This is a genomic window from Microbacterium enclense, from assembly GCF_001456955.1.
Classification (GTDB): domain Bacteria; phylum Actinomycetota; class Actinomycetes; order Actinomycetales; family Microbacteriaceae; genus Microbacterium; species Microbacterium enclense.
The window spans coordinates 356,672-582,679 of record NZ_KQ758467.1; the positions used below are offsets into that span (position 1 = coordinate 356,672).

General features: G+C 70.3%; 219 protein-coding genes, 1 tRNA gene and 3 pseudogenes (1 of these 223 running past the window's edge). 129 read left to right on the forward strand and 94 right to left on the reverse strand.

Annotation, left to right across the window (positions count from 1 at the left end; translation table 11 throughout):
- Positions 1 to 357, forward strand: a pseudogene (locus tag AS029_RS16770) (manganese catalase family protein); the annotation flags it as partial.
- Positions 358 to 404: 47 nt separating this feature from the next.
- On the opposite strand, the gene AS029_RS01630 reads toward AS029_RS16770, so the two are convergent.
- The 3 genes from AS029_RS01630 to AS029_RS01640 all read right to left on the reverse strand — a co-directional run bounded on the left by AS029_RS01630 (position 405) and on the right by AS029_RS01640 (position 2,412).
- Positions 405 to 893: a SprT-like domain-containing protein gene (locus tag AS029_RS01630; RefSeq protein ID WP_058230857.1), complete on the reverse strand. Its 489-nt coding sequence runs from the start codon at positions 891 to 893 to the stop codon at positions 405 to 407.
- 30 nt (positions 894 to 923) lie between these two features.
- Positions 924 to 1,451, reverse strand: coding sequence for a hypothetical protein (locus tag AS029_RS01635; protein WP_058230858.1), 528 nt, complete (start codon positions 1,449 to 1,451; stop codon positions 924 to 926).
- A gap of 94 nt (positions 1,452 to 1,545) precedes the next feature.
- Complete coding sequence (locus tag AS029_RS01640; RefSeq protein WP_058230859.1) at positions 1,546 to 2,412, reverse strand: spermidine synthase; 867 nt, start codon at positions 2,410 to 2,412, stop codon at positions 1,546 to 1,548.
- Between the two features lie 295 nt (positions 2,413 to 2,707).
- Between AS029_RS01640 and AS029_RS01645 the strand changes: the two genes are divergently transcribed.
- The 3 genes from AS029_RS01645 to AS029_RS01655 all read left to right on the forward strand — a co-directional run bounded on the left by AS029_RS01645 (position 2,708) and on the right by AS029_RS01655 (position 6,426).
- Positions 2,708 to 4,378 carry an ABC transporter substrate-binding protein gene (locus tag AS029_RS01645; protein ID WP_058230860.1) on the forward strand — a complete coding sequence of 557 codons (1,671 nt, stop codon included), beginning with the start codon at positions 2,708 to 2,710 and terminating at the stop codon, positions 4,376 to 4,378.
- An 87-nt stretch (positions 4,379 to 4,465) separates the two neighbouring features.
- On the forward strand, positions 4,466 to 5,470 hold the full coding sequence (locus tag AS029_RS01650) for an ABC transporter permease (RefSeq protein WP_058230861.1): 1,005 nt from the start codon (positions 4,466 to 4,468) through the stop codon (positions 5,468 to 5,470).
- 53 nt (positions 5,471 to 5,523) lie between these two features.
- Positions 5,524 to 6,426 carry an ABC transporter permease gene (locus AS029_RS01655; RefSeq protein WP_228375866.1) on the forward strand — a complete coding sequence of 301 codons (903 nt, stop codon included), beginning with the start codon at positions 5,524 to 5,526 and terminating at the stop codon, positions 6,424 to 6,426.
- Between the two features lie 690 nt (positions 6,427 to 7,116).
- Here the strand turns inward: AS029_RS01655 and AS029_RS01660 are convergent.
- Positions 7,117 to 8,784, reverse strand: coding sequence for an ABC transporter ATP-binding protein (locus AS029_RS01660; protein ID WP_058230863.1), 1,668 nt, complete (start codon positions 8,782 to 8,784; stop codon positions 7,117 to 7,119).
- Between the two features lie 315 nt (positions 8,785 to 9,099).
- On the opposite strand from AS029_RS01660, the gene AS029_RS01665 reads away from it, so the two are divergent.
- The 5 genes from AS029_RS01665 to AS029_RS01685 all read left to right on the forward strand — a co-directional run bounded on the left by AS029_RS01665 (position 9,100) and on the right by AS029_RS01685 (position 20,238).
- Positions 9,100 to 9,852 (forward strand): LamB/YcsF family protein, encoded by a 753-nt coding sequence (locus tag AS029_RS01665; protein ID WP_058230864.1) that lies wholly within the window; start codon positions 9,100 to 9,102, stop codon positions 9,850 to 9,852.
- Positions 9,846 to 11,651, forward strand: coding sequence for a 5-oxoprolinase subunit B/C family protein (locus AS029_RS16775; RefSeq protein ID WP_323339126.1), 1,806 nt, complete (start codon positions 9,846 to 9,848; stop codon positions 11,649 to 11,651). Before AS029_RS01665 ends, AS029_RS16775 begins: the two co-directional genes overlap by 7 nt.
- 273 nt (positions 11,652 to 11,924) lie before the next feature.
- A complete protein-coding gene (gene rpoB, locus AS029_RS01675) occupies positions 11,925 to 15,422 on the forward strand; it encodes a DNA-directed RNA polymerase subunit beta (RefSeq protein ID WP_058230865.1) in 3,498 nt (1,165 codons plus the stop codon).
- Positions 15,423 to 15,478: 56 nt separating this feature from the next.
- On the forward strand, positions 15,479 to 19,354 hold the full coding sequence (gene rpoC / locus AS029_RS01680; RefSeq protein WP_058230866.1) for a DNA-directed RNA polymerase subunit beta': 3,876 nt from the start codon (positions 15,479 to 15,481) through the stop codon (positions 19,352 to 19,354).
- 269 nt (positions 19,355 to 19,623) lie between these two features.
- Positions 19,624 to 20,238 (forward strand): hypothetical protein, encoded by a 615-nt coding sequence (locus AS029_RS01685; protein WP_058230867.1) that lies wholly within the window; start codon positions 19,624 to 19,626, stop codon positions 20,236 to 20,238.
- Between the two features lie 12 nt (positions 20,239 to 20,250).
- Here AS029_RS01685 and AS029_RS01690 read toward each other — a convergent pair whose 3' ends face one another.
- A complete protein-coding gene (locus AS029_RS01690; RefSeq protein WP_058230868.1) occupies positions 20,251 to 20,841 on the reverse strand; it encodes a hypothetical protein in 591 nt (196 codons plus the stop codon).
- 119 nt (positions 20,842 to 20,960) lie between these two features.
- On the opposite strand from AS029_RS01690, the gene AS029_RS01695 reads away from it, so the two are divergent.
- The 47 genes from AS029_RS01695 to AS029_RS01925 all read left to right on the forward strand — a co-directional run bounded on the left by AS029_RS01695 (position 20,961) and on the right by AS029_RS01925 (position 61,386).
- A complete protein-coding gene (locus AS029_RS01695) occupies positions 20,961 to 22,052 on the forward strand; it encodes a hypothetical protein (protein ID WP_058230869.1) in 1,092 nt (363 codons plus the stop codon).
- Positions 22,053 to 22,062: 10 nt separating this feature from the next.
- Positions 22,063 to 22,554, forward strand: coding sequence for a hypothetical protein (locus AS029_RS01700; protein WP_058230870.1), 492 nt, complete (start codon positions 22,063 to 22,065; stop codon positions 22,552 to 22,554).
- Between the two features lie 57 nt (positions 22,555 to 22,611).
- Positions 22,612 to 23,274 carry a hypothetical protein gene (locus AS029_RS01705; protein ID WP_058230871.1) on the forward strand — a complete coding sequence of 221 codons (663 nt, stop codon included), beginning with the start codon at positions 22,612 to 22,614 and terminating at the stop codon, positions 23,272 to 23,274.
- Positions 23,275 to 23,371: 97 nt separating this feature from the next.
- Complete coding sequence (locus tag AS029_RS01710; RefSeq protein WP_058230872.1) at positions 23,372 to 24,508, forward strand: serine/threonine-protein kinase; 1,137 nt, start codon at positions 23,372 to 23,374, stop codon at positions 24,506 to 24,508.
- Positions 24,505 to 30,435 carry an Ig-like domain-containing protein gene (locus tag AS029_RS01715; protein WP_058230873.1) on the forward strand — a complete coding sequence of 1,977 codons (5,931 nt, stop codon included), beginning with the start codon at positions 24,505 to 24,507 and terminating at the stop codon, positions 30,433 to 30,435. Before AS029_RS01710 ends, AS029_RS01715 begins: the two co-directional genes overlap by 4 nt.
- A gap of 56 nt (positions 30,436 to 30,491) precedes the next feature.
- Positions 30,492 to 31,457, forward strand: coding sequence for an AAA family ATPase (locus tag AS029_RS01720; protein WP_058230874.1), 966 nt, complete (start codon positions 30,492 to 30,494; stop codon positions 31,455 to 31,457).
- A gap of 46 nt (positions 31,458 to 31,503) precedes the next feature.
- Entirely contained in the window at positions 31,504 to 32,880 is a 1,377-nt protein-coding gene (locus AS029_RS01725; protein ID WP_228375853.1) for a DUF58 domain-containing protein, read from the forward strand.
- Positions 32,877 to 35,384, forward strand: coding sequence for a transglutaminase-like domain-containing protein (locus AS029_RS01730; protein ID WP_167345218.1), 2,508 nt, complete (start codon positions 32,877 to 32,879; stop codon positions 35,382 to 35,384). Before AS029_RS01725 ends, AS029_RS01730 begins: the two co-directional genes overlap by 4 nt.
- Entirely contained in the window at positions 35,381 to 37,075 is a 1,695-nt protein-coding gene (locus tag AS029_RS01735; protein WP_058230875.1) for a DUF5684 domain-containing protein, read from the forward strand. The genes AS029_RS01730 and AS029_RS01735 overlap by 4 nt, the downstream gene beginning before the upstream one ends.
- Positions 37,072 to 37,815, forward strand: coding sequence for a hypothetical protein (locus AS029_RS01740; RefSeq protein ID WP_058230876.1), 744 nt, complete (start codon positions 37,072 to 37,074; stop codon positions 37,813 to 37,815). The genes AS029_RS01735 and AS029_RS01740 overlap by 4 nt, the downstream gene beginning before the upstream one ends.
- Positions 37,816 to 38,167: 352 nt before the next feature.
- Complete coding sequence (gene rpsL, locus AS029_RS01745; RefSeq protein WP_013584051.1) at positions 38,168 to 38,536, forward strand: 30S ribosomal protein S12; 369 nt, start codon at positions 38,168 to 38,170, stop codon at positions 38,534 to 38,536.
- Positions 38,537 to 38,541: 5 nt separating this feature from the next.
- The gene (rpsG, locus tag AS029_RS01750) at positions 38,542 to 39,012 is read left to right on the forward strand and encodes a 30S ribosomal protein S7 (RefSeq protein WP_013584050.1); all 471 of its coding nucleotides are present in this window, start codon (positions 38,542 to 38,544) and stop codon (positions 39,010 to 39,012) included.
- An 87-nt stretch (positions 39,013 to 39,099) separates the two neighbouring features.
- The gene (gene fusA / locus AS029_RS01755) at positions 39,100 to 41,214 is read left to right on the forward strand and encodes an elongation factor G (protein ID WP_058230877.1); all 2,115 of its coding nucleotides are present in this window, start codon (positions 39,100 to 39,102) and stop codon (positions 41,212 to 41,214) included.
- A gap of 160 nt (positions 41,215 to 41,374) precedes the next feature.
- Complete coding sequence (gene tuf, locus AS029_RS01760; RefSeq protein WP_058230878.1) at positions 41,375 to 42,568, forward strand: elongation factor Tu; 1,194 nt, start codon at positions 41,375 to 41,377, stop codon at positions 42,566 to 42,568.
- Between the two features lie 153 nt (positions 42,569 to 42,721).
- Positions 42,722 to 42,940 (forward strand): hypothetical protein, encoded by a 219-nt coding sequence (locus AS029_RS01765; RefSeq protein WP_058231183.1) that lies wholly within the window; start codon positions 42,722 to 42,724, stop codon positions 42,938 to 42,940.
- Positions 42,941 to 43,372: 432 nt separating this feature from the next.
- Entirely contained in the window at positions 43,373 to 43,681 is a 309-nt protein-coding gene (gene rpsJ / locus AS029_RS01770) for a 30S ribosomal protein S10 (protein WP_013584016.1), read from the forward strand.
- A gap of 8 nt (positions 43,682 to 43,689) precedes the next feature.
- The gene (gene rplC / locus AS029_RS01775) at positions 43,690 to 44,349 is read left to right on the forward strand and encodes a 50S ribosomal protein L3 (protein ID WP_058230879.1); all 660 of its coding nucleotides are present in this window, start codon (positions 43,690 to 43,692) and stop codon (positions 44,347 to 44,349) included.
- A 2-nt stretch (positions 44,350 to 44,351) separates the two neighbouring features.
- Positions 44,352 to 45,014, forward strand: coding sequence for a 50S ribosomal protein L4 (gene rplD, locus AS029_RS01780; protein WP_058230880.1), 663 nt, complete (start codon positions 44,352 to 44,354; stop codon positions 45,012 to 45,014).
- Positions 45,011 to 45,310, forward strand: coding sequence for a 50S ribosomal protein L23 (gene rplW / locus AS029_RS01785; RefSeq protein WP_058230881.1), 300 nt, complete (start codon positions 45,011 to 45,013; stop codon positions 45,308 to 45,310). Before rplD ends, rplW begins: the two co-directional genes overlap by 4 nt.
- A 24-nt stretch (positions 45,311 to 45,334) precedes the next feature.
- Positions 45,335 to 46,174: a 50S ribosomal protein L2 gene (rplB, locus tag AS029_RS01790; protein ID WP_013584012.1), complete on the forward strand. Its 840-nt coding sequence runs from the start codon at positions 45,335 to 45,337 to the stop codon at positions 46,172 to 46,174.
- Positions 46,175 to 46,186: 12 nt separating this feature from the next.
- The gene (rpsS, locus tag AS029_RS01795; RefSeq protein WP_013584011.1) at positions 46,187 to 46,468 is read left to right on the forward strand and encodes a 30S ribosomal protein S19; all 282 of its coding nucleotides are present in this window, start codon (positions 46,187 to 46,189) and stop codon (positions 46,466 to 46,468) included.
- Positions 46,469 to 46,490: 22 nt separating this feature from the next.
- Entirely contained in the window at positions 46,491 to 46,889 is a 399-nt protein-coding gene (gene rplV / locus AS029_RS01800) for a 50S ribosomal protein L22 (protein WP_013584010.1), read from the forward strand.
- Complete coding sequence (rpsC, locus tag AS029_RS01805) at positions 46,889 to 47,647, forward strand: 30S ribosomal protein S3 (RefSeq protein ID WP_058230882.1); 759 nt, start codon at positions 46,889 to 46,891, stop codon at positions 47,645 to 47,647. The genes rplV and rpsC overlap by 1 nt, the downstream gene beginning before the upstream one ends.
- Positions 47,647 to 48,066 (forward strand): 50S ribosomal protein L16, encoded by a 420-nt coding sequence (gene rplP / locus AS029_RS01810; RefSeq protein ID WP_013584008.1) that lies wholly within the window; start codon positions 47,647 to 47,649, stop codon positions 48,064 to 48,066. Before rpsC ends, rplP begins: the two co-directional genes overlap by 1 nt.
- A complete protein-coding gene (rpmC, locus tag AS029_RS01815) occupies positions 48,066 to 48,380 on the forward strand; it encodes a 50S ribosomal protein L29 (RefSeq protein ID WP_058230883.1) in 315 nt (104 codons plus the stop codon). The genes rplP and rpmC overlap by 1 nt, the downstream gene beginning before the upstream one ends.
- On the forward strand, positions 48,380 to 48,706 hold the full coding sequence (gene rpsQ, locus AS029_RS01820; RefSeq protein ID WP_058230884.1) for a 30S ribosomal protein S17: 327 nt from the start codon (positions 48,380 to 48,382) through the stop codon (positions 48,704 to 48,706). The genes rpmC and rpsQ overlap by 1 nt, the downstream gene beginning before the upstream one ends.
- Before the next feature lie 35 nt (positions 48,707 to 48,741).
- Positions 48,742 to 49,110: a 50S ribosomal protein L14 gene (rplN, locus tag AS029_RS01825; protein WP_013584005.1), complete on the forward strand. Its 369-nt coding sequence runs from the start codon at positions 48,742 to 48,744 to the stop codon at positions 49,108 to 49,110.
- 2 nt (positions 49,111 to 49,112) lie between these two features.
- Entirely contained in the window at positions 49,113 to 49,472 is a 360-nt protein-coding gene (rplX, locus tag AS029_RS01830; protein WP_058230885.1) for a 50S ribosomal protein L24, read from the forward strand.
- Positions 49,473 to 49,474: 2 nt separating this feature from the next.
- Positions 49,475 to 50,065 carry a 50S ribosomal protein L5 gene (gene rplE / locus AS029_RS01835; RefSeq protein ID WP_058230886.1) on the forward strand — a complete coding sequence of 197 codons (591 nt, stop codon included), beginning with the start codon at positions 49,475 to 49,477 and terminating at the stop codon, positions 50,063 to 50,065.
- A 92-nt stretch (positions 50,066 to 50,157) separates the two neighbouring features.
- A complete protein-coding gene (gene rpsH, locus AS029_RS01840; RefSeq protein WP_013584002.1) occupies positions 50,158 to 50,556 on the forward strand; it encodes a 30S ribosomal protein S8 in 399 nt (132 codons plus the stop codon).
- Positions 50,557 to 50,562: 6 nt separating this feature from the next.
- A complete protein-coding gene (gene rplF / locus AS029_RS01845) occupies positions 50,563 to 51,099 on the forward strand; it encodes a 50S ribosomal protein L6 (RefSeq protein WP_058230887.1) in 537 nt (178 codons plus the stop codon).
- A gap of 2 nt (positions 51,100 to 51,101) precedes the next feature.
- The gene (rplR, locus tag AS029_RS01850; protein WP_043361012.1) at positions 51,102 to 51,461 is read left to right on the forward strand and encodes a 50S ribosomal protein L18; all 360 of its coding nucleotides are present in this window, start codon (positions 51,102 to 51,104) and stop codon (positions 51,459 to 51,461) included.
- Positions 51,458 to 52,138 (forward strand): 30S ribosomal protein S5, encoded by a 681-nt coding sequence (gene rpsE, locus AS029_RS01855; RefSeq protein ID WP_058230888.1) that lies wholly within the window; start codon positions 51,458 to 51,460, stop codon positions 52,136 to 52,138. The genes rplR and rpsE overlap by 4 nt, the downstream gene beginning before the upstream one ends.
- Positions 52,138 to 52,323 (forward strand): 50S ribosomal protein L30, encoded by a 186-nt coding sequence (rpmD, locus tag AS029_RS01860; protein WP_013583998.1) that lies wholly within the window; start codon positions 52,138 to 52,140, stop codon positions 52,321 to 52,323. Before rpsE ends, rpmD begins: the two co-directional genes overlap by 1 nt.
- Positions 52,323 to 52,853: a 50S ribosomal protein L15 gene (gene rplO / locus AS029_RS01865; protein WP_074615795.1), complete on the forward strand. Its 531-nt coding sequence runs from the start codon at positions 52,323 to 52,325 to the stop codon at positions 52,851 to 52,853. The genes rpmD and rplO overlap by 1 nt, the downstream gene beginning before the upstream one ends.
- A 110-nt stretch (positions 52,854 to 52,963) precedes the next feature.
- A complete protein-coding gene (secY, locus tag AS029_RS01870) occupies positions 52,964 to 54,286 on the forward strand; it encodes a preprotein translocase subunit SecY (RefSeq protein WP_058230889.1) in 1,323 nt (440 codons plus the stop codon).
- Positions 54,283 to 54,879, forward strand: a complete 597-nt coding sequence (locus tag AS029_RS01875) for an adenylate kinase (protein WP_058230890.1) — start codon at positions 54,283 to 54,285, stop codon at positions 54,877 to 54,879. Before secY ends, AS029_RS01875 begins: the two co-directional genes overlap by 4 nt.
- A 1-nt stretch (position 54,880) precedes the next feature.
- Positions 54,881 to 55,720: a type I methionyl aminopeptidase gene (map, locus tag AS029_RS01880; RefSeq protein ID WP_074615796.1), complete on the forward strand. Its 840-nt coding sequence runs from the start codon at positions 54,881 to 54,883 to the stop codon at positions 55,718 to 55,720.
- A complete protein-coding gene (locus tag AS029_RS01885; protein ID WP_058230891.1) occupies positions 55,720 to 56,424 on the forward strand; it encodes a DsbA family protein in 705 nt (234 codons plus the stop codon). The genes map and AS029_RS01885 overlap by 1 nt, the downstream gene beginning before the upstream one ends.
- Positions 56,425 to 56,564: 140 nt before the next feature.
- Positions 56,565 to 56,786: a translation initiation factor IF-1 gene (gene infA / locus AS029_RS01890; protein WP_013583992.1), complete on the forward strand. Its 222-nt coding sequence runs from the start codon at positions 56,565 to 56,567 to the stop codon at positions 56,784 to 56,786.
- 61 nt (positions 56,787 to 56,847) lie between these two features.
- On the forward strand, positions 56,848 to 56,964 hold the full coding sequence (rpmJ, locus tag AS029_RS01895; RefSeq protein WP_005050492.1) for a 50S ribosomal protein L36: 117 nt from the start codon (positions 56,848 to 56,850) through the stop codon (positions 56,962 to 56,964).
- 143 nt (positions 56,965 to 57,107) lie between these two features.
- Complete coding sequence (gene rpsM, locus AS029_RS01900; protein WP_058230892.1) at positions 57,108 to 57,482, forward strand: 30S ribosomal protein S13; 375 nt, start codon at positions 57,108 to 57,110, stop codon at positions 57,480 to 57,482.
- Between the two features lie 36 nt (positions 57,483 to 57,518).
- Entirely contained in the window at positions 57,519 to 57,917 is a 399-nt protein-coding gene (gene rpsK / locus AS029_RS01905) for a 30S ribosomal protein S11 (protein ID WP_013583990.1), read from the forward strand.
- A gap of 177 nt (positions 57,918 to 58,094) precedes the next feature.
- Entirely contained in the window at positions 58,095 to 59,084 is a 990-nt protein-coding gene (locus AS029_RS01910; RefSeq protein WP_058230893.1) for a DNA-directed RNA polymerase subunit alpha, read from the forward strand.
- 43 nt (positions 59,085 to 59,127) lie between these two features.
- On the forward strand, positions 59,128 to 59,682 hold the full coding sequence (rplQ, locus tag AS029_RS01915; protein ID WP_058230894.1) for a 50S ribosomal protein L17: 555 nt from the start codon (positions 59,128 to 59,130) through the stop codon (positions 59,680 to 59,682).
- 85 nt (positions 59,683 to 59,767) lie between these two features.
- Positions 59,768 to 60,625 carry a tRNA pseudouridine(38-40) synthase TruA gene (gene truA / locus AS029_RS01920; protein WP_058230895.1) on the forward strand — a complete coding sequence of 286 codons (858 nt, stop codon included), beginning with the start codon at positions 59,768 to 59,770 and terminating at the stop codon, positions 60,623 to 60,625.
- A gap of 68 nt (positions 60,626 to 60,693) precedes the next feature.
- Positions 60,694 to 61,386 (forward strand): endonuclease/exonuclease/phosphatase family protein, encoded by a 693-nt coding sequence (locus AS029_RS01925; RefSeq protein ID WP_058230896.1) that lies wholly within the window; start codon positions 60,694 to 60,696, stop codon positions 61,384 to 61,386.
- 69 nt (positions 61,387 to 61,455) lie between these two features.
- Here the strand turns inward: AS029_RS01925 and AS029_RS01930 are convergent, their stop codons facing one another.
- From AS029_RS01930 to AS029_RS01945, 4 genes are all read right to left on the reverse strand, one after another.
- Entirely contained in the window at positions 61,456 to 62,010 is a 555-nt protein-coding gene (locus AS029_RS01930) for a hypothetical protein (protein ID WP_139167985.1), read from the reverse strand.
- Positions 62,011 to 62,184: 174 nt separating this feature from the next.
- Positions 62,185 to 63,945: a DUF4012 domain-containing protein gene (locus tag AS029_RS01935; RefSeq protein WP_074615797.1), complete on the reverse strand. Its 1,761-nt coding sequence runs from the start codon at positions 63,943 to 63,945 to the stop codon at positions 62,185 to 62,187.
- A 233-nt stretch (positions 63,946 to 64,178) separates the two neighbouring features.
- Positions 64,179 to 65,843 carry an ATP-binding protein gene (locus AS029_RS01940; protein WP_082642132.1) on the reverse strand — a complete coding sequence of 555 codons (1,665 nt, stop codon included), beginning with the start codon at positions 65,841 to 65,843 and terminating at the stop codon, positions 64,179 to 64,181.
- A gap of 88 nt (positions 65,844 to 65,931) precedes the next feature.
- On the reverse strand, positions 65,932 to 67,011 hold the full coding sequence (locus tag AS029_RS01945; protein ID WP_058230899.1) for a hypothetical protein: 1,080 nt from the start codon (positions 67,009 to 67,011) through the stop codon (positions 65,932 to 65,934).
- Between the two features lie 140 nt (positions 67,012 to 67,151).
- Between AS029_RS01945 and AS029_RS01950 the strand changes: the two genes are divergently transcribed.
- Positions 67,152 to 68,597, forward strand: coding sequence for a glycosyltransferase (locus AS029_RS01950; RefSeq protein WP_058230900.1), 1,446 nt, complete (start codon positions 67,152 to 67,154; stop codon positions 68,595 to 68,597).
- Positions 68,598 to 68,686: 89 nt separating this feature from the next.
- Here the strand turns inward: AS029_RS01950 and AS029_RS01955 are convergent, their stop codons facing one another.
- A complete protein-coding gene (locus tag AS029_RS01955; RefSeq protein ID WP_058230901.1) occupies positions 68,687 to 69,553 on the reverse strand; it encodes a response regulator transcription factor in 867 nt (288 codons plus the stop codon).
- Positions 69,554 to 69,751: 198 nt separating this feature from the next.
- Here AS029_RS01955 and AS029_RS01960 point away from each other — a divergent pair, with 198 nt between their 5' ends.
- Positions 69,752 to 70,066, forward strand: a complete 315-nt coding sequence (locus AS029_RS01960; RefSeq protein WP_058230902.1) for a DUF7882 family protein — start codon at positions 69,752 to 69,754, stop codon at positions 70,064 to 70,066.
- A gap of 6 nt (positions 70,067 to 70,072) precedes the next feature.
- On the opposite strand, the gene AS029_RS01965 is transcribed toward AS029_RS01960, so the two are convergent.
- Positions 70,073 to 70,528, reverse strand: a complete 456-nt coding sequence (locus AS029_RS01965) for a MarR family winged helix-turn-helix transcriptional regulator (RefSeq protein ID WP_058230903.1) — start codon at positions 70,526 to 70,528, stop codon at positions 70,073 to 70,075.
- A 187-nt stretch (positions 70,529 to 70,715) separates the two neighbouring features.
- Here AS029_RS01965 and AS029_RS01970 point away from each other — a divergent pair, with 187 nt between their 5' ends.
- Entirely contained in the window at positions 70,716 to 71,048 is a 333-nt protein-coding gene (locus tag AS029_RS01970; protein ID WP_058230904.1) for a DUF7882 family protein, read from the forward strand.
- On the opposite strand, the gene AS029_RS01975 is transcribed toward AS029_RS01970, so the two are convergent.
- Entirely contained in the window at positions 71,049 to 71,342 is a 294-nt protein-coding gene (locus tag AS029_RS01975; protein ID WP_058230905.1) for a hypothetical protein, read from the reverse strand.
- 157 nt (positions 71,343 to 71,499) lie between these two features.
- Between AS029_RS01975 and AS029_RS01980 the strand changes: the two genes are divergently transcribed.
- Genes AS029_RS01980 through AS029_RS01990 form a run of 3 tightly spaced genes read left to right on the forward strand, consistent with a single transcriptional unit; the run spans position 71,500 to position 72,797 of the window.
- On the forward strand, positions 71,500 to 71,877 hold the full coding sequence (locus tag AS029_RS01980) for a DoxX family protein (protein ID WP_058230906.1): 378 nt from the start codon (positions 71,500 to 71,502) through the stop codon (positions 71,875 to 71,877).
- A gap of 6 nt (positions 71,878 to 71,883) precedes the next feature.
- Positions 71,884 to 72,426 carry a 2'-5' RNA ligase family protein gene (locus AS029_RS01985; protein ID WP_058230907.1) on the forward strand — a complete coding sequence of 181 codons (543 nt, stop codon included), beginning with the start codon at positions 71,884 to 71,886 and terminating at the stop codon, positions 72,424 to 72,426.
- Entirely contained in the window at positions 72,420 to 72,797 is a 378-nt protein-coding gene (locus AS029_RS01990) for a PPOX class F420-dependent oxidoreductase (protein ID WP_251536270.1), read from the forward strand. The genes AS029_RS01985 and AS029_RS01990 overlap by 7 nt, the downstream gene beginning before the upstream one ends.
- 65 nt (positions 72,798 to 72,862) lie before the next feature.
- Here AS029_RS01990 and AS029_RS01995 read toward each other — a convergent pair whose 3' ends face one another.
- The 11 genes from AS029_RS01995 to AS029_RS02045 all read right to left on the reverse strand — a co-directional run bounded on the left by AS029_RS01995 (position 72,863) and on the right by AS029_RS02045 (position 87,714).
- A complete protein-coding gene (locus AS029_RS01995; RefSeq protein ID WP_058231187.1) occupies positions 72,863 to 73,828 on the reverse strand; it encodes an LLM class F420-dependent oxidoreductase in 966 nt (321 codons plus the stop codon).
- Positions 73,829 to 73,934: 106 nt separating this feature from the next.
- Complete coding sequence (locus tag AS029_RS02000; RefSeq protein WP_058231188.1) at positions 73,935 to 74,957, reverse strand: TerC family protein; 1,023 nt, start codon at positions 74,955 to 74,957, stop codon at positions 73,935 to 73,937.
- A 242-nt stretch (positions 74,958 to 75,199) separates the two neighbouring features.
- The gene (locus tag AS029_RS02005) at positions 75,200 to 76,759 is read right to left on the reverse strand and encodes a glycoside hydrolase family 32 protein (protein WP_058231189.1); all 1,560 of its coding nucleotides are present in this window, start codon (positions 76,757 to 76,759) and stop codon (positions 75,200 to 75,202) included.
- Between the two features lie 79 nt (positions 76,760 to 76,838).
- On the reverse strand, positions 76,839 to 78,236 hold the full coding sequence (locus tag AS029_RS02010; RefSeq protein ID WP_058230909.1) for a glycoside hydrolase family 32 protein: 1,398 nt from the start codon (positions 78,234 to 78,236) through the stop codon (positions 76,839 to 76,841).
- The gene (locus AS029_RS02015; RefSeq protein ID WP_058230910.1) at positions 78,233 to 79,222 is read right to left on the reverse strand and encodes a LacI family DNA-binding transcriptional regulator; all 990 of its coding nucleotides are present in this window, start codon (positions 79,220 to 79,222) and stop codon (positions 78,233 to 78,235) included. Before AS029_RS02015 ends, AS029_RS02010 begins: the two co-directional genes overlap by 4 nt.
- The gene (locus AS029_RS02020) at positions 79,219 to 80,130 is read right to left on the reverse strand and encodes a carbohydrate ABC transporter permease (RefSeq protein WP_058230911.1); all 912 of its coding nucleotides are present in this window, start codon (positions 80,128 to 80,130) and stop codon (positions 79,219 to 79,221) included. Before AS029_RS02020 ends, AS029_RS02015 begins: the two co-directional genes overlap by 4 nt.
- The gene (locus AS029_RS02025; RefSeq protein ID WP_058231190.1) at positions 80,130 to 81,008 is read right to left on the reverse strand and encodes a carbohydrate ABC transporter permease; all 879 of its coding nucleotides are present in this window, start codon (positions 81,006 to 81,008) and stop codon (positions 80,130 to 80,132) included. The genes AS029_RS02020 and AS029_RS02025 overlap by 1 nt, the downstream gene beginning before the upstream one ends.
- A gap of 76 nt (positions 81,009 to 81,084) precedes the next feature.
- On the reverse strand, positions 81,085 to 82,422 hold the full coding sequence (locus tag AS029_RS02030) for an ABC transporter substrate-binding protein (RefSeq protein ID WP_058230912.1): 1,338 nt from the start codon (positions 82,420 to 82,422) through the stop codon (positions 81,085 to 81,087).
- Between the two features lie 36 nt (positions 82,423 to 82,458).
- Complete coding sequence (locus AS029_RS02035; protein ID WP_058230913.1) at positions 82,459 to 83,925, reverse strand: glycoside hydrolase family 32 protein; 1,467 nt, start codon at positions 83,923 to 83,925, stop codon at positions 82,459 to 82,461.
- Positions 83,926 to 84,027: 102 nt separating this feature from the next.
- Positions 84,028 to 85,977, reverse strand: coding sequence for a glucose PTS transporter subunit IIA (locus AS029_RS02040; RefSeq protein WP_167345219.1), 1,950 nt, complete (start codon positions 85,975 to 85,977; stop codon positions 84,028 to 84,030).
- A 129-nt stretch (positions 85,978 to 86,106) separates the two neighbouring features.
- A complete protein-coding gene (locus AS029_RS02045; protein WP_074615798.1) occupies positions 86,107 to 87,714 on the reverse strand; it encodes a glycoside hydrolase family 68 protein in 1,608 nt (535 codons plus the stop codon).
- A 267-nt stretch (positions 87,715 to 87,981) separates the two neighbouring features.
- Between AS029_RS02045 and AS029_RS02050 the strand changes: the two genes are divergently transcribed.
- Genes AS029_RS02050 through AS029_RS02060 form a run of 3 tightly spaced genes read left to right on the forward strand, consistent with a single transcriptional unit; the run spans position 87,982 to position 91,786 of the window.
- A complete protein-coding gene (locus AS029_RS02050) occupies positions 87,982 to 89,094 on the forward strand; it encodes a choice-of-anchor L domain-containing protein (RefSeq protein ID WP_058230915.1) in 1,113 nt (370 codons plus the stop codon).
- The gene (locus AS029_RS02055; RefSeq protein WP_058230916.1) at positions 89,091 to 90,155 is read left to right on the forward strand and encodes an LPXTG cell wall anchor domain-containing protein; all 1,065 of its coding nucleotides are present in this window, start codon (positions 89,091 to 89,093) and stop codon (positions 90,153 to 90,155) included. Before AS029_RS02050 ends, AS029_RS02055 begins: the two co-directional genes overlap by 4 nt.
- Complete coding sequence (locus AS029_RS02060; protein ID WP_074615799.1) at positions 90,152 to 91,786, forward strand: glycoside hydrolase family 32 protein; 1,635 nt, start codon at positions 90,152 to 90,154, stop codon at positions 91,784 to 91,786. The genes AS029_RS02055 and AS029_RS02060 overlap by 4 nt, the downstream gene beginning before the upstream one ends.
- A gap of 168 nt (positions 91,787 to 91,954) precedes the next feature.
- On the opposite strand, the gene AS029_RS02065 is transcribed toward AS029_RS02060, so the two are convergent.
- Positions 91,955 to 92,929, reverse strand: coding sequence for a LacI family DNA-binding transcriptional regulator (locus tag AS029_RS02065; protein ID WP_058230917.1), 975 nt, complete (start codon positions 92,927 to 92,929; stop codon positions 91,955 to 91,957).
- 102 nt (positions 92,930 to 93,031) lie between these two features.
- The gene (locus AS029_RS02070) at positions 93,032 to 93,598 is read right to left on the reverse strand and encodes a TetR/AcrR family transcriptional regulator (RefSeq protein WP_058230918.1); all 567 of its coding nucleotides are present in this window, start codon (positions 93,596 to 93,598) and stop codon (positions 93,032 to 93,034) included.
- A gap of 117 nt (positions 93,599 to 93,715) precedes the next feature.
- On the opposite strand from AS029_RS02070, the gene AS029_RS02075 reads away from it, so the two are divergent.
- Positions 93,716 to 96,313, forward strand: coding sequence for an MMPL family transporter (locus AS029_RS02075; RefSeq protein ID WP_058230919.1), 2,598 nt, complete (start codon positions 93,716 to 93,718; stop codon positions 96,311 to 96,313).
- Positions 96,314 to 96,324: 11 nt separating this feature from the next.
- Here AS029_RS02075 and AS029_RS02080 read toward each other — a convergent pair whose 3' ends face one another.
- Positions 96,325 to 96,510, reverse strand: coding sequence for a hypothetical protein (locus AS029_RS02080; RefSeq protein WP_058230920.1), 186 nt, complete (start codon positions 96,508 to 96,510; stop codon positions 96,325 to 96,327).
- A gap of 243 nt (positions 96,511 to 96,753) precedes the next feature.
- On the opposite strand from AS029_RS02080, the gene AS029_RS02085 reads away from it, so the two are divergent.
- Complete coding sequence (locus tag AS029_RS02085) at positions 96,754 to 96,942, forward strand: hypothetical protein (RefSeq protein WP_058230921.1); 189 nt, start codon at positions 96,754 to 96,756, stop codon at positions 96,940 to 96,942.
- 221 nt (positions 96,943 to 97,163) lie between these two features.
- Here AS029_RS02085 and AS029_RS02090 read toward each other — a convergent pair whose 3' ends face one another.
- Positions 97,164 to 97,412: a hypothetical protein gene (locus AS029_RS02090; protein WP_058230922.1), complete on the reverse strand. Its 249-nt coding sequence runs from the start codon at positions 97,410 to 97,412 to the stop codon at positions 97,164 to 97,166.
- Between the two features lie 120 nt (positions 97,413 to 97,532).
- On the opposite strand from AS029_RS02090, the gene AS029_RS02095 reads away from it, so the two are divergent.
- Positions 97,533 to 98,237: an esterase/lipase family protein gene (locus AS029_RS02095; RefSeq protein ID WP_058230923.1), complete on the forward strand. Its 705-nt coding sequence runs from the start codon at positions 97,533 to 97,535 to the stop codon at positions 98,235 to 98,237.
- Positions 98,238 to 98,288: 51 nt separating this feature from the next.
- Here AS029_RS02095 and AS029_RS02100 read toward each other — a convergent pair whose 3' ends face one another.
- From AS029_RS02100 to AS029_RS18015, 4 genes and pseudogenes are all read right to left on the reverse strand, one after another.
- Positions 98,289 to 99,080: a transglutaminase-like domain-containing protein gene (locus AS029_RS02100; protein WP_058231193.1), complete on the reverse strand. Its 792-nt coding sequence runs from the start codon at positions 99,078 to 99,080 to the stop codon at positions 98,289 to 98,291.
- On the reverse strand, positions 99,077 to 99,331 hold the full coding sequence (locus AS029_RS18005; RefSeq protein ID WP_074615800.1) for a hypothetical protein: 255 nt from the start codon (positions 99,329 to 99,331) through the stop codon (positions 99,077 to 99,079). Before AS029_RS18005 ends, AS029_RS02100 begins: the two co-directional genes overlap by 4 nt.
- A gap of 9 nt (positions 99,332 to 99,340) precedes the next feature.
- Positions 99,341 to 99,400, reverse strand: a pseudogene (locus tag AS029_RS18010) (MarR family transcriptional regulator); the annotation flags it as partial.
- A 15-nt stretch (positions 99,401 to 99,415) separates the two neighbouring features.
- Entirely contained in the window at positions 99,416 to 99,661 is a 246-nt protein-coding gene (locus tag AS029_RS18015; RefSeq protein ID WP_074615801.1) for a hypothetical protein, read from the reverse strand.
- 80 nt (positions 99,662 to 99,741) lie between these two features.
- Between AS029_RS18015 and AS029_RS02110 the strand changes: the two genes are divergently transcribed.
- Positions 99,742 to 100,101: a DUF7882 family protein gene (locus tag AS029_RS02110; protein WP_058230924.1), complete on the forward strand. Its 360-nt coding sequence runs from the start codon at positions 99,742 to 99,744 to the stop codon at positions 100,099 to 100,101.
- 201 nt (positions 100,102 to 100,302) lie between these two features.
- On the opposite strand, the gene AS029_RS02115 is transcribed toward AS029_RS02110, so the two are convergent.
- The gene (locus AS029_RS02115; protein WP_139167986.1) at positions 100,303 to 100,524 is read right to left on the reverse strand and encodes a hypothetical protein; all 222 of its coding nucleotides are present in this window, start codon (positions 100,522 to 100,524) and stop codon (positions 100,303 to 100,305) included.
- A gap of 154 nt (positions 100,525 to 100,678) precedes the next feature.
- Here AS029_RS02115 and AS029_RS02120 point away from each other — a divergent pair, with 154 nt between their 5' ends.
- The gene (locus AS029_RS02120) at positions 100,679 to 101,263 is read left to right on the forward strand and encodes a hypothetical protein (RefSeq protein ID WP_058230926.1); all 585 of its coding nucleotides are present in this window, start codon (positions 100,679 to 100,681) and stop codon (positions 101,261 to 101,263) included.
- 29 nt (positions 101,264 to 101,292) lie between these two features.
- On the opposite strand, the gene AS029_RS02125 is transcribed toward AS029_RS02120, so the two are convergent.
- Positions 101,293 to 102,231 carry an aldo/keto reductase gene (locus AS029_RS02125; protein WP_058230927.1) on the reverse strand — a complete coding sequence of 313 codons (939 nt, stop codon included), beginning with the start codon at positions 102,229 to 102,231 and terminating at the stop codon, positions 101,293 to 101,295.
- Positions 102,232 to 102,265: 34 nt separating this feature from the next.
- Positions 102,266 to 103,654, reverse strand: a complete 1,389-nt coding sequence (locus AS029_RS02130; RefSeq protein WP_175456615.1) for a coiled-coil domain-containing protein — start codon at positions 103,652 to 103,654, stop codon at positions 102,266 to 102,268.
- Positions 103,655 to 104,218: 564 nt separating this feature from the next.
- On the opposite strand from AS029_RS02130, the gene AS029_RS02135 reads away from it, so the two are divergent.
- Positions 104,219 to 104,890, forward strand: coding sequence for a DUF998 domain-containing protein (locus tag AS029_RS02135; protein WP_058230928.1), 672 nt, complete (start codon positions 104,219 to 104,221; stop codon positions 104,888 to 104,890).
- Between the two features lie 234 nt (positions 104,891 to 105,124).
- Here the strand turns inward: AS029_RS02135 and AS029_RS02140 are convergent, their stop codons facing one another.
- On the reverse strand, positions 105,125 to 107,596 hold the full coding sequence (locus tag AS029_RS02140) for a LuxR C-terminal-related transcriptional regulator (RefSeq protein WP_058230929.1): 2,472 nt from the start codon (positions 107,594 to 107,596) through the stop codon (positions 105,125 to 105,127).
- A gap of 318 nt (positions 107,597 to 107,914) precedes the next feature.
- Here AS029_RS02140 and AS029_RS02145 point away from each other — a divergent pair, with 318 nt between their 5' ends.
- Positions 107,915 to 109,555 carry a tyrosine-protein kinase domain-containing protein gene (locus AS029_RS02145; protein ID WP_058230930.1) on the forward strand — a complete coding sequence of 547 codons (1,641 nt, stop codon included), beginning with the start codon at positions 107,915 to 107,917 and terminating at the stop codon, positions 109,553 to 109,555.
- Positions 109,556 to 109,563: 8 nt separating this feature from the next.
- Here the strand turns inward: AS029_RS02145 and AS029_RS02150 are convergent, their stop codons facing one another.
- Entirely contained in the window at positions 109,564 to 110,934 is a 1,371-nt protein-coding gene (locus tag AS029_RS02150) for a sugar transferase (RefSeq protein WP_228375855.1), read from the reverse strand.
- 453 nt (positions 110,935 to 111,387) lie between these two features.
- Between AS029_RS02150 and AS029_RS02155 the strand changes: the two genes are divergently transcribed.
- The 3 genes from AS029_RS02155 (at position 111,388) to AS029_RS02165 (ending at position 112,981) form a co-directional block, all read left to right on the forward strand.
- Positions 111,388 to 111,663, forward strand: a complete 276-nt coding sequence (locus AS029_RS02155; RefSeq protein WP_058230932.1) for a helix-turn-helix domain-containing protein — start codon at positions 111,388 to 111,390, stop codon at positions 111,661 to 111,663.
- A 94-nt stretch (positions 111,664 to 111,757) separates the two neighbouring features.
- Entirely contained in the window at positions 111,758 to 112,108 is a 351-nt protein-coding gene (locus AS029_RS18105) for a DUF6907 domain-containing protein (protein WP_479686699.1), read from the forward strand.
- A 207-nt stretch (positions 112,109 to 112,315) separates the two neighbouring features.
- Positions 112,316 to 112,981, forward strand: coding sequence for an arsenate reductase/protein-tyrosine-phosphatase family protein (locus AS029_RS02165; protein WP_058230934.1), 666 nt, complete (start codon positions 112,316 to 112,318; stop codon positions 112,979 to 112,981).
- A 295-nt stretch (positions 112,982 to 113,276) separates the two neighbouring features.
- Here the strand turns inward: AS029_RS02165 and AS029_RS02170 are convergent, their stop codons facing one another.
- The 7 genes from AS029_RS02170 to AS029_RS02200 all read right to left on the reverse strand — a co-directional run bounded on the left by AS029_RS02170 (position 113,277) and on the right by AS029_RS02200 (position 120,523).
- Positions 113,277 to 113,708: a VanZ family protein gene (locus AS029_RS02170; RefSeq protein ID WP_082642098.1), complete on the reverse strand. Its 432-nt coding sequence runs from the start codon at positions 113,706 to 113,708 to the stop codon at positions 113,277 to 113,279.
- A gap of 46 nt (positions 113,709 to 113,754) precedes the next feature.
- The gene (locus tag AS029_RS02175) at positions 113,755 to 115,761 is read right to left on the reverse strand and encodes an ABC1 kinase family protein (protein WP_058230936.1); all 2,007 of its coding nucleotides are present in this window, start codon (positions 115,759 to 115,761) and stop codon (positions 113,755 to 113,757) included.
- Between the two features lie 24 nt (positions 115,762 to 115,785).
- A complete protein-coding gene (locus tag AS029_RS02180) occupies positions 115,786 to 115,965 on the reverse strand; it encodes a zf-TFIIB domain-containing protein (RefSeq protein WP_058230937.1) in 180 nt (59 codons plus the stop codon).
- A gap of 145 nt (positions 115,966 to 116,110) precedes the next feature.
- Positions 116,111 to 116,335 (reverse strand): hypothetical protein, encoded by a 225-nt coding sequence (locus AS029_RS02185; protein WP_058230938.1) that lies wholly within the window; start codon positions 116,333 to 116,335, stop codon positions 116,111 to 116,113.
- A gap of 69 nt (positions 116,336 to 116,404) precedes the next feature.
- Complete coding sequence (locus AS029_RS02190; protein ID WP_058230939.1) at positions 116,405 to 117,436, reverse strand: YihY/virulence factor BrkB family protein; 1,032 nt, start codon at positions 117,434 to 117,436, stop codon at positions 116,405 to 116,407.
- A gap of 134 nt (positions 117,437 to 117,570) precedes the next feature.
- The gene (locus AS029_RS02195; protein WP_058230940.1) at positions 117,571 to 118,896 is read right to left on the reverse strand and encodes a UDP-glucose dehydrogenase family protein; all 1,326 of its coding nucleotides are present in this window, start codon (positions 118,894 to 118,896) and stop codon (positions 117,571 to 117,573) included.
- 79 nt (positions 118,897 to 118,975) lie between these two features.
- On the reverse strand, positions 118,976 to 120,523 hold the full coding sequence (locus AS029_RS02200) for a sugar transferase (RefSeq protein WP_372494287.1): 1,548 nt from the start codon (positions 120,521 to 120,523) through the stop codon (positions 118,976 to 118,978).
- Between the two features lie 262 nt (positions 120,524 to 120,785).
- On the opposite strand from AS029_RS02200, the gene AS029_RS02205 reads away from it, so the two are divergent.
- Positions 120,786 to 121,877, forward strand: coding sequence for a PIG-L family deacetylase (locus tag AS029_RS02205; protein ID WP_082642099.1), 1,092 nt, complete (start codon positions 120,786 to 120,788; stop codon positions 121,875 to 121,877).
- A gap of 5 nt (positions 121,878 to 121,882) precedes the next feature.
- Here AS029_RS02205 and AS029_RS02210 read toward each other — a convergent pair whose 3' ends face one another.
- The 3 genes from AS029_RS02210 to AS029_RS02220 form a co-directional block, all read right to left on the reverse strand.
- Entirely contained in the window at positions 121,883 to 122,101 is a 219-nt protein-coding gene (locus AS029_RS02210) for a three-helix bundle dimerization domain-containing protein (protein ID WP_058230942.1), read from the reverse strand.
- A gap of 9 nt (positions 122,102 to 122,110) precedes the next feature.
- Complete coding sequence (locus AS029_RS02215) at positions 122,111 to 122,635, reverse strand: YbhB/YbcL family Raf kinase inhibitor-like protein (protein ID WP_058230943.1); 525 nt, start codon at positions 122,633 to 122,635, stop codon at positions 122,111 to 122,113.
- A gap of 81 nt (positions 122,636 to 122,716) precedes the next feature.
- Positions 122,717 to 122,998 carry a hypothetical protein gene (locus tag AS029_RS02220; protein WP_139167989.1) on the reverse strand — a complete coding sequence of 94 codons (282 nt, stop codon included), beginning with the start codon at positions 122,996 to 122,998 and terminating at the stop codon, positions 122,717 to 122,719.
- A gap of 229 nt (positions 122,999 to 123,227) precedes the next feature.
- On the opposite strand from AS029_RS02220, the gene AS029_RS02225 reads away from it, so the two are divergent.
- Positions 123,228 to 124,298, forward strand: a complete 1,071-nt coding sequence (locus AS029_RS02225) for a PIG-L family deacetylase (protein WP_058230945.1) — start codon at positions 123,228 to 123,230, stop codon at positions 124,296 to 124,298.
- A gap of 137 nt (positions 124,299 to 124,435) precedes the next feature.
- Here the strand turns inward: AS029_RS02225 and AS029_RS02230 are convergent, their stop codons facing one another.
- Together AS029_RS02230 and AS029_RS02235 are read right to left on the reverse strand one after the other, a co-directional pair.
- Positions 124,436 to 124,855, reverse strand: coding sequence for an organic hydroperoxide resistance protein (locus tag AS029_RS02230; RefSeq protein ID WP_058230946.1), 420 nt, complete (start codon positions 124,853 to 124,855; stop codon positions 124,436 to 124,438).
- Between the two features lie 32 nt (positions 124,856 to 124,887).
- Entirely contained in the window at positions 124,888 to 125,367 is a 480-nt protein-coding gene (locus tag AS029_RS02235) for a MarR family winged helix-turn-helix transcriptional regulator (protein WP_058230947.1), read from the reverse strand.
- Between the two features lie 112 nt (positions 125,368 to 125,479).
- Between AS029_RS02235 and AS029_RS17490 the strand changes: the two genes are divergently transcribed.
- Positions 125,480 to 125,617 (forward strand): hypothetical protein, encoded by a 138-nt coding sequence (locus tag AS029_RS17490; protein WP_167345220.1) that lies wholly within the window; start codon positions 125,480 to 125,482, stop codon positions 125,615 to 125,617.
- 45 nt (positions 125,618 to 125,662) lie between these two features.
- Here AS029_RS17490 and AS029_RS02240 read toward each other — a convergent pair whose 3' ends face one another.
- Positions 125,663 to 126,955, reverse strand: coding sequence for a hemolysin family protein (locus AS029_RS02240; RefSeq protein WP_058231196.1), 1,293 nt, complete (start codon positions 126,953 to 126,955; stop codon positions 125,663 to 125,665).
- Between the two features lie 176 nt (positions 126,956 to 127,131).
- The gene (locus AS029_RS02245) at positions 127,132 to 127,665 is read right to left on the reverse strand and encodes a PepSY domain-containing protein (RefSeq protein WP_058230948.1); all 534 of its coding nucleotides are present in this window, start codon (positions 127,663 to 127,665) and stop codon (positions 127,132 to 127,134) included.
- Between the two features lie 137 nt (positions 127,666 to 127,802).
- Here AS029_RS02245 and AS029_RS02250 point away from each other — a divergent pair, with 137 nt between their 5' ends.
- The 5 genes from AS029_RS02250 (at position 127,803) to glmM (ending at position 132,088) form a co-directional block, all read left to right on the forward strand.
- Positions 127,803 to 128,639 carry an alpha/beta fold hydrolase gene (locus AS029_RS02250; RefSeq protein WP_058231197.1) on the forward strand — a complete coding sequence of 279 codons (837 nt, stop codon included), beginning with the start codon at positions 127,803 to 127,805 and terminating at the stop codon, positions 128,637 to 128,639.
- A 200-nt stretch (positions 128,640 to 128,839) separates the two neighbouring features.
- Positions 128,840 to 129,589 carry a CPBP family intramembrane glutamic endopeptidase gene (locus AS029_RS02255; RefSeq protein WP_058230949.1) on the forward strand — a complete coding sequence of 250 codons (750 nt, stop codon included), beginning with the start codon at positions 128,840 to 128,842 and terminating at the stop codon, positions 129,587 to 129,589.
- Between the two features lie 187 nt (positions 129,590 to 129,776).
- On the forward strand, positions 129,777 to 130,223 hold the full coding sequence (gene rplM / locus AS029_RS02260) for a 50S ribosomal protein L13 (protein WP_058230950.1): 447 nt from the start codon (positions 129,777 to 129,779) through the stop codon (positions 130,221 to 130,223).
- Positions 130,224 to 130,247: 24 nt separating this feature from the next.
- Positions 130,248 to 130,718 carry a 30S ribosomal protein S9 gene (gene rpsI, locus AS029_RS02265; protein ID WP_058230951.1) on the forward strand — a complete coding sequence of 157 codons (471 nt, stop codon included), beginning with the start codon at positions 130,248 to 130,250 and terminating at the stop codon, positions 130,716 to 130,718.
- 14 nt (positions 130,719 to 130,732) lie between these two features.
- Positions 130,733 to 132,088 (forward strand): phosphoglucosamine mutase, encoded by a 1,356-nt coding sequence (glmM, locus tag AS029_RS02270; protein ID WP_058230952.1) that lies wholly within the window; start codon positions 130,733 to 130,735, stop codon positions 132,086 to 132,088.
- A 361-nt stretch (positions 132,089 to 132,449) separates the two neighbouring features.
- Here the strand turns inward: glmM and AS029_RS02275 are convergent, their stop codons facing one another.
- Complete coding sequence (locus AS029_RS02275; RefSeq protein WP_058230953.1) at positions 132,450 to 133,379, reverse strand: Ppx/GppA phosphatase family protein; 930 nt, start codon at positions 133,377 to 133,379, stop codon at positions 132,450 to 132,452.
- A gap of 102 nt (positions 133,380 to 133,481) precedes the next feature.
- Between AS029_RS02275 and coaA the strand changes: the two genes are divergently transcribed.
- The 5 genes and pseudogenes from coaA (at position 133,482) to tsaE (ending at position 138,704) form a co-directional block, all read left to right on the forward strand.
- Complete coding sequence (gene coaA, locus AS029_RS02280) at positions 133,482 to 134,435, forward strand: type I pantothenate kinase (protein ID WP_058230954.1); 954 nt, start codon at positions 133,482 to 133,484, stop codon at positions 134,433 to 134,435.
- Between the two features lie 47 nt (positions 134,436 to 134,482).
- Positions 134,483 to 136,333 carry a glutamine--fructose-6-phosphate transaminase (isomerizing) gene (gene glmS, locus AS029_RS02285; RefSeq protein WP_058230955.1) on the forward strand — a complete coding sequence of 617 codons (1,851 nt, stop codon included), beginning with the start codon at positions 134,483 to 134,485 and terminating at the stop codon, positions 136,331 to 136,333.
- Between the two features lie 162 nt (positions 136,334 to 136,495).
- Positions 136,496 to 136,843: pseudogene (locus AS029_RS02290) on the forward strand (holo-ACP synthase); the annotation flags it as partial.
- Positions 136,844 to 137,082: 239 nt separating this feature from the next.
- A complete protein-coding gene (alr, locus tag AS029_RS02295; protein WP_058230956.1) occupies positions 137,083 to 138,204 on the forward strand; it encodes an alanine racemase in 1,122 nt (373 codons plus the stop codon).
- Positions 138,201 to 138,704 (forward strand): tRNA (adenosine(37)-N6)-threonylcarbamoyltransferase complex ATPase subunit type 1 TsaE, encoded by a 504-nt coding sequence (gene tsaE, locus AS029_RS02300; RefSeq protein ID WP_058230957.1) that lies wholly within the window; start codon positions 138,201 to 138,203, stop codon positions 138,702 to 138,704. Before alr ends, tsaE begins: the two co-directional genes overlap by 4 nt.
- 26 nt (positions 138,705 to 138,730) lie before the next feature.
- Here tsaE and AS029_RS02305 read toward each other — a convergent pair whose 3' ends face one another.
- Positions 138,731 to 139,675, reverse strand: coding sequence for an alpha/beta fold hydrolase (locus tag AS029_RS02305; RefSeq protein WP_058230958.1), 945 nt, complete (start codon positions 139,673 to 139,675; stop codon positions 138,731 to 138,733).
- A gap of 77 nt (positions 139,676 to 139,752) precedes the next feature.
- Here AS029_RS02305 and tsaB point away from each other — a divergent pair, with 77 nt between their 5' ends.
- The 4 genes from tsaB (at position 139,753) to AS029_RS02325 (ending at position 142,821) form a co-directional block, all read left to right on the forward strand.
- Positions 139,753 to 140,385 (forward strand): tRNA (adenosine(37)-N6)-threonylcarbamoyltransferase complex dimerization subunit type 1 TsaB, encoded by a 633-nt coding sequence (gene tsaB, locus AS029_RS02310; RefSeq protein ID WP_058230959.1) that lies wholly within the window; start codon positions 139,753 to 139,755, stop codon positions 140,383 to 140,385.
- Entirely contained in the window at positions 140,385 to 141,047 is a 663-nt protein-coding gene (gene rimI, locus AS029_RS02315) for a ribosomal protein S18-alanine N-acetyltransferase (RefSeq protein WP_058230960.1), read from the forward strand. Before tsaB ends, rimI begins: the two co-directional genes overlap by 1 nt.
- Positions 141,047 to 142,168: a tRNA (adenosine(37)-N6)-threonylcarbamoyltransferase complex transferase subunit TsaD gene (gene tsaD, locus AS029_RS02320; protein WP_139167990.1), complete on the forward strand. Its 1,122-nt coding sequence runs from the start codon at positions 141,047 to 141,049 to the stop codon at positions 142,166 to 142,168. The genes rimI and tsaD overlap by 1 nt, the downstream gene beginning before the upstream one ends.
- A 206-nt stretch (positions 142,169 to 142,374) precedes the next feature.
- Positions 142,375 to 142,821, forward strand: coding sequence for a hypothetical protein (locus AS029_RS02325; RefSeq protein WP_139167991.1), 447 nt, complete (start codon positions 142,375 to 142,377; stop codon positions 142,819 to 142,821).
- Positions 142,822 to 142,830: 9 nt separating this feature from the next.
- Here the strand turns inward: AS029_RS02325 and AS029_RS02330 are convergent, their stop codons facing one another.
- Positions 142,831 to 144,018: a THUMP-like domain-containing protein gene (locus tag AS029_RS02330; RefSeq protein WP_058230963.1), complete on the reverse strand. Its 1,188-nt coding sequence runs from the start codon at positions 144,016 to 144,018 to the stop codon at positions 142,831 to 142,833.
- A gap of 287 nt (positions 144,019 to 144,305) precedes the next feature.
- Between AS029_RS02330 and AS029_RS02335 the strand changes: the two genes are divergently transcribed.
- The 4 genes from AS029_RS02335 (at position 144,306) to AS029_RS02350 (ending at position 149,621) form a co-directional block, all read left to right on the forward strand.
- A complete protein-coding gene (locus AS029_RS02335; protein ID WP_058230964.1) occupies positions 144,306 to 145,163 on the forward strand; it encodes a hypothetical protein in 858 nt (285 codons plus the stop codon).
- 30 nt (positions 145,164 to 145,193) lie between these two features.
- A complete protein-coding gene (locus tag AS029_RS02340) occupies positions 145,194 to 146,045 on the forward strand; it encodes a hypothetical protein (RefSeq protein WP_058230965.1) in 852 nt (283 codons plus the stop codon).
- Positions 146,046 to 146,169: 124 nt separating this feature from the next.
- Positions 146,170 to 148,089, forward strand: a complete 1,920-nt coding sequence (locus AS029_RS02345) for a dynamin family protein (protein WP_228375856.1) — start codon at positions 146,170 to 146,172, stop codon at positions 148,087 to 148,089.
- Positions 148,086 to 149,621: a dynamin family protein gene (locus AS029_RS02350; protein ID WP_074615802.1), complete on the forward strand. Its 1,536-nt coding sequence runs from the start codon at positions 148,086 to 148,088 to the stop codon at positions 149,619 to 149,621. The genes AS029_RS02345 and AS029_RS02350 overlap by 4 nt, the downstream gene beginning before the upstream one ends.
- A gap of 48 nt (positions 149,622 to 149,669) precedes the next feature.
- On the opposite strand, the gene AS029_RS02355 is transcribed toward AS029_RS02350, so the two are convergent.
- The 4 genes from AS029_RS02355 to AS029_RS02370 all read right to left on the reverse strand — a co-directional run bounded on the left by AS029_RS02355 (position 149,670) and on the right by AS029_RS02370 (position 155,764).
- On the reverse strand, positions 149,670 to 150,365 hold the full coding sequence (locus tag AS029_RS02355) for a hypothetical protein (RefSeq protein WP_139167992.1): 696 nt from the start codon (positions 150,363 to 150,365) through the stop codon (positions 149,670 to 149,672).
- Positions 150,352 to 151,095 (reverse strand): IniB N-terminal domain-containing protein, encoded by a 744-nt coding sequence (locus AS029_RS02360; protein ID WP_058230967.1) that lies wholly within the window; start codon positions 151,093 to 151,095, stop codon positions 150,352 to 150,354. The genes AS029_RS02355 and AS029_RS02360 overlap by 14 nt, the downstream gene beginning before the upstream one ends.
- A gap of 91 nt (positions 151,096 to 151,186) precedes the next feature.
- Positions 151,187 to 153,763 carry a helix-turn-helix transcriptional regulator gene (locus AS029_RS02365; RefSeq protein ID WP_058230968.1) on the reverse strand — a complete coding sequence of 859 codons (2,577 nt, stop codon included), beginning with the start codon at positions 153,761 to 153,763 and terminating at the stop codon, positions 151,187 to 151,189.
- Positions 153,764 to 153,793: 30 nt separating this feature from the next.
- On the reverse strand, positions 153,794 to 155,764 hold the full coding sequence (locus AS029_RS02370) for an Hsp70 family protein (RefSeq protein WP_058230969.1): 1,971 nt from the start codon (positions 155,762 to 155,764) through the stop codon (positions 153,794 to 153,796).
- 395 nt (positions 155,765 to 156,159) lie between these two features.
- Between AS029_RS02370 and groES the strand changes: the two genes are divergently transcribed.
- The 3 genes from groES (at position 156,160) to AS029_RS02385 (ending at position 159,108) form a co-directional block, all read left to right on the forward strand.
- A complete protein-coding gene (groES, locus tag AS029_RS02375; RefSeq protein WP_013583903.1) occupies positions 156,160 to 156,456 on the forward strand; it encodes a co-chaperone GroES in 297 nt (98 codons plus the stop codon).
- Positions 156,457 to 156,646: 190 nt separating this feature from the next.
- Entirely contained in the window at positions 156,647 to 157,588 is a 942-nt protein-coding gene (gene rarD / locus AS029_RS02380; protein WP_058230970.1) for an EamA family transporter RarD, read from the forward strand.
- Between the two features lie 170 nt (positions 157,589 to 157,758).
- Positions 157,759 to 159,108 carry an ABC transporter substrate-binding protein gene (locus AS029_RS02385; RefSeq protein WP_058230971.1) on the forward strand — a complete coding sequence of 450 codons (1,350 nt, stop codon included), beginning with the start codon at positions 157,759 to 157,761 and terminating at the stop codon, positions 159,106 to 159,108.
- A 710-nt stretch (positions 159,109 to 159,818) separates the two neighbouring features.
- Here the strand turns inward: AS029_RS02385 and AS029_RS02390 are convergent.
- The 4 genes from AS029_RS02390 to AS029_RS02405 are packed head-to-tail and all read right to left on the reverse strand — an operon-like array spanning position 159,819 to position 163,812.
- The gene (locus AS029_RS02390) at positions 159,819 to 160,541 is read right to left on the reverse strand and encodes an ABC transporter ATP-binding protein (protein WP_058230972.1); all 723 of its coding nucleotides are present in this window, start codon (positions 160,539 to 160,541) and stop codon (positions 159,819 to 159,821) included.
- A complete protein-coding gene (locus tag AS029_RS02395) occupies positions 160,538 to 161,497 on the reverse strand; it encodes an ABC transporter ATP-binding protein (protein ID WP_228375867.1) in 960 nt (319 codons plus the stop codon). Before AS029_RS02395 ends, AS029_RS02390 begins: the two co-directional genes overlap by 4 nt.
- Positions 161,498 to 161,534: 37 nt before the next feature.
- Positions 161,535 to 162,518 (reverse strand): branched-chain amino acid ABC transporter permease, encoded by a 984-nt coding sequence (locus AS029_RS02400; protein WP_058230974.1) that lies wholly within the window; start codon positions 162,516 to 162,518, stop codon positions 161,535 to 161,537.
- 7 nt (positions 162,519 to 162,525) lie between these two features.
- Positions 162,526 to 163,812 carry a branched-chain amino acid ABC transporter permease gene (locus AS029_RS02405; RefSeq protein WP_082642102.1) on the reverse strand — a complete coding sequence of 429 codons (1,287 nt, stop codon included), beginning with the start codon at positions 163,810 to 163,812 and terminating at the stop codon, positions 162,526 to 162,528.
- A gap of 346 nt (positions 163,813 to 164,158) precedes the next feature.
- Between AS029_RS02405 and guaB the strand changes: the two genes are divergently transcribed.
- The 7 genes from guaB to AS029_RS02440 all read left to right on the forward strand — a co-directional run bounded on the left by guaB (position 164,159) and on the right by AS029_RS02440 (position 172,297).
- On the forward strand, positions 164,159 to 165,661 hold the full coding sequence (gene guaB / locus AS029_RS02410; RefSeq protein WP_058230976.1) for an IMP dehydrogenase: 1,503 nt from the start codon (positions 164,159 to 164,161) through the stop codon (positions 165,659 to 165,661).
- A gap of 76 nt (positions 165,662 to 165,737) precedes the next feature.
- Complete coding sequence (locus AS029_RS02415) at positions 165,738 to 166,406, forward strand: TMEM175 family protein (RefSeq protein WP_058230977.1); 669 nt, start codon at positions 165,738 to 165,740, stop codon at positions 166,404 to 166,406.
- Between the two features lie 15 nt (positions 166,407 to 166,421).
- Positions 166,422 to 167,537, forward strand: a complete 1,116-nt coding sequence (locus tag AS029_RS02420; RefSeq protein WP_058231199.1) for a GuaB3 family IMP dehydrogenase-related protein — start codon at positions 166,422 to 166,424, stop codon at positions 167,535 to 167,537.
- A gap of 11 nt (positions 167,538 to 167,548) precedes the next feature.
- Positions 167,549 to 168,418 (forward strand): SURF1 family protein, encoded by an 870-nt coding sequence (locus AS029_RS02425; RefSeq protein WP_058230978.1) that lies wholly within the window; start codon positions 167,549 to 167,551, stop codon positions 168,416 to 168,418.
- Positions 168,419 to 168,428: 10 nt separating this feature from the next.
- The gene (locus tag AS029_RS02430; RefSeq protein WP_058230979.1) at positions 168,429 to 168,950 is read left to right on the forward strand and encodes a DUF3817 domain-containing protein; all 522 of its coding nucleotides are present in this window, start codon (positions 168,429 to 168,431) and stop codon (positions 168,948 to 168,950) included.
- Positions 168,947 to 170,527 carry a glutamine-hydrolyzing GMP synthase gene (guaA, locus tag AS029_RS02435; protein ID WP_058230980.1) on the forward strand — a complete coding sequence of 527 codons (1,581 nt, stop codon included), beginning with the start codon at positions 168,947 to 168,949 and terminating at the stop codon, positions 170,525 to 170,527. The genes AS029_RS02430 and guaA overlap by 4 nt, the downstream gene beginning before the upstream one ends.
- Positions 170,528 to 170,929: 402 nt before the next feature.
- The gene (locus AS029_RS02440) at positions 170,930 to 172,297 is read left to right on the forward strand and encodes a glycosyltransferase (protein ID WP_058230981.1); all 1,368 of its coding nucleotides are present in this window, start codon (positions 170,930 to 170,932) and stop codon (positions 172,295 to 172,297) included.
- A gap of 53 nt (positions 172,298 to 172,350) precedes the next feature.
- Here the strand turns inward: AS029_RS02440 and ligD (AS029_RS02445) are convergent, their stop codons facing one another.
- Positions 172,351 to 173,583, reverse strand: coding sequence for a non-homologous end-joining DNA ligase (gene ligD / locus AS029_RS02445; RefSeq protein ID WP_058230982.1), 1,233 nt, complete (start codon positions 173,581 to 173,583; stop codon positions 172,351 to 172,353).
- 561 nt (positions 173,584 to 174,144) lie between these two features.
- The gene (locus tag AS029_RS02450) at positions 174,145 to 175,014 is read right to left on the reverse strand and encodes a Bax inhibitor-1/YccA family protein (protein ID WP_058230983.1); all 870 of its coding nucleotides are present in this window, start codon (positions 175,012 to 175,014) and stop codon (positions 174,145 to 174,147) included.
- Between the two features lie 142 nt (positions 175,015 to 175,156).
- On the opposite strand from AS029_RS02450, the gene AS029_RS02455 reads away from it, so the two are divergent.
- From AS029_RS02455 to AS029_RS02470, 4 genes are all read left to right on the forward strand, one after another.
- On the forward strand, positions 175,157 to 176,110 hold the full coding sequence (locus AS029_RS02455) for a glycerophosphodiester phosphodiesterase family protein (protein WP_058230984.1): 954 nt from the start codon (positions 175,157 to 175,159) through the stop codon (positions 176,108 to 176,110).
- 505 nt (positions 176,111 to 176,615) lie between these two features.
- Entirely contained in the window at positions 176,616 to 177,545 is a 930-nt protein-coding gene (locus AS029_RS02460) for an NAD(P)/FAD-dependent oxidoreductase (RefSeq protein ID WP_058230985.1), read from the forward strand.
- Positions 177,546 to 177,713: 168 nt separating this feature from the next.
- Positions 177,714 to 178,811: an ABC transporter ATP-binding protein gene (locus AS029_RS02465; RefSeq protein ID WP_082642103.1), complete on the forward strand. Its 1,098-nt coding sequence runs from the start codon at positions 177,714 to 177,716 to the stop codon at positions 178,809 to 178,811.
- The gene (locus AS029_RS02470; RefSeq protein ID WP_058230986.1) at positions 178,808 to 179,902 is read left to right on the forward strand and encodes an ABC transporter permease; all 1,095 of its coding nucleotides are present in this window, start codon (positions 178,808 to 178,810) and stop codon (positions 179,900 to 179,902) included. The genes AS029_RS02465 and AS029_RS02470 overlap by 4 nt, the downstream gene beginning before the upstream one ends.
- A 335-nt stretch (positions 179,903 to 180,237) precedes the next feature.
- On the opposite strand, the gene AS029_RS02475 is transcribed toward AS029_RS02470, so the two are convergent.
- From AS029_RS02475 to AS029_RS02485, 3 genes are all read right to left on the reverse strand, one after another.
- Positions 180,238 to 181,074, reverse strand: a complete 837-nt coding sequence (locus tag AS029_RS02475) for a DUF72 domain-containing protein (RefSeq protein ID WP_058230987.1) — start codon at positions 181,072 to 181,074, stop codon at positions 180,238 to 180,240.
- Complete coding sequence (locus tag AS029_RS02480; RefSeq protein ID WP_058230988.1) at positions 181,071 to 181,262, reverse strand: hypothetical protein; 192 nt, start codon at positions 181,260 to 181,262, stop codon at positions 181,071 to 181,073. Before AS029_RS02480 ends, AS029_RS02475 begins: the two co-directional genes overlap by 4 nt.
- Before the next feature lie 376 nt (positions 181,263 to 181,638).
- On the reverse strand, positions 181,639 to 182,634 hold the full coding sequence (locus AS029_RS02485; protein WP_058230989.1) for a GTP-binding protein: 996 nt from the start codon (positions 182,632 to 182,634) through the stop codon (positions 181,639 to 181,641).
- A gap of 79 nt (positions 182,635 to 182,713) precedes the next feature.
- Here AS029_RS02485 and ykgO point away from each other — a divergent pair, with 79 nt between their 5' ends.
- From ykgO to AS029_RS02500, 3 genes are all read left to right on the forward strand, one after another.
- Positions 182,714 to 182,836: a type B 50S ribosomal protein L36 gene (gene ykgO / locus AS029_RS02490; RefSeq protein WP_058230990.1), complete on the forward strand. Its 123-nt coding sequence runs from the start codon at positions 182,714 to 182,716 to the stop codon at positions 182,834 to 182,836.
- 91 nt (positions 182,837 to 182,927) lie between these two features.
- On the forward strand, positions 182,928 to 183,236 hold the full coding sequence (locus tag AS029_RS02495; RefSeq protein ID WP_175456625.1) for an ArsR/SmtB family transcription factor: 309 nt from the start codon (positions 182,928 to 182,930) through the stop codon (positions 183,234 to 183,236).
- On the forward strand, positions 183,233 to 183,529 hold the full coding sequence (locus AS029_RS02500) for a hypothetical protein (protein ID WP_058230992.1): 297 nt from the start codon (positions 183,233 to 183,235) through the stop codon (positions 183,527 to 183,529). The genes AS029_RS02495 and AS029_RS02500 overlap by 4 nt, the downstream gene beginning before the upstream one ends.
- Before the next feature lie 204 nt (positions 183,530 to 183,733).
- Here AS029_RS02500 and AS029_RS02505 read toward each other — a convergent pair whose 3' ends face one another.
- The 6 genes from AS029_RS02505 to AS029_RS02525 all read right to left on the reverse strand — a co-directional run bounded on the left by AS029_RS02505 (position 183,734) and on the right by AS029_RS02525 (position 186,770).
- Positions 183,734 to 183,958 (reverse strand): RNA-binding S4 domain-containing protein, encoded by a 225-nt coding sequence (locus AS029_RS02505; protein ID WP_058230993.1) that lies wholly within the window; start codon positions 183,956 to 183,958, stop codon positions 183,734 to 183,736.
- Positions 183,959 to 184,001: 43 nt separating this feature from the next.
- Complete coding sequence (locus AS029_RS02510) at positions 184,002 to 184,418, reverse strand: ribonuclease HepT family protein (RefSeq protein WP_058230994.1); 417 nt, start codon at positions 184,416 to 184,418, stop codon at positions 184,002 to 184,004.
- Positions 184,415 to 184,885, reverse strand: a complete 471-nt coding sequence (locus AS029_RS02515) for a helix-turn-helix domain-containing protein (protein ID WP_058230995.1) — start codon at positions 184,883 to 184,885, stop codon at positions 184,415 to 184,417. The genes AS029_RS02510 and AS029_RS02515 overlap by 4 nt, the downstream gene beginning before the upstream one ends.
- Positions 184,886 to 184,940: 55 nt before the next feature.
- A tRNA-Met gene (locus AS029_RS17445) sits at positions 184,941 to 185,013 on the reverse strand.
- 82 nt (positions 185,014 to 185,095) lie between these two features.
- Positions 185,096 to 185,884 carry a GntR family transcriptional regulator gene (locus AS029_RS02520; protein ID WP_175456616.1) on the reverse strand — a complete coding sequence of 263 codons (789 nt, stop codon included), beginning with the start codon at positions 185,882 to 185,884 and terminating at the stop codon, positions 185,096 to 185,098.
- Positions 185,865 to 186,770, reverse strand: coding sequence for a DMT family transporter (locus AS029_RS02525; RefSeq protein ID WP_058230996.1), 906 nt, complete (start codon positions 186,768 to 186,770; stop codon positions 185,865 to 185,867). Before AS029_RS02525 ends, AS029_RS02520 begins: the two co-directional genes overlap by 20 nt.
- A gap of 203 nt (positions 186,771 to 186,973) precedes the next feature.
- Between AS029_RS02525 and AS029_RS02530 the strand changes: the two genes are divergently transcribed.
- Positions 186,974 to 187,909 (forward strand): hypothetical protein, encoded by a 936-nt coding sequence (locus AS029_RS02530; protein WP_058230997.1) that lies wholly within the window; start codon positions 186,974 to 186,976, stop codon positions 187,907 to 187,909.
- A gap of 167 nt (positions 187,910 to 188,076) precedes the next feature.
- On the opposite strand, the gene AS029_RS02535 is transcribed toward AS029_RS02530, so the two are convergent.
- Entirely contained in the window at positions 188,077 to 188,484 is a 408-nt protein-coding gene (locus AS029_RS02535) for a YccF domain-containing protein (protein ID WP_058230998.1), read from the reverse strand.
- Positions 188,485 to 188,623: 139 nt separating this feature from the next.
- Between AS029_RS02535 and AS029_RS02540 the strand changes: the two genes are divergently transcribed.
- A complete protein-coding gene (locus AS029_RS02540; RefSeq protein ID WP_058230999.1) occupies positions 188,624 to 189,100 on the forward strand; it encodes a YflT domain-containing protein in 477 nt (158 codons plus the stop codon).
- Between the two features lie 91 nt (positions 189,101 to 189,191).
- Here AS029_RS02540 and AS029_RS02545 read toward each other — a convergent pair whose 3' ends face one another.
- A complete protein-coding gene (locus tag AS029_RS02545) occupies positions 189,192 to 190,709 on the reverse strand; it encodes a M16 family metallopeptidase (protein WP_058231000.1) in 1,518 nt (505 codons plus the stop codon).
- Between the two features lie 94 nt (positions 190,710 to 190,803).
- On the opposite strand from AS029_RS02545, the gene AS029_RS02550 reads away from it, so the two are divergent.
- Both AS029_RS02550 and AS029_RS02555 read left to right on the forward strand, forming a co-directional pair.
- Positions 190,804 to 193,254, forward strand: coding sequence for an ATP-dependent helicase (locus AS029_RS02550; protein WP_058231001.1), 2,451 nt, complete (start codon positions 190,804 to 190,806; stop codon positions 193,252 to 193,254).
- A gap of 46 nt (positions 193,255 to 193,300) precedes the next feature.
- Positions 193,301 to 194,416, forward strand: a complete 1,116-nt coding sequence (locus AS029_RS02555; RefSeq protein WP_058231002.1) for an SseB family protein — start codon at positions 193,301 to 193,303, stop codon at positions 194,414 to 194,416.
- A 512-nt stretch (positions 194,417 to 194,928) separates the two neighbouring features.
- On the opposite strand, the gene AS029_RS02560 is transcribed toward AS029_RS02555, so the two are convergent.
- On the reverse strand, positions 194,929 to 195,555 hold the full coding sequence (locus tag AS029_RS02560) for a DUF1684 domain-containing protein (protein ID WP_058231003.1): 627 nt from the start codon (positions 195,553 to 195,555) through the stop codon (positions 194,929 to 194,931).
- Positions 195,556 to 195,701: 146 nt separating this feature from the next.
- Between AS029_RS02560 and ligD (AS029_RS02565) the strand changes: the two genes are divergently transcribed.
- The 3 genes from ligD (AS029_RS02565) (at position 195,702) to AS029_RS02575 (ending at position 200,105) form a co-directional block, all read left to right on the forward strand.
- Entirely contained in the window at positions 195,702 to 196,730 is a 1,029-nt protein-coding gene (gene ligD, locus AS029_RS02565) for a non-homologous end-joining DNA ligase (RefSeq protein ID WP_058231004.1), read from the forward strand.
- Between the two features lie 190 nt (positions 196,731 to 196,920).
- A complete protein-coding gene (locus tag AS029_RS02570; RefSeq protein WP_058231005.1) occupies positions 196,921 to 198,795 on the forward strand; it encodes an alkaline phosphatase in 1,875 nt (624 codons plus the stop codon).
- Between the two features lie 221 nt (positions 198,796 to 199,016).
- The gene (locus AS029_RS02575) at positions 199,017 to 200,105 is read left to right on the forward strand and encodes a COG1361 family protein (protein WP_139167993.1); all 1,089 of its coding nucleotides are present in this window, start codon (positions 199,017 to 199,019) and stop codon (positions 200,103 to 200,105) included.
- Between the two features lie 197 nt (positions 200,106 to 200,302).
- Here AS029_RS02575 and AS029_RS02580 read toward each other — a convergent pair whose 3' ends face one another.
- From AS029_RS02580 to AS029_RS02590, 3 genes are all read right to left on the reverse strand, one after another.
- On the reverse strand, positions 200,303 to 201,346 hold the full coding sequence (locus AS029_RS02580; RefSeq protein WP_058231007.1) for an ATP-dependent DNA ligase: 1,044 nt from the start codon (positions 201,344 to 201,346) through the stop codon (positions 200,303 to 200,305).
- A 5-nt stretch (positions 201,347 to 201,351) separates the two neighbouring features.
- Complete coding sequence (locus AS029_RS02585) at positions 201,352 to 202,524, reverse strand: AI-2E family transporter (RefSeq protein WP_058231008.1); 1,173 nt, start codon at positions 202,522 to 202,524, stop codon at positions 201,352 to 201,354.
- Positions 202,525 to 202,764: 240 nt separating this feature from the next.
- The gene (locus AS029_RS02590) at positions 202,765 to 204,024 is read right to left on the reverse strand and encodes an acyl-CoA dehydrogenase family protein (RefSeq protein WP_058231009.1); all 1,260 of its coding nucleotides are present in this window, start codon (positions 204,022 to 204,024) and stop codon (positions 202,765 to 202,767) included.
- A gap of 94 nt (positions 204,025 to 204,118) precedes the next feature.
- Between AS029_RS02590 and AS029_RS02595 the strand changes: the two genes are divergently transcribed.
- Positions 204,119 to 204,661 (forward strand): YbaK/EbsC family protein, encoded by a 543-nt coding sequence (locus AS029_RS02595; protein WP_058231010.1) that lies wholly within the window; start codon positions 204,119 to 204,121, stop codon positions 204,659 to 204,661.
- A 63-nt stretch (positions 204,662 to 204,724) separates the two neighbouring features.
- Here the strand turns inward: AS029_RS02595 and AS029_RS02600 are convergent, their stop codons facing one another.
- Complete coding sequence (locus AS029_RS02600; protein WP_058231011.1) at positions 204,725 to 205,393, reverse strand: TetR/AcrR family transcriptional regulator; 669 nt, start codon at positions 205,391 to 205,393, stop codon at positions 204,725 to 204,727.
- Between the two features lie 612 nt (positions 205,394 to 206,005).
- On the opposite strand from AS029_RS02600, the gene AS029_RS02605 reads away from it, so the two are divergent.
- Complete coding sequence (locus AS029_RS02605) at positions 206,006 to 207,481, forward strand: FAD-dependent oxidoreductase (RefSeq protein ID WP_058231012.1); 1,476 nt, start codon at positions 206,006 to 206,008, stop codon at positions 207,479 to 207,481.
- A gap of 379 nt (positions 207,482 to 207,860) precedes the next feature.
- On the opposite strand, the gene AS029_RS02610 is transcribed toward AS029_RS02605, so the two are convergent.
- From AS029_RS02610 to AS029_RS18065, 7 genes are all read right to left on the reverse strand, one after another.
- Positions 207,861 to 208,493: a LysE family translocator gene (locus AS029_RS02610; RefSeq protein WP_058231201.1), complete on the reverse strand. Its 633-nt coding sequence runs from the start codon at positions 208,491 to 208,493 to the stop codon at positions 207,861 to 207,863.
- A 131-nt stretch (positions 208,494 to 208,624) separates the two neighbouring features.
- Positions 208,625 to 210,286, reverse strand: a complete 1,662-nt coding sequence (locus AS029_RS02615; RefSeq protein ID WP_058231013.1) for an FAD-dependent oxidoreductase — start codon at positions 210,284 to 210,286, stop codon at positions 208,625 to 208,627.
- Complete coding sequence (locus AS029_RS02620) at positions 210,279 to 212,570, reverse strand: molybdopterin oxidoreductase family protein (protein WP_228375858.1); 2,292 nt, start codon at positions 212,568 to 212,570, stop codon at positions 210,279 to 210,281. The genes AS029_RS02615 and AS029_RS02620 overlap by 8 nt, the downstream gene beginning before the upstream one ends.
- An 8-nt stretch (positions 212,571 to 212,578) precedes the next feature.
- Positions 212,579 to 213,967 (reverse strand): MFS transporter, encoded by a 1,389-nt coding sequence (locus AS029_RS02625; RefSeq protein WP_058231014.1) that lies wholly within the window; start codon positions 213,965 to 213,967, stop codon positions 212,579 to 212,581.
- A 285-nt stretch (positions 213,968 to 214,252) separates the two neighbouring features.
- Complete coding sequence (locus tag AS029_RS02630; RefSeq protein WP_139167995.1) at positions 214,253 to 214,729, reverse strand: ASCH domain-containing protein; 477 nt, start codon at positions 214,727 to 214,729, stop codon at positions 214,253 to 214,255.
- Positions 214,726 to 216,750 carry a GNAT family N-acetyltransferase gene (locus AS029_RS02635; RefSeq protein WP_139167996.1) on the reverse strand — a complete coding sequence of 675 codons (2,025 nt, stop codon included), beginning with the start codon at positions 216,748 to 216,750 and terminating at the stop codon, positions 214,726 to 214,728. The genes AS029_RS02630 and AS029_RS02635 overlap by 4 nt, the downstream gene beginning before the upstream one ends.
- 472 nt (positions 216,751 to 217,222) lie before the next feature.
- The gene (locus AS029_RS18065) at positions 217,223 to 217,684 is read right to left on the reverse strand and encodes an ABATE domain-containing protein (RefSeq protein ID WP_082642105.1); all 462 of its coding nucleotides are present in this window, start codon (positions 217,682 to 217,684) and stop codon (positions 217,223 to 217,225) included.
- An 80-nt stretch (positions 217,685 to 217,764) separates the two neighbouring features.
- On the opposite strand from AS029_RS18065, the gene AS029_RS16785 reads away from it, so the two are divergent.
- Entirely contained in the window at positions 217,765 to 218,889 is a 1,125-nt protein-coding gene (locus tag AS029_RS16785; protein ID WP_167345222.1) for a Mur ligase family protein, read from the forward strand.
- Between the two features lie 67 nt (positions 218,890 to 218,956).
- Here the strand turns inward: AS029_RS16785 and AS029_RS17495 are convergent, their stop codons facing one another.
- The gene (locus tag AS029_RS17495; protein ID WP_058231020.1) at positions 218,957 to 219,211 is read right to left on the reverse strand and encodes a hypothetical protein; all 255 of its coding nucleotides are present in this window, start codon (positions 219,209 to 219,211) and stop codon (positions 218,957 to 218,959) included.
- 187 nt (positions 219,212 to 219,398) lie between these two features.
- Between AS029_RS17495 and AS029_RS02660 the strand changes: the two genes are divergently transcribed.
- Positions 219,399 to 219,656: a hypothetical protein gene (locus tag AS029_RS02660; RefSeq protein WP_058231021.1), complete on the forward strand. Its 258-nt coding sequence runs from the start codon at positions 219,399 to 219,401 to the stop codon at positions 219,654 to 219,656.
- A gap of 19 nt (positions 219,657 to 219,675) precedes the next feature.
- Entirely contained in the window at positions 219,676 to 219,798 is a 123-nt protein-coding gene (locus tag AS029_RS17970) for a hypothetical protein (protein ID WP_267127749.1), read from the forward strand.
- Between the two features lies 1 nt (position 219,799).
- Here AS029_RS17970 and AS029_RS02665 read toward each other — a convergent pair whose 3' ends face one another.
- Together AS029_RS02665 and AS029_RS02670 are read right to left on the reverse strand one after the other, a co-directional pair.
- A complete protein-coding gene (locus AS029_RS02665) occupies positions 219,800 to 220,201 on the reverse strand; it encodes a four-helix bundle copper-binding protein (RefSeq protein ID WP_058231022.1) in 402 nt (133 codons plus the stop codon).
- Positions 220,202 to 220,444: 243 nt separating this feature from the next.
- Complete coding sequence (locus AS029_RS02670; RefSeq protein WP_058231023.1) at positions 220,445 to 221,143, reverse strand: helix-turn-helix transcriptional regulator; 699 nt, start codon at positions 221,141 to 221,143, stop codon at positions 220,445 to 220,447.
- Between the two features lie 73 nt (positions 221,144 to 221,216).
- Between AS029_RS02670 and AS029_RS02675 the strand changes: the two genes are divergently transcribed.
- Positions 221,217 to 221,945, forward strand: coding sequence for an alpha/beta fold hydrolase (locus AS029_RS02675; protein WP_058231024.1), 729 nt, complete (start codon positions 221,217 to 221,219; stop codon positions 221,943 to 221,945).
- Between the two features lie 72 nt (positions 221,946 to 222,017).
- On the opposite strand, the gene AS029_RS02680 is transcribed toward AS029_RS02675, so the two are convergent.
- Genes AS029_RS02680 through AS029_RS02690 form a run of 3 tightly spaced genes read right to left on the reverse strand, consistent with a single transcriptional unit; the run spans position 222,018 to position 223,157 of the window.
- Positions 222,018 to 222,227 (reverse strand): DUF1653 domain-containing protein, encoded by a 210-nt coding sequence (locus AS029_RS02680; RefSeq protein WP_217630051.1) that lies wholly within the window; start codon positions 222,225 to 222,227, stop codon positions 222,018 to 222,020.
- 5 nt (positions 222,228 to 222,232) lie between these two features.
- Positions 222,233 to 222,574: a hypothetical protein gene (locus AS029_RS02685; RefSeq protein WP_058231026.1), complete on the reverse strand. Its 342-nt coding sequence runs from the start codon at positions 222,572 to 222,574 to the stop codon at positions 222,233 to 222,235.
- A 28-nt stretch (positions 222,575 to 222,602) separates the two neighbouring features.
- Positions 222,603 to 223,157, reverse strand: a complete 555-nt coding sequence (locus AS029_RS02690) for a CGNR zinc finger domain-containing protein (RefSeq protein ID WP_058231027.1) — start codon at positions 223,155 to 223,157, stop codon at positions 222,603 to 222,605.
- A 78-nt stretch (positions 223,158 to 223,235) separates the two neighbouring features.
- Here AS029_RS02690 and AS029_RS02695 point away from each other — a divergent pair, with 78 nt between their 5' ends.
- The 3 genes from AS029_RS02695 (at position 223,236) to AS029_RS02705 (ending at position 225,255) form a co-directional block, all read left to right on the forward strand.
- Positions 223,236 to 224,402 (forward strand): epoxide hydrolase family protein, encoded by a 1,167-nt coding sequence (locus AS029_RS02695; RefSeq protein ID WP_058231028.1) that lies wholly within the window; start codon positions 223,236 to 223,238, stop codon positions 224,400 to 224,402.
- A gap of 114 nt (positions 224,403 to 224,516) precedes the next feature.
- On the forward strand, positions 224,517 to 225,002 hold the full coding sequence (locus AS029_RS02700; RefSeq protein ID WP_058231029.1) for a DUF2975 domain-containing protein: 486 nt from the start codon (positions 224,517 to 224,519) through the stop codon (positions 225,000 to 225,002).
- 1 nt (position 225,003) lies between these two features.
- Positions 225,004 to 225,255, forward strand: coding sequence for a helix-turn-helix domain-containing protein (locus AS029_RS02705; protein ID WP_058231030.1), 252 nt, complete (start codon positions 225,004 to 225,006; stop codon positions 225,253 to 225,255).
- A 17-nt stretch (positions 225,256 to 225,272) separates the two neighbouring features.
- Here AS029_RS02705 and AS029_RS02710 read toward each other — a convergent pair whose 3' ends face one another.
- Complete coding sequence (locus AS029_RS02710; RefSeq protein ID WP_058231031.1) at positions 225,273 to 225,878, reverse strand: hypothetical protein; 606 nt, start codon at positions 225,876 to 225,878, stop codon at positions 225,273 to 225,275.
- A gap of 89 nt (positions 225,879 to 225,967) precedes the next feature.
- Positions 225,968 to 226,008, reverse strand: the 3' portion of a protein-coding gene (locus AS029_RS02715; RefSeq protein WP_058231032.1) for a LysR family transcriptional regulator. The gene runs 850 nt beyond the window's last position; the window shows 41 of its 891 coding nt (coding positions 851-891); the start codon falls outside the window, past its right edge — the gene reads right to left on this strand; it ends in the stop codon at positions 225,968 to 225,970.

Here is a 226,008-nt window from a genome sequence, read left to right on the forward strand (position 1 = left end):
GCGAACGCCGAGATGCAGGGTCGTGTGCAGGTCGCGCGGCTCTACCACCAGACCGACGACCACGGCGTGAAGGACCTTCTCGCCTTCCTGCTGGCGCGCGACACGATGCACCAGAACCAGTGGATGGCGGCCGCCGCCGAATTGCAGGAGGAGGGCCTCGAGAAGCTCCCCGTGCCCAGCAACTTCCCCCTCGACAAGGAGGACCGCGACGTGGCGTACCAGTACATCAACTTCAGCGACGGCAAGAAGGCCGGCGACGGCTCCTGGGCGTCGGGTCCGACCCCCGACGGCAAGGGCGAGTTCTCGTACCTGCCCGAGCCTCCCGCGGGCGTGCCGATGCCCCCCCCCCCCCCCCCCCCCCCCCCGGGCGACGCCCGCGCCGGGTCTCGCCGCATCGCCCCCCGTCAGCGCGGTGTCGCCGCCGCCAACCTCACGGCCCGGCTGATGTCGCGATGCTCCCACGACAGCGCGAACCGCGGATCGAACGTGGGCGCGCACTTCGCGCACGAGGTCGGCCGGGTCGCGCGGCGGTGCCGGTAGGCGACGTGCCCGGCGGGGCAGGTGCCCACCCATGGCGCCAGCTCGTTGGCCGTCTCGCCGGCGTGCGTCGTGCCGCCGACGTAGCCGAGGTCTCGCGCCGTGCGCTTCCACACGGGGCCGTGACCGGCCGCGGCGCCCGCGACGGCGTGCGCGACCTCGTGCAGCAGCGTCTGATGGTTGGTGTCGTCGTCGTACCGGGCGGCCAGGTAGCGCGAGACGCTGATGCGCTTGCGACCGTAGTCGCACAGACCCGCCCGTCTCTTGGCGTTGTCGAACCCGAAGGACCACGACGCGTCGAGGTGCAGGGCGATCAACGCCTCGGCCCAGGTGCGCACGCGCTGCAAATCGGACATGACCGGAAGACTACGAAGGGCCTACGACATTCAGCTGGCGACGACCTCGCGCGGTCGCCGCCGTTCGGCGGCGTCGATCGCGAGCAGCGTCGACTCGAGCTGCGCGTCGGTCGCGCCGGCGTTCTGCCGCAGGAACAGCGCCTGCTTGAAGTCGCGACGGGCGGCGTCGTAGTCGCCCTCGTCGTAGTGCACCTTGCCCCGGTGCTGCAGCGCGAAGGCGGCGATGCTCGCCCATCCCTGGCCCTCGGCCTCTTCGGCGCACGTGGTGAGCTCCTGCTCGGCGGCGGCGTACGCGCCGCGGCACTGCAGGATCGTGGCGTGCAGGATGCGCGCGCGCAGCAGGTCGCGACGGGTGCCGGCCATGCGGGCGACCCGCACCGACTGGTCGGAGATCTCCAGCGCCTCGTCGAAACGGTCGAGCACCTTCAGCAGCCACACCCGCTCGAGCAGGGCGTGCAGACTCCGCTGCGCACCGATCTCCTCGAGACGCTCCGCGCACTCGCGAGAGTCGGTGATCTCGCGCAGGGTGTCGGGGTCGTACCCGTGGATGTAGCTCACCGTCGCTCCTCTCGGTCGGGCAGGACTTCCAGTGTGCGTCGCGCGCGCGTCCATGGCACTCTCGCCACGCGGTCGGACGGCGAACACACGGTCGTCATCTCTCGAAGATGGATGCCGACGGCTTGGGCGACGGCGTCGCATCGGCATCCGTCGCCGCGCGCGCCCCGCGCATCATCTCGACGATCTCGGCGCCCTGAGCGACCTTGGCCGGGTGGGGTCCGGCCGCTATGAGGCGCGGGAGCCATTCGACCGGCAGGGCAGCTGCGGAGGCGGCGACGACCAGGTTGCCGAAGCGGCGTCCCTTCAGCACCTGCACCTCGGCGAGCACGATCACCTCGGGCAGCACCTCGCGGATGGTGGCGACCTGCCGGCGCGCGAAGGCGAGCCCCGGGCCGTCCGAGACGTTGACCAGCAGCACTCCGTCGGGCGCCAGCAGGCGCGCGGCCTCGCGGTAGAACTCCACCGTCGTGAGGTGCGCGGGCGTCTGCGCGCCCGAGTAGACGTCGCTCACGAGCAGATCGACCGCACCCGTGAGCCCGGCGGGCAGGCGGGCCAGCCCCGCGCGCGCGTCGCCGATCCGCACGCGCACCGAGGCGCCGCGGGGCAGCGGAAGGTTCTCGCGCACGAGGTCCCACAGCGCCGGCTCCAACTCGATGACCTGCTGGCGCGAGCCCGGACGCGTCGCCTCGACGTAGCGGGGGAGCGTGAGGGCTCCCGCGCCGAGGTGGACCGCGGTCAGCGGTTGTCCCGGCATCCGGAGTCGATCGATCACGGCGCCCATGCGAGCCACGTACTCGAAGTGCAGGTGCGTGGGGTCGTCGAGGTCGACGTGCGACTGCGGCGTGCCGTCGACGACGAGCTCGAAGCCCGAGACGAATCCCGACGGCGTCACCCGCGCGACGGTGCCGTCCGACAGACGCGCGGTCGGAGCGTCGTCGGGTTCGATGCGCATGCGGGCCATGGCATCCACGCTAGCCGCGCCGGCGAACGGGGGTCGCCGCCGACGGGGCACGCGTCGTACCCCGGGGCCGCGCAGGGTGGCCAGGCGGGACGACACCGCTCGGGCGATATGCGCCGATGCGAGCCGTCGGAGGGGGCAGGATGCCAGGACGCCGAAACATGATCGATACAAAGGTGCAATGGGCAGCGCGCCGCCCGCCCTGTACGGTCGTCAGAACACAGCAAGTGGAGCGCGGCACGACGGGGTGCCCACACCGTCGTCCTCCTCCCTTTCCCCCCGGAAGGTGCATCGAATCATGCTCAGTTCTCTTCGACGACGTCTGCTCGTCGGTGGCGCCACCGTCGCCATCGGCGCGCTCGCCCTGTCGGGCTGCACGAGTCAGCGCGACGACAACGGCGGCGGCGCAGACGCCGGCGGCGACGTCGACTCGACCTTCGTCTTCGGCGCGTCGGGCGACCCGTCGAGCCTCGACCCCGCGTTCGCGAGCGACGGCGAGTCGTTCCGCATCTCGCGCCAGATCTTCGAGGGGCTCGTCGGCGTCGAGCCGGGCACGGCCGACCCCGCCCCCATGCTCGCCGAGAGCTGGGAGCAGTCCGAAGACGGGCTGTCGTACACCTTCCAGCTGAAGGAGGGCGTGACCTTCCACGACGGCTCCGAGTTCAACGCCGACGCGGTGTGCTTCAACTTCGACCGGCAGAACGACTTCACCGGCATCGCCCAGTCCGAGAGCCTGTCGTACTACTGGGGCAAGATCATGCGCGGCTACGCCGACACCGGCACCTCGATCTACGGCGGCTGCGAGGCGGCCAGCCCCACCGAGGTGACGATCACCCTCACCGAGCCGTTCGCCGGTTTCATCCCGGCGCTGTCGCTGCCGGCCTTCGCCATCCAGAGCCCCACCGCTCTGCAGGAGTACAACGCCGACGAGGTCGGCGGCACGTCGGAGGCGCCGACCCTCAGCGAGTACGCCCAGGCGCACCCCACCGGTACCGGCCCGTTCCAGTTCGACTCGTGGGAGCCCGGGGCCGAAGCGACCGTCACCGCCTACGACGGCTACTGGGGCGAGCAGGGTCAGGTGCAGCAGGTCATCTTCCGCGTGATCGGCGACACCACCGCCCGCCGCCAGGCGCTCGAGTCCGGCTCGATCGACGGCTACGACCTCGTCGCCCCCGCCGACCTCGGCGCGCTCGAGAGCGCGGGCTACATGCTCACCAACCGCGACCCGTTCAACATCCTCTACCTCGGCATGAACCAGGCCGACCCCGCGCTCGCCGACATCCGCGTGCGCCAGGCCATCGCCCACGCCATCGACAAGCAGCAGCTGGTCACCCAGGTGCTGCCCGAGGGCACCACCGTGGCATCCCAGTTCATGCCCGACAGCGTCATCGGCTTCAACTCCGGCGTCACCACCTACGAGTTCGACCAGGAGGGCGCCAAGGCCCTGCTCGCCGAGGCCGGCTACACCGACGCCAACCCGCTGACGTTGACCTTCAACTACCCGGTCAACATCTCGCGTCCGTACATGCCGAACCCCGAGCAGATCTTCACCAACCTGCAGTCGCAGCTGCAGGCGGTGGGCATCGTCCTCAACCCGGTGTCGAACGAGTGGGGCGAGTACCTCGACCTGATCCAGGGCGGCAGCGAGCACGGTATCCACCTGCTGGGCTGGACCGGCGACTACAACGACCCCGACAACTTCGTGGGCACGTTCTTCGGCGGAAAGTCCAACGAGTGGGGCTTCGACAACGCCGAGCTGTTCTCGGCCCTCACCTCGGCCCGCGGCATCGCGACCGAGGCGGAGCAGGACCCGGCCTACCAGGCGGTGAACGAGCAGATCGCGCAGTTCCTGCCCGGCATCCCGCTCGCCAACCCCGTGCCGACGCTCGCCTTCGCGCCCCGCGTGAAGTCGTACCCGGCCAGCCCCGTGCAGGACGAGGTCTACAACGAGATCGAACTCACCGAGTGATCCGGATGCCGCGGGCCCCGCGTCGACACCGACGCCGGGGCCCGCGGTTCTTTCGCGCTCCCCGCTCCCGACACCCTGTGAGAACCCGTGCTCCGCACCATCGGCAGGCGCCTGCTCCTGCTCATCCCGACCCTGTTCGGCCTCTCGATCCTGCTCTTCGCCTGGGTACGCGCCCTGCCGGGCGGCCCCGCCGTCGCCCTGCTCGGTGAGCGCGCCACCCCCGAGGCCGTCGAGCGCATCAACGAGCTCTACGGCTTCAACGAGCCGTTGTACGTGCAGTACTTCACCTGGCTCGGGCGTCTGGCCACCGGCGACTTCGGCTCGTCCATCCAGACCGGTCGCCCCGTGCTCGAAGAATTCGTGCGCCGCTTCCCGGCCACCCTCGAGCTGTCGATCGCCGCCCTCATCGTGGCGGTGGGCATCGGCATCCCGCTCGGCTACTGGGCCGCGCGCCGTCACGGCAAGATCTGGGACCACACCGCCGTCGTGCTCAGCCTCATCGGCATCACGATCCCGGTGTTCTTCCTGGCTTTCATCCTCAAGTACGTCTTCGCCGTGCAGCTGGGCTGGCTGCCCTCCGACGGCCGCCAGAACCCGCGCATCGACGCCACGCATTACACGAACCTGTACGTGTTCGACGGTCTCATCACGGGCGAGTTCGACGCGTCGTGGGATGCCATCCTGCACCTGATCCTGCCGGCCCTCGCGCTCGGCACGATCCCGCTCGCCATCATCGTGCGCATCACTCGCGCCTCGGTGCTCGAGGTGCAGAACGCCGACTACGTCCGCACCGGGCGGGCGAAGGGCATCGGCACCGGGACGCTGCGCAACCGATTCATCCTGCGCAACGCCATGCTCCCCGTCATCACCACCGTGGGTCTGCAGGCGGGTCTTCTGATTTCGGGCGCGGTGCTCACCGAGACCGTGTTCGCCTTCCCGGGCATCGGGCAGTTCCTCGCCCGGGCGATCTTCACGCGCGACTTCCCCGTGCTGCAGGGGTTCATCATCTTCATCGCGATCGCGTACGCGCTCATCAACCTGCTGGTCGACCTGTCGTACAGCGTCATCGACCCGAGAGTGAGAGTCCAGTGAGCTCCGGCATCCTCCCTCCCGCCCCCAGCGGCGGACCCGTCGACGACAACGCCGTGGTCGACTCGCAGCTGCTCGCCGCGCAAGCGCGCGGCGGCTTCTGGCACGACGTCTTCCAGCGACTGCGCCGCAGCCCCGTGGCGTGGATCGGCGCGATCATCGTGCTCGCGTTCCTGCTCGTCGCGGCCCTTGCCCCGCTGCTCGCGCCCTACCCGGCCGAGTCGCTGCCCGGTCAGCGCTTCATCACGCCCACCGACATCCCCGGCCCCGGTGAGCTGGCGGAGTTCCCGCTCGGCCTCGACCGCTTCGGCGGCGACGTGCTGTCGAAGCTCATCTGGGGTGCGCAGGCGTCGCTGCAGATCGGCGTGATCTCCACCGCCCTGGGCCTCCTCGGCGGCATGGCGCTCGGCCTTCTCGCGGGGATGTTCGGCGGCTGGGTCGACTCGCTGGTGATGCGCTTCGTCGACATCCTGCTGTCGGTGCCCAACCTGCTGCTCGCCGTCTCGATCGCCGCGATCCTCGGGCAGAGCCAGCTCGCGATCATGATCGCCATCGGTGCGTCGCAGGTGCCGGTGTTCGCGCGGCTCCTGCGCGCCTCGATGCTGCAGCAGCGCGGCGCCGACTACGTCCTGTCGGCGCAGACGCTGGGTCTCAGCCGCCGCACGATCACGATGACCCACGTGCTGCCCAACAGCGTCGGCCCCGTGATCGTGCAGGGAACCCTGACGCTCGCGACCGCCGTGATCGACGCCGCCGCGCTGTCGTTCCTGGGACTCGGTGGCGGCCTCCCGCAGACCGCGGAGTGGGGCCGCATGCTCACCTACGCGCAGGCCGAGCTCGCGATCGCGCCGTGGCTGGCGTTCCTCCCCGGCATCTGCATCGCGGTCACGGCCCTGGGCTTCACGCTGCTGGGCGAGTCGCTGCGCGAGGCGATGGACCCCCGTACCCGCGCGCGATAGCGCACCGCGTCGCTGCTGCGGCCGGGCCCCGGCTCCGCTCCTGCGGGTCGGGGCCGCGGCGCTCTCCCGGGCGGGGCGGCGGCGCGGCTCAGGCCTCGCGGCGTCACGAGAACAGGGGATGCGACCGGAACAGGGCGTTTCGCGCCGTTTCGGCCTGTTCTCGTGGCATCCCCCTGTTTCGGTGACGAGTAGACCGGCGCCTTCGGTCGGCCCTCTCGTTCGCGGGACCGGTCTGCGGCGGTCCGGCCGAGCGGCGCTTTCGCGGGGCGGGGCTTCCCCGGGGCGTGCGCGGCGCGGCTCAGCCTCGCGGCGTCGCGTCACGAGAACAGGGGATGCGACCGGAGCAGGGCGTTTCGCGCCGTTTCGGCCTGTTCTCGTGGCATCCCCCTGTTTTGGTGACGAGTAGACCGGCGCCTTCGGTCGGCCCTCTCGTTCGAGGGTCCGGCCTGCGGCGGTCCGGCCGAGCGGCGCTTTCGCGGGGCGGGGCTTCCCCGGGGCGTGCGCGGCGCGGCTCAGCCTCGCGGCGTCGCGTCACGAGAACAGGGGATGCGACCGGAGCAGGGCGTTCCGCGCCGTTTCGGCCTGTTCTCGTGGCATCCCCCTGTTCTCGTGACGTCCCGTCGCGCGGCGGCCACACGAAGAGGCGGGGCGACGGTACGCGGGTCCGCCTCTTCCGGTACGCCGACCGCCTCAGCCGGCGAGCCCCAGCTCATTCCCCGGGATCGACGACAGCAGGCGCCGCGTGTACGGGTCGCGCGGGTTGGTGAAGACCTCTTCACTGGATGCCGCCTCGACCAGGCGCCCGTCCTTCATCACGCAGACGTAGTCGCTGATCAGGCGCACCACCGCGAGGTCGTGCGAGATGAAGAGGTAGCTGAGGCCGTACTCGCGCTGCAGGTCGCCGAGCAGGTCGAGGATCTGCGCCTGCACCAGCACGTCGAGCGCCGACACGGGTTCGTCGCACACGATCAGCTCGGGCGACAGGGCGAGGGCCCGGGCGATCGCGACGCGCTGCCGCTGCCCGCCCGACAGCTCCGAGGGGTAGCGGCGGAGCATGGATGCCGGCAGAGCCACGTCATCCATCAGCTGACGCACCCGCTTCGAGCGCTCGGCCTTCGAGCCGCGCTTGTAGAACGACAGGGGTTCTTCGACGATCCGCTCGATCGTGAACATGGGGTTCAGGCTCGAGTAGGGGTCCTGGAAGATCGGCTGCACCTTCTGGCGGAACTGCCGGAGGGCGTCGCCCTTCAGCGCCCCGACATCGTGTCCGTCGAAGCGGATGGACCCGCTGGTGGGCTCGACGATGTTGAGCAGCATGCGCGCCGTGGTGGTCTTGCCCGAGCCCGACTCGCCGACGATCGCGACGGTCTGCCCGCGCGGGATCGCCAGCGACACGTCGTCGACGGCGCGGAAGTCCTCGCCGCGCCCGCGCACCGGGTACACCTTCGTCAGGTTCTCGATCTCGACGATGTTGTCCCGCGCCGGCGCCACCGCCCGGTCGCCGCGGAAGTCCTCGGGCCGCAGCCGCACGGCCGCGACCGACGGGGCCGCCGCCACGAGCGACTTCGTATAGGAGTGCTGGGGGTTCTCGAGGATCTGCCGCGCCGGGCCCTGCTCGACCACGCGCCCGCGGTGCATCACGACGACCTTCGACGCGCGCTCGGCGGCGAGCCCCAGGTCGTGCGTGATCAGCAGCACGGCCGCCCCGAGCTCGTTCGTCTGCTTGTCGATCTGGTCGAGGATCGTCTGCTGCACGGTCACGTCGAGCGCGCTGGTGGGCTCGTCGGCGATGAGCAGGCGCGGCCGGCACGCGAGGCCGATCGCGATGAGCGCACGCTGGCGCATGCCGCCGGAGAACTCGTGCGGGTACTGCGTCGCCCGCTTCTCGGCATCCGGGAGCCCGGCGGCCTCGAGCGCCTCGACCACCTTGCCCTTCACGCTCGAGCGGTCGGCGAGGCCGTGCGCGAGCAGCGTCTCGGCGACCTGCGTGCCGATCTTCGCGACGGGGTTGAGGTTCGACATCGGGTCCTGCGGCACCAGGCCGATCTGCCGTCCGCGCACCTGGCGCATGCGGGCCTCGCCGAAGGTCGTGAGGTCTTCGCCGTCGAGCAGGATCTGCCCGCGGGCGACGCGACCACCGGACGCCAGCAGGCCGATGATCGCCATCGCCGTCGTCGACTTCCCCGAGCCGGACTCGCCGACGATCGCGATGGTCTCACCCGCGTGGATGTCGAGGTTCACCCCGTCGACGGCGCGCACGGGACCGTCCATGGTGGCGAAGTCGACCGCCAGATCGCGGACCGAGAGGAGGGGCTGGGGGGATGCCGGAGCGGGGGGACCGGCGACATCGGAGGTCATCCCTCCATCCTCACCCGCCGGCACGGTTCTGCCCAGCCTTTCGCGCCGATCGTCATGTGGCCGTAACGCGTCGCGCTGTGCAGAACTCCTGCAGATCCGCCCGCGCGCCGCCCGGTGGTTACCCGTGGCGCGGGTTCTGCCGGACTCGTGCGCCGTCGGTCTCGCCGTCGTCGCGCGACGGGCCGCGGCCCTGCGCCGTGCAGAACTCCTGCAGATCCGCGTCCGCGCGGTCGGGGAGCGCTCGGGGCGCGGGTTCTGCAGGAGTCGTGCACCAGGTCTCGTCCGCGGGGAGCAGCCTGTCGCTAGCGTGTCAGCATGCGCGTGGACCTGAACGCCGATCTGGGCGAGACCGTCGACGGCGTGCCGACCGCCGACGACGAGGCGATGTTCGCCGTGATCTCCAGCGCCAACGTCGCGTGCGGCGCACACGCGGGCGACGCCGCCTCGATGAGGGATGCCGTGGAACGCGCCGCCCGTTTCGGCGTCGCCGTCGGCGCGCACCCGTCGTACGACGACCGCGAGAACTTCGGCCGGGTCCGGCGCGATCCGGCGCCGGAGGACCTTCGCGCGAGCGTCGCGGCGCAGCTGACCGCGCTCGCCGCGGCCGGGGCCGACATCCGGTACGTCAAACCGCACGGGGCGCTCTACCACGCTGTGATCGACGACGCGGAACAGGCCCGGGCCGTCGTCGCCGCGGTGACCGATCTGTCGTCGCGCCTCGGACGCGCCCTTCCCGTACTCGGCATGGACGGCGCGATCGCGCGTGTCGCGGCATCCGCTGGTCTCCCTTTCGTGCAGGAGGCCTTCCTCGACCGCGGCTACACCGCCCGCGGGTCCCTCGTCGCGCGGGGGGAGCCCGGCGCCCTCGTCGAGGACCCCGCCGTCGTCGCCGACCGCGCGCTGCGCTTCGTGCGAGACCGATACGTCGAGGCCGTCGACGGCTCGCGCATCACGGTGGACGCCTCCTCCCTGTGCCTTCACGGCGACACGCCATCAGCGGTCGCGATGGCGCACGCCGTGCGCGGGGCGCTCGACACCGCCGGCGTGGAGGTACGCGCCCCGTGGTGACGGGCGACATCGCCCTGCGCCCGATGGGGGAGCGGGCCGTCCTCGCCGAGGTCGCCGACCTCGCCTCCGTGCTGACGCTTCACGCCGCGCTCGCCGCCGACGTCCCCGACGGCATCGACGACCTCGTGCCCGCCGCGCGCACCGTCCTCGTCGTCTTCGACCCGCGCCGCATCACGCCGGCCGCCGTGCGGACGTGGATCGCATCGCGTGCGGGACGGACTCCGGATGCCATCGCCCCCGGCTCCCTCGTCGAGGTGCCGGTGCGCTACGACGGCGCCGACCTGCACTCCACCGCCGAGATCCTCGGCATCCCGGTCTCCGACCTCGTTGCCCGCCACGCCGGCGTCGAGTGGACGGTCGCCTTCACCGGCTTCGCGCCGGGGTTCGCCTACCTCGTCAGCGCGGGGTGGCCCTACGACGTCCCGCGTCTGGCCGAGCCGCGCACGCGCGTTCCGGCGGGGGCCGTGGGGCTGGCGGGAGGATTCAGCGGGGCATACCCGCGCGAGACCCCGGGTGGCTGGCGCCTGATCGGCACGACCGACGCGGCGCTCTTCGCTCCGGATGCCGCGACCCCGGTGCTGCTGCCGCCGCAGGCCCGCGTCCGATTCGTGCCCGAGCCTGGGCGCATCGCGGCGGCGCGCGAGGACCCCGCGGGCATCGCGCGGGAGGGACGCGGTGCGCGCGATGGCACGCCGGTCGCTCATCCGGGGAGCGGAGGACTTCCCGGCGGCGGAGGAGCCGATGCCGCGGCAGTCTCCTCCCCTCCGGGGATCTCCTCCGCTGCGAAGACCTCCGCGGACCTCGGAACCGACGCCGGCGCGGGTGCCGACGCCTGCGAAGGCGCCGAGCCGATCGCGGTCCCCGCCCCGGTGGCATCCCCCGCCCCGCCGGCATCCGCCGAGCCGATCGCGGTTCCCGCCCCGCCGGCATCCGCCGACCCCTCGCGCCCCGCCCTGCGCGTGCTCGCCGCCGGGGCGTTCACCACCGTGCAGGATCTCGGCCGGCCGGGTCGGGCGGCGCTCGGCGTCTCGCGCTCGGGGGCGCTCGATCGCGCGGCGCTGCGCATCGGCAACCGGCTGCTGGGCAACGACGAGGGTGCTGCCGCACTGGAGATCGTCATGGGGGGTTTCACCGCTCGCGCCGAGACCGACACGTGGGTCTGCGTGACCGGGGGTCTCGCCGAGATCGGCGTCGACGGAAGACCCGTGAGCGCCTACGCCCCGCAGCGCGTGCCCGCGGGGGCCGAGGTGCACATCGGCCCGGTGACCGCGGGGCTCCGCGCCTACCTCGCGGTGCGGGGCGGCGTCGTCGCACCCGCCGCGCTGGGCTCGCGGGCGCGCGATGTCCTGGCGGGCCTGGGTCCCGATCCCGTGCGAGCCGGTGACGTGCTGAGCGTGGGGACGACGGCATCCGCGATTCCCGTGCTCGACGTCTTCCCCTGGTCGGTGCCCGGCCCGCTGATCGAGGTGCCTATCGCCGCGGGACCGCGTGCCGACCGGTTCGCCCCCGAGGCGTTCGGGACGCTCGGGGCCGCGATGTGGACGGTGTCTTCCCACGCCGATCGCGTCGGCGTGCGGCTCGACGGTCCCGAACTCGTCCGCGCCCGGCACGACGAGCTGCCGAGCGAGGGGATGCGCCCCGGGGCGATTCAGGTCCCCCCTCACGGGCGGCCCGTCGTGCTGCTGGCGGACGGCCCCGTGACGGGGGGATACCCCGTGATCGCGGTGGTGACGGATGCCGCGATCGATGCGCTGGGGCAGGCGCGGCCCGGCGACCGGGTGCGGTTCCGCGGGGTGTGAGGCGCCCCGAGCGGGGGAATGCCGCCCGGGCGCACGCGGTTATACCGCAGGTCCGCAAACGCGTCAAGAATTCGACTGGACACGGCGAGTCCTCCCGCGTATGCTTGGACTTTGCGCTCCTCGATTCCCCCTGCCCTCATATGGTGGTCGGCTGAGCCTGCCCGTCCCCGCTTCACCGCGGTGTGCGACGAGCGGGTTTTCGGGGCAGGAACGCACTCCACCTGACGACAAGGAATCACGAGCCCCTCGCCCGGGCTTCTGGAGGTTATTCCCTTGGCTGCTGCGAGCAACGCATCCACCACCACCACCCCGAAGAGCGGACGCGGAGCATCCCGCCTCTCGTTCGCGAAGATCTCCGACAAGCTGACCGTTCCCGATCTGCTCGCCCTGCAGACCGAGTCGTTCGACTGGCTCGTCGGCAACGAAGCCTGGAAGGCGCGTGTCGCCGAGGCCCAGGCCGACGGGCGCACCGACGTCCCCGAGATCAGCGGTCTGGAAGAGATCTTCGAGGAGATCTCGCCGATCGAAGACCTCAGCGAGACCATGCAGCTCTCGTTCACGAACCCCTACCTCGAGCCCGAGAAGTACTCGATCGAAGAGTGCAAGGAGCGCGGCAAGACCTACGCCGCCCCGCTGTACGTCGAGGCCGAGTTCATGAACCACCAGACCGGTGAGATCAAGACGCAGACGGTCTTCATGGGCGACTTCCCGCTCCAGACCGACAAGGGCACGTTCATCATCAACGGCACCGAGCGCGTCGTCGTGTCGCAGCTCGTGCGTTCGCCCGGTGTCTACTTCGACAAGACGCCCGACAAGACCTCCGACAAAGACATCGTGTCGGCCCGCGTCATCCCCTCGCGCGGTGCATGGCTCGAGTTCGAGATCGACAAGCGCGACCAGGTCGGCGTGCGCATCGACCGCAAGCGCAAGCAGTCGGTCACCGTCTTCCTCAAGGCCCTGGGTCTGACCAGCGAAGACATCCTCGCCGAGTTCGCCGGCTTCGACTCGATCGAAGAGACCCTGTCGAAGGACACGATCCTCACGAAGGAAGATGCGCTCCGCGACATCTACCGCAAGCTCCGTCCGGGCGAGCAGGTCGCCGCCGAGGCCGCCCGCGCGCTGCTCGACAACTTCTACTTCAACGCCAAGCGCTACGACCTGGCCAAGGTGGGTCGCTACAAGATCAACCAGAAGCTCGGCCTCGACAAGCCGCTCAGCGACTCGGTGCTGACCGTCGACGACATCGTCGCGACCATCAAGTACCTCGTGCGCCTGCACCGCGGCGACGTCACGTTCGACGGCACGCGCAACGGTTCGGCGGCCGAGATCCGTCTCGACACCGACGACATCGACAACTTCGGCAACCGTCGCATCCGCGCCGTCGGCGAGCTCATCCAGAACCAGGTCCGCACGGGTCTGTCGCGCATGGAGCGCGTCGTCCGCGAGCGCATGACCACGCAGGACATCGAGGCGATCACGCCGCAGACCCTGATCAACGTGCGCCCCGTCGTCGCCGCGATCAAGGAGTTCTTCGGAACCAGCCAGCTGTCGCAGTTCATGGACCAGAACAACCCGCTCGCGGGTCTGACCCACAAGCGTCGTCTGTCGGCGCTGGGCCCCGGTGGTCTGTCGCGTGAGCGCGCCGGCGTCGAGGTCCGTGACGTGCACCCCTCGCACTACGGCCGCATGTGCCCCATCGAGACGCCCGAAGGCCCGAACATCGGTCTGATCGGCTCGCTCGCATCGTTCGCGCGCATCAACGCGTTCGGCTTCATCGAGACGCCGTACCGCCGGGTCGTCGACGGCCGCGTGACCGACCAGATCGACTACCTCACGGCCAGCGAAGAGAGCGACCACATCGTCGCTCAGGCCGGTGTCGCCCTGCAGGCCGACGGTCACTTCGTCGAGGACCGCATCCTGGCCCGCCGCGGCCAGGGTGGCGAGGTCGACCTGTTCCCCGTCGACGAGATCGGCTACATGGACGTCTCGCCCCGCCAGATGGTGTCGGTGGCGACCTCGCTCATCCCGTTCCTCGAGCACGACGACGCCAACCGCGCCCTCATGGGTGCCAACATGCAGCGTCAGGCCGTGCCGCTCGTGCGCAGCGAGTCGCCCGTCGTCGGTACCGGTATGGAGGGCTTCGCCGCCATCGACGCCGGTGACGTCGTCACCGCCGACAAGGCCGGTGTGGTGCTCGAGGTCTCGGCCGACGTCGTGACCATCCAGCTCGACGAGGGCGGCACGCAGGACTACTTCCTCCGCAAGTTCGACCGCTCCAACCAGGGCACGTCGTACAACCAGCGCGTGGTCGTCTCGGCCGGCGAGCGCATCGAGGCCGGCGAGGTCATCGCCGACGGTCCCGCGACCGAGAACGGCGAGCTCGCGCTCGGCAAGAACCTCCTCGTGGCGTTCATGACCTGGGAGGGCCACAACTTCGAGGACGCGATCATCCTCAGCCAGGACCTCGTGAAGGACGACACGCTTTCGTCGATCCACATCGAGGAGTACGAGGTCGACGCGCGCGACACCAAGCTCGGCAAGGAGGAGATCACCCGTGACCTCCCCAACGTCAGCCCCGACCTGCTGAAGGACCTCGACGACCGCGGCATCATCCGCATCGGCGCCGAGGTGCGTCCCGGTGACATCCTCGTCGGCAAGGTCACGCCCAAGGGCGAGACCGAGCTGAGCGCCGAGGAGCGTCTGCTCCGCGCGATCTTCAACGAGAAGAGCCGCGAAGTCCGTGACACCTCGCTGAAGGTGCCCCACGGTGAGCAGGGCACGATCATCGCCGTCAAGGAGTTCAACGCCGAAGACGGTGACGACGAGCTCGGCTCGGGCGTCAACCGCCGCGTCGTGGTCTACATCGCCCAGAAGCGCAAGATCACCGAGGGCGACAAGCTCGCCGGCCGCCACGGCAACAAGGGCGTCATCGCCAAGATCCTCCCGATCGAGGACATGCCCTTCCTCGCCGACGGCACGCCGGTCGACATCATCCTCAACCCGCTCGGCATCCCGGGTCGAATGAACTTCGGTCAGGTCCTGGAGCTCCACCTCGGCTGGATCGCCCAGCAGGGCTGGAAGGTCGAGGGCACCCCGGAGTGGGCCGCGCAGCTTCCCGAGTCGGCCCGCGAGGCGGCTCCCGGCACGAAGGTCGCCACCCCGGTGTTCGACGGTGCGTTCGAGGACGAGATCGCGGGTCTGCTCGACTCGACGATCCCGAACCGCGACGGAGACCGCCTGGTCGACCGCTCGGGCAAGACGCGTCTGTTCGACGGCCGCTCCGGCGAGCCGTTCCCGGCGCCCATCTCGGTCGGCTACATGTACATCCTGAAGCTGCACCACCTGGTCGACGACAAGATCCACGCGCGTTCGACGGGCCCCTACTCGATGATCACCCAGCAGCCGCTCGGCGGTAAGGCCCAGTTCGGTGGCCAGCGCTTCGGTGAGATGGAGGTGTGGGCGCTCGAGGCCTACGGTGCCGCGTACGCGCTGCAGGAGCTCCTCACGATCAAGTCCGACGACATCCTCGGCCGCGTCAAGGTCTACGAGGCGATCGTCAAGGGCGAGAACATCCAGGAGCCCGGCATCCCCGAGTCGTTCAAGGTGCTCATGAAAGAGATGCAGTCGCTCTGCCTGAACGTCGAGGTGCTCTCGGCCGACGGCACCGCGGTCAACCTGCGCGACACGGATGACGACGCCTTCCGCGCGGCGGAGGAGCTCGGCATCAACATCTCCAGCCGCTTCGAGTCCTCGTCGATCGACGAGATCTGAGCTTCCAGCTCAGCGACCCAGCTCAGATTTCAGAGAATTCCGACACAGGAGAACCAGTGCTCGAATCAACCACTTTCGATCAGATCCGTATCGGTCTGGCCACCGCCGACGACATCCGTCGTTGGTCCTTCGGTGAGGTCAAGAAGCCCGAGACGATCAACTACCGCACGCTGAAGCCCGAGAAGGACGGTCTCTTCGGCGAGCAGATCTTCGGGCCCTCCCGCGACTGGGAGTGCGCCTGCGGCAAGTACAAGCGTGTGCGCTTCAAGGGCATCGTCTGCGAGCGTTGCGGCGTCGAGGTCACCAAGAGCTCGGTCCGCCGTGAGCGCATGGGCCACATCGAGCTCGCCGCCCCCGTCACGCACATCTGGTACTTCAAGGGCGTGCCCTCGCGCCTGGGCTACCTGCTCGACATGGCGCCGAAGGACCTCGAGAAGGTCATCTACTTCGCCGCCTACATGGTGATCTCGGTCGACGAGGATGCTCGTCACCGCGACCTCGCCACGCAGGAGAACAACATCCGTCTCGAGCTGAAGACGCTCGGCGACCGCCGCGACGCCCGCGTCGCCGCCCGCCTCGCCAAGCTCGAGGAGGAGCTCGCCGCCCTCGAGGCGGAGGGTGCCAAGGCCGACCAGAAGAAGAAGGTCAAGGACGCCGCCGAGAAGGACATGACGGCGGCCCGCAAGAACGCCGACGAGCAGATCGCCAAGCTCGAGCGCGTGTGGGAGGACTTCCGCACGCTCGAGGTCGGCGCCCTGAAGCCGGAAGACGACGTCTTCCACGAGCTGCAGGACCGCTTCGGTCAGTACTTCGAGGCCCACATGGGCGCCGAGTCGATCAAGCGCCGCCTCGAGACCTTCGACCTGCAGGCCGAGGCCGACAGCCTCCACCTGCAGATCTCGGAGGGCAAGGGTCAGCGCAAGATCCGCGCGATCAAGCGTCTGAAGGTCGTCAACTCGTTCCTGCAGACCGGCATGACCCCGGCCTCGATGGTGCTCGACGTCGTTCCGGTGATCCCGCCGGAGCTTCGTCCGATGGTCCAGCTCGACGGCGGCCGCTTCGCGACCTCCGACCTGAACGACCTCTACCGTCGCGTGATCAACCGCAACAACCGCCTCCGTCGCCTGATCGACCTCGGTGCCCCCGAGATCATCGTCAACAACGAGAAGCGCATGCTGCAGGAGGCCGTCGACGCGCTGTTCGACAACGGCCGCCGTGGTCGCCCCGTCACGGGTACCGGCAACCGCGCCCTGAAGTCCCTGAGCGACATGCTCAAGGGAAAGCAGGGTCGCTTCCGCCAGAACCTGCTCGGAAAGCGCGTGGACTACTCGGGTCGTTCGGTCATCATCGTCGGACCCCAGCTGAAGCTCCACCAGTGCGGTCTGCCCAAGCAGATGGCCCTCGAGCTGTTCAAGCCGTTCGTGATCAAGCGTCTGATCGACCTCGGTCACTCGCAGAACATCAAGGCCGCGAAGCGCGCCGTCGAGCGCTACCGTCCCGAGGTCTGGGACGTGCTCGAAGAGATCATCCGCGAGCGCCCCGTGCTGCTGAACCGTGCACCCACCCTGCACCGTCTCGGCATCCAGGCGTTCGAGCCCCAGCTCGTCGAAGGCAAGGCCATCCAGCTGCACCCGCTCGTGTGCGCGGCGTTCAACGCCGACTTCGACGGTGACCAGATGGCCGTGCACCTGCCCCTGTCGGTCGAGGCTCAGGCCGAGGCGCGCGTGCTCATGCTCGCCTCGAACAACATCCTGAAGCCGTCGGACGGCCGCCCGGTGACCCTGCCCTCGCAGGACATGATCATCGGTCTGCACCACCTCACCACCCTCAAGGAGGGTGCGGTGGGCGAGGGCCGTGCGTTCGGTTCGGTGGGCGAGGCGATCCTGGCCAAGGACGAGGGCACCCTCGACCTGCAGGCCAAGGCGCGCATCCGCATCCCCGGCCTGACGTTCCTCGAGGGCCAGGCGCCCGAGGGCTACGACAAGCACGGTCTCGTCGACGCCTCGCTCGGCCAGGCGATCTTCAACGACACGCTCCCCAAGGGCTACCCGTTCGTCCGCGAACAGGCCGACAAGGGCAAGCTGTCGCAGATCGTCAACAAGCTGGCCGAGGAGTACCCCAAGGTCGAGGTCGCCGCATCGCTCGACCGCATCAAGGACGCCGGTTTCTACTGGGCCACCCGTTCGGGTGTCACGGTGGCGCTGAGCGACATCCTCACCCCGCCGAACAAGGCGGAGATCGTCGCGGGCTACGAGAAGCAGGCCGCGAAGGTCCAGGGCCAGTACGAGAAGGGTCTCACCACCGACGCCGAGCGTCGCCAGGAGCTCATCAAGATCTGGACCGAGGCCACCGACGAGGTCCAGAAGGCGATGCGGGACAACTTCCCCGCCGACAACACCATCAACCGCATGGTCTCGTCGGGCGCCCGTGGTAACTGGCTGCAGATCCGCAACATCGCGGGTATGCGAGGCCTGGTGAACAACCCCAAGGGTGAGATCATCCCGCGTCCGATCATCTCCTCGTACCGCGAGGGTCTGTCGGTCGCCGAGTACTTCATCGCGACGCACGGTGCCCGTAAGGGTCTGGCCGACACGGCCCTCCGTACGGCCGACTCGGGGTACCTGACGCGTCGTCTCGTCGACGTCTCGCAGGATGTCATCATCCGCGAGGAGGACTGCGGCACGTCGAAGGGCCTCGAGCTCCCGATCGCCGCCGCCGACTCGACCGGTTCGCTGGTCAAGGACGCCAACGTCGAGAACTCGGTGTTCGCCCGTACGCTCGCCACGGCGGTCGTCGACGCGCAGGGCACCGTGCTGGCCGAGGCCGGCGACGACGTGGGCGACGTGCTCATTGACAAGCTGGTCGCCGGTGGCGTCGAGACGATCAAGGTCCGCTCGGTCCTCACGTGCGACTCGGCCGTCGGCGTCTGCGCGAAGTGCTACGGCCGCTCGCTGGCCACCGGCAAGATCGTCGACATCGGCGAGGCCGTCGGTATCATCGCGGCCCAGTCGATCGGTGAGCCCGGTACCCAGCTGACGATGCGTACCTTCCACACCGGTGGTTCCGCCTCGGCCGACGACATCACGCAGGGTCTTCCCCGCGTGCAGGAGCTGTTCGAGGCCCGCACCCCCAAGGGTGCGTCGCCGATCGCCGAGGCCGACGGCCGCATCACGATCGACGAGACCGACAAGGCCAAGAAGGTCATCCTCACGCCCGACAACGGCGACGAGCCGGTGGTCTACCCGGTGCTGAAGCGTGCGACGCTCCTGGTCGAAGACGGCCAGCACGTCTCGGTCGGCGAGCCCCTGCAGGTCGGAACGCTCGACCCCAAGGAGGTCATGCGCGTGCAGGGTGCCCGCGAGGTGCAGAAGTACCTCGTCAACGGCGTCCAGGGCGTGTACCGCTCGCAGGGTGTGCCGATCCACGACAAGCACATCGAGGTCATCGTGCGCCAGATGCTGCGCAAGGTCACGGTCGTCGACCACGGCGACACCGACCTGCTGCCCGGTGAGCTGGTGGACTTCAAGCGCTACCAGACCATCAACCGCGAGGCGGTCGGCGAGGGCAAGCGTCCGGCGTCGGGTCGTCCCGAGCTGATGGGTATCACGAAGGCGTCGCTCGCGACGGAGTCGTGGCTGTCGGCCGCGTCGTTCCAGGAGACCACCCGCGTCCTGACGCAGGCGGCCATGGAGGGCAAGAGCGACCCGCTCGTCGGCCTCAAGGAGAACGTCATCATCGGAAAGCTCATCCCCGCCGGAACCGGACTTGCGAAGTACCGCAACGTCACGGTCGAGGCGACGGAAGAGGCGAAGAGCGAGCGGTACCCCAACCGCATCTTCGCGTCCGACGGTGCGTACTCCGACGCCGACCTGAGCTACGTCGACTTCGACAGCTTCTCGACGGACGACTTCACGCCCGGCACGTACAACTGATCGAGGCGAGAGGAGAGCGAGATCGCTCGCTCGACCGAGCCGATTGACGTTGCTGAGCGACGACGTCGCGAAGACAACAGATCGAGAGGGGGAGCCGGCATGTCCGGTTCCCCCGAGCGACGGATGCCACGCCTCGACGCGGCATCCTGATCCTCGAAGGCCCCTGGTTCGCGCCAGGGGCCTTCGTCGTCTCGGTCGGCGCCCGGCCGCGGCGTGTCGAGCACCGGTCGCCGCGGGGGGATGCGCCTACCGTGGATGCGGAGGAACGCATGGCCCGGATCGGTGGACGCAGCCTGTGGTTGGCATGGCCGGCGGGGCTGTTCTGTCTCGCCGCGGTGGTCGGGTTGGGCGTGCTCGCCGCACCCGGCGTGCCGGGAGCCATCGCCTTCGTCGGCGACACGCTCCGCGCGGCGACCGGTCGCCCCGCGACGGTGGAGGCGGAGCCCGCGACGCCGGCCGGCGACTGCCGCCACCTGTATTCGCAGCCGATGTGGTCGTCGCTCGTCTGGTCGCCCGAGGCGTTGCTCTCGCAGCGACGGACCGCGCCGCTCTCGACGCCGGAGGCGGTCGCGGCGGCCGCGCCGACGACGGTCGTGACCTGTCACTGGCGGGGCGTCGAGGGGCGGTTCCTCGAGACGACCGTTTCGACCGTCACCGCGGAGGGTTCCGCGGCCGCAGCCGCCACCCTCGCCGCCCAGGGGTTCGCGTGCGAGACGGCCCCCGATGCGACGCAGACGTCCGTGACGCACTGCGAGCGCACCTCGGGCGAGGTCGAGGAGGTGCACGACCTACGCGGCGACCGGTGGGTGTCGTCGACCCTCAGCGGCTGGTCGCCCGACGGCTACGCCGCGATCGTGGCATCCCACGCCTTCTCGGGCGGATGACGACGCGCGGCGTCATCCGAAGATCGAGGAGATGATGCTCGCGGTGTACCCGGTGGGTGCGAGGTTGGAGTACTGGGTGTCGATCAGCACGTCGTCGCGCCAGTAGAGCGTGCGGCCGTCGTTGACCGGGTAGGTGTCGTTGATCCAGGTCTTCTCGCAGCGCGTGCCCGCGTCGGGGGTGTAGCAGCTGAAGCCCTGCGTCGCCACGAGCTCGTTGAGCATGTCGAGCGCCGGCCCGCGGTTCATTCGGGACACGGTGGTGGAAAGCCCGGTCGTGTCGGCGCCCGGGTCGCGCCAGATGCAGACGAGCGAGCCGTCGGGCTGCACGCCCGTGGCGACGCCGAGGGCGGGATCGTTCAACGGAACCGCGCCCAGCTGCGAGAGCACGTCGGCCGACAGCATCGCCTTGCAGTCGGCGGGAAGACGCACCTCGGTGGGCGCGCGGGAGAAGGTGGGGATGTTCGAGGGGGTCGGAGACGTCGCCACCGGCGGCGCCGTCTCGGGAGCCGCATCGTCGGCGGCGGGTGCGCACGCGGTCAGGGCGAGCAGGGCGACGCCGACGAGGGCCGCGGGAACGGCCGGCTGGAGCGCGCGACGGGACATGGGAACACCCTAAGCCGAGGTTCCGACACGGTCGAGACGCACTTCCGTCGGCACGCCTGCGCGTCTCGTCGCCACCGGCGGGTTAGCCTTGCGCGGCAATCACCGCGTGAGGAGACCCCATGAGCGACAACACGTCGGGCGGCGACCGCGTCGTTACGCCCAAGGACTCGTACGGCGACCCCGTCGCCGAACCGACCGACAACGCGCACGACGTCGTCGGCCGAGCCCACGAGGGACTCGCCGACGCCGAGGCCGCGCGTCGCGACGCCGTCGACCCGCGCGCCGCCGAGGCCGCGTGGGACGAACGCGAGCAGCACGAGCACCACGAGGCCGCGGCCGTCGCCGACCGTCGGGAGCACCCGGCGCCCGTCGTGCACGACGCGTCGCCCGTCGCGCCGCAGACCGCGCCGGCCGCCGCACCCGCCTCGTCCGTCGACCTCGACGACGAGGACGCCCGCTGGGCCGCCTACGCCGCCTCCGCCGAGCCGGAGCAGCAGACGACCGCGTACGCGCGCCACGACGACGACACCCGCACGAGTGCGTCGCCCGCCGCGGAGACCGCCGTCGTCGCCGGATCGGGTGCCGCCGCCGCCGGTGCCGCCGCACCCGTCTCCGAGGAACCGACGCGCGCCTACGGTGGACCGCAGCCGATCTTCGTGCAGGCGCCCGAGGCGCCCCGCCCCCGCGGCAACCGCGGCGCGGCTGGCGCCATCGGACTGCTGGCGGCGCTGTCCTTCGCCGTGCTGTATCTCGCCGCGACCCTCGGTCTGCGCCTGCTCACCGACGGGCTGCAGGTTTCCGAGCTGGGTTCTGCGGCGCTGTCCGCCCTGACCACGTGGGAGCTGTGGGTGCCCACCGCCGCCTTCTACGTCGGCTTCTGGTTCCTGGGTGCACTGATCAACCGCGGTCGCTGGGGGCACTGGGTCGTCTGGGGTCTCGTGGTCGGCGTGGTGGCCTGGGTGGGGTACCTGCTCGGCGTGCTCCTGGCCGCCCCGTTCTGGATGGTCACGGCGCGCCAGTCGGTCGAGCTGCTGCAGGACAACGTGCTCGCACCTCTCGCGATCGTCGCCTTCGTGCTCGGCCGCGAGCTGACGATCTGGTTCGGTGCGTGGGTGGCGGCGCGCGGCCGCCGCGTGACCGAGCTCAACGCCGAGGCGCAGCGCGAGTACGAGCGCACGCTCGAAGCGGGCCCCCAGCTCTCGCAGCGCTGAGACGGATGCCATGACGAACGAGCCGCGACCGGCGGGGGTGACCCCGCCGGTCGCGGTCGTTTTCGCCTCCGTCGTCTTCATCGCCCTGTCGATCGCCGCCCTCGGGGTGGTGAGCCTGGTGCTGGACGCCGACGTGATCCCGGTCCGCGGGCTCGGTGCCGTGCCCGGCGTGGTCGGTCAGCTGGTGGCCCTCGCCTCCTTCGCCGGGCAGCTGTTCTGGGGCCTCCGGGCCGACCCGCCGAGCTACCTCACCGCGGTCCCGTGCGCGATCGCGGCCTACGTGGGCGAGGTCGGGGGAGTGGTGGTCGGCGCCCTCGTGAGCGGTGCCGATCCAGCCCGCGGCGCCGCCGCGGCGGGCAGCGTCGCCCTGGGGTTCGCCGGCCCCGTGGTGGCAGCGGTGGGACTCGTCGCCGGGCTGTTCGGCATCCTTCTCGTCCGTTCGCGCACGAGCGGCCCACGCTGGGGGTGGGAGGACGACGACGAGGGGGATCGCGCGGCCTGACGCGCGGGGAGCCGTGGCATCCGCTCTTTCCCGGGCGTGTCGGGCTAGCGTAGAGCCGTGGAGCGGTCGCTCGAGAGCCAGGTCGGTCAGGCGGTGGACGCCTGGCTGCGTTGGCTGCCCCGATGGGAACCGGCGAACCATCGCGGTCGCGTCGCTCCCTGTCGACGGTGCTTCGGCTCTCCGGTGCTCTCGGCCGCCGGTCTGGGCGCCGACGTCCCGCACGGCGTCCAGCACGGACTGTCCACGCGTGTGAAGGGCATCGTCGACCACGCCGTCGCCGACTACACCTCCCGCAACCTCCCGATGCTCCAGGCCGAGCTCGATCAGCAGGCCGAGCGCAATCGGCGGCGTTCCTATCGCCCGGCCGAGGGCCTCGAGCCCGAGTTCGAGGGGATGCCGCTCGACCCCGATCCGGAGCCCGGTTCACCGTTCCTGTTCACCCTGTCGGGCCTGGCCGCCGAAGAAGACGCGGCCATTCCGGCCCTTCCCCCGCTGTCGGATGCCGCGAAGGCGGCGTTGCGACAGGAGGTGGGCCTGGCAGACGACTACGCGAACATGATCGGCCGCGAGGTGTGTTCGATCCTGCTCCACCACCGCCTCCGGATCCAGGCGGCGGTCGCGGAGTACGTCGAACCGCAGATCGCCGCTCTGCTCGACGACCTCACGCGGTCCCTGGACGCGCCCTTCGATCCGCGGGAGTCCGAGCCCCCGGCATCCTGAGCCGCCTGTGCACGGACGGCCGGTGCGACCAGTCGACTTTGTTAGCATCGTCGGGTCGTTCGCCAGGGTCGCGGACGGATCTTTCGGAGGGAGCTCGATGCCGCAGCGGCTTCCCTCGTCGCCGCCCATCCTGCCCGGGCTCGCGTACATCCGTCCCCTGGGCTCGGGTGGCTTCGCCGACGTCTTCCTCTACGGCCAGGACATGCCGCGCCGTGACGTGGCGGTGAAGGTGCTGCCGAGCGACGTGCGCGACGCCGATCTGCTGCGCATGTTCAACGCCGAGGCCGACGTGCTGGCCCACCTGTCGGCCCATCCCTCGATCGTCACGGTGTACCAGGCGGGGATCTCGGCCGACGGCCGGCCCTACATCGTGATGGAGTACTGCCCGGGCTCGCTGGCTCAGCGCTTCCGCGTCGAGCGGATGCCCGTGGCGGAAGTGCTGTCGATCGGCGTGCGCATGGCGGGCGCTCTCGAATCGGCGCACCACGCCGGCCTCATCCATCGCGACGTCAAACCCAGCAACATCCTCGTCACGACCTTCGGTGCGCCCGTCCTCGCCGACTTCGGCATCTCATCGTCGCTCGTGCGGCAGAGCGCCGACGAGATGATGGCGATGTCCGTGCCGTGGAGCGCGCCCGAGGTCATCGCCGAGCAGACCGCGGGCACCGTCGCGAGCGAGGTCTGGAGCCTCGGGGCGACCGTGTACTCGTTGCTCGCCGGGCACAGTCCGTTCGAACGACGCGAGAAGGGTCAGAACTCGCGCGAACAGCTGAGTCGGCGCATCGCGCGCGCCTCCTACACCGACATTCCCCGAGCCGACGTGCCCGCCGCCCTGCAGCGCGTGCTCGCGCGGGCGATGTCGCGCAACCCCGCCGATCGGTATCCTCACGCCCGGGAGTTCGGTGAGGCGCTGCAGACGGTGCAGGCCGAGATGGGTCTCCCCGCGACGCCGCTCGAGGTGCCCGCCGCCGAGTGGGCTCCCGCGGCACGGACCGTCGACTTCGCCGACGGGACGCTGCGCGGCCCGGCCCGCTCGCACGTCGAGCGCGACGGCGCCCGCAAGCACCGCGCGTCGGCCGGCGTCGCCGGCTACGCCCGCGACGAGGACACCGACATCGCCGCTCCCGCCTCGCCGACGGTCCATCCTCTGCCGTGGGTGCTCGCCGGGGCGACGACCGTGACGGCGGGGGCCGTGGTGGTGGCCGCGCTCTACGCCACGGGTGTGCTCCGATGAAGCGCACGACGCTCGCGGGTCTCAGCGCCGCGCTCGTCTCGGCCGCTCTGGTCGTGACGGCGAGCATCGTGTGGCCGGGACTCGACGCGCAAGAGACGCCCGAGGTCGACACCTCGGTTTGGGCCCTGCAGACGGGCGATGGCCAGCGGTACGCCCGCGTCAACACCGCCGTCGGCGAGCTCGACACCGTTCGCACCGCGGGCAACCCCAGCCAGGTGGCGCAGGCCGGTGACGGCGCCTATCTCTTCACCGACAGTTTCAGCAAGCTCACGCGGATCGACGAGGCGCGCCCCATCGACCTGCAGGAGGAGCAGCTCCAGGCCGCCCCCGCCACGCCCGCGGGGACAACGTCGGTCGTCACCGCGGGCGACTACGTCGTCTACCGGACGGATGCCGGCACGCTGTTCACCGGACGCCTGAGCCGCGCCGGACAGACCGGTGTCGAACTCGATCCCTTCGGCGCGGCCGGCGACGACGACGCGGCCGCCTATACGGCGGACGCCGTGGCGCTCGATGACCGAGGCATGCTGTTCGCCTACTCCTCGTCCGACGCGTCGGTCATCCGGTACGACGTCGAGTCCGACGAGCTCCGCGGGCGCGACGCCCTCGACGCCGATCTCGCCGCACCGGTGCTGTCGGCCGCCGGCGACGACTGGGTGCTCCTCGACTCCGACGCCGGCCGCGTGTGGGTGCGCGGCGACGACCCCGTCGACATCGACACCGGAGATCAGGTCGTCGTGGGCGACGCCGATCCCGACGCCCGCGCCGTGTACGTCGCCGACGACCAGGCGTTGTGGACGATTCCCACCGACGGTTCCGAGCCGCGTCGCGAGATGGGGGGCGGGGGGAACGTGCTGGGTCAGCCCGCCCGGCCCGTGTGGCATCAGGGCATCGCCTACGCCGCGTGGCTCCTCCCGGGTGACTCCCGCGGAACGCTGTGGAGGTCCGACCAGGGTGAGACCGGGCTCGACTACGGCGGCGCGACCATGCCCGACCAGCGTCGTCCGGTGTTCGTCGCGACCGACCACGCGATCATTCTGAACGAGACGCGGACGGGATGGGTGTGGACCGTGCCCGACGGCGCGCTCGTCGCCTCGAGCCAGAACTGGTCGCTCGACGACCGCACCGAACAGACGACGGTGCAGAGCGAGGAGCAGCTGAGCGTCGTCCTCGACCCCAAGCCGCCGATCGCCGAGCCCGACGCGTTCGGCGTCCGCGCGGGCCGCCTCGTCACGCTGCCCGTGCTGCTCAACGATCACGACCCCAACGAAGACGTGCTGAGCATCGTCGGCGAGAGCGTGACGGGACTCGACCCCGGTTTCGGAACGCTCACGCTCACCGACTCCGGCCAGCGGCTCGCCGTGCGGGTGTCACCGGATGCCACGGGGAGCGCGACGTTCTCGTACGCCGTGACCGACGGCACGACCGCCGACGGGTTGACCTCCGCGCCCACCACCGTGACGCTCACGGTCTCACCCGGCGACGCCAACGCCGCGCCGGTGTGGTGCGGCGTCGACAACTGCCTGCAGCCGTGGCCCACCCCGGAGGTCGCGCGCGGGGGCACCGTGACGGTGCCGGTGCTGCCCGGATGGGTCGACCCCGACGGCGACCCCCTCCTGCTCCTCTCCGTCGAGAACCCGGGGGGCGTCGGGTCCGTGGCCGCCACACCTGGCGGCGACGTGGTCTACCAGCACGCCGACGACGGATCCGGGGGAGAGCAGAGCATCCAGCTCGACGTCACGGTCGCCGACACACGGGGTGCGATCACCACCAAGCCCCTCGTGGTGCGCGTCGCGCCCGATCCCGGCCTCGCGGTGCAGTCGTTCGCCGTCGTCGACACGGTCGGGTCGTCGGTGTCGGTCGACGTCGGACCCCACGTGACCGGCACCGCCGGTGACATCTCGCTCGCTTCGGTGCGCGTCCTCGACGGTGCGGCCGCGACCGCGACGGTCGTCGGCGGCAGCACGGCCTTCGAGCTCACGGCCTCGCAACCGGGCGTCTATCGCGTCGACTTCACCGTCGACGGCGGAGGCCGCGACGCGAACGCGACGGCGCGCATCACCCTGCTCCCGGCGGACGCCCCGGCGCAGCTTTCGACCTCGCCGGTCGTGGCCTTCGTCCGCCCGCAAGAGGATGCCACGCTCGACGTCTTCCGCGCGGTGTCCAATCCCACGGGTCGGGTGCTGCTGCTGAGCGATGTCACCCCCCAGGCCGAGGACGGCGCCTCGCTCACCGTCGACACCGTGGGGCAGAGCGACCTCCGAGTGTCGGGGAGCACCTCCGACGGCGCGGCGGGCCTCCTCGGCACGGTGTCCTACGCGGTGAGCGACGGAACCGATGACGAGGGCTCGCGTGTGACGGGCGAGGCGACGGTGTATCTGCTCCCGCCTGCCCCCGAGATCGCCCCCATCGCCGTCGACGACACCGTGACGGCGCGTGCGGGGGCGCAGATCGACATCCCCGTGCTCGACAACGACATCTCACCCGCGGGTGGGCGTCCCTCGCTCGATCCGTCCAGCATCCGCGCCACGCCGGCAGCCGACGGCCTCGCCTTCGCATCCGGGGGTGTGCTCCGCTATCTCGCCCCGACGACGCCCGGCTCGTACGAGGTGACCTACCGCGTGTCCAGCACCGGCACGCCGTCGCTGTGGGACGAGGCGACGGTGCGCATCACGGTTCTCGCCGCCGACGCCAACCGCGCGCCGATCCCCGCCACGCTGGAGGGGCGTGTCCTGAGCGGCGGGACGACGTCGATCGACTTCGACGCGTTCGGCATCGACCCCGACGGCGACGCGGTGGTCCTCGACCGCATCGTCGCGCAACCCGATCGCGGCACGGCATCCGTCTCGCCCGACGGATCGTCGATCCTGTACTCCTCCATCCCGGGCGACCGCGGTCAGGTGTCGTTCCGCTACCGCGTCTCCGATTCCGCCGGCGCGACGGGCGAAGGCACGGTGCGCATCGGGGTCCTGGATGCCGAGGCCAACCCCAGTCCGATCACCTTCACCGACTACGTGCAGGTGCAGGCGGGGGCGGATCGCACCGTCCGCGTCAGCCCGCTCGCCAACGACATCGACCCCACGCAGGGCCGACTCTCGCTCACGGGTGTGCGGCCCGATCTGCCCGAGACGCTCATCGACGGCAGCGACAATCCCGAGTACGCGCGTCTCGACGGCTTCATCGACACCGTGTCCGACACCGCCGTCGTCCTCCGCGCCGGAGAGCAACCCGCGACCCTGTCGTTCTTGTACGACGTCTCGTCCGACTCCGGCAATACCGGGCGGGGGCTGATCGTCGTCAAGGTCGTGCGCGAGAGCGTCCCCGACTATCCGGTCGTCACCGATACGGTGCTGACCGTCGAGAACCGCGACGATTTCTCCGCGGGCGTCGACGTCATCGCCGGCAAGGCCAGGTGGTCGGGCGGAGACGTGAGCGCACTCGACGTGGCGCTGTGGGGCGATCCCGCCGACGTCCGGGTCGAGGGGCGCCGCATCTCGGGCGAGCTGCCGACGACACGGCGGGTCATCCCCTTCGCCGTCACCGGGCGCGCGGGTGATGCCGACGTCACCACCTACGCGTTCCTCCGGGTGCCCGGCGACGACGACCTCAGCCTGTCCCTGCGTCCGAACGCGGCCCAACGCGTCGACGAGCTCGCGTCCGTCTCGTTCGACATGGCATCCCTCGTCGCCGTGCCCCGTCGCGCCACGCTCGAGGTGGGCACGGAGGTGAGCACCACGGGCGTCCGTCCCGCGGGTCGGTGCACGGTCGCCGGCTCCGTCGTGACCTACGACGCCGGCGAAGGGTCGCCCTGGACCGATGCCTGTCGCGTCCCCGTCCGGGTGGCGGGCAGCGAGGAGTGGACGGTGCTGTCGGTGCCCGTCGGTGTGGTGGCACGCGATCCGCAACCGGAGCTGCGCCCGGGCGCCCTCACGGTCGGGCCCGGGGAGACGGCCACCTTCGACCTGCGCAACATGACCTCGTGGCAGCTCGGACGCGAAGACGAGGCGGGGGTCCGTTACGCCCTGGAGTACTCCGGATCCGCGTTCGCCGTGTCGCTCGACGGGTCGACCGTGACGGTGACCGGGAACGACCGCGCCCTCCCCGGCGTCGAGAACGCCGCCGTCGTATCGATCACCAGTCACGCAGCGGTCGCCCCCGCTCGTCTCGTTCTGCGCGTCGGCAACGCGCCCTCGACGCTTCCGCAGGGCGGAACGACGTCGTCTCAGTGCTCGCAGGCGTCGGGATCGGGCTGCACGATCGACGTCGTCGGCGCCCCGGGCGAGGTCAACCCGCTGCCGCGGACCCCGCTCGAGGTCATCGCCGTGAACCCGACGGCCGCCTGCACGGGTGTGAGCTTCGCCGTCGCCTCGCCGACGAGTGTCGCGGCATCCTGGTCGGCGGACGCCCCCGGCGCGACCTGCACCGCGAGCGTCACGCTCCGCGACGCGCAGGGCCGTACGACGGCCTCCAGCCGCGACGCCCGCGTCGTCCTCGACCTGCTCGGCTACCCGCGGGGGCCCGCGAGTGTGCGGCAGACGGCATTCGCCGACGGGTCGCTGACCCTGCGCGTCGATCCGGGGGAGGCGGGCCGTGCCTACCCCGGTCTCTCCGGCTTCACCGTGCGCACGGGTGGACAGGTCGTCGGCCAGTGCAGTGCCGACGGATCCTGCCCTCCCATCTCGGCCCCCAACGGCGAGCAGCGCGAGTACGTCGTCACGGCCGTCAACGCCGTAGGGGAGTCGCGCGGTTCCGTCCGCACGACCGGCTGGGCGTATCGAGCGCCTGCGCAGCCGCGCGAGCTGGCCTTCAGCCCGGTCCGCACCGACGGCGCGGGTGGCGTCGCCGACCTGGTCATCAGGGGCGTCGACGGCGCCGAGACGGGCAGCCTCGAGATATCCAGCCCCGTGGGCGACACCGTGCGCGTCGACGTGGGCCGCAACCAGGACGAGGTATCGGTGCGCCGATTCGTCGTCGGGTCGAACGATGCGACCGCCATCACCGTCCGCCCCTTCTCGCGCTTCACCTTGCCTCCGGGCCTGGGCGGAGCGTCGAACGGCAGCGAGCTCGTGGGTACCGCGCACGGCGTGGGCGTTGCTCAGAACCTCGCCCTGAACCTCACCTCGCGATCGACGGGCAACCAGCAGTCCACCGTCGTCGCCGACGGATCCGCTCAGCCGAACGGCACCGACGTCGAGCTCGCGTACGACATCTCCGAGGGGCGATCCCGGTGCCAGCCGGGGTCGGGATCGGCCCGCGAGGAGTTCCCGGGCCGCAACGACGGCGAGAGCTACGAGTACACCCTCTGCGTCGAGACGTTCTTCCGTGGGGAGTCCTTCGGCGTCGTGTCGGTGAAGCAGAGTCTCAACGTGGCGCAGGACGCCGCCGCCCCGACGGGCTACACCTTCCGCGTCGACCCGCAGGCGCAGGTGAAGGGTGACACCGCACGGTGGTACATCGACCGCAGGATCGACACGGGGAGCGCCCCGCCGCGGAACAACGAGGTGAAGTACGAGAACTGGGACGGCGCAACCACCGTTTTCGACCGTGACCCGAACATCCTCGTGTACTTCGAGCACAAGGTGTGGAAGACGCAGTCCCAGCGCGGCAGGGTGGAGCCGGCCGCGGGGAGCGCCCCCTATCAGGTGCAGGCGAGTTGGAAGGTCGCGAACTGTGAGGCCGGCGGCGCGCTCCGTGCCGAAGGCACCTCGGCGGCGGACCGGGCGAACTTCGTCTTCACGTACGACGACGCGGTCTTCCGCGACAAGAACGGCGCCGCCCTGCCCAAGACGGAGGGCAACCCGGCCCTGGTCCCCGCCGGGGCGACCAGCGTGGAGAACATCGGCGTGAGCGTCGACTGGTCCAAACCGGGGTGGAATCTCGACAACGCCACCGCCGAGCTGTCCGGGGCCTGCAAGCCCGGCGCCTGACGCCCCCATCCCCGCCGATCCGGCATCCGCGAACTCGAGCCCGAAAGAAGCACGACATGACGATCACCCAGGAGCAGGCCACCTGGTTCGCCCAGACCTTCGCGCAGATCGCCGACAACGTCGAGCGCGCCGTCCTCGGAAAGCGTCACGTCGTCGAACTCGTCCTCACGGCGATGCTCAGCGACGGTCACGTCCTCCTCGAAGACGTTCCCGGCACGGGCAAGACGTCGCTCGCCCGCGCCGTCGCGCAGTCGGTGCAGGGCACGAACACCCGCATCCAGTTCACGCCCGATCTTCTGCCGGGCGACATCACGGGCATCACCGTCTACGACCAGAAGACCGGTTCGTTCGAGTTCCACACCGGACCGATCTTCGCCAACATCGTGCTCGCCGACGAGATCAACCGGGCCAGCCCCAAGACCCAGTCGGCGCTGCTCGAGGTCATGGAGGAGGGCAAGGTCACCATCGACGGCGTCTCCCGTGCGGTGGGCGTACCGTTCCTCGTCCTGGCGACGCAGAACCCCGTCGAGCAGGCCGGCACGTATCGCCTGCCCGAGGCTCAGCTCGATCGCTTCCTGCTGCGGACCTCGCTGGGCTACCCCGACCACGCCGCCACCGTCCGCATCCTCGACGGCGCACCGGTCGCCACCGCCGACCTGCGCCCCATCATCACCCCGCAGGCGCTGGTCGGTATGGCCGACCTGGCGGCGTCCGTCTACGTCGACGCCCTCGTCCTCGACTACATCGCCCGGCTCGTGGATGCCACCCGCGCGGCCGACGAGGTGCGCCTCGGCGTGAGCATCCGCGGTGCCCTCGCCCTGACCCGTGCCACTCGCGCCCGCGCGGCCGCACAGGGGCGCACCTATGCCACCCCCGACGACGTCAAAGCCCTCGCGGTCGCGGTGCTCTCGCACCGGTTGATCCTCCACCCCGAGGCGGAGTTCGACGGCGTCACGCAGGAGGCCGTGATCGGTCAGGTGCTGCTGGACACCCTCCCGCCCACGCAGCGCGAGAGCGCATGACGATGCCCCCGGCCGAGCAGGCCGCGGCGCCGACGGGAGGTGGCGCGTGCCCGAGTCCGATCTGACCGCGTCCCGCCTGACGCGCACGTCCGCGGCCACGATGCGCACGAGCTCGCGCACGTCGGTCACGTCGACCGCGGTGCGGCGTCAGCGCCGTATCGTGCGCGCCGTCGTCCGTGCGACCGAGGTGTGGCGTGCGCTCGTCGACGCGGTCGTGGCCGCCGCGCGCTGGGCCGGCCGGACGGTGCGTCCGGCCGGAGCGGTCGTCGTGATCGTGGCGACGGTCGGTCTGGCACTCGGGACGGCGTTCGGATGGGTCGAGTGGATGGTCGCCGGCGTCGCCGGTCTGCTGCTCGTGGCCATGAGCGTCCCGTTCCTCTTCGGCGCCCGCGCCTACGACGTCGATCTCACGTTGCAGCACGAGCGCGTCGTCGCCGGGCACGGGGTGACGGGTGAGATCGTCGTGCGCAACCACAGTGCACGGCCCGCCCTGCCGGGGCGACTCGACATCCCCGTCGGACGCGGACTGGTGGAGTTCGCGGTGCCGTTCCTGCGGTCCGGCCACACATCGAGCGAGCCCCTGGAGATCCCTCCGCTTCCGCGCGGAGTCGTGCGGATCGGCCCGGTCACGACCGTGCGCAGCGACCCGGTCGGGCTGCTCCGCCGCGAGCACGCCTTCGACGACGTCCACGATCTCTTCGTGCATCCGCGCACCGTGGCGCTCCCCTCGACCAGCGCCGGACTCATCCGCGATCTCGAGGGGAGCGCGACGCGCCGCCTCGTGGATGCCGACATGTCGTTCCACGCCATCCGCGAGTACGTGCCGGGCGATGCGCGCCGTCAGGTGCACTGGAAGTCGACGGCCAAGACCGGTCGACTCATGGTCCGGCAGTACGAGGAGTCCCGGCGCTCGCGCATGGCGATCGTGCTGGCCGCGGCGACACCGGAGTACACGGATGCCGACGAGTACGAGCTCGCCGTCTCCGCCGCGGCGTCCCTGGGCTTGCGCGCCATCCGCGACGCCCGCGACGTCGACATCGTCACCGGGTCGGAGATCCCCCGCGTGGTTAAGGGCCGCCTGCGCGCGATTCGACACATCCCGGTCGTCTCGCCGCGGACCATGCTCGACGGCTTCAGCGGCCTCGACCGGCACGACAACACGATGCCCGTCGAGGACGTCTGCCGCCTTGCATCCGAATCGACCGAGCGCTTGTCGATCGCCTTCGTCGTCGTGGGGGCGACCGTCCCCCTCGCACGGCTGCGGCAGGCGGCGCTGGCGTTCCCCACCGACACCGCGGTCGCCGCGGTCATCTGCGACGAGCGCGCGCATCCGCGCATGCAGAGCGTGGCCGGTCTCACGGTGCTGACCATCGGCACCCTCGACGATCTGTCGGGCCTGCTCGTGCGGGGAGCCGCTTCGTGACCGCCCGCCGGGACGCGCGCTCCGCGGCGCGCCGTCGCGAACCGTCGGCGACGCCCCGCCGGGTGGCAGGGGCTCTGTACACGGCGGCGTGCGTGGTGCTGGCTGCGGTGGCGGCGTGGCCCGTGTACGCCTCGGGGGCGTTCGTGCTGCTCGTGGTGGTGTCCGCGGCCGCTGCGGCGTCCGTCGTCGCCGTCGTCTCGTGGCGTCGGTGGGGCGGGTGGGCCCTCACGGCCGGGCTCGCGATCGCCTTCGCCGTCCTCTCCGTCCCCGTGGCGGTGCCGTCGCGCATGACGTCGTTGCCCGACGTGCTGCGCGGTCTCGGTGAGGCTTTCGCGGGGGTGATCGTCGCTTGGAAGGACCTGGTGACGGTCGACCTTCCGGTGGGGACGTATCGGAACCTCCTCGTCCCGGCGCTGGTGGTGTTCCTCGTGGGAACGGCCCTCACGCTGATGTTCTCGATCCGAGCGGACGGTCGCGCGCCGATCGCGGTGATCACCGGCATGGGGATGACCGGGTTCGGACTCTTCTTCGGACGCGCCGCCACCAGCGCGCCGCTGCTGGTCGGGTCGATCGAGGTGCCGGCCCCTGCCGAGACCGCCGTGGGCCTCGGCGCGCTGCTCACGGCGGTGCTGTGGCTCGCCTGGCGGACGCGCGAGGAGCGGGGGCGTGCGCTCGCCCGGGCGAGCGGCGTCGCCGCGAACGTCGGTCGGGGGGCGTCTGTCGCCGGGCGCCGCGCGGCCCTGGGCGCGGCGATGATCGTGGTCGCGGCGGTGGCGACCGTCGCCGTGGTGCCCTCCGCCGCGCGTGACGTCGACCGCCTCGTCCTCCGGTCCGCCGCCGGTCCGGAGCGCGAGATCGCGGAGGCGGCGAGTCCGCTGGCCGAGTACCGTGCGCTCTTCTCCGATACCCGCTCCGACGACGTCCTTTTCCGCGTCGGCGGCAACGGCGCGCTTCCCGAACGCGTCCGCATCGCCACCCTCGACACGTACGACGGCGAGATCTTCCGCGCGTCCGGCGACGGGGGCGGCGGGTTCGTCCGCCTCCCGTCCTCCCGCGACGCCGGTGAGGGGCGCGACGTCGACGCGGACATCGAGATCGTCGACCTCGGCGGACTGTGGATGCCGACGGCCGGGCGTCTCGCGGAGGCGACGTTCGACGGCGACCGCCGGGCTCTCCTGGCCGACCACTTCTACTACAGCGCCGAAACCCAGGCGGGCGTGCAGATCGCCGAGGGAGGGCTTCGCGCGGGCGACCGGTACCGCCTCAGAGCCGTCGAGCCGTCCGGCGCGGATCTCGCCTCGCTGTCGCCTCCCGGCGATGTTTCCGGGCTACCCGGCGGCGACAACCTGCGTCGGTGGGTGCAGGAGCACGCCGCGGGGTCTGGAGGTGCCGCCCTGCAGGGGCTCGTGCAGCTCCTCCGCGAGCGCGGGTATCTCAGCCACAGCCTGGCTCTCGAGGGGGCACCGGCGCCGGCCTGGACGGCGGACCTGCCCGGGTACCAGCTCCAGCCGAGCGCCTCCGGCCACTCGCTCGCTCGGATCGACCGCATGTTCGAGCGTTTGCTCGAGCGGGAGGACGACCCGCGGGCCGCCGCGTCCGACAATTTCGTCGCCGCCGTGGGCGACGACGAGCAGTTCTCGGTCGCGACCGCCTTGATCGCCCGCGAGTTGGGGTTCCCCGCTCGTGTCGTGGTGGGCACGCGGCTGCGTTCGTCGGATTCGTCGCTCCCCACGTGCGAGGCGGGGGAGTGCCGCGCGCGGGACGTGAGCGCCTGGACCGAGGTGCAGGGAGCAGACGGTCGGTGGACGCCGGTCGACGTCACGCCCCAGTGGGCGCAGTCGCCGAGTCTCGAGGTCACCCAGCAGCAGGACCCCGAGAACGTCACCGAGGTGCGGCCCGACACCGTGGAGGAGGTCGTCCCGCCCGAGCCGGTGCAGGAGGACGACGCCCTCGACGACGACCGCTCCACCGACGACGGCGTCGACCTGATCTGGCTGTGGGCACTCCTTCGCATCGGGGGCATCGCGGTGCTCGGCCTGCTGGTGGTCCTCGGGCCTTTCCTGGCCGTCATCGTCGCCAAGGCGCTGCGCCGGCGCGGTCGCCGGCTCGCGCCCGATCCCCGCGACGCGATCGCGGGCGGATGGGACGAGTACGTCGATGCCGGGGTCGACTCCCGCCGGGTGGTGCCGCGCGCACCGACGCGTCGCGAGACCGCCGCCGCCTTCGCCACACCGGGGGGCCTGCGATTGGCCGATGACGCCGACCGCGCCGTGTTCTCGGCCGCGTCGGTGAGCGCCGACGAGGCCGCGGCCTTCTGGCGCATCGTCGACGAGGAGCGGCGCGCCCTTCGGAGTCGACAGAGCCGATGGCAGCGGCTGCGCGCGGCCGTATCGTTGAGATCGTTCCTGCGGTTCCTCGCCCCTCGCCGTTCGCGGCAGCGGCCGCCGCATCGCGACGAGAGGGGGAAGCGTCCCGCGGCTCACGGGGGACGCGACACGACATGACCGATTCGACCATGGTGGTTCTCGGGATGACGTCGCTCGCGCTCGTCGTCGTGCTCTACGTCTGGTTCGCCCTGGCGCTGGCCGCGATGTTCGAGAAGATGGGCGAGCCGACCTGGAAGGCGTGGGTACCCATCGTCAACGTCGCGACGGTGCTGCAGCGGGGCGACTTCTCGCCGTGGCTCGTCCTGCTGAACGTGGTGCCGCTGTTCGGCGCGGTCGCCTTCGTGATCGTCTTCATCGTCGCCGTCCGTCGCATCACGGTCGGTTTCGGCGGCGGCGTCGGGTTGACCGTGGTCGGTGCCCTCGTCCCCGTGGTGTGGGCCAGCATCCTGGGGTGGGGATCAGCGCGTTGGACGGGCGAGGGCGGTGCCGGGCTCGTGGACGAGCGGTCCGGGCCCTTCCGCCGAGGTGATGACCACGCACCGGCGTACGTCCCTCTCGTCGGCGGTTGGACGCCGCAGGTCGCGGGCGCGACGGATGCGCCGGGCTCCGACCGCGGCGGGTGGGCACCCGCCGGCGGGGCCGCGACGCGCGAGCCGGGGAGCGAGCACGCTCGCTGGATTCCGGACGCACCGGCCCCCGAGCGCGAGGGACCCGGCTCCGCGCTCCCGTCCGAACCGGTCGTCCTGCCTTTCGCCGCACCATCGACCCCGCTGGCGGATGCCGTGCCCTCCTCGATCGACTGGTCGGCCCCGGCCGATCGGGGGCCGGTGTCGTTCGAGGAGCAGCGACCGATCGGCGGGTCCGCGCGACACGGTCGAACGGGGACCGATGCCGACGAATCGATGTCCGACGTGCTGGATGCGTTGCGCGACGAGAGGCCGCGCGGCGCGGGCGGTCTGCGTCGAGGGCTCGGGGTGGACGCGCTGCAGGGGCTGTCCGCCACGCGTGCCGATGAGGAGAACGCACCGACGGATGGACCGCGGGTCGTGCTCGACGCCTCGATCTCCGGCGGAGCGCCCCGCGCCGGCGAGCCCTCCGCCCCCTCGTCGTCCGAGCGACCCGACGATTCCGTCGACGCCGTCGCCGACCCGGAGCCGCCGGACGCCCCCTGGAGCACTCCGTCGCGACGGGCGCAGCGATCCGCTTCGGAGCCCGCGGCGCCGATCGCCGACGTCCCCCTCACGCGTCCGTCGCCCGAGACGGCGGCGATCGCCCGGCCGTCGGTCGTCGCCCCCGGAGAAGAGTTCCCCGAGCTGTCGGAGGCCGTGTCGGCCGTCTCCGAGGTGCCGGAGGCGGGCTCCCCGCGACCGGCTCGCACCTCCGTGTCGTCGCTGTACGCGCAATCGGCGGTCCCCGACGTCTCCGACGACGACGCGGACGCCCTCGACCGCACCGTGGTGACCAGACGCAAGCGGATTCCGTGGATGCTGGTGCCCCCCGGAGGTGCTCCGGTCGCGTTGACCTCCGATGTCGTCATCCTGGGCCGCCGGCCCGTTCCGGATGCCGCCCATCCCGACGCGCAGCTCGTGGCGATCTCCGACGAGACGCGCACGGTGTCGAAGACCCACGCCCGGCTGCAGTTGCGCGGCGACACCTGGTTCGTCACCGATCTGGACTCCACGAACGGCGTGCTGTTCGCGACCCTGATGGGCACCGAGGTCGAGGCCCCGCGGGGGGAGGAGATCGAGGCCGGCGCACGATTCTTCCTGGGAGACGCGGAGGTCCGACTGGCGCGGAGCGACGCATGAGCACGCCCGGTGGGCCGGACGACGACGTCGACGATGTGACGCTCTGGGCCGGTCGTTTGCGGGCGTGGCCGGTCGTGCCGACGCTCGACGAGGGCGACGACGCGACCGTGCGCTCAGCCCGAAGCACTCCGGCCGCCGACGACGAGGCGTCCGAGGAGGTCATCGATCCCGTCGACGACACCATCCTTCTCCGTCCGGCTGCGCGGCGGTCCGAGGCGCCGCCGACATCGACGGCCGATCCTGCGCCTGAGCGAGACGTCCCCGGGCGGGACGCCCCCGAGCGGGACGCCCCCGAGCGGGACGCCCCCGATGAGGACACCGCCCCGTCCCGGTCGACCGGCACCCGCGCCGAGCGCCGCGCGCGCGAAGCCGATGCCATCGACGCGTTCAGCGAGGCGGCGGGGACCGACACCGTCGCCCATGCGGTGGAGGTCGACGACACGACGGCGGGCTCCCGCCCTCGCGCCGGGGAGCCCGCCCCACCGCGTATCGACGACGCCTCGGGCGCGGTGCGCGAGGCGCGATCGCCCGTCGCACTCGGTCGAGAGGCGTACGGGCCGCGCGCCGACGCCCCGGTCCGGGTGGCGCGGAGGGCGGCGGACCCGCGTCCTTCGATGACGAACGCCGCGGCGGCGCACCCGCGGCGCACCCGAGGAGGTGCGCGACTGCTGATCCTGCTGGCCGTGATGGTCGCGGTCGTGGCCGTCGCTGGGGTCGGGGTCGCGCTGCTGCTCGGCTGACCGCGCGCCATCCGAGGCTCCGTGGGGCATCCTCCGCGCATGTTTGCCGCACCCCCGGAGAACGCGTATCATTGAGCGGGTGTGCGTTCACGCGCGCCGTGCGTCATGCCCTCGGGCGTGTCCTGCGGATCAACGCTCGCACCATCTCAGGGATCGGCCTGCGAACAGGTCGCCCCCACGGCATATCCACCGCGAAGCGCGCCAGATCATTCTTGCGCGGGGAGGATCACACGTGAGCCCGACACGTCACGAATCGCAAGATGAGCGACATGACGGGGGAGACACGACGCTGTCACCGTGCAGCACCCTGGGCACCACCGAGAGGCAGTGCCCAGCCGAACAAGGAGAGAACGTGCCAACCATTCAGCAGTTGGTTCGCAAGGGCCGCTCGCCGAAGGTCTCGAAGACCAAGGCGCCCGCGCTGAAGTCGAACCCCCAGCAGGCCGGCGTGTGCACCCGCGTGTACACCACGACCCCCAAGAAGCCGAACTCGGCCATGCGCAAGGTCGCCCGTGTGAAGCTGCGCAACGGCACCGAGGTCACCGCCTACATCCCCGGCGAGGGCCACAACCTGCAGGAGCACTCGCTCGTGCTCGTCCGCGGCGGTCGCGTCAAGGACCTCCCCGGTGTCCGTTACAAGATCGTCCGCGGTGCGCTCGACACCCAGGCTGTCAAGAACCGTAAGCAGGCTCGCAGCCGCTACGGCGCGAAGAAGGGCTGAGAACCATGCCTCGTAAGGGTCCCGCCCCGAAGCGTCCCGTCGTCAACGACCCGGTGTACGGCGCCCCCGTCGTCACCCAGCTCGTCAACAAGATCCTCGTCGACGGCAAGAAGTCCATCGCCGAGTCGATCGTCTACGACGCCCTCAAGGGCGTCGAGGCGAAGAACAGCCAGGACGCGGTCGCCACGCTCAAGAAGGCGCTCGACAACGTCCGTCCCACCCTCGAGGTCAAGAGCCGCCGTGTCGGCGGCTCGACCTACCAGGTTCCCGTCGAGGTCAAGCCGCACCGTGCGAACACCCTCGCGCTGCGCTGGCTCGTGAGCTACGCCAAGGGTCGTCGTGAGAAGACGATGACCGAGCGTCTGCAGAACGAGATCCTCGACGCCTCGAACGGCCTCGGTGCCGCGGTCAAGCGCCGCGAGGACACCCACAAGATGGCCGAGTCGAACCGCGCCTTCGCGCACTACCGCTGGTAAAACCCGCGGAGGGTCCGTGACCGAACCCCGGTCGCGGACCCTCCGATGGGCCCGGCATCAACCTCCCAACAGGTAAGGAAGACACCCGTGGCACAAGACGTGCTCACCGACCTGCACAAGGTCCGCAACATCGGCATCATGGCCCACATCGACGCCGGCAAGACCACGACGACCGAGCGCATCCTGTTCTACACGGGCGTCAACCACAAGATCGGTGAGACGCACGACGGTGCGGCGACCACCGACTGGATGGAGCAAGAGCAGGAGCGTGGCATCACGATCACCTCCGCCGCTGTGACCTGCTTCTGGGACAAGAACCAGATCAACATCATCGACACCCCCGGTCACGTCGACTTCACCGTCGAGGTGGAGCGCTCGCTCCGCGTGCTCGACGGCGCGGTCGCCGTCTTCGACGGCAAGGAGGGCGTCGAGCCCCAGTCCGAGACCGTCTGGCGCCAGGCCGACAAGTACGACGTCCCCCGCATCTGCTTCGTCAACAAGATGGACAAGCTGGGCGCCGACTTCTACTTCACGGTCGACACCATCGTCAACCGCCTCAAGGCCAAGCCGCTGGTCATCCAGCTGCCCATCGGCGCCGAGAACGACTTCGTCGGCGTCATCGACCTCGTCGAGATGCGCGCGCTGGTCTGGCCCGGTGACGCCAAGGGTGACGTGACCATGGGCGCGAAGTACGAGATCCAGGAGATCCCCGCCGACCTCGCCGACAAGGCCGCCGAGTACCGCCAGCAGCTGCTGGAGACCGTCGCCGAGTCCGACGACGCCCTGCTCGAGAAGTTCTTCGGCGGTGAGGAGCTCACGGTCGCCGAGATCAAGGGCGCCATCCGCAAGATGACGATCGCCTCGGAGCTCTACCCCGTGCTCTGCGGCTCGGCGTTCAAGAACCGCGGCGTGCAGCCCATGCTCGACGCCGTCGTCGACTACCTCCCCTCGCCCCTCGACGTGCCCGCCATCGAGGCGCACGACCCGAAGGACGAAGAGATCGTCATCGAGCGCCACGCCGACCGCGAGGAGCCCTTCGCGGCTCTCGCGTTCAAGATCGTGACGCACCCGTTCTTCGGTCGTCTCACGTACATCCGCGTGTACTCGGGTCACCTCGACTCCGGCGCCCAGGTCGTCAACGCGACCAAGGGCAAGAAGGAGCGCATCGGGAAGATCTTCCAGATGCACGCCAACAAGGAGATGCCGGTCGACTCGGTCACCGCCGGTCACATCTACGCCGTCATCGGCCTGAAGGACACCACCACCGGTGACACCCTGTGCGACCCGGCCAACCAGGTCGTGCTCGAGTCGATGACCTTCCCCGAGCCGGTCATCGAGGTCGCCATCGAGCCCAAGACCAAGGCCGACCAGGAGAAGCTGGGTGTCGCCATCCAGAAGCTCGCCGAAGAAGACCCGACGTTCCGCGTCGAGCAGAACGCCGAGACCGGTCAGACCGTCATCAAGGGCATGGGCGAGCTCCACCTCGACATCCTGGTCGACCGCATGAAGCGCGAGTTCAAGGTCGAGGCCAACGTCGGAAAGCCCCAGGTGGCCTACCGCGAGACCATCCGCAAGTCGGTCGAGCGCCACGACTACACCCACAAGAAGCAGACCGGTGGTTCGGGTCAGTTCGCGAAGATCCAGTTCGCGATCGAGCCCCTCGAGGTCACGGCCGACAAGATCTACGAGTTCGAGAACAAGGTCACCGGTGGTCGTATCCCGCGCGAGTACATCTCGCCGACCGACCAGGGCTTCCAGGACGCCATGAACGTCGGCGTGCTCGCCGGCTACCCCATGGTGGGCGTCAAGGCGATCCTGCTCGACGGTGCCTCGCACGACGTCGACTCCTCGGAGATGGCGTTCAAGATCGCCGGCTCCATGGGCTTCAAGGAGGCCGTCCGCAAGGCCAACCCCACCATCCTCGAGCCGATCATGGCCGTCGAGGTGCGTACTCCCGAGGAGTACATGGGCGACGTCATCGGCGACCTGAACTCGCGTCGTGGCCAGATCCAGTCGATGGAGGACGCCGCCGGCGTCAAGGTCGTCCGGGCCAACGTGCCGCTGTCCGAGATGTTCGGCTACATCGGCGACCTGCGCTCGAAGACCTCGGGCCGTGCCGTCTACTCGATGGAGTTCGACAGCTACGCCGATGTCCCGAAGGCTGTGGCCGACGAGATCATCCAGAAGAACAAGGGCGAGTAACACCGCTCTCGTGGATGCCGGGAATCCGGGTTCCGCTCGGGTTCCCGGCATCCACTCAAATTGAACACCGACTCTCTAGTAATCTGAGAACCATCCCCGCGAAGAACCGGTCGCAATCCAGCGCCCGAGACCTCGCAACCAACGTCCTGAGGAGGACCCAGTGGCTAAGGCCAAGTTCGAGCGGACCAAGCCGCACGTGAACATCGGAACGATCGGTCACGTCGACCACGGCAAGACCACGCTCACCGCTGCCATCTCGAAGGTGCTCGCCGACAAGTTCCCGTCGGCCACCAACGTTCAGCGTGACTTCGCGTCGATCGACTCGGCGCCGGAAGAGCGTCAGCGTGGTATCACGATCAACATCTCGCACGTCGAGTACGAGACCCCCAAGCGTCACTACGCTCACGTCGACGCGCCCGGCCACGCCGACTACATCAAGAACATGATCACCGGTGCCGCTCAGATGGACGGCGCGATCCTCGTGGTCGCCGCCACCGACGGCCCGATGGCTCAGACCCGCGAGCACGTCCTGCTCGCCAAGCAGGTCGGCGTGCCCTACCTGCTGGTCGCGCTCAACAAGAGCGACATGGTCGACGACGAGGAGATCCTGGAGCTCGTCGAGCTCGAGGTCCGCGAGCTGCTGTCGTCGCAGGACTTCGACGGCGACAACGCCCCCGTCGTGCGCGTCTCGGGCCTGAAGGCTCTCGAGGGCGACGAGCAGTGGGTCAACGCCATCGTCGAGCTCATGGAAGCCGTCGACGAGTCGATCCCCGACCCGGTGCGTGACAAGGACAAGCCGTTCCTCATGCCCATCGAGGACGTCTTCACCATCACCGGCCGTGGCACGGTCGTCACGGGCCGCGCCGAGCGCGGTACCCTCGGCATCAACTCCGAGGTCGAGATCGTCGGCATCCGCCCGACGCAGAAGACCACGGTCACGGGTATCGAGATGTTCCACAAGCAGCTCGACGAGGCGTGGGCCGGCGAGAACTGTGGTCTGCTCCTGCGCGGCACCAAGCGTGACGACGTCGAGCGCGGCCAGGTCGTCGTGAAGCCCGGTTCGGTCACCCCGCACACCAACTTCGAGGGCACGGCGTACATCCTGTCCAAGGAAGAGGGCGGCCGTCACAACCCGTTCTTCACGAACTACCGCCCGCAGTTCTACTTCCGCACCACCGACGTGACCGGCGTCATCACGCTGCCCGAGGGCACCGAGATGGTCATGCCCGGTGACACCACCGAGATGTCGGTCGAGCTCATCCAGCCGATCGCCATGGAAGAGGGCCTCGGCTACGCGATCCGTGAGGGTGGCCGCACCGTCGGCGCCGGCACGGTGACCAAGATCATCAAGTAAGTCCTTTCGACTTCACTCGGCAGAGGCCGGGCCTTCGGGCCCGGCCTCTGTCGTATGCGGAGAACGGATGCCGGGGTCTTCCGCGCGTGGTCGCGTCCGCTCCACAATGAAGGTGAGGTCGGCACCATGCTCGGCCCGGGAGAGGGAGAACGAATGAGCGGCGTGGACGACATCATCGCCAAGGGCAAGAAGCTCCTGGACGACAACCGCGACAAAATCGAAGAGGCGCTGAAGAGCGAGAAGGCCGAAGAGGTCAGCGACAGGGTGCTCGACGGAGCGGCCGATGCGATCAAGAAGGTCGTGCCGGCCGAGCATCATGCCAAGGTCGACGAGGTGCGGGCGAACGTCGACAAGAACATCGGCAACGCCTGAGGTCGATCGACTCCGGCGCCGCTCCCCACGGGGGCGGCGCCGTCGTCGTTCGCGCCGCGATCCTGAGGAATAGCCGCACGCGACACGCCCGGGTTTGCAGCATGCCCGAGGGGTCCGTAGACTAGTCCAGTTCCACATTCCGGCGTGCGCTCGACGCGCGCCAGGATCACTGTCTCGGCAGTGCACAGGCGGCGCAGATGCGCAGGGTCCTGGGCCGCGGGCAGCAGAACACACACCGAACCCCCTCATCCTTCACCGGATTCGCGCGCGTGCGTGCGAGGGGCGGGCCGGAAGCCGAGGCATCCGGTTTGACAGCTGAACAGCGGTGCAGCATCTCTCGCGTGAGCGAGGGGAAGTGCCAGGGTGCGTCAGCACCACCGTGCGTCCAATGCCCCAGGTCGGGTAAGACGCGAGAAAGAGAGAGAGCAGACAATGGCGGGACAGAAGATCCGCATTCGCCTGAAGTCGTACGACCACGCCGGACTCGATTCGTCGGCGCGCAAGATCGTCGACACCGTGACCCGTGCCGGCGCCACCGTGGTGGGCCCGGTTCCCCTTCCGACCGAGAAGAACGTCGTGTGCGTCATCCGGTCGCCCCACAAGTACAAGGACAGCCGCGAGCACTTCGAGATGCGCACCCACAAGCGCCTCATCGACATCATCGACCCGACGCCCAAGGCCGTCGACTCGCTGATGCGCCTCGACCTCCCGGCCGATGTCAACATCGAGATCAAGCTCTGAGGTTCGACATGGCTGACATCAACTCCAAGATCTCCAAGGGCCTTCTCGGCACCAAGCTCGGCATGACCCAGGTGTGGGACGAGAACGGCAAGCTCGTTCCCGTCACCGTCATCGAGGTCGCCCCGAACGTCGTGACCCAGCTGCGCTCGCTCGAGAAGGACGGCTACAACGCCGTGCAGATCGGCTACGGCCAGATCGACCCCCGCAAGGTGAACAAGCCCCTCACGGCGCACTTCGAGGCCGCCGGCGTCACTCCGCGCCGCCACCTCACCGAGGTGCGCACCGCGGACGCCGCCGACTACTCGCTGGGCCAGGAGCTCACCGTCGACGGTCTCTTCGAGGCCGGCCAGCTGGTCGACGTCGTCGGCACCAGCAAGGGCAAGGGCACCGCGGGTGTCATGAAGCGCCACAACTTCAAGGGCGTCTCCGCTTCGCACGGTGCGCACCGCAACCACCGCAAGCCCGGCTCGATCGGCGCCTCGTCGACCCCCAGCCGCGTCTTCAAGGGCATGCGCATGGCCGGCCGTATGGGTGGCGAGCGCGTGACCGTCCTCAACCTCACGGTGCACGCCGTCGACGCCGAGAAGGGTCTGATGCTCGTCAAGGGCGCCGTCCCCGGTGCCCGTGGCCGCATCGTCTACGTCCGCAACGCAGTGAAGGGTGCCTGATCATGGCTGACTCGACTCTCGCGCTCGACGTCGTGAAGTCCGACGGCAACAAGGCCGGCTCCGTCGAGCTGCCCGCCGATCTCTTCGACGTCAAGACGAACATCCCCCTCATCCACCAGGTCGTCGTGGCGCAGCGCGCCGCGGCTCGCCAGGGCACGCACTCGACCAAGCGTCGTGGCGAGGTCTCGGGTGCCGGCCGCAAGCCCTTCAAGCAGAAGGGCACGGGTAACGCCCGCCAGGGCTCGATCCGCGCGCCGCACATGACCGGTGGTGGCATCGTCCACGGTCCCAAGCCCCGCGACTACGGCCAGCGCACCCCCAAGAAGATGATCGCCGCCGCCCTCCTGGGTGCGCTCAGCGACCGCGCCCGTGGCCAGCGTCTGCACATCGTCGACAGCTTCGGCATCGAGGGCGCTCCCTCGACCAAGGCCGCCGCGACCGCGCTGACGACCCTGGGCGCCGTCAAGAACGTCCTCGTGGTCATCGACCGCGACGACGAGCTGACGATCAAGAGCGTGCGCAACCTCGCGTACGTCCACGTGCTGACCTTCGGCCAGCTGAACGCCTACGACGTGCTCGTCTCCGACGACATTGTCTTCACCAAGGCCGCCTACGACGCGTTCGTCGCGTCGAAGAGCGCTGCCACCGAGGAGGTCTCGGCATGAGCGCCGTCAACAAGGACCCGCGCGACATCATCCTGAAGCCGGTCGTCTCCGAGAAGAGCTACTCGCTCATCGACGAGGGCAAGTACACCTTCCTGGTGGACCCCCGCTCGTCGAAGACCGAGATCAAGCTCGCCATCGAGAAGATCTTCGGCGTCAAGGTCGCCTCGGTCAACACGATCAACCGCGTGGGCAAGGCCCGTCGCACCCGCTTCGGCATCGGCAAGCGCAAGGACACCAAGCGCGCCATCGTCTCGCTGAAGTCGGGCACCATCGACATCTTCACGTCTGTCGGCTGACGGTCGGGATAGAGGACAAGAACAATGGCTATTCGCAAGTACAAGCCCACGACCCCCGGTCGCCGCGGCTCGTCGGTGGCCGACTTCGCCGAGATCACCCGATCGACGCCCGAGAAGTCGCTGCTGCGCCCGCTGTCGAAGACCGGTGGCCGCAACAACCAGGGTCGCATCACCACGCGTCACATCGGTGGTGGCCACAAGCGTCAGTACCGTCTGATCGACTTCCGTCGTAACGACAAGGACGGCATCGACGCCAAGGTCGCGCACATCGAGTACGACCCCAACCGCACCGCGCGCATCGCGCTGCTGCACTACGCCGACGGTGAGAAGCGCTACATCCTGGCTCCGGCCAAGCTGTCGCAGGGTGACGTCGTCGAGTCCGGCGCCGGCGCCGACATCAAGCCCGGCAACAACCTGCCGCTGCGCAACATCCCCACCGGTACCGTGATCCACGCGATCGAGCTGCGTCCCGGCGGCGGTGCGAAGATGGCCCGTTCGGCCGGTGCCTCGGTGCGCCTGGTCGCCAAGGACGGCCCCTACGCTCAGCTGCGTCTGCCCTCGGGCGAGATCCGCAACGTCGACGTGCGCTGCCGCGCGACGATCGGCGAGGTCGGCAACGCCGAGCAGTCGAACATCAACTGGGGCAAGGCCGGCCGTATGCGCTGGAAGGGCGTTCGCCCGACCGTGCGTGGTGTGGCCATGAACCCGGTCGACCACCCGCACGGTGGTGGTGAGGGTAAGACCTCCGGTGGTCGTCACCCTGTTTCGCCGTGGGGCAAGGCCGAGGGCCGCACCCGTCACGCGAACAAGGAGAGCGACAAGCTCATCGTCCGCCGTCGCACCGCCGGCAAGAAGCGCAAGTAGGAGTAGAGGAAGATGCCTCGCAGCCTTAAGAAGGGCCCCTTCGTCGACGAGCACCTGCTTCGCAAGGTCGTCTCGCAGAACGAAGCCGGTTCGAAGAACGTCATCAAGACCTGGTCGCGCCGTTCGATGATCATCCCCGCCATGCTGGGACACACCATCGCCGTGCACGACGGTCGCAAGCACATCCCCGTGTTCGTGACCGAGACCATGGTCGGCCACAAGTTGGGCGAGTTCTCGCCCACCCGCACCTTCCGCGGCCACGTGAAGGACGACAAGAAGGGCCGTCGCCGCTAAGGCGACCGAGGAGGAGAGAGAAATGGTGGAGTCCATCGCACGTGTGCGACACATCCGCGTGACCCCTCAGAAGGCTCGTCGCGTCGTCGCGCTCATCAAGGGCAAGCAGGCCGAAGAGGCCCTCGCCATCCTGAAGTTCGCGCCCCAGGGCGCGAGCGAGCCGATCTACAAGCTCGTCGCCTCGGCGATCGCGAACGCTCGCGTCACCGCCGACAAGACGAACGAATACCTGGATGACGCCGACCTGTACGTGAAGAACGCGTACGTCGACGAGGGCACGACGCTCAAGCGTTTCCAGCCCCGCGCTCAGGGTCGCGCCTTCCAGATCAAGAAGCGCACGAGCCACATCACGGTCGTGCTCGCGACGCCCGAGACCGCTGAGGCGGCCCCGGCTCGCGCCAACAAGAAGGCGAGCAAGTAATGGGACAGAAGGTCAACCCGTACGGCTTCCGCCTCGGCATCACCACCGACCACGTGTCGCGGTGGTTCTCGGACTCGACGAAGCCCGGTCAGCGCTACGCCGACTACCTCGCCGAGGACATCAAGATCCGTCGCCTGCTGACCACGTCGCTCGACCGCGCCGGTGTCAGCAACATCGAGATCGAGCGCACGCGTGACCGCGTCCGCGTCGACATCCACACCGCCCGCCCGGGCATCGTGATCGGTCGCCGCGGCGCCGAGGCCGAGCGCATCCGCGCCGACCTCGAGAAGCTCACCGGCAAGCAGATCCAGCTGAACATCCTCGAGGTCAAGAACCCCGAGGCCGACGCGCAGCTGGTCGCGCAGGGCGTCGCCGAGCAGCTGTCTGCTCGCGTGGCGTTCCGTCGCGCGATGCGCAAGGGTCTGCAGGGCGCGCAGCGCGCCGGCGCCAAGGGTGTCCGCATCCAGGTGTCGGGCCGTCTCGGCGGCGCCGAGATGAGCCGCTCCGAGTTCTACCGCGAAGGCCGTGTGCCCCTGCACACGCTCCGCGCGAACATCGACTACGGCTTCTACGAGGCCAAGACCACCTTCGGCCGCATCGGCGTGAAGGTGTGGATCTACAAGGGCGACCTCACCAACAAGGAGCTCGCCCGCGAGCAGGCCAACGCGCCCAAGTCGCGCGGTCGTGACGACCGCGGTGGCGACCGTCGTCGTGGCCCGCGCAACGAGGCCCCCGTGGCAGAAGGAGCGTCGGCGTAATGCTCATCCCCCGCAAGGTCAAGTACCGCAAGCAGCACCACCCCGGTCGTTCCGGCCAGGCCACCGGTGGCACCACGGTGTCGTTCGGTGAGTTCGGCATCCAGGCTCTGACCCCCGCTTACGTGACCAACCGTCAGATCGAGTCCGCTCGTATCGCGATGACGCGTCACATCAAGCGTGGCGGAAAGGTGTGGATCAACATCTACCCCGACCGTCCGCTCACCAAGAAGCCCGCCGAAACCCGCATGGGTTCCGGTAAGGGTTCCCCCGAGTGGTGGGTCGCCAACGTCAAGCCGGGCCGCGTCCTCTTCGAGGTCGCGGGTGTCAACGAGGAACTCGCTCGTGAAGCACTGACCCGTGCCATCCACAAGCTGCCCCTGAAGGCACGCATCATCAAGCGCGAGGAGGGCGACGCGTAATGGCGATCGGCACCAAGCAGCTCGCTCCGAGCGAGCTCGACACGTTCGAAGACCAGCGCCTCGTCGAGGAGCTGCGCAAGGCCAAGGAAGAGCTGTTCAACCTGCGCTTCCAGTCGGCCACCGGCCAGCTCGAGAGCCACGGTCGCATCCGTGCAGTCAAGCGCGACATCGCGCGTCTGTACACGGTGATCCGTGAGCGCGAGCTCGGCATCCGCGCCACCCCGGCTCCGGTCGAGGCGACGACGAAGGCGAAGAAGAGCAAGGCGAAGAAGGCGGATGCCGCTGACGACGCCGCGAAGGAAGAGGCGGAGTAATGGCTACCGCGAAGAAGGCCGAGGCGCAGGTCGCCGGTCACGAGCACGCCGAGAACGATGTCCGTGACGAGGACGCCCGCGGTTACCGCAAGTCCCGTCGTGGCTACGTCGTCAGCGACAAGATGGACAAGACGATCGTCGTCGAGGTCGAGGACCGCGTGAAGCACCCGCTCTACGGCAAGGTCATCCGTCGCACGTCGAAGGTCAAGGCCCACGACGAGACCAACTCGGCCGGCATCGGCGACCTGGTCGTCATCAACGAGACCCGCCCGCTGAGCGCCACCAAGCGCTGGCGCCTGGTCGAGATCCTCGAGAAGGCCAAGTAAGCCTCGCGGCTCGCTTGGAACCCAAGGAGTAAACAGTGATTCAGAACGAATCCCGGCTGAAGGTCGCCGACAACACCGGCGCCAAGGAGCTGCTCACCATCCGCGTGCTCGGCGGCTCTAACCGCCGCTACGCCGGCCTGGGCGACGTCATCGTCGCCACGGTCAAGGACGCGATCCCGGGTGGAAACGTCAAGAAGGGCGACGTGGTCAAGGCCGTCGTCGTCCGTGTCGTCAAGCAGACCCGCCGTCCCGACGGCTCGTACATCAAGTTCGACGAGAACGCCGCCGTGATCCTGAAGAACGACGGGGAGCCCCGCGGCACCCGTATCTTCGGACCGGTCGGCCGTGAGCTTCGCGACAAGAAGTTCATGAAGATCGTCTCGCTCGCCCCGGAGGTCATCTGATCATGGCGAAAATCAAGAAGGGTGACCTGGTTCAGGTCATCTCGGGAAAGAAGCAGGACAAGGGCGGCGACCGCGGTAAGCAGGGCAAGGTCCTCGAGGTCCTGACCGAGCAGAACCGCGTCATCGTCGAGGGCGTCAACTACGTCACCAAGCACAACCGCGTCGGCCAGTCCCAGCGCGGCACCAAGACCGGCGGCATCGAGACGTTCGAGGCCCCGATCCACATCTCCAACGTCGCGATCGTCGACCCTTCGAGCAAGAAGCCGACCCGTGTCGGCTACCGCGTCGAGGAGCAGGTGAAGGACGGCGTGAAGCGCACCGTCCGTGTGCGCTACGCGAAGAAGTCAGGCAAGGACCTCTGAATATGAGCACCGACACTGCCGTGGAGGCTGGCAAGATCCAGCCCCGCCTGAAGCAGAAGTACAACACCGAGATCAAGAAGGCCCTGCAGGAGGAGTTCGGTTACGCGAACGTGATGCAGATCCCCGGCCTGGTCAAGGTCGTCGTGAACACCGGTGTCGGCGAGGCCGCTCGCGACAGCAAGGTGATCGATGGTGCGGTCGACGACCTCACGAAGATCACCGGTCAGAAGCCCATCGTCACGAAGGCCCGCAAGTCCATCGCGCAGTTCAAGCTGCGCGAGGGTCAGGCCATCGGCGCGCACGTCACCCTGCGTGGCGACCGCGCGTGGGAGTTCGTGGACCGTCTCGTCAACCTCGCCCTGCCCCGCATCCGCGACTTCCGCGGTCTGTCGGCCAAGCAGTTCGACGGCAACGGCAACTACACCTTCGGCCTCCAGGAGCAGTCCGTGTTCCACGAGATCGATCAGGACCGCATCGACCGCGTGCGTGGTTTCGACATCACCATCGTCACCACCGCCAAGACCGACGACGAGGGTCGCTCGCTGCTCCGCCAGCTCGGCTTCCCCTTCCAGTCGGCCGACGCGCAGGCCTGACCCCTCGGGCCCCCGGGTTTCCGGGGGCCCCTCATCGAAGGTCGGCTGTCGTGTAACGGCAGCCGAAACCTCATGAAAGAAAGAAGCAACACATGACGATGACAGACCCGGTCGCAGACATGCTGACCCGTCTGCGCAACGCGAACTCGGCGCACCACGACTCCGTGTCGATGCCGAGCTCGAAGCTCAAGACCAACATCGCCGCCATCCTCAAGCAGGAGGGTTACATCGCCGACTGGAGCGTCGAGGACGCTCGTGTCGGCCAGACCCTCAACATGACGCTGAAGTACGGCCCGAACCGCGAGCGGTCGATCGCCGGCATCAAGCGCGTCTCCAAGCCCGGTCTTCGCGTGTACGCGAAGTCGACCGAGGTCCCCACGGTCCTCGGCGGACTCGGCGTCGCCATCCTGTCCACCTCCTCCGGTCTCCTCACGGACCGTCAGGCCGAGCAGAAGGGCGTCGGCGGGGAAGTCCTCGCCTACGTGTGGTGATCTGACATGTCGCGTATTGGACGTCTTCCCATCGACATCCCCGCCGGTGTCACCGTCTCGGTGAACGGCCGGGAGGTCAACGTCAAGGGCCCGAAGGGCGAGCTCGCGCTCACCATCGCACAGCCCCTCGAGGTGTCGGTCGAGGAGAACCAGGTTCTCGTCACCCGCCCCGACGACGAGCGCGAGTCGCGGTCGCTCCACGGCCTGACCCGCACGCTCATCAACAACAACATCATCGGTGTCACCCAGGGCTACACCAAGGGCCTCGAGGTCGTCGGCACGGGTTACCGCGTCGCGCAGAAGGGCAGCTCGGTCGAGTTCGCCCTCGGCTTCTCGCACCCCGTCCTGATCGACCCGCCCGCGGGCATCACCCTCACGGTCGAAGGCAACAACAAGCTCACCGTGAGCGGCATCGACAAGCAGGCCGTCGGCGAGGCCGCAGCCAACATCCGCAAGATCCGCAAGCCGGAGCCCTACAAGGGCAAGGGTGTGCGGTACGCGGGCGAGGTCGTCCGCCGCAAGGCCGGAAAGAGTGGTAAGTGACCATGGCTGTCAAGACAAAGTCCGTCGCTCGTGCTCGTCGCCACGCGCGTCTTCGCAAGAAGGTCGTGGGCACCGAGCTGCGTCCCCGTCTCGTCGTGACGCGCTCCGCGCGCCACGTGTTCGTCCAGGTCGTGGACGACAGCAAGGGCCACACCGTGGCCTCCGCTTCCACCCTCGAGACCGACCTGCGCGGCTTCGACGGTGACAAGACCGCCAAGGCCCGCAAGGTCGGCGAGCTCGTCGCCGAGCGTGCCAAGGCCGTGGGCGTCTCCGACGTCGTGTTCGACCGTGGCGGCAACCGCTACGCCGGCCGCGTCGCCGCGATCGCCGACGGGGCTCGCGAAGGAGGGCTGAACCTGTGAGTGACAACAAGGAGACCGAAGTGACCGAGCAGACTGCCCCGGCTGAGGGTGCGGCTGCGGCCACGGCGCCCGCCGAGCGTGAGCGCGAGCCGCGTCGCGGTGGTCGCGAGCGCAACGCCAACCAGCGCGACCGTGGTTCGCGCGACCGCAACGAGAGCCAGTTCCTCGAGCGCGTCGTCACCATCAACCGCGTGTCGAAGGTCGTCAAGGGTGGTCGTCGCTTCAGCTTCACCGCGCTCGTCGTCGTCGGTGACGGCAACGGCGTCGTGGGCGTCGGCTACGGCAAGGCCCGCGAAGTGCCCCTCGCCATCTCGAAGGGTGTCGAGGAGGCCAAGCGCAACTTCTTCCGCGTCCCCCGTTCGGGCTCGACCATTCCCCACCCCGTCCAGGGTGAGGCGGCCGCTGGTGTGGTGCTCCTGCGCCCCGCCGCTGCCGGTACCGGTGTCATCGCCGGTGGTCCCGTCCGCGCCGTCCTCGAGTGCGCCGGCATCCACGACGTGCTCTCGAAGTCGCTCGGTTCGTCGAACACGATCAACATCGTGCACGCGACCGTCGAGGCGCTGAAGTCGCTCGAGGAGCCCCGCGCCGTGGCCGCCCGCCGTGGCCTGGAGTTCGACCAGGTCGCCCCGGCCCGCCTCGTGCGCGCCGAGGCCGCCGCTCAGAAGGTAGGTGCCTGATGGCCGAGCGTCTGAAGGTCACGCAGATCAAGTCCAAGGTGAGCGAGAAGCAGAACCAGCGTGACACGCTGCGTTCGCTCGGTCTCAAGCGGATCGGCGACTCGGTCGTCCGTCCCGACGACGCGCAGACGCGCGGTTACGTCAAGACCGTCGCCCACCTCGTCAAGGTTGAGGAGATCGACTAATGGCTGCCAAGAAGGACGAGACCGCTACGGTCGACGCCCCGAAGAAGGCATCGGCTGCCAAGGCCGAGAAGAAGGAAGCCCCCGCGGCGCGTCCCGGCGTGCTCAAGGTCCACCACCTGCGTCCCGTCCCGGGCGCTCGCACCGCGAAGACCCGTGTCGGTCGTGGTGAGGGCTCCAAGGGTAAGACGGCCGGTCGCGGTACCAAGGGAACCAAGGCCCGTTACCAGGTCAAGGTCGGCTTCGAGGGTGGGCAGATGCCGCTGCACATGCGCACCCCGAAGCTCCGTGGCTTCAAGAACCCGTTCCGCGTCGAGTACCAGGTCGTGAACCTGGACAAGCTCGGCGAGCTCTACCCGCAGGGTGGCGACGTCACCGTCGCCGACCTGGTGGCCAAGGGCGCCGTGCGCAAGAACGAGAAGGTCAAGGTGCTGGGCACCGGCGACATCTCGGTCGCGCTGACCGTCTCGGTCGACAAGGTCTCCGGCTCGGCCGAGCAGAAGATCGTTGCCGCCGGCGGTACCGTCAACTGACGACCCGACCCGGAGGGGGCCGGCGGCCTTACGGCCGTCGGCCCCTTCTGCATTAGGCTCATTCGGAGTGCGCGCCGCCGCGCTCCGAGATCGTTCTGGAGGATTCTCCCTTGTTCAGCGCCATCGCGCGGGTTTTCCGCACGCCCGACCTGAGGCGGAAGATCGCCTTCACGCTGGGCATCATCGCCATTTACCGGCTGGGTGCCCACGTGCCGACGCCCTTCGTCGACTTCCCGAACGTCCAGCAGTGTCTGGACCAGTCGGGAGGTACCGAGGGTCTGCTGTCCCTGGTCAACCTGTTCTCGGGCGGCGCGTTGCTGCAGCTGTCGATCTTCGCGCTCGGCGTCATGCCGTACATCACCGCGACGATCATCGTCCAGCTGCTGCGCGTGGTCATCCCGCACTTCGAGACGCTGTACAAAGAGGGTCAGGCGGGCCAGGCGAAGCTCACCCAGTACACCCGCTACCTCACGATCGCCCTCGCTCTGCTGCAGTCCACCACGCTGGTGACCGTCGCGCGTTCCGGGCAGCTCTTCGGCTCCGCAGGCGTGCCCGAGTGCCAGCAGCTGCTGACGAACGACATCTGGTGGGCGCAGCTGCTCATGATCATCACCATGACCGCCGGTACGGGTCTGGTCATGTGGTTCGCCGAGCTGGTGACCGAGCGCGGTGTCGGCAACGGCATGTCGATCCTCATCTTCACCTCGATCGCCGCCACCTTCCCCGGTGCCATGCTGTCGATCCTGAACGCCCGCGGCGTCGAGGTCTTCCTGCTCGTGCTCGCCGTCAGCATCGTGATCGTGGCCCTCGTGGTGTTCGTCGAGCAGTCGCAACGACGCATCCCCGTGCAGTACGCCAAGCGCATGGTGGGTCGCCGCACCTACGGCGGGACGAACACCTACATCCCGATCAAGGTCAACATGGCCGGCGTCGTGCCCGTCATCTTCGCCTCGTCGCTGCTGTACATCCCCGCGCTCATCGCGCAGTTCAACCAGCCCCAGCCGGGGCAGGAGCCGGCGGCCTGGGTCACGTGGATCTCGCAGTACCTCACGCGCGGCGACCACCCGCTGTACATGCTGATCTACTTCCTCCTCATCATCGGGTTCGCGTACTTCTACGTGGCGATCACGTTCAACCCGGTCGACGTGGCCGACAACATGAAGAAGTACGGCGGGTTCATCCCCGGCATCCGCGCGGGTCGCCCGACGGCCGAGTACCTCGACTACGTGCTCACGCGCATCACGCTGCCGGGGTCCATCTACCTCGGTCTTATCGCGCTGCTGCCGCTCGTGGCACTCGCCACGGTCGGCGCGAACCAGAACTTCCCGTTCGGTGGCGCATCCATCCTGATCATCGTCGGTGTCGGCCTCGAGACCGTGAAGCAGATCGACGCGCAGCTGCAGCAGCGTCACTACGAGGGGCTGCTCCGATGAGTGCACGTCTTCTGATCGTCGGCCCGCAGGGCTCCGGCAAGGGAACGCAGGGCGTTCGCGTCGGCGAGGCGCTGGGCATCCCGGTCGTCTCGACCGGCGACGTGTTCCGCGCGAACGTCAAGGACGGCACCGAACTGGGCCAGCAGGTCAAGGCCATCATCGACGGGGGCGATCTCGTCCCCGACGAGCTCACCAGTGCCGTCGTCCGTGATCGGCTGTCGCAGGCCGACGCCGCGGAGGGCTTCCTGCTCGACGGCTATCCGCGCAACCTGGCCCAGGTCATGCACCTCGACGAGTTCCTCGAGGGCCGTGGCGAGTCGCTCGACGCCGTCATCGCCCTCATCGTTCCGCGTGAAGAATCGCTGTCGCGTTTGACCGCTCGGGCTGCCGAGCAGGGGCGCGCCGACGACACCGAAGAGGCGATCGCCACGCGGCTCGGCATCTACGAGCGCGAGACGGCGCCCATCCTCGACGTGTACGGTACGCGCGGTGTGGTCGACGAGATCGACGGCGTCGGGACTCTCGACGAGGTGACGGCCCGGATCTTCGCGGCACTCGAAGCGCGCGGCCTCCTCGCGTCGCCGGCTGCGTGACGTGGGCCTGCGTTCTTCCGTCTACAAGAAGCCCGCGCAGCTGCGGTCGATGATCGAGCCCGGTCTCATCACGGCTGACGCGTTGGCCGCGGTCCGTGCCCTCGTCGCGCCCGGTGTGACGACCCTCGAGCTCGACGCGGCGGCAACCGCCCTCATCACCTCGCGCGGAGCCGTGTCGAACTTCCAGATGGTGCGGGGCTACCGTCACACCATCTGCGCCTCCGTCAACGAGCAGGTGGTGCACGGCATCCCGAACGATCGGCCTCTCGTGGCCGGCGACATCCTGTCGATCGATGCGGGAGCGGAGCTGCGCGGCTGGAACGGCGACTCGGCCTTCACCGTGATCGTGCCGGGGGAGGCCCCGGAAGAGCTGGTGGCGCCCCGCCGTCGCCTCTCGGAGGTGACCGAGGGGTCGCTCTGGGCGGGTATCGCGGCGCTGAGCCGCGCGTCGCACCTCGGGGAGGTGGGGGCCGCGATCGAGCAGTACATCGAGGCGAACGCGCCCGACGGCGGGTACGGCATCCTGCGCGACTACGTCGGACACGGAATCGGCCGCAAGATGCACGAGTCGCCGAGCATCTTCAACTACGCCGTCCCCGAGCGCGGCGCCGAGGTGCGCCCGGGTCTCGCGGTCGCGATCGAGCCCATGGTGGTGATCGGCGACCAGGAGACCTTCGTCGAGGACGACGGCTGGACCGTTTCGACGGTCGACGGCACGGCCGGCTCCCATTGGGAACATAGCGTCGCCGTGCATGATGGGGGCATCTGGGTGCTGACCGCTCACGACGGCGGCGCCGAGAAACTGGCGCCGTTCGGCGTGGTGCCGAAGGAGATCGACTGATGATGATGGCTGCTGTGCGGAAGTCCACGAACTGGTTCGCGATCGGGGTGACGGCGGCGGCGCTGGTCATCGTGCTGATCGTCGGTGGCGTGGTGTGGTTCGCGAACAGTCAGGCGACCTCACCCGGTACGCTTCCGGAATCCTCCGCGGTGAACACCGAGAACGGTGCCATCGCGATCGGCTCGGGAGCGAAGAGCGTCGACACCTACGTCGATTTCATGTGCCCCGTGTGCAACTCGTTCGAGCAGGCGTACGGCCCCACGCTGCAGCAACTGGCGGACGACGGCACGATCACGCTGAACATCCACCCGATCGCCATCCTCGACCGACTGTCGCAGGGCACGCAGTACTCCACACGCGCAGCCAACGCCGCGTACTGCGTCGCCGTCGACGACCCGGCCAACGTGTCCGCCTACGTGAAGGCGTTGTACGCGCAGCAGCCGAAAGAGAACACGGCGGGTCTCGACGACGCCACCCTCGCCTCGATCGCCACGTCGGCCGGAGCCTCCGATTCCGTCGCATCGTGCATCAGCGATGGCACCTACACGCGCTTCGTCACGGCGATGACGGCCAAGACGCCGCTGCAGGCGAACGCCACGAGCATCGCCACGCCGACGATCGCCGTGAACGGCGTCACGCTGAACAACCAGTCCGACCTGACGGGCGACCCTCAGAAGGACATCGTCGACCGCCTCGACGGCTGACGCTCTCCCGGCGAGTTGCCGGGTCGGGCATTACCACGTATGCTTGATCTTTGGTGCGTTGCGCCTTCATTGGCGTGTCGAGGCACCGAATCCCCATCCACCGCAGACCGGCCGGTCTGCAACTGAGCGTGAGCGAGTTTATGGCGAAGAAAGACGGTGTCATCGAGATCGAGGGCACGGTGTCCGAAGCACTGCCCAACGCGATGTTCCGTGTCGAGCTGACGAACGGGCACAAGGTGCTCGCGACCATCTCGGGCAAGATGCGACAGAACTACATCCGCATCATCCCCGAGGACCGCGTCGTCGTCGAGCTGAGCCCGTACGACCTCACGCGCGGTCGCATCGTCTACCGCTACCGCTGAGTCCGGCCGAGAAGTAACGAACCGCACCTCGCGGCTTCGAAGACAGCGAAACAGGAACATCATGAAGGTCAACCCCTCCGTCAAGCCCATCTGCGACCACTGCAAGGTGATCCGTCGCCACGGGCGCGTGATGGTGATCTGCAAGAGCAACCCGCGCCACAAGCAGCGCCAGGGCTGAGCTTCCAGCTCGACACCTTTCTCAACTGAATACACACCGGCAGGATCAGATCCCGTCCGCGCGAGCGGGCGGGGGACACCTCGGGGCGGAGGCCCGAGCACCGATCCTGCTCCACACCTCCACGACACTCTGAGGAGAGCCGCATGGCACGTCTCGCCGGCGTCGACATCCCGCGCGACAAGCGCGTGGTGATCGCACTTACCTACATCTACGGCGTGGGTCGCACCCGCTCCGTCGAGATCCTGACCTCGACGGGCATCAGCCCCGACGTCCGCGTCAAGGACCTCACCGACGACCAGCTGGTCGCCCTGCGCGACCACATCGAAGGCACCTACAAGGTGGAGGGTGACCTCCGTCGCGAGGTCGCCGCCGACATCCGCCGCAAGGTCGAGATCGGTTCCTACGAGGGCCTGCGCCACCGCCGCGGCCTCCCGGTGCGCGGTCAGCGCACGAAGACGAACGCGCGCACCCGCAAGGGTCCCAAGCGCACCGTCGCCGGCAAGAAGAAGGCGCGCTAAGCCGCGGGCTGAGCGTCAGGATTCAGGAGAACGCACATGGCACAGGCCAAGTCCGCCGCGCGCAAGCCGCGCCGCAAAGAGAAGAAGAACATCGCCGTGGGTCAGGCCCACATCAAGTCGACGTTCAACAACACCATCGTTTCGATCACCGACCCCTCGGGTGCCGTCATCAGCTGGGCTTCGTCCGGCGGTGTCGGGTTCAAGGGCTCGCGCAAGTCGACGCCGTACGCCGCCGGCATGGCGGCCGAGTCGGCCGCTCGCCAGGCGCAGGAGCACGGCGTCAAGAAGGTCGACGTCTTCGTGAAGGGTCCGGGATCGGGTCGTGAGACCGCGATCCGCTCGCTCACGGCCGCCGGCCTCGAGGTCGGGTCCATCCAGGACGTGACGCCGCAGGCCCACAACGGCTGCCGTCCGCCCAAGCGTCGCCGCGTCTGATGCGATCGTTCCCGGGGAGCACTCTCAGCTCCCCGGGAACGCCGCGCTCACGCGCGAAGAAGACTTCCGGATACCACGGCCGGCCCTCACGGTCAGCCGGCGTCCCGCGAGTACAACTCAACACCTCACCCCATTACACGTGTCATATAGCGGGCACGTGATCGAAAGGAACACATAGTGCTCATCGCACAGCGTCCCACTCTGACCGAGGAGAAGATCGGGGAGTTCCGCAGCCGTTTCGTCATCGAGCCGCTCGAGCCCGGCTTCGGTTACACGATCGGCAACGCGCTGCGTCGCAGCCTCCTGTCGTCGATCCCCGGCGCGGCCGTCACGAGCATCCGCATCGACGGCGTCCTGCACGAGTTCAGCACCATCCCGGGCGTGAAGGAAGACGTCACCGAGATCATCCTGAACATCAAGCAGCTGGTCGTCTCGAGCGAGCGCGACGAGCCCATCACGGCGTACCTGCGCAAGACCGGCGCCGGTGAGGTCACCGCCGCCGACATCTCCGCTCCCGCCGGCGTCGAGGTGCACAACCCCGAGCTGGTCATCGCCACGCTCAACGACACCGCCAAGTTCGAGCTCGAGCTGACGATCGAGCGTGGCCGCGGCTACGTCTCGGCGACCCAGAACCGCAACGAGTACGCCGAGGCCGGTCAGATCCCGATCGACTCGATCTACTCGCCGGTGCTCAAGGTGAGCTACCGCGTCGACGCCACCCGTGCGGGTGAGCGCACCGACTTCGACAAGCTCGTCCTCGACGTCGAGTCCAAGGCATCCATCGCCCCGCGCGACGCGGTCGCCTCGGCCGGACGCACCCTCACCGAGCTGTTCGGTCTCGCCCGCGAGCTGAACGTCGAGGCCGAGGGCATCGAGATCGGCCCCGCGCCGGTCGAGACCGTCCTCTCGAACGAGCTGTCGATGCCGATCGAAGACCTCGATCTGTCGGTCCGCTCGTACAACTGCCTCAAGCGCGAGGGCATCAACACCGTTTCGGAGCTGGTCGCCCTCTCCGAGACGCAGCTGATGAACATCCGCAACTTCGGTCAGAAGTCGGTCGACGAGGTGCGCGACAAGCTCACCTCCCTCGGCCTGTCGCTCAAGGACTCGGTGCCCGGCTTCGACGGCGCTCAGTTCTACAGCGGCTACGACGAAGAGACCGTCTGACCCCGGTCGGATCCGACCGAACCTTCTCCTGGAGTAATACGACATGCCCAAGCCCACGAAGGGTCCCCGCCTCGGAGGCGGCCCGGCCCACGAGCGTCTGCTTCTCGCCAACCTCGCGGCAGCGCTGTACACGCACAAGTCCATCAAGACGACCGAGACCAAGGCCAAGCGCCTGCGTCCGCTCGCCGAGCGCCTCATCACCTTCGCCAAGCGCGGCGACCTGCACGCGCGTCGTCGCGTGCTGAGCGTGATCGGTGACAAGGACGTCGTGCACACGCTGTTCACCGAGATCGCGCCCCTGGTGGCCGAGCGTGACGGCGGCTACACCCGCATCACCAAGGTCGGCAACCGCAAGGGCGACAACGCGCCCATGGCCGTGATCGAGCTCGTGCTCGAGCCCGTCGCCAAGAAGGCGTCGAACAAGGCCGCGGCGCCCGCCGCTCCCGCTCCGGTCGCCGAGGAGCCCGTCGCCGACGAGGCCCCCGCCGCGGAAGACACCACCGACGAGGCCGCCGACGCCGGCGCCGAGTCGCCCGAGGAGGGCGCGGCCGCTGAGGCCGCCGCCGCGGACGCCGTCGAAGGCGACGCCAAGGCCTGAGTCCTTCTCATCGCGCACGATGCCCCCACCCGTCAGGGTGGGGGCATCGTCGTTCCGAGGGCGGGTGCGCTCGTAGGCTGGAGGCGTGCGTATTCGCCTCGACATCGCCTATGACGGCACCCACTTCCGGGGCTGGGCCCGCCAGCCGACGCTCCGGACCGTCCAAGGCGAACTCGAGGAGGCGCTGGCGCGGATCGTGGGCGGTTCGCCTCGCCTCATCGTGGCCGGCCGCACGGATGCCGGTGTGCACGCGTCAGGACAGGTCGCTCATCTCGACCTCGATGAGGCGCAGGTCGCGCGATTGCCGCGGCGTCGTCGCGACGACGACGAGACCGATGCCGTCGCAGCTCTCGCAGGGCGTGTGCGCGGTGTGCTGGGCCTCTACCCGGACGTCACCGTGCGCCGCACGTCCCGGGCGCCCGAGGGCTTCGATGCCCGGTTCTCCGCCGTGTGGCGACGGTACGCGTATCGTCTCGCCGATGCGACCACCGCATACGACCCCCTGGACCGCCTGCGCACGACGTCATTGCGGAGCGTGCTCGACGTGGAGGCGATGGACGCCGCGGCCTCGCGGTTGATCGGGTTGCACGACTTCGCCGCCTACTGCAAGGCCCGCGAGGAGGCGACCACCATCCGCACCCTGCTCGAATACGACTGGCGGCGCGGCGACGACGGCGTGCTCGTCGCGAACGTGCGTGCCGACGCGTTCTGCCACAGCATGGTCCGGGCCCTCGTCGGAGCCTGCGTCGCCGTGGGGGAGGGGCGCATCGCGGTCGACGACGTCGTCGCGATCCGCGACGCCCGCCTGCGCATCCCCGAGACCAAGGTGCTGGCGGCGCGGGGCCTCGTGCTGGCCGAGGTCGGCTATCCCGCAGACGAGCTGTTGGCGGCGCGCGCCGAGCAGACGCGCAATCGACGGGACGCCGCCGACTCGGCATCCTGATCCGCGCCCGCAAGGACGATGCAACCCCTCAGGCCACCGATCGGCGCCGGACGTATGCTGACATCGCCATGAAGGTCATCTCGTACAACCTCAACAAGCACCGTGCCGCCGGCGAGCTCACCGAGCTCGTCGAGAAGCACGAGGTGGATGTGTTGTGCCTGCAGGAGTGCGACACCAACGACATCCCTCACCAGGTCGGGGGACTGCGCCTCGCGGAAGCGACGCAGCGCAACCGGCTCGGACTCGCGGTGTACTACCGAGAGAACACGTTCCGGGCCGAGGAGGTGCGGGCGCTGTCGCTGAAGAAGTCGCTGCACGACTACGTGCTCAAGCCCGCCGAGGAGCGGATGCTGGGCGTGCGACTGCGCGATATCGACACCGGCCGCGACGTGATCGTCGCCTCGTTCCACGCCGCGCCGCTGACCGCCCTGAACTCGCTGCGCCGTCATCAGATCCGCACCGCACTGAGTGAGCTGGAGAACCTCGGCCCCGGTCTGCCGGCGTTGATGGTCGGGGACTACAACTACCCCGTCTTCAAGGAGAATCTCGGGCAGAAGGTTCGCGATCAGGGATACGAGCTCACCCTGAGCGACGCCCGCACGTATACGCGGTACCGGTTCTTCCGCGGGCACTACGACTTCGCGACCTCCGTCGGGTTCGACATCGCCCATATCCGGACTCTCCCGCAGGGGCTCAGTGATCACCTGCCGATCCTGATCACGGCCGAGGTGACCGCGCGCCGCCCCGGCGGCCTGGGGTGAATGTCGCGGTCGGATGACCACGAAAGGGGGGGCGTTCGAAGACGACCCCCTTTCAACGCTCGAGGCGGGTCAGGATCCCTGGTTGCGGCGCCGACGGACGAGGCTTCCCACCGCGAGCGCGCCGCCCCCGACGACGAGCGTGCCGCCGGCGATCCATAGGCCGGCCGTGCTGCCGCCGTCGAAGCCGGTTACAGCGAGGCCGCCCTTCGCGGGGGCGCTGCTCGAACCCGCAGGGGTGACGGTCACGCTGGAATGTAGGACGACGCCGCTCCGGACGCCGGTGAATGTGAAGTAGTAGACGCCTCTCGCATCGGTGGGGAAGCGCACCGGTGTTGCGAGGGCGCCGTTCACCGCCTGGGAGCGCAGGGAATCGTTGGTCTCGGTCGCGACCGAGGCGAGCGTGATGCCCTTGGCGGCGCCGCCGGTGACGGAGATGACGATCTCTTCGTCGCCCAGGTAGGGAGCGCGGTCGGTGGTGAAGGTGGCCACACCGCCCGGGGTGGCCACGGACGGCGTGACGGCGATGACGGCGGGGTCGGTGTAGGCGGAGGCGGCCGTCGGGGCCGTCAATGCGGCCGCGGCGAGTGAGAGCGCGGCGACGGCCCGGATGATCGTGGTCCTCATGGTGTGCCCCATCTGCTTGGCGAAGTCGTCGAAACGGATGCGGGGCGTGAGCCTCCGACCGCACTCCGGGTGGCTTTCAGCGGAGAGTCTTGTGGACGAGCGGTGTACGACCCGCCCGCTGCGTGGTGGTTTCATGCGTCGAAGCCGAGGACTTCACCCGTCGCGGGCGCGAGATCACGCGGAGAAACGGCACGGGCCGGGGCGTGGAATCTCGTCGGGGTCGCGCGTCGGTGTGGCGACGGCAGCCAACTCGGGGGTCGTGAGCCGTACCCGGAGATCGAGCCGTGCGGTCTGGCCGGGGGCCACCTGCGCCGACCATTTGACCACCTCGCGGCCGTCATGGACCCCTCCGGCGAACCCCGGTGGCGCACCGTCGCTCGACGTGCGCCGTTCGAGCAGTTCGGCTCCGGGCGGCAGGTATATGTACACGCCCGTGAGCGCGTCGCCGGGCGGCACGCCGTACTCGCCATCCCCGGTCACGTAGGGCGGCAGCGAGTCGGGGTCGGGGGCGTCGTTGCGCAGCTCGACGTGCAGCGACGCCGTGTCGGCGGTGCACCACGCGGTCTCGACGACCGGATGCAGGTAGGTGTCCATCTTGGAGCCCGTGCCGTCGTTGAGGTAGACGCCGAACGTGCCGCGCCGGGCGTCCGCGGCCGGCAAAGCTCCCTGCAGCGTCGATCCGTCGAGGATCGCCTGCTCGGCGGCATCCGCGTTCCAGACGAGCAGGCGGCGCTCGCGGGCGGCCCTGGTGACCGCCTCCACCAGGGCCTCGGGATCGACATCGCCATCGGCGAGAGCCTGGAACACCGCCGCCGAGGCGCTCTGGAAGAAGGCGTCCTGCTCGCGCGGGTCGGGATAGCGGCGATACGACTCCTGCAGCAGGAGCGCAACGGCGTCGTCGGCGCTCAGCTCGTCGCCCGAGGGCAGGCGCACGGGACCCGTCGCCCGCAGCAGGTATGACAGCGTCACGGGGTCGAGGGCGATCACGCTGTCGACGGTCGTCCCGTGCGCACGGCGCCACATCTCCCGCGCGAGCGGGGCCCCCACCGAGAAGTCGGGCACCTGTGTGGTGTTCTGCAGGAACCGGGCGGGCCGGGTGTCGTAGATGCTCTGCACGTCGTCGGGGAGGGCCGCCACGGGCGTGCCGGCCGTCGCGGCGAAGTCCGCGGACGACGCCTGCGCCGTGAGGGTCATCCGCCCCTGCGCTGTGTCGAGCTGGGCCACGGCGCCGACGACACCACCGAGCGAGCGCCATTCCGCGTTGTTCTGGAACAGCACCAGGGTGGAGCGCTGGCGGTCGGCGCCGAGCATTGCGGGAAGGAGGGCCGTGGTGCGCCGCAGAACGTCCGCCGTGTCGGCCGCGGAACCGAGCAGGTCGCCGGCACGCGAGACGTTCTTCGCGACGCGTCCGAGGAGGGGCGTGCGATCGATCCCGGCGACGCGGTCTGCCGCTTCCCGCAGTGCGGTGGCGGCGTCGGCGGCCGCGGGAGCCATGGCGGTCAGGGGGGAGACGTCGACGACCCCGTCGACCGGGCGCAGGGCGCCGGCCGACAGACCGGCCGACGCGCGGGCGAGGGGCGCGAGGGCGGTGACCGCGTCGTCGACCGCCGCGGCCGTGTCGGACACCGCCGACAGCTGCGGTCCGACCCAGGGGAGCCTTTCGGCGAAGCCCCACACAGGGTCGGCGGTCAACGCGCGCGCGGCGGAGGTGTCCACTGCCACGACGCGCAAGGCCTCCGCTGCGGTCGCGGACGCGTCGACGGTGCTCGGCATCGCCGACAGCGCCGTCCGCGCCTGAAGCAGGTGCCCCTGGGCGAGCGCGGCTCGAACGCCCACCCACGCCGCGAGGGCGAGCCCGGCCACGGCGACGAGACAGACGGCTGCGGCGAAGATCCTGCGCGGATGAAGCGGCGCGAAACGAGGGGAGTCCGGCACGCGAACACCCTAGACGCGCGATCAAGACGCTTCGGAGCCGTCGCCGGCGGGGACGAACCGGTCCGGAAGGGAAGAACCCGGCGGCGCAAGACGGTGGATCCCCGTTGATCACCCGCCGATTCACCCGTGTGCCCTCGGGCGGATGGGCCGTCGCTGAGGGCGAGTGCCCATGGCGTCGCCGGCGCGGGGTCTACTCCCCGCGGCGGGGGCCGTTCGCGTTCGGTCCGTCTGCGTCAGGGCGTGGAGTCGTCGATGAGTGCGGGCAGGACGACTGTCACCGTGGTGCCCACGCCGAGCTCGCTCTCGAGGAAGAGCGAGCCGCCCTGATCCTCCACGATGCCGCGGATGATCCCCATCCCCAGCCCCGTGCCGGGCGTTCCGCTCTCTCGCGCCGTACGGGCGCGGAAATAGGGGTCGAACACACGGTCGAGGTCGTCGGAATGGATGCCGATACCGGTGTCGGTGAAGCGCAGGATCACGTCGTCGGGTGAGACCTCGCCGGAGACGCGGACGCTCCCACCCGAGGGGGTGTACTTGATGGCATTGCTCAGGATGTTGTCGAACGCCTGACGCAGACGGAAACCGTCGCCCGCCACGGCGGCCGTCGGCGGGAGTTCGTCGATCACGCTGACCCGTCGCGCCGCCGCCGCCGGTCGGAAGGAGGTCAAGGAGGAGGAGATGATGCGGCTCGCATCGGCCGCGACGGGGATCGTCGGCTCGCGGAACACGCCGCGCGACGTGGCGAGGATCTCGGAGATGAGCTTCTGCATGCGTTCGCCCGCTGCGGCGATGACCTCGAGTTCCTCGCGCACCTTCGGGGCGAGGTCGGTCCGGTCGAGGACGAGGTCGGCGTGACCGATGATCGCCGTGAGCGGATTGCGGAGTTCGTGCGATACCGTTGCCGCCAGCCGTTCGCGGGCGCGTTCGGATTCGATCAGGGCCGTCACATCGTGCACGATCAGCAGCGTGCTCTCGGGCTCGTCGGATGAGATCAGCCGCCGCGTCGACACGGACAGCGCGTGCCACTCGCCGCGGGTGTCGAACAGCCAGACGCGCTCGTCGGCGAACTGCTCGCCCCGGGCGGCGCGGGCGAAGAGCCGCTCGTTGTCGGGGACGGGCTCTCCGCGCAGCGTCGCGTACTCGATCGCGCCCCCGGGGCGCTGCGGCTCGTCGCGTTCGATCCCGTACAGGGAGACGTAGGTGTCGTTGAGCGCGAGTACCTCCCCGTCCGCCGAGAGGCGCGCGATGCCGGTGTCGAGACCGTTGAGCATCTGCGACACCCGTCGCTCCTGGCCCGAGACGCGTTGCAGCGTCCCCTGCAGGCGTTTGGCCTGCCGCCGCAGGAGTTGCTTGAAGGCCCGGGTCTGACGGGTCGAAAGATACGTGGTGATCGCGATGAAGGTCAACGAGAGCAGCACGACGAGGAACCGCAGCGCCGAGGAGGGCCCGGTGGCGTTGAGGGTCGCGTCGAGGAGGATGATGACGCCGACCGCGCCGAGCGCGGAGACGAGAGCGACCAGCGTGAAATGCGTGGCGATCCACATGATCGGGAACACCCAGAAGAACCCGAAGCGCAGGTCGGTGCCGATGCTCATCAGCCCGATGGCGACGATGTCGCCGAACGGGATGACGGACACCGCGGCGCGGGGCAATCTGTGCCAGGGGACCACGATGGCGACGGCTGTGAGGGCGATGACGACGCCGACGCCGGCCGAGAACGGCCAGTACGCGAAGAGCGCCGGCTCGATCACCTGGACGAGCAGCACGGTGATCATGACGCTCGCGCCCAGGATGAGCTGGTGCAGCCACACCGATCGGGTGCGGCCGCCGAGCCCGCCCACGTCGTCGTCGCGAGCGCCGTCCGCCGACGCAGGCGAGGTGCTTCTGCGGACGGCCATGACGCCGAGCTTATCCACCGCACTGCGAAGGGTCGGCGAATCGGTCATCGGCGACTGACTGCTTTCGTGGCCCGGCAACACGCGCGCGTCATCCACCGTCGAGCGGGCCGCGGCGCGAACGGCGATGCCGGGGGGCCATCAGCGCGGACACCGCGTCGACGGTCCGTACACAGGAGTGCTCGAAAGCGAGGACCGGTACGTCGTCGTAATCGAGGAGGAACATCCGTCGAGCGAAGGCACGCCGGACGGACGACTCCATCGCGGTCGTGTCGATCGCGGCGGGCGCGATGACGAAGACGGTGTCGCGCGATGGCAGGCCGGTCACCGCCTCGGGCAGTGCGTCGTCGACGGCGTCCGCGACGGCCTCGAGCAGCAGCCTGCCCTGCCTGGCGCTGTGGGCCGTTCGGATGAGGTGGATCTCGGGCAGACGGATGAGCGTGGCATTCGCACCGTCGTGAGCCTCGATGAGCCGCGCGGTCTCGCGCCGGAGCGCCCCTCGGTCGTGCGCCGGCGTGCCGGGCGAGGGGCGGTCATCGAGCTGTCGGCCGACCCGGACGGTGCCGACGGCGACGGCGACGATGACGCCCGCGCTGACGAGAGCCGTCGCCTCGGGGGAGACGGCCCCGGGCTGCGTGAGCGAAGCCGCCCCCGCCGTCAGGGCGACGACGAGTCGTGCGGCGCTGTAGGCGGCGTACAGGGCCAGACTCCCCACGAGCAGGCTCGCACCCGGGAGAGCGCCGAACGGTCGACGGGCGCACTCGAAGGCGCCGAGAACCGCGAACGCGAAGAGCCCGGCGGTCTTGAGCACCGTCGCATCCTCGAGTGGGATGAGGAAGGTCAGCCCCAGCAGGAAGACGCCGACCGAGACGATGCCGATCGCGCCGACCGTGCGACGGTGGTTGAGGCGCCGGGCCCCCGCCCACAGCAGACCCGCGGCCATCACGTTCGTCGCGTTACCGCCCGCGGCTGCCGCCGTCCCGCCCCCGGTCGCCTCCAAGACGTTCATCGCGCCGCACAGCAGAGCGGCGATGGCGGCCACTCCGAAGTAACGGACCATCTCCGCCCGCTCACCGCCCCGATCGTCGTCGGGTCGCCCGTGGGCGAGGTAGAGGATCGCGGCCGCGACGCCGGCGGCGGTGATGGAGCAGAGGAGGGCGAGGACGATCACGTGAAGGGTGTCCTCGAACGGCGCCGAAAATCTTGAGGGAATCTTGCGGGGACGGTGTCACGTGCACGCGGGAGCGTTGCGGCCGACCCGCCAGAGTGGTCATCGATCGGCGAATCGAGCGGAGGGAGGGGATCGCAGCCATGACCGATGCGCCCCGCGTCCCTTCGCGCACCCGTCCGCGTCCGTCCGCCCCGGGGGCGGACGACCGGCCCGCCGACGAGCTCACGGCTGTGCTCGACGACACGCGCCCGCACCGCTCGACCATCGGGTGCATCGTCCTCGCCTCCGAGCACGCCTCCTCGATCGCGGACGCCATCGCGGCCCTGCTGACGCAGACGCGGGTGCCGGACGTCATCCATGTGGTCGTCGCGAACAGCTCGGATGCGACGGTCGAGATCGCCTCGGACCTCAGCGGTCCCCACGAGCTGCACACCGAGCTCGGAAGCCAGCTCACCGAGGTGTTCGTGCACGACATCGGCGCCGACTCCGGCGAGAGGGCGGGCGCTCTCAACTACGGCTACTTCCTCGTCGAAGGCTACGACTACCTGCTGAGCGTCGACGGTGACGCCGTCGCGCACCCCCGAGCCGTGGAGCGCCTCGAGGCGGAAGCCCGCTCGGATAGCCGCATCGGCGGCGTGTCTGCGATCCGCGAGATCGCGGCCGGGCCGGTCGACGGTCCGATGGCCCGCTTCCTCCTCGCCGGGCAGCGCGCACAAGGAGCGAGATCCGCGCTGCAGAACCTCTCCCGCCGGAACGCGGCCGTGCTCGGGGGTCCTCTGTCGATCTTCTCCGTCGCCGCGTTGCGGAACGTGATGGTCCAGACGCGCCGGACGACCCCCTGGGCCGAGGACGCGGATGCCGAGGGCCTCCTGCTCTCCCTGCACCTCAGGAACGCGGGCTATCTCACCAGCATCAGTCCCGGGGCACGCGTCGCGGTGCCGGGTATGACCACGTTGCCCGCCTACGCCGCTCACGAGGTGCGGAGGATCGCCGGAGGCATCGACCTGCTGTCGGCCGGTCAGCGAGGCGACCCGAACGCGCAGCCGCTTCACTCGACCCTGCGGGTGCTCTGGTCCGAGAACGCCGGCCTGCTCGCCGGGCTGTTCGTCCGCGTGGCGTTCCTGGTGCTGTCGGCGGCTGCACTGTCGACCGGGGCGGTGATGCTCTCGCCGTGGTGGCTGGTCCCGCCGGTCGTCACCGTGCTGTCGAACCTGCGCCTCGCGCTCGCCATGCGCAGGGCCGATCACGCCGATGTTCTCTTCGCGGCGCTGCTGATCCCCGCGGAGGCTTTCAGATGGGTGCGCATCGGTTGCGCCGCGCGATCGTGGTGCCGACGTCTGACGCAGGGAGCGCCCTACGACCGCGCCGCGCGGGGCACGGCGGACGGGGGTCTGGGTCGCTGGGCGCTGATGACCGCGGTGGCCGCCGCCGTGGTCGCGCTCGCCGCGGGGTGGGTGCAGTCCGCCGCGACGGTGCAGACCGCGGTTCTGAGCGTCGGCTGGAGTGTCGTCGGCGTGATCGCAGCGCTGCAGACCCTCGTGATGTTCTCTCGACTCGTTCGTCGTACCGAGGACGTCCGCCTCTGACGAACGCCCGACTTCGATCGCCCGAACGGTCGGAGGGGTGGGTGCCTCGGTCCCTCTGGGGATCGAGGCATCTGTTCTTCCCTCGGGCATCAGGAGCCGGACAGCTCCGACGTCAGGCGGTACCCGACCCCGCGCACGGTTTCGATGTAGAACGGGTTCACCGGACTGTCGCCGAGCTTGCGACGGAGGTTGGTCATGTGGGCTTCGATGGCTCGTTTGTCGGCGTCGCCGACGTAGTAGCTCGTCACGTAGGACTCGCCCCGCAGCACGAGCGTGAGATCCGCCTTGCTGCGGACACGGCGCTTGGACTCCATCAGGGTCGCGAGCAGGTCGAACTCCGTGCGGGTCAGCTCGAGGTCGTCTCCCCCGAGTCGCACGATGCGGCTGTCGGGATCGAGTCGGAGATCGCGATGCACGAGCCATTCGCCCTCGTCGGCGGCGTCGACCCCGGCGGGTCGGGGGGACCCGGACGTGTCCGCGGATGAGGGGGAGATGTCGACCACGGCGTCAGCGGCGGGCGTCGGTCGCCCCGCGCCGTTGAGGTGCGACGGCGCCGCCGCGCCGGATTCGCCCGCTCGCGGTCGACGGAGCAGGGCCTCGATCCGCGCACGCAGTTCGCGCGGGCGGAACGGCTTCACGACGTACTCGTCGGCGCCGGCGCCCAGACCGAGGACGACATCAGCCTCCTCCTCGAGGCCCGTCAGCATGATGATGTAGGTGTCGCTGCGCTGGCGGATCCGTCGGGCGGCCTCGAAGCCGTCGATCCCCGGCATGTTCACGTCGAGCGTCGTGATGAGCGGTTGATGCGTCGCGACGGCGTCGACTCCGTCGATGCCGTTCCCGACGGCGACGGTGGAGAACCCGGCCGACTCGAGGACCTCCGCCAGGAGATGACGGATATCGGGGTCGTCCTCGACGATCACCGCCGTCTTCGCGCGCTCGGTGCTGCCGCTCATCTGACCCACTCCTCCGCTTTCGCGCTTTCGCGCCCGCGTTCTCCCCCGAGAAGCGGTGTCGCATGGCGACGTGCGCAATCTTGGCACATTTCTTGGCGCACGCTCCGGTCGCACGTCGTGATGTCGTTATCCCAGTAGTCGACACTTCGGCCGGACCAGGTAAATAGTTCACGCTGGAAGGACGTATAGATTGGTTCGGTGGGAAAACTGGTTTACAACACCCTTGGTCACTCTTTCGACATCGAGGACCGGACGCTCTCTCATCTGCGGGTGGTCTTCATGAACAAACTCCGCCGAGGTGAGTCGTTCATGTTCCATTTCCCGATGTCCGACGGCAGCGGCACGCGTTCATTGTGGATATCGCCGTCGATCCCTCTCGTCTTCCACTTCTACGGGAGTCGACCGCCGCAACTGAACCGTCGCTGGATCGACGACCTGATGAACGAGGCGAGCGCTCCGCAGGGGCTGAGCGTGACGGCCGAGCCGGACCCGGATGCCGCACCGCGTCCGTGACGCGGGTCAGGTGCACTCGGAGTCGACGACCTCGCGAACCCGGTCGAGAAAAGCGGCAACCTGATCTGCGGTGCCGTCCGGGAGTGCGGCGGCGAAGGCACGGATCTGCGCCGTGACCGGATCGACGGCATCCGGGTCCGCGCCGCGGTCGAACGGGACGATGAACTTGCTGCGGCGATCGGTCGGATTGACGACGAAGGCGATCAGGCCGCCGGCATGGAGTCGGTCGAGCATCCCCGTGACCGAGGCGGCCGAGATCCCGAGATGCTGAGCGATCTCGCTCGGGGTGACGGTGGCGCCGTGGTCGGCGCGATCGAGGATCACGCGCATGGCGGCGCGGGCGTTCTCGCTGGGGCCGCATTCCGACTGACGTCGGCGGGCGAGGCGGGCCTCGGCGAGGCGGAGGCGTTCCACCGCTCGGGCGGCGGTCGTCGCGGCGTCGTCTTCGATCTCGATCGTCATGCGTCTCCTCGAGTCTTCAGCCACCCCTGAAGACATCCTAGTTAGCTGACTGAGAATCCAGTCATTCGATCTAATGCGACCTATGTGCGGCGCGCGTCTCGCGATGACGTTCGTCGAGAATTCACTTTGCGATAGTTAGGCCACCTAGTAAAATTCGACGCGCGGGGAATTCCCGAAGGAGGCGTCGATGGGCTCACTGTTCTATGGCTCCTCTGCGAGTCCCATTCGAATGCCGGATCGAGTTCTCGCCCACGTCAAGGTGGTCGTCGCGACGAAGCTGCGCCGAGGCGAGAGTTTCACGCTGTCGTGGCGTCATCCCGCGGGGGAGCAGGCCGGACGAAGCACGATCTGGCTGCAGCCGTCCATTCCCCTTCGGTTCGTCTTCGGTTCGCCCGAGCCCGACCCGCTCGACAACGCCGTGTTGCAGGCGTACGCGGCGGCCGCGAACTCCTCGAGCGGTCTCACCGTCGACCTCGAACCCCACGCGGAGCTCGCCCCGCACGAGGTCGACGCCCGCTAGTCACCGGCGACCGCGAGCGTGGCGATGCGCGATCGCCGACATCCACTGCATGCCCGGACACGGCGGTGCCGCGCGACCGCGCATGCGCTCCCACGCCTCGACGTAGATGCCCTCCAGCAGGGCGTCCGCCTCGGCCGCGACCCCCGTCAGCGACAGAAGGACCGCGTACACCCGCGGCGCCGTCGCATCGTAGAACGCGACGAACGCCTCGCAGTCGCCGGTCGCGGCCCGCGCGAGCAGGCCATCGAGATCCTCCTCGTGCGTCGCTGCGGAAGCGGCGTCGGTCAGGGTCACGGTGCACCTCCTTCATGGACCGTTCCAGTCAATCGGGCACGGTCGGGGACGGCCCGGGGTTGCGCAATCGGGACGGGTGCCGTAGCGACCGCCGACGACGGGCGCAGAGCTCGTCAAGCCCGAGGGGCCGGCCGGGTGGTCGCACTACCGTGGCGCCATGAGATCCTTCGTGCGCTGGTCGCTGGCCGCTGCCATGATGTTCGCCGGCGTCGCCCACCTCACCTTCGCGCGGCGCGATTTCCAGGCGCAGGTGCCCGACGCGCTCATCGAGCACGGCCCGCTGGACCGGGATGCCGTGGTGGTGGCATCCGGGGTCGTCGAGGCCGCATTCGGTCTCGCCCTCGTCGCGCTTCCTCGGGAACGTCGACGCATCGGCGCTGCGCTCGCGGCCTTCTTCATCGCCATCTTCCCCGGCAACATCGACCAGTGGCGAAAGGGCCGGTCGGCTTTCGGACTCGACACCGATCAGAAGCGCCTCACCCGCCTGTTCTTCCAGCCGCTGCTGGTCGCTGCGGCGTGGTGGTCGACCCGCTGATCGCCCATGGCCGACGTCGTCAGCCTCGAGCTCGTGTTCGACGGCGCGTCCGAGGCGGCGGTGCGCCGCGAGTGGGAGGCACTCGTCGCGGCTGATCTGCCGAGTCAGGCGCGGCACACCGGTGAGAGCAACCGGCCGCACGTGACCCTGCTCGTGCGGCCGGAACTTCCCCGCGGCGACCTCGGGGCGCTCGCCGCCGACCTGCCGCTCCGTCTCACGCTCGGGGCGCCGTTGCTCTTCGGCGTCGGGCGATCCCGCGTCATCGCGCGCTCCGTCATTGCGTCGCCCGAGTTGCTGGCGTTCCACACGCGCGTGCACGAGCTCGCCGGCGCGGGCGATGACGCACCTCACACCCTGCCCGGGGCCTGGACCGCGCACGTCACCCTCGCACGTCGAGTGCCCCTCGACCGGGTGGGGGAAGCGCTGGGGGTGATCGCCGATGCCGGCGGGAGCGAACTCGCCGTGACCGCGACGGGGGTGCGCCGATGGGATGCCGCGACGCGAACGGTGTCGGACCCGCTTCGACGTGGGACGCTGGAGGGGTGCTGACCGACGACGCGCGTTCCTTTCTGAGCGACTACCACCTGGCCACCCTCTCGACCGTGGGCCGCTCCGGCCGGGTGCACGCCGTGCCCGTCGGGTTCACGTACGAAGACGGCATCGTGCGGGTGATCGGATCGCGCGGCACGCAGAAGTTCGTCAACGCCGCGCGCAACGGGCGCGCATCGATCTGCTCCGTCGACGGGGGACGGTGGCTCAGCTTCGAGGGCCCTGCACGGGTGACGGACGCCCCGGACGCCGTGGCTCACGCGGTCGAGCTCTACGCCGCCCGGTACCGTCAGCCGCGGGTCAATCCCGAACGAGTCGTGCTGGAGATGACCGTGGAACGCGTCCTGGGGTCGGCGTCCTTCCGATCCTGACCGACGCCCCGCAGGGTGAAGGCCGCACGCACGACGTGCAAGATACCCTCACCCCACGGTGTCGTTCACAGCGCGCGGAGCTTCTCCAGCAGCGGCTCGGCGATCTCGTCGACGAAGCGCTGCTGCTGCTCGTCGCCGACCTGCACGATCGCGATGTCGGTGAAGCCGGCGTCGATGAAGGGGCGCACGCTCTCGGCGAGTTCGTCGAGGTCGGGACCGCACGCGATCGACTCCGCGACGTCTTCGGGGCGTACGAACTGCGACGCGCCCGCGAAACCAGCCGGAGTCGGCAGGTCGGCGTTGACGGCCCAGCCGCCGGCGAACCACCGGAACTGGTCGTGGGCGCGGGCGATCGCGGCATCCTTGTCGGGGTCCCAGCTGATGGGGATCTGCCCGATCTTTCGCGATTCACCCTCGTGGTGGGCGTCCCAGCCCTGCACGATCCCGGCATCCGGCTCGGTGGTGATGAGGTGGTCGCCGAGCGGGGCGAATCGCTGGATCGAGTGCTCCCCCGAGACCGCCACCCCGATCGGGACGCCGCCCTCGGGGGCGTCCCACACGCGGGCGGAGTCGACGCGGAAGTACTCGCCGTCATAGGTGACGAGGTCGCCGGTGTGCAGGGCGCGGATGATCTCGATCGCCTCGACCAGCATGTCCTGCCGGGCGTGCACCGCGGGCCAGCCCTCGCCGACCACGTGCTCGTTGAGATTCTCGCCCGAGCCGAGACCGAGGGTGAAACGGCCCTCCGACAGCAGCTGCAGGGTCGCCGCCTTCTGCGCGACCACGGCGGGGTGGTATCGCACGGTCGGGCAGGTGACGTAGGTCATCAGCTCGACGTTCGACGTGGCGTGCGCCACGGCGCCCAGCACCGTCCACGCATACGGGGCATGGCCCTGGCTCGTCAGCCACGGCGAGTAGTGATCGCTCGAGACGAGGAAGTCGTAGCCGGCGCGCTCGGCGCCGACGGCGTAGTCGACGAGTGCCCGGGGGCCGCTCTGCTCGGTCATGAGGGTGTAGCCGAATCGCGTCATGTCGGCCACGGTAGGGCGCGGCATCCGCCCTCCGACCGGGGTTGCGAACCGGCGCCGGATACGACAGCGGCCCGTGGCTCTCGCCGCGGGCCGCACGTGCGGAGGGTCAGTCCTCGGGAGCGTGGATGACCTTCTCGCCGTCGAAGGTCTCGCGCTGCTTCGCCTCGCGGTCGTTGCGGGTCTTGCGCAGACTCAGCCAGGTCGCGATCCCGACCGTGGCGGCGATGAACAGCAGCGAGAACCAGATCGGGATCTCGGGCGCCCACAGCATCGGCTCGCCGCCGTTGATGAAGGGCAGCTCGTTGACGTGCATGGCGTGCAGCACGAGCTTCACGCCGATGAAGGCGAGGATGACGGCGAGGCCCTGCGCGAGGTAGACCAGGCGCTCCAGCAGACCGCCGATGAGGAAGTAGAGCTGACGCAGGCCCATCAGTGCGAAGGCGTTCGCGGTGAAGACGATGTACGCCTCCTGGGTCAGGCCGTAGATGGCGGGGATCGAGTCGACCGCGAAGACCAGGTCGATGAAGCCGATGGCGATGATCACGAGCAGCATCGGGGTGACGAACGTCTTGCCGTTCTTGCGGACGGTCAGCTTGTCGTCGTTGTACTCCTCGCTCACGGGGAGGATGCGACGGACGAAGCGCATGAACTTGCCGTTGGCGGGGTCGCTCTCACCGTGCGAGAAGGCCTGCTTGTAGGCCAGGAAGAGCAGCAGGGCGCCGAAGATGTAGAAGATCCACGAGAAGTTCTCGATCAGTGCGGCGCCGACGGCGATGAACGCACCGCGCATGATGAGCGCGATGACTATGCCGATCATCAGCACCTTCTGCTGGTACTTCTTGGGCACCGCGAACCCGGTCATGATGATCAGGAACACGAAGAGGTTGTCGATCGACAGCGCCTTCTCGGTCAGGTACCCGGCAAAGTACTCGCCGCCGTAGGTCCAGCCCGAGAACACCCCGACGCCGACGCCGAACAGCAGCGCCAGGCCGATGTAGAACGCCGACCAGCGGGCGGACTCGCCGACGGTGGGTTCGTGGGGCTTTCGCACGTGGGCGAAGAACTCGAAGACGAAGAACGCGATCGTGACCGCGATGGTGATGATCCAGACGAGGGGTGTGACGCCCAAGACGGCCTCCAAGGGAAATCGGTGTACAGCAAGACACCAAGGTCTCCTCCACCCGGCGAGACGGGCCGACGTCCCGGGTTCACGATGGCGTGGACCGTACTGACGAGATCGTCGCGGTGGGAGTACTCCCCTTGCTGGCCACGATTCTACGGGATGCCGTGTGGGGAGCAGGCACTGGACGGTGCTTCTCGGGGTGTGGTAGCGGCCGGAGCTCTCCTTCGCCCCGGCCGCCCCTCCTCGCCTTACACCGGCACCCCGAACTCGCGGACCGTGATGCCGGAGAACGTGGCGGGGCCACCGTCGGTGTAGAGAGAGATGCCGGTGTCGCCGTCGAGGAAGTGCACCTGCTGCGACAGCACCGTGTGGCCGGCGTTGACGAACACCTCCACGCTCTGACGGTCGACGAAGATCCGCAGGTGCACGCGGCGTGCGGCGGGATCGATCGGTGCCGCCGCACGCGTGTACGGCGCGAGCGTGTAACCGCTGCGTTCGGACGGCCCGCGGTCGACGTAGAGGTCGGAGCCGTACGTGCCGATGTTCGTGTGCCGCGAGCCGTCGGCGGAGCGTCCGACCGAGACGCCGACGTTCGTGGCATCCGTCCACGAGATGTCGAGCTCGAGCTCGTACGCGCGGCCGGTCCACGGCAGCACCGCGCTTGCGGTCACGGTGCGGTCGGGGAAGGTCACCGTCGACGTCGCCCGACCCGCGAGCGCGGCGATCGGGGCGCTGAGCAGGCTGTACCACCCGCCCGCCTGTCGCTCGAGCCGCAGCTCGCGCACGATCGAGTTCTGGCCGTTGTAGCCGTCGGTGACGTCGGTGGGCACGTCGCGGGCGGCGTACTTCCAGTTGTTCATCCACCCGATCGCGAGGCGCTTCGTCTCGGGCGCCTCGATGCTCGGCCAGGTCACCGCGCCGTACCAGTCCCATCCCCAGTCGAGCCACTGCGGGGTGAGGTCGTCGGCGACGAAGGTCGTGCCGTTCCACTCGCCCATCCAGTAGGCGTAGGTCATCGGCAGGCCGACCCCGTAGGCATCCATGCTGGCGCCCAGCACCCAGTGGCGACTGCCGTCGTTCGCCGTCATCTCGAACAGGTCGGGGCATTCGATGCCGCCGAGCTGCGGATCCGGGTAGTCGAAGTTGCTCTTCCACGTCCACTGCCGCAGGTTCGGCGAGGTGTAGAAGCCGGCGTACCGGGCGCGCCCCAGCGCCATGACCCACTCGCCGCGAGCGGCGTCCCAGTGCACCTTCGGGTCGCGGCACCACTCGGCGTTGTCGATCTCGGCGGGGGTCTGCGCGGTGCGTCCGTCGGTGTTGACGAGCACGGGATCGGGCAGCATCGTGAAGCTGAAGCCGCCGTCGGTCGACCAGTACAGATACTGCTCCTGATACTTCCGGATGCCATCCGTCGGGCGCGTGGCCAGCGCGATGACCGCGCCGGCTCCGAACCCGGCGGTGTTCTCCGTGTCGACGACCAGGCACCCCGACCACACCGGCACGCCGTTCGTGAGCGGCATCACCGTGCCGTGGTGCGTGAAGCTCACGCCGTCGGTGGTGGCGTGGTCCCATCCGCCGGGTCCGTTGTTGACGTCGGAGTGCAGGTAGTACAGCTGGTACTGCCCGCCCGAGACGATCGGACGCTGCGGGTCGCATAGCCACGCGGTCGGCGGCGTCATGTGGAACACCGCGCGTTGCGACGCGGCCTGCGCCCGGGCGGCCGGTGCGACGGGGGAGGCCAGGGCGAGCCCGAAGGCTCCGATTCCGGCGCCCTGCAGAAGACTGCGACGGGAGATCTCGAACGGCATGATGGTGCTCACTTCCTCGTGATCGGCGGGCGCGACCATGCACCCGCCGGGTGGCCGGCGGTTCGGGGGGAGACGTCGGTCAGGCGGCCGCCGGAGCCGCGGGACCTTCCTGCGCGGCGGCGGCGGCATCGCTGCCGACCGTTCCGACGCGCACGGTGGGGGCGACGCCGGTCGTGGCGCTCGCCGAGACGGTGACGGGACCGGCACCGAGGGTCACCAGGTGAGACAGCACGGTGGCCCCGTCGTCGGCGAAGACCTCCAGCAGCGGACCGTCGAGCACGACGGTCAGTGCGCCCGTGCCCGGTTCCACGAGCGGGGCGAGGCGGATGCCGGCGAAGTCGGGGTGCACCGCGTCGGCGCCGGCACCCGTCCGGGCGACGCTGAGCGTGCGGGCCGCGGGGTCGTGGACGATCTCGACCGCGGCATCCCCCTCTCCGCCGAGTCTCAGGCGCATGGCTCCCGTCGCGGCGGGATTCCAGGCCGCCTCGAGCACCGCGTGCGGCTCGACGGGCAGCAGAGCCTCGGCGGGCTCGACGGCCTCGACGGGCGGCAGGACGGGGCGCTGCACGAGGTGGAGCGCGCCGTCGATGCGGCGCAGGCCCAGCGTGCGCGGCAGCGACATCGCGCCGCGCCAGGGGGAGGTGGGCACGACGTGCGCGTAGCGCCAGTTGCCCATCCACGCCAGCATCATGGCGGCGCCGCCGGGGGCGCTGTCGAAGGTGACGCCGGCGTAGCAGTCGCGCCCGTGGTCGAGGGGACGGAGGGTTGCGGCATCCGCGTGGAAGACGCCGTCGACGAGGTCGCCCACGACGTAGTGCATCGCCGAGCCCGCGGGGTCGGGGTCGTCACCGACCGGGTTGGTGCTGAGAAGCAGCACCCAGACGCGCTCGGTCGTCCCCTCCACGGGCAGACGCACGAGGTCGGGGCATTCCCACACGACGCCCTCCGGCCCGAGCGGACCGAACGATCCCGTCTCGCGCCAGCTCTCGAGGTCGTCGGACGCATAGAAGACCACACGGCGCTCGACGGCCTCCACCGTGCACATGAGCCAGCCGCCGCCGGGCAGGCGCACCACCTTGGGGTCGCGGAAGTCGGCACTGCCGCGGTCGAGCACGGGGTTGTCGGCATCCATCGTCCACGTCTCGCCCCCGTCGGCGCTCGTCGCGCGCGACTGGGCCTGGATGCCGCGGTCGTACGCGCTCGTGTAGAACGCGGTGAGGGCGCCGTCGGCGCCCGCGACCACGGAACCGGAGAAGATCTGCTCGCCGGGGAGGTGATGCAGTGCGACCGGGTGCTCGTCCCAGTGCAGCAGGTCGGGGCTGGAGGCGTGCCCCCAGCTCATGTTGCCCCAGTCGTTGCCCTCGGGGTTGTACTGGAAGAATGCGTGCCACCGGTCGCCGGTGTGGACGAGCCCGTTCGGGTCGTTCATCCAGTTGCGCGCGGGCGCGAGGTGGAAGCGGGGGCGGGGAAGGTTCATACGGACTCTCGCGGAATGGAGGGGCACGCGACGAGCTGCCGCGCACCGGAGGAGGGGGATTCGAGACCGAGCAGGGTGCGCACCCCGGCGGCGCCCAGCTCGTAGTGGGGAAGGGCGACCGTCGACAGCGGCGGGCGCAGGTGCGCGGCGATGACGTCCTGATTGTCGAAGCCGATGACGGCGACGTCGCCGGGGATGCGCAGGCCGCGCTCGCGCAGGCCGTCGTACAGGCCCATCGCGACGCGGTCGTTGTGGCAGAAGACGGCCGTCGCGCCGGAGGAGACGACCGCCTCGGTGACGTTGTAGCCGCCCTCCTGCTCGGGGGCGGCCTCGAAGACCAGGCTGTCGTCGACATCGGCACCCGCCGCGGTGAGGGCCGCCCGGTACCCGGCCAACCGACCGACGCGCGCCGGCGAGGGCGACGTGGTGTTCACGAACGCGATGCGGCGATGCCCGGCCGCCAGCAGCTCCTCGGTGGCGGTGCGCCCGCCCTGCTCTTCATCGGGCACCACGGCCGGGAAGGCGCCGTCGCCGGCGAAGCAGTTCACCAGCACCGTCTCGGTGTGCTGCAGCGGCGGCGGCACCTCGATCTCGCGGTGGTACCAGGTGGAGTACAGGATGCCGCGCACCTGGTGCTCCAGCATCATCGCGATCGCGTCGCTCTCGGCGGCGGCGTTGCCCTCGGTGTTGGCCACGAGCAGGACGAAGCCGTGACGCCACGCCTCATCCTGGGCGCCGTGGATGATCTGTCCGGCGAAGGGCGTGGTGGCGATGGCATCCGCCACCAGCCCGATGAAGCGGGAGGTGCCCTCCGACAGCGTCTTCGCCAGCGCGTTCGGGCGGTAGCCGAGCGCGACGATCGCCTCCTGCACCCGGCGCCGGGCATCGTCGCCGATGCGGGCGCCGGGTTTGTCGTTGACGACGTGCGACACCGTCGCCACCGAGACGCCGGCGGCCTTGGCGACGTCGCGCATTGTTGTGGTCATCCCTTGGTGGCTCCGCTCTCCAGGCCCGCGATCATCGCTTTGTTGAGCACGAGGAACACCAGCAGCAGCGGCGTCACCGTGACGCATACCGCGGCGAACGTCGCCGTCCAGTCGGTGTTGCCCATCGCTCCGATGTAGTTTTGCAGGCCCAGCGGGATGGTCTTGAGTCCGTCGGACAGCACGAACGTGTTCGCGAAGATGAAGTCGTTCCAGATGAAGATGCTGTTGACGAGCACGACCGTGATGATCGTGTTGACCGACAGCGGCGCGGTGATCTGCAGGAAGATGCGGTACGGACCCGCCCCGTCGAGGGACGCCGCCTCGTAGAGCTCGCGTGGGATGTACTCGTAGAACGACGAGAACAGGTACACGCCCATCGGCAGCGAGAACGCCGCCAGCGGCAGGATCATCGACAGGTGCGTGTCGAGCAGGCCCACCTGCGAGTAGTCGATGAACAGCGGCACGAGTGCGATCTGCACCGGCACGATGATGCCGAGCAAAAACAGTGCACGCACGAACCCGCTCAGACGGAAGCCGAGCACCTGCAGCGCGTACGCCGCCATCATGCCCGCGACCACGATCAGCAGGCTCGCGCCGAGCGTGACGATGAGGGAGTTGCCGATGTTCAGCAGCAGGTTGCCGGTGCCGAAGGCGCGGGAGTAGTTCTCCAGCGTCCACTCTCGGGGGAGGGCGAACGGGTCGCCGCCGGCGAAGTCGCTCGCGGTGCGGAAACTCGTCAGGAACAGCCACAGCAGCGGGTAGACCTGCACCACGACGATCAGCGCGACGGTCACCGTGAGCAGGGTGCGCTGCACGCGCAGGCGCGGCGAGCGGTGCACGCGGCGAGGTGCCGGAGCGGGCTCGGAGGGAACGGATGCCATGGGGGCGGGGGCGAGGGTCGTGCTCATCACGCGTCCTTTCGACGCAGCAGCAGGAAGATGAGGCCCACGGCCACCAGGCACTCCACGACGATGAAGACCGAGATCGCGCTGGCGTAGCCGTAGTCGGTGTGGACGAAGGCCGTCTTGTACATGTAGGTGGTCAGCAGCTCCGACGCCTGCCCCGGCCCGCCGTTGGTGAGCAGGTAGGGGATGTCGAAGCCGCGGAGGGCGAAGGTGGTCGCCATGACGGTCGTGGTGATCCACACCGGGCGGATGTAGGGGAAGCGGATGCGCCAGAACGTCTGCCACCACGAGGCGCCGTCGAGGCGGGCGGCCTCTTCGAGCTCCTTCGGCACGGCGATGAGGGCCGCGTAGATGATCAGCATGTAGAGGCCGGTGAAGCGCCAGCCCTCGGGGATCGACACCGCGGCCAGCACCGTCTGCACGTTCGACAGCCACGCGGTCTGCAGGCCCTCGAGACCCACCCACGCCAGCAGCTGGTTCAGCAGGCCGACCGGCTCGAGCGAGTAGACGCGCAGGAACAGGAAGGCGATCGCCACGGTGGAGATGACGGCGGGCAGCAGGTAGAGCGTCTTGACGAGCTCGCGCGCCCGGGGGAGGGCCGTGAGCAGGCCGGCGACGGCCAGAGCGCCGCCGAGCTGAAGCACGAGGCAGATCGCGAGGTAGCCGAGGGCGTTGCCGAACGCCGTCCAGAACACGTCGTCGCGGGTGAACATCTTGACGTAGTTGTCGAGACCGACGAACCGCAGGTCGGTGATGCCGTCCCACGCGAACAGGCTGAGGATCAGCGACTGCACGATGGGCAGCAGTACGGCCGCGCCGTACAGCAGCAGCGGCGGCACGAGGAAGACGGCGACGGCCAGGCCGGAGCGTCGCGGCAGCATCGAGGTGCTGAGCGGCCGGCGGCGGGGGGTGGGCCGGCCGGCCCCGGTCGCCCGGGGCCGGCTCGGTGCGAGCGTGTCAGCCACCGACGTTCTCCGTCAGGGCGGCATCCATCGTGCTGACGAACTCGTCGGGCGTGATGTCACCCTGCACGAGCAGGGTGAGCTCCTGCTGCAGGCGGGTGTTCGTGGCGGGGTCGAGCTGCGTGTCCCACGGCATGGCGATCTTCTCGCCCACATCGCCCGCCTGCTCGATCGCCCGGCTGTACAACGGGGTGGCGGACGCGGGGATCTCGGTCTCGACACCGGTGGTCGGCGACAGCGCGCCGGAGGCGGCGACCTCGGCGGGGTAGCGCTCGAGGGCGAAGGCGAGGAAGTCGCGCACGAGCGGGTCGTAGGTCGCGGCGTTGACGGCCATGCCGATGCCCGAGGGCGTGACGTACTCGTTGTCGGCGGTCACGGCGCCGGGCAGCGTCGGCAGCGTGAAGTAGTCGACGCTGTCGCGCACGCCGGCGTCGAGCTTCTCGGTCGCGAGGTTGCCGAGCTCCCAGGTGCCGATGTTGTAGACCGCGGCCTTACCCGAGGTGAACTGCGCCTGCGCGTCGGCATAGCCGGTCGACGAGAAGCCCTCCTGGAAGCAGCCCGCCTGCCCGAGGCCGTACAGCCAGTCGGCGGCTGCGCGGCCGGGGGCGTCGGAGAATCTCGTCTCGCCCGTCTTGAGCTGCTGCACGTACTCGGGGCCCGCCTGACGGAAGGGGTAGTACGCCATGTAGCGCTCGAGCGGCCAGCCGTCGGCGCCGTCGAGGGCGATCGGGGTGACGCCCTTCGCCCGCAGCGCCTCGCACATCGGGGCGAAGTCGTCGAGGGTCGCGGGCACCGAGACCCCGGCCTGCGCGAGGAGATCCTTGTTGTACCAGAAGAACTCCAGCTGGAACTCGAACGGCACCATGTAGAGCGAGCCGTCGTCGAAGCGCTGGTAGTTCAGCGCCGCTTCGCGGTACTCGTCCGACAGTCCCAAGTCGTCGAGCAGCAGGTCGACGTCGACCATGCGGCCCTGTTGCGCGAGCTTCTGGGCGAAGGGGGTGGCATCCGTGTCGAAGAGTTCGGGCAGCTTGTTCGCCGCGGCGAGGGTCTCGTACTTCTGGATGTAGCTGGGGCGGTCGGGCGTGGTGATGAGGTTGAGCGCGAAGCCGGGGTGATCGGCCGCGTACTCGTCGGCGATCTTCTGCATCGCGGTGATGACACCGCCGTCGGCGGGACGCGAGAGTAGCCACGAGATCTCGCGGGGCGTGACCTCTCCCTCGGGGTCGACGTCGGTGGGATCGCCGCCCGTGCCGCCGCCGGCGCAACCGGACAGGACGAGAGCGGTGGCGGCGGCCAGGGCGACCCAGGATGCCGTGCGGGCGTGGTGGACCATGTGAATCTCCGTTGATGTGTGTGGTGCGGGTGAGGGTCAGGAGGAGGCGACGAGGAGGTCGTCGAGCTCGGACGAGGGGGATCCGGCCCCGGGAGTGGACACCTCGAGGCCGAGGACGGTGGCGCTGCCCTCGCCCACGAACGCTCCGACGCCGCCGGTGGTGCGGTCGTAGAGGCGCGTGCTGAGGGTGACGGCGCCGTCGACCGTGGCGACGCACAGGTCGCCGTCGACGATCACTTCGAGCCGGTGCGGGCCGGGTTCGAGCGTGACGGGACGCTCCAGCTCGATCGCGAAGGGCACGTCGCCCGAGATCTGCCACTGCTCGCCCCCGGTGCGCCGCCGCGGCCAGCGGTCGAACACCAGGCGGTTGCGGCGCGGCTCGAGGCGGAGCAAGTAGCCCTCGTCGCCGTCGCCGCTCGCACGTAGCAGCAGGCCGCATTCGGTCGTGCCCGCGGCGATGTCGAACACCGCGTCGACGCGGAAGGCCGAGGGGACGGCCTCGGGCAGCACGAGGTCGGCGTAGCCGTCGGGCGCGGTGAGGACGGTTCCGGATGCCACCGCGGCGACGCGGCGGTCGAAGCTCTCGGCCAGCTCGACCGGGGGGTGGAAGCGGAGCGTGCCGTCGGGGTTCTGCTCGGCCTCGAGCACCGAGAGGGTGCCCGCCCACTGCCAGGCGCCGTCGTCGACGCCGCCTTCGCGGGAGGCGATCCAGCCGAAGAAGAAGCGGCGGCCGTCACGGGCGGCGGACTTGGCCGCGTAGTACGCGCGACCGTCGAGGGCGTCGTCGGCGGGGACGGTCCACGGGCCGTGGAGGCTGCGCGAGACGCGGTAGCGAGTGGTGAACGATTCGCTGAACTCGGAGTACACGAGGTACCACCAGCCGTTCCACTCGAAGACCTCGGGGCACTCGTGCGCGATGTAGCGCCGCGGGTCCCAGAACGGCTCGGCCGGCTCCCACGTCGCGAGGTCATGCGACACGCACTGCGCGATGACGCCGCGCCGGCGCTCCGGGCCGTCGGCGTGACGGGCGGTGATCAGCATGCGCCAGAGGCCGGCTGCCTCGTCGCGGAAGACGAACGGATCCCGCCAGTCGGCCGTCTCGTAGCCGGCGGTGGCGCCGAAGGTGTGCGCGGGGTGGCGCTGCCAGGAGCGCATGCCGTCGGTGCTGGTGGCGTGCAGCACGAGCTGGAGGGGGAGTCCGTCGGCGCCGCGGCGCTCCGGGTTCTGTCCCGTGTAGAAGAGGTGGTGGATGCCGTCGGCCACGACGACGCTGCCGGTGTAGACGTTGAAATCGTCGGCGTCCGGGCCGCCCGATGCGAGAGCCGGGCCGGTCTCGGTGAAGGCGACGAGGTCGTCGGTGACGACGCGGTGCCAGGGCATACCGACCTTGGGCGTCTGCCGCGACTCGTGCAGGTAGAAGAGGTGGAAGCGGCCGTCCTCCTCCCACGGGATGACGTCGCCGACCCAGGCGTGGGGCGGGCGGAAGAACCCTCGTTCGTGCATACGGATGACTCCTCGTCGAGACTCGCGGCGCCGATCAAACCGGGATGGTTAATCGGTTACGCAGAAGCTAGCAAGCTTCCCGACAGGTGGTCAAGCGGTTAATCAGATTTCGTCGCCGAAACGGGTACGCCGCATCACGGGCGTGCCCACCGACACCTCGCCGGCCCCGTCGACGGCGACGAACGCCCGCTCGTCGGCGTTGGTGACGATCGTGAGCACCACCGGATCGAGGCCCGCCGCCGCCACGGCGGCGAGGTCGACGTGCACGAGCGCGTCGCCGGCGGCGACCCGGTCGCCCACGCGCACCAGCCGGCGGAACCCTCGGCCGTCCAGCCGCACCGTGTCGATCCCGACGTGCACCAGCAGCTCCGTGCCGTCGTCGGTGGTCACCCCGTACGCGTGCGAGGCCGCGGCGATCGCGCTGACCGTGCCGTCGGCGGGGGCGGCGACGAGTCCGGATGCCGGGGCGACGGCCGAGGTCGGTCCCAGGGCGCTCGCGGCGAACGTCGGATCGGCGAGGGACGCGACCTCGACGCGGGAGCCGCTCACGGGGGAGTGCACGACGGAGTCGTCGCGCGACGTGGTCGCGGTGTCTCCCTCGAGGGGCCTGCCGCGGCGTCGACGCCAGCGCGCCCACAGCAGCGTGCCCGTGAATGACAGCACGACGGCGACCCCGAGGCACGTGAGGAAGGGCAGCACGCGGCCCGGCGCGATCGACGCGAAGCCGAACACGCCCGCCGCCCCGAGGGTCACGGCCTGCACGCGGAAGGCCGCCAGCAGGGTCGCGGCGACAGCCGTCGACCCCACCGCGATCACGAAGGGAACCCGCAGACGCAGGGTCACGCCGAACATCGCCGGCTCGGCGATGCCGAGGGCGGCGGGCGCGGTCGCGGTGGCCGCGAGCGCCCGAAGGCGCGACCCGCGACGCGTCGACACCCACACGGCCAGCGTGGCGGCCGCCTGGGCGACGTTCGCGGCCGCCGCGATCGGGAAGATGAACGAGCCGCCGGTGGAGAGCAGGCCCAGCTCGATCGCGATGAGCCCCTGATGGAGGCCCGTGACTACCAGCGGCGAGTACACCGCCCCCACGACGGTGCCCCCGAGTACGCCCGCGCTGGTGTACAGCCATTCCATGGCGGCGGCCGCGGCGTCTCCGGCGAAACGCAGGGCGGGGCCCAGCACGAGGAAGGCCAGGAGCCCGGTGGTCAGCAACGTCAGCAGGGGGACCAGCAGCAGGCGCGCGGAGCCGCGCAGCCGCCGGCCGAAGAAGCGCTCCAGGCGCGCGAGCACGACGCAGATCGCGATGATCGGCACGACCGTGCCCTGGTAGTCGATGCTGAGCACGTCGATCCCGCCGATCACCCACCCCGTCTCGGGCGTGAGGTGGATGGCGGGCAGTGCCGAGTCGGCCGTCAGGCCCGGGGCGGCCACGAGCGCGGCGCCCATCGCCGCGCCGAGGTAGGGGCTGCCGCCGAAGCGGCCCGCGGCGGAGAAGCCCAGCAGCACGGGAAGCAGTGCGAAGACGGCCGCACCCAGCAGGCCGACCAGCGCGACCGGTCCGCGCAGCCACGGCACGGCATCCACCACCGCGAGGTCGCCGAAGGCGCCGGGGCCGGCGAGCACGTTGTGCAGCGCCGTGAGCAGACCACCGGCGACGAACGCCGGCAGCAGGGGGGTGAAGACGTCGACCAGCACGCCGATCACGCGGGTCGGGAGCGGACGGGGGGATGCCGCGGGCGGCGGCGCGAGCACGCGGTCCAGGGCCGCCGCGACGTCGTCGACGTGTCCGGGGCCGACCACGATCTGCACCTGCGCGCCGACGATCTGTGTCGCGAGCACGCCCGGTACCGCGGCGAGAGCTGTGGCATCCACCCGTTCGAGCTCGCGCGGTGTCACCCGAAGGCGGGTGGCGCAGTGCGTGGCGGCGGCGATGTTCTCCGTGCCGCCGAGGGCGCGCCGGATCGCGTCGGCCATCGACACGGCATCCATCGGTACCCCACCCCTCGCCACCCCTCCCCAGGGGGTGGTGAGGTCCAGGGTACGCGTCGGCATCGAGGCGGGTGACCTCGCGGGTGATGCGATGCGACGGCGGGCTGGGCGCCCGCCGCGTGGCATCCGACGACCTCGTCAGACGAGGAACGGGGCCCCGCCGCAGCGGAGCCCCGTTCGAGGGAGCGGTCGTCAGCCGATCGGCCGCGGGTCCGGCGTGCCACCGATCTCGTGCGCGTAGCCCGAGGGGATGTCGGCCCATTGTCCGAGCCCGTTCGTGCCGTACGAGCGGTCGACCGTGACGTCGTCGCCCTCGATGTCGAGGCGCACCGTGGGGGCCAGGGTGCCGCCGCGCACGAAGTCGTCGCTCGTGCCGATCGTGTCGATGAACGACTGCACGAGGCCGTCGGGCATGACGTAGTGCGAGTACGCCTGGAACTGACCCGGGTGCTGGTCGGGGTTCGGGGCGAACGGCGTGCCCGCGGGGAAGTTCAGGTTCGCGGGGCTGCCCAGGGCGAGTCCCGAGCCGCGGTTGACGGGCTGGAAGTCGCTGCGGATGCCGTTGCCGACGAAGCCGTAGACGCCCTCGGGGCCATCGATGCCGGCGGCGTAGGTGCCGCGGTGGGTGATGGTGAAGAGGTAGTACTTGCCGTCCTTGATGTAGATCTGCGGACGCTCGGTCTGATCGTTCACGCAGTTCGCCGAGAGGATGGGCGGCAGGAAGGTCCACTCCGTCAGCGCGGCGTTGTCGGCCACGGCGAGACCGACGTTCGCCATCTGGAAGTGCGCGCCCATGTCCATGGCCTCGTCGGCCGTCTCGGCGTGCGGGTCGCCGGGTGCGTAGCCCATGTCCTCCTCGGTGCAGGCGCGCTCGCCGCGGGCGAAGGCCGAGTTGCCCTCGAAGACCATGAAGGTCTTGCCGGGGTGGGTGGGGTCTTCGAACGTGAACGGGTCGCGGAAGTTGAAGAACTCGTTCTGCTCACCGGTCTGGTAGTACTCGCCGTCGGCCTGCAGCATGTCGTGCTGGTCGCGGAATCCGGTCATCCACACGCCGTTGTCGTCGGCGAAGAGGCGTCCCTCGCTCTGGACGAGGCGCGGGTCGTACGGCTTGCGGTTGCTGCCGTCTTCGTTGCGGTAGAACGCCACCGCGGTGTAGAAGATGCGCAGCTTGTTGCCGTCGAAGATGCGGGTCGATCCCGACCACTCGGTCTGGTGGCTGAAGGACTGGTCCTCGAAGATCGCGCCCGACGCGCCCTCGGGGAACACCAGGCCGCCGTAGGTCCAGCCGCCGTTCTCAGGACGCTCGGCGACATCGGCCTTGCGGAAGAAGTAGCCGAGCTTGGCGTAGGTGTGCCGGTCGTCGAAGCCGAGCTTGCGGTCGGCGACGAGCGAGAACACGACCTCCCAGCCCTTGAAGCTGGGCTGCGCCGAGCTGCCGTCGGTCAGGGTCCAGCTGTCCCACACCCACACCTGCTCGTTGCTCATGTCGGGGAAGTCCTGCGGAACCGTCGGCATCGTGTACTCGTCGGGCATGGAGTTCTCGCGCGAGGCGGCCGCGGGGTCGCTCATCGCCTTGATCTGCCGTGCGTCGGCACGGGTCCACTTGGCGGTGAAGTCGTCTTCGGGGGCGTAGGCCTCCTGCGTGTGCACGGTCGGCGCCGGGAAGCCGGGGATGGCTTCCGGGGCCGGTTGAGCCTGGGCGGGGGCGCCCGCCGCGAGGGCGGCGGTGGTGGCGATCACGGCGGCGATCGCCGCGAGTCGCAGGCGTGTACGCCCGGCTCGGTTCTGCGTGGTGGTCACGTCGGTCTGCTTTCTCGTTCGCAAGACGTGGATCCTTCTCCTCGCCGCCAGCGTAGGAAGTCGGGCGCACTATGTCAAACGATTGACATAATTTGCATCCGCTGAGAATGTCTGGCACTCTCGACCCCGAGCGGCCCCCATGGCCTGCTCCGTGGCATCCCTCCTCTCGCGGGCTTCTCTTCCGCACCAGCCACCCTCTTCGCGACGACGTGAACCCGGTCGGAACGACCCGCATCCGTCGCGCCCATCGCCACCAACAGGAGTGTCATGACCCCGTTCGTCCCCACCGCCCGCAGGACACCTGCGCGGCGCGTCCCTCTCGCTGCGGCGGCCGCGGCCGCCTCATCGGCCGCGCTCATCCTGCTCGCCGCAGCTCCCGCCCACGCGGCTGCAACCGTCGCCACCCTGGAGGGCCAGGATGCCGCGACCGCCGCGGAATCCCTGATCGGCGAGCACGTCTCGCTGTCGTCCGCCTCGCTCGCGCTCGGCCGCGCCGTCCAGGCGGGCACGTTCAGCGACCTCGACCTCGGCCTGCCCTCCGGCGCGGTCGCGGGGGTGGCGCTCAGCACCGGTTCGCTGCGCGCGGCCGATCCGGCAGCGGCCGCAGACGTGGACTTCACCGCGTCGGCGCTCACCGGCCCGAACACCAAGCTCACGACCACGGGTGATCTGGGCGGACCGGGTTCGGCTCTGCTCGAGACGTCGTTCGCGGTGACCACCTACGACGCGGCGGAGCTGCGCCTCGCCGTCATTCCCGAGGGCGACAAGCTGACAATCGTTTACCACATCGGTAGCGAGGAGTACGCGGGCTGGGCGGAGCGCGACTACACCGATGCCTTCGGCGTGTACGTCGATGGCCGCCTCTGCTCGACGCTGGGCGACGTGCCGGTGGGCGTGGCCACCCTGAACGCCGACACCCGCTCGGAGCTGTACGTCTCGAACCTCACCGCCGACGGAGCCCCCGGCCCGCGCGGCACCGAGATGAACGGCTACTCCGTCGCACTCACCTGCACCGCCGACGTCACCCCCGGGCAGCCGGTCGAGGTCGTGGCCGCGGTCGCCGACACGGTCGACGGTCAGCTCGACTCGACACTGCTGCTCGCCGCGAACGGCATCAGCTCGGTACCCGGCGTGCCGCAGCCGTCGCCCACGCCGACCGAGGCCGAGCCCACGGCATCCGCCGCTCCCGTCCCGGCGTCGGTCACCGGCCCCGCCGCGACCGGAGCGACCCGCCCCGGCTCGCCGCTCGCGATCACCGGTGTGGACTCGGCCGCGCTGCTCGGCGGTGCGGGACTCGCTGCCGCCGCGGTCGGCGCGGGGGCCGTGGCCCTCGTCGTCGCACGGCGTCGGCGCACCGCTCGCGAGGTGAGCGAGCAGTGATCCGCGTCGGCTCCCGTCTCCTCGCCCTCGCCGGCGGTGTGCTCCTCGGTGCGACCCTCTCCTCGATGCCGGCGAGTGCGGCGACGACCTCTCCACTGTCGGCCGACGTCACCGTGACGTCCGACGACACGGCGACCGTCTCCGACGTGCGGTGGGAACTGCCCGCCGACGCCGCACCGGGCGACGTCGTGACGCTGGCGCTGCCCGAGCACGCGGGTGCGGCGGCGGGAGCCGACTGGATCGCCTCGACCGGGGTGTCGATCGGGGTCGTCCGCCTCGACGACACCGGTACCGCCGTGATCGAGTTGACCGAGGCCGCCGCCGACCCCGCGAACCGTCGCGGCGAAATGGTCGTGCGCTCGGTGCTCGAAGAATCGGCGCCCACGATCGTCTCCTCGGCATCCACCGCCGACGCCGTCCTGCGTCCGGGGGAGGTGCCCGGCCCGTTCTTCGGGGCACCCGACCGCTCGCGCGGCAACAAGTACGGCGCCTGGACCGACGAGACCGAGACGCGCGCCCGCTGGGTGCTCGAGGCGCCGCGGGGCCCCTGGGACACGCTCGACATCGTCGACCGCCCCGTCGGCGGCCAGCGGGTGGACTGCACCGCGGGCGTGCGCGTCCGAGCGGCCGGTGAGACCGACCCCGCCACGGGCTACCTGGTGGACCCGGTCGACGTTCCCACCGAACGTGTGAGCGTCGCGTGCGACGAGTCCGGCGTGAGCGTGCGCGTGCAGCCCGTGGGCGACGAGATCGTCGAGGTGACCGTCGAGACGGTTCCCGATGCCGCGTCGAGCGAGCTGGCCAACGCCGCCGACTTCGCCGCGCAGCGCTCCGAGCCGGGCGACGCCATCCGCACGGTCTCGTTCGTGCCCCGCCTCGGCGTCGCGCCGTCACCGACGCCCACCCTTCCCCCCGTCGTCGAAACGCCCCGCCCGGGGCTGCCCGACCGTTTGGCGGAGACGGGGACGGATGCCGCCCCGCCCGCCTTCATCGGGGCCGTGCTCCTGCTGGCCGGCGCGGCAGCAGCGGTCCGCCGGCGACGGACGAGGAGTCGCGCATGACGGACGCCACGACCGGTCGCCGGCTCGGACGCGCGCGCCTCGGCATCCTCGTCTCCCTGGTCGCGGCACTCGTGGCCGTGATCCTCGTCATCGTGCTCGTGCCGCGCAGCGAACAGGTCGCGCCCGAGCCGTCGCCCACCTCGACACCCGCGCCCACCCCCGATGCCTTCGCCACGCCCGAGGGGTGGGAGAGGTTCCGGCCCGTCTTCCACCTGACGCCCGAGCAGCACTGGATCAACGACCCCCAGCGCCCCGTCTTCGTCGACGGCGAGTGGCGGCTGTACTACCTCTACAACGCCGACTACCCCGAGGGCAACGGCACCGAGTGGCACCTGGCGACCTCCACCGACATGGTCACGTGGAAGAACCGCGGCGTCGCGATCGAGAAGTACCGCAACGGTCTCGGCGACATCCTCACCGGCAGCGCCGTCGTCGACGAGCGCGACACGGCGGGGTTCGGGGCGGGGGCGATCGTCGCCCTCGCCACCCAGCAGGACGACGGCGTGCAGCGCCAGTCGCTGTTCGTCTCGACGGACGGCGGTACGACTTTCCAGGATTACGAGGGGAACCCCGTCATGGACAACCCCGGCGCGACCGACTGGCGCGACCCGAAGATCGTGTGGGACGACGCCCGCGGGCGGTGGGTCATGGTGCTGGCCGAGGGGGAGCGACTGGGCTTCTACACCTCGCAGAACCTCCGCGAGTGGACCTACGCGTCCGATTTCGTGCGCACCGACTACGGGTTGCTCGAGTGCCCCGATCTGTTCGAGATGGTCGATCCGACCACGGGTCGACGCACCTGGGTGCTGGGTGCGAGCGCCGACGCCTCCTCTCTGGGCGGCACGACCGGCTTCGCGTACTGGACGGGTGCGTGGGACGGCGAGCGCTTCACCGCCGACACCGACGAGCCGCAGTGGCTCGACGGGGGCGCCGACTTCTACGCCGCCGTGACGTGGGACGACCCGCGCGACGGCGATGACGGCCGGCTCGAGCGTCGGTACGCGCTCGGGTGGATCAACAACTGGGCGTACGCCCGCGACCTGCCCGGCGGCGCCTGGCAGGGTGGGTCGCTCTCGACCACGCGCGAGATCGTGCTGCGCGAGATCGACGGCCGGCTGTCGCTTCTGTCGCAGCCGATCGCAACACTCGAGGCGCGGGAGGGCGAGAGCGCGACAGCGCAGAGCTTCGCGGTCGCGCCGGGCGACATCGTCGACCTGCCCGTACAGCCCCGCACCGGTGGGTATCGCCTGCGTGCCCGGCTCGAGGCGCCCGACGCGAGCGAGGTGCGCTTGCGTTTCGGTTCCGGCGATGCCGAGGTGACCGTCGGTTACGACGCCGGGGCGGGAGTGGTCTTCCTCGATCGCCGTCACGATGCGGTGGCGGATGCCATGCCCGAGACGTACCGCGAGGTGCGCACCGCGCCGGTGGAGGCCGACGGCACCGTGACGCTCGACATCCTGGTCGACGCGTCGTCGATCGAGGTGTTCACCGGCGACGGGCGCGCGTCTCTGACCTCGGCCGCCTACGTCGACACCCGCGCGGGCGTCACCGCCGAGGCGGTCGGCGGGGCCATCGGCATCCGGGATCTGTCCCTCACCCCGCTGGCCGTCAACGATCCGAACGCCCCCTGAGCAGCGGCTGCACCGTACGCCCCTACCCGGTGCGGCCGCCTCCACCATGCCCGTGCATCGAGGATGCGCGAGCGTCGTGGGCCGGCGGCCGTGTCGAGCTTCCCCGCTCGGCACGGCCGCCATCGTCGTGAATGCGGCCGGCGCGCGAACGCACTCCGAGCGCGGTGGTCAGGACGTCCAGCCGTGACGCAGGGCCACCGGGAGCGGGTCCTGCGCGGCGACATCCGCGGTGGCATCGGCCATCCGCTCGAGGAGCAGGTCGACCGCCCGCCTCGCCATGCGTTCGATGGGCTGCCGGACGGTGGTGAGGCCGGGGACGGCCAGTTGCAGCGCCGCGGAGCCGTCATAGCCGACGATGCGCAGGTCGTCGGGCACCCGCCGTCCGGTCTTGCGCGCCCACTCCAGCGCCATCAGGGCGGTGAGGTCGTCGCTGGCGAAGACGCCGTCGCAGGGGTTCACGGTCAGCCACGTCTCGATCACCGCGCGTCGTTCGTCGAGCGAGGTGTCGTAGCCGTACGCCATGACGCGTGCCTCGAGCCCGTGCGCGGCCATGCGTTCGCGGTAGGCGGCCGCGCGCTGGTTGCCGGGGTGATCGGTGGCGGTCAGGTGCACGGGCGCGCGGGATCCGCGGGCGATGAGGTGCTCGGTGGCGAGCACGCCGCCGGTGCGATTGTCGCTGTGGACGGTCGGGATGCCGTCTCCGAGGCGCCGGTCGATGGCCACGATCGGGAGGTCGGCGCGACCGTATCCGGCCACGTCGCGGTTGTGCGTCGAGCTGATGATGCCGTCGACCCGATTGCCCTGCAGCAGGTCGAGATACTTCTCCTCGCGCTCGGGGGTGTCGTGGCAGTCGCACAGCAGCATCTTGTAGCCGCGCTCGGCGAGCGCTCCCTCCGCGTGCGAGGCGAGTTCGCCGAAGAACGGGTCGGCGACGGTCGGCACGATCAGTCCCACCAACGTCGAGCGCTGACCGATGAGCGACCGGGCGATCTCGTTCGGACGGTACCCGAGCTCGGCGACCGCGTCGTCGACGCGCTTCTTTATGTCGTCGCTGAGGTAGCCCCGATTGTTGAGCACGCGCGAGACGGTGGTGACCGAGACGCCGGCGCGCGCGGCGACGTCTTGCAGCTTGGGTCGGCTCATCGGGTGCTCATCGGGTGCTCGTCGGGTCGCGGGGCGGGTCGCCTTCGACGCTATCCCACCGTCGGGTCGCGCCCGGTGCGCGCGCGTGGAGCGTCCGCATCGTCAGCGCGCGGCCGGTCCCACGATGGCGTCGACGAGCAGCAGCATGTCGTCTTGGCCGAAGTCCTCGCGGCTGAGCGCGCGCAGGATGACGGCGCCCAGCAGGGCGTCGGCTGCGGCGTCCAGTCGGGGGCCGGTGATCCCGCCCATCGCCTGCGACAGGCGGTGGCTGAGCGGGGCGGCGAGGATCTCGGCGCGAAGGCGTCGTCCGGTCTCGGCGCTGCCCGCTGCGGCCGCGACGAGGGATCGCAGCAGTCCCTCGCCGTCGGGGCTCGCGCGAAGCGTGAACAGGTCGGTCAACCAGGCGGCGAGATCGGCGCGGGCGTCGCCGGTGTCGGGGAGGTCGCGGCGGCCGCCCAGCAGGCGCCCCTCGAGGATCGCCTCGGCGATGACGTCGCCCTTACTCGGCCACCAGCGGTAGATCGTCTGCTTGCCCACACCGGCCCGGCGGGCGATGCCCTCCATCGTCAGGTGGTCGTAGCCGCGTTCGGTGAAGAGTGACACGGCGGCGTCGAGGATCGCCAGGCGCGCGGCTTCGCTGCGGACGGGACCGGTGCGCGAGAGAGCCATGACACACATTGTGCGCGATGTCGAGCGAGAACAAGACGAGACGGTGCGTGTTATCTTTTCCCGGACTGGTCGGAGCCGACGGTGCTCCCTCGCGCGCACCGCACGAGAGGAACCCGCATGGCCGAACTGCTGCATCGCCTTGGAACCTTCGCCGCTCGGCGCGCGTGGACCGTGATCGTCGCCTGGGCGGTGATCCTCGGTGCGGTCGTCGGCGGGTTCGCGGTGGGCTTCAAGGGCCTGAGCTCCAGCTTCGACATCCCCGGCACGGCATCCGGTGACGTGATCGCCGAACTGCAGGACGAACTTCCCGACTTCAGCGGCGCATCGGGGGCGGTCGTCTTCCGCACCACCGATGGCGAGGCCCTGACCGACGCGCAGAAGAGCGACATCACCGCGCTCGTCGACTCCGCCGGCGACCTGCCGGACGTCGCGCGCGTGACCGACCCCTTCGACGCGCAAGCCCAGCTCGACGCGCAGCGTCAGCAGGTCGTCGACGGCCGCCAGCAGCTCGCCGACGCCCGCGCGCAGGCGGAGGCGGGCCAGCAGCAGCTCGACGACGGCGCCGCGCAGCTCGACCAGGGCCAGCAGCAGCTCGACGCCGCGCGGTCGCAGCTGGAGGCCGCACCCCTGCCCGAGGCGCAGAAGCAGGCGCAGCTCAGCGCGCTCGACGCGCAGCAGGCGCAGCTCGACCAGCAGCGTGCGGCCCTCGAGCAGCAGCAGACGCAGGTGACCGACGGGCTCGCGCAGATCGCCGCACAGGAGACGCAGCTCGCCGACGGCGCCGAACTGCTGTCGTTCGCGGATGCCATCCGCCTGGTCTCCGACGACGGATCGACCGCGATCGTCAACGTGTCGTTCGACAAGCCGCGACTGGAGCTCGCGGAGGCGTCGAAGGAGGCTGTGGTGGAGCACTTCACGGCCGAGCCCGTCGCGGGCACGGACGTCGCCTTCAATACCGAGATCTCGCAGGGAGTCCCCGAGATCCTCGGGGTCGGTGAGGCCGTCGGCGTCGCGGTGGCGGCGATCGTGCTCATCGTCGTGCTCGGTTCGCTGCTGGCGGCCTCGTTCCCGATCGTCACCGCGCTCGTCGGTGTGGCGATCGGCGCCATGGCGACGCTGTCGTTCTCGGGTCTCGTGCAGATGGCATCCGTGACCCCGATCCTCGGTGTGATGCTGGGGCTCGCCGTCGGCATCGACTACGCGCTCTTCATCCTCTACCGCCACCGTCGACAGCTGCTGCAGGGTGCCGACGTCGTCGAGTCGATCGGGCTCGCCAACGGCACCGCCGGCAACGCGGTCGTGTTCGCCGGCACGACGGTGATCGTCGCTCTCCTCGCGCTCAACATCACCGGTATCCCGTTCCTCGGGCTCATGGGCACGGCGGGTGCGGTCAGCGTGCTCGTCGCCGTGCTGATCGCCGTGTCGTTGACGCCGGCGTTGCTGGGCTTGGCGGGGATGCGCATCCTCAGCCGCAAGGCTCGAGCGCGAGCCGTGGCCGCCGGCCACACGACGGAACACCCGCGCCGCGCCGCCCGCACCGCACCGATCGACGCCGACGAGCACCCCCGCCGCGCCGCGCGGACCGGCCCCGTCGCCACGACGGGGCGTCCGGTGCGCCCGATGTCGACCATGCGCGCCGTCGTCACGATGGTGGTCGCCACGATCGCTCTGCTCGTGGTCGCCATCCCCGCGCTCTCGATGCGTCTGGGCCTTCCCGACGGCGGCTCCGAGGCGGAGGACTCGACCGCGTACCAGGCCTTCACCTGGACCGAGGACGCGTTCGGCGCCGGCGCCAACGCCCCGCTGCTCATCACCGCCGCCCTGCCCGCGGACACCGCCGAGGCCGACGTGCGGGGACTGCAGCTCGACGTCGCGCGCGAGCTGTTCGCGCAAGACGACGTCGCGGCGGTCGCACCCGTCGCCGTCTCGGACGACCGCACGCTCGCCGCGTTCCAGGTGATCCCGGCGGAGGGGCCGAACGCCGTGTCGACGGAGCAGCTGGTGCGCGACCTGCGCGCTCTGCCGCCGGTCGACGGCGACATCGACCTCGGTGTCGCGGGAGCAGCCGCGATCAACATCGACATCTCCGAAGGGTTGGCGGAAGTTCTGCCGATCTACCTGGTCGTGGTGGTGGGCCTGTCGTTCCTCATCATGGTGATGGTGTTCCGGTCAATGCTCGTGCCGCTCATCGCCACCGCGGGCTTCGTGCTCTCGCTGTTCGCGACATACGGAGCGGTGACCGCGGTCTTCCAGTGGGGCTGGCTCGGCGGGCTGCTCGGCGTGCACAATCCCGGTCCGATCCTGAGCTTCCTGCCCGTCATCCTGGTCGGCATCCTGTTCGGGCTCGCCATGGACTATCAACTGTTCCTCACAACCGGGATGCGCGAGGCGTGGGCGCACGGGTCCGCACCGCGGCTGGCGGTCGCTCAGGGCTTCCGGGCCGGTCGCACGGTCGTCACCGCCGCGGCGATCATCATGATCGCGGTGTTCTCCGGTTTCATCGCCTCCGAATCCGTGATCATCAAGTCGATGGGGCTGGGCCTGGGCCTGGGTGTGCTGTTCGACGCGTTCGTCGTCCGCATGCTGCTCGTTCCGGCGCTCATGCACGTGCTCGGCGGTTCTGCGTGGTGGCTGCCCCGCTGGCTCGACCGCATCATTCCCAATGTCGACGTCGAGGGGTCGGCGCTGGAACGCCGCCACCCCGCGCATCACTGAGCCCGTCGGGTTCAGCCGGAGCGACCGCGCCGACGCCACCATCTCGCGGTCGCGACGCCGACGATCGCCACCGCCAGACCGGCTACGGGTGGGAGCAGGGCGGTGGGTGCGCTCAGGAGCACCGCGACGCCGCAGGCGATGAACACGAGGATGAGCGCGACGAGCTCGCGGCGGGAGATCGGCGGTCGGGATGCCACGATGGTGCTCCACTCGGACGGTGGGCCCGTGAGACGCACGGTGCCCGCGGGGTCGATGAGATGACAAGTCCACGCCCTGAGGGGCGTCCGTACCTCGTCCGGGGGTGCGATTTCACCCGCTCGCCCCGGCGTGTTGGACCGTCGCCGACGAGACGACGGACGGTCGGCGCCGCGCAACCCCCACGTTCACCTCGTCTTGCTGCGGGAGGATTCCGATCTCACCCGAATTCGAGGAGGACGACGATGACTGACCGTGAAGAGACCCAGGACGCCCCCGTCATGGACGGCGCGACCGACGCCGGCGTCGAGGAGAAGAAGGACGGTGCTCGGGAGCAGCAGGCCGCCGACGCCGCTGTCTCGGAGGACGACCTGCCGACCGAGGACCTGAAGGACGACCTGCGCAGTATCCGCGGCTACGGCGAGGATCGCTGAGTCGGGGCGGACGACGACCCTCGTCCGGAGCCAGGTGGGGGAGAGGCTCGACGGGCGAGGGTCATCGAGGACGCCAGAGGGGCGTCATCCGCGCCGGCGATGCCGGGGCCGGGTACAAGGAGAGTACGCCGGGTGCCGCGTGGCGGGTGCGGATCACAGGCAATCCGCAGGCAGTGCTGATCCGGCGCCCGGGCGCCCGAACCGGCGCCCGGGCGCCGGTGTCACGCGGCGTCGTCGGTGGGGATCTCCCCGGCGGCGATCGCGTCGGCGTACGTGCGGATGTCCGGACCGGGCTCGTAGTCGATGAAGCGGTCCTTGATGCGCGCGTTGATCTGCGCGAAGGCCTCGTCCGACGAGATTCCGTCGCTCTCGCGGGCGATGGCGATGACCGCTTCGCGCAGCACGTTGTCGGCGTCGTCGAGGATCTTCTGGCGGGCGGGTTCGTTCCAGCGGATGTCGGTGATGTCCATGCGCCACACGATAGAGCGAGCTCCCGGAGCGATTTCCGGGGTTGCATCCGTCGCATCGGTATGCGGCGGGGCGTCCGCAACCCGGCTGACCCCCTCCGTTCCGGTGGCGAGGATGGATGCATGTCGACGGATGCCGGGGCGAACCCCGTGACGAGGGTCCGCACGGGTCTTCGCGACCTGGGCTGGTGGATGCGGGACTACGTCTACGCGGTACGCGGGCAGTGGCGAGCGCTCACCGGCCGCGACGGGCCCGACGCGCTCGCCGACGGGGAGGGCACCCCGATCGTGCTGCTCCCCGGGATCTACGAGACGTGGCGCTTCCTCGAGCCTCTCGCGCGGGCGCTCCATGAACGCGGACACCCGGTGCACGTCGTCACCGAACTGGGCGACAACCGCCGCCCGATCGCGGAGCAGGCCTCCCGTGTCGCCGCCTTGCTCGTCGCGCGGGGTCTCGATGACGTCGTGCTCGTCGCCCACAGCAAAGGCGGCTTGATCGGCAAACACGTGATGGCGTTCGACTCCGCGGGTGCCCGCGTACGGGCGATGGTGGCCGTCGCCACGCCGTTCGGCGGGTCGCGCTACAGCCGGTTGATGCCCACGCCCTCGCTTCGAGCCTTCGCGTCGGGCGATGCCACCATGCGTGCGCTCGCAGCCTCCGCCGAGGTGAACGCCCGCATCGTCTCGGTGTACGGGGTCTTCGACCCCCACATCCCCGAGGGGAGCGAGCTCGCCGGCGCGCGCAACGTGCGCCTGGCGGGTGGTGGGCATTTCCGCGTTCTGGCCGACCCCCGGGTCATCGCCGAAGTCGTCCGCGTCGCGGAGTGACGGCCGCGCCGGGCGTACCTCCCCGTGAGGGCGGTGCGAGAGGAACCGACGTCAGCGCAGGAGCACGGAGCGGTCGTGATCGTCGATGGTCAGATCGCCGTCGGCGACAGCCGTCACCGTCACCGACTCCAGGGTGAGAGACCCCGACAGGGTGGTCAAGAATGCGGTGTCGGCCGCGTCGCGCCCGGTGGCGATGCGCACCAGATGCTCGCGCGGCGCGAGGCGGGTGGCATCCACGACCTCCCATCGCCCGTCGACGAACGCCTCGACCACCGCGTGGAAGTCCATGGGATCCAGTCCCGGCGCGTAGGCCGACACCAGACGCGCGGGGACGCCGCTCGCACGGAGCAGAGCAATGGTCACGTGCGCGTAGTCCCGGCAGACCCCTCGACGGTCTCGGAGCGTGTCGAGGGCGGTGTCGGTCGGCCCGCTCGATCCCGGGACGTAGGACAGGTGTTCACCGACCCATGCGGGTATGCGCGCGACCGCCTCGCGCGCAGTGAGTCCCGCGAAGGCGTCGACCGCGTCGCCGACGGCATCGGACGGGGCGTACCGGCTCGGGCGGAGGTAGCGCACCGGATCCACATCGTCCGACGGCGCCGGCGCCGACGGTGCTGCGACCACCCCGCGATAGCGGATGTCGGCGGTGCCGACGGGGAGGGTCGCGCGATGCAGACGAGTGCCGTGCGCATCCGCCTGCTCGACGGGGTGCACCGCGCTGCCGCTGACGGCGATCTGCAGCGTCTCGTCGATGACCCACCCCGCGGCGGGAACGATCGACAGGACGACCTCCGCCTCCTGGTCGATGCGCAGGGTGACGACGACGTCGACGGAGGACGTCACGCGGCCGCGTCCGGGGCCGCAGCGGATGTCGGGGCGACCGTCCGCGACGTCGACGCGGCGACGGCGCAGCACGGGCCCGTTCCGGCGTCGCAGGCGTCGGCGACGGCGCACTGCATGCGGTGGAGGAAGGCCGTCACGGTGACCGTCTCGGCCTCGCTCATGCCGCGGGTCGCCTGCATCATGCGGGCGTGCATCGCGGAGAGGGTGTCGCGCATCTCGAGGTCGGCCCGGCCGGTGGGGGAGACGAGCACCTTGCGCCGGTCGGACGGGTGAGGCCGGCGCTCCAGGTGGCCCGAGCGTTCGAGGCGGTCCAGGAGGGCCGTGACCGACGCGGTCTAGACGCCGAGGTGCCGGGCGAGATCGATGGGGGTGATCTCGCGGGCGGATGACGCGGCGCGCGTGAGGAATCGCAGGACGAGGAGTTCGTTCTCGCCCATCGACATCGACGTCTGCGTCCGGCGCCGCATCGCCATCTCCGCTGCGCGATACGAGCGCAACGCCTCCATGACCCGCGCCCCGCGGTGATCGTCCGCGCTCTCGCTGTACCAGTACGACGGAGGCGATGTGCTGTCGGTGTTCATCGGTCTCCTAATATCTCGCTTGCCTATTCGCTAGTCTAACTAGTAAGTTGAAGATCAAGCAACGAGCAGAGGGGTACATCATGGCAAAGCTCTACTACGGCACGACGACCGCGCCGATCAGCATCGACGACCGCCTGCTGGCGCACGTCAAGGTCGTCGTGGCGACCAAGCTGCGTCGCGGTGAGAGCTTCACGCTCTCGTGGGTGCACGGAGCGGATGAGCCCGTCGGGCGCTCGACGATCTGGCTCCAGCCGTCCATTCCCCTGCGGTTCGTGTTCGACTCGGAGCAGCCCGAGACCCTCGACCAGAACCTCCTCAAGCGCATGGCGAACGATGCCAACTCCTCGCGTGGTCTGAGCCTCGACATCGAGATCGACGAGCCGGTCGCGGTAGCCAACCCCGTGCGATCCAAGGCGCGGACGCTCGCCCGCGCGGCCTGATCGACCCCCTCCTTCACCATCGGGCTACGCAGCCGCCACTCCGGCGTGCCCCCCGTCCGGCCCAATTTCGACGAAAGCTGAAGATGGACCCCGAAGCCTCTTGGGACCTCCCCACGGAACCGATCTCCATCGTCGACGTCGTCGCCTTCGACGAGATCGGTGCTCGGTAGGTTCGGGGCGTTCCGTCCTACGCCGTGACGATCAGGAGTCGCCGTCGCCGTCGTCGTACCGCGCGACGACACGACGCGGGTTCGCTTCACTGCGCACTCGGGCGACGCCGACGGCGAAGAAGACGGCTCCGACGGCCAGGAACGCCGTCTTGGGAGCGTTCGGCGAATCGGCCGGCAGCACCAGGGTGGGAATCGCGCAGATCACAGCGGACGCCGCACTCAGGATGGCCCCCAGGGGCAGTCGCGTCGGCATCCTCTTCATCGCGCTGCTCCCTTCGAGCGGTCCGGTGTCAGCATAGGCGAGCCCCTCGACCACCGGCCATATCGCGCGCGGCCTCCGGCGTCCACCGTCACGCGTGAAGCGCGGCGCGCGGCTAGCGTTGCGCGCACCGACGAAGGGATCCTCCGTGCGTACCAGAACCTCACTGCCGGCCCTGGCCGTCCTTCTCGCGGCGCTCGTCAGCGCCGCGTCACCGGCCGCGGCGGCGACGACCCCGTCCGTCACCGCGGAACCCTCGTCCGTCTCGCTGGGCGAGACGACGACCATCACCGCAGCCGGACTCGGCGATCTCGAGTCCGCGACATTCGGACTGGCCGACACCGACTCGGGCTCATTCACCGGCGAGGGTGTTCAAGCGGGCAGCGGCTCGGCCGAGGTTCCCGCCTCCGCGGGGACCGCCGTCGTCGACTTCACCCCCACACGGGCGGGCGATGTCGTGATCGCTGTGGGGACGGGGGAGTCCGTCCTGGCGCAGGTCACCGTCGAGGTGTCGGCGGCGACGGCCGAACCGGCTCCCGTGACGCCCACGTCCTCGCCGTCGGCGAGCCCCTCCGAGTCGACTGAAGACGCTTCCGCACAGGCCGAACCCGACTCCGAGGCCGAGGCCGGGCGCTTCACGTTCGTGCTCATCCCGCTGATCGCCGCGGCTGTCGTGGTGGTCGGGGGCATCATCGTCGTCACGCGCGGCCGACGTCGGCGTCGCGGCGACTGACCCGGTCGCCGCGAGACCGCTCGCTCCGATCAGGGGACGACGTAGCCCGCGGCCCGCACGAGGGCGTACCACTCCGCCCGGGTCAAGCGAAGGTCCGACCCCAGGGCGGCGTCGGTGACTCGACCGGGGCTGGTCGTGCCGAGAACGACCTGCATACCCGCCGGATGACGCGTGATCCACGCCACCGCGATGGCGAGCGGCGGCACGCCGTACTTCTCGGCCAGCGCGTCGATGACCGCGTTCAGGTCGGCGTAGTCGGGGTTCCCGAGGAAGACGCCTCCGTGGCCGCGCGTGCCCTGCAGCGGAGACCAGGCCTGGAGGGTGATGCCGTTGATGCGGCAGTACTCGATGAGTCCACCGCCGTCGAGCACCGCCGACTGGGTCGTCCCCTCCATGTTGGCGGCGAGGCCCTGCGTTACCAGGGGTGCGTGGGCTACCGACAGCTGCACCTGATTGGCGACGAGGGGCTGACGGACCGCGGTGCGCAGCAGATCGATCTGCCGTGGGGTGTGGTTCGAGACGCCGAAGGCACGCACCTTGCCAGTGCTCTCGAGGTGATCGAACGCGCGGGCCACCTCTGCGGGCTCGACCAGCGCGTCGGGCCGGTGCAGCAGCAGGACGTCGATGTAGTCCGTTCGCAGTGAGCGCAGCGACGCCTCCACGGAGGTCACGAGGTGCTCGTATGAGAAGTCGAAGAAGGGCCCCTCCCGCACGATCCCCGCCTTGGTCTGCAGGCGGATCTCTCCGCGCTCGGCGGCGCTCAGGCCGAGAGCCGTCGCGAACCGCTCCTCGGCCGAGTGCAGCGCACGCGCGTAGATGTCGGCGTGATCGAAGAAGTCGATGCCCGCCTCACGGGCCGCGCCGTAGAGCGCGCGCACCTCGTCATCGGTCTTGTCGTCGATTCGCATCATGCCGGCGACGACGTTGGGGACGGTCAGACCGGTGGAGCCGAGGGGGACGTTTCGCATGCCCCTACGCTAGCCCGAGCGGTCCGCGGCGTGCTCAGCCCGAAGGTGTGGGGGTCGGGGCCTCCACGGCGTCCCCTGCCGCCTCTTCGCCCACCTCGGTGTTCGTCTCGCCGGCATCCGGCTTGTCGGCGTCCCCGTCTTCGGCGACGCCCGCACGGGTGCCGCGCGGAACGGCACGCAGCAGTTCGTTCATCTCGGTCAGGAAGCCGGCCAGCTGCTGCTGCTGCCAGCGGAGGTCGCGGGTGCGGTCTTCGGCATCGCGCAGGACGCCGACGCTGTGGGCGCTGATGGTGTCGGCGATGCGCTGCGCCTTGTCGCGGGCGTCGTCGAGCACCTCGCGCGCCCTCACGAGGGCGTCCGCCTCGACCTGCTGCGCCTGAGCGCGGGCGAGGCGTTCGAAGTCGTCGGCACGTGCGCCGATGCGCCGTGCGTGTTCGAGCGCCGCAGAGACCTGCTCGGTCGCGTCGGCAGTGATGCGCTCCGCGTGCGCCACCGCCTGGTTGTGCAGCACGAGGAACTCCTGCTGTGCCTCGTCTTGCCGGCGAGTCAGCGATTCCTCGAATTCGAGGACCCGGGCGGTCATCTCTCGGACGTCGCGCTCGGCCGCGGCCCGCAGCTCGCCCGTCTCGCGCGAGACCATCGAACGCAGGGCTGCGGCGCCGCGCTCGGACTCCGTGCGGATGGCCACGGCCTCCTGCTCGGCCTGCGCGATGCGCTCCGCGGCGTGGGCCTGCTCGCGCTCGAGTCGCGCGGCGTGCGCGGTCGCCTCGGTCTCGACGCGGAGGCGCACCTGGTCGGCGTCATGCTGAGCCTCGGCGCGCAGCCGCGTCTGTTCGGCGATGGCCTCGGCGCGGATGGATGCCGCTTCGTCGCGCGCGCCGTCGAGCAGCCGATCAGCCTGTGCCACGGCGTTCTGCACGAGAACCGACGCCTGCTCTTCGGCGACGCGGAGGATCGCATCGAACTGCTGGCGCTCTTCACGGGGGTCTCGTTCCTCGCCGTCGAGGCCGGTGCTGAGTTCGTTCGACAGGGCCGCCACCCGCGTTTCGGCCTCGGCGGCGCGGGCGGCGGCTGCGCGCGCCTGCTCCTGGAGAGCGGCGACCTGCTCCGCGTGCAGACGCGCGGCCTCCTCGAGTTCTTGATCGTGCTCCGCGCGTTGCTGAGCGAACATTGCCTCGGTACGGAGCTTCGCGCTCTGCGCGTCGGACGCCGCCCGTCGGACCCGCTCGCCGAGTTCACGGACCGCCTCATCGACGGCATCCCTGTCGTAGCCGCGGAAGCCGACCGGGAACACGGGCGCGGTCTCATCGCTCGCGTGTGAGGTCTCCAAGAGGTCCTCGAGCGCTGACGCCTCCGCACCGTCGACGTCGGGCCGTCCGTCTCGCCGCTCGCCGACGGACTCTGGGGCGGTGGGCTCGATCACGGTTCTCTCCTCGGTTCGGTGCGGATCACGGATGTCCCCCGGCTCGACGCGGTCGACGCGGTCGACGCGGGCCGACTCGGAAGGAGGGTCGTGGGAGATGCGCGGTCCCGCGGCTCGGGTGCCGGAGACGCGGGACCGCGCATCGGGGGAAGAGCGATCGCGTTCGGAGAGTCGGGATCTTGGGGGAGAACCGCTCGACGATCGCTCGATCCGACATTCCCACGGTCGACCGCCGTCACGCGGGGATCGAGCCCATTTCTCACCCCTGAATTCGCCCGTGCTGACGTGATCCGCGGGAGGAGGACGTGATCCGGTGCGAGGCGGATCGTGGAGCACGCGAGCGGACGCGAGGGTGCGGGCAGAGCGACGGCATCCAGCGGTGCGGCCCCCCGGCTCGCAGGCGACGCGGTCGCTCTGCCCGCACCACCCAGCATGGCCGCGGCACCTCCCGCGCCTCGACGCCTGCGCAGGAAATCACCCCCGGGAGCGAACACCTCACCCCTCTGGTCGCGGGAGCGCGACAGCGGAGACGATAAGGTGGCCGAGCCTGACCAGGAGGAGCCGATGACCGACACCCTGGAGCGGCCGGCCGACATCGGCGCCGGGCGCCTCGACCGCTTCCCGACGCGGCTGGCTCTGCTCGGAGGAATCGCCGCGTTCGTCAGTGCGGGGCTCATCTGGGTCTGCCGAGCCGGCGACCCGAGCGTTCACTACGTCAGTCAGCTGGGGGCGACGGGCATGCCGACCGCTCCGCTGTTCAACTTCGCGCTTCTCCTCCTCGCCGTCGCGGCTGTCCTCGTGGAGCGGGCCGCTTTCGCCCGCGGTGACGGCTACGTGGCCGGATGGCCGGTCGCATCGACGCTGCTGGCGTGCGGCGCGTGCTTCGGGGTGGCATCCGTCATCACCTGCTCGCCCGGTTGCCCCGTCCCCTTCACCTCCGGAGCCCTCCCGCAGGATCTCGTGCACATCTCGTTCGCCGTGACGGGTTTCGTGCTGGCGATCGTCGCGATGGGCCAGGTGGCGGCGCTGCGGCGCCGTCGGTGGATGCGGGCGGCAAGCGTCGTCACGCTCATCGCGGTGGGCGCCACGTCGTTCACCGGCGCGATGATCGCACTCTTCCGCGGCGACACGGTCCTCGGCGGCAACCTCGAATTCACCGCCGCCACACTCGCCATCACCTGGTTCGGGGTCTTCGGACTGCAGGTAGCCGCCGATCACCGCAGACGTGAACGATGACACGTCGGGAGCCGATGCCCCGACCAGGCGGTCGCCGCGCGACCGCCGTCTGCCGTCGCGTCCGTCAGGTGGCGTCGTGGGTGCTTCCCATCGCCGCGTTCGTCGTCATTCTGCTCGTCCTGCGCGGGGCGGGGGTGCCGCTTTCGATTCCGGGAGTCGTCGTCGTCCTGGTCTTCCTCGGGATGGCCCGGGTCATGATCGGACGCGCCCGGCGTCGCCGCCGGGCGCGTCGGCTCACAGCTCCGACTCGGTCTCGATGAGTCCCCACGCGTGTGCTGCCCGGATCGCACTGGAACGGTCGCTGACCTCGAGTTTGCGGTAGAGGCTCTGCAGCTGCGTCTTGACGGTGTTGGGCGAGACCACGAGAGTCTTCGCGATGTCGGCGATGGTGGAGGACGGGGTGAGGTGCGCGAGGACCACCTGCTCGCGTTTCGTCAGATGCGGGACGCTCACAGACGAGGCGAAGAACGAGCAGCGTCTGGTGATCTCGTCCCGCGAGGCGGGCGAGAGCATCTGCAGGACGAGAGCACGGTCCTCCGGTGCGACTGCGCTCCAGGGACTCCACAGGTCGTGGCGGGTGCTCAACGCTTCGGCCCGTTGCGCCGCCGTGCGGTGGGCTGCGACGCCATTCAGGCGCAGGTCGGCGACGATGCTGACGACGAGGCTCTCCAGTGCCGCACGCGGCGACGGCTCGTGATGCAGCCCCCATTTGACGCTCATCACGAACGCTTCGTGCGTGCGACCGGCGTAGAGATGCGATAGAGCGATGGCGGGCGCGGTCGTCGATGCGAGAGCGAAGGGGCCTTCGAACAGTGACAGCGCCTTCCGCGCCTGACGGAGGGCGATCAGCACCTTCGCCCGCGCGGTGAGGATCTGCGTCGACTGATAGTGGGACGGCGGCGTGCTGCGTGCCCGCGACATCCACGTTCGAAGGAGTCCGAGGGCGTCGGAGGCCGAGCCCGACAGCAGGAACGACAGGGCGTGCACGGCGGCGGCGAACGGCCACAGTTCGCGCGCCCCCGCCGTCGCGGGGAGTCTGTCGAGCATCGTGCGCGCTCCCGCGGCGTCACCCTCCTCGAGTCGCAACCACGCCTCGGCGAGGCGGAGGCCCTCTCCCCAGGGAGAGCTGCGCCAGTTGTCGTCCCGGTCGGGAGCCACGACCTGCTGCGCACCGCGCACGTCTCCCTCGAGCAGATCGATGACGGCGATGACGCCGCGCGCGCGCATGCGGAGCGCGGGAGGAGCGATGCGTTGGGACTGGCCCAACGTCACGCGTGCCTCGCGCAGCCTCCCCATCGCGAACGACGTCATCCCCACCTGATACCAGGCCTCGCATGTCAGCTCGGCGCTCAGATCGCCGGAACGACGCACGGCGTCGTTCAGCACGGCGGCGGCCTCCGTCGCCAGCGCGAAACGTCCGACGGCTCGGAGCAGACTCACGCGCAGGATGAGAGCGTCGAGATCGTTGGACGCGGCGCTCTTGGCGTCCGGGAGTTGGCCGAGAGCGGTCACGACGAGGCCGCGGGTCTCGAGCGACGCCGCTGTATCGGGGTCGAGCGCGAGCAGCGCATCGACCACGGCCGGCGTCATGGGTGCGCGAGTGCGCAAGAGGCAGATGAGACGTCGGAAACCTTCCGGATCGCGCGCCCAGATCTCGGGGCCGGACGAACGGAGCACGCCGGCGAGCGTCGGCCACTGCTCGGCGTCCGCCGCCAACTGCGCGGCCAGCAGGGGTTCGCCGCCGGCGACGAGGTGGGCGAGCAGATGCAGCCGCGCGCTGCTGACGTCCTCGGGACGGCGCTGCGTGATCTCCCGCAGCCACTGCTCGCGGATGGGCTCGGCGAGGGTCAGGCGTGTCGAGCTGGGCCACATGAAGCCGGCGTCCTGGAGGTGGGCCACGAGCTCGCCCGTCGACCCTTCCCGGGGGTCCACCCCCATGGCATCCGCGATGGCCACCGTCACGTGCGGGGCGATGGCGAGCAGGCGCACATCGTCGGAGACGGGCATGTCCAGGCGCTGCTCGAGGTCGGTGGTGAACGCGGCATTGGCGTACCCTGCCGCGGCCAGGGCCTCGTCGCGTGTGCGCAGCGGCAGGCCTTCCAGTCGTAGGCGCGCCGCGGCGAGCTGCACGAGCGCGGGCCAGCCGTGTGTGCGCTCGGCGAGTGCGTCGATGCCCACTTCCGTCGTCGCGACGCCGTTCAACTCCAGGACCTCGGCGAGCTCGTCGCGTGTCATGAGGAGGTGCTCGGTGGGGATCACCTGCACGTCGAACTCGATCGCGACGAGCGGACTCTCCAGACCCGTGGCCTGCCGCGTGGCCACCACGATCCGGAGATTCGCGTCGGAGCGAAGCAGGTGCAGCAGGTGTTCGGTCGTGAGTCCCGCTCCTTCCGAGTGATTGTCGATGAGCAGGACGTGCATGCTCGGGCCCTCGGCGAAGGCGGCGAGGATCTCCGGCAGGCGTTCCGGCGTCGTGACACCGCCGTCGATGAATTGGACGCCGCGCTGGGTGTCGTCGTCGAGGGATGCCGCGAACTGGCGCAGCAGCGACGTCTTCCCGACGCCGGCCGGTCCGCGCAACAGCACGACATCGCTCGAGAGCGCGTCGCGCAACAGGTCGAGCGACGCGGGGCGAGGCGCCCAGAAGCGGCTGATCCGTCGGGTCGCCCGGACGCCGGTGGGGATGGTGTCCACATCGATGAGCATCTGTACCTCCAAGTGGTGGGGACGGCCCCGTCGCAGGCGGGCGAAGGGGTTCGTCGTCGCAGCGAGGCGTCGACCGCATAGAGATGATCCTGAGGGTGAGGACGAGCTCGACCGGGCGAAAACCGCATCTTTCATCCCCTTCGTCATCCCTCTCTCACCCGCTCCGTCGTCACCCTCTTCCCGGCCATCCGTCACGTGCGGGACGCCTTCGCCCGCGCAGCGCGAGCCCCGACGGCGTCGGACGGTGAGCGGGGGCGTGCCTATAGTTCGGGCGACCCGACGTGTCGCCGTCGTGTCGGGAAGGCGGGAGAAGTGGACATGCAGCGGGTGGTGCGCATCCTGCGCGCCTACTGGAAGGCGATCGTGGCGCTCATCGCGACGGGCGCGCTGGCGGGCCTGGGATGGAGTTCGCTGCAGCCGCGGGTCTACACCGCGGACGCGAGCGGCTATGTGGCCGCTGTCGCGTCCGATGGTTCGACCGGTGCCGCGCTGGCGGGGGATCAGCTCGCGCTTTCCAAGGTCAAGTCGTTCATCGACATGGGCTACTGGCGAAGCGTCGCCGAGACGGCGCGTCAGGATCTCGGGCTCTCCGACCCGGCCGAATCGCTCGTGCAGCGCATCCGGGTCTCCAATCCGGTCGACACCGTGAACGTGCGCGTGGAGGCCACCGGGCCCACGCCGGAGTCCGCGCGCGACCTCGCGGAGGCGTGGATACGCGGGATGACGGTGGAGGTGGACCAGCTCGAGACGGGAGCCGGCGGACGGAGCGCTGTGCGCCTGGTCGCGGGTGACTCGGCGCGGCTGCCCACCGCGCCCTCGTCGCCGAACGTGCGGCTCGACGTCACGCTGGGCGCGCTGGCGGGTGGGGTGGCGGGGATCATCTTCGCGCTCGTGCGGCGGGCCTTCGATCGGCGTGTGCGTTCGACGCACGACATCACAGACGCCGTCGACGCTTCCGTCGTCGGCGTCCTTCCCGTCGACAAGGAGCTGGCGAGCGGGCGCGCGGTGTTCTCCTTCGACGACATCAAGGACGGCCGGGGCTCGTTCGCCCACAAGGAGGCGATGCGGGAATTGCGTACGAATCTCCAGTATGTCGATGTGGATCGTCCGGCTCGGATCGTCGTCGTCACCAGTCCGCTCTCGGGAGACGGCAAGTCGACGACCGCCGCGAATCTCGCCGTGAGCATCGCCGCGACCGGCCAGTCCGTCGTCCTCATCGATGCCGACCTGCGGCGTCCGGTCCTCGGCGGGATGTTCGGATTCTCCGACGACGTCGGTCTCTCGGACGTGCTGGCCGGACGCGCGCAGATCGAGCAGGTGGCGCGCCAGGTCGATCAGAACGGCCGGCTCTTCGTGGTCGCCGCCGGTCGCACGCCGCCGAATCCGAGCGAGATGGTGGGATCCCAGCGGATGCAGGCGCTCGCCCGGAAGCTCGCCGATGACATGGTGGTCATCGTGGACTCGCCGCCGACACTCGCGGTCGCCGACGCGGCCGTCATCGCGAGCTGGGCGGACGGTGCCGTCCTCGTCGTCACGGCGGGGCGCACCACCGACGACATGTTGACGCGCGCGACCGAGAACATCGCGAAGACGCGCGGTCATCTGCTGGGCGTCGTGCTGAACAGGATGCCGGTGCGCGGTGTCGATTCCGGGTATTACGGCGCGCAGTACGGGGGCTACTACGGCTATGGCGCCGAACGGTCGTCCACGAAAGCGTGGTGGCGGTTCCGGCGTCGCGGGCAGACAACGCCGGTGGCGGCGGCAGAGGACCGCGAGGCCGGCTCGCGGACGCAGCCCGCTGATCCGCCGCCGGAGAATGTCAGCGGGCTGCGGACGCTCGCGCCGGTGACGACGCCTGCCGTGCCCGGGGGTGAAGTCACGGACGAAATCACGGTGCCGGCGACGAGTGGGGAGACTGCCGCGGGTACCCTGCCGCGGCGTCGCACTCGCCGGGGCTGACCGTTGCGTCAGTGGGCGGTCCCGCCGGGGGCCAGTACCGCCTTGAAAGTGCGGATGAGGATGACGATGTCGCCGACCAGCGACCAGTTCTCGACATAGAAGAGGTCGAGGCGGATGGCGTCGTCCCAGGCCAGCGCCGACCGGCCGCTGACCTGCCACAGCCCGCTCATTCCCGGGCGCACGATCAGACGGCGGTGGGCGTCGTCGTCATAGAACTCCACCTCGGCAGCGCGCTGAGGACGGGGGCCGACGAGGCTCATCTGGCCGCCCACGACGTTGAACAGCTGCGGAAGCTCATCGAGCGAGAATTTGCGCAGCCACCGCCCGATGGGCGTGACCCGAGGGTCGTTGTCGACCTTGAACAGGGGCGTCCCGTCGCGACCCTGCGCACTCAGAAGCTCTTGGAGCCCGGAATCGGCGCCGTCCACCATGGAGCGGAACTTCAGCATGCTGAAGGGAGCACCGCCCTGCCCGACCCGCTCCTGGCGGTACAGGACCGGGCCCGGGCCGGAGGCGCCCACGAGGATCGCGAGCACGGCGAACACCGGCGACAGCATCACGACGAGGATGCCGGCGCCCACGATGTCGAATGCGCGTTTGAGGACGCGTTGTGTCACCGAATACTGTGGGGTCTCGATGTGGACGAGGGGCAGTCCCGCCACGGGACGCGTGTGCAGTCGGGGACCGGCGACATCGGTGAGATTGAGGGCCACGATCAGATGTTGACGCCCCGGATCGAGGCTCCAACCGATCCTGCGGATGTCGTGAGCGTCGAGCACGGCGCCGCCGGACACCAGAACGCAGTCGGCCTTGAGCTCCTCCAGGCGCTCCCGCAGCTTGCGCGCGTTCTCCTCCGACCAGGTCGATCCGAAGCCCGCCCGGTCGAGCGTGTGGACGCCCACCACGTGGAGGCCGGCGGTCGGCTGGCGAGCGAGTTCGTTGGCCACCCGGGTGTTCTCCTCGGCGCTGCCCACGAGCACGACCTGCGCACTCATCGAACCGCGCCGCCGCATGCGTGCGAGCCCGCTGCGGCAGAGCAGCCTGCCCAGGATCAGCGCGACGCAGCCGAGGGGCAATCCGAGCAGGAAGTACCCGCGCGACAGGTCTGCGCCGGTCAGGTACGCCACGATCGCCACCAGACCGAACAACTGCACCGACGCGCTCAGCACGAGGCGGTACTCCGTGACGCCGTATCCGATGACGCGCGCGTGCCGAGTGCCCCATAGGGAGAGGGCGGTCAACCACGCCAGGGTGAGTCCCGCCGAGACGGAGGTGTAGGTGACCGGCGACGACGCGACGGCGACGGGGTGCGGACCCAGCCAGAGGACCTGGGTCCCGAAGGTGACGGTCGCGATCACGCCGATGTCGGCGATGGTCACCCAGCGCGCGTACCGGCGCTGCCACGAGGGTGGCCGGAGAGTTCCGCGCCGGGTGAGACCTGCCGATCGGCCGGGTGACTCCATGAGTGAGGCGGCTAGTCGCATACGTGCTCCGTGATCCACGCCCGGGGGCTGTTCGCGAGACCGGCGCCCGGGACTGGACGCGACGGCGGGCGCGGGGAATGTCTCACCGGCTCGCCCCGGCGCGACGTCTCGGAGGAGTGGGCGAGCGAGGGTGAAAGCCTGCGGCCCGTCGCGCGCGGCGGGATGGTGGGCGTGCAGGCGCCTTCCGTATCGCCGGCCCGGGAAGGGGGCACGGAACAATCGCCCGTGCTCTCGCCCCACCGAAGAACCGTGTCACCCGGCGCGTCGGCGCCGGCGGGCGCCATGACGACTCGCACGGGGAATGTTTACATGTTCATGTGAGCGTGGGTGGCCCTGCAAGCTGGACGCATGAGCGACCAGCCCGACCCCTGGACCGACTTCGCCCGAGAGCTCGGCGCTCGCATGCTGCGTGCTCGGGCCGAGAAGCGGATGTCACAGGAGCAGGTGGCGCATGCCGCGGGACTCGCGACGTTCACCTACCGCAAGCTGGAGAAGGGCGAGTCCAATCCGGGAACGGCTGCGAATCCGCGATTGCGCACGCTGGTCGCGCTCGCCGACGTGCTGGGTGTGCCGCTGAGCGATCTCATTCCGAACCCGCCGCGGGGACTTCCTCCCGTGCGCTGACCGCGATGTCGGAGGTTCGCGATTCACTCTGTTCGTGCCCACCGATGTTCGGGACGACGTCGCAAGCGGCGTCCCCGCGAGAAAGGTGTCAGGCATGAATCAGCGGCTCTCCACACGACGCGTCCACCGAGGACGGTGCTTGCACGAGTGGTGCGTCACAGAGCACGGGTCAACGGTGCATCCCGACGACGAAGACCACCGCAGCGCGGGGATCGCCCTGACGGTGCGGGCGCGCCCTGGAGACGCACGGGGCGTTGGAGAAGTGACCACGCTCGAGATCGGCGCGCTGCGCCGCGCCGATGACTCCGACACGTGGATCGTCATCGAGACCGGAATCGGGGTGTCCTTGGCCCTGACCAGAGAGGGAGCGCGCGCTCTGCAGCGCCGACTGGGTGAAGAGATCGGACCGGACGGTCCGCTCGCGCGTGACGGCGTCGACGGCTGAGTCGTTCGCCCCCTCGCTCAGCGCGCTTCGATGCCCTCGGGCTCGCGACCGTTTCGTCGAGCACCTGGCCCGTCGTCGTCCGTTGTATCACCCGGTCGGCCGGCACCCCGCTCCGATGGTGGAACGTCGTATCGACGCGGCGACAGGCGTTTGCTGGGGGACGGGGCACCCGTCGCGACGACGGGGTCGCCCTGCTGGGAGGAAACCATGGTCGGGAACCGCATCGTCGTCGTCTGCACGGCCAACATGATCCGGTCGCCTTTCATCGCAGGACTCCTCCGGTCCCGCATGCAGGCGTTCGCCGGCCGCGGTCTCGAGGTCGACAGTGCGGGAACCGCGGCGCGGCCGGGTGCCGGAGCTGCGCCCGAGGCGATCGAGCTCGGCAAGACCTACGGGCTCGATCTCGCAGCGCACCGTACACGACGACTCGACGACGGCGTCCTCGCGACGGGAGACACGGTGCTGTGCGCGGAGCGTGCCCACCGAAGGGTCGTCCTCGATCTGCGCCCTGACCTCCTCTCGAGCGTCTTCACGGTGCGCGAATTCGCGCATCTCGTGGCACGTGTGCCGGCACGCGACGCCGCAGGGGACTGGGCTGGGCTCGTGCGGGCGGCGGGACGAGCGCGCCTGGGTGGGCGGGTGACGCCGGAGGCGGACGACGACGTCACCGATCCCATCGGGTGCTCGCAGGAGGTGTGGACCGCCTTCGAACGTCAGGCGACCCAGGCCGTGTCCGCCATCCTCGCCGCCATCGGCTCCCTCCCTCCGGAGGAGTGGACGGACACGTCCCCACCGCGGCCGCCCGCGACCCGGCGCGAGAACCGCATGCGACTCGGTGCACCGTCGAGCCGGCGCGCAGCGCGAACGGGCTGAGGCAATGCCTGTCGATGGAGACGAGCGCCTCTGGTCGGCATCGGGGGGTGATCATCGAACCGACCCCGGCTGAGGCGGTGGCGCCGGAAACCCGTGGATGCCGGGCGGGCGACGCACCTCGTACCAGCAGGCCATGGCGGGCGTCACGCGCGAGCTCGACGACCTGGCCGAGGACCGGCGTGAGGGCGATTTGCTATGGCTGCACCCTCGACGCATCCCGCACGGTACTGCGACGACGTCCCGAGAGGCCCGGGGTGCCGGGGGCGGGGCCACCGAGGTCGTGCGAAGGGGTGAATCAGCGGGCGAGCCTGCACCGCATTCCCGCCACGAAGAGCGCAGCGGTCAGGCTGCCGGCGGTGTTGGCGACGACGTCGTAGACGCTGCTGACGCGCCCCGGTAGGAACAGCCCCTGCGCGGCCTCGATCAGCGTCGGAACGGCCCACGCGATGACGAGAACCGTCCAGGGGCGTCGGCGCAGGAGCGGCGCGAGCAGGACGCCGAAGGGCAGGAAGACCAGCACGTTCAGCGCGAAATCCACCTCGCGCCCGTTGGCGGAGGGGAACAGCCGGAAAGCGAGCCGGAAGAGCAGATCGGCGTGCTGATCGAGATGGTCGGGCGACAGGAGGATGACCGCGAGCCCGGCGACGTACAGCGCCGCGAACACGGGGAGTACCGTCGGGGCGGCGTGGCCGCGGCGGCGTAGAGGCGGCTGGGGGGCGGAAGGCACGTCTCACCGTAGAGGGCGGCCCCGACGGGCGACGCCGCGCACGCGACTAGGACCGGCGGGTGAAACCGCGGCGCACGATGCGTAGCAGCCCCAGGAAACCGAAGAGGCCGACCACGGCCCCGAGCGCGGCGAACAGCGTGATGGATCCACCGAGGACCGGTCCGCCGCCGGCGATGACGAGGACGACGGCGATCACCACCGCGGCGATCGACACGAGCGTCGAGGCGATCTCACCGGTGGCGCGGGCCAGGATGCCGCTGATGTCGGATCCGTCCTGCCCACGCAGCGTGATCCCGATGGATCCCTTCTCGGCGCCGGTGAGGAGCGCGTCGAGGCGCCGGGGTATCTGCTCCAGCCGAGCGAGGGCGATGACGGACTGCGCCTGCAGGTCTGTCGCCATCCGCGAAAGCGAGAGGGTGCGCCTCAGGAGCATGGGCATCAGGGGAAGGGCGCGCCCGGCCATGTCGAAGTCGTCGACGAGCACGCGCAGGCACCCCTCGAGCGTGGCGAAGCTGCGGAAAGCCGACGCCAGCTCCCCGGGGAGGGCGATGCGATGCTGCCGGATCACGTCGACCATGCGCGTGAAGATCGACCCGTGCCCCGTCGTGCGCAGATGCTCGGTGGTCAGAACGACCCCCACGTCGTGACGGAAGGCGTCGAGATCGAGATCATCGGGAACGTCGACGATCAGGAGCAGGGCATCGGCGGCGGCGACGTCGTTCTCGCTGAGCGCTGCCAGCAGGAGCGCCGTCAGATGCTGTCGACGGCTGCGTTCGATGATCCCCACCGCGCCGAAGTCGATGAGTCCCAGCGTCCCGTCGTGGCGCAGGAGAACGTTGCCGGGGTGCAGGTCGGCGTGGAAGACGCCGTAGACCAGGATCTGCTCGATCACCGTCGACATGAGGACCTGAGCGAGGCGGTCGCGTTGCGAGACATCGAGGGAGGACAGCCGCTCGGCGGAGTCGCTGAGGGCGGTGCCGTCGACGAGCTCCATCGTCAGGACGCGCTGATGCGAGGCGTTCGGGAACACGCGCGGCGCGCTGACCATTCCGCGTCGGACGGGCTCGGCGCGGTCGATCTCGTCGAGGGTCGCGCCGATCATCGCGGTGTTGCGGGCCTCGATCCGGTAGTCGAGCTCCTCGAGCAGAGTGGCCGTGAAACCACGCGCCACGGCTTCCAGACGCAGATCGCGCCCGACGCGCGTGCGCGCCTCGGCGCGGTGAGCGAGCCGATCGATGATGTCGGCGTCGGCCTCGACCTGCGCACGTGCGGCGGGGCGTTGCACCTTCACCACCACGCGGGTGCCGTCGAGCAGGTGCGCGCGGTGGACCTGCGCCACGGAGGCCGCGGCGAGCGGGGTGGGATCGACATCGGCGAACACGTCGCCGATCGGGCGTCCCAGATCGTCCTCGATGACCTGCCGCACGGTGGGCCAGGGCAAAGTCGTGGCGTTCGTCTGGAGTGACGCCAAAGCGCTGAGGTACGGCTCCGGGACGAGGTCTCGCCGCGTGGACAGCACCTGACCGAGCTTGACGAAGCTGACACCGGCGTCGTTGATCGTCGCCACGATTGCGTTCGCGCGCTCCTCGGACGTGCTCAGCTGCTCTTCGACGCGAGAGCGACCCCCGTGGAAGAGCCATCCGACGCCGTGACGCGAGGCGATGGCGAGGATCTCGAGGTAGCGACGAGTGCGCTTGCGCTGTCGCAGCGCCGCTCGGACGACATCGATCGGGTTGGGCAGGGGGCGCGTCGGGAAGATGGCTTCGCTCGCCACGAGCGCCGCGACGCCGAGCGCGAAGACCCAGGCGAGCGACAGCGCGACGAGGCCGATCCAGAGCCAGGCGTCTTCGGCGGGGATCGCACCGCCCGACTCCGCCAGCCCGGTCTGCCGCAGTGTCCAGGCCGCGGACGGCACGCCCAGCACGAAGACGAGCAGTCCGACCACGATGCTGCGCGGCCACCCCACCGCGGTACCGATGATGCGGCGCGCGACGAAACCGACGAGCACCGCGGAGACGACGGCGGAGATCGAGATGAGGATGCTGGCGACCACGGGGTCAGCGTAGCCCGCGCGGTCTCAGCCGATCAGTGCGAGTCCGCATTGGGGACACCGCCACGCGGCACCCCGGCCCACCTCCCAGGGCTGCGCGGCGTGCAGGCACTCCGGGCAGTTCGGCGCGAAGCCGACCTCGGCGTCATGGATCTCACCGGTACCGGCGGTGCCGGCGGCGGGAATCGGGAGCGGTGTGGTGTCCATGGACCTCCTCGGTGTCGCATGCACATCTTGACATGCGCATGCGGAGCAGTGTTCGCGTCATCCACAGGGCGCTCCCGTAGCGGCGCGGCCCCCGCGGTGGTTCTCGGGAGGCCGCCCCGGGAGCCTGTCGTCCCTTTCGCGACGCTCACCGGCGCAGATGGCGGAACGTCTTCTTCGCACGCTTCTCGGCGGCCGCCGCCGCCTTCTCGGCGGCCTTGCGACGACGCTTGCGAGCGCGAGGATCGTTCCACAGCCGGACCAGCTGATGGCCCACCGACTCGCGGCTCTTCACCTCGACCCGCGGGGTGCGGGTGCCCACGACGTAGGCGATCAGCAGGGCGGCGCCGATCAGGATGATCTTGTTGCGCATGGCATCCTCCGTTCGGACGGACCCGTGCGCCGGGCCGTCATCGAGGAGACGTGTCGAAACGCGGATTCGTCACGCCGACCCGGCGCCTTCGGAGTCCTCGCCGTGCTCTTGACGGATCCGCCGTCCCTCGGCGACGTCCTTCTCCTCCTTCTCGCGGGCCTTCTCGATCTTGGCGGTGTCGCGCGGCGGGAGTTTCAGCTCGCGCTCGGCGGGGATGCCCGCCTGCAGCTGTCGGCCGCGCTCGAGTTCGGCATCCAACTCCGCACCGAAGAGGATCGCGATGTTGGCGATCCACAACCACAGCAGGAAGACGATGACGCCCGCGAGCGAGCCGTACGTGCGGTCGTAGTTCGAGAAGTTCGCGACGTACACGGCGAAGCCGAGTGTCGCCACCGCGAGGATCAGGATGGCGACGACGGCGCCCACGCTGATCCAGCGGAACTTCGGCTGCTTCGCGTTGGGAGAGCCGTAGTAGAGGATCGCGAGGATCACCACCACGACGGCCAGCAGCACCGGCCACTTCGCGATGTTCCAAGTCGTGACCACGGCCGTGCCCAGCCCGAGACTTTCGCCGACGGCCTCGGCGAGGGGGCCGGAGACGACCAGCAGGAGGGCCGCGAGGGCGACGAGGACCACCGTGACGACCGTCAGCAGCAGCTGCACCGGGAGGAGCTTGTAGAACGGGCGGCCCTCGTCGATCTCGTAGATGCGGTTCATTCCGCGTCCGAAGGCGCGCACGTACCCGGATGCCGACCAGATGGCGAGGACGAGGCCGGTGACCAGGGCGAAGCCCGCGGCGGGTGAGGAGGCGAGCTCGCGCACCGGTTGCTCGAGCAGGTCGATGGTGCCCCCGGGAGCGACATCGCGCACGATGCCGAGCACCGTGTCAGCGGCGGCGTCGCTCTGGCCGACGACGCCGAGCAGCGAGAAGACGGCGATGAGGCCGGGGAACAGTGCGAGGACGCCGTAGTACACGAGGCTCGCGGCGATGTCGGTGCATTGGTCGGAACCGAACTCGCGGATCGTCTTCTTCAGAACGTACTTCCACGACCTCTTGTGCAGGTCGGTGGGGGAGTCGGGCTTCGCTTCGGTCGTCGACATGGGAGGGGCCTTTCGCGGGGGGACTCCCGGTCTACGGCGGGTCGCGCGGATCCGTCGCGCCCGTTGACGTCGCCCCGGCTCCTATGGAAGACGCCCCGGCCGAACGGCCGGGGCGTCTCACCAGCGAGGGGTCGTCAGGGGCGCCCCATGCCGAAGTAGGTCCAGCCGGCCGCGCGCCACGCGGCGGGATCGAGGCAGTTGCGTCCGTCGACCACGACGCGCCCGCGCGCGAGCGACGCGGCGTGCTCGGGGGAGAGGTTGCGGCGGTACTCGTCCCATTCCGTGACGACGATGACGGCGTCGGCGTCGCGCAGGGTCGTGTCGAGGTCTTCTTCGTAGGTCAGCTGCGGGTGGATGCGTCGCGCGTTCTCGATGGCGGCGGGGTCGGTCAGCGTGACGCGGGCGCCCAGACCGTGCAGGCGCACGGCGACGTCGAGGGCGGGCGAGTCGCGGATGTCGTCGCTGTGCGGCTTGAACGCCGCCCCGAGGACGGCGACCTTCTTCTCGAACACGCTGCCCCCCAGCGCCTCGGTGGTCAGTTCGACGGCGCGGTCGCGACGGCGGAGGTTGATCGCGTCGATCTCACGGAGGAAGGCGACGGATTCGCCGCGGCCGAGCTCTTCCGCACGGGCCGAGAACGCCCGGATGTCCTTCGGCAGGCAGCCGCCGCCGAAGCCGATGCCCGCGCCCAGGAAGCGCCGGCCGATGCGCGCGTCGTGACCGATCGCGTCCGCCAGCGTCGTCACGTCGGCGCCGGTGACCTCGGCGATCTCGGCGATCGCGTTGATGAAGCTGATCTTGGTCGCGAGGAACGCATTGGCCGACACCTTCACCAGCTCGGCGGTGGCGTAGTCGGTGACGATGAAGGGAGTGCCCTTGTCGATGGAGGGATGGTAGACCTCGCGCAGCACCTGCGCCGTGCGCTCGCCCTCCGCGGAAGGGGCGCCGTTCTCGGTGGGGACGCCCGCGACGAGGCGGTCGGGGTCGATGGTGTCCTGAACCGCCCAGCCCTCGCGAAGGAATTCGGGGTTCCACACGAGCGTGGCCCCGCGCCCGGCCACGCGGGGCGCGAGACGAGCAGCGGTGCCCACGGGGACGGTCGACTTGCCGGCGACGATGTCGCCCTCGCTGAGGTAGGGGAGCAGGCCGTCGACGGCCGCGTCCACGTAGGTGAGGTCGGCGGCGTACCCGCCGGCCTGCTGAGGGGTTCCGACGCCGACGAAGTGCACCTTCGCGCCCTGAGCGGCTGCCATATCGGTGGTGAAGGACAACCGGCCGGAGGCGATTCCCTCGGTCAGGATCTCCTGCAGTCCGGGCTCGAAGAACGGTGCTTCGCCCTTGCTGAGCGCGGCGATCTTGCGCTCGTCGACGTCGATGCCGACGACGTCGTGACCGATGGATGCCATGGCCGCGGCGTGCACGGCCCCCAGGTAGCCGCAACCAACTACAGACAGACGCACGATGAAACCCTTTCAGGTGAGTGTCGCCCCGTGCCGGCGGAGGCGCCGACTCGCGGGGAAGGGACGGAATGAGAGTGTGTCACGCGGCCGTTTCGCCCGGAGCCAGGGCGGCGCGGGCGGTGCGACCGAGGATGACGAAATCTCCGAGGAGGGTCCAGTTCTCGACGTACGACAGGTCGAGCCGGACGGACTCCTCCCAGGACAGGGAGGAACGCCCGCTGACCTGCCAGAGACCGGTGATACCGGGCTTGGCGAGGAAGCGGCGGTGGACGTGGTCGGCGTAGACGGCCACCTCCGAAGGCAGCGGCGGGCGCGGGCCCACGAGCGACATCGATCCGCCGATCACGTTGAACAGCTGGGGCAGTTCGTCGAGGCTGTATTTGCGCATGACGCGTCCGATGGGCGTCACACGGGGGTCGTTCTTCATCTTGAACAGGACTTCGTTGCCCGAGTCGCGCTGCTGGACGGCGAGCTGGGCGAGGAGCTCCTCGGCGTTGACGACCATCGAGCGGAACTTGATCATCGTGAACTCGCGGCCTCGGAAGCCCACCCGTGTCTGACGGAAGAAGACCGGACCGTCGCTGGATAGGCGCACCGAGAGCATGAGGAAAGCGAGGAGCGGGCTCAGCAGGATGACGCCGATGGAGGCCGCGACGAGGTCGACGGTGCGCTTGAGGAAGCTCTGCCCGCGAGAGAACTTCGGAGTCTCGACGTGGATCAGCGGGAGCCCGGCGACGGGGCGCGTGTGCAGACGAGGGCCGGCGATGTCGACGATGCTCGGAGCCAGCACCAGGTGCTGCCTGCCGGCCTCCAGGCTCCACGAGATCTCTTTGACCTTGTCGGCGGGCAGGTCGTCGGCGCTCGTGACGGCCACGGTGTCGGCGCCGGTGACCGCGAGGGCGCGTGACACGTCTCCGACATGGCCCATGACCGGGATCTCGGTGCCGGGGATGACGTCGGCGATCTTGCCGTTCGGAACGCAGGCCCCCACGACGCGGTACCCCGCGCTGGGCATGCGGGCGAACTCACGGGCCAACTGGGTGACGGAGCTCAAGGATCCGACGAGCAGCACGTTCGCCGAATAGCGCCCCTTCGCGCGCTGGACGATCAACCACTGCCGCCAGACCCATCGGGTGAAAAGGAGGACGGCGATGCCCAGGGGGAGGCTGATGAGGAGGTAGCCGCGCGCGACGTCGATCTGCGTCAGGAACGCGATGATGGCGACGGCGCCGAAGAGGCGGAAGCTCGCGTCGGCGATCCGGACGTACTCGGCCGACCCGGTGCCGATGACGCGGTCGCTGCGCGACTCGACGAAGGCGAGGGCCCACATCCAGGTGGCGATGAGAATGGCCGAGAACGTCCAGTACGACAGGTCGGTGATGCGACCGTCGGCGCGAGCGGCCAATTGCGCATTGCCCAGACCGAACCAGAGCAACTGCGTGCCGTATACGACCCAGATGAGCGACAGCAGATCGGTGATGACGAGGTTGCGACGGTAGGTGCGGCGCCACGGGTCGCGCGGATACATCGGTGCGGGCTGTTCCACCTCGACGGGAGCACTCGGCGCGTGCGCGATCTGCTCTTCCGGATCCGATGCGGACGCGCTGTCCCGAAGGTCGATTGTCACGACCTGTGCCTCCCCCCGATCGACCTGCGTCGATCCCACCTCGCGAACACTAACAGGCGAAAGTCACCCGTCGATTCACCTGCTAGAGGTCTTCATACGCCCGAAATGTGAACGGGGCGTGCGTGGTCGCGCCGTGATGTGACGCATTCGTCCCCTTCGTCGCGTTCCCCTACACTCGGGCGCGCACCATCCGCGAACGGCTGAGGTCGCAGTCTCGCGTCGCGGGACGACAGCCGCGCCGCGGGCCGCGAAAGGGGCTTCGATGACACGCGTCTCAATGTCGTCTCGGCGCGCCCGTCGCCGACGCCGGGCGGCCGCGCTCGTCACCACGGTCACCGTGGGTGTCGTCATCGTCGCCGCCGTCGTCGGCGTCTTCGCCTTCGCTCTCCTGCGTCCCGATCCGTCGTCGGTCGCGACGCCGGTCGACTCGTCCCCCGCGCCGACACCCGCTGTCGCATCCTCCACCGTCGGGCCCACCCCGGACGCGAGTGCGACGGTCTCGTCGACGCCCGAGCCTCCGACGCTGCCGGCCGCACAGGCGTGCGACCGGGAGACCGTGTTGAGCGTGTGGGCTCACCCCGACGACGACATCATCTTCGCCAATCCAACCATTTCCGACGCGATCGCCGCCGGAGACTGTGTGCGGACGGTGTTCGTGACCGCGGGCGATGCGGGCAAGGGCGACGGCTATGTCGAGGCCCGGGAGCTCGGCATCCTCCACGCGTACAACGACATGCGCGGGGTCGACGGACTGTGGGACACCACGGAAGTGGTGTTGCGGACCGGTCTGCACGCGCGACGCCTCACCCCGCAGGGGGATCCGCGGGTCTCGGTCGTCTTCCTCCGCCTGCCCGACGGCAACATCACGGGCGCGGGCTTCGCGGCGACGGGGTACGAGACGCTGGGACGGCTCCTCGACGGGGAGGTCCCGACGCTCGCGCCCGTCGGGGGCGGTCCCGACGTGTCGCGAGAACAACTGCTCTCGTCCGTCACGGAGCTCGCCACGGGTTTCCACCCGTCGCGTCTGCTCACCCACATCCCGCGAGGGAGCGCCTTCGCCCCGGGGGACCACCCCGATCACTCGGTCGTCGGCAGCATCGTTCGCGACACGCTGTCCACGGACCCGGCGGTCGGGCCCGGCATCCGGTACTTCGTCGGGTATCCGTCGAGAGACCTGCCGCGCAATCTCGACGGCGCGATCCTGGATGCCAAGGTCGACACCTACCGCATCTATACGCAGCAGGACGAAGTCATCCGGTGCGCGGATCGCGCGGCGTGCCTCGGGACGCGCAACTTCGGGGAGTGGCTCCGTCGGTCGTACCCGAAGACCGAGGCCGAGCTGCAGATCGACTGAACGGGTCAGTCCTCGCCGATCGACTCCTCGACGGCGGAGCGGGCGTCGCGCTCCGCGATGATCTCGACGAAGTCCTTCACGGGTGCGTCGGCGTAGCGGTTGACCGCGACGACGGCCTCATCGTGGATGACGTCGGGCGCCGCCTCGGGGAAACGCGCCGCAACGCGCTCCTCGACGCCGGCGATCGTCTGCTCCTTGTCGAAGCCTTCGGCTCGTTGTGTCATCGTCGTGCCTCAGTGGCTGTAGGTGCCGTGCAGGATCGCGCGGCCCAGGGTGGCGAACGCCAGTGCGAACGAGACGGCGGCCGGGGTGGCGTCGGGCTCGACGCCCAGGGTGTCCTCGCCGACGGCATGGACGACGAAGAAGTATCGATGCGGCTGGTCGCCGGGCGGGGGAGCAGCCCCCATGAAACCGGCCTCCCCGCCGTCGTTGCGCACGTGGAAGGCGCCGTCGGGAAGCGTCGCCGAGGCGGCACCCGTGGGCAGCTCGCGGGTGTCGGCGGGGAGATCGACCAGGACCCAGTGCCAGAAGCCGCTGGGCGTGGGGGCGTCGGGGTCGAAGCACGTGACGGTGAACGATCTCGTTCCCTCCGGCACCTCGGACCAGCGCAGGTGCGGCGAGGTGTTGCCCGCATCCGCGACCTGCGCGTCGTCGAGCGGCCCACCGTCGACGATGTCATCGCTGGCGACCTCGAACGATGCCGTCGCCGGCAGGAGCGGGTAGGGATCGGGCGTCTGCGCGCGGGTGAGATCGACCATGAACGGCACCTTAGGAGCGTCGTCCGAACGGACGGCAGGGCTTGCTCCCGCGCGACCGGACGGATAGGGCGGGTGATCGGCTCACGGGACGATCGCCAGCAGCGAGCGCGCCGCGTCGTGGCATCCGTCCGGGGCGGGGAGCCCGTAATCGACCTCGACGACCGTGCGCAGCTCCGCCGCAAGTTCGCCGATGGAGGGGCGGACGTCGAGAGCCTCGAGGATGGGCAGGATCAGGTCGTCGTACTCGTCGTCGGGCCAGGCGCGACTGATCCGATGGACGCCGATCGGATCCCACTCGTTCAGCACCGCCCGCACGCGGAGGGCTACGGGCGACAGTGACCGTGGCGGTGAGGAGGTCTGCATACGGCGAGTGTCACCACCGTCCTTAGGTGCGCGCTGAGGATCGCCGATGCGTCGGGTGCATACCGATGGCACGGCGTCGGTCGTCATCGGATGATCGAGCGACCGGCGCGGATGGCACGCCACGGTGCGTCCGGACGATCGTGCGGAGCGCGATAGCGTCGAGGGGCGCCCTCGGGCGCGACGTACCCGAAATCCGTCGCCGGGGGGCGCATCACAGGACGGAGTCGCCGTGAGTGACATCGACGAGCCTTCGCGCGGAGGCGACGAGGACGCACAACGCGCACCCCGCCGGCGACCCCTCGTCAGCCGCCGCACGCTGGTGTGGGCAGGGGTGGCGGTGGGAGGCCTCGCCGCCCTGGGCGGTGGCGCGCTGATCTACCGCGACATCCGTCGCTCGGCCGGCCCGGAGGGAACCTGGGTGGAGCTCAACCCGATCGTCCCGGTCCCGAGCGTCTCGCCGCGCGCGACGTCGCCGGCGTTCGAGCAACCGCTGGGCGAGACCACCGTCGCGGTGTGGGCGCACGCCGACGACGACATCATCTTCGCCAATCCCCATCTCGCCGGGGTGATCGCCTCGGGGGCGACCCTGCGGACGGTCTTCGTCACGGCCGGCGACGCGGGCCGGGGCCTCGACTACGCGAAGCAGCGGGAGGCCGGCATCCGTGCCGCCTACGACCGGATGCGTGGCAGCACGTCGGCATGGGAGACCCGCGAGATCACGCTCCTGAGCGGAGCGCGCGTGACGCGTTTCGTGCCCGTGGACGACCCCCGTCTCTCGATCACGGTGCTGCGTCTGCCCGACGGAAACCTGAGCGCCAAGGGTTTCCCGAGTACGGGGGATGCGGGGCTGACCCAGCTCATCAACGGGACCGTGCCGGCGTTGCGCCCGATTGATGACGGGCCGACCCTCGATGCGAGCCGCCTGGCCGAGACGCTCGCTGAGCTCATCCACGCGGGCAGTCCCCGGTCCGTGACGACGAACGTCCCGCACGAGAGTGCGTTCGCGAGAGGCGACCACCCCGACCACTCGTGCGTCGGCTCGCTGGTGCGGGCGGTCGCCCCCGCCGTCGGGGTGGCGGCGGAGGCGGTCACGTACTACATCGGCTACCCGTCGCAGCATCAGCCGGTGAACGTCGAGGGAGACGCTCTCGCGAGCAAGGTCGACGTGTATGAGACGTATGCGTCGCAGGATCCCGTCGTCACGTGCGACACCGCGTCGGCGTGCCTGGCGCAGCCCGGCTTCGGACAGTGGCTGCGCCGGTCGTACGCGAAGGCGGAGAGCGAGCTGCAGCTGCGCTGATCGGGCCGCGCGGCGCGGTCGGCGGCGGAGCACGGACCGGGCCGCGCGGTGGCGTCGATCGCGGCCGCGGTGGAGAGCGGACCGGGACGGAACGCGATTCGTGGGCTCAGCGCCCCGCCCCGGCGTGAAAGGGGAGGTCAGTCCTCCGAGACGGTGACGGTGACCTCGATGTTGCCGCGCGTGGCGTTCGAGTACGGGCAGACCTGGTGGGCCTCGTCGGCCAGCTGCTGAGCGAGCTCGGGCTCGACACCGGGCAGCACGACCTCGAGGAGGACGGCGAGCTGATACCCGCCCTGGCCGTTCGAGCCGATCTGGACGCGTCCACCCACCGAGGAGTCCTCGAGCGTGACCTTGTGGCCGCGCGCGACGGCGTGCAGGGCGCCGTGGAAGCACGCCGCGTAGCCCGCGGCGAAGAGCTGCTCGGGGTTCGTGCCCTGGCCCGAGCCGCCCAGCTCCTTCGGGGGAGCGACCTCGAGGTCGATGAAGCTGCCGGCGGTGACGTGGCCGGTGCGGCCGTGGCCGGTGGAGACGGCTTCGGCGGTGTAGAGGGCTTCCATGGGGATTCCTTTCGTGGGGGTGGTGATCGTGCTCACGCGCGGGGGCGGGGGATGCCGGCGGCGGCGAGCACCGTGTCGGGGTGGTCGCGGAGATCTCTCATGGCCTCGGTGAGCTGGTGCAGGGCATCGATGAGCTCGCGCGCGCTGTCGGCGTCGGTCAGTCCGGCGCCGGCGGCGATGCAGCGCGGAACGTGGGCGAGCTCGGCTCGCAGTTCGTCGCCTCGGTCGGTGAGGGTCACCGTCACGACGCGTTCGTCGTCACGGTCACGGGTGCGGGTGAGCAGACCGTTGGCCTCCATGCGCGCCAGCATCGGCGACAGGGTGCCCGAGTCGAGCTGGAGGGCCTCGCCGAGGGAGCTGACCGTCTGCTCGCCGTCGCCCCACAGCGTGACCAGCGCGATGTACTGCGGATACGTGAGATTCCACGGTTCGAGCAGGACGCGATACGCCTGAGCGGTGGTGCGATTCGCGGCGTAGAGCGCGAAGCAGACGAGGGCGTCGACGGCGGGCATGCGAGAAGCATTGCACACAATTCAATTGTGCACAATCAATGCGCCCGGTCGACGGGCGAGCGGGATGTCAACCCCTCCCGCGACACCTCCGGATCGAGTGAGCATGGGCCGCATGATCAGCCGAAGCGACGCGAGCTCCACGGCACCATCGAACGTCACCCTCGATGGTGACCGCGACCTGCTCGCCATCAACGGGCATCACTTCGAGCTCGGCGGTGCCGTCGCCCCGCTCGGAGGCGACGCGGCCTGAGCGCCTCCGGGTTCCGCGCTCGGGACCACCGCCCGCCCGTCGGCGTCAGTCGGCGACGGGCCCGTCGGACCCGCCCACGGGGTGTCGTGTGACGAGCAACTCCGCCACGCGTCGACGGTCCACCGTGCGCACCTGCAGCGTCGCCCCGTCGACCTCGACGGTGTCGCCCGCGCGCGCGAGCCGTCCGAGTCGCTCCACGACGAAGCCCCCGACGGTGTCGGCGGCGCCCCGGGGGAGCGTCACGCCGGTGGCCTCCTCGAAGTCCTGCAGGTTGAGACGGCCCTCGACGACGCCGTGCTCACCCTCGGCCAGCGGCTGCTCGGCATCCGTGTCGTACTCGTCGAAGATCTCGCCGACGACCTCCTCGACGAGGTCTTCCAGCGTCACGATGCCGTCGGTCCCGCCGTACTCGTCGACGACGACGGCGATGTGGCTCCCCTCCGCGCGCATCGCGGTGAGGGTCGGCAGCACCCGCGCGGTCGAGGGGATGTAGCGGATCTCACGCATCACCGCGCTCAAGGGACGGTCCACGTCATCGGAGAGGTCGCGCACGTGCACGAACCCGACGACGTCGTCGATCGATTGTTCGGCCACCGGGTAGCGGGAGTACGGCAGGTCGCGCACGATGTCGCGAGCCTCGGCGATCGTGCCCCCGGCATCCAGGGTCACCACCTCCGGGCGGGGGCGCATGACCTCGCTCACGTGGCGTCCGCGAAGCGAGAGCACGTCGTCGAGAATGCGGCGCTCGTCGGCGGGGAGCCCCTCATGGCTCGAGACGATGTCGCGCAGCTCCTCCTCGGTGAGCTCCTCGCCGGTCTTGTTCGGGTCGCCTCCGAGCAGGCGCACGAGCACATTGGTCGAGATCGAGAGCAGCCAGATCACCGGGCGCATGAGGGTGGCGAAGCCGTTGAGCACCGGTGCGACCGCATACGCGAACGCGGCGTTCCGCTGGATCGCGAGGCGCTTCGGGACGAGCTCGCCCAGCACGAGCGAGAGGTAGGCGATCACCAGGGTGAGGGCGATGGTGGCGACGGTCGCCGCCGCCACCGGGTCGAGTCCGAGGGCCTCGAAGAGCGGGGTGACGGAGGGGGCGATGGACGACGCGCCGTACGCGGCCGATGCGAACCCCGCCACCGTCACGCCGATCTGCACGGCGGAGAGGAACGTGTTCGGATTGCGGGCCAGATCGGCGACCTTCTGGCCGCGTCGGCCGCGTGCGGCGAGGGCGTTGACCTGACTCTCGCGCAGGGTGACCAGGGCCATCTCCGTCGCCGCGAACACGCCGCCGATCAGGACGAAGACGACGACGAGCACGATGTTCAGTGCGAGATCGTTCACCGGCCGGTCACCGCCCATCGGCCGGGGGCGCCGCCCGGGGTCACCCGGGCGCTCGGACTATGACCGTCGGAGTCGGGAGCGTGGCTCATGGCGCGAGTGTAATGAGGACGGCTTCGTGAGACCCGTTCCGGCGCGAGGGTTGCGCCCGGCGGGCCGCTCTGCATCGCGAGGTGGGTTCACAGGACCGCGCCGTCCGCGGCGGAGACGCGCACCGTCGTGCCGCCGGAGAGCTCCACCTCCCAGGCCCACGTTCCGTCGCGCTCGTCGAGCTGCACCTCGGCCAGGCGCTCGCCGCCGGCGTGCTGCGTCGTGGCGATCCGCACCGCGTCCGCCAGGGTCGTCACCGCGGCGTCCAACGCGGCTCGCTCGTCGGCGTCGATGCCGTCGTCGTCGTTCGACGATCGAACGGTCGTTCCATCGGATGCCACGTGCACCTCGACCTCTCGGTCGCCCACGGCCACGTGCACCTCCCACTCGTCGTCGTCGCGCTCGAGTTGGAAGGCACGGCCCCCCGCGCTCGCCTCGGCGGTGTTGATCACGGTCACGACGGTGCGGCCGTCGTCGTCCACAGCCGTCGCGCCCGACGACGACGTGCTCGAACCGGAGCCGCCGGGCGCGGTGGCGTCGTCGGAGGCCGGGGTGCAGGCGCTGAGCGCCAGCACGCTCGAGAGGGCGAGCAGGGCGAAGACGGGAATGCGAGTCGAGGACATGCGGGGAGGCTAGCGAAGCCCGCCGATCGCATCCGAGCCGTTGCATCCGTCGTCGGGGTGTGCGTCGGGATTACCGTTTCGGGGCGCTTTCGTCAAGCGGGGGCGGGCGTTCAGGTAGCCCGCGAAACATGACCGGCATGAGCGAGATCACCGCACACCACGGACTCCTGACCGACATCGACCTGCACGTCGACGACACCGGCGGCACCGGGCGCCCCGTCGTCCTCATCCACGGCTGGCCCCTTTCGGGCGAGTCGTGGGCGCATCAGATCCCCGCGGTCGAGGGCGCCGGTTACCGGGTCGTCACCTACGACCGCCGGGGCTTCGGGCGCAGCGACAAGCCGCGCACGGGATACGACTACGACACGTTCGCCGATGACCTCCAGGCCGTGCTCGAGGCGCTCGACCTGCGCGACGCCACCCTCGTGGGCTTCTCCATGGGCGGCGGCGAGGTCGCGCGCTACCTCTCGCGCCACGGCTCGGAGCGCATCCACAGCGTCGTCTTCGCCGCGGCGGTGCCGCCGTACCTGGCCCAGACCGACGACAACCCCGAGGGCCCGCTCGACGACGCCACCGCCGACGGCATGAAGCAGGGGCTCAAGGACGACGAGAAGTCGTTCTACCACCAGTTCACGACCGACTTCTTCTCCGTGGACGGCGCCCTCGCCGTGTCGGAAGCCGACCGCGCCGAGGCCGAGCGCCTCGCGAACCAGGCCGACCACCACGCGGCGCTGAAGTCGATGGAAGCCTTCGCCACCACCGACTTCCGCGACGACCTGCCGAAGGTCACCGTTCCGACGCTCGTCATCCACGGCGACAGCGACGCGACCGTGCCGTTCGAGGGGTCGGGCAAGCGTACCCACGAGGCCATCGCCGGCAGCGAGCTGCACGTGGTCGCGGGCGCCCCCCACGGTGTCAACGTCAGCCACGCCGACGAGTTCAACCGGGTGCTGATCGACTTCCTCCAGCGCTGAGGCTCGGCCGCGCGTCCTCACTCTCGCCCGCACCCGCGGTGGACGCGCGACGCGTCGGATGCCCCGTCGTCTCCGGACGGCGGGGCATCGTCGTACCCGGGCGAGCATTCTCCCCGTCGGGGTGAGGGCGGTGGTGAAGGCCGCCGCCCGCGCGCCCGGGCGCGGGTCGCCGTCGCCGATCCGCGTCCTACCCTGGCCCGATGCCCTCCCTCGACGCCCCCGTCTCGCGCCCGCGGGTGCGCCGTCGACGGCGATGGCGCGACGGCGGCTCCAGCACCGCGCGGTGGGATCTCGAGATGCTCGGATGGGCCGCGTGCGCCGTCGGGGCGGGAGTCCTCGGCGCCCATGTCGCCCACGCGGTCTTCCCCGTCGAGACCGCCGCGGACGCTGCGCGCGCACTGGTGTGGCTGTCGATGGCGGTTCCCGTCGTCGTGGCGTTCTGGGGCTCGCGACCGCGGGGCCTGTTGCGGTTCCGCTCCATCGATCTCGTCTACGGGGCCGTGTTCGGGGTAGTCCTGCGTCTGACGCAGGGGATCGTCGCCGACCTCGTCGAGGGCGGTGCCGCGTGGCCGTCGACGTTCTCGAGCGACGGGGGCCTGCCTGCGACGTTCCCGCTCGACGCGCTGGCCGGGTCGCTGGTCGCTCCGGCCCTCGAAGAGGCGTTCTTCCGTGGCGTCGTGCTGGTCGGCGTCTTCGTCGTCATCCGGCGCCGGCTCGGCGCGTCGACGGCCGGTGCCGCCGCGATCGCGTTCTCGACGGCCCTGTTCCTCCTGGCGCACGTCTTGACCGCGCCGCGGGCGATGTCGGACCTCGTGACGCTCGCGCTCCTCGGCGTCGTCGCGGGTGCGTTCGTCGTCGGAACCGGGCGGATCTGGCCGGCGGTGGCGACCCACGTGGTCTACAACGCGACCGGGTTCGCGCTGGTCGCGGTGGGCACGCTCCTCGCGTGACGTCCTGACGCCATTTGGTCGTGGCATCCGGATGCCGTAGTCTTGCTCTTTGGTGCCCGCCTCTCTGCGAGCGGGTCGCCCGAACGTGAGCCCTCCACCGGCCCTGTTCCCGTGTCGTCGACGCGGCAACGGACCACCGGAGCGGGATTCACGAACTCCTCCGTTCGATCAAGAAAGCAGCACTACTGTGACGCGCACTTTCACCCCCAAGGCCGCTGAGGTCACGCGCGAGTGGGTCGTTATCGACGCCACCGACGTCGTCCTCGGCCGTCTCGCCTCGCACGCGGCGGTCCTCCTCCGCGGCAAGCACAAGGCCACCTTCGCCAACCACATCGACTCCGGCGACTTCGTCATCGTGATCAACGCCGACAAGGTCGCGCTCACGGGTCAGAAGCTCACGCAGAAGAAGGCGTACCGCCACTCGGGCTTCCCGGGCGGCCTCAAGTCCGTCACCTACGACGAACTCCTCGAGAAGAACCCCGTCCGCGCGGTCGAGAAGGCCATCCGCGGCATGCTGCCCAAGAACAGCCTCGGCGCGGCGCAGCTCAAGAAGCTCAAGGTCTACCGCGGCGCGGAGCACCCCCACGGTGCCCAGCAGCCCACGGCATACACCTTCGACCAGGTCGCCCAGTAAGCGCCGCCGGATAAGGACGAAACAGTGTCGAACATCGACTCCAGCAACTACAGCACCGAGACGCCGGCCGAGCAGTCGGCCGTCGCGGCCGAGCGCCCCGTGCTCTCCGTCCCCGGCGCAGCCGTGGGCCGTCGCAAGCAGGCCATCGCCCGCGTGCGCCTGGTTCCCGGCTCGGGCACGATCACGGTCAACGGCCGCACGATCGAGGACTACTTCCCGAACAAGCTGCACCAGCAGCTGATCAACGACCCGTTCACGGTGCTCGAGCTCGCGGGCTCGTACGACGTGATCGCCCGCATCTCCGGCGGTGGCCCCTCGGGTCAGGCCGGCGCGCTGCGCCTGGGCATCGCCCGTGCGCTCAACGAGATCGACGCCGAGAACAATCGCCCGACCCTCAAGAAGGCCGGCTTCCTCTCGCGCGACGCTCGCGTCAAGGAGCGCAAGAAGGCCGGTCTCAAGAAGGCCCGCAAGGCGCCTCAGTACTCCAAGCGCTGAGTTCGACCCTCCGTATGCCTCTTTTCGGCACGGACGGGGTGCGGGGGCTGGCCAACGGCCTCCTCACCGCCGAGCTCGCGCTGCACCTGGCCCAGGCGACTGCCGTCGTCCTGGGCCAGGGCCGTTCTGCGGAGGCGCGCAAGGCCGAGGGTCGTCGACTCACGGCCGTCGTCGCCCGCGATCCGCGGGTCTCGGGGGAGTTCCTCGCGGCTGCGGTCGCCGCAGGTCTGGCCTCCTCCGGCGTCGATGTGCTCGACGCCGGCGTCATCCCGACCCCCGCCACCGCCTTCCTCATCGCCGACCACGACGCCGACTTCGGCGTGATGGTCTCGGCCTCGCACAATCCCGCTCCCGACAACGGGATCAAGATCTTTGCGCGCGGCGGCACCAAACTGCCTGACGTCGTCGAGCAGCGCATCGAGAAGGCGCTCGAGGGCGACCGCCTGCAGCCCACGGGCGCCGGTGTCGGCCGCATCCGCCGCTTCGCCGACGCGGAAGACCGCTACGTGCTGCACCTCCTGGGTTCGCTGCCGCACCGCCTCGACGGCATCCACGTCGTGCTCGACTGCGCGCACGGCGCCGCCGCCGGCGTGTCGCCCGAGACGTTCAAGGATGCCGGCGCTCAGGTGACCGTCATCGGCGCGGAGCCCGACGGGCTCAACATCAACGACGGCGTCGGCTCGACGCACCTCGACGTGCTCGCCGAGGCGGTCGTACGCCTCGGCGCCGATGTCGGCATCGCCCACGACGGCGATGCCGACCGGTGCCTCGCCGTGGACGCCGAGGGCAACGTCGTCGACGGAGACCAGATCATGGCCATCCTCGCGGTGGCGATGAAGGAGCGCGGCGCGCTCGTCGACGACACGCTGGTCGCGACGGTCATGAGCAACCTCGGCCTCCATCGGGCGATGGAGGCTCACGGCATCCGGGTTCTGCAGACGGCCGTCGGCGACCGCTACGTGCTCGAGACCATGAACGAGCGCGGCTTCTCGCTCGGGGGCGAGCAGTCGGGTCACGTCATCATGAGCGAGTTCGCCACGACCGGTGACGGACTGCTGACCGGCCTGCACATCGTGGCCGAGATGGCCCGTCAGAAGAAGACCCTCGCCGAGCTCGCGTCACTGATGACGGTGTATCCGCAGGTGCTCGTCAACGTGCGCGGCGTCGATCGCGACGGTGTGAACGACGAGGGTGTGCAGGAGGCGGTGGCCGCCTCGGTCGCCGAGCTCGGCGACTCCGGCCGTGTGCTGCTGCGCGCCTCGGGCACCGAGCCCCTGGTGCGCGTGATGGTGGAGGCCGCGTCCGAACAGGTCGCCCGTGCTCACGCCGATCGACTGGCCGAGGTCGTGCGGGAGCGTCTGGCGCTGTAGATGCGGCCCGCTCGCGCGGGCCGGGGCTGACGTCGTGCCGGTCGGGTGAGGTGCGCGGCGTCGCGCGAGTCGTGTTGCGCGGTGGATGCCGATGAGTTGTGCCGTGTGTTCGTGTGGGCGCCTCTTCTGCGGGCGGTTCTCGCAAGTCATCGGGGTTCGCGGCGGGCGGGGCGGCGCGGGGCCGGGCGGCGCGGGGCCGGGCGGCGCGGGGCGGGGCGGCCCGGGATGCCGGTGAGTGGCGGCGTTTGTTCGCGGGGGCGCCTCTTTTCGTGCACTTCTCGCAAGTCACCGGTGGGCGGCTCGGGGCGCGGGCGGCGGCGACGCCGGAGGGCCGCCGGGCGGGGAGAGGGGCAGCGACGCGTCAGTACTCCAGCGACTCGATGTAGCGCAGGAGCACGCCCTCACGCAGAGCCCAGGGCGAGACCTCGAGCTCCTCGACGTCGAGCGCTTTCATCGCTCGCTCCACGACGACGGCCGCGGCGACGATCTGGAACGTGCGATCGGCGGTGATGCCGGGCAACGCCTCGCGCGCGTCGGCGGGGATGCGAGCCAGACGCGGGATCCAGTCCTTCAACTCCCGACGCGGGAGCACCATGCGGTCGATGCCCGACCAGCCCGGAACGGGGTAGCCCGCGAGCTTCGCGAGCGAGCGGATCGCCTTCGACGACCCCACCACGTGGTCGGGGCGGGGGAGCGCCGCGAAGCGCTCTGCCACGGGCGCAAGCACCGACATGGCGTGCTGGCGCAGCGCGTCGATCTCGTCGGTGCTCGGCGGGTCGTGGGGCAGGAACTGCACGGTCGAGCGCCCCGCGCCGAGCGGCACGGACTCGGCGAGGTCGGGCAGCTCGTCGGCGCCGCCCGCGATCTCGAGCGACCCGCCGCCGATGTCGAACAGCAGGATCTGCCCCGCCGACCAGCCGAACCACCGCCGGACCGCGAGATAGGTGAAACGCGCCTCGGTCTCGCCGCCCAGCACCTGCAGCGGCTGGCCGAGCACGTCTTCGATCTGCGCGATGACCGCCTCGCCGTTCGTCGCTTCGCGGACGGCGGAGGTCGCGGTGGCGAGGAGCTCGTCGACCCCCTCGGCCTTGGCCGTGGCGCAGGCCGCCGACACGGCATCCACGAGTCCCTTGACACCCTCGGGCGAGATGGAGCCGTCGGGCTGCAGATAACGCATGAGGCGCAGCACCGAGCGGTGCGAGGTGGTGGCCGTGGGCCGGCCTCCCGCACGGGCATTGGCGACGAGCAGGTGGACGGTGTTCGAACCGATGTCGAGGACTCCCAGGCGCACGCTCCGAGCGTAGTGGCGCGGTCCGGTCGCGCCCGTCGTCGGCGGTTCCCGGATGCCGCGGCCCCGGCGTCCCGGGCCGGGTCGCGCCAGTAGCATGGGCGGGTGTCCGCCGCCGAGACCGACGCTGCCGCGCCGTCGCTGAGCCCCTACCGTCAGATCGACCGCGACGACTGGTCGCGCATGGCGGGTGGCATCCAGCAGCCGCTCACCGAGACCGAGGTGGTGCAGCTGCGCGGGATCGGCGATCGCCTCGACCTGCGCGAGGTCGCCGAGGTGTATCTGCCGCTGAGCCGGTTGCTGAGCCTGTACGCGCGCGCGACGCGCCGCCTGGGCGCCGACACCAGCGAGTTCCTGGGCGAGACGGATGCCACGACCCCGTTCGTCATCGGCGTCGCCGGCTCGGTGGCGGTGGGCAAGTCGACCATCGCCCGCCTGCTGCGCGAGCTCATGAGCCGCTGGCCCGACACCCCGCGGGTCGAGCTCGTGACCACCGACGGCTTCCTCTACCCCAACGCCGAGCTGGAGCGTCGGGGCCTCATGGACCGCAAGGGCTTCCCCGAGTCGTACGACCGGCGGGCGCTCGTGCAGTTCCTCAGCGAAGTGAAGTCCGGCGCCGAAGAGGCCCGTGCACCGTTCTACTCGCACGTGCGGTACGACATCATGCCCGACGCGCACGTGAGCGTGCATCGACCCGACGTCGTCATCGTCGAGGGGCTCAACGTGCTGCAGCCGCCGCCCTCGCCCAACGAGGTCGCCGTCAGCGACCTGTTCGACTTCTCGATCTACGTGGATGCCGACGCCGCCCACATCGAGAAGTGGTACGTCGACCGCTTCCTCGCGCTCCGCGACAACGCCTTCACGAACCCGACGTCGTTCTTCCGGGTCTTCGCCGACATCAGCGACGAAGAGGCCGTCGAACGCGCCCTCGGCTACTGGCGCGAGATCAACCTCCCCAACCTCGAGGAGAACGTGCTGCCGACCCGCCACCGGGCCAAGCTCGTGCTGCAGAAGGGTGCCGACCACACCGTCGACTCCGTTCTGCTGCGCAAGCTCTAGGCGCCGCCGCAGGGTTCGCCCGGTCGCCGCCCGTAGACTCGATTCCCATGTGCGGAATCATCGGTTACGTGGGTCCCCGGCAGAGCCAGGACATCCTCATCGCGGGTCTCTCGCGACTCGAATACCGGGGCTACGACTCCGCGGGGATCGCCGTGATCGACGGCGACGGCGGGCTCGACATGCGTAAGCGCGCCGGCAAGCTCGCGGTGCTGCGCGACGACCTCGACGCGCGGCCCATGCCCGACGGCACCACCGGTATCGGCCACACGCGCTGGGCCACCCACGGCGGACCGACGGATGCCAACGCGCACCCGCACCTCGCCGACGACGACAAGCTCGCCGTCATCCACAACGGCATCATCGAGAACTTCGCCGAGCTCAAGAGCGAGCTCGTCGGCGACGGGTTCGCGTTCCGCAGCGAGACCGACACCGAGGTCGCCGCCGTCATGATCGGCCGCGAGTACGCGCGCACCAAAGACCTGGTGCAGGCGTTCCGCTCGGTCGTCTCGCGTCTCGAGGGCGCGTACACCCTCCTCGCGATGCACCAGGACCACCCGGGCCTCGTCGTCGGCGCCCGCCGCAACTCGCCGCTGGTGATCGGCCTCGGCGAGGGCGAGAACTTCCTCGGCTCCGACGTCGCCGCCTTCGTCGAGCACACCCGCAACGCCCTCGCGATCGGGCAGGACGAGATCGTCGCCATCACCCCCGACGGCGTCGAGGTCACCGACTTCTCGGGCGCTCCCGTCGAGGTCGAGGCGTTCGAGGTCACGTGGGACGCCTCGGCGGCCGAGAAGGGCGGCTGGTCGTCGTTCATGGCCAAGGAGGTCTCGGAGGAGCCCGAGGCCGTCGCCAACACCCTGCGCGGCCGCATCCACGAGGGCCGGGTCGAGATCCCCGAGCTCGACGGGATGGACGACTTCCTCGCCGACATCGACCGCATCCTCGTCATCGCGTGCGGCACCGCGGCCTACGCCGGAATGGTCGGCAAGTACGCGCTCGAGACGTGGACGCGCGTGCCCGTCGACGTCGAGCTCGCCCACGAGTTCCGCTACCGCAACCCCGTGCTGTCGGAGCGCACGCTCGTCGTCTCGATCAGCCAGTCGGGCGAAACCATGGACACGCTCATGGCCGTGAAGTACGCCAGGTCGCGCGGGGCGAAGACCCTGTCGATCTGCAACACCCAGGGCGCCACCATCCCGCGCGAGTCGGATGCCATCGTCTACACGCATGCCGGCCCCGAGGTCGCCGTCGCCTCCACCAAGGCCTTCGTCGCCCAGATCACGGCGCTCTACCTGCTCGCCCTGCACGTGGGCCGCGTCCGCGGTGCCGTCGACCCCGTGGCATCCGTCGAGGCCGTCACCGAGCTCGAGGCCATCCCCGGCAAGATCGCCCGGGTGCTCGAGAGCGAGCAGGCCCGCATCGAGCAGCTCGCGCACTGGATGGCCGACACGCGCTCGGTGCTGTTCCTCGGCCGCAACGTCGGCTACCCGATCGCGCTCGAGGGCGCGTTGAAGCTCAAGGAGCTGGCGTACATCCACGCCGAGGGCTTCGCCGCAGGCGAGCTGAAGCACGGCCCCATCGCGCTGATCGAGCCCGGCCAGCCCGTGTTCGTCGTCGTGCCGTCGCCGCGCGGCTCGGGAGAGATGCACAAGAAGGTCGTGTCGAACATCGAGGAGATCCGCGCCCGCGGTGCCCGCGTGATCGCGATCGCCGAAGAGGGCGACGTCGCCGTGCTGCCCGCCGCCGACGAGGTGCTGCGCATCCCGCTCGCAGCTCCCCTGTTCGAGCCGCTTCTGGCCGTGGTGCCGTTGCACATCTTTGCGATGGGCCTCGCCGAGGCCAAGGGCCTCGACGTCGACCAGCCGCGCAACCTGGCGAAGTCGGTGACGGTCGAGTAAGCCGTCCTGCGTGAGGGGCCGGATGCCATGGCATCCGGCCCCTTCGTCGTTCTCGCGCGGACGAGGTGCCGACCCCGTGCGGTTCGGCGCGCGGGCGCGCGAGCGGCGGCCGAGGCCCGCGCGCACCGGCAGAATGGAGAGGATGCCACGAGGGGAGGGCGCATGATCGTCGGAATCGGCGTCGACGTGGTCGACGTCCCGCGGTTCGCCGCGACGCTCGCGCGCACCCCGCGCCTGCTGCCGCGTCTGTTCGCCCCGGCCGAACGCGTGCTCAAGCCGCGCTCGCTCGCCGCCCGCTACGCCGCCAAAGAAGCGTTGATCAAGGCGCTGGGGGGATCCGACGGCGTGCACTGGACCGATATCGAGATCGCCTCCGAGGCGTCGGGTCGGCCCGTGTTCTCGTTGAGCGGCGAGACCGCCGAGACGGTCGCGGCGCGCGGCATCACCGCCGTGCACCTGTCGATGTCGCACGACGCGGGGCTCGCGACCGCGTACGTCATCGCCGAGGCGGTCGAGAGTGCTGCGCCGCCCGCGGTGATCCCCGCGTTGCAGCCTGCCGCGGCCCCGGAGAGCGGCGCGGAAGATGAGCTCGCCGCTGTCCCGGCGGTGATTCCGGCGTTGCAGCCTGCACCGGCCCCGCTCGATGAGCAGGCGGGAGAGCGTGACCCCGCTGCCGCCCGTGAGGTCGCGGCGGGCGGGATCGCCGGGTCCGGGGCATCCGATTCCGACATCGCCCGGAAGGACACCGCATGAGGATGCCGCGGGGAGTGCTGCGCGAAGCGCTCATCGACGTCGACGCGATCACCGAGAACGTGCGGCACCTGCGCACCCTCACCGGGTCGCAGATCATCGCGGTGGTGAAGGCCGACGGCTACGGACACGGCGCCCTGCGCACGGCTCGCGCGGCGCTCGCGGGCGGTGCCACACGCATCGGCGTCTCCGACATCGACGAGGCTCTGGCCCTCCGGCGCGCCGGTATCCGCGCGCCCCTGTTCGCGTGGCTGCACGCTCCGGGCGTCTCGTTCGCCGAGGCCGTGCGTCACGACGTCGAGCTCGGCATCTCCGACCTCGAGCAGCTGCAGCGCGCGGGCGAGGCCTTCGCCGGCGGCAGATCCGCGGCCGTGCACCTGAAGATCGAGACCGGTCTGTCACGCAACGGGATCCCGCCCGCGCAGTGGCGCACCGTCTTCTCGGAGGCCGCGCGCCTGGAGCGCATCGGGCGCCTGCGCGTGATCGGGCTGTTCTCGCACCTGTCGAACACCAGCCTCGACGACGACCGGGCGGCGCTCGCCCGCTTCGAGGAGGGCATCGCCCTCGCCGCGGCCGCCGGGCTGAACCCTCCGCTGCGCCACCTCGCGGCCACCAACGCGGCGATCACGCTGCCCGAGGCGCGCTTCGGCTGCGTGCGCATCGGCATCGGGCTCTACGGCGTCTCGCCGCTCGCCGACCGCACGCCCGCCGACCTGGGGCTTCGTCCCGCCATGACGCTTCGCGGAGCCGTCGCCGCGGTGCGACGGGTGCCGGCCGGCACGGGGGTGTCGTACGGCTACGACTACCGCACCGAGCGCGACACCACTCTCGCCCTCGTGCCCCTGGGATACGCCGACGGCGTGCCGCGTCAGGCGTCGGGTCGCGGCCCGGTGTCGATCGGCGGCCGTCGTTTCACCGTCGCGGGCCGCATCGCCATGGACCAGTTCGTGGTCGACGTCGGCGACCACCCGGTGTCCGTGGGCGATGAGGCCGTGCTCTTCGGCGATCCGACGCTGGGTGCGCCCTCGGCGCGCGACTGGGCGGATGCCGCCGACACCATCGACTACGAGATCGTCACGCGGGTGGGTTCCCGCGTGCCCCGTCGGGAGGTCGACGCGTGAGCGTACCCACCGAACTGCTCGGGGTGCGCGAGGTCGCCGGCCCCGACGACATGCACGAGCTCGGCCGCGCGATCGGCCGAGCGCTCGAACCCGGTGACGTCGTCGTGCTCACCGGCCCCCTGGGCGCGGGCAAGACGACCCTGACCCGGGGGATCGGCGAGGGGCTCGGCATCCGGGGCCCCGTGCAGAGCCCCACGTTCGTGATCGCCCGCACGCATCCCTCGCTCGTGGGCGGCACACCCCTCGTGCACGTCGACGCCTATCGGCTGGGGGCGGCGGTCGAGCTCGACGACCTCGACATCGACGTCGCCGGCTCCGCGGTGATCGTCGAGTGGGGTCGCGGCGTCGCGGAGTACCTGGCCGACACGTGGTGGGAGATCGAGATCGACCGGCACCTGGGCGGGCGCGGCGTCGACAACGCGTGCGGTGAGATCGCCGTGCACACGGTGGAACTCGACGCCGACGCTCCGCGGACCGTCACGATCTCACGGCGTCCCTGAGGAGGCCCGGCCGCCCGGGGCGGGGATCAGCCGGTGGTGGTGCGCCGAGCCCCGCGAGGGCGGGGTGTACGGGGGCGCGAAGGGCGTGGCATCCGCTCCGCCGTCCACACCTCGCGCAGGGCGTCGACGGTCGCGACGGGCTGCTCCACGTGGGCGAAGTGTCCGCTGTCGGCGAGCACGCGGTCGTCGTAGTCGGGTAGGAGCGCCGCCCAGTCCCGGGCGTCGCGCTCGGCGACGAACACGTCGTGCGCACCGCGCACCGAGCGGACGGGGCAGACGATGCGCCGCCAGACGCCGTCGTCGTGGGTGAGCGAGGCGCGGGCCGCGGCGAGGAAGGAGGCGGGGCGGATCTCGTCTGCGAGGGCGTCGGTGACGGAGCGACCGATGCGATCCGGATGCCGGAACAACGGTCGCGCGAGCACGCGCAGTGCGCGCGTGCGTCGCAGCAGCCGCAGCAGCGGACGCGCGAGGGGCCCGATCGCGCGCAGCACCCGCATCGCCATCACCATGCCGGCCAGCCACGGCAGCCGCACGGCGCCGGCGAACGGATGCCGGGTCACCGCCCGGGCACCCGCTCCGCTGGGTGAGACGACGCCGACCGCGACCGTCTCGTGCGGGAAGCGCGCGGCGACGTCCAGGGCGATCACCCCGCCGAGAGAGTGCCCGATCACCCGCCATCGGGGATAGCCGAGGGCCCGCGCGACCGCCGCGACCGCGACGGCGAGCTCCGCCGGATCGGGGACGGGGCCGGGCGTCTCGCCCCAGCCGGGCAGGTCGAGGGCGACGACGTCCGTGAGGCGGGGAGCGGTGGATGCCGAGATCATCGGCACCCACGTGGTCCACGACCCCGCCGCGCCGTGCAGCAGGATCGTTGCGACGGGACTCCCCGAGCCGCGGCCGGTGCGCACGACGAGCGGGCCGACGCCCGTCGGGACGACGACGTGGCGGAGGCCGAGCTCGGTGGCATCCATGCCGCTTCTTCGGAGCGGAGGACGAGGTCGGATGCCGCCGGGGGAGCCGTGTCGGAGGTGCCGGATACCCTGGAACGGTGATCATCGGCATCGACACCTCGCTCGGCACCGCGGTCGCGGCGATCGCACGCGACGGGGAGGTGCTCGTCGACGAGCAGAGCGCGAATCCCCTCGGCCACGCCGAGGTGATCGGCGATCTGCTGCGGCGGGCGACGGCGGCGGCTCCCGCGCCGGCGCACGTCGCCATCGGCATGGGCCCGGGCCCGTTCACGGGCCTCCGAGTCGGCATCGCCGCCGCACGGGTCTACGCGATCGGCCGCGGGGTTCCGATCGTCCCGGTGCCCAGTCACGACGGGGTCGCACTCGGCGTGCTGCTCGGCGACGCGCTCACCCACGCCGACACCGGTCGCTTCGCCGTCGTGACCGACGCCCGTCGCCGGGAGTTCGCGTACAGCGTCTACGAGGGACTCGACGACGACGGCCTGCCGGTCCGTTTGGCCGACGCCGCGCTCAGTCCGCGCGACGACCTCGACGCCCGCCTCGCCGACCTCGAAGCGGTACGCGTCGACGCAAGGAGGGTGTCGGCCGCCATGATCGCGCTCGCCGCGGCCCGCGCTCTCGACGCCGGTCGCACGCTCGCCGGCGCCGAGCCGCTCTACCTGCGCAGCCCCGACGTCGTCGCCGCGCACGCCCCGAAGCGGGTGAGCTGATGAGCACGCGCACCGCCACGGTCGCCGACCTCGACGCGATCATGACGCTCGAGCGTGCGTCGTTCCCCACCGATGCGTGGAGCGACGCGATGATGCGCGAAGAACTCGCGTCGCCGCACGGATGGTACGTCGTGATCGAAGAGCTCGGGCGCGTGGTCGGCTACGCCGGTCTGCGAGCCGTGCGCGGCGCCCGCGACGCCGACGTGCAGACGATCACCATCTCCGAGTCGGCGCGCGGGCGGGGCCGCGGACGCGCTCTGCTCGGAAACCTGCTCGACGAGGCCGTTCGCCGCGGCGTGCACGAGGTCTTCCTCGAGGTGCGGGCCGACAATCCCGTCGCCCAGAAGCTCTACCTGTCGGAGGGGTTCGTCGAGGTCGGACGCCGTCCGCGCTATTACCAGCCCGACGACGTCGACGCGCTCGTGATGCAGCTCGACCTGCGCGGGTGGGCGGCGCGTCGCGCGGAGACGGCCTCTGCAGGCCCCCTGCTCACCGGTTCGGAGTCCGCCGCGGTCCCGGCTTCCGAGCCCGGGGCGCTCCGCGACGCTGAGGCTGGTGGGCTCCAGGGCGCTGAGACCGGAGAGCTCGAGAAGGCTGACGCCATCGACGGGGCCGGCCACCCTGCCTTCCCGACCCCCATTTCCGGAAAGGGCTGGTGCTGATGAACGCGCCCCTCGTGCTCGGCATCGAGACCAGCTGCGATGAGACCGGGATCGGTATCGTCCGCGGCCGGCAGCTGCTGAGCAACACCATCGCCTCCAGCATGGACGAGCACGCCCGCTACGGCGGCGTCGTGCCCGAGGTCGCCGCCCGCGCCCACCTCGAAGCGCTGCAGCCCTCGATCGACACCGCCCTCGCCGAGGCGGGCGTCACCCTCGCCGACCTCGACGCCGTCGCCGTCACCAGCGGTCCCGGCCTTGCCGGGGCGCTCATGGTCGGGGTGGGGGCGGCGAAGGGACTCGCGGTCGCGCTCGACAAGCCGCTGTACGCCGTGAACCATCTCGTCGGGCACATCGCCGCCGACATCCTCGACGCCGACGCCGGCGAGCTCGAGTACCCGACCGTCGCCCTCCTGGTCAGCGGCGGCCACACTTCTCTGCTGCTCGTGCGCGATCTCACCAGCGACGTCGAACTCCTCGGCGAGACCATGGACGACGCCGCCGGCGAAGCCTTCGACAAGGTCGCGCGGCTGCTGAAGCTGCCCTACCCGGGCGGCCCCGAGATCGACCGTGCCGCTGCCGACGGCGACCCCACCGCGATCCGCTTCCCGCGGGGGCTCTCGCGCGCCTCCGACATGGCATCCCACCGCTACGACTTCTCGTTCTCGGGACTCAAGACCGCCGTCGCGCGCTGGGTCGAGCAGCACGAAGCCGCGGGTCAGCCCGTGCCGGTGGCCGACGTCGCCGCGTCATTCCGCGAGGCCGTGGTCGACGTGCTCGTGACGAAGGCGCTCGACGCATGCGCGCGCCACGGCGTTCCCCGCCTGCTGCTCGGCGGCGGCGTGATCGCCAACAAGCGTCTGCGCGACGTCGCCCTCGAGCGGGCGGCCGCCGCGGGGGTGGCGGTGCGCATCCCGCCGCTGCGACTGTGCACCGACAACGGAGCGATGATCGCCGCGCTCGCCGCAGAACTCATCTCGTCGGGCCGACGCCCCTCCACCCTCGCCTTCGGTGCGGATTCGACGCTGCCCGTCACCGAGATCCAGGTGGCCGAAGATGCGGATGCCGAGCCGCCGACGTCCGCAACCGTCGCCGATGCCGCGACAGCCGGGGGTGCGCCGTGACGGAGGTGCCTCCGCCGACGCGGCGCACCCGCAAGGACTCTCCGGGATCGGCCCCGGGCGCTGTGCCGTCCGTCGACGGCGCGACACGCCCCGGGTCGGACCCGTCGTCGGCCTCCGCCCCGACGCCCGCGATCCCGGGGAGTGCGGCGGCCGCGGCGGCGCTGTACGCGCAGGTTCCGAGCGGGGCGGGGCCAGGCTCGACCGGGATGCCGGCTGGGCTTGGTTCGAGTGGAACCGGAACGCCGGTCACGCCCGCCCCGGGCGGAACGGGAACGCCGGCCGCGGACGCCTCCGGGGCGAACGCGAGCCTGGGCGCGCCCTTCGTCGACGATCCCGAACGGATGCCGACGGCTCAGCTCGAGATGGCCGCGTTCGGCGATCACCTCATCCCGTACGTGCCGCCCGAACCGCCCGCGCCGCGGTCGCTCGCCCCGTGGGCGCTCGCGCTGGCGATCCTCGCGCTGACGGCATCCCTCTTCACCGGATGGCTCCTGCCCCTGGGCGTGGTCGCGCTCGTCGCCTCAGCGCTGTCGTTGCGCAGACCACGCGACAGTCGCCGTGTCGGCGGGTGGGCGCTGGCCCTGGCCGTCGTCTCCCTCGCCTTCAGCGCCGGCTGGCTGATCTGGGGCTTCTCGCAGCTCGCGGTCGTCTGAGCGGATCGATCAGACGCGGTCGGCGAGCAGCGCGAGCCGCTTGGAGCCGACGCGGGTCACGATGAGCGTCGCCGCCTCGTCGCCCCGCAGTGACAGCTTCTTGCGCAGCACGGCGGGATCGACATCGACGCCGCGCTTCTTGATCTCGAGCGTTCCGATGCCGCGGGCTCGCAGCGCCTGAGCGAGCTTCTTCGTGTCGACCGGCAGCTGCTCCCGCACCCGGAAGGTCGACACGAACGGGCTCGTCAACGCGGCATCCGAGGTCAGGTAGGCGATCCCGGTCGACAGCATGCCCGCGTCGAGGGCGCGGGCGACCTCGCCGATGAGCCGGGCGCGGATCACCGCACCGTCGGGCTCGTGCACGAAAGCGCCGAGCTCCCGGGAGTCGACGTCGGGGCTGTCGTCGGGGGCGGTGAGCTCCCACGCATCGTCGCCGCGCACCACGAGCGCCGCCCGGCGCACCCCGTCGCGCGCCAGGGCCCCCGCCCACAGCACGAGCTCGATGGTCGAACCGTCGGCGCTGATCCACTGCGCCTCCACGTCGTCGGGGATCAGCGCCCGGTCGAAGCCCGGGCCGAGTTTGACCCCGCCCGGGATGCGGCCAAGGAGCGCGAACACCCACTCGAGCGAGGGCGACCACTCGCCGGATGCCACCTGTCGCGTCTCGGCGTGACCGGCGGTGCGTCGCGCGGGGTCGAGCCACACGGCGTCCATTCCGGTCAGGTCCACTTCTTCGGCGCGGGCGTGGGCGACGGTCGCGGCGTCGCCGAACGGAGCCAGGTTGTACGCGGCGATCGCGGCGGTCACCTCGTCGGCGTCGACGGCGTGCACCCGGATGCCGAGCCCCGCGAGTCCCAGCGCGTCACCGCCGATGCCGCAGCCCAGGTCGGCGACGCGTTCGATGCCGGCCGCACGGAACCGGCCGGCGTGACGCGCGGCGATCGGCAGGCGCGTCGCCTGTTCGAGGCCCGCTCGGGTGAACAGCATCCGCTCGGCGAACGGACCGAACTTCGCCGCGGCGCGCACGCGCAGGCGGGCTTGCCCGACGACCCCGGCGACGAGATCGGGGGAGTGGCCGGCCGCCCGCAGCCGCGAGACGGCGCGTGCCGCATCGTCGGTGTTGTCGAGGGGGCCGATCTCGTCGAGCAGGCGCAGGCCCTCGGGGGTGAGCAGGGCGGTGAGCTCGGCGATGTCCACCGAACCAGCCTAGGCGGCGGGTCGGCGTCACTGCCCGGGTCGGCGTGCGGACGGGGACCGGACCCTTCGACGGGCTCAGGGTCCTCCGATTTACACCGGGTGGGACCCTCGAGGCAGGCGGAGAACACGGGGATCAGCCCGGGGCCCCCACCCCCCTCCCTCGAAAACCCCGGGTTCCCCCCACCCCGATACCGGGGGTGCCCCCGATGCCGGATCCCGACGCCGTTCCTACTCTCGACAGTACGAACAGCACCTGCGGGCCGCGGCCCGGGATTGGGACGGAAGAAATGCCTACCACCGGCGACATCAACAACACGCTCAACACGGTCATCGCGGACTCGCTCAACGACACGAGCGAGGTCAACGAAGACAACTCGGTCAACATCGACGCCTCGGCGACGGACTCGTTCAACACCGACAACTCGGAGACCGACAACAGCGAGACCACCATCGGTGTCGATGGCTCGTTCAACGAGGGCTCGTACAACGAGTCGAACGACTGGGTCGACTCCAACAACACCGACAACTCGGTGAACGACTCGGGCAACAGCCTCGAGTGGGCCGACGGCTCGTACAACACCGACAACTCGGTCACCGACAACTCCGTCAACGCGGGTGTGCGCGAGTACAACACGGGCTTCGGCGCGTGGGGCGGCGCCTCGGCCGCCGAGTCGGGTGCCGCGGGCGGCGCCGGCCACACCGAGATCTGGAGCAACGCCACCATCGTCGACCAGTCGGTCAACCAGAACGTCGCAGCCGACGGTGACGTCGACCAGTCGTTCGCCAACTCCTCCGTCGTCGCTTCGGGCGAGGGGTCGATCGCAGCCGGCGGCAGCGTCGACTGGGACTACTCGGTCGACGAGTCCACCGACTTCAGCGCTGGCGGCGACATCAACATCGGCAACGAGACCACGATCACCACGATCACGGACTCGATGAACGAGTACAACCTCGACTACTCGTACACCGACAGCTCCACCGTCATCGACGTCACCGACTCGTTCAACGACCTGTCGGAGAACTACTCGTCCGACGGCTCGTTCAACACGACCGACACGTTCGACAGCGAGACCACCATCGACGTCGACATCACCGCGGTCGTCGACAGCTTCAACACCGCCGACCTCAACCTGCCCCTGGCCTGAGCGCCTCGGTAAGAAAAAGGAGACAACATCATGGTCTGGGACATCGGAAACGTCAGCGACTCCGGCAACGAGAGCTGGACGAACGTCGGAAACACGAACAGCACCACCAACACGAACAACAGCCAAAACCTGGCCGTCGACCTCGACAACGTGGGCAACGAGGACAACTCGGTCGTCGACGCCTCGTCGGAGGACTGGTCGATCGTCGACTCGGGCAACGTCGACTCCAACAACCTCGACAACTCGTGGGACAACTCGGGCAACACCGACAACTCCACGAACAACTCGGGCAACTCCTACGAGATCGCGGTCGACTCGTACAACACCGACAACTCCGCCGAGGACAACTCCACCAACGCGGGTGTTCGTGAGTACAACACCGGCTTCTCGGGCTGGAGCGGCGGCAGCGCCGGCGGCAACGCGTCGATCTACAGCCAGTCGACGATCCTCGACCAGTCGGTCAACCAGAACGTCGTGGGCGGCGGCCTGACCCAGGACTTCGGCAACAGCGCCGTCGCCGCCTCGGGTGAGGGTGCCGTGGCCGCCGGTGGTGACGTGTCGATCTCGCGCTCGCTGGACGCATCGACCAGCTTCGACGCCGAGGGCGACATCAACATCGGCAACACGACCGAGATCACGACGTGGGACAACGTGGGCAACACCACCGACATCTCGGTCGAGCTCACCGACAACTCGCAGGACTGGTCGATCGACAACTCGTACAACGACGAGTCGATCAACGTCGACCTGACCGACTCGTTCAACGAGGACTTCAGCACCACCGAGTCGCAGGACTGGACCATCAACGCCGACGTCATCTGGGGTTCCGGCAACTCCGAGGTCGTCGACGTGCAGGTTCCGAACCTCGACCTCGAGGACTGAGCGGTCATCCGTATCGACCTGAACGTCTGATCGGTAGCCCTGGGCGGAATCTCCGCCCGGGGCTATCGTCGTCCCCAGATCCTTCGGCGCCGAAGCGGCGTCGAGCCAACCGAGAGGTCCTCGCGTGTCCGCACCGGCCCAGCCCACCACGACCCCCGCGCCGAACGGCGCCGCCCCCGGCGCGCAGAAGGCTCCGGCGCCGGTGCCCGGCGAGCTCACCGCTCTGGTGGAGCGAGCCCGCAAGTACTCGGCCGTGCTCGGCCGTGAAGATCTCGCCGAGAAACTGACCAGCACGCGCGCCCGCCTGCAGGACCCGCATGTACGGGTCGTGATCGTCGGGCAGTTCAAACAGGGCAAGAGCAAGCTGGTCAACGCCCTGATCAACGCCCCCGCCTGCGCCGTCGACGACGACATCGCCACGAGCGTCCCCACCTCCGTCGGCTACGCGGAGGAGCCGTCGGCCACGGTTCTGGTCAAGCGCGAAAGCGGGGAGTCGCACGAGATCCGACGCGTCGACATCCCCTTCGAGCGACTGTCCGACTACGTCACCGCGCGGGCCGACGAAGAGCAGGACGGCGATGTGGTGGGCGCCGAGGTGCTGCTGCCGCGCGAGATTCTCAAGGGCGGCTTGCGCATCGTCGACTCTCCCGGGGTCGGGGGCCTCGAGTCCACCCGTTCCCTCGCCACCCTGGCGGCCCTGACGACGGCTCACGCCGTGCTGCTGGTCTCCGACGCGTCGCAGGAGTACACCGAGCCCGAGATCCAGTTCCTGCGTCACGCGATGCGCATCTCGCCCAACGTCGCGGCGGTGCTGTCGAAGACCGACCTGTACCCGGAGTGGCGTCAGATCCAGCGCGTCGACGAGAAGCACCTGGGCGAGCTCGGCGTCGACATCGAAGACGTCCCCGTCTTCGCCGTCTCGAGCGACTTGCGGCTGCTCGCCGCGGAACAGGGCGACCGTGAGCTCAACGACGAGTCCGGTTTCCCGGAGCTCGTCGCCCACCTGCGTCGCGACGTGCTCGGCAAGGCGGAAGACCTCAACCGCCGGGCGGCCGTCCACGACCTGATGACGGTGGCCGATCAGCTCTCGCTGGCCGTCAAGACCGAACTCAACGCCCTGCAGCACCCCGAGGACACACCGGGGATGATCGCCCGTCTCGAGGATGCCAAGGCGAAGGCCGACGACTTCCGCAGCCGGACCTCGCGCTGGCAGGTCACTCTCTCCGACGGCATCGCCGACCTGATCTCCGACACCGAACACGACCTGCGCGACCGCCTGCGCAAGGTGCAGCGCGAGGGCGAGGCCGCCATCGACGAGGGCGATCCCGGTCCGATCTGGGACCAGATCGCGGAGTGGGTCGACCAGCGTGTCAACGCCGCGGTCTCGGAGACGTTCGTCTGGACGAACGAGCGCTCGCAGTGGCTGGCCGAGCAGGTCGCCGACGAGTTCCGCATGGGCGAGGAGTCCATCCCCCTCATCGACGTGGCCGGCACCGACGGGCTGCTCGACCCCGTGGAGGAGCTGCAGCACCTCGACGACGGCAAGATGGGCGCGGCCGAGAAGATCTACATCGGCGTGCGCGGGTCTTACGGCGGTGTGTTGATGGTGGGTCTGGCCACGAGCATCGTCGGGCTCTCGCTCATCAACCCGCTGTCGCTGCTCGCGGGCGTGCTCGTGGGCCGCCGCGCGTTCCGCGAAGACATGTCGGCGCGCCTGCTGCGCCGGCAGAACGAGGCGAAGAACCTGCTGCGCCGCCACATCGAAGACACCGTCTTCCAGGTCGGCAAGCAGCTCAAGGACCGTCTGCGCATCGTCCAGCGCACCGCACGCGACCACTTCGGGTCGATCGCCGACGAGCTGCACCGCTCGCTGAGCGATTCGGTCCTGGTGGCCAAGCAGGCTGCGGCGTCGTACACCGCCGACCGTGACAAGCGCATCGCGCAGTTGCAGGCGCAGCTGCGCGACATCGAGACGCTGCGCGGCCGGATCCCCACCGGCGAGCTCGAGGCGAAACGCCCGGCCCGCGCGGCGGTCACCCGATGAGCGCCGGGCTGAGCGAGGTCTCCCGCATCGTCGACGATGCCCTCGGCGTGTACGCCGATGACGCGGCATCCGTCGAGGTGCTGGAGTCGTTCCGCGCGCGCCTGCGCGAGCCCCTGCGCCTCGCGGTGGCCGGCATCGTCAAGGCGGGCAAGTCGACGCTGCTGAACGCCCTGATCGGCGAGCGGATCGCGCCGACCGATGCGGGGGAGTGCACGCGCACCATCACCTGGTACCGCTACGGGTCGACGGCGCGCGTCGATCTGCGGCTGCACGACGGCCGGCGCATCTCGCGCCCCGTGCGGCGCCATGAGGGCCGGCTCGTGCTCGACATGGGCGGCTACACCGCCGAAGAGGTCGCCTGGATCGACGTCGCGTGGCCGAGCGAGAGCCTGCGCTCCACGGTGCTCATCGACACCCCCGGTATCGCCTCGCTCAGCGTGGAGAACTCGGCGCGCTCGACCGACTTCTTCATCCCGAGGGACACGCCGACGGCGGCGGATGCCATCATCTACCTGCTCCGGCACGTGCACGCCGAAGACCTCAAGTTCCTCGAAGCCTTCCGCGACACCGCGGCGGGGGAGTCGCAGACCGTCAACGCCCTCGCCGCGCTCTCGCGCGCCGACGAGATCGGCTCCGGCCGGATCGACTCGCTGCTGTCGGCGGCGAAGATCGCCGATCGCTACCGCCGTGACGGCGAATTGCGCGCACTCGCCCTCGACGTGGTGCCGGTGGCGGGGCTGCTGGCCGAGGGCGGCCGCACGCTCCGCGAGAGCGAATTCATCGCCCTCCGCCACATCGCGCTCATGGACCGTGCCGCCCGCGACCGCCTGCTGCTGACGGTCGATCGCTTCACCCGCGCGACCGACGACACCGCGCTGAGCGTCGACGTGCGTCGCGGTCTGCTGCGCCGCTTCGGCCTGTTCGGGGTGCGGTTGGCGGCCGCGCTCATCCGCGGGGGCGCGACGACGTCGTCGGCACTGTCGGACCGCCTCGTGCAGCAGAGCGGGCTGGTCGAGGTGCAGCGCTTCGTCGACGACCAGTTCCGCGGCCGGGCGTTCGCGCTGAAGGCGCGCGGCATCCTGGGCAGCGTGGAGCGGCTGGTGCGCGAGCGCCCGCGCCCGAATACCGCCGGGCTTCTGGCATCCATCGAGCGGCTCACCGCGCAGAGCCACGACCTGCGCGAGCTGTCGCTGCTCGCCGAGCTGCGCACGGCACCGCCCGACCTCGACGCCGGCACGCTCGCCGAGGCGGAGCGCATCGTGGGCGGGGCGGGCCTCGCGCCGGTGCGCCGGCTGGGACTCGGCGACGACGCCCCGCCGCCGGCGCAACGCGAACGCATCGACCACCTGCTGGCCCACTGGCGCTCGCTCGCGGAGTCGCCGCTGACCGACCGCCACACCGCCGACCTGTGCCGTGGCGTCGTACGCAGCGTCGAGGGGGCGGCATCCGGTCTTCTGACCGCGGATGCCGGTGAGGCGGGCGACGGGAGCGTCGCCGCGTCGGATGCCGTGCTCTCGGGCGGTCCGGCCTAGGCGAGACGAAAGCGGCATCCGGTCCCGGGAGGATCGGATGCCGCTTCGTCAGAACTCGGCCGAGGGACTGCCGGGACTGCCGCGTCGGATGTCGTGCTTGCGTCTGGTCCAGCGCAGGGCCGCCGGGATGACCGAGAACAGCAGGCCGAGGCCGGACAGGCCGAGCTGGATCAGCAGGAGTCGATCCAGCGGGACGCCCCGGTCGCCGACGGCCACGAACTGCCGCGCGGCCAGCACCGTCACGGCCAGCAGCAGGAGAACGCCGAGCATCCACCACCGCGCGTTGTTGCGGCGGTTGTTGAACGACACGAGCGAGGTGATCTGCACCAGCAGCACCGTCACCAGCGCGCCGAAGACGCACCAGAAGACGATGTCGGCGGCGGTGCTCACGGTCTCGGCGGGCCGTGAGGCGTCGACCTCGCGCACGATCGCCTCGATGTCGGGGTCGATCGACTGCCGGATGACGAACAGGTACCCCACGGCGATGGCGCCGACGACCAGGCTCAGCACCCAGCAGATCTGCGCGAGGCGCACGCCCGCGGGCGGCGGCATCTTGACCATGACCGGTGCCGCCGCCTTGTCGTGCAGTGCGGGGCGCTCCGGCTTCGCGGCCTTGGCGGGCGGTTCGTACGCCGGCGGTGCCGGCGAGCGGCGCACCTGGGCCTGCGGGGCGGACGCGCCGGAACGGCGGGTGAGCTCGTGAGAGCCCACCCGCCGTTCCGAGGGCGTGTCAGAGGGTGTCATCCGACGTGTCTTCGATGACGACGTCGTTGCCCGAGTCGAACACGACGGTGGTGTCCTCGTCGACCGAGGTGTCGACCGTCGTGTCGGTGGTGTCGTTGAACGAACCGTCGACGGCGACATCCGTCGAGGAGTCGTTCGCGGAGTCGGTGAGATCGACGTCGGTGGAGTTGTCGGTCTCGGTGGTGGTCTCGGTCGTGTCGTTGTACGACCCGTCGATGTCGGTGTTGGTCTCGTCGTTGCCGATGTTGACGTCGTTGCCCGCGTCGATGTTCGTCGAGTTGTCGAGCGTGGTGTCCTGGTCGACGTCGTTGCCGGCCGCGACCGCCTTGTCGCCCGAGGCGACGACGGCTTCGTTGCCGAAGGTCTGGTTCACGTCGCCGTTGGCCCAGATGTTCTGGTTCACGCTCTGGTCGACGATGGTGTCGCGGTCGTCGATGTGCGTGTACGACAGCTGCGTGGTGATCGTCTTGATCTCCTTGACCACCGGATTCCACTCCGGCTTGGGTGCGACGGGCACCGGCGCGGGCTGCGTGTTCACCACCACATGGGGCTTCTCGGCGATGACCGGGGCGACCGAGCAGACGTCCGCGTAGGAGACGTTGTTCAGTCCGCGCGCCGCCATCGCGCCCTCCGGATCCTCCTCGAACTCGGCGGCGGCCTCCGGATCGCGCAGGAGGCTCAGGATGAATTCGATCAGCGCATCTGCCATGGTCGCCAGCGTGACGCTCATTGGGGTCTCCTCACGGTTGTTCCTTGGGATCGACGTTAGGTCGACGGGGTCTGTGTCCGCGTCGGGGGGAACCCCCATAGCGCGGGACGGGTCATAGGGGTTTGACGGATGCCAGGACCCGGGCGGGTCGTCGGGCCTCGACGGGCGGCTCCGACGGCGGGTCGGCGCCGTGCGCGTCGTCGTCCAGGGCCATGCGCAGACGGGCCATCAGGTCGGAGCGCGAGGTGGCTCCCAGGCGGCGGCGGATGCGGGCGATGTGGTGCTCGGCGGTGCGGGGAGAGATGAAGATCGTCTCGCCGATCTCGGCGTAGGTCTTGCCCTGCAGCACGAGCGCCGCCACCTCGCGCTCGCGGTCGCTCAGGACGCCGGTGCTCTCGGCGGCCCGCGGGGGGAGAGGGATCGGGCCGGTGTCGGCGACGGCCGCGGCCGGAGCCTCCACCCGCTCGCGAGGGTGCAACTGGCGGGCGCAGGCCAGCAGGCGCGCGATGACGCGGCGGTCGGTGGACTTGCTCGCGCCGTGACTGGCCAGGCGCGCGCCGTCCCAGGCGAAGCCGCAGGCGGCGAGGCCCTCGGCCGCCTCCTCGATGGCATCCGCGTCGACGGCGCCGGTGAGCACGTCGGTCCATACCCGGCCGGCGCGCGCGAGACGCGCGGCGAGGGGGGAACGCTCGGCGGCCGACCGCAGCGCGCGGGCGTGCACCGTCAGTTCTTCGGGGCTGCCCAGCAGGATGCTGGCGTGCAGTCCCGACCACTGCAGGCTCGTCGCCCACAGCGCCGGCTGCCCGAGTCCGCTCAGGATCCGCTCGGCCTGCGCGAGCTGCGAACGCACGGCGCCGAACTCGCCGACGCGTGCGGCGGCGACGGCGAACTCGCCGAGGGGGATCAGGGTGAACAGGTCGACCTGCACCCGCAGCAGCGAATCCTGCGCGCGCTGCCAGACCGGCGCGAGCTCGGACGGCTGGCCGTTGCGTCGCACGAGCGCGAGCTCGACGGCGTCGGCGATCAGGCGGTCCCTGACGGCGAGGGTTCGTCCGCTGGTCGCCGCGCGCAGGGCCTTCTCCGCCTCGGCGTGGTGCTCGCGCTGCATGGCGACCCACGCCCGCCACAGCAGCAGTCGGGGCGCGGCCCACGCTCCGCCCTGATGACCCGCGACGGCGGCGTCCAGAACGCGTTGCGCGACAGCCGCTTCGCCCAGGTGCAGGGCGACGAGAGCGGCGATCACGGCGGGCAGCTCGGGCAGCGGAGCGTCGCTGCCCGACGCGGTGTACATCTCGCTCGCCCGCACGAGGTCCTGCAACCCGTGGTGATCGTCGGTGTCGAGCGTCGCCCGCAGTCCCCGCGACAGCAGCTCCAGAGACACGCCGTGCGCCGTCGGGATCGTCCGGGTGGCGGCGGGCGCCGGGGCGTCGGCGGGGTCGGCGTGACCTGCGCCGGCCGCGGCGATCAGCCACTTGGCCCGGCTCTCGGGGGTCGTCGGCATGCCGCCCGCGTACACCCGCGCACCGAGATCCATGTCCCCGCGCGTCGCCCAGACGGCGGCGGCCATGTCGAGGGCCTCGTCGCCGGGCGCATCGTCGCCGGCGAGCAGTCGGTCGACGAACGACCCCGCCGCATCCACATCGCCCAGGGCCCACGCGGCGCGAGCTCGTCGCAACGCCAGGCTCCGCGGCGAGGCGCCGGCACGGTCGGCCGCCTCGAAGAGCTCGGCGGCCTTCGCGGGGTCGCGCGGGAGCTCGCGATCGCCGTCGGCGAGCAGGGCGGATGCCACCCGCGCGTCGGTCGCGCCGCCGAGCAGCGCCTGTACGGAGGCGGCGTCGCGCACGAGCCGCGCCGAGTACAGCTCGAGCAGGCGGTCGGCCGTGAGCCGCGCCCGCACCGCATCGCGCACGAGGGGGACCGTGCGACCGCCGCGCTGCAGCAGGCCCGCGTCGTAACCGGCGGCGCAGGCGGGCCCGGCGCTGACGTCGAGCGCGGAACTCTCGTCGAGGCACAGCGCCTCGACCGCGAGACGCAGCGAGGGGTCGAGCGAGTCGATGCGGTGCGAGACGAGGTCGTACAGCGACTGGGCGATCTCATCGTGATCGCACCGCCCGTCGCAGAGGGCTTCACCGTGCAGCATGAGCGCTTCGGCGGTCAGCCACGCCAGGCCGCCGGTGGCCTCGAGCAGTCGCGCGATGCAGGCCCTCGCGGCCTCGGTCGCCTCGCCGTCGAGATGCGCCGCGACGTCGGCCATCGACACGTGCCCGAGCAGTGCGGGCGGCTGATGCCGCTCGATGTCGTCGACCAGTGCGCGCAACGTCGCGGATTCCGGGTCGGGACGGGTGGAGAGGATGACGGTGGCGGTGCCCGCGCGCAGGCGCTCGGTCAGCGCGCTCAACGTCGCGTCGTCGAGCAGGTGGGCGTCATCGACGACGATGACGGAGCCCTGCCTCGACGGCAGGTCGGCGAGGTGGGTCAACGCGACGGGGGAGGCGCCGGCGGCACGCAGCGCCGTGAAGAGGTGCCGCAGCACGCGCGACTTACCGGAGCCCGCCGTCCCGACGACCGCGAGCGGAGTCGGGTCGGCGGCGGCGACGAAGGCGTCGAGGAGACCGCGGGCGACGCGTGGCAACAGCAGCGACTCGAGGTCGCCGTGGGCAGCATCGGAGGACGTGTTCGAGATCGACATCGGTGGTGCTCTCGTTCCGACGGGCGCGCGTCAGGGCGTGGGCTCGACGGAAGAGGTCGACACGGGCTCGGGCGAGGTCGACTCGGCCGGCTCCTCGGCAGGGGGAGACGAGGTTTCGGCGGGAGGTGCCGGGTTCTCGGTCGACGGCTCCGGCTGCGGCTCCTGAGTCGTGGGCGGATCGGTCGACGGGTCCGTGGCGGGCGTCTCGGTCCCCGGCGCGGTGGTTCCCGCGTCGGTGGGGGACGGCTCCGAAGTCGTCGGCTGCGTCGAGGGGCTTTCGACGGGTGCGGCGGTCTGGGACGCCTCGGACGACGACGACGGCTGCGTGGCCGGAGCCGGATTCGACGCATTCCCGCTGCCGCCTCCGTTGCCGCCGCCGCCACCGGAGCTCTGCTGCTGCTGCGACGGCGCCGCCGAGGGGCTGCGCTGCTCCGCGGCCTGCGGAGTGAGTCGCTGCGGGGTGCGGCGGCGCTCCTCGCTGCGGTTCTCCGTGCGCGGCTGCTCGGGGGCGGCGGCGTCCTGCGGTGCGGCGGGCTGCTCGGCGACGGGCTGCGCCTGGGGGGCGGCGATGCTCGCCGGAGGCTGCGAGGGGAGGTCGAGCGGGTCGAACAGGCGCACGTCGAGGTCGGCCGCGAGCGGCTGCGAGGTGACACCGCCGAGGCCGGTGCGCGCCAGGATGCCGACGCCCAGTGCGGGCACGCTGATGACGCCGACGCTCACCGTCAGGACCGCCACGCCCGCCGCGACGTACGCGGTGGCGGGGACTCGACGAAACCAGGGGGCGCGCTTGTGCACCCGCTCCCCGGAGAAGCCGGGCTCCGCGGCGGTGTCGTCGTCATCCTCATCGTCGTCGACGACAGGTGCGTGCTCGTCGACGACGGCGAGCTCGAACAGCGCGGGGGTCTCCTCGGCGACGCCGACCGCCGCGGTGCGGGCGGCACCGAGCGCGATGATCGCCTTCGGGTCGGCGTCGATGGCGATGGGGCGGTCGAAACGCTCGGACAGCAGTTGCGCAACGCGCGGGATGCGCGAGGTACCGCCGGTGAGCAGGATCGCGTCGAGGTCGTCGGCGGTCAGGCCCGACTGCTCCAGGGCGATCTCCATCACCTCGACGGTGCGCTCGATCTCCGGTTCGATCATGTCCTCGAACTCGGCGCGGGTCAGACGCACGGCGCCGTGCCCGTCGCCGATGAGCACCGGAACGACGGCCTCCCCGTCGAACGACAGCGACTCCTTCGCATCGACGCACTCGCGTCGCAGCGATGCGACCGCCATGCGCAGACCTGCGTCGCTCTGCACGCCGGCGAGGGCGGATGCCGGGATGCCGGCGGCGCGAACCGTGTGGCGCAGCACGATGTCGTCGAAGTCGGCGCCGCCGAGGTCGGGGATGCCGACCGGGCTGCCGACGAAGTCGACCCGGCCGTCGGCGGCCTTCTGCAGGATGACGGTGTCGAACGTGCCGCCGCCGAAGTCGTAGACGGCCAGGGCCCGGCCGGTGTCGAGGGGATGCGTCGCTTCGTAGTGGCGTGCGGCGGCCTCGGGTTCGGTGATGACCTGCACGTCGCTCCAGCCGAGCCGTCCGATGGCGTCCTGGACGAGCTGCGTGCGGTACTCGCCCCAGGTGACGGGGACCGAGACGGCGATGCCCGCGGGGTGCTGGCCCTCGCGCTCGACGGCGGTGCCGATCACCCACCCGACGACGAGGGCGTAGAGGTCTTGCGGTGAGAAGCGACGGTCGCCGGCGACGATGGGCACGTCGTCGCCGATGCGCCGTTTGAACTCCCGCACGAGACGCTCGGGCTGCGCCGTACCGCGCCGCTCCGCCGCATCGCCGAACAGCAGTCCGCTGTCGGAGATGAAGACGGTCGTCGGTGTGCTGTCGGCGTTGCGCCCGAGCGGCAGCGGCGCTGCCAGCAACGCTCCGTCCGGAGCGGAGCGCGCGGTCGCAGCCGCGGTCCTGCTCGTTCCGACATCGATCGCCAAGTAGTACGGCGTAGCCATGTGTTCCGACCCCCCGAAGGCGCGCAGGAACGCCGCACGGCACCCCTGTGTCCCCCGACTCTGCGGGCTCGTCAACGAGCCCGTTCGTGTTCCATCGGCCCGTGCCCCCTGCACGCTGCCGACGCTGTGCCAGAAGTGTTGCACACCGGGAAAGAGAGCGAAAGGGCACCGCCGACGGCTATGCACGATCACGCAGAGATGCAATACTTCGCACGATCCGGCGGCCCGCGGGTGGATTGCGCGATGCGTCCGCGCTGGTCGTTCTCCGACCCGCCGCCGTGCGGGCTCGGAGTTGGCACTCGCATTGCACGAGTGCCAACCGTTCTCTAGACTCGTGTTAGCACTCTCCCCGCGTGAGTGCTGACAAGTCTTCTGTAACGAGAAAGAGGTAGACCGTGTCGGTTTCCATCAAGCCGCTCGAGGACCGCATCGTCATCAAGCAGGTCGAGGCTGAGCAGACCACCGCGAGTGGTCTCGTCATCCCCGACACCGCCAAAGAGAAGCCGCAGGAGGGCGAAGTCGTCGCCGTCGGCCCCGGCCGCATCGACGACAACGGCAACCGTGTCCCCCTCGACGTCGCCGTCGGCGACCGCGTGCTCTACAGCAAGTACGGCGGCACCGAGGTCAAGTTCGGCGCCGAAGAGTACCTCGTGCTCTCGGCTCGCGACGTCCTGGCGGTCGTCGTCCGCTGACCGCGTGACTCTCACGGAGACCCCGGATGCCGTGGCATCCGGGGTCTTCGTCGTTCTCGGACTCATCGGTGGACGGATGCCGCGACTCCGGCGCCGTGGACCTTTCGCGCCCGTGTTCGGGCGACGCCCCCGGCAGGAAATCGCGGATGCTCGGCGGCTCGCATCCATGGCGCGCGCATAGGCTGGGTCGGTGACCCCCGCTCCTCCCGCTTCCACAGGCGGGAGCACGCGCGGCGCGCTCTTCGCGCTCGGCGCCTACCTGCTGTGGGGCGTGCTGCCCATCTACTTCCTGCAGCTCAAGCCGACCGACCCCTTCGAGGTCGTCGCGTGGCGCATCATCCTGGCGTTCGCGTTCTGCCTGCTGCTGCTGACGGTGATGCGGGTGTGGCGTCCGTTCCTCGTGATCGTGCGTCAGCCGCGTCTGATGGCGCTCACCGCGGTCGCCGGGGTGCTCATCTACGTCAACTGGCAGACGTACCTGATCGGGGCGCTCACCGGCCACGTCATCGAGACGAGCCTCGGGTACTTCATCAACCCGATCGTGACCGTGCTGCTCGGCGTCGTCGTGCTGCGCGAGCGCCTGCGCGTGCTGCCGTGGATCGCGATCGGCATCGCCGTCGCCGCGGTCGTCGTCATCGTGGTCGGCTACGGCGCGTTCCCCTGGATCGCCCTGACGCTGGCGTTCTCGTTCGGCTTCTACGGTCTCGTGAAGAAGCAGATCGGTCCCGCCGTGGATGCCGTGAGCGGTCTGACCCTCGAATCGTTCTGGCTCCTTCCGGTCGCCGTCGTCCAGCTCATCGTCGTCGCGAACGTCACGGGCATCACCCTCGGCAACGAAGGGGTGCTGCACACGGTCCTGCTGCTGGCGGCCGGGGCGGTCACCGCCGTGCCGCTGCTGCTGTTCGCTTCGGGAGCTCGGCGCGTGCCGCTCACCGTGATCGGGCTGCTGCAGTTCGTCGCGCCGGTCATCCAGTTCGTCATCGGCGCGTGGGTGCTGCACGAGCCGATGACACCGGAGCGCTGGGTCGGCTTCGCGCTGGTCTGGGCCGCCCTCGCGCTGCTGAGCGTGGATTCGCTCGTGGCTTCCCGGCGGCATCGACGCGCCGTCGACGACGTGCCCGAACCCGTCTGAACCGCGGGATCCTGCGTTTCGCGGCCCGTCGTTGCCGCGCGAAAGTAACGATTGGGTCGCGTAATCGACCGTTAACACATTGCAACAACGGGGCCACAGGGGCGCGGTTAGGTTTGTGACAATCCGCGGGGGTTCCTCCGCGCGGTTCCTACTCACCAAGGAGCACCCATATGAGTGTCCTCTCCCGTTCGCGCACCGCGAAGATCATCGGCGGCCTCGCCGTGGTCGGCGTCAGCGCGCTCGTCCTCGCCGGTTGTTCCGGCAGCAGCACCCCCGCCGAGACCGGCGACGCTGCCGGCGGCGGCGACTTCCCGATCGACTGCAACGCGGCCGAGCCGGCTTCGTACACGCCCGACTACTCCTCGACGTCGACCGGCCCCGCGACCGACCTGACGTACAACATCGGCACGGCTCTGCCCGTCACCGGCAACCTCGCGTTCCTCGGCCCGCCCGAGATCGCCGGCACCGAGTACGCCGCGTCCGAGATCAACGCCGCCAACAAGGGCGTGCAGATCAACCTCATCCAGGGCGACTCGGGCGACACCGACAACAAGGCCTACGAGACCGAGATCCCGCGCCTGCTGGGCGCCGGTGCCACCGCCATCGTCGGCGCGGCCTCCTCGGGCACGTCGCTGCAGTTCATCGACCAGGTCATCGCGGCCAACGCCGTGCAGATCTCGCCGGCCAACACCTCCGCGGCGTTCACCGGCTACGACGACAAGGGCCTGTACTGGCGGACTGCTCCCTCCGACGTCCTCCAGGGTGAGGTTCTCGGCAACCTGATCGCCTCCGAGGGCAACGAGACCCTCGGCATGATCGTGCTGAACGACTCCTACGGCACCGGCCTCGCGTGCTTCACCAAGAAGGCCTTCGAGAACGCCGGCGGATCCGTCGTCGCGACGAGCCTCTACAACACCGGTGACACCAACTTCTCGGCGCAGATCGAAGACGTGCTGGCCCAGTCGCCCGACGCGATCGCCCTGATCACGTTCGACGAGGTGTCGACCATCATCCCCGACATCACCGCGAGCGTCAGCCCCGACAAGCTCTTCTTCGTTGACGGCAACCTGAAGAACTTCGGCGACCAGTTCCCCACCGGCACGCTCGCCGGCGCCAAGGGCACCTACCCCAGCGTCGACCCCGACTCGACGGCGACGTTCCGTTCGTCGCTGGAGTCGTTCTGGTCCGGCAAGGGTCAGCCCGCGCTCGAGGACTTCACCTACGCCCCCGAGTCCTACGACTCGGTCGTGCTGCTCGCCCTCGCGGCGCTGAAGGCCGGCTCGGCTGCCGGTCCCGACGTCGCGGCCAACCTGCAGGCGGTCTCCGGCGGCAGCGGCAGCGGCACCAAGTGCGCGACGTACGCCGAGTGCGCCGACATCATCATCGGTGGTGGCGAGGCCGACTACGACGGCGTCTCCGGCCCGATCACCTTCGACGAGGTCGGCGACCCGACCGAGGCGACGATCGGTGTCTTCGAGTACGGCGACGACAACAACTACAGCTGGCTCCGCGCCGGTTGATCGGTTCCTTCTGAAGGGCCCCGGGACGTCGGTTCCGGGGCCCTTCTTCTGCGCGCGAGCCCAGGGCGCAGGCCGTCGCCCGGCCTCCAGTGCGGCGCGACGGGGGACGCACGGGCCGGTTGGATCGGCGGCACGGTGCCGCCCGGGTTCCTGGCATGCGCGCGCCGTGGTGGCATCCGGCAACCGGTCTTCGCACAGTGTCGTCGAGCTCGAGCACCTCGCTGGCGAAGCTGCGAGTCTCGCGTTCCAGCGAGCTCGGTGACGTGCCCGTTCACGGATGCCGTGCGACCCACGTCCTCCCGCTGACGCGCGACGTCGCACGGCTCGGCGCGGCACTATGCGGCGGGCCAGGGTGCGGCATGCTTCGGCACGGCGGGGGAGGACGACCCGCTCGGCGAAGCCGCCCTGCGTTTGCGGCAGATGCAGCGCCCGGGCGCAGCGCGCCTCATACGGCGCGTCTCGGCGCAGCGCGCCTGGTACGGCGCGCACCGGTGCAGCGCGCCTGGTACGGCGCGCATCGGCGCAGCGCGCCTCCCGCACGGTGAGCCTGGGCGCGGCCGGCAGGGCCGGAGCGAGTCGCCCCTCACGGACCGCGACGCAGCAGGCGATCGCGCCCCGAGAGCGCCCCGCAGCAACGGAAACGCCCCGCAGCAACGGAAACGGCCCGAGCCCCCGAAGGGGCCCGGGCCGATCCGTCGCGGACGCGCGGCTCAGGTGCCGAGCGTGCCCAGGTACAGGCCGATGACGGCCGGGTCGTCCATCAGCTCGCGACCGGTGCCGGTGTAGGCGTCGCGGCCCTGGTCGAGCACGTAGCCGCGGTCGCAGATCTGCAGGCAGCGGCGGGCGTTCTGCTCCACCATGATGCAGGTCACGCCCGCCTTGTTGATCTCCGAGACGCGGATGAACGCCTCGTCCTGACGCACCGGCGACAGTCCCGCCGACGGCTCGTCGAGCAGCAGCACCTTCGGGTCCATCATGAGCGCGCGGCCCATGGCGACCATCTGGCGCTCACCGCCCGACAGGGAGCCGGCGCGCTGCTTCAACCGCTTGGCGAGGTCGGGGAAGATGCTCGTGACGAAGTCGACGCGCTCGGCGAACCCCTTCGGCCGCTGGTAGAGACCCATCTGCAGGTTCTCGGCGATCGTCAGGCTGGGGAAGACGTTGTTCGTCTGCGGCACGAAGCCGACGCCCTTCGCGACGAGCTTGTTGGCCCGGAGCCCCGTGATCTCTTCGCCGTCGAGGATGACCGCGCCCGAGCGCACCTTCACCTGTCCGAAGATCGCCTTGAGCATGGTCGACTTGCCGGCGCCGTTGGGGCCGATGATGCCGATCAGCTCGCCGGGGGCGGCGGTGAGGTTGGCGCCGTTGAGGATGTTCACCCCGGGCAGGTACCCGGCGTGCACATCGCGGAGCTCGACAACGTTGCCGGTCATCGACCGTCCTCCTTCTCGTGCGACGACGGCGACGAGTCGCTGTCGATCGCGGCGTCGACCTGCTGTGCGGTCTCGAGCAGTTCCGCCGCGGCCGCCGAATCGACGGTGCCCTCGTGGCGGCCCGTGACGACGCCGAGGTCGACGTCCTGGTGGGCGCCGAGATAGGCGTCGATGACGGCCTGGTCCTTCATCACCGTGTCGGGCGGTCCCTCGGCCACGATCTTGCCCTCTGCCATCACGACGACCCAGTCGGCGATGTGGCGCACCATGTGCATGTCGTGCTCGACGAACAGCACGGTCATGCCCAGGTCTTTCAGGTCGAGGATGTGGTCGAGCAGCGACTGCGTGAGCGCCGGGTTGACGCCGGCCATCGGCTCGTCGAGCATCACCAGCGTGGGGTCGCTCATGAGCGCGCGAGCCATCTCGAGCAGCTTGCGCTGACCACCCGACAGCGAGGCGGCGAAGTCGGCCTCCTTGGCATCCAACTTGAACCGCTTGAGCAGCTCGCGCGCCTTCGCGTCGTTGTCGGCCTCCTGCTTGCGCCAGACGAAGGGGAGGATGCTGGAGAACAGCCCCTCGCCCTTCTGCTTGGTCGCCCCGAGCTTCATGTTCTCGAGCACGGTGAGAAGGCCCAGCGCCTTGGTGAGCTGGAACGTGCGCACCTGGCCCATGCGGGCCGCCTTGAACGCGGGGATGCCGGCGAGGTTCTTGCCGTCGAACGACCACTGCCCGCTGTTGGGCTTGTCGAAGCCCGTGAGCAGATTGAACAGGGTCGTCTTGCCGGCGCCGTTGGGGCCGATCAGCGCCGTGATGGCGTTTCGCGGGATCTCGAGGTGCTCGACGTTGACGGCGGTGTTGCCGCCGAAGTCGCGGCGGACGTTGTCGGCGATGATGATCGGGTCGACCTTGGCGACGCCCGGTCCCACCTCGCCCTTGTGCAGCCCGGTCGCCTTCACCCGCGGCGCCGAAGCGCTGGGTGCGACGGGCGTGGACTCATCGGACAAAGGTCATCTCCTTCTTGCTGCCCAGGATGCCCTGGGGGCGGAAGATCACGAGCAGCATCAGTGCGACGCCGACGATGACGAAGACGAGCATCTGCGACTGATCGGCGGTGAGGAACGGCAGCAGTCCGATGGAGGACAGCGCCGGCAGGAGGTTCGACAGGAACGCGCGCACGACCCAGAACAGCACGGCGCCGAGCACCGGGCCGAAGATCGTGGCCGCGCCGCCGAGCAGCAGCGCCGTGTAGACGAAGAACGTCTGCGACGTGACGTACACGTTCGGGTTCACGTTCGTGTCCATGGCGGTGATGATGCCGCCGGCGGCGATGATCACACCGCCGATGACGAGCGCCTGCATCTTGAAGGCGAAGACGTTCTTACCGAGCGCGCGCACGGCATCCTCGTCTTCCCGGATGCCGCGGATGACACGCCCCCACGGGCTGCGCATCAGCATCCACACCAGCAGCACCGCCACGGCGACGGCGAGCAGGCCCAGGATGATGACGTACCAGCGGTTGGCGTTGTAGGTCCACGGGCCGAAGCCGTAGTCGCCCTGCGGGAGGGGGTTGTTCTCGCCGCGCCAGCCCGACTGGAAGTTGAACAGGCCGTCGGCCGAACCGGTGACGCTGCGGAAGGTCGAGGTCAGGAAGACCAGGCGCAGGATCTCGGCGGCGGCGATCGTGACGATGGCGAGGTAGTCGCCGCGCAGACGCAGTGTCGGGATGCCCATGATGAGCGCGAACACCACGGCCGCGGCGAAACCGATCAGCGCCGCGATCGGCCACGCGAGACCGAACGTCAGGATCGAGATCGCGAAGCCGTAGGCGCCGATGGCCATGAAGCCGGCGACACCCATGTTGAGCAGGCCCGCGAAGCCGAAGTGCATCGACAGGCCGATGGCGGCGAGGGCGTATCCGAACGTGGCCGGCGCGAGGATCTGCGACGCGGTGTTGGAGAGGATCTGCAGGAAGTCCATGGTGTACCTACCCGATTCGCTCTCGGCGGCCGAGGATGCCCTGCGGCCGGAAGAGGAGGATGACGATGAGCACGACAAGGGCGCCCACATACTTCATGTCGGAGGGGATCCACAGCGTGGACACCTCGACGAGGAGGCCGACGACGATCGAGCCGATGAGGGCGCCGAACGCCGTCCCGAGCCCGCCGAGCACGACGGCGGCGAACATGAGCAGCAGGATGCCGGAGCCCATGTCCCAGCGGATGCCGGGCCGGAAGTAGGCCCAGAGCACGCCCGCCAGACCGGCGAGGGCGGATGCCAGTACCCACACGATGCGCACGACGTTGTCGACGTCGATGCCCGAGGCCGCCGCCAACGACGGGTTGTCGGACACCGCGCGCGTGGCGCGGCCGAGGCGCGTGCGGGTCAGCCACCACGCGAACGCACCGATGACGACGATCGAGATCGCCATGCTCGTGACATCGGTGACGCTGATGCGCACCGGTCCGAGTCCCGGGATGATCTCGCTGGAGGCGCCGGGGAGCTGCTGCGTGCCGCCGCCGATGAAGATCTGGAAGATATAGCGCAGTGCGAGCGACAGACCGATCGAGACGATCATGAGCTGCACGATGCCGAGACCGCGTCGTCGCAGAGGCCGCCAGATGCCGGCATCCATGGCGAGTCCGAACAGACCCGACAGGATGATCGCCAACGGAATGGCCACCCAGATCGACCACCCGGTCCCGGCGCTGAGGAACAGCGCGGCGATGGCCCCGAAGGTCACCATCTCACCGTGTGCGAAGTTCGACAGGCCCGTCGTGCCGAACACGAGGGAGAGGCCGATGGCGGCGAGGGCGAGCATGAGGCCGAAGTTCAGGCCATTCACCGTGCGCGAGAGCAGCTGGTCGACGAAGCTCGTCGTCTGCCGCTCGGCGGCTCCGAGGGTGAAGTTGCTCGAGACGGTGCTCGAGCTTCCGAACTCCACCGTGCGCTCGAACTCCGACCCGTCGGGGACCGAGATGCCCGACAGCGACGTGCGGTCGAGTTCCAGCGTCCAGGTGCCCTCCTTCGTCGGGACCTTGATCGTGGCGCGACCGCGCTCGTCGGTCGTGCCCTCGCCGGTGAAGGAGCCGTCGGTGGCGGTCACCTTCGCCTGCGCGACGGGCTCGCCCTCGGAACGGACGTTGACGTTGATCGAGTAGGGAAGATCCTCATCGCCGACGGCTGCCATCGATGCCGGGGCGAGCCCGAACACCAGTGCGGCAGCGAAGAACCCTGACAACAGCGTCAAGATCGAACGTCGACGGCGAGGCATCCTCGGGGATGCTTGCCGAGTGGTCACGGAACCTCCTGGTCATTCAGCGACGTGGCCCGTCGCCGCCCGGACACCGTAGTCCGGGAATATTGCCGCGGTGTTTCTCCGGCGGCAGTCGATGCCAGAACGATACCCGTCGCGCCGCTCATCGCCGCATACTGCGTTGCCGAGCCGTCCGCGGTGATGCGGAATGAGGGTTGTGGCCCCGTTCGGGGCTGCGGTATATCGCGCGGGCGGGAAGAAAACAATGCCGCGCGGCGCTTAGACTTTCAGGCGGAGCGCGCAGCGCGCGCACCGGCCGACGACGTCCCTTTTCACCACAGGCGCCGCGCGCGCAGGAGGACCCATGGAGCAGCACGACCCCTTCGGTTTCATCGGACTGACCTATGACGACGTCCTGCTCCTGCCGGGGCACACCGACGTCATCCCGAGCGAGGCTGACACGTCGTCGCGTCTGACCCGCCGCATCACGGTGGCGACTCCTCTTCTCTCCAGTGCCATGGACACCGTCACCGAGGCGCGCATGGCCATCGCCATCGCGCGCCAGGGCGGCATCGGCATCGTGCACCGCAACCTCTCGATCGACGACCAGGCCGGCATCGTCGACCAGGTCAAGCGCAGCGAGTCGGGCATGGTCTCCGATCCCATCACCACGAACCCGGATGCCACCGTGGCCGAGGTCGACGCGATGTGCGCGCAGTACCGCATCTCGGGTCTGCCGGTCGTCGACGCCGACGGCGTGCTCGTCGGCATCATCACGAACCGCGACATGCGTTTCGTCTCCGGCTTCGAGCGCCAGACCACCAAGGTCAAGGACGTCATGACGAAAGACGGCCTGATCACCGGGCACGTCGGCATCCACGCCAACGACGTCATCGCCACCTTCGCCAAGCACCGCGTCGAGAAGCTGCCGCTCGTCGACGACGAAGGCAAGCTCGCCGGTCTCATCACCATCAAGGATTTCGACAAGAGCGAGAAGTACCCGCTCGCCACCAAGGACGACCAGGGTCGCCTGCGTGTGGGCGCCGCCATCGGCTTCTTCGGCGATGCGTGGCAGCGCGCCGAAGCGCTGCGCGACGCGGGTGTCGACGTGCTCGTCGTCGACACCGCCAACGGCCAGTCGGCCGGCGTCATCGACATCGTGCGCCGCCTCAAGGCCGACGAGTCCTTCGCCCACATCGACGTTATCGGCGGCAACGTCGCCACCCGCGAGGGCGCTCAGGCCCTGATCGACGCGGGAGTGGATGCCGTGAAGGTCGGCGTCGGACCGGGCTCGATCTGCACGACCCGCGTCGTCGCCGGCGTGGGCGTGCCGCAGGTCACCGCGATCTACGAGGCCGCGCAGGCGGCGATCCCCGCGGGCGTGCCCGTGATCGCCGACGGTGGTCTGCAGTACTCGGGCGACATCGCCAAGGCGCTCGTCGCCGGAGCCGACACCGTCATGCTCGGCTCGCTCCTCGCGGGCACCGACGAGTCGCCGGGCGAGATCGTCTTCCAGGGCGGCAAGCAGTTCAAGCAGTACCGCGGCATGGGCTCGCTCGGTGCGCTGCAGACCCGCGGCAAGAAGACGTCGTACTCGAAGGACCGCTACTTCCAGGCCGACGTGCCCAGCGATGACAAGCTCATCCCCGAGGGCATCGAGGGGCAGGTTCCCTACCGCGGTCCCGTCGCGGCCGTGGCCTACCAGCTCATCGGCGGCCTGCGTCAGTCGATGTTCTACGTCGGGGCGCGCACCGTCGAAGAGCTGAAGGCGAAGGGCAAGTTCGTACGCATCACCTCGGCGGGCCTGAAGGAGTCGCACCCGCACGACGTGCAGATCGTCGTCGAGGCGCCGAACTACAAGAAGTAGAGCGCTTCTCGCGAAGGGCCGGGCGCATGATCGCCCGGCCCTTCGCCGTGCCCGGACGCGGGGCTACGCTGAGCGCATGATCGGGCGGACACGGCATCCCGAGGCATCCGTCTCGGCTCGGCGCACGGAGGCGTTCACCGACGGCGTGTTCGCCATCGCGGCGACGCTGCTCGTGCTGGGGCTGACGGATCAATCCCTGGGATCGCCGGCCAACAACGGTGAACTCACGAATGCGCTCGTCGATCTGGCGCATCCCGTGTTCTCGTTCGTGATCAGCTTCCTCATCCTGTGTCTGATGTGGGTCACGCACGTGCGGCAGTTCGAGTACATCGCCCGCATCGACAGCACCGGTATGTGGATCAACAGCTTCCGCCTGCTGTTCGTCGTCCTCGTGCCCTTCACCTCGTCACTCAACACCACCTACGCCGATCTGCTGCTCGGGCGGGTGCTGCTGCCGGTGAACTTCTTCCTCGCGATCCTGCTCGGGTGGGTGCAGTGGGTGTGGGCCGTGCGGTCGGGGGCGATCCCCGGTCTGACGTCCGCCGACGCGCGCCGGGTGGGCCGGGCAGGGCTCAGTGCCGTCATCATCAGCGCGATCGTGATGGCCGCGAGTCCGTGGCTCGGGTCCCTCGCATTCCTCCTGTTCGCCCTGGACGGCCTGCTGACCCGCGTGCTGCGCGGGTCGAACGACGTCGTCGACGCGGCCGATGCGCCCGCCGCCGGTGATGTCGGAGGGCGCGGGTAGGCTGGGCGGGTGACCATGGAGATCGATCTCGGCCGCGCCAAGCGCGCCCGCCGCGCCTACACCTTCGACGACATCGCCGTCGTGCCGTCGCGGCGCACGCGCAACCCCGAAGACGTCTCGACCGCGTGGACGATCGACGCGTTCCCGTTCGAGATCCCCGTTCTCGGCGCCCCGATGGACTCCGTGGTCAGCCCGCGCACGGCGATCGAGCTCGGCCGCCTGGGCGGTCTCGGCGTCCTCGACCTCGAGGGCCTGTGGACGCGTTACGACGACCCCGAGCCGCACCTCGCCGAGATCGCGACGCTCCCCGAGGCCGACGCGACGCGTCGCATGCAGCAGCTCTACTCCGAGCCGATCAAGCCCGAGCTCGTCCGCGACCGTCTCGCCGAGGTGCGCGCAGCGGGCGTCGTCGTCGCCGGCGCCCTCACGCCGCAGCGCACGCAAGACCTCTACGAGACCGTCGTCGCCGCCGGCGTCGACCTCTTCGTCATCCGCGGCACCACCGTGTCGGCCGAGCACGTCTCGAAGGTCGCCGAGCCGCTCAACCTCAAGAAGTTCATCTACGACCTCGACGTGCCCGTCATCGTCGGCGGCGCGGCGACCTACACCGCGGCGCTGCACCTCATGCGCACCGGCGCCGCCGGCGTGCTCGTCGGCTTCGGCGGGGGAGCGGCCTCCACCACCCGCGCGACCCTCGGCCTGCACGCCCCGATGGCCACGGCCGTCGCCGACGTCGCCGGCGCGCGTCGCGATTACCTCGACGAGTCGGGCGGACGCTACGTGCACGTCATCGCCGACGGCGGCGTGGGCACTTCGGGCGACATCGTCAAGGCGCTCGCCATGGGGGCGGATGCCGTCATGCTCGGCGTCGCGCTCGCTCGCGCGACCGACGCTCCCGGTCGCGGCTTCCACTGGGGTCCCGAGGCGCACCACGCCAAGCTCCCGCGCGGTCGCCGCGTCGCCGTCGACCGCGTCGGTCCGCTCGAGCAGATCCTGTATGGTCCCGCGCCCGTCGCCGACGGCACCGCGAACCTCGTCGGAGCGCTCAAGAAGTCGATGGCCACCACCGGGTACTCCGACCTCAAGGAGTTCCAGCGCGTCGAGGTCGTCGTCGCCCCCTACGGTCACTGAGCCGCCACCGCATGACGTCGACCCCCGCGACCGACCCGGCACCGCCGCAGATCTTCCCGCCCACGCTGCGGGAAGTCATGCTGCGACCGCGCTGGATCGCGCTACTGGCGTTCTCGCTGCTCGTCGCCGGTGTACTCGCGTGGCTGGGGCAGTGGCAGTTGGGTCGCGCCGTCGACACCGCCCCGCCCGAACCCGGCATGACCGAGGTCGTCCGACCCCTTTCCGAGGTTGTGCAGCCCGGCGACTATCTGCCCGAGCCACTCGTGGGGCAGCGGGTCGAAGTGAGCGGTACGTGGGTGGCATCCGACTTCATCGTCGTCTCCTCCCGGTTCAACGACGACGTCCAGGGGTACTGGGTCACCGGTCAGCTCCGTGTGGCGGGAACCGCCGAACCCACCTCGGTCGCCGTGGCAACCGGATGGACGCAGAACCTCGATCAGGCGAACGCCGCCGCCGACGAACTCGAACGCCAGGCCGGAGCCGACCCCGCGGCCGTGGTCGAGGTCACCGGACGCCTCATCTCCGACGAGGGGCCCTCCGTCCCGCCCGCCGGAGCCGACCCGCTGACCCTGGTGAAGATGTCGCCGGCGATGCTGCTGGGGCGTTGGCACGACATCGAGAACGTCGACGTCTACCGGCAGTACATCGCCTCGCAGACGGCGATCGGCCCGCTCGACGACATCGCCTCTCCGGCTCCCGACGAGCGCTCCCGCGTCAACTGGCTCAACATCTTCTACGCCGCGGAGTGGGCCGTCTTCGCCGGCTTCGCGCTCTACCTCTGGTACCGCCTCGCCCGCGACGCCTGGGAGAAAGAGGTCGAAGACCTCGAAGACGAGCAGGCCGAAGCCCTCGCGGCGGGGGCCGCGGCATCCCGCGACTAGACTGGCATCCATGCCCCGTGCCCCGAAGCTCGCCTCGTTCCCGGCGATCCGCGGAGCCCTGAAGTTCTACCAGATCTGCTCGATCATCACCGGTGTCGGCCTGCTGCTGCTGGTCGCCGAGATGATCCTGAAGTACACGCCCATTCACGTGGAGCTGTTCCTCGGCGGGTCCGGTGGCTTCCTGTGGTTCGCAGACGCCGTGCCCGGCCCCGACTGCCAGTGGTTCTCGCTATTCGTGCCCGGCGGCAGCGGCTGCGAGATCCTGTCGACCGGCGACGGCGTCAACGTCTCGCTCGCGATCCTCGTGGCGCACGGCTGGTTCTACGTCGTGTACCTCTTCTCGTGCTTCCGCGTGTGGAGCCTCATGCGGTGGCCGTTCCGCCGCTTCGTCTTCCTCGCCCTCGGCGGCGTCGTGCCGTTCCTCTCCTTCATCCTCGAGGTGCGCACCGCCCGCCGCGTGCGCGCCTACCTCGCCGAGCGCGAAGCCGCCCAGGCCGCCGCTCCCGTTCCCACCCCGGAAGGCAACCGGTGACCGAACAGACCGAAACGTCTCAGCGCCCCGTCCTCGTCGTCGACTTCGGCGCCCAGTACGCGCAGCTCATCGCGCGTCGCGTGCGTGAGGCCGGCGTGTACAGCGAGATCGTGCCGCACACCGCCACGGCCGACGAGATCGCCGCCAAGAACCCCGTCGGCATCATCCTGTCGGGCGGGCCGTCGTCGGTGTACGAAGACGGTGCTCCCAGCCTCGACACCGGCGTGTTCGACCTCGACGTGCCCACCCTCGGCATCTGCTACGGCTTCCAGGTCATGGCCAAGGCCCTCGGCGGCGAGGTCGCCAACACCGGACTCCGGGAGTACGGGGCGACGGATGCCACGGTGGTCACCGAAGGCACCCTGCTGCAGGGGCAGCCCGCCGAGCAGAACGTGTGGATGAGCCACGGCGATCAGGTCTCGCGCGCACCCGACGGCTTCGACGTGCTCGCCCGCACCGCGCACACGCCCGTCGCCGCCTTCGCGAACGACGCCCGTCGCATGTACGGCGTGCAGTGGCATCCCGAGGTCAAGCACTCCGACCACGGCCAGCACGTGCTCGAGAACTTCCTGCACAAGGCCGCGGGCCTGCCCGCCGACTGGAACAGCGGCAACGTCATCGCCGAGCAGGTCGAGCGCATCCGCCAGCAGGTCGGCACCGGCCGCGTCATCTCGGCGCTGTCGGGTGGCGTCGACTCCGCAGTGTCGACCGCTCTCGTGCACGAGGCCGTCGGCGACCAGCTCATCGCCGTGTTCGTCGACCACGGGCTGCTGCGCAAGGGCGAGCGCGAGCAGGTCGAGAACGACTACGTCGCCTCCACCGGCGTGAAGCTCATCACGGTCGACGCCCGCGAGACGTTCCTCGACGCCCTCGCCGGGGTCAGCGACCCCGAGCAGAAGCGCAAGATCATCGGCCGCGAGTTCATCCGCGCCTTCGAGAAGGTGCAGGCCGACCTCGTCGCCGAGGCGAAGGCCGAGGGGGAGCAGGTGCGCTTCCTCGTGCAGGGCACGCTCTACCCCGACGTCGTCGAGTCCGGCGGGGGCGCCGGAACCGCCAACATCAAGAGCCACCACAACGTCGGCGGCCTGCCCGAAGACCTGCAGTTCGAACTGGTCGAGCCGCTGCGAACCCTCTTCAAAGACGAGGTGCGCGCCATCGGCCGCGAGCTCGGCCTGCCCGAAGCCATCGTCGGCCGCCAGCCCTTTCCGGGGCCCGGTCTTGGCATCCGCATCGTGGGCGAGGTCACCGCTGACCGTCTCGAGATCCTGCGTGAGGCCGACGCCATCGCCCGCGCCGAACTGACCAAGGCCGGTCTCGACAATGAGATCTGGCAGTGCCCCGTCGTGCTGCTCGCCGACGTGCGCTCGGTCGGCGTGCAGGGCGACGGCCGCACCTACGGCCACCCCATCGTTCTGCGACCCGTCTCGTCGGAAGACGCCATGACGGCCGACTGGACGCGCCTGCCCTACGACGTGCTGTCGAAGATCTCCAACCGCATCACCAACGAGGTGAGAGACGTCAACCGCGTCGTACTCGACGTGACGTCGAAGCCGCCGGGGACGATCGAATGGGAGTGAGCCGGAGTGTCGGTCGCGCCGTACGTCGCTGCTGACTCCCGGCTACGTGACACGCCCTCCTGAGTCGAAAACGGGGCCCCTACCCCGATCGACTCAGGAGGGCGTGTCACTTCGCCTTGCGTCGACATCGGCGTGCGCGCTCCGCCTGCCCGGCGGTGGGTATGAGGGCGGGGCCCCTACCCCGATCGACTCGAAGACGATGCCCCTCCACCGGACGGCGGCGCCGTTGCTCTGTCGTCGGCCGTTGTGGGGAAGGCGCACCGGCGGCGCTGTGACGGGGTTTGGGGCGGAATCGGCCGTTCGGGGCGGGCGGATCTCGCCCCGAACGGCGGAATCCGCCCCAAACCGACGCGAAGGCCGTGCTCGGCGTCGGGGCGGACGCGGGTGCGGGAGGATGGTGGCGTGAGCGACGCCGAGTTCCCCGACGCCTGGTACCTCATCCTCTCGAGCCGGCTCATCCCCGACCTCGACGGCGGATACACCATCTCGACCCTGGCCCGAGCGCGTCAGATGGCGGAGGCCGGTGCGTCGCCGCTGCTGCTGACGGTCGACCCCGGCGCGGTCGACGCCCACGCGGCGCACCGGGCGACCTTCGTCGAGCGCGGGGCGGCTGCGGCATCCGAAGTCTTCCGCAACCTCTTCGACGACGCCGTGGCGACCGCCGGGGGAGCGGCCGAGTGGCTGCGCGAGGCGGCCCACGACGGGCACGCCGATCCGACGCTGGAGTACCGCGACGTTGCCGGGGGCGCGGTGTCGCTGCCGAATGTCATCGACCCCGACTGGCTCCTGACGACGGCGCCGATCATCGTCCGCGACACCGCGGGCGAGTCGGTGGGCGTCATCGACGGATTCGGTGCCCTGTACCGGGCGTGGCTGTCGCACGTTGCCTCGGCGTTGCGCGCCGAGATCGATCGGCCGATCGTCGTCATCTGCGAGTCGCGGCAGGTGGGAGAGCTCATCGTCGGGTGGGGCGACGAAGACGTGCGGATCCTGCACACCATCCATACGATCCATCTCGAGCCGCCGTACCGCGCCGACTCCGACCTGAACCGTCTGTGGGCGCGGTGGTTCGAGATCGCGCCGCGCTTCGACGCCGTGCTCTGGCCGACCCTGCAGCAGCGCGAGGACGTGCGCGCCCGCTTCGGCGCGGAGGCGAATGATGTCGTCGCACCGCACGCCGTCGAGGGGCCGGCGACCGCGGTGCCGTCGAGTCGGCGGGATGCCGGTCGGGTCGTCGTCCTGGGACGTCTCGCCCCGGGCAAGCGGCTCGACCACGCGATCCGCGCCTTCGGCCGTGTCGTCGGGGATGTGCCCGACGCGCGGCTGGACCTGTGGGGCGAAGGGCCGCAGCGAGGCGACCTCGAGGGGCTCGTCGCGGACCGCGGTCTCGGCGCGCGCGTGACCCTGCCCGGCCTCACCTCGAGTCCCGGCGCCGTTCTCGACCGAGCCGCGGTCTACCTCACCACCTCGGCTTTCGAGGGGCAGGGGCTCGCGATGGCGGAGGCCCTCGCGCACGGCACGCCCGTCGTCGCCTACGACATCCGCTACGGCCCGCGCGACATGCTCGCCACCGGCGGCGGCATCCTGGTTCCGGACGGCGATGAAGACGCGCTCGCCGCTGCCCTCACCCGCGTGCTGACGGATGCCGCGCTGCGCGAACGCCTTTCGGCGCAGGCGCGGGATGCCGCGGCCGCGCTGAGCCCGGAGCGGGCGATGAGGACGCTCGCAGCCGCGTGCCGCGAATCGTTGTCACGCCCGCGGCGGCGCTGACGCCAGACCGTCGGGCATGGCGCATAGCCTGACGACGGTCGACGCCCGCGGCTTCAGGTACTCGCCGAGCGGCCGGCCCAGGGGTCGTAGTCGGCGATCAGGGCTTCTTGCGCCGGGCGCTCGGCATCCGGAATGTGCTGCAGATTCACGCGGACGCGGTACCAGAGCGAACTCGACCCGCGCATGCCGTCGATGAGCACGTCGGCGGGGTGGAGTTGCTCGGATGCGTCGGGATGCCGCTTTCTCCACGTCTCGAGGGCGTCGAGCGCCTCGGGCTTCGTCTTGGTGCGCGCGACCTCGATGAGGGGCATGGTCGAGGCGCGCCGACCGGAACCGTCGGAGCCGCGCGGCGGCTTCTCGGCGGGGCCGAGCTCCTTCGCGAGGGCGAGGAGGGCGTCGAGCGACCCCGCGGCATCGTCGATGCCGGTGTGCGGGTCGCCGATCGCGCGGAACCGGTCGGGCACGGTGAGGACGGTGAACTCCTCGGGGCGCCGGTCGCGCACCTCGTCCCAGGTGAGGGGAGTGGAGACGCGGGCGTCGGGGAGCGGCCGGATCGAGTAGGCCGATGCCACCGTGCGGTCCTTGGCGTTCTGGTTGAAGTCGACGAAGACGCTCTCGCCGCGCTCCTCCTTCCACCAGCGGGCCGTCGCGAGTCCGGGCGCGCGATTCTCGACCTCGCGGGCGAGGGTCTCCGCGGCGAGGCGCACGTCGGCGTACTCCCAGTCGGGGCGGATGCGCACGAGGATGTGCAGGCCGCGCGAGCCGGAGGTCTTCGGCCACCCGGTGAGGCCGTGATCCTCGAGCACCTCGCGGGCGATGAACGCGACGTCGACGATCTGCGCCCAAGCCACACCGGGCATGGGGTCGAGGTCGACGCGGAGTTCGTCGGGGTGGTCGAGGTCTTCGGCGCGCACGGGGTGCGGGTTGAGGTCGAGGCAGCCGAGGTTGACGACCCACGCCAGGCCCGCGGCATCCCGGATCACCGTCTCTTCGGCGGAGGTGCCCGAGGCGTAGCGCAGCGTCGCCGTGTCGATGAAGGCGGGGTGCTTCTCGGGGACGCGCTTCTGGAAGAAGGGCTCCTGGTCGAGGCCCTTCGAGAAGCGCTTCAATACCATCGGGCGTCCGCCTGCTCCGCGCAGTGCGCCGTCGGCGACGGCGAGGTAGTAGCGCACGAGATCGAGCTTCGTGAGGCCGGGCTCGGCGAAGACGACGCGGTCGGGGCTGGTGACGCGCACCTCGTGTCCGTCGATGTCGAGGATCTCAGCCGGGGTCTTGGCGGGGCTCATGCAGCGACGCTAGTGCCGTCGCCCTCGGCGGGCAGACCCCTTGCGGCCCGCGGGCGGGGTGAGGGCGTTTCCGTCCCGGGGCGCGAGGGGGTACGGCGGGCCCGTCCCGTCCGGCCGCGCGCGAGGGGGGTGCGGCGGACCCGTTCCGTCCGCGGCCGCGCGCGAGGGGTGCCGCGGGGTTGTTCCGGCCGAGGCAGCGCGCGAGGGTGGACGGCGGGGTTGTTCGGACCGCGGCCGCGCGCGAGGGGTGCGGCGGGTGCTCGCATAAACGCGATTCGCGGGGAGAAACGCGTTGAGCTGGCGTTTCTTCCCGCCGATCGCGTTTATCGCGACCCCCGGGAGTCGCAGGATGCCGCGGCGGGCCCGCGTCGGCCGTGCTGCGCGCGAGGGGGTGCGGCGGGTGCTCGCATAAACGTGATTCGCGGGGAGAAACGCGTTGTGCGGGCGTTTCTTCCCGCCGATCGCGTTTATCGCGACCCCCCCCGGGAGTCGCAGGATGCCGCGGCGGCGACGACGAAGGGCCACCCCGAAACGGGACGGCCCTTCGTGCAGAGCGGTGCGTCAGTTGTTGCCGCGGATGATCGCGATCATGCGCAGGATCTCGACGTACAGCCACACGACGGTGACCATGATGCCGAAGGCGCCGACCCAGCCGTAGACGCGCGGGGCGCCGTTGCGGACGCCGCGCTGGATCTGGTCGAAGTCGAGCACCAGCGAGTACGCGGCCATGATGACGACGAGCACGCCGAGGATCAGGCCGATCGGGATGCCGGCGATGGTGGCGCTACGCAGCCCGAACGCCATGCCGTCGGGCAGCACGCCGAACAGCATCAGGCCGAGGTTCAGGAGGCTGAACACGAGGTAGCCGACCATCGCGATCATGAAGATCTTCGTGGCGCGCTTAGAGGCGCGGATCTTGCCGCTGGCGAAGAGCGCGAGAGTCACACCGACGACCGAGAGGGTCGCAAGCGTCGCCTGCACGACGATGCCGGGCAGCTGGAACTCGAAGAACGCCGAGATGCCGCCGATGAACAGACCCTCGAACGCCGCGTAGGCGACGAAGACGGGGACGGACGGCTTCTTCTTGAAGGTCGCCACCAGGGCCAGGACGAAGCCGACGAGGCCACCGATGATCATCGGTGCGGCGCTCGGGCGCGGGTTGGCGGCGGTGACACCGCTCATCGTCCAGATCCAGCCGACGACGGCGGTAACGACGAGGATGCCGAACAGCGCCAGTGTCTTCATGACGGTGTCTTCGACCGTCATGCGGCCGGTGTCGACGGCGCTCGCCGACGGGGCCGAGTAGGCGCCTTCGATCGACGCGGCGGCGGCAGGATCGACGGCCGGGGGCGGGCTGTAGCGCGTGTTGGCGCCACCGGCTCGAGGGTCCTGGAACGCCGGGGTATTGAATGCCGGGTTGTTGAGGGCCACGGGAACTCACACTCCAAAGATGGTGATCACAGCACCGTGCTGTCAGACAACACTAGCCGAGCAGCGCGTCGGAATCCTTGTGCTGACTGGGATTCTGCTATGAGCGATACTGTCGTTCACCCGGGGCTCGTACGCTTCCCGGGTGTCCCTCGTCATCGGCCATCGCGGTTCGCCCGGATACCTCCCGGAGCACTCGCGCAGCTCCTACCTGCTCGCGATCTCGGCGGGAGTGGATGCCGTCGAGCCCGATGTCGTCCCTTCGCGCGACGGCGTGCTGGTGGTGCGGCATGAGAACGAGATCGGTGCGACCACCGACATATCGGTACGGCCGGAGTTCGCCGACCGCCGCACGACGAAGGTCGTCGACGGCGAGCGGATGACCGGCTGGTTCATCGAAGACCTGACCTGGGACGAGCTCCGGACGCTCCGGTGCCGCGAGCGGATCCCTGCCCTCCGTCCCGACAGTGCGGCGCACGACGACACCGAGCCCCTGCTGCGGCTACGCGACGTGCTCGACATCGCGCGGGCCGGCGGCGTCGGCGTGGTGCTCGAGATCAAGCACGCGGCATCCTTCGCCCGGCTCGGCTTCGACATGGCGGCGCTCGTCGAGGCGGAGCTGCGAGAGGCGGGATGGATGGATGCCGTCGACGCCCTCGTCATCGAGTCGTTCGAGCCGCTGGTGCTGGCGCGGCTGCGGGAGCGCGGCATCCGGGTCCCCCTCATCCAGCTCGTCGACCGAGACGGGGCGCCGTGGGATCTGCGCGCGCGCGACGGTGCCGAGGCAGTGACGTACGCATCGATGCTCACTGCGCGGGGCCTCGACGCGCTTGCAGCCGAGGTCGACGGCCTCAGCGTCGACAAGGGCCTGCTGTGGGATATCCCCGAGCTGGCGCGGGAAGCGAAGGCGCGCGGGCTGACCGTCTTCGCGTACACGTGCCGACCGGAGAACGCGTTTCTGCTGCCGACCTATCGCCTGCCGGGCGGTGACGCGGCCTTCGGCGACTACCGGCGCGAATGGGCGGTGTTGCGCGAGGCCGAACTCGACGGGGTGTTCGTCGACCACCCCGACCTGGGGGTGGAGTTCTTCCGGCCGTGATCGTGGGCGGCCGGGCGGGCCGGGCTCCGGAGAAGTCGATCGTCTCGGCCGCTCGCGGGCGCGGAGTGCGCCGCTGCGCGGGTGGTTCTCCGGAGCCCGGCACGCGAGCCGCGGGGAGCCTACCCGCGCGGCGGGGTGGCCGGGCGGGCCGGACTCCGGAGAAGTCGATCGTCTCGGCCGCTCGGGGGCGCGGAGTGCGCCGCTGCGCGGGTGGTTCTCCGGAGCCCGGCACGCGAGCCGCGGGGAGCCTGCCCGCGCGGCGGGGTGTGCGTGCGCGCGTCGGGGTGGGCGTGCGGCGGCGGGGTTCACCGCACTCCGGAGGATCCGGCTGAATCCGGCTGCGGGCGCGTAGTCGGGGCTGCTGGGGCCCGGCTTCTCCGGAGCCCGGCACGCGCGCGGCGGCTGACGCGAGCCGCCTGCACCCACCATCCGGCACGCGAGCACGAGCGGACAAACCCCGCGCAACCCCGCCGTGCGGCCCGGTCTGCCGCGCGAGGATGACCGCATGACGGTGGACGTGACGGTGGTCGGTGGCGGCATCTCGGGGCTCGCGTGCGCGCGGGCGGTGCGGGATGCCGGGCGCACGGTGCGAGTGCTCGATCGCGGGCGCCGCGTGGGTGGGCGCCTGGCGAGCCGGACGATCGACGGGCGCCCCGTCGACCTCGGCGCCTCGTACTTCGTCGTCGGTGAGGCCGAGGACTTCGCCCACGTCGTCGCGGACTGGGAGGAGCGCGAGCTCGCTCGCCCGTGGACGGATACGTTCCAGGTCATCGATGCCTACGGCACGAAGACGCCGAAGCCCGGGCCGATGCGGTGGGCGGCCCCGCTCGGACTCCGCACGCTCGCGCTGGATCTCGCCGAGGGGCTCGACGTCGAGACGGAACGGCTCGTCGAACGGGCGGTGCCGTACCGGGTCGACGACGAGGACGCGGGCGAGGTCGTGCTCGCGATGCCCGCGCCCCAGGCCGCCCGCCTGACGGGGGACGCTCCGGGCGGGTCGCAGGAGTGGGATCCCGTGATCGCGGTGGTGCTGCGGTGGGACGAACGGCAGTGGGATGCCGACCTGCACGGTGCCTTCGCCGACGGCGACGCCGACGTCACCTTCATCGCCGATGACGGTGACCGGCGTGGCGACGGCGCCCCCGTGCTCGTCGTGCACACCACGGCCGATCGAGCGCGTCGGCATCTCGACGATCCCGACGGGGCGATCGCCCCCGTGCTCGCCGCGACGCGCCGCCTGCTGCGCATCGACGCCGAGCCCGCGGCCGCGCGCGCTCACCGCTGGACGTTCGCACGCCCGTCCGAGACCACGGGCGAGCCCTTCTTCCGCTCGCCCGGACTCTCGGCCTGCGGTGACGCCTGGGGTGACAGCGCCGCCGTGCGCACCGCGTGGACCTCGGGCGACGCGCTCGGGCGGGCCGTGGCGGCATCCTGAGTCCGGCGGTGCCGGGCCGAGACGAACGAGCCCACGGCAGCGCCGACACGCGCGGGCGTCGGCGCCGCCCCGATTCCCGATCGTGCCGCGGAATCGCCCGCCGGTCGCGCGCTCGGGGCGGCCCCTCCGGCGGGGGCGGTGTCGGAGGCCCCCTCTAGGGTGGGGCGCATGGATGCCGGTATCGACGTCGCAGGGGTGAAACGGTCGTTCGGGGCGGTCCACGCCGTCCGCGAGGTCACGTTCACGGCGGCGCCGGGGCGGGTGACCGGTCTCGTCGGCCCGAACGGGTCGGGCAAGACGACGCTGATGCTCATGCTCGCGTCGCTGCTGCGTCCCGACGAGGGGCGCATGCGTCTCGGCGGCGTCGACCCGGTGGCCGATCCGGCAGCAGTCCGGCGGCTCCTCGGATGGATGCCGGATTCCCTCGGCGCCTGGCCGAGCCTCACCGCGCGCGAGGTGCTCGTCGCCACCGCACAGCTCTACGACCTGACGCGCGAGGCCGCGCGCACCCGCGCCGACGAACTGCTCGAGCTCGTGGATCTGAACGCGCTCGCCGCCTCGCCGGCGCGGGTCCTCTCGCGCGGGCAGAAGCAGCGCCTCGCCCTCGCGCGGGCGCTCGTGCACGACCCGCGGGTGCTGCTGCTCGACGAGCCGGCATCGGGCCTCGATCCGCAGGCCCGCATCGCGCTGCGCGTGCTGCTGCGACGCCTCGCGGCGGAGGGGCGCACGATCCTGATCTCGAGTCACGTGCTGTACGAACTCGAGGAGGTCGTCGACGACGCGGTGTTCCTCGTCGAAGGGCGCACGGTCGGCAGCGATCGCATCGCGGCGGCTGCCACCCGGGTTCGCGTGTGGCGCGTGCGTGCGGCCGCCGACACCGCCCGGCCGATGGATGCCGTCCGCCTCGACATCGCGTCCGCTCTCGGCCGCACGGGGCCCGAGGTGGGCGTCGACCGCCGCGATGTGCTCGTGCCGTTCGCCGACGAGGCCGCCGCGGTCGCTGGGCTTCGTTCGTTGGTCAGCGCCGGGCTGCCGATCGTGGAGTTCGCGCCGGCGGTCGGCGATCTCGAGCACGCGTTCCTCGATCTGAGAGCCGACGCAGCGGGCGCCCCCGACGCGGCCTCGACGCCCCGGTCTTCCCCGGGTGCCGCTCCGACTCCCGAGTCGGCGCACCCCTCGCCTCGTTCGCCCTCACCGTCGCCCGGTGCGCCGCCGAGACCGGCCGCCCCGCCCGGGAGCCGGTCCGACGACGGGAGCAGCGCATGAACCTCCACCGCCTTCGCACGATCGTCGGGATCGAGCTGCGACAGCGCGTGCGCTCCGTCGCCTGGTACGTCCTGCTCGGCGTCTTCGCCGTCATCCTGGTCGGGTTGCTGGTGCTGTCGTTCGCCTCGTTCTCACTGTGGAGCGGTGGCAACGAGCTGTTCTTCTCGTTCGTCATCATGCTGGTGCTGTTGCTCGTGCTGCTCGTGTCGCCGACGTTGAGCGGCAGCGCCGTCAACGGCGATCGGGATGCCGCGACCCTCGCGCCCGTGCAGATCACCCTCGCCACCACGGTCGAGATCGTCGTCGGCAAGTTCCTCGCCGCCTGGATCTCGGGACTCGCGTTCCTCGTGGTCGCTCTGCCCTTCCTGCTCGTGTCGACGTTCGCGGGCGAACTGAATCCGCTGGTCATCCTCACGTCGCTGCTGATCCTGGTGATCGAGGTGGGAATCGTCGCGGCGATCGGTGTCGGTCTGAGCGCGATCGTCGCCCGGCCGCTCTTCTCCGTCGCGAGCACTTATCTCATCGTCGCCGCCCTGACGATCGGCACCCTCCTGGCCTTCGGTCTCGGGTCGACGGCGTTGCGATCGACGCAGGAGACCGTGGTGCGCGACATCGACGTCGACTCGGTGCCGGTGGGATGCAACCCCTACGGTCCCAGCGACCGGGAGGGGTGTCCGTCGCCCTCGGAGATCGGGTGCGTCGAGACGACCTCGTATCGGGAGGTGCCGCGCTTCGACCGGGTGTGGTGGCTGCTCGCCGCGAACCCGTTCGTCATCCTGGCCGATGCGACGCCGCCCACGTACGACGAGGAGTACGGCTCGCCGAGTGATCTGTTCTCGCAGATCGCGTACGGCGTCCGCTTCGCGCAGATCCCACCCGAGCCTCGCGAGGTGGTGCAGTCGTGCGGGCAGTACCTCTCGCAGGATCAGCCCCCGTACGAGACGCCCGAGCAGCAGATCGCCGGGACGACCCCGAGCTGGTTCGTCGGTCTGCTCGTTCAGGTCGTGCTCGCCGGCGGTCTGATGGCTTGGGGGATCGCCCGTACGCGGACGCCGGCGAAGCGACTGCCCCCGGGGACGCGTATCGCCTAGGAGCGCGTCGTCTCGCGCGCGGATATCGGCGGGGAGCACCGCCGGAGCCTCGCGTCGCGTGAGAGCGGAACGGCTCGCGCGCGGGGTCTGGCGCGGCGACTGTCTCCGGGGACGCGTATCGCGCAGCAGTGCGAGGCGGCGCGTGCGAACGCTGATGGCCGCAGCGCGGGCCTCGGGGCGCGTCGCCAGTCGAGCCTCAGCGCGGGAGCCCGGACACCGCCGCTGGTGGGTCCGCCGCGCAGCCGCTCCGCGAGCTCCGGCGACCTTTCAGCGCAGCCGCTCCGCGAGCGACGCCGACCCTTCAGCGCAGTCGCTCCGCGAGCGACGCCGACCCTTCAGCGCAGCCGCTCCGCGAGTGCCATGGCATCCCACGGCGCCCGTCCGCGCGCATCGTTGTCGAAGTACGCGTAGACGTCGCGGGGCAGCCCGTCGGGCGTTGCCGAGCCGTCGAGCCAGCCCCGGATGCGATCGGCCCACGTGTCGAGCTCGGCGTCGGTGTACCCGCTGGCGTAGAGCTCGCGAGAGCCGTGGAGGCGCACGTAGACGTGATCGGCGGTGACGGCGTCGAACGCCGGCCAGCGTCCGGCCGTGTCGGCGAGCACGAGGGCGACGTCGTGCGCGCGCAGCACCTCCACGGCGCGCGGGTCGGCGAACGACGCCGAGCGGGGTTCGAGCGCGTGACGCAGCGGCACATCGCTCTCGATGTCGAGCCAGGTGCGTCCGTCGAGCCGCTGGTCGTGGTTTCGGGCCAGCGCGAGGGCGTCACCGCTGGTTCGCGGCAGCTGTGCGAGGAAGTCGTCGAGGACACCGGCGTCGAATTCGAGGCGCTCGGGGAGCTGCCAGAGGAACGGGCCGAGCGTCGGTCCGAGGGCGAGCACGCCGGAGGCGAAGAAGTTCGCGAGCGCGGTGTGCACGCCGACGAGCCGCAGCATGTGCGTGACGTACCGCGAGCCCTTCACGGCGAACACGAACCCGTCGGGCACCTCGGCGCGCCAGCGCTGGTAGCTGGACGGCCGCTGCAGGGAGTAGAACGACCCGTTCAGCTCGACGCTCGGCATCCGCTCGGCGGCGTACGCGAGCTCGCGCCGCTGCACGAGCCCGCGCGGGTAGAAGTCGCCGCGCCAGCGCGGATACCGCCACCCCGAGATGCCGACGAACGCCGAGGCGGTCAGGCGTGGCCCTCCGCGGCGGGGAATCCGGGGTCGGGCTCGAGGGCGTCACCGGTGTGATCGTCGAGGTTCACGTGCTCCTCGGCCTGCGCGGCGTCTTCGCGCACGTCGTCGGTCACCGCATCGGTGGGGGCGGCGGAGTCGGCGCGGGCGTCGTCGGCGTGACGGGACGGGATGTCAGGAGTGCTCATGCGCCCACGGTGCCCCACGTGCACGGCGCGGTGTACCGGCTTGACAGCGCGGTCGTCTCGCTCGTTGAGAGGGCGTCGCCGGGGGCGAGGCCGTGCTGCGGGGCGGGTCGCGGCGGGTTTGGGGCGTGATCGGCGAGTTGGGGCGTGATTCTGCCGCCCCGACGTGCGAAAGCCGCCCCAACCCGGGTACTCCTGCTCCAGGGTGCGAATCACGCCCCAAACCCGGTCTTGCCGCTCTGGGCGTGCGCTGCTTGAGTCGGGGCGAGGTTTGGGGCGTGATCGGCGTCTTGGGGCGTGATTTCTCCGCCCCGACGTGCCGAACACGCCTCAAACCCGGCCCTTCGGCTCCGGGCGCACGCGGGCAAGATTGACGCGCTCAGTCGGTGGCATCCGGAATCGACGGTGCCGCCGCCGGCCACGCCGGCAGCGGATCGTCGAACGTCACCCACGCCGAGGGACCGGCGGCGAGTTCGTCGTCGGTGAGCGCCGCCTGGTCGAGCAGGTGCGCCAGCTTCGGGGCCGACAGATCGAGGCCGGTGAATGCGATCTCCTGCCCCATGCCCATGCGGCCGTCGTCGGCACCCAGCGGCTCGATCCACATCGCCGACCCCACGTGCTCCCAGCGGCCGAGGATGCCGGGACGCGACGCGAGGCGGCAGAATCCGGCGGAGCGCACGAGGCGTCCGGCCGCGCCGTCGTCGAGACGGTCGAGGGTGGCCGACAGGCGCGCGGGATGGAACGGGCGCAGCTGCTCGTAGCGCAGGGTCATGACGCGGTTGTCGCTCATGTAGGGGTCGTGTTCGCCGTTCAACGCGCGCACCCAGCCGGCGCGCTCGAGGATCTCGCCCTCGTGCGCCGCTTCGGACCGCAGATCGCTGAGGGGATCGCGTGAGAGCCGCACGACGGCGGCGGGGTTCAGGTGCGAGGCGAGCGCCATCTGCACGGCCAGCGCGGGCGTGGGCACCTGCTCCCAGTTGATCCAGACGATGCGGGTCGCCAGCTCCAACGCGAGCGCGGCCTGACGCGCGCGCGCGCCCACGTCGCCCCGGGTGTCTCCCACGCGGACGGATGCCACGAGCGGGGCGTCGTCGAGCAGGTCGCCGATCATGTGCCGGGCGTCGACCACGCACACCGCCTCGACCTCGGCGCCGCCGCGCGCGCCGATCGCGTGGACGAGGTCGACGTCGCTGCCGAGGTCGACGACGACGTTCTCGTCGGCCGGACGGGGGCGCGGGTGCGGCAGGGCGTGCGGGGAGCGCAGGTCGGCGTATCGCAGCAGGTGCAGGGACCGGTCCAGGGCGGCGGCGGTGCGTTCGGCGTAGGCGCGGCGTTCGGGGGCGCAGACGCCCATGACGGCGATCGTTCGGCTCATGGCATCCACCTCTCATTTGTCAGGGAGCTCTCGACACCCTACCGTTTTGTTGAGAACGGTTATCAACAAGGAGGATGCCATGAAGGTTCGCGCGTCGATCAAGTCGCTCAAGAAGCAGCCCGCTGCGCAGGTCGTGCGTCGCCGCGGCAAGGTGTTCGTCATCAACAAGCTGAACCCGCGATTCAAGGGGCGCCAGGGGTGATGTGCGCGGGGTCTCGATAACGCGAACGAGAACCGTTCCCGATTGCGTGAACACATTGCAATCTGTGCATGTGTGTGGTGTCGTGGATGCCGTGGACATGATCGCCGGGCTCGACGAGGCCGCGGAGCTGTTCAAGGTTCTCGGCAACGAGTCGCGTCTCGCGCTCGTGTGGCTGCTGAGCCGTGAGCCGCTCACGGTCGGCGCGCTCGCCGACCAGGCCGGCCTGTCGCAACCGCTGGTGTCGCAACACCTGCGGACGCTGCGGCAGGCGGGGCTGGTGAGTTCGGAACGCGAGGGCAAAGAGATCCGCTACGCCCTCGCCGACCAGCACGTCGCGCACGTCGTGCTCGATGCGATCGCCCACGCACAAGAACCGACCGACCAGGGGAACGAACAATGAGCATCGCTGAGACCCACGCCGAGCACTCCGTCGACGAGCACGCCCACGGCGACGACTGCGGCCACCAGAAGATCCAGCACGGCGACCACGTCGACTACGTGCACGGCACGCACCACCACGCCCTGCACGGCGACCACTACGACGAGCACGAGTCAAAGGCAGAGCACGGCGTCGACGAGCACCGCCACGGCGACGACTGCGGTCACGAGAAGGTCGAGCACGGCGACCACGCCGACTACGTGCACGACGGACACCGTCACGCGCTGCACAGCGACCACTACGACGAGCACTGAGCTCGAGCGGCATCCCGTGTCACGAGCGCGGGATGCCGGAAGTCGGGGCCCGCTTCTCCGTCGGGGGAGGCGGGTCCTTCGCGTCTGCGCGCACGGGAGCGGACCGGCACGCTCAACGCCCTGTTGCGGTCGCCCTGGTGGTGGGGGCGCAGGCCGGGCCCCCGGCGGGCGTCCGGGTGCTGACGTCAGGGGAGTGGGGCCCCGTCAGACCTGCACGCGGAACGAGCGCCCCTCGAACGTCACGACGTCGCCCGCCTGCAGCTGGCGTCCGCGGCGGCGATCGATCTCGCCGTTGACCTTCACGTAACCGTCGATGATGGCTTCTTTGACGTCGCCGCCGGAGTCGAGCATGCCGGCGTACTTCATGAACGAGCCGAGGCGGATCATCTCGCTGCCGACGGGGACATCCTGGGGTGCGGGGGAGGCCATGCCTCCAGCATGTCAGCACCGCGCGGACGAGGAGGGCCCGGGCTCAGCTCGATGACGACGTCTGGGCTGCCGTTCGCCAGCGCGCCACGTGCGGGGGCAGCTCGACGGTCAGGGTCACCCAGAATCGGTCGTCGTTCATCGCGCGATAGCCGGAATGAGAGGCGATGTTGCGCATCGTTCGCAGGGCTTTCGCGACCTCGTCAGGAGTATCCGCCAAGAACTCGGAGAACGCATCGGCTTCGAAAAGCGCTGCCGCGCGGATGATGGCGAGGGAGCCGCACGCGTAGGCGGGCGAGTTGCGGCGGAAGCGATCTCTCCCGCCGGTCGTCGCTTGATCGAGGAATGCGCTGATCGCCTCGACGCTGTCGAGAAAATTCTCCAGAGCGACCCGCGTGGTCTCAGGCGCCGCTCGCGGTCTCCGTGTGAACCGTTCGGTGGGCTGCGAGTCCGAGTCCGTCACAGCGCCGCCATCGGTGTCGAGTCGAGGAACGCCGGGCGTCGCTCGTCGTCGACGACGACATCGACGGGGAAGCCCGTGAGCTGCTCGACCGCGTCTGTGAAGGCGGCGATGTCGAAGTAGCCGCGGCCGCTGTCGACGCGTGCAAGGAGGTCGATGTCGGAGGTGAAGTGATCGGCGCCGGTGGCGACCGAACCGAAAACGCGGATCTCGCTGAGTCCGTAGCGCCGCCCCGCTTCGACGATCGCGGCAGCGCGCTCCTCGACAGCCACGCTCGGGCGGTAATCGGCCGCGCGCAGAAGACGCTCGAAGACGTCTTCGCTCGGGTTCCTCGTTCCGTTCTCGATCGCCGCCACATTCGGCTGACTCATCCCCGCCGCCCGCGCCAGCTCCGCCTGAGACATCCCGCGGTCGAGGCGAGCGGCGCGCACGAGTTGTGGAGCCCTGCTGCGATCGAAGCGCGTGGCCATGTTATACCTCCGCGATATAGCCTACCCGGAGCCGAGCATCGCCGACGAGGTTTCGACGCGACGGCGGGAGTCGAACCCGCCACGCCTTCGGTTATGAGCCGAGGCCCGGGACCGCCCGGATCGCCGCGATGTGCCCCCACGCTAACCCGAGGGGCGCGAGGGGTCGAAGAAGCGTTGCGAGACGTGACGCGATATGTCGCCGTGTGGCGTTCAGCCCGCGCGGCGGCCGTCGACGATCGCGCGCGTCGAGTGCTCGAGATGAGCGCGCACCGCTCGCTCGGGGTCGGCCAGGGCCTGCTCGACATAGGCGCGATGCTCGGCGCTGAGCGAGCCCGGCGCGTACGCCGGCCGCACGTGCGTGAGCAGCAGGTGCATCTCGGAGTCGAGGCGCCGGTACTCCTGCGCGATCCGAGGCGAGCCCGCCGCTTCGACCAGTGCGAGATGCACGCGCGCGTGCGCCGCGAGCGTCGCCGGCCAGTCGCCGGACTCCTCCGCTGCGGCGAGGTCATCGAGCGCCGCGTCGACGCCGGGGGGACGGATGCCGCGGTCGCGGACGGTCCGCAGCGCCTCGGTCTCGAGGGCGCACCGCAACTGCTGCAGGGCGACCAGGGCGTCGTCGTCGAGCGACGCGACGCGCACGCCGCGGTACGGCTCGGCGGTGGCGAGGCGCTCGCCGGTGAGTTTCGCGAGCGCGGTGCGCGCGGTATGGCGCGAGACGCCGTGGGTCGCGCTGAGTTCCTCCTCCCGAAGCGGGGTGCCCGGGGCGAGGTCGCCCGACAGGATGCCGGCCCGCACGGCGTCGGCGACCGCGTCGGCGGTGCGCGGGCCCGGGGCGGGTGTCGTCCTGCGGCGCGGGGGGATCGCGGGGGCGGTGTCCCCGCCCGGGGGAGGGGGGACCGCCGCGGAACCGCCTGCGCTGCCCCTGTCCGCGATCGGGTGAAGCGCGTCATGCGACACCGCGGCGGCGCCCTCGTTCACGTCACGCGCGGGCCGTGGCATCCGGAACCTCCTCACGCCGCCGCGACGGAGCCGAGACCACGGCGAGACCCACCGCGATGAGCGCGAGACCGACAGCGCCGACGGGCGTGAGCTGCTCGCGCAGCACGAACAGTCCGAGCAGGGTCGCGGCCAGAGGCTCCGCGAGGGTCAGGGTCGAGACCGTGACGGCGGTCAGGCGCGCCAGCCCCCAGCCGAACAGCAGATACGCGATCGTGGTCGTCACCACCCCGAGCCACAGGGCGAGCGCGAGGCCGTTCGGGGTGGCCAGCCACGATGCTCCGGCGATCAGCAGCATCGGAATGCTGGCCGCGGCGGCGACCCCGAAGACGGTGCCCATGACGCGCGTGGAGTCCCACCCCCTCTCGATGAGCGTCTTGCCGCACACGGTATACAGGGCGTACGACATTCCCGCTCCGGCCGACGCGAGCAGCCCGCCGGGGCCGAGAGCCACCGACCCGCCGGTCACGCCCGACACGAGCACGACGCCGGCCAGGGCGATGGCGGTGGCGAGCATCCACTGCGAGGAGGGGGCACGGCGCAGGCGGACGGCATCCACGATCCCCGTCGCGATCGGCGCCGAACCCAGCGCGACCACCGTGCCGATGGCGACGCCGTTCTCGCGCGTGCCGAGGAAGAACAACGGCTGGTAGGCCAGCACGCCGATCGCGCCGACGGCGATGAGCGCCGAGGTCGACGCGCGGGAGCCGCTCCGCGCACGCACGGGCGAGCGCCGCGCCAGGGCGATCAGGCCCAGGATGCCGCCTCCCACCACGATCCGCGCGGCACCGACCGCAAGCGGAGAGGCGTCGACCCCCGCGAGCGCCTGCGCGGTGCCCGTCGTCGAGAAGCACAGGGCCGCGGCGAGGACGGCGAGGGCGGGAAGCATGGATAGATTGTTACACAATCCGCTCGCTCGAGGGGTGGGCGCCGCGCCACGGAGGCCTGGCGTCACACGCTCCGCCCCGAGGAAACAATGGCGGCGCGCAGTGCTGCAGGGTCCCGCAGCCAGCGTCGTCGCCGTTCCGTCACCCGGCCCGCGGCACTCGACACGCGGTCAGGGGTGTCGGAGCCGGCGGGTAACGTAGGTGCATGGCGACGACGGCGGGGCGAGGCATCCTGGCCCTCGGCGTCATCGGAGTTCTTCTCGTCTCCGGTGTCATCCTCGCCGTGGTGGTCGATCCGTTCACCCGCCAACCGATGACGGTGGGGCCCGCGACCGAGTGGTCGGCGCGCGTCCTCCTGGTGCTCGGGGTGGCCTGGGTGGGAATCGGCATGGTGTCGGCACGCACGCGGCTCGTGCGCCGACCGGGAGCCGCGGCGGCACGCGCGACGTGGATCGCGTCGTCGAGACCCTGGCGGGCGCGGGAGTCGAGTCTCGGCCTGCTGCCGCTGGACCGCTGGCTCATGATCCTCGTCCCGGGTGGCATCCTCGTCGCCACGCGCATCGCGCAGGCTCCGCGCGACGGGCTGTGGAGCGTCGGGTTGGCGATCCTGGGGTGGCTGGTGTTCGCCGTCGCCGTGCGTCTGCTGCTCGGACGACGCTCGCCGTGGCCCATCATCGCCGCGGTCGGCGGTGCCATCGTGCTGCGCTGTGTGGTGGCTCTGGTCGCCGTGTCGCTCTCGGGGCCCGGCGGCGTCTGGCCGGAGCTGTGGTCGTCGCCCGCCCTGCGCACCCTCTACGTGACGGTGGCGTTCGCCCTGGTCGCGTGGGTGTTCGTCGTCGCGGGGTGGTCGCTGGCCGCGCAACTCGGACCCCGTCGAGCGACGGGTGTCGCGCTCGCCGGAATGGGCGTGGCCTACGCGCTGCCGGCCGCGACGATCGCCGTCGTGGGGGCGCGCAATGCGCTGCGCTCCTGGAACGAGCAGATCGGCGTGCTGCCCTGGGACCTCGCTCGCCTGACCGGAGTGCGCGAGGGAGTGTTCCCCGTCGAGGTCGTCGCGACCACCGCGTTGATCGGCGCCATGGTCACCCTCGTCGGCATTCTGCTCGCCCTGCCGAAGCGCGCAGCCGGCCGGGTGCGCTGACGCGGTTCCCCCGCGCTGTCGCCGAGGCCGCCGGCCGGGCGCTCGGCGCGAGCGATGGTCCGTCGCCGCCCGAGCGTTCCCTCACGAACAGCGCCGCGAGCGCGAGTGCTTCGCGCGCCAGCGCGGCGTCGCAGAGCCCGCCGGCCCGGCGCTCCGGGCGACGACTCTCAGCGCGTGAGCGTCTTGTCGAAGGGTCCGCCTCGGCGGATCTCGCGCACCTCGGTTCCGAGCGGCATGAGCGACACCGGCACGAGCTTGAAGTTCGCGATGCCGAGCGGGATGCCGATGATCGTCACGCACAGCAGCAGGCCGGTGAAGATGTGCCCCAGCGCCAGCCACCAGCCGGCGAGGACGACCCAGACGATGTTGCCGAGCAGCGAACCGAGGCCGGCCGTGGGCTTCGACACCGTCTCACGACCGAACGGCCACAGGGCGTAGACGCCGATGCGGAACGACGCGATGCCCCACGGGATCGTGATGACGAGGATGCAGAGCACCACACCCGCGGCGAGGTAGCCGAGGAAGAGCCAGAAGCCCGACAGGACCAGCCACAGGATGTTGAGGATGAGGCGCATGGGTTCATCTTCGCGGCCGCGGCTGAGTGGCATCCACGGTTTGACAGGGTGCGCCTAACCGGGTGAGAAGGCGCGCGCAAGCGCCCTCTGCGTCTCGCCCGACCGGTTTAGCGTGAACCCATCGAGGAAAGGGAACCCCATGTCTGACGTCACCCGCGCCACGCCGGAACGCCGCATCCTGTCGAGCTTCAGCGACTACACGGGGGCTCAGGCCGCCGTCGATCGTCTCTCCGACGCCGGGTTCCCCGTCGAGCACACCGCCATCGTGGGACACGGCGTGCGCATCGTCGAGCAGGTGACGGGGCGTCTGACGCGGGCTCGCGCCGCGGGCCTCGGCGCCGCTTCGGGCGCGTGGTTCGGCCTGATGATCGGCGTGTTGATCGGACTGCTGAGCCCCGGGGGGTTCCTCGGGCTGCTGCTGCTGGGTCTCGTGCTGGGCGCGGTGTGGGGAGCCGTCTTCGGTTTCATCGGCCACGCCTTCACGGGCGGCCGTCGCGACTTCTCGTCGGTGCAGGGCTTCGAGGCCGAGCGGTGGGACGTGACGGTGGATGCCGAGCACTTCTCGCGCGCGCAGTCGCTGCTGTCGTCGGGCGCGGCGGGCGAAGCGCGGGCGTAGGTGGACACCTCGCGGGGTGCGATCGTCGTGGCCGCATCACCACCCCGGCCCATCGGGGGTACCTGACGAAGAGCCCGTGCAAGACGGGCGTCTACATCGCGGCGACGAAGCGCGACTCGACCGGGATGCGCTCGTCGAGTACCTTCCGCAGGGAGCCGCTCCCTCGCCAGTCCGCCCCGTCGATGCCGATGATGCCCCCTCGTGACGAGACGAGCGTCCACGAATCCTCAGCGTCGTCGCGGCGTGCGAGCACGACCTCGCGCCAGATGATCTCGTAGGCCCCGGTCTCGGGCGCGAAGTACGTGACGCGTTCGTCGTCGATGACGAGTCTGTGTCCGCGCAGGCCGCGGAACAGACGGGGTGAGAACACCGCCACGCCTGGACGGGACAGCTCTCTGATTCGCTGCGCCTGCGTCAGGGTCGCGTAGAACGGGGGCTCCAGCGGGGCGGGCGCCAGCTGCAGTTCAGCGCCGAGCTTCGCGTCGTCGCCCTCGAGCGCCGTGACCTCCACCGAGACGAGCAGGGTGGGCATCGACGCGCTGAGGACCGTCGCGAGGGCCGCTTCGGAGACGGTCGACGGATCGATCGGCGTCCGGCCTGGTCGCGACGTGCCACGGAGGACGGCGACGGCGTGCGAGAGCAGGCCCTCCGCCCTGGCCTCGGGGTCACGGAAGGCGGCGCGCCAGTCCTCCTCGGCTTCTCGCCGAGCCTCGGGATCGACCCCGGACGACGTGATGCGGCGCAGGATCTCACAGGCGGCTGCTGCGACTTCGGCGGCCTTCTCGGCCGGGACTTCGAGGTGGAATGCGGCGAACAACGCCGTCGTGCTCCAGTCGCCGACGAAGACGTCGACGGCATAGACGAGGTGGCGCTCGTGCCGCAACTCGTTCATCAGCGTGTTCTGGATGCCGGCGATCGCTAGGGTCAAAGCCTCGGATGGGCCGCCTTGCATGAGCAGGGACAGCGTCACCCCCGGCCCGACGGACGCGGTGTAGCCGGAGAGTCCGGTGTCGGTGCAGGGGTCGCGATCCAGCGAGCCGTGGAGGGAGGGTGCCGGCAGGCTCACATCGATGGTGCCCGCTTCCAGGCCCGTCACGACGACGGCCGCGTTTTCGCGGTGCAACCAACGTCGGACGAAGTCGACGACCTCTTCGACTCCGTGCGCGGTGTGTGCCGGCGCGCCGAGGTCGAGGAGACCCAGACCCTTCGCGCCGAATCGCTCGCTGAGCGCCCCGAGGCCCGGGTGCGAGTGGCCCTCGCCCAACTCGACGGCGATCACCTTCTGCTGTGCGACGATCTCGTCGGGCGTGATCGAGGAGAGCGTGCTGATCGCCCGCGCCGCATCGCGCAGGAAACGTACGACCAAGTCGGCGTCTCCGCGCGCGACGAAGGCGATCGAGTCGTCACTCGTGAAGGCGTTCACGCTTTGCCCGCGCGCACGGGCGCGGTCCATCACGAGGTGCTCGACGAGGTGGGCGAGTCCTGCCGAGCGTGGCGTCTCATCGCGGCGCCCGACGGCGAAGACGAGCGCGCCGCTGACCAGGGGAGAATCGGGAAGAGAGAAGACGGGGATTCCGTCGTGAGAGGTGAGTTCGTACTCGGCGGCCATCGCGCGATCCCTTCGTCCTCGTCACCGTAGCGGAAGTGCCCCACGCCGCCCGCCGGGGCCGATGTCGGAGGCCCCGCTTAGACTTGACCCCGCCATGACCGACGCCTCCACGCCCCTCATCGTCGGCGGTCCCGCACCGTCGGACGCCCGCCCCGACGCCGACCTCCTGCAGGGTCTGAACGGTCCTCAGCGCGAGGCCGTCACCTACCGCGGGCAGGCTCTGCTCATCGTCGCGGGCGCGGGCTCGGGCAAGACGAGCGTGCTCACGCGACGCATCGCGTCGCTGCTGCGCACGCGCGAGGCGTACCCGAGCCAGATCCTCGCCATCACCTTCACCAACAAGGCAGCGGGCGAGATGCGGGAGCGCGTGCACCAGCTCATCGGCCAGAAGGCCGACGGCATGTGGATCTCGACGTTCCACTCCGCATGCGTGCGCATCCTCCGCCGCGAGGCCGAGCAGTTCGGGTTCACCAAGGCGTTCACCATCTACGACTCCGGCGATTCGCGCGCCCTGATCAAGCGCCTCGTCAAAGAGCACGAGGGCGACTCATTCGGGCTGACCCCGGCGGGCACGCAGAGCCGCATCTCGAAGCTGAAGAACGAACTGGCCGATGCCGAGTCCTACGCGCGGTCGGCGAACATGAGCGATCCGGCCGAGCGCGTCTTCGTCGAGATCTTCTCCTCGTACCAGCGAGAGCTCCAGCGGGCCAACGCCTTCGACTTCGACGACCTCATCGCCCAGACCGTCTATCTGTTCCGCGCGTTCCCTCAGGTGGCCGACGTCTACCGCAAGCGGTTCCGCCACATCCTGGTCGACGAGTACCAAGACACCAACCACGCGCAGTACGCGCTCATCCACGAGCTGACGCGGCCGATCGGCTCCGACGCCGAGCCGTTCTCGTCGGGCGGCATGATGATCTTCGACGCCGACCCTTCGACAGGCTCAGGGGACTACGAGGGTGCCGCATCCCTCACCGTCGTCGGCGACTCCGACCAGTCGATCTACGCGTTCCGCGGCGCCGACATCCGCAACATCAGCGAGTTCGAGCGCGACTACCCGGGCGCCAAGGTCGTGCTGCTCGAGCAGAACTACCGCTCCACGCAGAACATCCTGTCGGCCGCCAACGCGGTCATCGCGAACAACTTCGACCGCAAAGACAAGAAGCTGTGGACCGACGTCGGCGCGGGCGACCCCATCATCGGCTTCACCGGCTACTCGCAACACGACGAGGCCCAGTTCGTCGCCGACGAGATCGAGGCGCTGCACAAGAAGGGCGTCGACTACTCCGGCGTCGCCGTGTTCTACCGCACCAACTCGCAGTCCCGTGCGCTGGAAGAGATCTTTATCCGCTCGGCCGTGCCCTACAAGATCATGGGCGGCACCAAGTTCTACGAGCGCGCCGAGATCAAAGACGCCCTCGCCTACCTCGTCGCCGTCGCCAACCCCGCCGACGGCATGGCCGTGCGTCGCATCCTGAACCGCCCGCGCCGCGGTATCGGCGACGTCACCGAGACCGCCATCGCCCGCTACGCCGCCGAGCACGGCATCACCTTCCGCGACGCCCTCGCCAACTCGGCGCAGCTCGGCGTGGGCCCCAAGCTGCAGAAGGCCATCGATCAGCTCGACGCGGTGCTCACCGAGGCCACGGCCGTCATGCTCCCGGCATCCGGAGAGCTCGCTCCGTCCACGTCGGTCACCGAGGGGCTCACCCTGCTGCTGAACAAGAGCGGCTACTTCGACGCCCTGCGCGCCAGCAAAGACCCGCAAGACGAAGCGCGGCTCGAGAACCTCGACGAGCTCGTCGCCGTGACCCGCGAGTTCGCGCGCAACAACCCCGAGGGCACGATCATCGACTTCCTCACCGAGGTGACTCTCGTGGCCGATGCCGACGACCTCGACGACGCGTCGGGTTCCGTGTCGCTCATGACCCTGCACACCGCCAAGGGCCTCGAGTACGACGCGGTGTTCCTCACCGGTGTCGAAGAAGACCTGCTGCCGCACCGCATCTCGGCGAACGAGCCGGGCGGTCCGCAAGAAGAGCGTCGCCTGTTCTACGTCGGCATCACCCGCGCTCGCAAGCGCCTGCACGTCTCGCTCGCCATGACCCGTGCGCAGTTCGGCGAGGTCACCGTCGCGATGCCGAGCCGGTTCCTGCAAGAGATCCCCGCCGACCTCATCGACTGGCGCCAGTCGCCGGGCGACGTCAACGGCCGCGGCGGGTCGCAATCGCGTGCGCTGAATGCGCGCGGTCGACGCCCCGGACAACCCGGGGGCGGCGGCAACCGTTACGGCGACGACCTCGTGCCGCTGCCCAAGCGCGCACCCGCCGACCCGAGCAAGTTCCCCAACCGCATCCCCGCGAAGGTGCGCGACAACGGCGACATGGTACTCGCGTCGGGTGACCGCATCCGCCACGACGACTTCGGCGAAGGGCGTGTGGATGCCGTGACGGGCGAGGGTGCGAAGCGTGTGGCGCACGTGCGTTTCGACACGGTCGGACCGAAGAAGCTGCTGGTCAAGATCGCACCGATCGCGAAGCTCTGAGGCACGTGAGGCCGGTCGGGTGAAACGCCCCGGCTAGGCTTGCCCAATGGCTCTCTTCTCGCGCCGCAAGAAGTCCGACTCCGACGACGCATCGGCCGACCGGCCCGACACCACGATCGAACCGGGCGAGCAGCCCGTCGACCCCGCCGGCCCGAGCGACGCCGCTCCGGCGACCGACACGGGTGATGCGGCGGAAGCCCCCGCCGCGGAGGCGACACCGACGGTCGGCATCTCGATGTCGTCGTTCCGCGGTGTCGGCGCCGCGCCCGAAACCCCGGCCGAGGCCTCGGCCCCGCCGGTCGCTGCACGTCCGTCGGCGCGGCAGCCCGGCGCGATGGTCGCGCCCGAAGCGCCCGAGACGATGCCCGGTCTGCGCGACAACGTGCTGCTCAGCAACGCCCTCGCCGAGATCGAGGGCACGGCCGAGCCCGCGCAGCTGCTCAACGTCGCGCGTCAGCTGCTGCAGGGACACGTCTTCCTCCGCGTCAAGGGCAACGCCCGGGCGCTGATGGAAGAGGGGAAAGACCTGCCTCTCGCCGTCGCCAACAACGGCGACGAACAGCTCGTGCTCGGCTACAGCGGCGGCATGGCCCTGCGTGCCAGCGTCGACGCCGACGGCGACCTCGACACGTCGGCGATGGCGCAGCCCGTGCTCGCGCTGCTGCGCCACATCATCGACGGCCCCTACGCCGGCATCGTGCTCAACCCCGCCGCCGCGAACGGGCGAGCGGTGCTGCCCAAGGCGCTGCTCGAGCGCATGGTGGCCGAGGTCGACCCGCAGCTGCGCATCAAGACGGCCCTGTGCGACGAGCGCACGGATGCCACGGCCTCCACCGTCGTCGACGCCATCGTCGATGACGCGCCGATGTGGATCGCCGTCAACCAGACCGAAGAGGGCGGCCCCATGGGGGTCGCCGAGTCGCGCGCGGCGACGGGTGAGCGCTTCCTCGAGGTGTTCTCGCACCCGCTCGAACTCCTCGCGCTCGGCCGGGGCGACCAGCCGCTGCCGATCCGCAAGATCCAGTTGGCCAAGGCGCTGGCACAGGATGCCGGGCTCACCGGCATCCTGATCGACGCGGCGGGTCCGTGGATCCGGCTCGACCGCGACGAGCTCGCTCCGGTCATCGCCCTCGCCGCCGAGGAGGCTGCGCCGACGGCCTGACTATCCGGACGATCGACGGGCCGCTCCCCCGAAGGGAGCGGCCCGTCGCGGTTCGGGCTGCGGGTGTCGATCGGTGAGTCGCGGTCGGCTGGGCCGGGAGAGTGCCGCGGTTGGTCGGCGGGAGGGTGCTGCGGTTGGTTGGCCTGGGATGGGGCCGCGGTTGGTTGGCGCGGGAGGGTGCCGCGCTCCGGAGTTATGGTGCGCCTGGGGCGGAGACGACGTTTGCGCTCGCTGTCACCGCCAGAGTTTCCGGAGTCCGGCACGCCCGCCGCGGTTCGGGCTGCGGGTGTCGGGCGGGGAGGCGCGGTCGGCCGGCCCGGGATGGTGCCGCGGTTGGTTGGCGCGGAATGGTGCCGCGCTCCGGAGTTATGGTGCGCCTGGGGCGGAGACAACGTTTGCGCTCGCTGTCACCGCCAGAGTTTCCGGAGTCCGGCACGCCCGCCGCTCGCTCGGCGTCGCGGAGCCGGCACCGCGCCGCCACCGCCTGAGACCTCGATGCGTCAGCGTGCGCGTCAGACGCCGTAGAGCTCGCCGACCGGCACCGCCACGGGCAGCACATTGCCCGCCGGGGCCAGGGGGCACGCCCACATCGGGTCGTACGCGCACGACGGGTTGTAGGCGAAGTTGAAGTCGATGACCAGGGTGTCAGGGGTATCCCCTCGGCCCAGGTCGGCGCCCTTGATCGTGTCGAGCAGGTAGCGTCCGCCGCCGTAGGTGCCGCCCGGGCGACCGGCGGCGGCATCCCGAACGGGAACGAACAGGCCGCCGCCGTACGACGTCAGCCGCCACACGTCGAGAGACCCCGTGTCGGGCAGCTCGACGCGGCCGATGCGCTCGAAGCCGACCTCTCCGTCGGTGCCGGTCGTGGCGACGAACGACGCCTGGTCGGCGTCGAGCAGGGGCACCTCGAAGCGCCAGGCGGCGTCGTAGGGCGCGAGCGGCAGGCCGACGAAGCCGTCGCGTTGCTCCGGGAGCAGGGGGGTGGCCGGGTGGTGGGCGAAGAGCGCGTCGCGCTCGATGCGCCACAGCTCGTGGGCCTCTTCGGGGTCGTCGGCCTCGCGCACGGCGTCGTAGAGGGCGAAGACGCGGCGGCGCCAGTCGGCGATGTCGAGGGCGGTGCGGGCGGCGGCGCTGGTCATGACTCGAGCGTAGGCGGATGCCGGGAGTCGCGGCCTGGGCTGGACACCGGCCGCGGTCGTCCCCGCTCGGCGAAGACGGTGCACGGGCGCGAGATCCGGAACGCAACGGGCAGACACGGCCCCGATCCGCGCACTAGCGTCGGGGCATGGCATCCCCCCGCATCACGCTGACCGTGCCGGGCCCCGACGGCGATCGCGAGGTCGGTATCTCGAACCCCGATCGCGTGCTCTGGCCCGAGGTGGGCATCACCAAGCGCGAGCTCGCCGAGTACCTGATCGCCGTCGCCGACCCGTTCATCGCGGCGAACGGGCACCGGCCGGTGTCGCTCGAACGTTTCCCGGACGGCGTCGGTGGCGAGGCGTTCTTCTCGAAGAACCCGCCGAAGGGGGCGCCGGCCTTCGTCGAGGCCGTGACCGTGACGTACAACAGTGGGCGTCGGCATCCGCAGCTCTTCCTCGGAGAGATCGCGTCGGCGGTGTGGGCCGCGCAGATGAACACGATCGTGTTCCACCCGTGGGCGTCCCTCGCCAGTGACGCCGACCATCCGATCGAGCTGCGCATCGATCTCGACCCGCAGCCCGGCACGGGCATCGCCGAGGCGGTCACCGCGGCGCACGAGCTGCGGAAGGTGCTGCACGAGGCGGGCCTCGAGGCCTGGATCAAGACGAGCGGCAACCGCGGCCTGCACGTGTTCTGCCCGATCGAGCCGACGCACGAGTTCCTCGACGTGCGGCACGCGGTCATCGCCGCGGCGCGTGAGTTGGAGAGACGGATGCCGGATGCCGTGACCACCAGCTGGTGGAAGGAGGAGCGGGGCGAGCGCATCTTCGTGGACTTCAATCAGGCGAACCGCGACCGCACGATGGCGGGTGCGTACTCGCCCCGGGCCCTTCCGACGGCGACCGTGTCGACGCCGGTGACGTGGGACGAGCTCGACGGTCTCGACCCGCTGGCGTTCACCGTGCGTTCGATTCCCGAGCGCCTGGCATCCATCGGCGACCCGTGGGCCGGGTTCGGCGACAAGCCCGGGCGCATCGACACGCTCTTGGAGTGGTGGCAGCGCGACCTCGACAACGGCCTCGGCGAGCTGCCCTTCCCGCCCGAATTCCCGAAGATGCCGGGCGAACCGCCCCGCGTGCAGCCCTCGCGGGCGAAGACCCCGGCGGCGGACTGACCGGCATCGTCGCATCCCATCGGGAAGGATGCCACCGCACACCCGATTGTTCACCCAACGGTGAGAACGCCGGGTGAACGTTCATCCGCGAGTGACCTGAGATTCGTTCTCACGAGAGGAGCTTCCGTCAGCGTGGACGACGACCGGCCCCCGGCGGTCGGTGAATCCCATACGGAACGGAAGCGAACACATGAACAAGCGCACGACCGGACGCACGCGTCTGATCGTCCTGAGCACCGTCGCGGGCGTCGCCCTCGGTGCCACCCCCGCTGTCGCCGCCTCGGCGGAGACCACGACGGACCCCGTCCCCCGGAACGTCATCGTGCTCATCTCGGACGGCGGCGGCTACAACCAGTTCGACGCCGCTCGCCTGTACGAGAACGGCACGAGCTACCAGCAGGTCGAGGTCGCGCCGAACTCCGGCACGGCCACGAAGATCCCCGGCACGAAGAGCGAGGTCTACGACGACTTCCCCGTGCAGATCGCGCAGTCGCACTACTCCGCGGGCGGTCGCGCGGCTTACACGCCCGAGCAGGCGTGGGGCGACTTCAGCTGGGTGGCATCGGGTGCGACCGACTCCGCCGCCGCCGGCACCGCGCTCGGCACCGGTGTGAAGACCACCAACGGCACCCTCGGCTTCGCCCCCGACGGCACGCGTCTGCTGACCGTCGGCGAGCAGGCCATGGAGGTCGGCAAGAAGGTTGGCCTGGTCACGAGCGTGCCCTTCAACCATGCCACCCCCGCCGGCTTCATCGCGCACAACAAGAGCCGCAACGACTATCACGGTCTCGCCACCGAGATGATCGACTCGGGCGTCGACGTGCTCATCGGCGGCGGCCACCCGAACTACACGGATGCAGGCACCTCGCGCGCATCGCACTTCGGTGCGGGGTCGTGGATCTCGCAGGCCGACTTCACGCGCGTCACGCAAGGCCAGACGCCCTTCTCGTACATCGAGAGCAAGGCCGACTTCGAGCGCGTCGCCGACGGCCAGAACGTGCCCGACAAGCTCTTCGGCCTCGCGCGCGTCGCCGAGACGTTCCAGTACAACCGCCCCGGCCTCGCCAACAGCACGGTACTGCCCTTCACCGACGCGGCGAATGCCGACGTCCCTTCGCTCGCCACGTCGGCGAAGGCCGCGCTGAACGTGCTCGAGAAGGACGAGGACGGCTTCTTCCTCATGGTCGAGAGCGGCGCGGTCGACTGGGCCGGTCACGCCAATCAGACCACGCGCATCGTCGAGGAGCAGCTGTCGTTCAACGACTCCGTCGACGCCGTCACCGACTGGGTCGAGAACAACTCCAGCTGGGACGAGACGCTCGTCATCGTCACCGCCGACCACGAGACCGGCTACCTCGCCGGCCCCGGCGCCGGCACCGAGAAGGGGTGGACCGCCCTGACCGGCACCGCGGGCCAGCTGCCGAACGTGTCGTGGCACTCGGGTGGCCACACCAACGCGCTCGTGCCGCTGTACGCGAAGGGCGCCGGCGCCGAGGTGCTCACCGCCCGTGCCACCAGCTGGGACTTCGTCCGCGGTGCGTACCTCGACAACACCGACCTCGGCAAGACGATCTTCGACGCCCTCGGGCACGCGGATGCCGAGGGTGACGCCGTCGGCGTCGAAGCCTCGGTGCCCCTGCCGGCCCACGCCGGCCAGCTGAGCCTCGCCCTGCCCGACATCGACGGTCCGGTCACCTTCGCCGGTGACGCCTCGGCGCAGCGGGCCGAGCTGCCCGAGGTCGTCGTGAACGACTCCCGCAACGAGGCGCAGGCCCAGGGGCGCGGATGGACGCTGTCGGGTTCGGCATCCGCGTTCGTCGCCGGTAACCGCTCGTTCGGTGCCGACAACCTCAGCTGGACGCCGAAGGTCGTGCGCACGGCCGCGGGTGCCGCCGCCGGTGGCACCGCAACGCTCGACAAGCCCGCCACCCTCGCCGACGCCGGTCGCGTCGAGCGCGTGGGCGAAACCGTCGTCGCCGCCGACCTGGCGCTGACCATCCCCGCGACCGTCGAAAGCGGCCGCTACGGCAGCGAGATCACCCTCACGCTGTTCGCGAAGGACTGACCCCTTCGGCCGGTGCGCTCCCGACCGGGGGCGCACCGGCTCCTTCGTGCTCTGGCGTTCGGCCGGGTGGCCGCCCGCCCGCCGACGTGGGCTCGCCGACTCGTTCGTTATCCGCGTTCGGCCGGGGTTGCCGCTCGACCGCCGTCGCCCGCGTCCTGCACCCGCTTCTGTTCCCGTCGCGTCGCCCACGAGCGTTCCGACCCTTCCACTCCCGACCCGAGGTGACCCGTGTTCCCCCGCACCCCCGCTCTCGCCGCGGCCATCGCCGCTGCCGTGCTGCTTCTTTCCGCCGCTCCGCCGCCGCCGTCACCGTCGACCCGGCGCCGACCTCTGCGTCCGCCGCGCAATGGGCGGTCGCGCCGGCTTCGTCCGCCGGGCCCGACGGGCGCATCTCGTTGCGCCACACGATCGACCCGGGATCCGGCGTCGACGATGCGATCGCCGTGTCGAACCTGGGCACCGCACCCGCGACCTACACCGTGGCACCGGGCGATGGCATCCTGGGCGACAGCGGTGCCTTCGACATCGCCGCGGGCGACCCGCAGGAGTCGGGCGCCTGGATCACCGTCGACGGATTGGACGCCGGCACGGTGACCGTGGCGCCGGGGGAGACCCGCGTGCTCCCCGTCCGCATCGACGTGCCCGGCGGGGCCACCCCGGGCGATCACCCCGCCGGCATCGTCGTCGGGGTCACGCGCTCGAGCGACGGTGTCGCGGTCACCAACCGCGTCGGCGTGCGTGTGCACCTGCAGGTGGCCGGCGACATCGTCCCGGCGCTGGACGTGGCTGACGTCACCGCGACGTTCACGCCGGCGCTCGTGCCTTTCGCTCCCGGGACGCTGCGCGTGGAGACGCGGGTCGAGAACACCGGCAACGTGCGCCTCGGTGCGCTCGCCGCCGTCTCGGGGGCGGGTGTCGATGCCGCCGCGCTCACGGGCGACCCCGCCGAGCTGCTGCCGGGCGACAGCGCCACCGTCGTGACCGAGACGAGCGCCTGGCCCGTCTTCGCGCTGTTCGGCACGAGCACGGTGCGCCCCGTGGTGCTCGGCGACGACGCCGTCACCGCGCCCGCCGTCGTGGAGGAGGGCTTCACGACGCCGGCGGTGTCGTGGACGGGTGCGGCCGTCCTGCTGCTGGCGGTGGGTGCGATCGCGGCGGCGGTGGCGAAGCGGCGCCGCCGACGTGCCGGACGGGCTGAGGCGGCGGCGGATGCCGAGGTGCCTGCGGATGCCGAGACGCCGGCGGATGCGGAGACGCCTGCGGATGCCGAGGCATCGGCGCTCGGGCGGGTGGACGTCGGCGCGCGGTAAGGCTGCGGCGGGGGCGTAGCGAGGTTTGGGGCGGGATCGGCGGGTTGGGGCGGGAATTTTCCGCCCCAACGTGCGGAATCCGCCCCAATCGGGGCTCGGGCGCCGAGACGGGGCGGCCACTGCGCGCCCCGGTGCACGCGCCGAACCCGGCGCGGGCCCCGCCCCGCCGCACCGCGGGCGCGGAGCCCGCGCGAGCGTCAGTCGAGCACGTCGCCGAGGTCGTACGAGGTCACCGTCTCGAGCTGCGCGAACGTGCATGATCGGGCGTCGCGGTCGGGACGCCAGCGGTCGAACTGCACCGTGTGACGGAAGCGCATGCCCTCGAGCTGGTCGTAGCGCACCTCGAGCACGAGCTCGGGGCGCAGCCGCACGAACGACACGTCCTTCGACGCCGAGAAGCGCGAGCGGTCGGTTTCGCCCACGATGGCTTCGCCCTCGGCATCCCGTTCCACGAGCGGCGCGAGTTCGTCGATGAGCTCCCGGCGTTTCTTGTCGGTCCACGCCGAGACCCCGCCGACACCGTGCAGACGGCCGTCGTCGTCGTACAGGCCGACGAGGAGAGAGCCCACGCCCTCGCCGGACTTGTGGATGCGATAGCCCAGGGCCACCACATCGGCGGTGCGGGCGTGCTTGATCTTGAACATCGTGCGCTTGTTCGGCGCGTACGGCTGGGCGAGGGGCTTGGCGATCACGCCGTCGAGGCCCGCGCCCTCGAACTCGGCGAGCCAGCGGCGGGCGAGGTCGGGGTCGTCGGTGGTGCGGGTGACGTGCACGGGGTGCGGAACGCTGCCGAGCAGGTCTTCGAGCTGCGCCCGCCGCTCCGAGAACGGCTCGTTCTGCAGGTCGCGGTCGCCGCGGGCGAGCAGGTCGAACGCGATGAACATCGCCGGAGTCTCTTGCGACAGCATGTTCACACGGGATGCCGCGGGGTGGATGCGCTGCGACAGGGCTTCCCAATCGAGGCGCTGCGCACCCCTCTCGCCGCGCGCGACGACGACCTCGCCGTCGATGAGGCACGGCTCGGGCAGGATCTCGGAAAACGCCGCGACGAGCTCAGGGAAGTACCGGGTGAGCGGCTTGGCGCCGCGGCTGCCGATCTCGACGTCGGTGCCGTCCCACGACACGAGGGCGCGGAACCCGTCCCACTTGGGTTCGTAGCTGAAACCGCCCTCGACCTTGCCGTGCTCGGGGACCGTGGGCACCGACTTCGCCAGCATCGGGGCGGGGATGTCGTACGCCATGGCCGTCAGCTCTCGTTGCCCGACAGGGGCACAGGGTTCTTGCGCTTCTTGCGGCGCGCCCACTCGGCGGGCTTGTCGGGGCCGTTCCAGACCGTGATGATGCCCCACACGACGGCGGTGAGCGGCACGGCGAGCAGGGTGCCCAGGATGCCGCCGATCGCGGTGCCGCCGGCGAGCACGACGAGCACGACGAACGAGTGCAGCTTCATCGAGCGGCCCATGAGGACCGGCTGCAGGAAGTTGCCCTCGAGCTGATTGACCAGCACCACGATGCCGACGACGACGAGGGCGATGATCGGGCCGTTCGTGACGAGCGCCACCAGTGCGGCGAGGATGCCGGCGGTCACCGCGCCGACGATCGGGATGAACGCCAGCAGGAAGACGAGGACGGCGAGGGGCAGGGCGAGCGGCACCTGCAGGATCGCGAGGCCGATGCCGATGCCGATCGCGTCGACGGCCGCGACCGAGGCGGTTCCGCGCACGTACGAGCCGAGCACGGTCACCGTCTTGTCGCCGATGCGACGGGCGCGCTCGTAGTCGCTGCCGTGGAAGGGACGGAGCACGAACTCCCACATGCGGGGACCGTCTTTGAGGAAGAAGAACAGGATGACGACCATCAGCACGAAGCCCGTCACGAAGGAGGCGACCGCGCTCACGCCGGCCAGTGCGCTCGTGCCGAAGTCGGAGCTGGTGAGGAAGCCCTGGATGCCCTGGATCGCCTGATTGACCTGGTCTTGCGAGATGGCGAAGGGAAGCGTGTGGTACCAGTCCTGCGCGCGCTGGAAGCCCTCGACGGCCTGGGAACTGAGCGTCGGCCACTGATTGATCACGGCGTTGACGACGAGCCACCCGAGGGCGGTCAGCACGGCCACCACGGCCAGCAACGTGAGCAGCGTGGCGATCACGGCGGGCACGCCCTTGCGCCGCAGCCACATGGTGACCGGGCCGAATGCGGAGGCGAAGATGAGCGCGAGGATCAGCGGGATGATCACCAGCGTCACCTGTCGGATGCCCCAGATGAGGCCCGCGACGAGGACGACGACGATGATGATCTGCACGGCCCGCACCGCGAGGCGCCCGAAGCCGTCGGCCCACAGGCTGCGGGGCGGGGGCTGAACCGCCTCGGCGACGGATTCGACCGCACGGCGAGGAGCGGGGTGTCGAGAGAAGAGGCCCATGCTCACACGGTAGTGGGGGCTTCCGACATCGCCCGCGCGGGTTGCGCGGGGTCGGGCCGCGGATTAGGCGGCGCACCCGCAGTACCGCTGTCATCCGTCGACGAAGCGCCTCTCCGCGCCGCCGGGCCGCGGCATCCTGGCCCGTGCGTAGCCGCACGGTGCCCGTCAGTTCGCCGGGCCTCAGCATCCATCGCCGCGCACCGCCGCAGCGCACAGCCCGCCGCGCCCCGGCATCCCGGATCAGGTGAACGCGCTCATACCGGTGATGTCGCGGCCCAGCAGCAGCGCCTGCACGCTCTCGGTGCCCTCGTACGTGTGGATCGCCTCGATGTCGGCCATGTGCTGCATGACGCCGTTCTCGAGGAGGATGCCGTTGCCGCCGAGCAGGTCGCGCGCGATCGCGGCCACCCGGCGCGCGGCACGCGTGTTGTGGTACTTCGCGAGCGACGCCTGGGTCGGGCGGAGTCCGCCGGACGTCTCGAGATCGGCGAGGCGGCGGCAGTACAGCTGCATCGCGGTCAGCTCGTCGAGCATCTGCGCGAGGCGCTCCTGCACCATCTGGAAGGCCGCGAGCGGCTTGCCGAACTGCATGCGCTCGGTGGCATACGTCCGAGCGATCTCGTAGCAGGCGGTCGCGTGACCCAGTGCCGACCACGCGACGCCGGAGCGTGTGGCGTACAGCACGCGCGAGGCGTCTTTGAAGGTGTGCGACCCGGGCAGCACGGCATCCGCCGAAAGACGCACGTCATCCATCGCGATGTGAGCCTGATGGATGCCGCGCAGCGACACCTTTCCGGTGATGACGGTGCCGACGTAGCCCGGAGTGTCCTGCTCGACGAGGAAGCACCGCACGGCACCGTGGTCGTCGCCGCCGTCGTTCGCGACGCGGGCCCAGACGAAGGTGATGCCACCGGACGCTCCGTTGCCGATCCACTTCTTCGTGCCGCTCAGCGACCAGCCCCCGGTCCCTGAGCCTGTCGAAGGGACCCACGTCGCGGTGGTCTCGAGCGAGACGGAGTCGGAGCCGTGGTCGGGCTCGGTCAGCGCGAAGGCGCCGAGCGTCGTGCCGTCGGCCAGCGGGCGCAGCCAGCGCTGCTGCTGCTCGGTCGAGCCGAAGAGGGCGAGGGTGCGCAGGGCCAGTCCGCCCTGTACGGCGAGGGCGGTCGCGAGGGAGCCGTCGTGGCGCGATATCTCCATATTGACCAGGCCCGCGGCCAGCGGCGAGGTGTGCGGGAGGTCGGGGTGCTCGATGCCGTCGGTGTACAGCTCCAACTCACCCATGCGCTGGACGAGCTCGACGGGGTAGGTCGCGGCATCCCACTCGCCCTGCATGCGCGTGCCGACCTCGTCGGCGAACGCCTTGGCGCGGTCCCAGACGGCGCGGTCGGCGTCGGGAATGTCGGCGAACACCGCGTAATAGTCGGTGTCGCGACGACCCAGCAGGTCGTAGCGGGCGACACGCTCGCCGGGGAGCGTACGGGCATCGGCGTCGATGGTCATGGTTCCCAGTATCGCGCACGTTGGTACTGGGTGTCACTCCCCGCGTCGACGTGCAGCCTACGCTCGGAGAGCGTCGCCCGGTAGGGTCGCGGGCGTGACCTCGCTGACGTTCCTTCCCGCGCTCGACAACCCGCACCTGCTGGCCGAGCCCGTCGCCGCTGCCCTGCAGACTCTCGACCCCGCGACCGCCGCGCGCGTCGAGGTGGCCGAGGTCGACCCGACGCTCGCCGATACCGCCGCTTTCTGCGCGGCGTACGGTCAGAGCCTCGCCATCTCCGCCAACTGCATCGTCGTGCAGGGCTCGCGCGATGCCGAGACGCGCACCGCCGCCTGCCTCGCCCTCGCCACGACCCGGCTCGACGTGAACGGCGTGGTGCGCAAACTGCTCGACGCCCGCAAGGCGACCTTCGCGCCGATGGATGCCGCGGTGTCGGCCACCGGGATGGAGTACGGCGGGATCACCCCTCTCGGCATCCCGGCCGACTGGCGGCTCCTCGTCGACGCGCGCGTGGCGGTGCTGCCGCGGGCGGTGGTGGGTGCCGGCATCCGCGGCGCGAAACTGTTCCTGCCCGGCGAGGTGCTGGCATCCCTGCCCGGGGCCGAGGTGATCGAGGGGCTGGCGAAGCCGAGCGAGTGACGGCCGTAACCGCAGGATCGTGCGATCAGAGGGCGTGGCGGCCGTGTGTCGAAGCCGCGGGGCTCAGTCTCCGAGCGACGCGCGCAGGCGCCGAGTGACCTCCGCGGCGGGCATGCGGCGCGGGAAGGCCGCGACGATGAGGTCGTCGCCCGCTGCATCGCCGGCGTCGGGGCCCACGCCGTAACGGCGGAGAGCGTCGTCGAGGGCACGACGCAGGACGGATGCCGGCACCCGGGCGCCGCGCATCAGCCGGCGCAGCACGTGGTTGTGCACCGCCGTGACGAGGGCGGCGAAGCCGACGGCATCCAGGGGGTCGAGGCCGGGGAGCGCATCGCGAAGGTACTGGTCGAAGAGGCGCTCGTAGCGGAACACCGTGACGATCTCGCGGTCGCGCAGGCCGGGAATCTCGCGCACGATCTTGTATCGCCGCCGTGCGAGTTCGGGGTCGGCGGCGAAGTGCCGGAACACGCGCACCGACGCCTCGCACACGGCCGCCCAGGGATCGGGATGCGACTGCGCGAGGAACGCGCGCGTCTCGGCGAGCAGCACCTCGTGGTCGGCGAACACGACGTCTTCTTTGCCGCCGAACTGCCGGAAGAACGTCGAGCGCGACACTCCCGCCGCCTGGGCGATCTGCTCCACGGAGGTCTGGTCGTACCCGTGCGCGACGAAGAGGTCGATCGCAGCGGCCACCACCGCGGTGCGGCTGGACGGGGCGGCGCTCTCGGTCACGTGCCGAGCATATCCGCGGGGCGCGGGCGGCGGCGGTGCGTGGCGCGGGGCGGGTGGCGCGGAGGCGGCGCGTGGGCGGGGCGGCGCGTGGGCGGGGCGGCGCGTGGGCGGGGCGGCGGCGCGGGGGGTGCCGGGCGGTGAGAAACGCGATCGGCGGGTGGAAACGCTGTGGCGTGGCGTGTTTCGCTGCGGATGCCGTTTCTCGCGCGTCCGAGGTGCGGCGGCGGGCAAGCGCGGCGGCGGCCCGGGCGGTGCGGAGTGCGGCGGCGGCACGAGCGGGGCAGAGCGGTGAGAAACGCGATCGGCGGGCGGAAACGCCTCGGCGCGGCGTGTTTCGGGGCGGATACCGTTTCTCGCGCGTCCGAGGTGCGGCGGCGGCACGCGGGGCAGAGCGGTGAGAAACGCGATCGGCGGGTGGAAACGCCTTGGCGCGGCGTGTTTCGCTGCGGATACCGTTTCTCGCCGAAAGAGACCCACCACGAACACTTGCCGGGCGCACGCACCGCGAGGCACGCACCGCGCACACAGCCGCCAGCACACCCCGCGCTAGACGATCGCCCCCACCGAGGCAAGCGGATGCCGAGCCCTCAGCCCCCGCGGTGGGATGGACGCATGAGCACCCCCCTGTGGAACCGAGACCAGACCTCCGTCGCAACGCCGTTCGAGGCCGACGCGCGGCACGACGTCGTCATCGTCGGCGCCGGGCTGACCGGCCTGTCGACGGCCGTGATGCTGGCCGAAGCGGGCGTCGATGTCGCCGTGGTCGACGCCGGCGAGGTGGGGCAGGGGGCGACCGCGGCGTCGGTGGGCATGGCATCCGTTCTCCAGGGCACGACGCTCGCGTCGCTGCGGCGGCACCATCCGGCGAGTCTCGTGCGGGCGTACGTGGATGCCAACCGTGCCGGCCAGGACTGGCTCGCCGACCGTGCGGGCGCCGCCGCCGACCGCCGCACGGCGTTCACGTTCGGGCGCGGGCTCGACACCGACGTGGCCCTCGACGCCGTGCGCGATACGGCAGAAGAGGCCGGCCTGCCGGTGCGCGAAGCCGCCCCCGGCGACTTCGGCGGGCGCACGTCCGTGCGCGCCGTCGCCCTCGACGACCAGCTCGCCCTCGATCCCGTGCTGCTGGCGACGACGCTCGCCCGTGCCGCCGTCGATGCGGGTGCGGTGATCCACAGCGGCGTGCGGGTGTCGGACGTGCGGGCCCTTCCCAGCGGCCGGGTCGACACCGACCACGGCACGATCTTCGGCGACACGGTCGTGCTCGCCACCGGCACGCCCCTCACCCGCCGCGGACTGTACGACCTCAAGACGCGCGCACTGCGGTCGTGGGCGATCGCGTTCGAGGTGGAGGGGGATGCCGAAGCCCCGGGCGGCATGTGGAGCGAGGTCGGTGCCGACGGGCGCAGCGTCGTGGCGGCGCCGTCGTCGTTCGGGCGTCCGGCGCTCATCGTGACCGGGGCACGGCATCCGGTGGGCTCGGCGTCGTCGGAGATCGCGCTCGCCGAGGCGCTCGCCGCGTGGGCGCGGCGCACGCTCCCGGTCGGTGCCGAAATCGGGCGCTGGTCGGGCCAGGACTACCAGTCGCACAACCTCGTGCCGTTCATCGGGGGGATGCCACGGGGTCTCGGCCGCCTGCGCTTCGCCACCGGATACGCCGGGTGGGGCATGACGAACGCGCCGGCCGCGGCGATGCGGTTGAGCGATGAGATCCGCGGCGTCTCGCGAAGCGACCGGCCGCAGTGGATGCGCACGATCGGCACCCGCATGACCGTGCCCGCCGACCTCGGCCGCGGGATCGGAGAGGCCGCGCGACGCGCGCGGGTGTCAGCAGCAGCCCTGAAGACGGCGTCGGCGGCCCCCGTCGCACCGCCCGCCGAGGGTGCGGGAACGCTCGCCCGGCGGGGAGCGCGCACGGCCGCCGTCTCGACGGTCGACGGGCGGACGCGCACGCTGGCCGCCCCGACTCCGCTGACCTGGAACGACGCGGAGCGCTCGTGGGACAGCCCCGTCGACGGCTCGCGCTACGCCCCCGACGGGGTGCGGCTCGAGGGCGCGGCATCCACGGATCTGCGCTCGGCGGGCTGAGGCGCGGGGCGCGTGCGAAACTCCGGAGATTCGGGCGCACCGCGCGACGGCGGGCGCGGATTCATGCGGGCGGATGCGGCGGGTCGCGCCGTTTCTCCGGAGTTCGGGACGGGCGGGGGCGGTGCGGCGCTGCGCGACAAGGCTTGATACGGCGCAGCACGGCCCGACTCGGCGCGGCGCGACAGCCGCACGCGGCGCCGCCGGGACTCGGCGGCCCTGCCGGTGGTGGGCGACGCCGGCCGGGTGGTTGCGTGGGGCCATCGCCTCGAGCGAGCGGCCCGACCGTGGGCGCAGGGTCCCGCGGCCGGGCGGCGAGCCGGAACGGTCTCGAGAGTCTGTCTTCGAGCCGGCTGGGAACCCGAACGCGACGCGACCCGCGTCAGCTCTTCGCGCCGGTGAACGCCAGCGCGCCGCCGAGGCCGATCATCATGACGCCGCCCGTGCCCGACAGCGTCGAGATGCGCTTCGGGAAGCGGGCGAACCACGTGCGGGCGGTTCCGGCGGCGAGGGCCCAGACGCTGTCGCAGGTCAGCGCCATCACCTGGAAGAGCAGTCCCAGCGTCAGCAGCTGCAGCCAGGCGGCGCCGGCGTGCGGGTCGACGAACTGGGGCAGGACCGCGACGAAGAAGGCGATCGTCTTGGGGTTGGTCAGTCCTACGACGAAGCCCTGGCGCAGCAGCGTCCACGACGACGTGGGCTGCACGGCAGCACCGGCGACGTGCGCGTGCCGGTGGCGGATCGCCTGGATGCCGAGCCACACGAGGTAGGCCGCGCCGACGATCTTCAGCGCGGTGAACGCGACGATCGAGGATGCCACGATCGCGCCGACTCCGAACGCGACGGCGAGCACCGCGGGCACGGTGCCGAGGGCGTTGCCGACGACGCTGAGCACGCCCGCGCGGCGGCCGAGCGCGATCGACCGGCCGATGACGAACAGCACACTCGGACCCGGGATGACGATGATGACGACCGACGCGGCGACGAAGGCCACGAGGTTCTCGATCGGAGGCATGCGTGAAGCGTACTGCCGCTGCATTTCGCGCACGTTCCGCGCCCACCCCGGCGCGTGAGGGGTCAATTTTTGTCGCTTCGAGCGGCGCTCAGCGACAAAAATTGACCCCTCGCGCGAGGTGACAGCCGTGGCTACGCGGGGACGGCCTCGCGCGCGAGCAGCTCGCTGATGCGGCCGACGCAGCCGCCGCAGCCGGTGCCGGCGCGGGTCGACGCCTTTACACAGGCCACCGTCGGCTCCCCTGCGGCCACGGCGTCGCGGATCGCCCCGGCGCTCACGCCGTTGCACCAGCAGACGGTGGCATCCGCGGCGAAGGGGTCGGCGACGACGGCCATGCCGGCGTCGGGCGCATCGAGGCGCAGCAGCGACGAGCGGTCGGCGGGCAGCTCCGATCCGCGTTCGAACAGCAGGGTGAGCTCGGCGCCGGTGCGTGGCATCCCGACCGAGACGAAGCCGGTCAGCACGCCGTCGACCGTGACGAGCTTGACGTACGCGCCGCGGGCGGGGTCGGCCCAGAGGGTGACCTGCGGGGCGTGGCACGCGGCCGCGTGCACGGGGGCGAAGGGGTCGGCGTCGACCGCACCTCCGGCGACCACGTCGATGCCCTCGGCCTTCAGCATGACGACGCCGGGCCGCTCCACGGGGACCGGGGCAACGGATGCCGCCGCGCCCGCCACGGGGACCGGGGCAACGGATGCCGCCGCGCTCGCGACGAGGGCCGGGCTCGCGGATGCCGCAGCGGAACCGTCCCCAGCCGCCAACCGCGCCGCCAGCCGGTCGGCCTGCCGCCAGCCCGGTCCGACGAGTCCACTGGGGCCGCCGGGCACGCGACCGTCTTCGCCCGCCTCGGCCGGATCGGCGACGTGCGCGCAGTCGCCGATGGCGAAGACGTTCGGGTCGGTCCAGGAGCGCGACGCACCGTCGACGAGCACGCCGGTGGAGGTGGCGAGCCCGGCGAGGGATGCCACCTCGGTGCGCGCCGCGACCCCGCACGACAGCACGAGCAGGTCGCCCGCGAGCACCTTGCCGTCGGCGCAGACCAGGCCGTCGAACCACGCCTGACCGTGGTCGTCGTAGCGCTGCACGATGCTCTCGGCGCGGGCGTGATGCATCATCTCGACACCGACCGCGGTGGCTGCGGCCGCGAGCACGCGTCCGCCGTTCTCGTCGAGCGTGCGGTTCATGGGAGCGGCGGAGTGGTACGCCACCACGACCTCGGCGCCGGCCTCGGCGGCGGCCAGGGCCAGCTCCATGCCGAGCACGCCCGCGCCGAGCACGACGATGCGCTGCCCGGCCGACACGGCCGCGCGCACGTGCTCGGCGTCGGCGAGGTCGCGCAGGGCGACGACGCCTCGGGGGAGCGGCGCCGAGCCCCGGTCGAGCTGCGCCGGAACGCCCGGTCGCGCCGCGCGGTGCCGCTGCGCCCGCTCGAGACCGGCGAGCGTCGGCACGTTCGCGCGCGCTCCGGTCGCCAGCACGAGCCGGTCGTACGGAACCCGGATGCCATCGTGCAACCGCACCACCTGACGGTCGCGGTCGACGCCGACCACCGTCATCCCGAGCACGAATTTCACGCCGGCCTCTTCGGCGATCAGCCGGTCGCCCATGTCGAGGCCGTCGCGGTCGGCGCGTCCGACGGCGTACTCGGCGAGCAGCACGCGGTTGTAGACGTCGTGCGTCTCGGCCCCGATGACCGTGAGGTCGATGCGCCCGTCGCGCACGGCGGGCAGCAGGCCCTCGATCAGCCGCGCCCCGACGGGGCCGTAGCCCACCAGCACCACACGCTCAGACATGGATCTCCTCCTCGGTCGGGGTGGACGCCCCGCGCTCGATGGGCCCGCCCGCGACGGAGACGCCGGTCGGCGCGGGTCCGCCTGCGACCGAGACCCCGGCCGGCACGTCAGGCCCGACGTGCCCGCCCGCGACGGAGACGCCGGATGCCGCGCCCCCGCCCGCCGCGCGATCGACGCCGGGATGCTCCGACACCACGACGGGCCCGTGCTCCACAGCCGCGACGGCGGGCACAGCGGCATCCGGAGTCACCCGTACCCGCGTGCGCTTGAACTCGGGCATCGCCGACGTCGGGTCGACGAGCGCCTCGGTCAGGCGGTTCGCGCACTCGTCACCGGCGTAATGGAAGGGCAGGAAGACGGTGTCATGGCGGATATCCGTGGTCACAGTCGCCCGCGCCCGCACCGTGCCGCGCTCGTTCGAGACGGCGACGAGCGCGTCTTCGCGGATGCCGAGACGCGACGCCGTCGCGGGATGGATCTCGAGCCGCGCCTCGGGGCGGGCGCCGTTCAGCTCGGCGACCCGGCGGGTCTGCGTGCCCGACTGATACTGCTGCAGGTAGCGGCCGGTGACGAGGGTCAGCTCGCCGCCGCGGTCGGTCGGCGTCGGGGGCGTGGCATCCACCGCCACCAGGCGAGCACGGCCGTCGGCGTGGGCGAAGCGCTGAGTGAAGGGGCGCGGGGTGCCCTCGGCGCGATAGGGCCAGTACGCCTCGACGCCCGTGTCGAGCAGCGCGTGCGAGAGGCCGGAGTAGTCGGCGACACCGCCCTCCGACGCGCGGGCGAGCTCGTCGAACACCTCGGCCGGAACCGTCGACCAGGTGGATGCCGCGCCCAGGCGCCGCGCGATCTCGGCCATGATCCACAGCTCGCTGCGGGCGCCGTCGGGCCCGGCCAGCGCCTGTCGACGGCGGATCACCCGGCCCTCGAGCGAGGTCATCGTGCCCTCCTCCTCGGCCCACTGCAGCACGGGCAGCACGATGTCGGCGAGCTCCGCGGTCTCGCTGAGGAAGAAGTCGCACACGATGAGGGTGTCGAGCGACTGCAGCCGCTGCCGGAGCGCGTCGACGTCGGGCGCCGAGACGACGACGTTGGATCCGGCGACCAGCAGCGTCTTCACCGGCCCGCCCAGTTCGCCGAGCAGTGCGGTCGCCGGGATGCCGGCATCCGGAAGCTCATCCGGGTCGACACCCCACACCCCGGCGACGTGCCGGCGGGCTTCGGGGTCGCGGATGGAACGGTAGCCGGGCAGCTGGTCGGCCTTCTGGCCGTGCTCGCGTCCGCCCTGGCCGTTGCCCTGGCCGGTGAGGGTGCCGTAGCCCGAGCCGTCGCGGCCGACGAGGCCGAGCACGAGCGCGAGGTTGATCGCGGCGGTGGCGGTGGCGGTGCCGTCGACGTGCTGTTCGACGCCGCGTCCGGTGAGGATGTACGCGCCGCCCGCGGCGAGGCGCCGGGCGGTCTCGCGGAGCTGAGCGACCGGGATGCCGGTGGTCGAGGAGGTGCGCTCGGGCCACCACTGCGCGACGGAGCGCCGCAGGCTCTCGAAGCCGCTCGTGCGCTCATCTATATAGGCGCGGTCGGCGAGCCCCTCGGCGATGACGATGTGGGTGAGGCCGAGCAGTAGCGGCAGGTCGGTGCCGGGGGCGGCCTGCAGGTGGGTGCCGGCGCCGTCTTCGGTGAGGCGCGCGGTGGCGGATCGGCGCGGGTCGACGACGATGAGTCCGCCCGCGGCACGCGCTCCGGCGAGGTGCGCGAGGAACGGCGGCATGGTCGCGGCGACGTTCGAGCCGAGCAGCAGGATCGTCTGGGCGTCGTCGAGGTCGGTCACGGGGAAGGGCAGGCCCCGGTCCATGCCGAAGGCCCGATTGGATGCCGCCGCGGCCGACGACATGCAGAAGCGGCCGTTGTAGTCGATGCGCGAGGTGCCGAGCGCGACGCGGGCGAACTTGCCGAGCTGATACGCCTTCTCGTTGGTGAGTCCGCCGCCGCCGAAGATGGCGTTGGCGTCGGGTCCGTGGGCGGCTTTCGTGTCGCGGAAGGCCGCGGCCACGGCATCCAGAGCTTCGTCCCAGGTGGTCTCGGCGAGGGTTCCGTCGGATCGCCGCATCAGTGGCATCCGGAGTCGGTGGGGGGATGCCAGGAGCTCCGCCGACGTCCAGCCCTTGGCGCAGAGTCCTCCCCGGTTGGTGGGGAAGTCGCGGCCCGTGACCGTGGTCTCACCCTGGTGGGTGACGGTCATGGCGCACTGCAGCGCGCAGTAGGGGCAGTGGGTGTCGGCGGAGCTCATGGCGGTCATCAGATGCGGGTTCCGGTCTTCTTCGACATGCGCAGGTAGACGCCGGCGGTGATGGCGAGGAAGGCGACGTAGGCGAGGGCGAACCAGCCGAGGGCGGGGGTGTACGAGCCGAACGTCGTCTTCGAGAAGCCGAGCAGCTGCGGGATGAAGAAGCCGCCGTACGCGCCGATCGCCGAGATGAGGCCCAGGGCCGCGGCGGCCTTGCGCTGCGCGCCGATGCCGCCGTTGGCCTTGAGGGTGAAGATCGTCGGGATCATGCGGTAGGTCGAGCCATTGCCGATGCCCGCCGCGGCGAAGAGCACGAGGAAGCAGAGCAGGAAGACCGCGAAGTTCTGCATCGGCAGGGTGAGGATGACACCCAGGATGCCGAGACCCATCACCGTGAAGGCGCCCATCGTGATGACGGTGCCGCCGAACCGGTCGGCGAGCTTGCCGCCGTAGGGGCGGGCGAGCGAGCCGACGAGCGCACCCATGAAGGCGAGGGTGACGGTGGCCGTTCCGATCGCGATGCCCTTGAAGTCGGGGAAGGTGTCGGCCAGCAGCTTCGGGAAGACGCCCGCGAAGCCGATGAACGAGCCGAAGGTGCCGATGTAGAGCACGGCCATGACCCACAGGTGCGGCTCTTTGAGAGCGGCGAGGGATGCCGTGATGTCGGCCTTGGCGCTGGAGAGGTTGTCCATGCGGAAGTAGGCGCCGACCATGGCGATGATGATGAGCGGCACCCAGATGAGACCGGCGAGCGGCAGGTTGAGGGTGGCCGCGGCGCCGACCGTGATGACGATCGGGACGACGAACTGCGCGACCGAGGCGCCGAGGTTGCCGCCAGCGGCGTTGAGTCCGAGGGCGTAGCCCTTCTGCGCGGCCGGGTAGAAGAAGGTGATGTTCGCCATCGAGCTCGCGAAGTTGCCGCCGCCGAAGCCGGCGAACGCGGCGATGACGAGGAGCACGGCGAAGGGGGTCGCGGGGTTGGACACCGCGATGGCGAGGCCGATGCTCGGGATGAGCAGCAGGCCGGCGGAGACGATGGTCCAGTTGCGGCCGCCGAAGCGGGGAACCATGAACGTGTAGGGGATGCGCAGCGTCGCGCCGACGAGGCTCGGCATGGAGATGAGCCAGAAGATCTCACCCGTCGAGAGCTGGAAGCCCGCGGCCGGAAGCGAGACGACGACGACGGACCACAGCTGCCAGACGACGAAGCCCAGGAACTCGGCGAAGATCGACCACCGCAGGTTGCGCGAGGCGATGGCCTTGCCCTCTTTCGCCCACTGGGTGGCGTTCTCGGGGTTCCAGTTGTCGATCCAACGGCCGGGGCGGTGCTGTAGTTCCGCTGTTTCGGTTGCGGCCGCGGGCGGCGTTGCGGTTTCGGGACGCGGGTCGGTGACGGTCACGGAGTCCTCCATGGGCGATACGGGGGAGGTGCAGCGCCCCGCATGGGCTGGGCGTGCCGCCAGCGTAGGGAGGAGGGATTACCCGGGACTGCGTCGCCGGGGGCGGGGAGGTAACGGTTGTTTCACCCTCGGCGGGGGTGGGGGAGAGGGGGAGTTTACGTGGGCGTTACACGGGAGAACGGATTCATGGGATGCCACTCCGCGTCTAGCGTTGCCTCCAATCCTGCGCTGGGACGCGCTCAGATCCCGGGTGCATCTCGTCACAGCCGGGGTGGAAGCGATTCTCTAGCTCAGCGCGGGGACGGGTATAGATCTGGTCATCGAGGGAACCTCCGGGTTGTTCATACTCAGAGCACGCAGACGCGTCAGCTGTCTGCCGTTCAGGTACCGGAAGCTCTGGGCGGGCTCAACATTCAGCAGGCGTCGAAGCTCCGGGAGCCGTACCGGCTCGCGCCAGCGATCCGGTGCATCGAGTTCGAGCACGCTGCACTCGCTCGCGCCGGAGAGGTACTCCGTTAGCTCCCAATGCTCGATGCCGATCACGTCCGCGTAGTCACGCCAGATGTCCCTCGCATTGCTGCGAACCAACTGCCTTGCTCGCATGGTGCCGAGCACTGCCTTCTCCGGCGACGACGAATATATGACGACGGTTGTTCCCGCGGGAACGTCGGGAAAGCGACGCCGGACCTCAGCCGTCTTGGTGCCTTCAAGGAGCCCCTGCGCGAAGCGTGGTCGGACGGAGAGCAGAAGTACCCGACTCATCCGGCGAGCCGCCTATCCTGTTGCAGGGCAATGATCTCGTCGAACATCTGCGGGTCGACATGTCGCATGCTCTGCACTCTGCCCTTCACGTAGCGCTTGAAAATCTCTTCGTGGCGCGAGATCGGCCGTTGGAGAAGCTCGGTGTCCTCGAAGCGTATGACATTGACCTTGCCGTCACGGTCCGCCGCGGCCTGGATCTCGGACTTGCGAAGGACGCCGACTTTGCTGAAACGCGCAAGAGCCTCCTCAGTCGGCAGCCGAACGCACTCCACCATTAGCGACCTCGCGACAATCCGCTGAATCGTGTGGCGCGTCTTGTCGTCGCTCGTCGCGTACCACAGAACGCGCGCAGGCAGATCCTGCGGCACGATCCTCGAACCCGAGAAGTAAACCAATTCTCGAGAGAGCCCGAGTCCTCGTCTTCGAAGTGAGATAAGGCCGTCGTTAAGGCCGAGGAGGTTTGTCGCCCATCGTGGCTGGATGGGGATGAGGTACGTTGCCATCCCGGCTTCGCGAACGACGAGTGGCCACCGAGACCGTTCAGCGAGAGCCACTTCGGCGGCCGAGGTGAGGACCAGCTCGCGGGCGGTCGCCGTCGCCGGGCCGAGCGTCGCCGTACGCGGAACTGCAGTGCTGAACTTGTCGGCCGTAAGCGCTGCGTCGAGAGTCGCGGAGATAGCCGGATCCGTAATCTCCAATCGCGTGGCGCCGTGCTCCCACGCCACACGACGGACGTACCGGAGCAACTGAAAGGCGACGGTACTGCCGCGCTCCCCTCGAATAGACCGTAGAAGCGGTAGTCGAAGGGTCGCCCCGTCGAGTTCCCAAGCGGCTAGGGCCCATAAATTGCCCTGGGCGTCCGCAAGCTTCTGAACCGTGACCGTCTTTCGTCTAGCTAGTAGCTCGCGTAGCCGCTGAGCGAAGATGCTCGGCTTGCCTTCGATGTCGTAGACGCGAAAAGCCGGCTCCAGTTCGATCTCAACATCCGCGACGACGAACCATTCGAGATCTCCATCGTCAATGAGGCTCGAACGGAAGTCGGTCATAAAGGATTCGGGGCTGAGAGCCGCAATCAGCTGATGTGGTCGGACCACCCTTATGTTATGCTCGCCGATGGTCCACCCCTTTGAGGCGAGAATCACATTGCTGTCGTTGGTGACAAAGAAGTCTGCACCCGAATGGATGGCGTCGGCGATATGAAGAACGTCGTTGCGAAGACTCGAATCCCTCGCGACGAGATTTGGGTCCGTTGCGGACAGCAGGGCGTCCTCGAGACTTCGATCGTTGGGGCGAAGTGTGCTCAGCCGCGTCAGGTGCTGGCTGACAGCTCGGACATGTCGTCGTGTGGTCGGGTCCTGGTTCTGACTGAGCTCGTTGTCGACCTCGCCCGAGACAGCGAACGTGACCAGCGGCTGAAGCCAATCGGCCTGTAGTTCCGCGGTCTCGTCGCGATGATCCCGACGGATTTCGGGCGGTAGAAAAAGGTCGCCGACGACGTTGGTGTCCAGGACCGCGAGCGGAAGGTTGGAAGAGAGTGTTGCAGTCTCGAGGAGATCGAGCCCTCCCTGGGTGTTGATCCGCTTGACCCAATTCATCAGGATGGAGCCGCTGAGGGCCCGCCCAGCCCGCTCCGACGCGACATGCATGCCGAGAGACCGCCAGAATCTGTCGATGCCGTAGTCGGTTCGGCAGGATGCCGTGAGAAGTGAGCGACGAGGATGAAGTTCGATCGCCGTCTCGATCATCGCGCGCGCTATACCGGTTTGGCGTGATTGGTGACTCACGCAGACGTGAACGAGCTTGATCAAGTTGCTCCGAGGTACGTCGTAGAGGACGTACCCCATGATTGCGTCATCGATGAAACCGATGAGAAGGCCCCGGTGCTTCGCTCTGTCCCGAAAGCCTGTGTCAGGCATCGGCCCAAGCCGAGCTCGATTGCTCTTGTGGAGCGCGAGCACTCGCTGAAACTGTGCTCCAGCGTTCTCAGAATCCGGATCCCACACAACGACGTCGACGCTCAACGCTGCCCCCTCCGCCGCGCTCTCATCACCGTTCTATCAGCACGGGGGGTGCTTTCCACGCGCCCCTCCGGGGCCCGCTCAATATCGATGATCCGTCGCCGCCAGAGTCGGCTCTTTATGTTGGGGCCTACTCTGGGCGCGAGCCGGCCGGTCTTGGACAAAGCTGATGCAGGCAACTCCACGCGCGGTGCCTCACCGGACTCGTGGATCCCGGACTCAACTCGCGCCTGGGACGTCTCTGCCTGTAGCGGCACGCCGCGACCACTCCCGGGCACGCCAGTGGCCTTGAGGCCGTGACGCTCAGTTCGAGGGACCTCGCTCACCCCGCCGCGCTAGTGTCGAAAAACGACGCGCGGCGGGTGGGGAAGGCGCAGAGCGCGAGGGTACCGGGGCGCACGCCAGCGAGGATCTCGATGGCGTCGGCGGCCACGAGCCCGAAGGCTGCTGCGACGGTCGCGGGCTGCCCGAGGAACTATCGCCGGCGGCCGTCCTCGGCGAGCACCGCGACGGCGCCTCGGCGCGCACTCAATCCGTTGTTGACCTTGACGGTGACTCGAGGGCGCGGCTGCCCGACAGTCTGAGCCGACACCGCGATGTGGATCGCCTCGCGCAGTTCCACCGCGGCTGCGACATCGTCGGGCGAGCACGCGTCAGCAGCGAGGTTCACCTCCTGCGGACGATCCGCGAGGCGTGCGGGGGTTGGGATCCGCTCAACGGGTGAGCCGAACCGTTCCGTGAGCGGTCCAGCCAAGACTCCCGACACCGCTTCGGCGCGGCGGTGACGGGCTCGCACAGCAGGACGGGTGGAGGAAGATGCGACGGAGGAGGCGGGCTGATGCCCTCGCGCGATCGCGACAGCCAGCTCCTGATTGCGTCTGCCTTGGACGCGGGAACGAGTCAAATTGTGGCGATGAGACGCATGGTGTGGTGGCATGAGCTCAAAGGGCAGGAATGATGGAGGACTGTATGGCGAGTATCGAGAGCCCGAGAGAGGTGCGCCCTTTAGTGTCGGCCGTGACTGGCACAAACGGAAAGACCAGCGTCGCTACGGCGACGTTTCAGCTCATGAACTCGATTGGGTGGCCCGCTGCGAGCTACAACTCGACCGGTATCACGGGTGTGGACGGGGTGCTGCATAAGGCAAACACGCGCCGCTCTCCGGATTATCTCCCGGACCTCATCGAATATCAGCGCCGCCGAGGTGCGGTGGCGGTTTCGCTCGAGGCGTATGTCGGGATACTAGCGGACGGGCTCTTCGAGCGCGTAGACGTCGACGCCGCGGTGTCTACGGGGTTTGAGCGTGACCATCTTGACGTGCACAAGAGCATCGACGCCTATTGGGCAGCGAAACTCCGGCTGTTCGAGGAATATTTGCGGCCGGATGGCGTGGGGGTGCTGACTACAAAGTCCGCTCAAGCCAATCTTGTGCGTGCTGCGATCGGTCGGCGCGGGGCCCGCCTCTTGGAAGTCGGCGAGGGAGGCGAGATCGACTTCACCCCGGATTCTGAAAGCGATGGCAAGCTGCGTGGGCGGCTCGAGATTGACGGCCGCGCATACGAGGCAGTCTTGCCCACCGTGCACGCGGTTGCTGCGACGAATCTGCTCCTGGCGGGTGCGGCTGTCGTAGGTCTAGGGGGAGAGCCGCAGGCTGTGGTAGATGCACTTGCGCTTGTGACACCGCCGCCGGGTCGGCTGCAAGTCATCGCAGAACGCGACGGAGTGATCGGAATAGTCGACACAGCCCACAATCCCGGCGCACTACGCGCAGCGCTGCGTTCCGTGCGTCCCCGAGTAGGGGGACGCTTATTACTGGTTTTCGGCGCCGGAGGCGGTCGCGACGTTGGTAAAAGATTCGAAATGGGTGAAATCGCCAGTGACTTGGCCGACATTGTCATAATCACAGATGACAATCCCCGCCACGAATCCCCCGAACGCATTAGAGGTGACGTGCGTGCTGGGTCGCCGCGCAGCATCGAGATCCCGCGTCGTAAAGACGCAATTCTTGCGGCCATTTTCATGGCTCGGCCGGGAGACGTCGTTCTGGTCGCCGGGATGGGCGACGAAGAATACCAGCACGTCGGCGGCGAGCGTATTCCGCATGACGACCGTGAGATCATTCGAGAAGCGATGAGCATTTAAGTCGCTCCGACAGGCTGAGAGGCGCGGCGCTGCCTATCAGTCACCGCGCCTCTCGCCTCCGCCATGACTAGATGACGTACCCGCCGTCGGGGCTGTATCCGCCGTCCGGGTCGCCGCCGTCGGGGCTGTATCCGCCGTCCGGGTCGCCGCCGTCGGGGCTGTATCCGCCGTCCGGGTCGCCGCCGTCGGGGCTGTATCCGCCGTCCGGGTCGCCGCCGTCGGGGCTGTATCCGCCGTCCGGATCGCCGCCGTCGGGGCTGTATCCCGCTCCCGGCTGGCCGTCTTCGTCGTCGTAGCCTGGGTAAACGTCGTTGTTGGTCATCGTCCATCCTTCTCTTGACGCGGTGATTGAGTCGATTCAAGAGGTCGGGCGCAGGGATGACAAGAGGCACCTGACTCCGTAACGCACGGCGCTGGCCGCGTGTTACGCCCCACTACGCCCCACATCGCCCGGCCCCGCGGCATCCCGTAGCTTCATCTCACCAACCCCTCCGAAGGCAGGTGAAGCCATGTCCCGCACGATCTCGTCGACAGTCCACCCGATCCAGCGCTGCATGGCGGCCTCGAACCCTGCCGCGTGGTGGGACGGACTCGTCATCGAGGCCAACGGCTCAGCCGCGACCGTCGCGCTGCCGAACGGCACGACGGTGCAGCTGCGGATCGTCGGCCCGGCGGTCGACATCGCGGTGGGGGAGCCGGTGGCCTACCACCCGGTCGCGGAACTGCTCAGCGCGTCGGCGATCCTGACCACCGCACGCGCGGCCTAATCTCCGGGTCGGCCGCGGGATGACGCAGGACGAGCGAGAGGGTTCTCCCGCCGTCCTGCTCGTCATCCTCGTTGTGGTGGTTCTCTTCGTGATCGTGGTGGTGACGTCCGGAGTGCTCGCGACGGTTTTCGACCCCGCGTGAGTCAGGCAGACATCGAGGCCATCATGGCCTCGCACTTCATGACCATGTCGTCGCAGGCCATGGCACAGTAGCGGCACATCTCGTCCATGTCGGCGTGGGCGCGGCACTCGGCGGCGCAGGCCTTGCCCATGGTCATGCAGGCGGTCATCATGGCGTTCATCACGTCCATGTTCATCCCGGCCGGACGCATCATCATGTGCATCGTCGCTTGAGCCATCTCGACCATGTTCGAGCACATGGCGCAACACGTCGCCATCTCGGGGCCGTGCATCATGTCGCTGCCGGCGCACATCGCCGCGGCCATCGCGCAGGCGTTGAGCGACTGCATGCATTCCTGCATGGCATCCATGTCCATGGTCATCTCACCCATGTCCATCGACTTCATCATGGCCATCGTGTCCATTGCTTCTCCCGTGTGCTCGTCGTGACGGAGGAACCGGATGCCGCGGAGGGACTCCGGCGTACGGGCGATGCTACGCCGCGAGCCGCGGGCTTCGACAGGGCTCAGAGGAGGTTGATCAGTTCAAGGCTGAGCTCTCGACGGCGTCGCCGCGCCGACTCTGCCGAGAACTCCGAGCCTCGCAGCGGTGAGTCAGATGGCATCCGCTCAGACGGTTGCGACATCGCTGGATTGACGGGAGGTGGATCACTCGTCATGGCCGTGAACGGGCCGGGCGTTCGCCGGAGGCTCCCCGACCTCTTCAACGGTGTGACCGCTGCAATCCGTCTTGGTGACGCTTGCCCGCTCGATGCGCGACACGGCGAACCATCGCATGGCGTCGCGCAGCAGGCACCACCCGACCAGGTACCACCGACCGCTCGTGGACGCGAACAGCACGGGTTCGACGTCACGAGCGGTCGTGATGCCGTCGCGTGAGGTGTAGCGGATGCGGAGGACCTTCTGCTCCGCCATCGCCTGCTCCATCGCGGAGCGCACAGCGCGGGAGGAAGGGGGGAGGGCGTTGACCCAGACGCGGTCCGCGAGCTCATCAGCTTGCGCGCGAGTCCTGGGGTCGAGGACGTCCATGATTTTCCGGACGCCGGCACCAGCCAGATCGGCGTAGGGCGCATCGGACGAGGCGGAGACCGCCGCCATGAGCGCCACGGCCTGCGCCGGGGACAAGGTGACGGGAGGTAGGGACCCGCCCTGAGCGAGCCCGTACCCACCGCCGGGGCCGGGGCGGGACCAGATCGGGGCGCCGCTGTTCTCGAGGGCATCGAGGTCACGTTTGACGGTGCGCACCGACACCTCGAACTCCCGCGCCAACCGTTCGGCCGAGACGCCCCGCGCGCCGCTGCGACGCAACATCTCGGACAGGGCGTGCAGCCGCTCTGCTCGCTTCATCCGTCGAAACTCCGTAAATTCATGACAGAGATAGTGACACACTCTTGTCCATCAGGTCGGCGAGGCTTGACGCATGACAGCAACGAAGAACCGTCGAACCGTCGTCCTCATCCCCGGCCACTGGTTGGGAGCCTGGGCGTGGGATGAGGTCGTCGCGCACCTCGAAACCGATGGCACGCGAGCGGTCGCACTGACCCTGCCCGGGCTCGACGGGGACGACCCCGACCGCGCGGCGAAGACCGTAGATGACCAGGCGGCGGCGATCCGCCGCGTGATCGCCGACCAAGAAAATCAGCCCGTGATCGTCGTCGCGCACAGCGGCGCCAATGCCCCCGTCAGCCTCGTCCTCGATCGACACCCCGAGTTGGTCGCCCGGGTGGTGTGGGTCGATTCCGGCCCCATGGCCGATGGTGTCGCGTTCGCCGCGGAGTTCCCGGCCGAGCTGCACGACCTGCCGTTGCCGTCGTTCGATGACCTCGCGCAGCAAGCGAGCATCGAAGGGCTGAGCGCCGAAGCGCTCGAGCGCTTCCGGACGAAGGCCGTTCCCGAGCCCGCTCCCGTGCTTCGCCAGTCCATCGAGCTTTCCAATGAGGCCCGCCGTCGCATTCCGACGACGTTGGTGTGCTGCTCGATGCCGGGCGAGCAGGTGAGGGAGCTGGCCGAGGCGGGCCACCCGATGTTCGCTGAGGTGGCGGAACTCGAGCACGTCGGCGTCGTCGACCTGCCCACGGGGCACTGGCCCATGTGGAGTCGACCGCGCGACCTGGCCGAGATCATCCGCGGAGCGGCGCTGAGCGCCTGAACCGCCGATCAACGTGGAGGGGCCAGTCCAATCGGCTGGCCCCGCTACTTGCCCCCGCTGACGCCGGATGCGTCACGCGATGCGGCGGAACCTCGGCCCCGAGTGTCCGTCGCGCTCGACCGTCCCCGTGAACATCTCTATCGGACGCACCCAGTACGAGTAATCGTCGTAGAGCTTGCGGTACGAGACGAAGACTTCTTCCGTCTCGGAGTGCCGCGCAGTGCCGAACACCTCGTAGCGCTGGCCCTTGAAGTGCTCGTAGATGCCGGGCTCGATGTCCACGGACGTCATCGCGCCGCGGCGGCCTGATCGGTGCGTGACTGCAGGTACTCGCAAAGCTTGCCGGTCGTGAAGAGCTCCTCGCCGAGAGCGATGAGGTGCTTGCCCGACAGAGGGAACTCGCCGGAGCGCTCGGTGAGGGCAGCGGTCCACGTGCGCTCGCAGTCGACGTTCAAGTAAATCGACGCGGGACCGTGGTTGAGGTGAATCGCGACGAGGCCGGACTCCTCGTGCTCGGGGTCTTCCTGCGGAAGGACGTGCACGGTCGCGTGGGCGACGGAGTCGGTCTTCTCGTAGTCGGCCACCCACTCCGTAATCTCGTCGAACGTGGGGCGGGTGGCGCAGGTCATGGGGACGAGACTAGCCGTCCCGCGCTGCTCAACCGCGGCGGGCCTTCAGTCGCGCCTTCTTCTCGTGGTTGCCGCATGTGTTCATGTCGCACCAGCGCCGGGTGCGGCCGCGGCTGGTGTCGAAGAAGGCGGCGCGGCAGGTGGGTGAGGCGCACAGCGCGAGCGCGCCGGGACGCACACCGGCGAGCATCTCGATCGCATCGGCGGCGACGACGCTGAGCGCTGCCGCGACGGTCGCCGGCTCGCCGAGGAGCCACCGACGGCGGCCGTCGGTCGACAGTACCGGCACGGCACCCCCGTGAGCGGCGAACCGGTTGATGACCTCGACCGCGTCGCGCGGGTGCGGCTGCCCGAGGGCTCCGGCCGTGGCGGCGGCGTGGATCGCCTCGCGCAACTCGACCGCGGCTGCGAGGTCGGCGGGGGAGCAGCTGTCGACGGCGAGGTGCCGCTCGCTCAGCCAGTCGGCCAGGCGCTGGGGCGTCGGGATGCGTTCGACCGGCGTGCCGCGGCGCTCCGTGAGCGTTCCGGTGAAGGTGGTGGCCAGCACGGAGCCGACGCGGAACTCCGGGGCGCCGTCAGACATGGAACCAGCATAGGCGGTTCCGTTCGCGGGTTGCGAGTGCTAGAACCGTCATAGCCGGTTCGCATAGAGGAGGCGCCCATGACGGACGAACGCCCGAAGCCGTTCAGTGCTCGAGCAGCCGATGAAGAGCTCGCCGCACTCCGGGAGCGCCTGGCATCCGTGCGCTTCCCGGAACGCGAGACGACCCGGGCGGGCGCATCCGGCCGCGAGCGATGGCATCAGGGCGTTCCCCTGGGTGACATGGTCGACCTCGTCGAGTACTGGCAAACGGGATACGACTGGCGCGCGTTCGAACGGCGTCTGGTCGAGATCGGTCAGTTCCGTACGATCGTCGACGGTCTCGGCATCCATTTCCTCCACCGACGTTCACCGCGACCGGATGCCACCCCGCTCGTCATGACGCACGGCTGGCCCGGAAGCATCGCCGAGTTCGTCGACGTCATCGACGAGCTCGCCGAGCCTCAGGATGCCGAGACCCCCGCCTTCCACGTGGTCGCACCGTCGCTGCCGGGTTTCGGATACTCCGACAGGCCGACGGAGGAGGGGTGGGGGACCGAACGCATCGCGGCTGCGTGGGTGCGTCTCATGGGTGGCCTCGGGTACGACCGCTTCCTCGCCCACGGCGGGGACTGGGGCGGGCCGATCACCATCGCGCTCGGTGGTCGGTTTCCGGAGCACGTCATCGGCATCCACACGACGACGCCGGTCGCGCCGCCCGGGCTCGGTCTCGACGTGCTCGACGCCGCGGAGCGGCAGTGGGTCGAGCACACGCGGGCGTTCGAGCAGAACCGCCTCGCGTACGCGAAGGTCATGGCGACCTCGCCGCAGACGATCGGCTACTCCCTCGTCGACTCGCCGGTCGGGCTGCTCGCGTGGATCGCCGAGAAGTTCGCCGAATGGAGCGACACGGTCGACGGCCCGTTCGAGACCATCTCGCGCGACCGCCTGCTCGACAACGTCACGCTGTACTGGCTGACCGCGACCGGGGCGTCGGCGGCGCGCATCTACTTCGAGAGTCACCAGTCGCTCGACCCCGACCTGCGGGTGGCGGTGCCGGCGGCGTTGACGACGTATCCGCACGACATCGAGAAGCACCCGCGGCCGTGGGCCGAGGTGCGTTTCTCGAACATCGTGCGGTGGCGGGCGCCGAGTGCGGGTGGGCATTTTCCGGCGTTGGAGATGCCCGATGTGTTCGTGCGCGACCTGCGGGAGGGGTTGGCGGCGGTGCTGGCGGCGTCGGAGTGACGGTGGCGGCGGTGTCGCCCAGGAGTCCGGGCGAGCCGGCGCAGCGCCGGGCGTCTTCACAAATCTATCGATAAACGGTAGATTGGTATCGTTCCTCGATGAATGGATGCCGCCATGAGCCCTCTCCTCACCCGCGCCGCGCAGGCGGCGATCGCCGTCGCGCTGCTCGGATCGGTGGTCGTGCAGGCGATGATCCTGCCGGCGATCTACCGCGACCTCGCCGACGCGCCTCCGGCGGCGAGAGCGACGTTCGTGGGGCTGCTGGGGCTCGGCATCCTGGCCCTTCAGGTCTTCGCGGTGTGCGTGTGGCGGCTGCTGTCGAAGGTGCGGACGGGGAGCGTGTTCGCCGAGGCGGCCTTTCGTGACGTCGACGTCATCACGTGGTCGCTCGTCGCCGTCGCCGCGGTGCTCGTGGCGGTCGGGCTGCTGCTCGCATCGGGCGACGTCGCGCCCGGGGTGGTCGGGCTGATCGGCGGGGCCGCGGTGGTCATCGGCGGCGTCGCGCTGCTCGTGCGCGTGATGAAGGGGCTGCTGCGGCAGGCCATCGCCCGCGAGCGCGAGGTCGTGGGGCTGCGCGCCGAACTCGGCGAGGTGATCTGAGGTGCCGATCGTGATCGACATCGACGTGATGATCGCGCGCCGCAAGATGGGCGTTGGAGAGCTGGCCGACCGCATCGGCATCACTCCCGCCAACCTGGCCGTGCTGAAGAACGGGCGCGCCAAGGCCGTGCGGTTCTCGACCCTCAGCGCGCTGTGCGAGGTGCTCGACTGTCAGCCCGGCGACCTGCTGCGGTGGGAGCCTGACGGCGAATCCGCGGTGGAGGAACCGGCGCTGAGCGACAGTCACGTCTGAGGCGCGGCGCTGTCGGCCTACGGCAGGCGGATGCCGAGCGACCGCAGCTCGAGATCGGCGAGCTGCCGCATCACCTCGGGGTCGCCGCGGCGCCAGGCGCTGAGCGCATCCGGGGCGACCTTCGCGATCACGGCCACCCTCTGATTGGTCAGGGCGCGGAGCGCGAGCAGATCCGTGGTGTCGGGGCCGCTCCGCAGGAGCGCCTTCGTGCGCGATGCCCGCTTGATGAAGCGCAGGCGGGGGACGAGCCACACCAGCAGCACGAGCAGGACCGGCAGCGCGGCCACGCCGACGCCGAGGACGATGGCCGCTTGCAGCACCAGGTCTTGCTGCGTCTGCCCGGCGGCGGCGAGGGTGTCGCCCGCCGCGCTCGCCGAGTCGAACGGGGCGCTGATCCCGTCGCCGATGAGGGGGACTCCGCTCAGCCGGTCGCCGACGTCGGTCATCGACGTGCGGAAGTCGGCACCGGCGGTCTGCATCTGTCGTCCGAACTGCGCGAGCTGGTTCACCGTGGAGAAGACGACGACACCCGTCGCGATGCTCACCACGATGAGGGCGAGGGCGATGACGTCGGCCGTCACCTGGCGCGCGCGTCGCGCGGCGAAGTCGGAATACAGTTTCACGTCGTCACTCTCCCACGCGCGGGCGGGCCCCTCGGTATCCGGAAGTCACCGCGTTGCGCACGCTCGCCGCGTGTGGCGAACGGCCCGCGTCAGCTCACGAGCGAGACCAGCAGCTCCGTCAGCCACTGCA

Bases quoted from the DNA above. Each gene is read 5' to 3' on its own strand.
- guaB (WP_058230976.1), top strand. From the start codon at position 164,159: ATGGAGCAGCACGACCCCTTCGGTTTCATCGGACTGACCTATGACGAC.
- ligD (WP_058231004.1), top strand. From the start codon at position 195,702: ATGGCATCCCCCCGCATCACGCTGACCGTGCCGGGCCCCGACGGCGAT.
- AS029_RS02690 (WP_058231027.1), bottom strand. From the start codon at position 223,157: ATGTCTGACGGCGCCCCGGAGTTCCGCGTCGGCTCCGTGCTGGCCACC.
- AS029_RS02155 (WP_058230932.1), top strand. From the start codon at position 111,388: ATGAGCGACCAGCCCGACCCCTGGACCGACTTCGCCCGAGAGCTCGGC.
- AS029_RS02030 (WP_058230912.1), bottom strand. From the start codon at position 82,422: ATGGTCCACCACGCCCGCACGGCATCCTGGGTCGCCCTGGCCGCCGCC.
- rpsG (WP_013584050.1), top strand. From the start codon at position 38,542: ATGCCTCGTAAGGGTCCCGCCCCGAAGCGTCCCGTCGTCAACGACCCG.
- AS029_RS02350 (WP_074615802.1), top strand. From the start codon at position 148,086: ATGAGCGCCGGGCTGAGCGAGGTCTCCCGCATCGTCGACGATGCCCTC.
- AS029_RS02580 (WP_058231007.1), bottom strand. From the start codon at position 201,346: ATGGCGTACGACATCCCCGCCCCGATGCTGGCGAAGTCGGTGCCCACG.
- AS029_RS02340 (WP_058230965.1), top strand. From the start codon at position 145,194: ATGGTCTGGGACATCGGAAACGTCAGCGACTCCGGCAACGAGAGCTGG.
- AS029_RS02190 (WP_058230939.1), bottom strand. From the start codon at position 117,436: ATGTCGACGACCGAAGCGAAGCCCGACTCCCCCACCGACCTGCACAAG.
- AS029_RS02075 (WP_058230919.1), top strand. From the start codon at position 93,716: ATGGCCGAACTGCTGCATCGCCTTGGAACCTTCGCCGCTCGGCGCGCG.
- AS029_RS02020 (WP_058230911.1), bottom strand. From the start codon at position 80,130: ATGAGCACGACCCTCGCCCCCGCCCCCATGGCATCCGTTCCCTCCGAG.
- AS029_RS02025 (WP_058231190.1), bottom strand. From the start codon at position 81,008: ATGCTGCCGCGACGCTCCGGCCTGGCCGTCGCCGTCTTCCTCGTGCCG.
- AS029_RS02365 (WP_058230968.1), bottom strand. From the start codon at position 153,763: ATGTCGATCTCGAACACGTCCTCCGATGCTGCCCACGGCGACCTCGAG.
- AS029_RS02355 (WP_139167992.1), bottom strand. From the start codon at position 150,365: ATGACACCCTCTGACACGCCCTCGGAACGGCGGGTGGGCTCTCACGAG.
- rplF (WP_058230887.1), top strand. From the start codon at position 50,563: ATGTCGCGTATTGGACGTCTTCCCATCGACATCCCCGCCGGTGTCACC.
- AS029_RS01685 (WP_058230867.1), top strand. From the start codon at position 19,624: ATGGCCCGGATCGGTGGACGCAGCCTGTGGTTGGCATGGCCGGCGGGG.
- AS029_RS02400 (WP_058230974.1), bottom strand. From the start codon at position 162,518: ATGGACTTCCTGCAGATCCTCTCCAACACCGCGTCGCAGATCCTCGCG.
- AS029_RS02145 (WP_058230930.1), top strand. From the start codon at position 107,915: ATGCAGCGGGTGGTGCGCATCCTGCGCGCCTACTGGAAGGCGATCGTG.
- AS029_RS02605 (WP_058231012.1), top strand. From the start codon at position 206,006: ATGAGCACCCCCCTGTGGAACCGAGACCAGACCTCCGTCGCAACGCCG.
- AS029_RS02405 (WP_082642102.1), bottom strand. From the start codon at position 163,812: ATGCCTCGCCGTCGACGTTCGATCTTGACGCTGTTGTCAGGGTTCTTC.
- AS029_RS02540 (WP_058230999.1), top strand. From the start codon at position 188,624: ATGTCTGACGTCACCCGCGCCACGCCGGAACGCCGCATCCTGTCGAGC.
- AS029_RS02390 (WP_058230972.1), bottom strand. From the start codon at position 160,541: ATGACCGGCAACGTTGTCGAGCTCCGCGATGTGCACGCCGGGTACCTG.
- AS029_RS01955 (WP_058230901.1), bottom strand. From the start codon at position 69,553: ATGAGCGGCAGCACCGAGCGCGCGAAGACGGCGGTGATCGTCGAGGAC.
- rplP (WP_013584008.1), top strand. From the start codon at position 47,647: ATGCTCATCCCCCGCAAGGTCAAGTACCGCAAGCAGCACCACCCCGGT.
- AS029_RS02515 (WP_058230995.1), bottom strand. From the start codon at position 184,885: ATGGCCACGCGCTTCGATCGCAGCAGGGCTCCACAACTCGTGCGCGCC.
- AS029_RS02140 (WP_058230929.1), bottom strand. From the start codon at position 107,596: ATGCTCATCGATGTGGACACCATCCCCACCGGCGTCCGGGCGACCCGA.
- AS029_RS02385 (WP_058230971.1), top strand. From the start codon at position 157,759: ATGAGTGTCCTCTCCCGTTCGCGCACCGCGAAGATCATCGGCGGCCTC.
- AS029_RS02060 (WP_074615799.1), top strand. From the start codon at position 90,152: ATGACGGACGCCACGACCGGTCGCCGGCTCGGACGCGCGCGCCTCGGC.
- AS029_RS02185 (WP_058230938.1), bottom strand. From the start codon at position 116,335: ATGCGCAACAAGATCATCCTGATCGGCGCCGCCCTGCTGATCGCCTAC.
- ligD (WP_058230982.1), bottom strand. From the start codon at position 173,583: ATGAGCCCCGCCAAGACCCCGGCTGAGATCCTCGACATCGACGGACAC.
- AS029_RS02685 (WP_058231026.1), bottom strand. From the start codon at position 222,574: ATGACCTGCGCCACCCGCCCCACGTTCGACGAGATTACGGAGTGGGTG.
- ykgO (WP_058230990.1), top strand. From the start codon at position 182,714: ATGAAGGTTCGCGCGTCGATCAAGTCGCTCAAGAAGCAGCCCGCTGCG.
- AS029_RS01765 (WP_058231183.1), top strand. From the start codon at position 42,722: ATGAGCGGCGTGGACGACATCATCGCCAAGGGCAAGAAGCTCCTGGAC.
- AS029_RS18065 (WP_082642105.1), bottom strand. From the start codon at position 217,684: ATGCCACCACACCATGCGTCTCATCGCCACAATTTGACTCGTTCCCGC.
- AS029_RS01980 (WP_058230906.1), top strand. From the start codon at position 71,500: ATGAGATCCTTCGTGCGCTGGTCGCTGGCCGCTGCCATGATGTTCGCC.
- AS029_RS02610 (WP_058231201.1), bottom strand. From the start codon at position 208,493: ATGCCTCCGATCGAGAACCTCGTGGCCTTCGTCGCCGCGTCGGTCGTC.
- rplO (WP_074615795.1), top strand. From the start codon at position 52,323: ATGGCTGCCAAGAAGGACGAGACCGCTACGGTCGACGCCCCGAAGAAG.
- AS029_RS02480 (WP_058230988.1), bottom strand. From the start codon at position 181,262: ATGAGCACTCCTGACATCCCGTCCCGTCACGCCGACGACGCCCGCGCC.
- AS029_RS01695 (WP_058230869.1), top strand. From the start codon at position 20,961: ATGAGCGACAACACGTCGGGCGGCGACCGCGTCGTTACGCCCAAGGAC.
- AS029_RS02700 (WP_058231029.1), top strand. From the start codon at position 224,517: ATGAGCCCTCTCCTCACCCGCGCCGCGCAGGCGGCGATCGCCGTCGCG.
- AS029_RS02095 (WP_058230923.1), top strand. From the start codon at position 97,533: ATGTCGACGGATGCCGGGGCGAACCCCGTGACGAGGGTCCGCACGGGT.
- AS029_RS02065 (WP_058230917.1), bottom strand. From the start codon at position 92,929: ATGAGCCGACCCAAGCTGCAAGACGTCGCCGCGCGCGCCGGCGTCTCG.
- AS029_RS01710 (WP_058230872.1), top strand. From the start codon at position 23,372: ATGCCGCAGCGGCTTCCCTCGTCGCCGCCCATCCTGCCCGGGCTCGCG.
- AS029_RS02570 (WP_058231005.1), top strand. From the start codon at position 196,921: ATGAACAAGCGCACGACCGGACGCACGCGTCTGATCGTCCTGAGCACC.
- AS029_RS01885 (WP_058230891.1), top strand. From the start codon at position 55,720: ATGATGATGGCTGCTGTGCGGAAGTCCACGAACTGGTTCGCGATCGGG.
- AS029_RS01875 (WP_058230890.1), top strand. From the start codon at position 54,283: ATGAGTGCACGTCTTCTGATCGTCGGCCCGCAGGGCTCCGGCAAGGGA.
- AS029_RS02015 (WP_058230910.1), bottom strand. From the start codon at position 79,222: ATGACCACAACAATGCGCGACGTCGCCAAGGCCGCCGGCGTCTCGGTG.
- AS029_RS02210 (WP_058230942.1), bottom strand. From the start codon at position 122,101: ATGACACAACGAGCCGAAGGCTTCGACAAGGAGCAGACGATCGCCGGC.
- rimI (WP_058230960.1), top strand. From the start codon at position 140,385: ATGAGCACGCGCACCGCCACGGTCGCCGACCTCGACGCGATCATGACG.
- AS029_RS02665 (WP_058231022.1), bottom strand. From the start codon at position 220,201: ATGGACACGATGGCCATGATGAAGTCGATGGACATGGGTGAGATGACC.
- AS029_RS01660 (WP_058230863.1), bottom strand. From the start codon at position 8,784: ATGACCTCCGATGTCGCCGGTCCCCCCGCTCCGGCATCCCCCCAGCCC.
- AS029_RS01940 (WP_082642132.1), bottom strand. From the start codon at position 65,843: ATGGCCGTCCGCAGAAGCACCTCGCCTGCGTCGGCGGACGGCGCTCGC.
- AS029_RS02415 (WP_058230977.1), top strand. From the start codon at position 165,738: ATGATCGGGCGGACACGGCATCCCGAGGCATCCGTCTCGGCTCGGCGC.
- tsaD (WP_139167990.1), top strand. From the start codon at position 141,047: ATGAACGCGCCCCTCGTGCTCGGCATCGAGACCAGCTGCGATGAGACC.
- rplX (WP_058230885.1), top strand. From the start codon at position 49,113: ATGGCGAAAATCAAGAAGGGTGACCTGGTTCAGGTCATCTCGGGAAAG.
- AS029_RS02550 (WP_058231001.1), top strand. From the start codon at position 190,804: ATGACCGACGCCTCCACGCCCCTCATCGTCGGCGGTCCCGCACCGTCG.
- AS029_RS01700 (WP_058230870.1), top strand. From the start codon at position 22,063: ATGACGAACGAGCCGCGACCGGCGGGGGTGACCCCGCCGGTCGCGGTC.
- infA (WP_013583992.1), top strand. From the start codon at position 56,565: ATGGCGAAGAAAGACGGTGTCATCGAGATCGAGGGCACGGTGTCCGAA.
- AS029_RS18015 (WP_074615801.1), bottom strand. From the start codon at position 99,661: ATGAACACCGACAGCACATCGCCTCCGTCGTACTGGTACAGCGAGAGC.
- AS029_RS01925 (WP_058230896.1), top strand. From the start codon at position 60,694: ATGAAGGTCATCTCGTACAACCTCAACAAGCACCGTGCCGCCGGCGAG.
- rpsQ (WP_058230884.1), top strand. From the start codon at position 48,380: ATGGCTACCGCGAAGAAGGCCGAGGCGCAGGTCGCCGGTCACGAGCAC.
- AS029_RS02005 (WP_058231189.1), bottom strand. From the start codon at position 76,759: ATGCCGTTCGAGATCTCCCGTCGCAGTCTTCTGCAGGGCGCCGGAATC.
- AS029_RS02545 (WP_058231000.1), bottom strand. From the start codon at position 190,709: ATGGCCGCCGAGTACGAACTCACCTCTCACGACGGAATCCCCGTCTTC.
- AS029_RS02035 (WP_058230913.1), bottom strand. From the start codon at position 83,925: ATGCACGAACGAGGGTTCTTCCGCCCGCCCCACGCCTGGGTCGGCGAC.
- AS029_RS01720 (WP_058230874.1), top strand. From the start codon at position 30,492: ATGACGATCACCCAGGAGCAGGCCACCTGGTTCGCCCAGACCTTCGCG.
- AS029_RS02135 (WP_058230928.1), top strand. From the start codon at position 104,219: ATGACCGACACCCTGGAGCGGCCGGCCGACATCGGCGCCGGGCGCCTC.
- AS029_RS02430 (WP_058230979.1), top strand. From the start codon at position 168,429: ATGCCCCGTGCCCCGAAGCTCGCCTCGTTCCCGGCGATCCGCGGAGCC.
- rpmD (WP_013583998.1), top strand. From the start codon at position 52,138: ATGGCCGAGCGTCTGAAGGTCACGCAGATCAAGTCCAAGGTGAGCGAG.
- AS029_RS02420 (WP_058231199.1), top strand. From the start codon at position 166,422: ATGGAGATCGATCTCGGCCGCGCCAAGCGCGCCCGCCGCGCCTACACC.
- AS029_RS02485 (WP_058230989.1), bottom strand. From the start codon at position 182,634: ATGAGCCGAACGATCGCCGTCATGGGCGTCTGCGCCCCCGAACGCCGC.
- AS029_RS02110 (WP_058230924.1), top strand. From the start codon at position 99,742: ATGGCAAAGCTCTACTACGGCACGACGACCGCGCCGATCAGCATCGAC.
- rpsC (WP_058230882.1), top strand. From the start codon at position 46,889: ATGGGACAGAAGGTCAACCCGTACGGCTTCCGCCTCGGCATCACCACC.
- AS029_RS01995 (WP_058231187.1), bottom strand. From the start codon at position 73,828: ATGACGCGATTCGGCTACACCCTCATGACCGAGCAGAGCGGCCCCCGG.
- AS029_RS17495 (WP_058231020.1), bottom strand. From the start codon at position 219,211: ATGACCAACAACGACGTTTACCCAGGCTACGACGACGAAGACGGCCAG.
- rplC (WP_058230879.1), top strand. From the start codon at position 43,690: ATGGCTGACATCAACTCCAAGATCTCCAAGGGCCTTCTCGGCACCAAG.
- rplE (WP_058230886.1), top strand. From the start codon at position 49,475: ATGAGCACCGACACTGCCGTGGAGGCTGGCAAGATCCAGCCCCGCCTG.
- rplQ (WP_058230894.1), top strand. From the start codon at position 59,128: ATGCCCAAGCCCACGAAGGGTCCCCGCCTCGGAGGCGGCCCGGCCCAC.
- AS029_RS02090 (WP_058230922.1), bottom strand. From the start codon at position 97,412: ATGGACATCACCGACATCCGCTGGAACGAACCCGCCCGCCAGAAGATC.
- AS029_RS02460 (WP_058230985.1), top strand. From the start codon at position 176,616: ATGACGGTGGACGTGACGGTGGTCGGTGGCGGCATCTCGGGGCTCGCG.
- AS029_RS02670 (WP_058231023.1), bottom strand. From the start codon at position 221,143: ATGAAGCGAGCAGAGCGGCTGCACGCCCTGTCCGAGATGTTGCGTCGC.
- AS029_RS02500 (WP_058230992.1), top strand. From the start codon at position 183,233: ATGAGCATCGCTGAGACCCACGCCGAGCACTCCGTCGACGAGCACGCC.
- AS029_RS02530 (WP_058230997.1), top strand. From the start codon at position 186,974: ATGGCGACGACGGCGGGGCGAGGCATCCTGGCCCTCGGCGTCATCGGA.
- AS029_RS02245 (WP_058230948.1), bottom strand. From the start codon at position 127,665: ATGTCCTCGACTCGCATTCCCGTCTTCGCCCTGCTCGCCCTCTCGAGC.
- AS029_RS02590 (WP_058231009.1), bottom strand. From the start codon at position 204,024: ATGACCATCGACGCCGATGCCCGTACGCTCCCCGGCGAGCGTGTCGCC.
- AS029_RS02215 (WP_058230943.1), bottom strand. From the start codon at position 122,635: ATGGTCGATCTCACCCGCGCGCAGACGCCCGATCCCTACCCGCTCCTG.
- AS029_RS02235 (WP_058230947.1), bottom strand. From the start codon at position 125,367: ATGCCCGCCGTCGACGCCCTCGTCTGCTTCGCGCTCTACGCCGCGAAT.
- rplV (WP_013584010.1), top strand. From the start codon at position 46,491: ATGGTGGAGTCCATCGCACGTGTGCGACACATCCGCGTGACCCCTCAG.
- AS029_RS02425 (WP_058230978.1), top strand. From the start codon at position 167,549: ATGACGTCGACCCCCGCGACCGACCCGGCACCGCCGCAGATCTTCCCG.
- AS029_RS02305 (WP_058230958.1), bottom strand. From the start codon at position 139,675: ATGGATGCCACCGAGCTCGGCCTCCGCCACGTCGTCGTCCCGACGGGC.
- AS029_RS02535 (WP_058230998.1), bottom strand. From the start codon at position 188,484: ATGCGCCTCATCCTCAACATCCTGTGGCTGGTCCTGTCGGGCTTCTGG.
- AS029_RS02370 (WP_058230969.1), bottom strand. From the start codon at position 155,764: ATGGCTACGCCGTACTACTTGGCGATCGATGTCGGAACGAGCAGGACC.
- AS029_RS02050 (WP_058230915.1), top strand. From the start codon at position 87,982: ATGACCCCGTTCGTCCCCACCGCCCGCAGGACACCTGCGCGGCGCGTC.
- AS029_RS01630 (WP_058230857.1), bottom strand. From the start codon at position 893: ATGTCCGATTTGCAGCGCGTGCGCACCTGGGCCGAGGCGTTGATCGCC.
- rpsS (WP_013584011.1), top strand. From the start codon at position 46,187: ATGCCTCGCAGCCTTAAGAAGGGCCCCTTCGTCGACGAGCACCTGCTT.
- AS029_RS02335 (WP_058230964.1), top strand. From the start codon at position 144,306: ATGCCTACCACCGGCGACATCAACAACACGCTCAACACGGTCATCGCG.
- AS029_RS01970 (WP_058230904.1), top strand. From the start codon at position 70,716: ATGGGCTCACTGTTCTATGGCTCCTCTGCGAGTCCCATTCGAATGCCG.
- rpsH (WP_013584002.1), top strand. From the start codon at position 50,158: ATGACGATGACAGACCCGGTCGCAGACATGCTGACCCGTCTGCGCAAC.
- rpmC (WP_058230883.1), top strand. From the start codon at position 48,066: ATGGCGATCGGCACCAAGCAGCTCGCTCCGAGCGAGCTCGACACGTTC.
- AS029_RS01715 (WP_058230873.1), top strand. From the start codon at position 24,505: ATGAAGCGCACGACGCTCGCGGGTCTCAGCGCCGCGCTCGTCTCGGCC.
- AS029_RS18105 (WP_479686699.1), top strand. From the start codon at position 111,758: ATGAATCAGCGGCTCTCCACACGACGCGTCCACCGAGGACGGTGCTTG.
- rpsK (WP_013583990.1), top strand. From the start codon at position 57,519: ATGGCACAGGCCAAGTCCGCCGCGCGCAAGCCGCGCCGCAAAGAGAAG.
- AS029_RS02470 (WP_058230986.1), top strand. From the start codon at position 178,808: ATGAACCTCCACCGCCTTCGCACGATCGTCGGGATCGAGCTGCGACAG.
- rplW (WP_058230881.1), top strand. From the start codon at position 45,011: ATGAGCGCCGTCAACAAGGACCCGCGCGACATCATCCTGAAGCCGGTC.
- AS029_RS02585 (WP_058231008.1), bottom strand. From the start codon at position 202,524: ATGGGCCTCTTCTCTCGACACCCCGCTCCTCGCCGTGCGGTCGAATCC.
- AS029_RS01930 (WP_139167985.1), bottom strand. From the start codon at position 62,010: ATGAGGACCACGATCATCCGGGCCGTCGCCGCGCTCTCACTCGCCGCG.
- AS029_RS01665 (WP_058230864.1), top strand. From the start codon at position 9,100: ATGCGCGTGGACCTGAACGCCGATCTGGGCGAGACCGTCGACGGCGTG.
- AS029_RS02040 (WP_167345219.1), bottom strand. From the start codon at position 85,977: ATGCCGACGCGTACCCTGGACCTCACCACCCCCTGGGGAGGGGTGGCG.
- AS029_RS02560 (WP_058231003.1), bottom strand. From the start codon at position 195,555: ATGACCAGCGCCGCCGCCCGCACCGCCCTCGACATCGCCGACTGGCGC.
- AS029_RS02250 (WP_058231197.1), top strand. From the start codon at position 127,803: ATGAGCGAGATCACCGCACACCACGGACTCCTGACCGACATCGACCTG.
- AS029_RS02360 (WP_058230967.1), bottom strand. From the start codon at position 151,095: ATGAGCGTCACGCTGGCGACCATGGCAGATGCGCTGATCGAATTCATC.
- AS029_RS02085 (WP_058230921.1), top strand. From the start codon at position 96,754: ATGACTGACCGTGAAGAGACCCAGGACGCCCCCGTCATGGACGGCGCG.
- AS029_RS01985 (WP_058230907.1), top strand. From the start codon at position 71,884: ATGGCCGACGTCGTCAGCCTCGAGCTCGTGTTCGACGGCGCGTCCGAG.
- AS029_RS02255 (WP_058230949.1), top strand. From the start codon at position 128,840: ATGCCCTCCCTCGACGCCCCCGTCTCGCGCCCGCGGGTGCGCCGTCGA.
- AS029_RS02615 (WP_058231013.1), bottom strand. From the start codon at position 210,286: ATGTCTGAGCGTGTGGTGCTGGTGGGCTACGGCCCCGTCGGGGCGCGG.
- AS029_RS02125 (WP_058230927.1), bottom strand. From the start codon at position 102,231: ATGCGAAACGTCCCCCTCGGCTCCACCGGTCTGACCGTCCCCAACGTC.
- AS029_RS02230 (WP_058230946.1), bottom strand. From the start codon at position 124,855: ATGGAAGCCCTCTACACCGCCGAAGCCGTCTCCACCGGCCACGGCCGC.
- rpsJ (WP_013584016.1), top strand. From the start codon at position 43,373: ATGGCGGGACAGAAGATCCGCATTCGCCTGAAGTCGTACGACCACGCC.
- AS029_RS01950 (WP_058230900.1), top strand. From the start codon at position 67,152: ATGACCGATGCGCCCCGCGTCCCTTCGCGCACCCGTCCGCGTCCGTCC.
- AS029_RS01965 (WP_058230903.1), bottom strand. From the start codon at position 70,528: ATGACGATCGAGATCGAAGACGACGCCGCGACGACCGCCGCCCGAGCG.
- alr (WP_058230956.1), top strand. From the start codon at position 137,083: ATGAGGATGCCGCGGGGAGTGCTGCGCGAAGCGCTCATCGACGTCGAC.
- rplR (WP_043361012.1), top strand. From the start codon at position 51,102: ATGGCTGTCAAGACAAAGTCCGTCGCTCGTGCTCGTCGCCACGCGCGT.
- AS029_RS02115 (WP_139167986.1), bottom strand. From the start codon at position 100,524: ATGCCGACGCGACTGCCCCTGGGGGCCATCCTGAGTGCGGCGTCCGCT.
- AS029_RS02660 (WP_058231021.1), top strand. From the start codon at position 219,399: ATGTCCCGCACGATCTCGTCGACAGTCCACCCGATCCAGCGCTGCATG.
- AS029_RS02630 (WP_139167995.1), bottom strand. From the start codon at position 214,729: ATGAGTCGGGTACTTCTGCTCTCCGTCCGACCACGCTTCGCGCAGGGG.
- glmS (WP_058230955.1), top strand. From the start codon at position 134,483: ATGTGCGGAATCATCGGTTACGTGGGTCCCCGGCAGAGCCAGGACATC.
- AS029_RS02620 (WP_228375858.1), bottom strand. From the start codon at position 212,570: ATGAGCTCCGCCGACACCCACTGCCCCTACTGCGCGCTGCAGTGCGCC.
- AS029_RS02675 (WP_058231024.1), top strand. From the start codon at position 221,217: ATGACAGCAACGAAGAACCGTCGAACCGTCGTCCTCATCCCCGGCCAC.
- AS029_RS02010 (WP_058230909.1), bottom strand. From the start codon at position 78,236: ATGAACCTTCCCCGCCCCCGCTTCCACCTCGCGCCCGCGCGCAACTGG.
- rplB (WP_013584012.1), top strand. From the start codon at position 45,335: ATGGCTATTCGCAAGTACAAGCCCACGACCCCCGGTCGCCGCGGCTCG.
- AS029_RS17490 (WP_167345220.1), top strand. From the start codon at position 125,480: ATGATCAGCCGAAGCGACGCGAGCTCCACGGCACCATCGAACGTCACC.
- AS029_RS01640 (WP_058230859.1), bottom strand. From the start codon at position 2,412: ATGGCCCGCATGCGCATCGAACCCGACGACGCTCCGACCGCGCGTCTG.
- AS029_RS17970 (WP_267127749.1), top strand. From the start codon at position 219,676: ATGACGCAGGACGAGCGAGAGGGTTCTCCCGCCGTCCTGCTCGTCATC.
- AS029_RS02205 (WP_082642099.1), top strand. From the start codon at position 120,786: ATGACACGCGTCTCAATGTCGTCTCGGCGCGCCCGTCGCCGACGCCGG.
- AS029_RS02465 (WP_082642103.1), top strand. From the start codon at position 177,714: ATGGATGCCGGTATCGACGTCGCAGGGGTGAAACGGTCGTTCGGGGCG.
- AS029_RS02325 (WP_139167991.1), top strand. From the start codon at position 142,375: ATGCCGGCTGGGCTTGGTTCGAGTGGAACCGGAACGCCGGTCACGCCC.
- AS029_RS02220 (WP_139167989.1), bottom strand. From the start codon at position 122,998: ATGCAGACCTCCTCACCGCCACGGTCACTGTCGCCCGTAGCCCTCCGC.
- AS029_RS01690 (WP_058230868.1), bottom strand. From the start codon at position 20,841: ATGTCCCGTCGCGCGCTCCAGCCGGCCGTTCCCGCGGCCCTCGTCGGC.
- AS029_RS01645 (WP_058230860.1), top strand. From the start codon at position 2,708: ATGCTCAGTTCTCTTCGACGACGTCTGCTCGTCGGTGGCGCCACCGTC.
- AS029_RS02695 (WP_058231028.1), top strand. From the start codon at position 223,236: ATGACGGACGAACGCCCGAAGCCGTTCAGTGCTCGAGCAGCCGATGAA.
- rpmJ (WP_005050492.1), top strand. From the start codon at position 56,848: ATGAAGGTCAACCCCTCCGTCAAGCCCATCTGCGACCACTGCAAGGTG.
- AS029_RS02555 (WP_058231002.1), top strand. From the start codon at position 193,301: ATGGCTCTCTTCTCGCGCCGCAAGAAGTCCGACTCCGACGACGCATCG.
- AS029_RS01740 (WP_058230876.1), top strand. From the start codon at position 37,072: ATGAGCACGCCCGGTGGGCCGGACGACGACGTCGACGATGTGACGCTC.
- AS029_RS02505 (WP_058230993.1), bottom strand. From the start codon at position 183,958: ATGGCCTCCCCCGCACCCCAGGATGTCCCCGTCGGCAGCGAGATGATC.
- AS029_RS01735 (WP_058230875.1), top strand. From the start codon at position 35,381: ATGACCGATTCGACCATGGTGGTTCTCGGGATGACGTCGCTCGCGCTC.
- rplD (WP_058230880.1), top strand. From the start codon at position 44,352: ATGGCTGACTCGACTCTCGCGCTCGACGTCGTGAAGTCCGACGGCAAC.
- AS029_RS02180 (WP_058230937.1), bottom strand. From the start codon at position 115,965: ATGGACACCACACCGCTCCCGATTCCCGCCGCCGGCACCGCCGGTACC.
- AS029_RS02525 (WP_058230996.1), bottom strand. From the start codon at position 186,770: ATGCTTCCCGCCCTCGCCGTCCTCGCCGCGGCCCTGTGCTTCTCGACG.
- AS029_RS02520 (WP_175456616.1), bottom strand. From the start codon at position 185,884: ATGCCACGGCCCGCGCGTGACGTGAACGAGGGCGCCGCCGCGGTGTCG.
- AS029_RS02165 (WP_058230934.1), top strand. From the start codon at position 112,316: ATGGTCGGGAACCGCATCGTCGTCGTCTGCACGGCCAACATGATCCGG.
- rpsM (WP_058230892.1), top strand. From the start codon at position 57,108: ATGGCACGTCTCGCCGGCGTCGACATCCCGCGCGACAAGCGCGTGGTG.
- glmM (WP_058230952.1), top strand. From the start codon at position 130,733: ATGCCTCTTTTCGGCACGGACGGGGTGCGGGGGCTGGCCAACGGCCTC.
- AS029_RS02070 (WP_058230918.1), bottom strand. From the start codon at position 93,598: ATGGCTCTCTCGCGCACCGGTCCCGTCCGCAGCGAAGCCGCGCGCCTG.